We start from the raw sequence: 230,686 nt of genomic DNA on the forward strand, positions 1-230,686 counted from the left end.
GCCATGCTCGCCGCCGACCCGGTGATGAGCCACAGCCTCCTCTCCGCACCCCTGAACCTCGGGCTCCTGGACCCCGCCGAATGCGTGGAGCGCGCCGAACGGGCGTACCGGGCGGGCGACGCGCCCCTCAACAGCGTCGAGGGCTTCGTGCGGCAGATCGCGGGCTGGCGCGAGTACGTCTGGCACCTGTACTGGCACTTCGGCGAGGACTACCGCCACCGCAACGCGCTGCGCCACACCGCACCCCTGCCGGACTGGTTCCTGGACCTGGACGCCGACGCGGTCACCGCCAACTGCCTGTCCACGGCCCTCGCCCAGGTACGGGACACGGGGTGGACCCACCACATCCCCCGGCTGATGGTGCTCGGCAGCCGCGCTCTCCAGGACGGCTGGGACCCGGCGGCCGTCACCGACTGGTTCCACCGCTGCTTCGTCGACGGCTACGACTGGGTGATGCTCCCCAACGTCGTCGGCATGTCCCAGTACGCGGACGGCGGCCTGATGACCACCAAGCCCTACACCTCCGGCGGCGCCTACATCAACAGGATGAGCGACCTGTGCGGCCCCTGCGCCTACCGCCCCGCCCACCGCACCGGCGACGACGCCTGCCCCTACACCGCCGGCTACTGGGCCTTCCTCCACCGCCACCGCGCCCGCCTCGCGGCCAACCACCGCACGGCCCGCGCGGTGAAGGGCCTCGACCGACTCGGGGACCTGCCGGAACTCCTCGACACGACCGCCCGGCGAGGCGACTCGGCCCCCTGACCGGACCGCTGTGCGCGGATCCGGCCACGTTCGCGTCCGGGCTCCGCACACCGGTACGTGCGCGGGAGCCGTACTTGAACACGTCAAGCTCGTCCTGCTCGCCCCGCTCGTCCTGTTCGCCCCGCTTGGCGAGCCCGGCGTGACGCGTCGGTGTGACGCATCCGCGTGGCGCATCCGCGTGACGCGTCGGCGTCCATGAGTCGTACCTCCAGCCGTTCCATGTCAGGAAGTTCGGGTACCTGACGGGGACGACGAACCGGCTGAACCGACTCAGCAGACGGACGAGCAGGGAGAACGCCATGGCGAAGACGAAGGCATCCGGCACCACGCACCCGAAGGCCGCCTCGGCAGCGGGCCGGGCCGCCAAGGGCGGCAAGTCGAAGAGCAGTAAGAAGGCCGCCGCGAGCGCCCTGTCGCAGACCTCCGGCAAGGCCGGCAGGGCCGACGCGAAGACGACCAAGGCCGGGGCGGCCTCCGCCGCGGGCCGGACCGTGGGGGCCAAGAAGCGCTCGAAGTCCGAGAAAAGCGCCGCGGCCAGCGCCCTGGCCCAGTCCCCGGCCTCCTCGGGGCGCAGGCCCGGCAAGAAGATCCTCACCGCCGCCGCCAAGGTCCTGGCCGACAAGAAGTCGACCAAGGCGGAGCGCTCCGAGGCGGCGAGCACCCTCGCTCAGGCCGCGGCGCACGCGCTGAAGTAGCGCGCGCGGTCGCGCCGCACGGGAGGCGCGACCCCGCTCCTGCCCGGCACCGGCGACACCACCGCCCGCCCCGCCGAACACGGTTGACGTGGCCGAACACGGTTGACGTGCGGCGCGGTGAGGCGCGGACCGCCTCACCGCTCCTTCGGCCCGGCCGGATGCAGGAGGTCACGCCGCAGAGATCGGCCAGGACGAAGGCGGTCCGGGGGAGGCCGAACCAGAACACGCCGCCGGGGAACGCGAAGCCGAACCGTGGCGCGTACTCCTGGGCCAGTACGGACTTGCCGATGCCGGGCATCGCGCGGAGCTGTGCGCTCCGGCCGGAGCCGGAGCCCGGCTGGGCGACGAGCGGGGCTCGATGACGTACAAGCGGGGCTCGACGACGTACGAGCGCGGTGTGGATGCGCCACTGCTCCGCGAGCCGGTCGGTGAACCGGGCCGAGCCGGTCCTCGCCGGACCCGGCGTGACGGCCTGGCCTGCCGGACCCGTCCTGCCGACTCCGGCCTGACGTGAGCCAACCTCAGCACCCCCCCGCCCGCCTAGGACAGCTCGTCGAGCGGCCTGAGGAACCGGCGCTCGTAACGCTTGATGCAGCGGGTCTCACGAGCCAGTTCGAACGCTTCCTGGCATTCCGGGTCGGTCATGCTGTCCGAGCGGTACTGCTCGTACGCGGCCAGACTGGGGAAGGAGAACAGGGCGTAGGCGATGTCGCTGTCACCCTCACCCGGCAGGAAGTAGCCGTGGTGCGTCCCGCCGAACCGGTTGACGAGCCGGACCCAGCGGCGACCGTACTCCTCGAAATCCTCGAGCTTTTCGGCGTCGATCTCGTACTTCAGGTGAATGGTGATCATGCCTGCATGATGCCGTGGCACGGAAGCATCCGTACGCCCGGGAACGATGGCCGCCCGCATCCGGCGCGGCTGCGGACGGCCGGCCGACGCACCTGCGCGAGTCCCGACCCTTTTCATTCCTCCGGCGAGGCGTGAGTATGAGGGCATATGCGAGGAACACCGGTGACCGGAGCTTCGACGGAGGGGACTTCGGACGGGGTTTGGCGGCCCTATGTAGACCCTCCACTGATCACTCCCTGGATGATCAGGCCGGGAGCCGGCGAACCGGCGGACGAAGCGCGGCTGCGTCGCTATCTCCTGGCTCTCGTCGAGCGGCGAACCGCTCCCGTCCACGTCGCGGTCGCCTTCAACGCCGTGTACTTCGGCTTCGACACGGACGCCGCCGGATACGCCGGGGGGCCGCTGGACATCGGTGACTTCCCCTCGGTCGCGCTCGGCGACGAGATGGAGGCGTTGCCGGTCGGCGCGATGATCAACGTACGGACCGGCGGCGATCTGCTGCCCGCGGAGATCGTCTACAAGGAGGGCGCCCACGAGGCACTCGGCGTCGAGGGCGATATACCGGGCTGGCTGTCCGGCGCTCCCGCCGGCGCGTGGGGTCCGGACCAGTTCGACGGGGCGAAGGCCACCTCACTGCGCGAGCGACTGGTCTTCGACGCCGACGCGTTCGGGCCCGGTCTGGGTGCTTCCGGTGCGCGCCTGCACAGGCTGAGCCGCCGCGGCACCATCGACGCGCACGGGTCCTTGGTCGTCAACAGTCTGTACGACCGGTCCGGCGGCGACCGGTCCGGCGGCTGCCGGCCCGATAGCGACCTCGACGACACGTCGTATTACCTGCGCTATCTCATGACGCGCGGCAGGGACCAACTGGACAGCTCCCTCGCCCCCATGCCTCTGCCCTTGATGCTGCCTCCCGATGCCACCTCGCAGGACAAGGAGGCCGGACTGCGGAACCTGGTGCACGTGGTCCGGCGCGCTCTCGCGTCGCTCCCCGGGATTCGCCTGTGGGGGGAGTACGCCTTCACCCGCGCCTCGATGGCCGCCCACCTCGATGACGGTGGACCGCTGGGGCGTGACGCCCTGGAGACACTCGCTCGGTCCGTGGCGCGCGGTGCCGCCCCGATCGTCGGGCGCGGGACAGCGGTGCGGAGGCGGCCGATCTACACCGCTCTCGGGCCCGCGCTGTGTTCCCTGCCCGAGGCCGCGAGGCTGATGCGGGGCACGAGGTACCCCTCGGCCGTCCTCCACGCCAACGTCGTACTGATGGACCACGTACGACGTGAGGCCGACGAGAAGACGGGCCTGCTGCCCACCGGCGTACGGGTCGCCCTCGACGACCGCTGGCAGGGCGGCGGAGTGTGGCGGGCCGAGCACGTGGGGGACGATGCGGCGTCGGACGTGTTCCGGGGGGCCTTGGAGGAGCCGGCCGGGCGGGGCTGGGCGGAATGCCGGGAGCGCCAGGTTCCGGGTGCGCGCGACGGGGCGCGCGAGGTGCCGCCGGAGCCCGGAACCCCGTATCCCGTGATGCCGTGGCCGGACGAGCCCGATCTCGGGGAACCTGTTCTGGTTCACGAGGGGCCGGACCGGCTGGAGTGGCAGCAGGCCCTGCGCGCCCGGCAACTGGAGGGCGGATACCTGCCGATGCCTCTGGCCGTGACGACCGGGCAGGGCGCCGCGCAACCACCGGGCCGCGCACCACGCGACGGGTCGGTCCTATGGCCGAGTCCGAGCCCGAGTACGAGTCCGAGCCCGGACGTCGTCTTCCACCTGGAGCACGACGGTCAGCCGCCCTCCGTACAGCGTGTCCGGATGGACGAGGAGGGCCGGCTCGTCGGGTTGCGCTGGCCGTCCACCTGCTTCCCCGGCATCCTGCTCGACCTCGCCTGGCAGCGCGGCAGCCGGACCGTGGAAGCGAGGACGACCGCGCTGCTCCGGCCGAGGACCGTCGACGGGGAGCCGGTCGAGCACCGGTACGACCAGCGGGTGCGCACGAGGGACGGTGCGCGGCAGCGGCCACCGGATGACACACCCCTCGGCCGCACCCGGTGGCTGGTCATGACGGCGGTACGGAGGTTCGGCCTGCTGGACGTCGTGGGCCGGGCCATGCTGGCTCGTGAACTCCTGGCCCCCGCCCTGCCCCTGGTCATGACCGATGCCCCGGAAAACCCCACGGCCGAGCTGGTGGGCGCGGCGGTGGTCGAACTGCTCGCCGCCGGAGCACTGACCCGTCTGCAAGGCAGCCGGGGCGATGAAGGTAGGCCGCACCACCCGGCCCGACTCGGCGAACGCGTCGTCGAACTGCTCTGCTACACACCGCAGGTGGTGGAGGACCGGCCCAGAGGCCACGGGGATACGGAGGGCGGCGCGCCGCCGGTCCGTTCGAAGGCCATGCACCATGTGCCGGGATCTTTGCGCTACATAGGCCATTTGGGGTACGAAGCGAGCCCGGAACAGCGACGCTTGTTCCGACAGGACTTTCTCAAGTTCGGCCTCGTCGGCAGCCCTGAGCTGCCCCCCGGCTATACCTACGTACGGCCGCATCAACGGGGCTGCTGAACGGCCGCTCCCCGCAATCCGGTTCGCAGGAGTTCGTGTGACATCACCCCGTCGTGGAATGCACTTGTGCGGAGAGTCGGACATGCCGTTCTCCGTGGTGGAGGGGGCGTCGGACACACCGGCTCTCACCGACGCCCTGGAAGCATTGGCCCAGGCGCTCCGTGCCCTGCCGTCGCCGGTCGGCGCGGCCGTCGGACAGCTTCAACAGGCTGACGTCGAACACGCGTTGAACTCCACCCCGATGCAGTGGCGACGCCATATCCTCGGCGCGCTGCGGATTCCGGTGGCGGGCACCCGCGTGAGCCCGGCCCTGTGCCGTGATGTGCTCACGCGGATGATCCGGGACCCTTCCTCCGCCAAGTCGCGCCACGCGGCAGGTCACTTGACCCAGCCACTTCTGAACGACCTGCTGTTAGCCGCCGATTCAGGGGTGCCACTCACCCGGCGCTGGAGTCCGGGACTGCTCCGGCTGGCCGGGTGGGCGCATCTGCGGGTCAGCGCGGAGGACGGGGCGCTGTGGCTCTGGGCTCTCGACCAGTCCTGGATGACAGACGGTTTACCGGTCAAATCGGTTTCGGCGGTGCGTGAGGCCGCTCGACGGGTGGAGGAACTCGCCCCGGCGCCGCAGCCCCCGCGAGGAGAGGGCGACGGGCAGGACGACGGAGAAGACGACTCCACCGGCACCAGCACCGGTACCGGGGCGGAACCGGCCGTGACCGCAGCCCCACGGGAGCTCGCGGGCCATGGCGGCACCATGGAACTCCAGCCCGACGCCGCCGCGCTCACCGTGGCCGTCGAGCGTGTGGAACGGGCGCTGACGGCCGCCCGCGAGCCGGTCCGGCGGCTGGCCGGCGCGGTGTCCGCCCAGAGCCGGCCGGCCGACGCGGACCTCGTCGCGCTCCATGAACTCACGGCGGCGTTCGATGACGCGCTGGCAGGGCTCAGGGCCTGCGATGCGGAGCCCGCGTCCGACCTTGGCAGCCTGCGCGCATGCACGGTGTCGGTGGCCGAGAAGCTCGCTTCCCAAGCACTGCGCACCCGGCTCGCCGACGTGGACGAGCTGCGCCGCGCGCCAGGGTCCGCTCTGTCCGCCGCCACCGTGTCCGAAGCGCAGGAGGCCGCCCGTGCGCTGCTGGCCCGAGCGGAGTGGTCCCAGCAGGACCGGTCGGACGCCGAGGCCCTCGGGATGCTGCTGAGAATGGTGGAACTCGCCCACAGCGGCGAGGAGCGCTCGGCCGAGATCCTCGGGCTTCTCCAGGAGATGCCCGCGAAGGCTCCCGCCTTCCTCATGCTGGCCGCACAGTACGGGAGCCTGACCCTCGGGCCCGCCCCGGACGCCGGCCTCGCCTCCTCCCCCGAAACCGCCTCGGAACCGGCCCCGGACACGACTGCGGACGGGGTGACGGGAGCGGTCGTCGAGCCGGCCGCAGGCGGGGGAACGGGAGCGGAACCCGACCCCGGCGAAGCAGCCCACGCCGATGCCGTACAGGCTCACGGTGCCCTCGACACCTCCGTCTCCGGCGACCCGCACCCGCACGGAGGCACCCGTACGACGGAGCCTGGCTCGCAGAGGACCGGGAAGAAGCGTCCCGCCGCATCCGCGGACCGTCCCGCCGACCTTGCGGACCGACTCGCCGTCCCCGCAGACCGTGGCGTCGCATCCGAACCGCGCCGGGGACCGGCCCCGGCCCCGGGGGAGGACCGCCAGCCCGCCGAGCCCCCGACACAGCCCGACGCGCCATCCCCCATTGCTGACGCGCCGCCCCACTCCGCCGCTGCGCCGTCCCGCTCCGCCGACGCGCGGTCCCACTCCGCCGCTGCGCCGTCCCGCTCCGCCGACGCGGCGGAAGGGGACGGCCCGCTGCTCACCGCCGGCCGGCAGCAGACCCCGCCCCCTGCCCCCGCTTCGGCGCTCACGGCCGGTCAGCGGCAGACCCCGCTCCCCGCCCCCGCTTCCGCGCAGCCCCCCGCTTCGAGCGCCTCCCTGCCGCAGCAGCGCCCGCACCAGGCCGACGTGGACTCACCCCACACGGCGGTGAAGACGGGCACCCCGCTCGTGTCGGCTGAGTCCCCGGAGGCCGTCCTCGCCCCCCTGGTGGCGGAACACCGCTACGGTGCCGCCGCGGCGCTGGCCGAGCAGAACGCCGAGCCCGGGTTCCGTACGGCCGCCCTGCGGATCTCCGCGTACGCCCTCGCACTGCGTTCCTCCAGCGGGGAGTGCGCCTCGCGGGTACGCGCCGAACTGGCCGGGATGGACGTCGACGCCCTCGTCCGGAGCCGCCCCGACGCCGCTCTCGTCACGGCCGCTCTGCTGCGGGTCGTTCTCGTGACCGGGGACGCCGAGACCAGCGCCCCGCTCCAGCAGGTGGCCGCCGTACTGCCGCCGAGCCTCGTGTCCGTGGCCGACGAGGTCTCCCGGTGCGCGCTCCAGTCCATGCTGCTGCACTCCCCGCCGCTCGCCCTGGCGCGCGGCACGGCCGAGCTGGAACGCTCCCTCCAGGAGGCCCGCGAGGAATGCCGGCAGGGCTTGGACCAACTGCCCCGTATCCGGTTCAACCGGGCCACCGAGATCACACGGCTCTGGCTCGCACCCTCCGGGCTCATCGGCAGCCTGCTCCGGCGGGCCGCCGACGACGACAGGGACGGCCTCGACGAGGTCGCGGACCGCGTGCGGACGCTGGCCAACGGGTCCGCCCTCCAGGACGAACTCAACGAGGTCGACCGCAGGCTGATGAAATCCAGCAGGAGCCGTCTGGAAGGCCCCGCCAGGCAGAACCTGCTCCGGCTGATGAACGACCGGCTGCGCTCGGCCGACAAGTGGGTCGTCGCGGCTCGCGCGCTCGACGTCGGAGCGAACGACTGGAGCGTCGACCAGGTCCAGGCGATGCGCGCGGCCGTGCTGGCGCTGCGCGACCACGTGCTGGACGACCTGGCGGCACAGTCGCTCGCCGACGACGCCTACACCCGGTCCGCCGTGCGAGCGGCAGCAGATTCGCTGCGGCTCACCTTCGATCTGCTGGCGGGCGACACCCGGCTCGATCCCGCCGAGTACCCGGCGGAAGTGGTCCTGGGCATGGACCTCTTCAAGCTCCCCGGCGTGCGGGTGGAAGAGGCGACGGGACGCGTGATCCCACCGGAGCTGACCGCCGAGAGCATCATCGAGGGCACCGAACGGTCGTGGCTGGACGTCATCGACGGCCATCGGGCGGCCGAACGGTTCGACCTTGCGGCCCACCTCCTGGGCCTCTCCGAGATGCGTCTCCTGCCCCCCGGCCCGAACGGCCACGAAGAGCTGACCGACGAGAGCGTGCACCTCGCGGTGGGGGAGGCGGCGCGGCGTACGGTGGCCGACCTGGAAGGCAAGCGGCGGGTCTTGGAGGACTCGCTGCGCCGCACGCGCGTCAACGGCGTCTTCAAGGAGGAGGAGGAACGCGACTTCGAACACCGGCTCCAGGCATCCGCGTTGACCACGAAATCGGACCTCGCCGCCGCACGGCAGCGGCTCGACGGATTGTCGGAGGAGCTCGAACGCGCCCACGCGACGGCCACCGCCAAACTGCGGGCGCGGCTCATGGAGATCCCCGGCCTGAAGGCTGAGGACGTCGCACGGGTGGCCCCTCTCCTCGACGACGGCGACCTGCTGACCGCCGAGGAGCTGATCTCGCACCTCTCCAACGGAGAGAGCATCCCCGACACGCGTTACGGGGACCACCCGCTGAACGCCTTCTTCCCCTCGGTGCCCGATGCCCTGCCCCAGGGCATCACCGAGGAACTCATTCGGGCGGTACGGGACCGGCGGCGCTTCCAGAACCTTGACGCACTCGACTTCTCCGCCATGTCCCAGGAGTTCACCGATCAGGCGGCCAACGGCCTCGCGGGCTGGCGTGAGATGGCCTCACGACGGGGCGTCAGGAGGACGGAGGGCCTGAGTGAGGAGAACCTGCTGATGCCGGCGCTCCGTCTCATCGGCTACCGAAGCCTGCGCAAACCGCAACGCGACCGCCAGCGCAGCACCACCCCCGAACACCGTTTCCTGGACCTCCAGGAGGTCCGGTACACGGGAGAGGCCCTGGTGCCGTCCTTCGGGTCCGCCCTGCGCGGCAGGCTGCGGGTCATGCTGGCGTGGGGCCAGCCGACTCCGGAGGCGTTGATGGCCCGCGTGCAGCAGGACCCCAGCCAGGAGAGCCTGCTCGTCGCGTACTTCGGCACTCTCTCCGCGCACGCCCGGACCTCACTGGCCGCGCTCAGCGTCGGACGCCGGCCCATGGTGGTGCTCGACGACGCGGCCCTCGCCTACCTCGCCGCCCGGGGCAACCAGCTGCTCGACCCGGCGATGCGGGTGCTGCTGCCGTTCTCGGCCGTGAACCCGTACGTCAGTGAGAAGCGCGGCCGGGTCGCCGAGGAAATGTTCTTCGGGCGCCTGGAGGAACTCGGCTCCGTACAGAACCCGGTGGGCAACCAGGTGGTGTTCGGGGGCCGGGGGCTCGGCAAGTCGGCGCTGCTGAAGGAAGCGGGCCGGAAGTTCACCGCGCAGGCGCCCACGGCTCACATCAGCATGGCTCTGAGCCTGGACTCCACCTACAACGGCACCAGTGCCCAGTCCTCGGCCGTGTGGAATCTCATCGGGCGCAGACTGCTGGAGGAGGGCGCCCTGCCGCTGCCCAAGCGGGTACGGGCCGACGCGACCCTCACCTACGACAACGTACTGACCGGCATCAGGGCCTGGCTGAAGGCCGACAACAGCCGGCGGATGCTCATCATGCTGGACGAGGCGGACGGATTCTTCGAGTCGGACTCGCCGAGGTTCACCGAGACCCGGCGACTGCGTGACCTCAGTTCCGAGACCGACGACGGCGTCAAGATCGTCTTTGCCGGGCTCCACTCGGTACAGCGGTACGCCACCCTCGCGGCGAACAATCCGTTCAGCCACCTCTCCCAGCACCCGACGGTCATCGGCCCGCTCCAGCCCCAGGACGCGGCGAACCTGCTTCTCAAGCCGCTGGCCGCCCTGGGATACCAGTTCCTGGAGCCGCAGTTGGTGCACCGCATCCTCGGCCACTGTTCGTACCAGCCGTTCCTGCTCCAGATGTTCGCGCACCGGCTGGTGCAGACCATGCACGCCAAGAGGCGGGAGGCGAAGTCGGGGCCGCTGCACTTCATCGCCCGCGACGACGTCGAACGCGTACAGTCCGACAAGGACCTCCAGCGGAGCATCACCGCCGCTTTCCATGACACCCTGCGGCTCGACTCCCGGTACAACATGATCGCCAACGTGGTGGCGCACCACGCTCATCACCACGGGATCGACGCCCGGATGACCCATGCCGAACTGCGGGACGCGTGCACCTACTGGTGGGCGGAGGGCTTCAGGGACCTGGACCCGGACCAGTTCCGCGCCTACCTCACGGAGATGGAGGGCCTCGGGGTCCTCGCCCCCGACCCGGACCACCGGGGCTGGCATCTGCGGAGCGCCAACGCCCTCAGCATGATCGGCACGTTGGAGGACGTCGACGCGCAGTTGGAGAACACCTCCAGCCGGCAGGTGACCGAGCGGCTGACCGCCCTGGAGACACGCCACAAGTCCGCGAAGTCCCACTCGCACTGTCCGCTGACCGCCGCGCAGATCGCGGACATCCTGCCGGGCAGGCAGGTCTCCGGCTCCGAACCGGGCCGCCGGAATCTGGCTCGGGTGGTCCTCGGCTCTCCCGCCACCGGCGTGAACCGGGTCACCACCGCGCTGCGCGAGATCGCCGAGACCACCGGCTGGAAGATGCCGCATGTGGCCCGAAGGGCCGACTTCGAGCGCGAACTCGTCGGCGGCGAGCCGGGGATGAGCCGGCTCGTGGTCTCCGACCTGACCGTCAAGTCCCCCGGAGAGCAGTCCTGCCTCATCTCCCCGGAGCTGGCGACCACCCGACTGCCGGACGGCCCGGGGGTCACGCGCTCCGCCGTGGTCGTGGCAGGGCTGGAGCAGCTCACCCTGTGGGCATCGTTGCTGTCGGACGAGCAGACGTCCGGCGTGGGAGTGGTCCCGCTGCGACGCTTCACCCGGCACGGGCTGCGCACCTGGTCCCTCGACCAGAACTCCTTTACGTCGGAGGCGGCGCTGCAACGGGTGGCGGAGGCCACGGGCGGCTGGCCGCTGCTCATCGATCAACTCTCCGAACAGGTATCCCGGGGCGACTCGGAGGGCGCTGCCCTGAAGTCGGTACGCAGTCGGCTGGAGAGCATCGAGGGCGCGGCCGATTTCCTGGCCCAGGTGGGCCTCGTACCGGAGACGTTCCGCTGGTCGGCGTTCACCGCTGTGCTGGAGTTCATGACGCAGCAGGGCCTGCCTTTCGAGGACCTGGAAGCCGCCGCCGGCGCCGCCGGCCTGGACCCCGGCCCGGAAGCCGTCGACGCCATCCGGATCCTCCGCGCCCTCCAGGTCTTCGACGTGGACACGAACGGCCTGCACAGCCCCGAACCGGTGCTGCTCTCCTGCTGGTCGAGGGTCACCGGTTCCTGATCACGTCGGGACAACGATGGGCCCCAGGCTGCTGGCCTGGGGTCTCATCAAGGAGCGGGCGACGAGAGTCGAACCCGCACCCCGGGCTGGGGAATCAGCGCTCCTTGAGCGGCCACACCCGGCCCGGCTTGGCCCGGTGATCCGTATTCCTGAGCGCCCTTCCGCCAAGGACTCTCGGTACTGCTGTTCAGCGCTGTTGACCGTTCCGCTGGGCACGGTCGGGAGTAGGATCGGCGGCCGCCGTGGACCAGGCGCTGTCCGATGGGTCGTATGAGCTGATCAGGGGCGTGGTCCAGTGTTCGCTGAACGGAGGGGGGCTCGCATCACGCGGTACGGCCGAAGCAGAGGCGGGGATGAAGGGGATCGAGTTCCCCGCCTGGCACGGACAGCACCACGTGACCCTGGCTGAGCTACTGGTTCGCCTCGGCAGCTTCGGCCTGGACCTGACGTGGCACGTCGCATTCGACGAGATCGTCGATCCTCGCTGTGCCGAGATGGAGAGCAGGTCCGCGGACGCGGGCATGGACACGTTGACACTGCTGTCGTTGACGACCCCCTCCCTCCAGTTGATCGACGCCGAAGCACGCGGGTTCGCCGGGGACGAGCTGACACTCGTCCTGACCGAATTCGACAGCTCCTTGTGGGACGTCGGGGCTGTCGACGAGCGCGTACTCAGCGAACTTCGCCGTCACTACCCGGGTGCCAAGGACCTCTGAACGCGCGCTTCACTGCGGACGGAGCCATAGGGGGATCCGCGGCCACGCAGACTGTCCCGTAGAAGACGTACGCCCACGCGTCGAAGCGCGCGGCGATGGCTCGGAAGTTCTTGAACCGGGTGATGGCCCGCTCGGCTTCGTTGCGGTGCCGGTAGATCGCCTTGTCGAAATGGAAAGAACCCAGCACGGGAGGCGGAACAGGTCGGCTGGGGAACTCTGAACAGCAGTGAAATCCGGGGTAGTTGACATGGGACTTACAGAAGAGCGGGTGACGAATCCAGACTCGCGCTCTGAGCGCGGGAATCACTGGTACTCCTGCCCCGAACGGGCCGTTGGCCTGGGGTTACAGTGGCTGGTAGCCTGCCGGGCCGATCAGAGGCCGACCCCTGGTGACCGCTGGTCACCGCGCCTGGTGGCACGTTTCTGGCACGGCTGGCTTCTGATCCGCAACTCAAAGTGCATCGGTCGGTGGCGGTACACCTGCCGCTAGGCGACTTTAGCCAAGTGTAGTAGCTCGCTGCTGTACGGCTGATAGCAGCGACTGCCCCTGTCACACGCGTCCGGGCGGCCCGGCGGCACTCTCGGCGGGTACGAAGCAGTCATGGGGCCTCCCGGTCGGAATGGCGCAGAACGGTGGCTACCGCCACGACTGCGACAACCTGCTGTAGGACACACAACCTATGGCCGTGAGTGACCGAGGTCCGGGCCATGATACGTCTCGGCCGGCAGGATCTCATCGAAGCTCCTGTTCTGGTTATCAGATTTCTCATCCCTACTCATCTTCTGTGTAGTCGTAATTCCAGTCAGGTGATTTCCGCTGGTTCTCTTTCCTTGTGGCCGTAGCTCTGCCTAGTCGCTGGCGAACTGCTTGGCGAGAAATTCCGCAGTTTCGTCCGATCTCGGCCTGAGTCACCTTGAATTCGCAGGCGAAATAAGTTGCGGTAAGTACGTTAGTTTCTAGTCCTTCAGAGAAGTCGGTCAGCGTAGCGAGCAGCGCCAGGTGCCCTGCGCTTGTCACCGGGCCGGACGTGCTGTGAGGGGGCCCTGGGAGTCGCTCCATCGCCTTCTCCCATGCGATGCCGTAGAGGTGCAGGGTGATCGGGTCGTCTGTCGGTCGAGGCATGGTGACAAGCGTAGTTGTCACCCAACTGGGCTGCTGTGCCTGATGGGAGGTGCTAGTTGCACCCCTGACCTGCTGTGCTTGGTTCGTCGTTGACACCTGATGTCAGGTGTCGCATAGTGGGGGGCAACCCCGGCATGCCCGGAGGTCGGAGGCGGAGAGTTGACTCTCCGCCTATTTTGTTGCCCGAACCCAAAGTTCGGGCTTTTTTGTTGCCATTTTCCCTAATGGGGCTGGCGACCCAACGGGCTCGGTCGGCGGCTGGCCGGCCGGGCCACTTCTCACTCCAGGAGACCCAGGTGCAAATCCTTGGTGAACTGGCGTCATTGGGAAGTCTTCCCGGAGTGGCGTGGGTGCTGCGATGCGTTATTCGCGACATTCTCGACCACAGGAGCAAGCGGGCAGATCGTGAACTGAAGCAGCTGATGCTTCAGCGGATCCCTGACGACCAGGTGGCCTCAGTATTCCGTGAGCTTGGCGCCGAACCGGACGCTACGCAGGAATAGCCAACTCGGCCATTCGAAACCAGCGATTTCCTGGGGCAGGGCAGTGTAGCTTGGATCGCAGTCTTAAAACTGCGATTGAGGGACAAGTGAACGACAGAAGCGTGACGTTGGCCGTCCACTATGAGTCGCTGTTGGAGGCCCTGGCCCGGCCCGACGAGGTCCCGGCAGGGCGGCTGTTCGGCTTGCCGGAGCTACCCGATGACGATGTATGGGTTGATACTGCTGGAGCCGCTGCACTTGCACGGGTGAGCCCGAAAACGATCACTAGTTGGTTGGCGCGTAAGGGGCCAAAGAGACGACCGTTCCCGTCACCACACCGAATCTTGTATCGCCTGTATTGGACGCGCAGCGAGATCGAGGGGTGGCTTAGAGCTGAAGGCGGAAGCACTCCCGCCTCGGAGTGAGGTAGTGAGAGCTCGCCGCCTGCCCATCACTCCTCCTAGCTCCCATCCCGTCTGCCTTCGACCCACACACCGTGGAGCGGTCGTGGTTCAGGGCGTCAAGGTGGAGCGCGCCACTGTACGAACGACCTTGACGCCCTGGGCCGCGACTGCTCGGCTCTGCCTGGGTCGAAGGTGGTCGGGATGGGAGCCCCACGAAGCTCGCCCTACTCCGGCCGGCACTCGCGAACGGCGCCCCGTCCATCCCGGAGTCTGAGCGCCCCCGCCGGAGGCATCCTCTTGAAGCCGCGGGCTTGGTTCTCGACTCATGCCCCACGGGCCTACACAGCGGGCTGCGTCGGCTGCGGCAGCGCCGAGCGGGCCGAAGGCAGCAGCGCAGGCGCAGTCGGGTGCCTTAATGGCGAAGGGAGAGTTTTGCCGCGCTCATAGCAGGTGCCCACCGCAGCTTGTGTGGCGGACATGGCCGTCGACCGCGCTCACCTGGAGCGGTCGACGGCCACGTCCGGAGGCCGTCAGGTCGCCGCAGCGGCCTCGCGGCCCCTTCGCGTCCGCCGGTGGAGGCTCTCGTCGAACGTGGCGCGGGCCCCCGTGGGGTCGATGTAGTGCATCGCCAGCAGGCCCACGATGACAGCGCCGACCAGGTCGTTCTGGACCTCGGACCAGGTGTGGCTGTCGCCGCAGGTGGTGAGGCCCTTCGGGCCATGGAGGGCGTGCATGTCCTCGCCGGCTTCCTCGGCGACCTTGCCGACCTGGAGGGCTTTGAGTTCCTCGTCGGGGAGGTGGGTGCCGGCCGCTCGGCAGACGGCGGAGAGCTTCTCGATGTTGTCCCACAGGGTGTCCACGTCGGACCTCCGGTCGATGGGTTCGGCTATTCCTGTGCGGGTCGTCCGAGCTGGCGTACGGTCCATCCGGCCATGCGCCAGGCGTCGGCGTCGATGAGGTTGCGGAGGTCGACGAGGACCTGGTCCGCGACCAGTGGGGCGAGGGCCTTGGGGTCGGCCTCGCGGAAGTGGGGCCATTCGGTGGCCAGGACGATCAGCTCGGCTGCCGCGAGGGAGCCGTCGAGGTCCTCGCAGTAGTCGAGCTCGGGGTGACGGCGCAGTGCCGTGGGCACGGCGTGTGGGTCGTGGACGGTGACGGTCGCGCCGCGCTGGTGCATGAGGGCGGCGATCGCCAGGGCCGGGGATTCGCGGACGTCGTCGGTACCGGCCTTGAAGGAGGCGCCCCAGACGGTGATGCGTACGCCGTCGACGGGGCGGCCGAGCGTCTGCTCGATGAGCTTCAGCGCGGCGGTGGGGCGGGATTCGTTGACCTCCTCCGCCGCGCGCAGCATGGTCGCTGCCTCGGCGGCGCCCAGGGTGCGGGCGGAGGCGGTGAAGGCGCGGACGTCCTTCGGGAGGCAGCCGCCGCCGTAGCCGGGGCCGGCGTTCAGGCCGCCGCGGCCGATGCGGGGGTCCAGGCCGATGGCCTCGGTGAGCTGTTGGACATCGGCTCCGGCGGCGGTGCACATGTCGGCGACGCCGTTGATGAACGAGATCTTCATGCCGAGGTAGGCGTTGGCGGCACCCTTGATGAGTTCGGCGGTGGCAGGGTCGGTCACGAACAGCGGGATGCCGTTCGCCAGGAGGGGTGCGTAGACCTGGCGTACCGCGTCCTCGGCGCGGGCCGAGGGGACGCCGACGACGATACGGTCAGGGCGCAGGGTGTCGTCGATGGCGTGGCCCTCGCGCAGGAACTCGGGGTTCCAGACGACCTCCACGTCCTCACCGGCCGGGGAGAGCCGGGCGAGGAGGGCACCGAGGTCGCGGGAGGTGCCGACGGTGACCGTGGACTTGCCGATGACGACCGTGGGGCGGGTCAGGTGCGGGGCGAGGGCGCGGGCTGCGCCGAAGACCTGGCCGGTGTCGTAGCTCCGGCCGTCCGCGTCGATCGGCGTGCCCACGGCGAGGAAGTGGATGTCGGCGAACTCGGCTGCCTCGGCGAGGCTGGTGGTGAACCGTAGGCGTCCGGTGGCGGTGTGGGTGCTGAGGAGTTCGGGCAGGCCGTCCTCATAGATGGGGCACTCGCCGGCGTTGAGGCGGTCGATCTTCGCCTGGTCCAGGTCCACGCCGATGACCTCGTGGCCGATCTCGGCCATGGCAGCGGCGTGGGGGATACCCAGGTGACCACAACCGATGACGGATACGCGCATGGGGTCGACGCTCCTTTCCTTGCCTCTCGCCCGCCCAGGGGAGTCCGGGCCAGCCGGATGCGTCACGCTAGCGCCAACACCCGGCAGGGCCCTCCTCGTGCAGGTGAATCAACCAGCTGGGGGTTTCAGGAGGTTGACGAGTGCGGGCAGTGCCTCGGCGGCGGTTGCTCGGCACACCAAGTCGCCGTCCTGGGACCCCTTCCAGCGGGTAGGGCATGAACTGGCCGTCGCGCCAGAAACCCTTCGGGCCCAGGTAGACGTCCCACCCGCCTGGCTGCTACCACTCGGCTGCCGAAAGGACTGTTGTCGGAATTGTTCAGCTCCGGAGTCGGAGCGCGTCATCACCAATGGGGCATAGGCACTGGTTGGTGACTCTGGACAAGGTGGCTTTTCGCCTTAAGCAGGAACTCTCCAGCAGGCTTCACGACGCGTGCCCCAACCCGCTGACTTCAGCGCGTCCAGGACGCTGATGACCTCGGGCGACAGGTTCGGGTGCCGCAGACGGAGCGGGCGGCCCGCGACCACGGCTCGGAGGATGGCGGCGACGGTCGCGCCGCGAGACCGGAAGGGCAACATGACCGATACGGAGTCGGCACGAGCGCTCCCGGCCACGACGGTGTATCCGCGGTTGTCCACGGCGAACTGGTCCCCGAACGCCTCGTACACCCTGAAGTGCTGCTCCATGCCGTGCTCGCCGATCTGTTCCCCTCGACGAAAAATACGTCTTGCGATCTGAGATGTCTGGGCGAGTGCTCCCTGGGTGGGCCACGAACGGCTTGTGAGGCAGTCTCGTGAGCAGTGCTCTCTGGCGAGTTAGGGCACGCGGAGGGCGCGCCGCACGGCAAGAGGTCCAGACAACAAACAAGGCCCCGGTCGATGACCTGGGCCTCAGTCGTGGAGCGGGTGACGAGAATCGAACTCGCGCTCTGAGCTTGGGAATCACCCGGCACTTGAGTCCATGTATGGCCTCTGACCTGCGGGAACGGCTTTCGTACCAGGTGGGTTGGGACACCCCATTCGAACCCCTGTTGACCGCTGCGCACCGCCCCTACTGGCACGTTGTGGCACACCACGCTTGGTCAAGGACGAGCATCAGCGTGTGAACGACGTCTGCCCGGTGTGGGTATCGCGCTGATCAGCGCAAGCGACGCTCGATCGCTGAGCGGATCTTGGGCACGGCCTGCTCGTCGAAGCCCTCGTGACGAAGCTCGAAGCGGTGGAGTTTCGGCATGGTTCCTTCGTTGTAGCCGGTGACGAGGTAGCCATCGAGGTGCCGGTTAGGGTCCTCCTCCACATCCACGAGGCCGAACCGCTCCAGCATCCGGTGGGCCTCATATGCGTCCTTGCCGAGGCCGAACTGCTTGAGTCGGATGTCGCTGGCGACGAACACGGACCGCGCACCGAACCGGTAGTGGAGCCAGGCCAGCATCAGCAGGAAGTTGATCTCAGTGTCTTCCAGCAGATGGATCCACCCGTTGAGGAACAGCCCTGCTGGCAACCATGGGGTTTTCTCCTCGGTCGGCACCATGTATCGGTCAGGGTTGCTGCCGCCCCCGTATGGCGTGCCGCGTTCGTGGAGAAGTTGGAACCCTTCGTACTTGCCCCTGCTCTTGTTGCCGTTGGGCAAGTGAATGAGCCGGAACGCGTCTCCTGACAGACGGTCCAGGGCGCTGTGCAACTGCCGCACCTTCTTGTCGCGCACGGTGACGTAGTTCCTGTCGCCCTTCCGGCTCAGCTCTGCCGGCGTAGCGAACAGGTCGACCCAGCTCAGCATGTCGACGTCGTTCAAGGGCAGGAGGTTACCGGGGTGAGTGCCGGGATTCCGTGACTGGGCAACGAAGAGGGCCGTGAGATAGACCCTGAGGGCGATGCCGCGGGGAGAGGGCAGGCGCGTTGACGGCGGACGATCCTGCGGCAGCGGAAGGCGCCGGTCTGACGGGTCCCCGGGGAGCTCGGCTGGCTTGTCGCGGAACATGAACTCGGACCGGACCCGCAGGTGCCTTCCAGTCTCGACCTCGGCGAACTTTTCACACGCGGCGCCGACCTGCGCCTCGCTCTTTTTAAGCTTCACCTGGCGTGCTTCGTAGCGCTTGCGCTCGCTCGCCGAGAGGGGCTGAAGATCATGGAAGTCTCTTACCCCTTCTTGTTCTGAACGTCTTGATCCGCCAGTGATGGCCTCGCCAACATTTATCGCTAGGTGTCACTGGCGGATCAAGACGTGCTCCCAGTGTACTCGCGCCCCGTGGCTCTCTGAAGGCATGCTCGGCAGAGGTAAGAAGCGCAGGCGCGGTTGGCCGCAGGAATGCGGATGGCCCCCGGGGATCAGCCGGGGGCCACTCATCCGGTGCCTCGCCCCTAAGTAGGTAGGTAAGAAGGAGTGCACCTGTTGTCGAGCGTACGCAATTCTCGTAATCCGCACGAGCCCGAGCGTGATCCGGAGCGGCTGCCGCTTCGCTGGGCGGTGATCATCGCGGTCGCAGCGGTGGCGGCTGTCGCCGTCGCGACCGCAGGGGGCCTCCCGGCAGCGATCGGGACCTTCCTCGCGGTGGCCGGGGGATGCACGTGATCGTTGACTAGCGAGAGGCAACGCCTGAGATGGCCGGAAGCACTCGAGCTCCGGCCATCCGGCCCCAGCCCCTTCCGCGCAGGCCGTGATCAGCGGTCGTCGTAGCGGGGGCATAGGTCAGCACGTGGATGAGCTGCGCAACATGCCGACCGTTACTGCCCCAGGGACGGATCCGGTCCGAAGTCGGCGACCCGCAGGGTGGCGGATCCGCCGGGTGGGCTGTTGAGCACCCCACGGACGCGTACAGGGATTCCGGAGTCGTGGCAGCGGACTGCTTCGTGGTATCCGGCGTCGGGGAGGTCCATCCAGACCGTGCGGCTGCGTCGCTGGATGAGCGCTTGCACGCCCACCCTGCCTGTCTCGTCGTCCGGATGCCGGGTCAGGTGGGTGACCAAGCCGAAGATCACGTTCTCGCGGCTGTAGACGCTCGTCTTGAGCCGGTCGGACACCCGCTCCACGATGGCAATGGCCTCGTGGTTGAACTCGACCTCGCGTGGTGTGCCGGGTGGGGCTGAAGCCACGCGGGACCAGTTGAAAGTGACGTCCAGCGTGTCGACCGCGTCGCTGTTCACGACCTTCGACAGGGCCTGGCAGAGCTCGTACGAGACGCCTTCCCCGATGGAATCCGTGATCTCGCTGGGCGTGGGTACCCGCTCGGCACCGGCCATCTCCTCCAGCACGCCCAGGGCGCGGGACATGGTCGCGGTGACTCGCCGATCGAAGAGCGTCTCCTCGACCTCGATGTCAATCTGTTCCTGTCCCCGCTCGTACACTTCCAGAGGCGACCGCGCCTGGCTAATGATGGGCACGATGTACGAACCCTTGCGCGTCTGTCCAAGGCGGACGTCACGTGCCTGGTCCCGGGCACGAGTGGGAAAATTGCGAAAGTGTCCCTGGCGGCGGATGGTGGCCGCGGCCGAGGCCACGCGGAGTCGCTTCGCGGACTGGAACAGCTCGAATCCGGCGTCCAGGGGAATCGATCCGTCGCGAATGCTGGAGTGGGAGGCCCTGAGGTCCGTGACGTCGTGAAACACGGACGCGATGGCGTCCCGGACCGTACGCGTGTCTTCGGCGCTGACACGCGCCAGGTCCTCGACGAGCATGCGTGCGCGCTTGCCGAAGTCCGGGGCGCCCGGCTTCATGGGGACGAGCACGACTTCCTCGGTCGGCCCTGGCAGGCACCAGAGTTCGGCGATCTCTCCTCCGGACACGGTGGACCAGCCGGTGACCTTGAGATAGCTCCGGATTTCGTCGGGCCCGAAGGGAAGCGTGTCGGTAGCCATGTCAGTGCACCCCCGCACTGCCGGACAGAAGAATGCTGCGTGCCATGTTGAACATGCCACGCATGGACTCCACCGAGAGCTGTTGCTCTTCAGGCAGACTGATCGCGGTCGTGGCACGGCTGGCCACCGAGTCGCGACCGTGCAAGCAGGCCCAGTATCCGTGGCAGGCGAGCACGACGGAATCGGAGTTCTGGGTGACCCAGAGTTCGAGGTTGGGCGGCACCACCAAGAGGACCAAGTGCCCAGGTGCCGAGCGTTCTGTGCTGCGCAGCTTGTCGTAGGTCTTGACATCCAGGTCGAAGCTGTACCCGCCTCGGACGACCCGAGGGCTCTGGGTGCACTTGAGCTGAAAGTCGACCATCAGGCCACGATGCCGGAGCGTGACGTCCACGCCGTCCTTGTCGACGTTCCACTCGCCCACTGTGTAACCACCTTGGGAAGCGAGGGCGTGCACGTACGCGCGGCTGATCTGTTCCTTCTGCCAGCTTGTCGCTTCGCCTGTCACGCGCCGTCCCCCTTGCCGCTTGATCGCGAGAATAGGCGGGGGCGAGGTATGTGGGAACAGGGCCTCAACGTCTTGATAGGCAGCAGGAGTCGGCGACGCTTCTCTTTCGCCACGCGCGTCCAGCAGGGCCACGAGTCCTCGTCCTTGGAGCCGTTTGCGGTCAATGACATCGGCGTTCTGCTCTGGGCCGCGCGGAGAGGTCAGGCGAATGCCTCCTGGCGGAAGGCGTTGCGGACGTCCGTCAGCGGTTGGCGGTCGCGGGTGTAGTAGAGCTTGTTGGTCAGCAGGACCGCCCAGCGGTCCTGCGCAGGGGAGATCCACATGCCGGTGCCGGTGAAGCCGTAGTGGACCCAGACGTCCTGCTCGTCCGTGGCGCTGGGGGCCGGGTGCCAGAACAGGCCGCGTTCCGGTTGGAGGCCGCCGGTCTGCACGGTGAGGGAGTGGGCGCTCCACTTGGCACCGAAGCCGGCCTCGGCGGGGGCTTTGGTCGGGGCGAGCATGTAGCGCAGGAAGACGGCCAGGTCGTCGAGGACGGTGAAGACGCCGGCGATACCGCACACGCCGCCGAGGAGCCGGGCGGAGAAGTCGTGGGCGACGCCCTTGAGGTGGGTGTCGGTCTCCTGGTCGAGTTCCGTGGGGGCACACCGGGCCGCGATGTCAGCTGGCAGCGGCCCGAAGCGGGTGGAGTTCATGCCGAGCGGGCGCCAGGTCCTCGCCTTGGCTAGCTGGTCGAGCGGCTGGCCAGAGAGGTGTTCGGCGAGGTAGGCGAGGATGAGAGCGGCCCGGTCGGTGTACTCGACGGCTTCCCCGGGCGGCCGGTTGAGGGCTTCTCGCAAAACCCCGCGGCGAATGGCGACGCGATCGCTGCCATAGAGGTTCTTCAGCTGGGCGCGGAGGGGCAGACCGGCAGTGTGGGTCAGGAGTTGGCGAGCTGTTACGGCTCCGAGGGCATGACCCGTGACCTCGTCCCAGAAGGTGCCGAGCGGGGCGTCGAGGTCGAGGACGCTGTCCTCCCACAGCGCACCGATGGATGCCCAGACCGCGAGGATCTTGGTCAGGCTGGCTGCGTCGAAGACGGTGTCCGGCCGCATCCTCACGTCGGGTTCATCGGGATTCAAAGCCCCGTCGGCACCAGCCGTCCGGACTCCGCCGGAGTCGCCGACAGCCCACACCGCGCCCGGATAGACCTTGTCGCGGACGCCTTCGCTCAGCAGATGCTCGATGCGGTCGGTGTGGAACGGCATGGTCTCCCTCTTCGTGTGGGGCATCCCGGCGTCAAGCGTAGTGACGTGAAGGGTAGTGACGTGAAGGGTGCGGGTCGGGCAGCGGCGTGCCGCTGGGATGCAGGGCGCGTTGCCCGGCCCGCTGTTCTCAGGTGAGCTGGCGGCTGAGGCCGGTCAGATCTCGGGCGGTCTTCGACAGTGGGTATAGGGCAGCGTTGGCATATCCGGCCTGTCTGCGAGCGGCGAGGAGCCCGGGTTCGGTTCGCAAGCGATCCAGATCCCGGCTGAGCGCGGAGGGGCGGGTGAAGTCGGCGGTCATACCGGAGGGGCCGAGGGCTTCGTTGAGGCCGGGGACCGGCTGGTACAGGACGGGGAGTCCGCAGGCTTGGGCTTCGAGGGCGACCAGGCCCATGGCCTCCAGGGTTGTGGAGGGCATGACGAGTAGGTCGTGCTCGGCAAACGTTCTCCACAGCTGGGGGCGGCGGAGCCATCCGAGATAGCGGGCCCTCACCCCTGCTTGCTGTAGCTGTGGGGCCAGCGCCCGGAACTGAGAGCTGGGAGCGGCGATCGAAAGTTCGACGCCCTTGAGCGGGGCCACGCTCCGGATCAGCGCTTCCACGCCCTTCTCAGCGGTGAGCCGACCCGCGTACAGCAAGCGGAAGTGGCCCCCGGTCGTGCGTACGGGCTGGGTCGGCGGCTGAGTGAGGAGGTGGTCGGGGATTCCCCACGGGATACGGGTGATCTTGCGGCGGTCGGTCTCCGGAGAGAGCTTGAGAAGGTGATCGGCCATCGCGTTGGTGGGTACGACGATGGCGTCGGCGGCGCGGGCGGTCGCTCGCAGGGCCTGGAGCTGCTCGCGGTGTGCTTCGGCGAAGATCAGATCGGTGCCGTGCACCAATGCGATTCGGGGGTGCTGGGGGAAGGCCCGGACCAACGCTGGTGTCGCCCCGAATGCGAGGTGTTGCAGATGCAGGATTCCGACGTCTGCTGGATCTACCGCCCTGACCAGCGCCCGCTGGAGGGTGGCGACGTAGCGCTGAAAGGCATATCCAGTCAGGCACTTGCCCGGCGCCTCCACCAGACCCAGCCCTGCTGGTGCCGTCAGCCTCGGCCCCCTGCCCTCCGGCGCGAGCATGAAGGCTCGGGCGGGCAGGAGCGGATCGCTGCCGGTGTACAGGTCCAGGAAGAGCTCGACACTGCCGCCAGGGCTCGGGAACGGCAAGTCGAGGGCTGTGAGGACGGTGGGGTTCACGCGGGGCCTCCAGGATTTTCCTCGTAGAGGCGGGACGTTTCGATGCCCTGGCTGCTTCGGTATTTGAGGCCGTGGTCCTGGTAGCTGGCCGTAGCGCCGAGGGCCTGGAGGAAGACCAGCTTTCCGAAGGTCATGCGTGGGTAGATCCGGACCGGTCGGCTGGCGCGGATCTCCAGGGTCCAGCGGATGGCGTGGCCCTGGTGTCCGAGGGGCGCGGAGACGTGGACCCAGATGCCGAGCGCGCCGATCGTTCGGTTGCCGTTGAGGAGCTGCGCGTACGTCTCCGAGCCGGTTCGCTCGTACGTCGCTCCCAGGTAGAGGACCTCCGGCCGCAGCACGTAGCCGGTGGCGGGGATCGGCACCTCCTGGAACTCGGTCGGCTTGGCTGCGTCCAAGGAGCCGTCGTGGAAGCGCAGGGTGTCGCCGAGGCTCCAGTCGTAGGCGTTGGGGGACACCCTCTGCGGCTCGTACGGCTCGATAGTGATCTCGTCGGCGGCTCTGGCGGCGACGATGGCTGGTCCGGTGAGGATCACGAGGCCACCGCCCGTAAGGCGGCGAGGTCGCGCCAGTACGCGGAGGGCTGGGGGCCGGCAGCGGACTGGTACTTGCCCGCGTAGAGCGCCACCGGGCCGACGGACACGAAGAACATGATCTGGCCGATCCGCATGCCGGGGTACACACGCAACGGCCTTATCGAGGAGAGCATGAGCGTCCACTGACCGTGAAAACCGATGTCGCCAATGGGTGCGGTGATCTCCACGAACAGGCCGAGGCGGCCTACCGAGGACCGGCCGAAGAGCAGCGGCACGAACGTGTTGGAGCCGACCTCTTCAATGGTGTGGCCGAGGTAGAGCTGGCCGGGTTGAAGTTCGTAGCCGTCGGGGCCGATCTCGATCGGCACGGTGGGATTCGGCTGGTGGGCATCGAGCGTGTCGTCGGCGTACGTGAGCAGGGTCCCGCCGAGACGGACGTTGTAGCTGTTCGGGTTGACCTGCGTCGGTTCGAACGGGGAGATGCGGATGCGGCCGTCGGTCGCGGCCTGGGTGATCTCGGGACCGGTGAGGATCATCGCAAGCCTCCATCGGTGAGCGTGTGCTGCACGGCTTGGCCGAGGGGGATGCCAGCCTGTTGGGTACGGCCTCCGAGGTACGTCTCGGCCAGATAGCCAGTGGTGAATACGGTCGGCACGCGGTCGGGCAGGGGCTCGGGAGCGAACACGATCGGGCCGGCTCTCTCCGCGAGATGAGAGAGGAGGGCCGCCGGGTCTGTGGCGAAGGGCTCGGGCACGCAGGCATGGACGAGCTGGTTGTTGAAAGGCTCGACAGCAAGGAGCGTTCCTGTGGTGAGCGTGGTCCCGAGCTGGACCGCACGGAGGGCCGTCTCGTTGAGTACGACGGCTTCGGCGCCCAGGCCGCTGTGGAGGCGGTTGGAGAGGTCCTGGAGGAGGGCCCGACGTTCGAGAAGGCGGTTCTCGTACGGATGCCGGATCGGTCCGAGCGGTGTGCGCAGCTCCTCGCGGACAGTGTCGATGGCTTCTCGTACCGGCGTGAGCTCGTCCGGAAGACCGCCTGCTGCTGGAAAGTCGGCCAGTCGACCCGCCCAGCCGGAGTGCAAGGGCTGCGCGAGTGCGTATCCCGCTGCCAGCTCGCGTCCCTTGAGGACGAGCGTGTCTCCGACGGGCACCGGCTTCGGACGGTTGCTGTGGCAGTGTCCGGCGAAGACGACGTCCAGGAACGGGCAGGCGGCGGCCAGCTTGAGGTCCTCGTCGAACCCGGAGTGGCTCAGAACCACCCAGGAGTCCGCGTGGTGGTGATGGGCCAGCATCAGCTCGCGCAGTGCACGCATGGGCTCGACGACACGGTGGCCGGCGCGCTGGTCGGGTGGGATGGCGTTGAACGCCTGCGGCCCGATGATGCCCGTGAGTGCGATGCGGCGGGTGCCGATGTGCACCAGGCGGACTCGGTGGAAGAGCGGCTCACCGGTGTCGTCGCCGACGACGTTCGCGCACACGGTGATGTCGTGGAGGGCGGGTTCAAGGTGATGGCCCCAGCCGTGATTGCCCGGAACGACGGCATCGTAGAGGCGGAGGAGGACGTCTCGCTCGATGCGTCCCCGGCCGAGCCGGTAGTAGCCCGTCCCCTCGAAGAAGTCCCCGCAGTCGACGACGAGGCTGTCGTGTCTCATGGCGTGCAGGTGTGCGAGCATCGGTGCGGCGTCGTCGAACGCCGAGTGGAAGTCGGTGGTGGCGATGATGCGCTGGAGGCGTCTCGGCTCGGTCATGAGGTGACCTCGCAGATGTCGGCGCCGAGTGCGAGGAGCTTGCCGGGCAGGTCGGCGTGGCCGCGGCGGATCTGGTCGACTCTGCCGAGTGTGGTGACGCCTCGAGCGGTGAGCCCGGCGATCATCAGCGCCGAACCCGTGCGGATGTCGGTCGCCTCCACTCCGGCACCCGTGAGCCGCTGCGGTCCGGTGAACCGGCATTCGGTGGTGGACAGTTCGGTGATGTCTCCGCCCATGCGGACGAGTTGAGGGATGAGGTTGCTGTGGCGGCCGGGGTTGATCGGGTCAGAGAAGAAATGGGTGCCGGGGAATCCCAGGGCGAGGCCGAGGAGCGGTGGCTCGAAGTCGGCGTCGAGGCCGTTGGGGGCGAGGGAGGCCATGGCCCGGAGCGGCCGACCGGTCGGCTGGATGTCCTGACCTTGTACGACGAGCGCCTCGGCTTCGAAGGCGGTAGGGATGCCCACCCGGTTCAGCGCCGCAATCAGCGGTGCTATGTCGGAGCCGTGGACTCCTTCGACCCGGGCGGTGCCGCCGGTTGCCGCCACGGCACAGGCCAGTGTCCCGGCCTCGATCTTGTCTCCTGGCACTTTCCAGGCAGGTACGTCCTGCGAAACGGAGGACGGTGCTACGAGGGTGAGGACGCGCTCACCGGCACGGCACTCGTAACCGATGGCCTTCAGCGCGTTCACAACGCCGAGGACCTCCGGAGAGAGGTTCGGCGGACCGAGCCGAAGCGGGGTACCGGCGACCACGGCGCGCAGGATCGCGGCGATCGTCGCCCCGCGTGAGCGAAACGGCAGGACCAACGACACCGTGCCCCGTACCGCCTTGCCGACTTCGACCAGGTACCCGCGATCATCCACGCGGATCCGGTCACCGAAGGCTTCGTGCACCTTGAAGTGCTGTTCCATGCCACGGTCGCCGATCCGGCACCCGCCGGGCCAGGGCAGCCGGGCCCGGCCGCACCGGGCGATAAGGGCAGGGACGAGGTAGTACGAAGCACGGATGCTGGATGCGGCCTCACCCAGATCCTCGGGCGCCAGATCCGTCTCACCGGGGAGCACAAGGGTGCTTGGGCCGTCATTGACCGGGTGAGCGGCGTTCCAGCCCGCCTGCCGTAGCAGGTCGAGCAGAGTCCGTACGTCGGAGCTGGCAGGCACGTTGTCGAGGCGTACGGGTCGAAGGAGGGCGGCTGCAGCCGCGATGAGCGGGAGCGCGGCGTTCTTTGAGCCGTCGACCCTCACGGCACCGGTGAGGGGTCGTCCGGGTCGGATCGCGATGACTTCGGACGTGACTGCGGGGGCACAGGTATTCACGTGCAACTCCTCTGTGTAGGAGGGGCCGAGGCGGATACAGCCCCGGCGGAAGGTGGAACCGACGCGTCGATCTCGGCCCAGCAGCACTTGCCGGAGTCCGTCGTGGTCGTACCGAAGCGGTCCGCGAGGACGCCGATGAGGAAGAGACCGCGTCCGCCCTCGCTGTCCTCGTCCGGCAGCGCCGGCTTCGGCGCGTCGCGGCTCGCGTCGCTGACCTCCACCCGCACAACCCCGCCGGAGGGCTGAGCCCTGACGCCGATCGACTGGTGGCCGGCGTGACGGACCGCGTTCGTGACGAGCTCGCTGACGACCAACTCGACCGTGTGGGCGACTTCCGGAATCGCGAGCACTGCCGGCCATGCGGCTATGGCCTCACGCACCCGGCGCCGCGCCACGGGCACGGCAACCGGTGTCGGCGGGAGAGTAAAGGTGAGCTGGTGCGCTTCCACGAGCGGCCTCCAGGAGTCGGTTGCGACCACCCCAAGAAACCGTGCTCACAAAGCAGTGCGCGATGCCCTGTGCCCATACCGCATCGTCTATGCAGAAGCTGCATGAAGCCCCTGCGCCGCTCGCCTACGCTCGTTCACGAGGGCATGCTCGGTGAGGACGGAAGGGCATGGATGGCAGACGTGAAGACCGAAGCCGGGAAGATCGGCGAGGCGATCAAGCACGCCCGCCAGCGCACCGGCCGCTCGCAGACCGACGTTGCCACCGCCCTGGGCTACCACCAGTCGAAGCTCAGCCGTCTGGAGAACGGGCGGGGTACGGAAGACACCCGGGTCTTACGCGCAGTCGCAGCCGAACTCCGCATCCCTCTACGCCTCCTCGGCCTCAGCACTGCCGGCCCGCCCACAGAACCGACCGACGATCCCGAGACAGAAGACATGCGCCGCCGCACCTTCCTCGCCGGGAGCATCGCCTCCTTCACGGCCCACACCGCGCCTGCCACGGCCGCTCACGCCGACCTCGTCCGCGCCCTTCTCCCCGGCCCCCAGATCACGTCCGCTCAGGCAGGAGCCTCGGACACAGCCACTCTGGAGTCCCGCGTCGCCGCCGCCCGGCGCCTGTTCTCCGTGTGCGACTACGTACAGTTGGAAACCGTCCTGCCCGCCTTGCTCGCCGACCTGCGGGAGGCTGCGGCTGGCCACCGCAACGGGACCGAAGCGTCCGGACTCCTGGCCACCGCGTATCAGACGTCGACCAGCCTGCTGCTCAAGCAGGGCGACCACGGCAATGCCTGGCTCGCGGTAGGCCGCGCCCTCTCCGAAGCCGAGCGCTCCGGCGACCCCGTTGTCCTCGCCTCCAGCGTCCGCGTGCACGCCCACGTCCTGACCCGAGAGAAACACACCGCCCAAGCCGTCACTCTCGTCCGGCACACGGCGGGCCAGCTCGCCGGGGCATACGACCAGCGGTCCCCTCGCTACCTGGCCGCTGTGGGGCTACTCCTCCTCCGGGGCGTCACAGCCGCCAGCACAGCCGGAGACCGCGCTGCCACACGCGAATTCCTCGACGAAGCCCGGAACGTCGCCCGCTACGTCGCGCTTGACCAGCCCGACGCCTGGGCGAACTTCAGCCCCACCAACCTCTCCCTGCACGCCGTGAGCGCCGCAGTCGCCTTCGGTGATGCGGGCATCGCCCTGAACACCGCCGCACCCCTCATGCGGCGGCACATCCCCGTCCCAGAACGCCGAGCGGCCCTGTGGGTCGAAGCAGCCCGCGCTTACAACCAGCAGGGCCGCCTCGCGGAGGGCTACCAAGCTCTCCGTATCGCCGAATCCTGCGCCGCCCAGGACGTACGTCGCCCCGCGGTCCGCGACCTGGTGGTCGACATGGCCGCCCGTGACCGGCGACGTACGCTGCCCGAACTCCACCGCCTGAGCCGACGACTGGGAGCCCCAGCGTGACGACACAACCCTTCCTGTACGTCGTGGGCTGCGCAGCCGGGATCGCGGGTGACACTCACAAGCTGATTACCGCCGCACAGGACAGGGGCTGGGGCGTCGGGGCCGTAGCTACGCCCCAAGGGCTCGGCTTCCTCGACACGGAAGCGATCGAGGCCCAGACCGGCTACCCGATCCGCTCGGCCTGGCGCAGTCCCGGAGACCCGCGCCCGCTGCCACCCGCCGACGCCATCGCCGTCGCGCCCGCCACCTTCAACACGATCAACAAATGGACGGCCGGCATCGCCGACACCCTGGCTCTCGGCATCCTGTGCGAGGCGTATGGGATGGGCATCCCGACCGCCGTCCTCCCGTACGTGAACACGGCCATGGCCGCCCACCCGGCGTACGGCCGGAGCCTGGACCAGCTCCGCGGGATGGGCGTACGGATCGGGTCGTACGAGCCGCACCGGCCGAAGACGGGAGGTGGAGCGGACCGCTTCCGGTGGGAGGAGGCGTTGGAGCTGTTGGAGGACAGAATCGCAGGCGCTTCTGGAGGATGATCGGGCTTGGTCGTGCCGCGAGCCGCAGGGGGCGACACCCGAAGAGCCCGGCCATCGACGACGGCTGCTACTGGACCAACCGGAGCACCGGCCTCTGTTCCTGACCGCCCACTCGCTGCTGACACCGGTGCCAAGCTGAAGGACCTCATGGTCCGCGCCGGCCAGTCCTCGGAACGGGCCCAGCTGATCTACCAGCACTCCACGAAGGCGCATCAGCGCAAGCTTGCCGACGATATCGACGCCGACGTACGCCGGCAGCGCACGACGGTGCGGAGTCCAGGTGGAGGCACGACCCTTGTCCACAGGTTCCCGGTTCCGCCCTCGGGCTCGGATGGAGCTGCGCGGGTGAGGTGAGGGGCAGCAGGCGGAGGTCCAGAGTGGACCTCCGCCTGCTGCCCCTCACCCCCTAAAAGGGAGGCTCGGATGCGGGGCCGGCCTTCGGGGGTTCCGCTGCCTCGATCAGTTTGTTGGTCAGTTCGACGGTGGCGAGGTACCACCAGAAGATCCAGTCGAGGAAGGCGTCGCTGTAGTTGGCGAGTTGGTCCGCGCGACGGTGACGTAGGCCGAATCTGTTGGCGATTTCGACAGCGCGCCATCGTCAGGCTTTCCCAGGTCCTCGCGGATCAGGGCGCGGCGCTCCTCCAGGATGCCGACGGCGGCAACGATGGCCGACCGCTTGCTCTCCAGAGATGCGTCGCGGGCGCGGAAGAGTGCGATGGCATGCCGGACGCGGTCGGTGACGGCGGGAGGACTGTCTTTGAGGACATGGTGCACCAGCTCACGACGCGAGTCGTCGGTTATCGCAACAAGCCGCCCCAGGTCCTCACCTTCAGCGGCGAGCTCGTACCCGATTCCGGCTTCGCGCAGTAGATCGTTGATCTTCGCGCGATAGAGGATGCGGGCCGGTCCGTTGTGGAATTCCGAGTGGTGCCAGCCGCACCCGCCGTAGGAATGGAAGCTCCGGCGTCGGGGACGGCTTACGAGGTCGTGGAAGACCTCGATCAGACCATAGAAGGTGTCCTCGTCCCAGGTGGCCGGAGCCAGGGGCCACAGGTCTGGAATGCCCAGGCGCCGTTCAATCAGCGCGGAGGCGTCGGGTAGGTCGTCCGACCCGTCGACGCACTCCTCGCCGAACTGCTCGACCAGGTAGCCGTTGTCCATGAAGGCAGTGATGATCCGTGCGAAGTCGCGGCGGGGCGTCTCGGGCGCTGTTCCCATCGACAGACAAGCCGCGGCGATGCCGCTCAGGCCAGTACGGGCGGGGCGCGATGGCGAGCCGGATCTCCGAAGCACGGCTGACGAACTCCGAGAACCAGTCTTCCCGAGTGCCTCCCCTGTACCGGCTTTCCCGTGTGGAGCCCCAATCGCTATGGCTGGCCTCGACCTCCTGGAAATCCGCTACAGCCGTTGATCCGACAAGGGCCTCGGTCAGGAGCCACTCCACGCGTTCCTCCCACAAGGAACGAGAACCCTTGGTCCTCAGAATGCGTTCCCCCTCCGACACGAACAGCGATGTCGGCCACACCAGCTCGTAGTTGCTCAGGTCCACGATTACGGCGCCATCATCACCCATTCGCGCGCATAGCGGAGCAGGCTTCGTGCCGGTCGGTTTCTGTCGGGCTCGTGCCGACTTTGCCGGTCTGCAGGTGCGACCTCGGGGTTGCGAACTCGAGCTAGATCCGTCTGGTCCGAGGCGTCATCCCCGATGACGCGTAGTCCGGATGGCCATCTGGCCTGACGTCGCATGAGGTCTCTTATGGCATGCGAATGGCACGCAGCGTCCGAGAGGTCTAGACAACAATAAAGCCCCAGGTCTCCGACCTGGGGCTTTACGAAAGAGCGGGTGACGAGAATCGAACTCGCGCTCTGAGCTTGGGAAGCTCATGTTCTACCATTAAACTACACCCGCGAAGCATGCCGATGACCGGCGTTGCATCGTCACACACTGTACCCCATGTCAGGCCCCCGGTGGATGAGCCGTGGGGCCTCGTTCGTGTGTGCGCCGGGAGGTGGGTGGGGTGGATGCGGGTGTGGTGGGCGGGAGTTGGGGGCGTAGCGTGAGGCGTCGGAGTGCCGGTTGCGGTGGTGTCCTGTTCATCCCCTAATGTGGCTTTCTCGTCCGTATGCGGTTGGGGAAGGGGCTTGATGGAGTCGATGGAGCGCACCGTCGTCCGCTGTGCCGAAGGGCACGTATTCGCTACCTCGTCGTTTCCGATGCAGCAGCTCGGGGCCGACCGGATCGGGCCGGGGCGGTTGATCCGGTGCCCCCGGTGTGCCCGGTTGCGGCAGGCCGTTCCTGTGGGGTCCGAGAAGCGGTGAGGGAGAGGCGGAGCGAGGGGCGGAGGCTGAGGGAGGAGAGGGAGCGGGCGAGGGAGACGCTGTAGGAGCGGTGGAGGTGGCGGCCGAGGAAGAAGCTGTAGGAGCGGTGGAGGTGGCGGCCGAGGAAGAAGCTGTAGGAGCGGTGGAGGTGGTGGCCGCGGGCCTGGGCCGTGGTCCGGTTGGGGTGGGGTCGTGCCTTCTGCGTATCCTCGGGGCGTGCTTCTCTCAGACAAGGACATCCGGGCCGAGATCGACGCCGGGCGAGTCCGCATTGACCCGTACGACCCGTCGATGGTGCAGCCGTCGAGCATCGACGTGCGGCTGGACCGCTACTTCCGGGTGTTCGAGAACCACCGGTATCCGCACATCGACCCGGCGGTGGAACAGCCCGATCTCACCCGCACGGTCGAGCCCGAGGGCGACGAGGCGTTCATCCTGCACCCCGGGGAGTTCGTGCTGGCGTCCACGTACGAGGTGATCTCGCTCCCCGACGATCTGGCCTCGCGGCTGGAGGGGAAGAGTTCACTGGGGCGGCTCGGTCTGGTGACGCACTCGACGGCCGGCTTCATCGACCCCGGGTTCTCCGGGCACGTGACCCTGGAGCTGTCGAACCTCGCGACCCTGCCCATAAAGCTCTGGCCGGGCATGAAGATCGGGCAGCTGTGCCTGTTCAAGCTGACCTCGTCCTCCGAGTTCCCGTACGGCTCCGAGCGGTACGAGTCCCGGTACCAGGGGCAGCGGGGTCCGACAGCCTCGCGGTCGTTCCAGAACTTCCATCGGACCCAGGTGTGATCGACCATGGCTAATGACGTGCGGGAAAACCTCACCTACGAAGGCTTCGGGCGGGCCGTGCGCGAGCTGGCGCAGGCCGTCGCCGACGACGGGTACGAGCCCGACGTCGTGCTCAGCATCGCTCGGGGTGGCGTGTTCGTCGCCGGCGGGCTTGCGTACGCGCTCGACTGCAAGAACATCCATCTCGTGAACGTCGAGTTCTACACCGGGGTCGGGACCACCCTGGAGATGCCCGTCATGCTGGCGCCCGTGCCCAACGCCATCGACTTCTCCGACAAGAAGGTCCTGATCGCCGACGACGTCGCCGACACCGGCAAGACGCTCAAGCTCGTCCACGACTTCTGCGTCGACCATGTCGCCGAGGTCCGCAGCGCGGTCATCTACGAGAAGTCCCACTCCCTCGTGAAGTGCGAGTACGTGTGGAAGAAGACCGATCAGTGGATCAACTTCCCCTGGAGCGTGAAGAAGCCCGTCGTTCGGCGGGACGGCCAGGTTCTGGACGCGTAGGCCCGATACGTGGGTAGTGCGTGCGCCGCCCTTACGTACGTAGTACGTGAGGGGGTCCCGGAGTCCCGGAGTCCCGGAGTCCCGGAGTCCCGAGTGTCGGGGTGCCGGAGTGTCGGATGCGCAGGGAACGCGGATACGGCGCGGATGCGGATGCTTGCGCAGGAGTTCGGGGGCCTGGCTGCTCGCCCCGTCGATCGTTCGGTCGGCGGGGCGGCGTGCTGTGAAGTGCCGCGGAGTGGCGTGAAGGGGCGGGTGCGGTGGGGGTAACCCCTGGCGTACGCGCGGGGCAGGGCCGGTGCCGTGGCGACGGTGTTGGCGGTGGGCGGGCCGGCGGTCGATGGCTCGGGTTCCATGGCTCGGGTTCCGTGGCTGAGATCGCCGTGGGCCTCGCCGTGCGGCTGCCCGTTTTCGCCGTGGCGCTGCTGGTCGCGTACCGGATGCGCCGTGGCCATGGTTGGGCCCGGATCGTTCTGACGCTGGGCCTCGGCGTGGTCGGTACGGCGTCGATGGTGGCTGAGCCGATCCAGGCCCTGGCCCAGGGCCGCTTGGGCGCGGGACTGGCGGAGGCTGGAGCGCGGAGGCCGGAGCGATGGATCTGGTCTTCGGGGCCAGCCGTGTGGTGCATGTGGTCGCCGTGCTCGCCGCCGTGGTGCTCATGTTCCTCCCGGCCGTCAACAGCTACTTCCGACTCCGTCGTGCCGCCCGCGCATCCGGCGGCCACGGGAAGAGCGTCTCGCCTCGCGTGTGATCCCCACCGCTCACCTCGCCGGCCGATCATGAGCCCGAACACCCTTACCCGTAGACGCACTTCGCCCCGCCGACCAACGATCGGTCGACGGGGCGAAGCAGCCGGGGCCTGAAGTGGACGCCGGTGTGCGCGCATGCGCTCCGGGGCCTTCGCCGGGTGGCGGATTCCTCAGATCGTGCCCAGCTTGATGATCGACAGCAGCGCGATCAGCTGGATCGCCGACGCTCCCAGCGCCTTCGGCCACGGCAGGTCGTGCGACTTGCTCACCATCGACGTGAACAGCGCCCCGGCCGCCAGCCAGGTCAGCCAGCCCACGATCTGCACCAGCGAGTTCTCACCGCCGAGGAAGACGGCGAACAGCAGGCGGGGCGCGTCGGTGAGCGACATGATCAGCATCGACAGGCCCACTGTCGGCTGCCACGAACCCGTGCCGCCGAGCTGGCGGGCCAAGGTGTGGGTCACCGCGCCGAGGACCAGGCCGCCGATGACGAAGCCGACGCCGGTGAACAGGACGTACGGGACGGCCGTCGAGATCGTCGCGTTGATCGCTTCCTCGCGCGCCTGGTCGAAGCCGAACAGCGCGAGCAGGCCGTAGAGGAAGGTGACGATCAGCGCCGGGCCCCACACCGGGTAGTCCCGCATCTGCCAGAACGTCGGCCCGGGGCGCGTCACGATGCCGGTCAGCAGCTCCTTCCAGCGCAGGCGCGGGCCGGCCGGCTGGGCGGGGGCGTGACCGGCGCGGTAGGTGTTGCCGTCGCCGTACGGGTCCTCGTTGATGCTGAACGCCTGCGTGTGACCCGGGTTGTTGGCGTACGGGTCGTGGGGCGCGGGGCCGGCGTAGGGGTCGCCGAAGTACTCCGGCTCGCCGTGACCGTGAGGACCCTGGCCGTGGGAGCCGTGGGAGCCGTGGGAGCCGTGTCCCTGGCCCTGGGGGCGCTGTCCGTACCCGTCGTGCCCGTTGCCCGCGTAGCCGTCGCCGTTGTACGGGGCGCCCTGCGGTGCTCCGTACGGCGGTGGCGCCCCGCCGTTGCCGCCGCCTCCTGCCGTTGGCCACGGCCGATCACCGTACGGCGGCTGTGGTGCCTGCCCTCCGTACGGCTGCTGCCGCTGCTGCTGCGGTTGTTGCGGGGTGCGGTTGTCCCGGCCGCGTCCGATCCTGAATCCAGCCACCCGTCGAACGTACCTGGTCCCCGGGCGGGGGGAGCGGGGGCCGGGGGAACCCGTCCGCCATTGCGGCCGAGCTGTGACATCCCCTAGGGGCGGTGGGGGCGGGGAGCGCAGGGAGAGTTCAGGGGAGGAACAGCGCCGTGGAGAAGGCGAGTACGGGCCGGTCCGTGGTACCCGCCGCGTACAGGGCGATCATGTCCTCGCCCTCGCCCCGGTGCGTACGCACCACCGTGTCCGTCTTCTTGTCGCCGTCGAAGTCGCCGTGGTCCAGGAGCGTGGTGCGGGTCGGGGCGGCGGTGCTCAGGGGGGCCGTGGGGAGGTGTTCGGCCGGGAAGGCGTACGCGCCCCCGGGGCGGGCCGGGCCGTTCTCGGAGCCCAGCAGCAGGGTGCCCCTGGCCGCCTGGCCGGGCGCGTGCGGGGAGGTGGCGGCGACGAGGTCGTCGTAACCGTCCCGGTCGGTGTCGGCCCGGGGCTCGGGGGCGTACAGGTACGGGCCGCCGTCCGGCAGCAGGTCGGCGCTGCGCGCGGTCCCGGTGCGGGTGAAGGGGCCGTGCAGGAAGGTGACCTGCCCGCCGCTCGCGGTCACGGCGAGGTCGGTGCGGCCGTCGCCGTCGAAGTCGCCGCAGACCGGGTGCTCGGGCCACTCGTCGCCGGACCGGGCCTGTCGCGGGATGCGCAGGGTGACCGCCCTGCCGGTGAGGCCGGACGGCGAGCCGAAGAGGACCTGGAGGGGGACGGGCGGGGCGCCGATGCCGTTGTACGGGGGGTCCGTGCCGACGATCAGGTCCGTGAAGCCGTCCCGGTCCAGGTCGCAGGCGGCCTCGGCGTCGAACGCGGCGGGCAGGGTGTCGCCGGACTTCGCCGCGTTCGCCCGGGCGCTCAGCAGCTGGCGGGCGGCCGGGTCCAGGGGGCGGTCGTCGGTGCCGTAGACGATGCCGATGCCCGCGTCGTCGCCGTGCAGGTCCTCGGGGGCCTTGACCAGGTCGTCGATGACCAGGTCGCGGTGGCCGTCGCCGTTGAAGTCGTACGGGGCGTGGCTGCCGGTGCCGTGGGGGACGGGGACGCGTGCCGCCCCGGGCCGGGTCCCGATCTCGGCCTGGGCCCGGGCCTTCGGGTCGGTGTCGCCGTTCTTGCCGTCCGCTGCGGCCGCTGAGGTGGGCGGCGGGGTGGCGTGCGCGGTCGAGGGGGCCTCGCAGGCCGTGACGGTGAGCAGGAGCGCCGCGCAGGATGCGGCGAGGGCGGCGGCCGCCCCGGAGGCCGCCCGTGGGGCCGTCTGGGGAGCTGCCCCCGTGGCCGCCTTCGGGTGCGGTATGCGTCTGCGCACGGGCCCTCGTTCGCTGTCGTCGTCGTGGGGTGGGTCCAGGGGGCGGTGATCGCGGTCCGCTTCTGGACTCGGCGCCGCGGAGCCGGCGCGCACCTGTGGCCTCCGGGGCACATGATGCTCCAGATACGTCGCCGCGTACATGTCCGGGCTCACACCTGGCGCACATCGGGCTCGCACCGATGTACATACCGATGTGCATGCGGAAGCGGCCGGTCCTGGTACATGCGGAAGCGGCCGGTCCTGCCCCCGAGGCAGGTCCGGCCGCTTCCGTCGTGCTGCTGTGCTGTGTTGCCGTGTTACGGCGCTGTCGTGCCGCGAACCGCTACTTTGCCGGTTCCGGCTCCGGTGCGTCCACCTGCTCCGGCTCGCCCGCCGGATCGGCCGGGGTCTTCACCGACTCCAGGAGGAGCTGCGAGACGTCCACGACCTGGATGGACTCCTTGGCCTGGCCGTCGTTCTTCTTGCCGTTGACCGAGTCGGTCAGCATGACCAGGCAGAACGGGCAGGCGGTCGAGACGATGTCCGGGTTGAGGGCGAGGGCCTCGTCGACGCGCTCGTTGTTGACGCGCTTGCCGATCCGCTCCTCCATCCACATCCGCGCGCCGCCGGCGCCGCAGCAGAAGCCGCGCTCCTTGTGGCGGTGCATCTCCTCGTTCCGCAGCCCCGGCACCTTCGCGATGATCTCGCGCGGCGGGGTGTAGATCTTGTTGTGACGGCCCAGGTAGCACGGGTCGTGGTACGTGATCAGGCCCTCGACCGGGGTCACCGGGATCAGCTTGCCCTCGTCGATGAGGTGCTGGAGCAGCTGCGTGTGATGGATGACCTCGTACTCGCCGCCCAGCTGCGGGTACTCGTTCGCGATCGTGTTGAAGCAGTGCGGGCAGGTCGCGACGATCTTCTTCGACGACTTGGGCTTCTTCGTCTCCGGCTCGTCGTCATCTTCGCCGTACGCCATGTTCAGCATCGCGACGTTCTCCTGGCCGAGCTGCTGGAACAGCGGCTCGTTGCCCAGGCGGCGGGCGGAGTCACCGGTGCACTTCTCGTCGCCGCCCATGATCGCGAACTTGACGCCCGCGATGTGCAGCAGCTCCGCGAAAGCCTTGGTGGTCTTCTTGGCCCGGTCCTCCAGCGCGCCCGCGCAGCCGACCCAGTACAGGTACTCGACCTCGGTGAGGTCCTCGACGTCCTTGCCGACGATCGGGACCTCGAAGTCGACCTCCTTGGTCCACTCCACGCGCGCCTTCTTGGCCAGCCCCCAGGGGTTGCCCTTCTTCTCCAGGTTCTTGAGCATCGTGCCCGCCTCGGACGGGAACGCGGACTCGATCATCACCTGGTAGCGGCGCATGTCGACGATGTGGTCGATGTGCTCGATGTCGACCGGGCACTGCTCCACGCACGCACCGCAGGTGGTGCAGGACCACAGCACGTCCGGGTCGATGACGCCGTTCTCCTCGGCGGTGCCGATGAGCGGGCGCTCGGCCTCGGCGAGGGCGGCCGCGGGGACGTCCTTGAGCTGCTCCTCGGTGGCCTTCTCGTTGCCCTCCATGTCCTTGCCGCCGCCGGCCAGGAGGTAGGGGGCCTTGGCGTGCGCGTGGTCGCGCAGCGACATGATCAGGAGCTTCGGGGAGAGCGGCTTGCCGGTGTTCCACGCGGGGCACTGCGACTGGCAGCGGCCGCACTCGGTGCAGGTGGAGAAGTCCAGGATGCCCTTCCAGGAGAACTGCTCGACCTGGGAGACGCCGAAGACCGCGTCATCGGCCGGGTCCTCCCAGTCGATCTCCTTGCCGCCCGTCGTCATCGGCTGGAGCGCGCCGAGCGCGACGTCGCCGTCGGCGTTCCGCTTGAACCAGATGTTCGGGAAGCCGAGGAAGCGGTGCCAGGCGACACCCATGTTGGTGTTGAGCGAGACCGTGATCATCCAGATCAGCGAGGTGCCGATCTTGATCATCGCGGTGAAGTAGATAAGTGTCTGGAGGGTGCCGACGCCGAGCCCCTTGAAGGCGAGGACCAGCGGGTACGACACGAAGTACGCGGCGTCGTAGCTGTCGACGTGGTGGATCGCGCCCTCAAGGCCGCGCAGCACCAGGATCGCGAGGCCGATCGTCAGGATGATGTACTCGACGAAGTACGCCTGCCATGCCTTCGAGCCGGCGAACCGCGACTTGCGCCCGGCCCGGGAGGGCAGGTTCAGCAGCCGGATCACCATCAGCGCCACGATGCCGACGACCGTCATCAGGCCGATGAACTCGATGTACATCTCGAACGGCAGGAACGTGCCGATGATCGGCAGCACCCAGTCCGCCTGGAAGAGCTGCCCGTACGCCTGGAGCAGCGTCGGCGGCAGCGTCAGGAAGCCGATCGCGACGAACCAGTGGGCGAAGCCGACGATGCCCCACCGGTTCATCCGGGTGTGGCCGAGGAACTCCTTGACCAGGGTGATCGTCCGCTGCTTGGGGTCGTCGGTGCGGCTGCCTGCGGGTACCGGCTGTCCGAGACGGACGAAGCGGTAGATCTGCGCGACGGCTCGGGTGATGAGCGCAACGCCGACGACCGTCAGCACCAGCGACACGATGATCGCGGCGAGTTGCATTTCGGGGCTCCTCGGGCCTGCGAGAGCGGGATCCAGTTACGACTGCCCACTACTACTAAGCAGTAACTTAATTAGTCTGTGCTGACACTATCCACTTATTCCACCCCGCTGTAGCCGGGCGAGCGGTGATCTGTGTCGCTCAGGTGTGCCTTGGTTGGGCGCGCCCCGTGGAACGCCGTCCGCAGGGATTCGCGTACGGCTTCCGCGAGGATCGCCAGGTCCAGCACCACTCCATGGTGCTCTGCGTAGTGCTGGTCCAGCAGGGCGGGGTCGTCCCACGGCATGCCGGAGCGGGCGCGCACCTGTGCCGGCCCGGTCAGCCCCGGCCGTACCTCCTGCCGCCACTGCCGGGCCCCCGGGCACGCGGCGCGCGCGTCGCCGGGGGGCAGCGGAGCCGGTCCTACGAGGGAGAGCTCGCCCCGGACGACGTGGGGGAGCCGGGAGAGCAGGTCGAGCCGGAGCCGGCGGGTGCGCAGGGTGCGCAGGGTGAAGACCCGGCCCCCCAGTCCCGTACGGGCGTCGCGTTCCCATACGTTGCCGGGGCCCCGCCGGACCGCGAGGGCGAGGGCCCCCGCGGCGACGGCGGGGGCGGTCGCGAGCAGGAGGGCGGTGCCGAGGGTCAGGTCCAGCACCCGTTCGGCGGACGGGCGCGGGATGAAGCGGGCCGCGAAGCCCTCGGCCCGGTCCGTGAGGCCCGCCATGCGTGCGGCGGGGCGGGAGGGGAAGTGGCCCCTGGCGGTACCGGTCGGGGTGGGCTGGGGTGGGGCCGGCCGCGGTGGGGGCTGTGTGGGGGCCGGCGATGGCTGCCGGTGCTGGAGCCGCGACGGCGACGGCGATGGCGACAGTGGCTGTGGCTGTGCCTGTGGCTGTGGTGGCGACTGCTTCTTTTGGTCTTGGTTCCGGCTCTGGCTCCGGCCCGGCTTCCCCTGACCCTGCCTGCTCCGGCTCTGGCTCTGCTGCTTCTTCCTTTGGTTCTTCTGCCGCACGCGCCGCTGTCTCGCGTTCCGCATCGCGCCCGCCCGGGGTTCGGAGTCCGATGGTGTGCCGATCGATGGTGTTTGCGACCGTCTCGCGGCATTTTGTGACAGAACGATCCCACGGTGGGATGGTGGGTTGGGCGGTGCGCGAGGGGTGTGGCGTGCGCGGGTGCTCCAGTGGGGTGCCTGTGGGGGTGGCCGGGGAGCGGGGAGAGGCCGGTGGCGGCGGGGGCGGGCACTTAAGTTGAGTCTGCTCGACTCAGGTCTGTTGACTCTGGGGCGAGTGTCATGCATTCTTGAGTCAGATCCACTCAAGTAGTCAGTTGGAGGAATTGAAATGGCACGTGCGGTCGGCATCGACCTGGGCACGACTAACTCCGTCGTCAGCGTTCTCGAAGGCGGCGAGCCCACCGTCATCACCAACGCCGAAGGCGCCAGGACCACGCCGTCCGTCGTCGCCTTCGCCAAGAACGGCGAGGTGCTCGTCGGCGAGGTGGCCAAGCGCCAGGCGGTCACCAACGTCGACAGGACGATCCGCTCCGTCAAGCGCCACATGGGCACTGACTGGAAGATCGAGATCGACGGCAAGGGCTTCAACCCGCAGCAGATGAGCGCCTTCATCCTGCAGAAGCTGAAGCGGGACGCCGAGTCCTACCTGGGCGAGAAGGTGGCCGACGCGGTCATCACCGTCCCGGCGTACTTCAACGACTCCGAGCGTCAGGCGACCAAGGAGGCCGGTGAGATCGCGGGCCTCAACGTCCTGCGCATCGTCAACGAGCCGACCGCCGCCGCCCTGGCGTACGGCCTGGACAAGGACGACCAGACGATCCTGGTCTTCGACCTCGGCGGCGGCACCTTCGACGTGTCGCTCCTGGAGATCGGTGACGGCGTCGTCGAGGTGAAGGCCACCAACGGTGACAACCACCTCGGTGGTGACGACTGGGACCAGCGCGTCGTCGACTACCTGGTGAAGCAGTTCGCCAACGGGCACGGCGTGGACCTGTCCAAGGACAAGATGGCTCTCCAGCGTCTCCGCGAGGCCGCGGAGAAGGCCAAGATCGAGCTCTCGTCCTCGACCGAGACCACGATCAACCTGCCCTACATCACGGCGTCCGCCGAGGGCCCGCTGCACCTGGACGAGAAGCTCACGCGCTCGCAGTTCCAGCAGCTGACCGCGGACCTCCTGGACCGCTGCAAGACCCCGTTCCACAACGTCATCAAGGACGCGGGCATCCAGCTCTCCGAGATCGACCACGTCGTTCTCGTCGGCGGCTCCACCCGTATGCCCGCCGTCGCCGAGCTCGTCAAGGAGCTGACCGGCGGCCAGGAGGCCAACAAGGGCGTGAACCCGGACGAGGTCGTCGCCATCGGCGCCTCGCTCCAGGCCGGTGTCCTCAAGGGCGAGGTCAAGGACGTCCTGCTCCTCGACGTCACCCCGCTGTCCCTCGGCATCGAGACCAAGGGAGGGATCATGACCAAGCTCATCGAGCGCAACACCACGATCCCGACCAAGCGCTCCGAGATCTTCACGACGGCCGAGGACAACCAGCCGTCCGTGCAGATCCAGGTCTACCAGGGCGAGCGCGAGATCGCGGCGTACAACAAGAAGCTCGGGATGTTCGAGCTGACCGGTCTGCCGCCGGCCCCGCGCGGGGTGCCGCAGATCGAGGTCGCCTTCGACATCGACGCCAACGGCATCATGCACGTCGCCGCCAAGGACCTCGGCACCGGCAAGGAGCAGAAGATGACCGTCACCGGCGGCTCCTCGCTGCCGAAGGACGAGGTCAACCGGATGCGCGAAGAGGCCGAGAAGTACGCGGAGGAGGACCACGCCCGCCGCGAGGCCGCCGAGTCGCGCAACCAGGGCGAGCAGCTCGTCTACCAGACGGAGAAGTTCCTCAAGGACAACGAGGACAAGGTCCCCGCGGACGTCAAGACGGAGGTGGAGACCGCTGTCGGCGAGCTGAAGGAGAAGCTGAAGGGCGAGGACACCGCCGAGATCCGTACGGCCACCGAGAAGGTCGCGGCCGTCTCCCAGAAGCTGGGCCAGGCGATGTACGCCAACGCCCAGGCCGAGGGTGCGACGCCGGGCGCCGAGGCTCCGGGCGGCAACGGCCAGGCCAAGGCCGATGACGATGTCGTCGACGCGGAGATCGTGGACGACGAGAAGGACACCAAGGGCGGTGCGGCGTGACCGAGGAGACCCCGGGCTTCGAGGAGAAGCCCGACGTCCCCTCCGGCGCCACCCCTGATGACGCCGAGCCGAAGGCTGCCGCACCCTCCGAGGAGGAGGCGGCGGCCCCGGCCGGGGACACCGACACTGACCGGACCGCCGGTCTGACCGCCCAGCTGGACCAGGTTCGTACCGCGCTCGGTGAGCGCACCGCGGACCTCCAGCGGCTCCAGGCCGAGTACCAGAACTACCGCCGCCGCGTGGAGCGCGACCGGGTCACGGTCAAGGAGATCGCCGTCGCGAACCTCCTGTCCGAGCTCCTGCCCGTGCTCGACGACGTCGGCCGCGCACGGGAGCACGGCGAGCTGCTCGGCGGCTTCAAGTCGGTCGCCGAATCGCTGGAGACGGTCGTCGCCAAGCTGGGCCTCCAGCAGTTCGGCAAGGAGGGCGAGCCCTTCGACCCGACGATCCACGAGGCCCTGATGCACAGCTACGCGCCGGACGTCACCGAGACGACCTGCGTGGCGATCCTCCAGCCGGGGTATCGCATCGGCGAGCGCACCATCCGCCCCGCGCGGGTGGCCGTCGCCGAGCCGCAGCCGGGCGCCACGCCCGCGGCGGCCAAGGAAGAGAAGACAGACGACGAGGAGAGCGGTGGCACCGAGGAGGTCTGACGACATTTCGTCCGACCGCCAAGGCGCACACCGACCGGCCCGGCGGCCGGCCCACGGGCCGGCCGCCGCGCCGATCGTCCGGAAGGAGGGACGTCGATGAGCACGAAGGACTTCGTCGAGAAGGACTACTACAAGGTCCTCGGCGTCCCCAAGGACGCCACCGACGCCGAGATCAAGAAGGCGTACCGCAAGCTCGCCCGCGAGTTCCACCCCGACGCCAACAAGGGTGACGCCAAGGCGGAGGAGCGCTTCAAGGAGATCTCCGAGGCGAACGACGTCCTCGGCGACGCCAAGCGGCGCAAGGAGTACGACGAGGCGCGCGCCCTCTTCGGCAACGGTGGCTTCCGCGCCGGTCCCGGTGGTGCCGGCGGCAACTTCAACTTCGACCTGGGCGACCTCTTCGGCGGGGGCGCACCGGGCGGCAACCAGGGCGGCGCGGGCGGCGGCTTCGGTGGCGGCGGCGGTCTCGGGGACGTGTTCGGCGGGCTGTTCAACCGGGGCGGCGCGGGCACCCGCGTACAGCCGCGGCGCGGCCAGGACATCGAGTCCGAGGTGACGCTCAGCTTCACCGAGGCGGTCGACGGGGCCACGGTCCCGCTGCGGATGTCCAGCCAGGCGCCCTGCAAGGCGTGTTCGGGCACCGGCGACAAGAACGGCACCCCCAGGGTCTGCCCGACCTGCGTCGGCACCGGCCAGGTCTCGCGCGGCACCGGCGGCGGCTTCTCGCTCACCGACCCGTGCGTGGACTGCAAGGGCCGGGGCCTCATCGCCCAGGACCCCTGCGACGTCTGCCACGGCAGCGGCCGGGCGAAGTCGGCCCGCACCATGCAGGTCAGGATCCCGGCGGGCGTCTCGGACGGCCAGCGGATCCGGCTGCGCGGCAAGGGCGGCCCGGGCGAGCGCGGCGGACCGGCCGGCGACCTGTACGTCGTCGTCCACGTCGGCGCGCACCCCGTCTTCGGCCGCAAGGGCGACAACCTCACGGTCACCGTGCCCGTCACCTACCCCGAGGCGACCCTCGGCGGCGAGGTGAAGGTGCCCACCCTCGGCGGGCCCCCGGTCACCCTGAAACTGCCCGCGGGCACCCCCAACGGGCGTACGATGCGCGCCCGGGGCAAGGGCGCGGTCCGCAAGGACGGCACCCGCGGCGACCTGCTGGTCACCGTGGAGGTGGCGGTCCCCAAGGACCTCGGCCAGGAGGCCAGGGACGCGCTGGAGACCTACCGAAAGGCGACCGCGGACGAGGACCCGCGGGCGGAACTGTTCCAGGCCGCGAAGGGAGCTTGAGATGGACGGCCGTCGACGCAATCCGTACCAGCTGACCGATGAATCACCGGTGTACGTGATCTCGATCGCGGCCCAGCTCTCGGGCCTGCACCCGCAGACGCTGCGCCAGTACGACCGTCTCGGCCTGGTCTCCCCGGACCGTACGGCCGGACGCGGCCGGCGCTACTCGGCCCGTGACATCGAACTGCTGCGCACCGTGCAGCAGTTGTCGCAGGACGAGGGCATCAACCTGGCGGGCATCAAGCGCATCATCGAGCTGGAGAACCAGGTGGCCGCGCTCCAGCAGCGCGTCGCCGAGCTCTCGGCGGCGGTGGACGGCGCGGCGGTGGCCATGCAGCAGCGCGAGGCCCAGGTGCACGCCTCGTACCGGCGCGATCTGGTTCCGTACCAGGACGTGCAGCAGACGAGCGCGCTGGTGGTCTGGCGGCCTAAGCAGAAGCGGTCTGCGGAGTAGGAAGCGGTTCTTCGCGCGGCGGGGCCGGGAGGGCGTTCACGCTCTTTCGGCCCCGCCGCGCGTGGGTCTCCGGACCCGCCGGGACCGCAGGGGGCAGCTCGTCGCCGGCGGCGAGGGAGAGGGCGGCCGCGAGCCGCGGGCCGTCCCAGCCGGGGGCGATGAGGCCGGCCGGTCCGTTCGCGCGGGCGACTTCCGCGATGGCCGCGTCGTCCGGCTCGGCGAACACGGCGAACCTCTGGTGGAGCGCCAGCTCCCTGAACACATGGAGCTGGTTGCGCAGCGGCTCGGCGCAGCCCGCCCGCGCGTCCAGCAGGATCACGTCCGGCCGGTGGACGGCGACGCTCGGCAGGACGAAGTCCGGTCGGCTCCAGGCGGTGACGGCGACGCGGCCGGTCCGCTCCAACCGCGCCCGGACGCGCTCGTGGAAGTGCATGTCGTCCGTTGCCAGTAAGGCGTGGATCACGGTTCCCCCTGCGGTGGTGAGCCGGATCGCTGCCGCGCGGGCTCTCGGCACGGCGAGCGCGGAGGCCGGGGAGTCCGGTCGGCGGCCCGGTTCGTGATGACGTGCGATCCGGTCGTCGCCACGATGCCGGACCCTCGGCGGGTTGGGGACCCTCAACTTGTTGCAGTGCACCTTGTGGAGCGGGGAGCGGGGAGCGGGGCGGTCGGGGCCGGGCGGGGACCGCGGGCCGGCTCGTCAGGGCCCGTGACGGCCCCTTCAGGGCCCGTACTGGTCGGCCCTGGCGATGTTGGACCGGACGAGGAGTGCGCCGAGGTGGGTGCGGCTGGTGGCTCCGAGGGTGTGCATGAGTTTGGCGATGTGGGAGCGGCAGGTGCGGACGCTGATGCCCATCTTGCGGGCGATGACGTCGTCGACGTGGCCTTCGGTGAGGAGGCGGGCGATGCTGTGCTGGACGGCGGTGACCGGGGCGTCGGGCAGTGACGTCTGGAGGGGTTCGCCGAAGGGGGTGGCTCCGGCCCACAGGACGTCGTAGACGTGGGTGAGGTAGCGGACGAGGGCGGGGTGGGCGATGCGGAGGGCCACGTCGCGTTCGGGGGTGGTGGGGATGAACGCGACCCGGTCGAAGATGAAGAGGCGCTCCGCGGTCTGCTCCATGGTGCGGATCTGGAGCCCTTCGTACGGCAGCCGGTCCACGTAGTGCTTCAGGTTCGGGTTGTAGCGCGCGGAGTGCTGGTAGATGTGGCGTACGGATACGCCGCGTTGCAGGGGCGGCAGGGCGCTCTTCCTCGCCTGTTCCAGGAGTTGGGCGGGGCGCTTGCTGCCGGGGTGCAGGGTCATGATGTGTTTCATGGCCCCGCGCCCGGCTTCCTCGATGGAGGACTGGATGGCCGGCTTCCCGCTGATCACGGTGATGGCGGGGTCGGCCGCGTCGGTCGGGCGGCCGACGCCCGAGGCCGGCGGGACGGCCGCCGCCAGCGGGGTCAGGGCGTTGATCAGCGCGGTGGAGGAGGCCAGCCGCTCGGCCAGGTCGCGGGCGAGAGGGCTCAGCAGCTTGGTGAGCACGGTGTTCGCCGGGACGGGAATCAGCCGGCTGTCGTCGTGCGGGTCGGCGTGGAGCAGTTCCAGGCCGAGGAGGCAGGGCGCGGGAGTCAGCTCGGACCTGGGGATCCCGCCCTCTCGGACCGCCGCGGTGTAGAGCCGGACCGCGGGCTCGCAGAGCGCTTCGGCGGTGTGAGGACTGTGCCGGGAACGGGGCGGGCGGTCCGTCCGAGACGCCCGCGGGTGGCCTGTCGTGCCTGATACCGCCTTCGCAGCCATCCCATACCCCCTCTGTCCGTCGATTGTCCTCCTCGACCAGAGGCTAGCCGTGGGCGCGTGGGTGCGGGGCGCGTATCCGGGAGCGCCGCCGGCTCACGTCAGGGGCTCGCACGGGTTCGCCCTGGCGATGTTGGACCGGACGAGGAGTGCGCCGAGGTGGGTGCGGCTGGTGGCTCCGAGGGTGTGCATGAGTTTGGCGATGTGGGAGCGGCAGGTGCGGACGCTGATGCCCATCTTGCGGGCGATGACGTCGTCGACGTGGCCTTCGGTGAGGAGGCGGGCGATGCTGTGCTGGACGGCGGTGACCGGGGCCCCGGGAGTCGTGGTCGGGAGCGGCTCGTTGTACGGGGTCGCCTGCGCCCAGAGGACCTCGTAGACGTGGACCAGGTAGCGGACGAGTGCGGGGTGGCAGATCTGCAGGGCGCCGTCGTCGCCGGGGGCGGCGGGGATGTAGGCGACCCTCCGGTCGAAGACGATCAGCCGGTCGATGGCCTGCTCCATGGTCCGTACTTCCAGGTGGCCCGGGGGCAGTTGGTCCAGATACTGCGTGAAGCGCGGGCTGTAGCGGACGGGGTGCTGGTAGAGGTGGCGCATACGGCCGCCGGCCGCGATGACGGCACGGGCGTTCGTCAGCCCCTGACGCATGTTGTTGACCAGGCGGTTGCCGCCCGGCTGCGCCGTGAGGACCTCGTGCCGGGCCGTGCGGGACGCCTCCGCGAGTGCCGCCACGACGCGCTCGCGCCCCTCGATGACGGTGATCGCGGGATTCGGGGCGTGGTCGGCTATGGCCACCAGCGGCATCAGGGCGTCGACGAGCTCGGCCGCGGCGTCGAGCCGTTCGAAGGCATCGCGGGCGAACGGCTTGAGCAGTCGCGCGAGCGCGGCCGACGCCGGAGCCGGGCGCATCGATCCTTCGTCGTGCGGGTCGGGGTAGACCAGCGCCCGGTGGAGGAGGCACGGCGCCTGGGCGATGTCCGTTCGCGGGATGCCGCCTTCCCGCAGAGCCGTCGAGTAGAGCCTCATGGCCGGCTCGCACAGCCCGGTGGTGGTGTCCATGGTGCCGGCGTCCGGCGTTGTGCACATCTGTTGATCCCCTGGCGGTCTCGGTACGCCCCTCGACGGCGGTTTGACGACAGGCCCTAGTGATCGGCGGCGGGAGGAGAGTGCCCGGACGCCGTCGCCTCCACGATGCCCGATTCGACGAGGAGTGCGCCGAGGTGGGTGCGGCTGGTGGCTCCGAGAGTCTGCATGAGTTTGGCGATGTGGGAGCGGCAGGTGCGGACGCTGATGCCCATCTTGCGGGCGACGACGTCGTCGACGTGGCCTTCGGTGAGCAGGCGGGCGATGCTGCGCTGGACGGCGGTGACCGGGGCGTTGGGTGCGGCCGTGTGATGGTTGTCGGCCAGCGGGACGGCCTGGGCCCAGAGGACTTCGTAGACCTGGATGAGATAGGAGACGAGGGCCGGATGGCTGATGCGCAGCGCGGAGCTGCGGTCGGCGGAGGCGGGGATGTAGGCCACCGACCGGTCGATGATGATCAGCCGTTCGACGGTGAGTTCGGTCGTACGCACCTGAAGGTGCTGGGCCGGCACCTGGGCCAGGTAGTCCCTGACCGAGCTGCTGTAGCGGGCCGGGTGCTGGTAGATGTGCCGGATCCGCGCTCCGCGGGCGATGGCGGTGTGGGCGTTGGCCAGGGCCACTTGCAGGGTGCCGAAAGGGCGGTCGCTGCCGGGTTGGGCCGTCAGGACCTCATCGGTGGCGGTGGTGGTCGCTTCGTTGATGGACGCCTGGATGGTCGCGATTCCCTCGAGCACGGTGATCGCGAGGTTGGGGTTGTCGTGGGCGACGGCCGTCAGGGGTATCAGGGCCTGGCTCAAGGAGGCGGCCAGGCGAAGCCGTTCGTCGATCTCCCGGGACACCGGCTGCAACAGGTTGGCCAGGGCGGCGGACGGCGGCACGGGACGCATCCACGCGTCGTCCCACGGGTCGGGGTGGAGCAGGGCCAGCTCGATGAGGCAGGGGGCGGCGGTGAGCTCGGCTCGCGCCACGCGTCCCGCGTGCAAAGCCACTTCGTACAGCTGGAGCGCCGCGTCGCACAACTCGGTTCCTCCGTGCGGACGATGTCCCAATCTGCCTTCATCGGTGACCATTTGGGATCCCCCTGCTTTGTGCAGTGCAACAAGTGGACGGTGGTGCCAGAGTAGTTGTGGGGGGAGTGTTGACCTGTCGGGAGAGCCGGGAACTCTCCCGGCACAACCTGGGCGTTGGCTGTGCTCTCCCCCATTGCGCAGTCACGCCCGGGTTACCGCACGGGGGGACCGATCGCACGGTCAGGATCCTGATTCCAGGATTCCTGACCGTGCGATCAGATAACCGAGTTGAGCCCGGCTGTTGCTGCCGAGCGCGACGCTGAGTTTGGCTATGTGGGAGCGGCAGGTGCGTACGTTCATGCCGAGGCGGCGGGCGATGGCCTCATCGACATGGCCCTCGACCAGCAGTTTGGCGATGGAGTGGCGTACACCGGAGATTCCCTCCGGCCCGGGGTCGTAAGGAATCTGCTCCTGGAGCGGGACCGCTCGTCGCCAGAACTGCTCGAATACCTTGGCGAGGTACTTGACGATGGCCGGGTGCCGCAGTTCGAGAGCGACTTTTCGGTCGTCCGTGGCTGGAATGAACGCAACGGTGTGGTCGAAGATCATGAGGCGTTCCACGAGTTCCTCGAGGGTCCGGATCTCCATTTTGCTTTCCGCCATGCGGGCCGCGTAGTTGAGAGTCCCGTGACTGTGGCGGGCGGTGTGCTGATACAGGGTGCGCATTGACACCCCCCGCTGCATGAGCATGTTGCCGCGTTCCATGGCCATGTTCAGGGTGTCCTCACTGCGTCCGCCTCCCGGCTGAATCGTGAGGACCTCGGTGTGGCACTCGGCCATGGCGAGCTTTATGGAGGCGTTGATCCGGTCGATCCCTTCGAGCACTGTGATCGCGTGGTTGATCGGCGGCGTCTGGGCGCTGACGGCCATGAAGGGTTCGAACGCCTTGGTGAGTTCGATCGAGAGGCGCCGGCGCTCCTGTATCTCGCGCTCGATGGGGTGGAGCCGCTGCGTGAGCGCCGCGAACGCCGGCACGGGCCGCAGCCAGGTGGGGTCGCCCGGGTCGGGGTGCAGCAGGGCGAATTCCAGCAGGCAGGGAGCGGCTTCCGCCTCGTCGCGAGCTATCTTCCCCACGCTCAGCGCACTGGCGTAGAGCCGCGCCCCCTCGTCGCACAAAGTGCTGACAGAGTGGGGATGTGTCGCTTTTTTCCCATCCGTGGTCAATTCTCCACCCCCCAGGAACATGCATCAGCAGGAACATGATGCATCGTTTCTGTGGTTTGACGTGCCTTGATGGGCCATCGTCTTGTGGTGCGGGGGAGAGGAAACCTTGGAAGTAAGGACGAAGCGGACTATGGGTAAGAAAATGCTTCGCTCGGTGCTTGCGGTGGCCTTCTCCGCCGGGCTCGCGTTCGGGGCGTTCGGTGCCTCGGAACAGATCCGAGACGACACACCTCATCAGGCAGCCCAAGCTTGGTCGAAGGCGGCCAAGCCGGGTGACGTCGTCTGGGACTCGGCTCCCACAGGGCAGGCAGGGGCGCGTCAAGCGACGGCGCATCCCACCGACAGGGCGTGGGACTTCGCCCCGACCGAAAAGGACCGCGCATGACCACGCCGCCGGACGACCGCACCTTCCGGCGCGAGATGGCAACCGCCTATCGCTCAGGGTGGCATTTCATCGATCTGCTCACGGCACTGACCCGCCGTGGCGACTCGTTGATGGTCACCCTGTTCGGAGAGCCGATCGTCGTCGTGATGGAAGAGGACGACGACGTCCGCGCCTATCGCTGCCTCCGGCGTCCCCGGGGCGCGCCGCAGCCGGTCCGCTGCGCCGTCCGTTACGGGATGATCTTCGTCAACCTCGACCAGCGGGACCACGAGCTGTTCGACGCAGAACCCCTTTCCGCCACCCCCCGCAGTGCCTGAGCGATTCCCCCGTCGTCACCTGTCGCTCCGGCACTTCCCCCACACAGCGGCGCCACCGTGACCTGAACACGGTGGCGCCGTTGTGCTGTCCTGGTCCGGGACCGTCGCGCCGCCCCGGCCGCAGACCCGGTCGGGCCCGCCCCGGCCCGGGCCCGCCCCAGTCCGCCCCGGCCGCAGGCCCGGTCAGGCCCTGCCGAGCGCCCGGTCGAGGGCGATCTCGATGACCACCCGGTCCGGGTTGGGCTGCGGCGTGCGCTCGTAGCGCTCCGCGTAGCGGCTCACCGCGTCCGCGACGACCTCCGGCTCCGTACGGATGGTCGCGCGTCCCTCCAGCGTCGCCCAGCGGGCCCGGTGCATCTGGCAGACGGCGACCCGCGCCCCCTCCGGGCCCGCGGCCAGGATGTTGGCGACCTTGCGGCTGCCCTTGTTGGTGATGACGCGCGCCACCCCGGCCTCCGGGTCGTACGTCACGCCCACCGGCACCACGTGGGGCGTGCCGTCCGGGCGGAGCGTCGTCAGGGTGCAGAGGTGGTATTCGCGCCAGAACGCGAGGTACTCGGGGCTGGGGTTGCGTACGTCTGCCATGGGTGAAGCGTAGGCGGCGGCGCGCCGGTGCGGTGGCGGACGGTCGCGGTGGCCGGTTCACTCGGTACGGGGGGCGTCACTCTGCCGGTACGGAGGGTGCGTCGCCCTGCCGGTACGGGGGCCGGGCCCTGCCGGTCCGGGGGCCGGAGCCGTGAAACAGCGGCTGAAAACGGCTGCCGCGCGGCCTTGAGTGGAATAGACTCAACTTTGTGCACGTTGAGCACATCAAGGAACCCCCAGCAGCGAGGAGGAGCAAGCACACGTGGACGCCGAGCTGACCAACAAGAGCCGGGACGCCATCAACGCGGCCACCGACAGGGCCGTGAAGGACGGGCACCCCGACCTCACCCCCGGGCATCTGCTGCTCGCGCTCCTGGCGGGTGAGGACAACGAGAACATCACCGACCTGCTCGCCGCCGTCGAGGCCGATCAGGCCACGGTGCGCGCCGAGACCGAGAAGCTGCTCGGGGCCCTGCCCAGCGTGACCGGCTCCACCGTCGCCCCGCCGCAGCCCAACCGTGAGCTGCTGGCCGTCATCCAGGACGCGGCGCGGCGGGCCAAGGAGCTGGGCGACGAGTACCTCTCCACCGAGCACCTGCTCATCGGCGTCGCGGCCAAGGGCGGGCGTGCCGGTGAGATCCTCGACGGGCAGGGGGCCAGTGCCAAGAAGCTGCTGGCGGCATTCGAGACGAGCAGGGGAGGGCGTCGCGTGACCACACCCGACCCGGAGGGCCAGTACAAGGCCCTGGAGAAGTTCGGCACCGACTTCACGGCCGCCGCGCGCGAAGGGAAGCTGGACCCGGTCATCGGCCGGGACCAGGAGATCCGCCGCGTCGTGCAGGTGCTGTCGCGCCGGACGAAGAACAACCCGGTGCTCATCGGTGAGCCCGGCGTCGGCAAGACCGCCGTCGTCGAGGGGCTCGCCCAGCGCATCGTCAAGGGCGACGTCCCCGAGAGCCTGAAGAACAAGCGGCTGGTCTCGCTCGACCTCGGCGCGATGGTCGCGGGCGCGAAGTACCGCGGCGAGTTCGAGGAGCGCCTCAAGACCGTCCTCTCCGAGATCAAGGAGAGCGACGGCCAGATCATCACCTTCATCGACGAGCTGCACACCGTCGTCGGCGCCGGCGCGGGCGGCGACTCCGCCATGGACGCGGGCAACATGCTCAAGCCGATGCTGGCCCGCGGCGAGCTGCGGATGGTCGGCGCGACCACCCTCGACGAGTACCGCGAGCGCATCGAGAAGGACCCGGCGCTGGAGCGCCGCTTCCAGCAGGTGCTGGTGGCGGAGCCGTCCGTCGAGGACACCATCGCGATCCTGCGCGGTCTCAAGGGCCGTTACGAGGCCCACCACAAGGTCCAGATCGCGGACTCGGCGCTGGTCGCGGCGGCCACCCTCTCCGACCGCTACATCACCTCCCGCTTCCTCCCCGACAAGGCCATCGACCTGGTCGACGAGGCCGCCTCCCGGCTCCGTATGGAGATCGACTCCTCACCCCTGGAGATCGACGAACTCCAGCGCTCCGTCGACCGGTTGCGCATGGAGGAGCTGGCCCTGAAGAACGAGTCCGACGCCGCCTCCAAGCAGCGCCTGGAGAAGCTGCGCCGCGACCTCGCCGACAAGGAGGAGGAGCTGCGCGGCCTCAACGCCCGCTGGGAGAAGGAAAAGCAGGGCCTCAACCGGGTCGGTGAGCTCAAGGAGCGCCTGGACGAACTGCGCGGCCAGGCCGAACGAGCGCAACGCGACGGGGACTTCGACGCCGCCTCCAAGCTGCTGTACGGGGAGATCCCGGGCCTGGAGCGGGAGTTGGAGGAGGCCGCCGAGGCGGAGCAGGAAGCCTCCAAGGACACCATGGTCAAGGAGGAGGTCGGCCCGGACGACATCGCGGACGTCGTCGGCGCGTGGACCGGCATCCCGGCCGGCCGGCTGCTGGAGGGCGAGACGCAGAAGCTGCTGCGGATGGAGGACGAGCTCGGCAAGCGGCTGATCGGGCAGAGCGAGGCCGTGCGGGCCGTCTCCGACGCCGTACGCCGTACGCGCGCCGGGATCGCCGACCCCGACCGGCCCACCGGGTCGTTCCTCTTCCTCGGGCCCACCGGCGTCGGCAAGACCGAGCTGGCCAAGGCGCTGGCGGACTTCCTCTTCGACGACGAGCGGGCCATGATCCGCATCGACATGAGCGAGTACGGCGAGAAGCACAGCGTCGCCCGCCTCGTCGGCGCGCCGCCCGGTTACGTCGGCTACGAGGAGGGCGGCCAGCTCACCGAGGCCGTCCGCCGCCGCCCGTACAGCGTCGTCCTCCTGGATGAGGTGGAGAAGGCCCACCCCGAGGTCTTCGACATCCTGCTCCAGGTCCTCGACGACGGCCGGCTCACCGACGGCCAGGGCCGCACGGTCGACTTCCGCAACACCATCCTCATCCTCACCTCCAACCTCGGCAGCCAGTTCCTGATGGACCCCCTGGTCAAGCCCGAGGTCAAGAAGGAACAGGTGCTGGAGACGGTGCGGGCCTCCTTCAAGCCGGAGTTCATCAACCGGCTCGACGACCTGGTGGTCTTCTCGGCCCTGTCCGGCGACGAGCTCGCGCATATCGCGAAGCTCCAGGTCGACCGGCTCGCGGCCCGGCTGGCCGACCGGCGGCTCACCCTCGACGTCACCCCCGAGGCGCTGGCCTGGCTCGCGGAGGAGGGCAACGACCCGGCGTACGGGGCGCGCCCGCTGCGCCGCCTCATCCAAACGGCGATCGGCGACCGGCTCGCCAAGGAGATCCTGTCCGGCGAGATCAGGGACGGCGACACCGTACGGGTGGACCGGGGCGAGGACGGGCTCCTCGTCGGCCCCGCCTCGTAACAGCGGGACGTTTTCCGTCACACGCTGTGGGCAAACGCCCTGCGGCCCCCGTCCTGGCGAGCCGCGTGTCAGCTTGTGGCGGATAGGGGCCGCCCGGGCTTGCCATGCCCCGCCCGCCATGGGGGAGGATGGCCGCAACCGCACGAAGGGAAATAACGGTGAGCATCGATCCGTCCTCGATTCCTAATTTCGGGGGCCAGCCCGAACCGCAGGCGGCAGGACCGGAGGGCCCCGTCGTCCCTGACCAGGACCTCGTCAAGCAGCTCCTCGACCAGATGGAGCTGAAGTACGTCGTCGACGACGAGGGCGACCTCGCGGCTCCGTGGGAAGAGTTCCGGACGTACTTCATGTTCCGGGGCGAGGACGAGCAGCAGGTCTTCTCGGTCCGTACGTTCTACGACCGCCCGCACGCGCTCGACCAGCGTCCCGTCCTCCTGGACGCCATCGACGACTGGAACCGCCGCACCCTGTGGCCCAAGGTCTACACCCACGCCCACGCCCACGAGGGCGAGGACGGCGAGGAGGGTTCCGTCCGGCTGATCGGTGAGGCGCAGATGCTCATCGGCACCGGCGTCAGCCTGGAGCACTTCGTCTCCTCGACGGTCAGCTGGGTGCGCGCCTCGATCGAGTTCGACAAGTGGCTCCTGGAGCACCTGGGCCTCGCGCCCGCCGAGGACAAGACGGACGCCGAGGGCACGGAGTCCCCGGGGGCCTGACCTCCCGAACCACGGCAGCGGCCCGGGCGGCGGTCACCACGACCACCGCCCGGGCCGCCGTCGCGTTCAGCCCAGCCGCCGCAGCCGCTCCACCGCCTCCTCCAGCACGTCCTCCCGCTTGCAGAACGTGAAGCGGACCTGGCTGCGGCCCGCCTCCGGGTCGTCGTAGAAGACCGAGTTCGGTACGGCGGCGACGCCGCAGCGTTCGGGGAGCGCGCGGCAGAAGGCGTACGCGTCCTCCGTCCCGAACGGGGAGATGTCGGTGGTGACGAAGTACGTGCCCTGCGGCTCGTAGACCCGGAATCCCGCGCTCCGCAGGCCCTCCGCGAGGAGGTCGCGCTTGCGGCGCATGGACTCGCGGAACTCCGTGAAGAACGTGTCGGGCAGCTGGAGCGCCTCCGCGATCGCGTACTGGAACGGGCCCCCGCTCACGAACGTCAGGTACTGCTTCGCCGAGCGCACGGCGGTCACCAGCGGCTCGGCGGCCGTCACCCAGCCGATCTTCCAGCCGGTGTACGAGTACGTCTTGCCGGCCGACGAGATGGAGACCGTCCGTTCGCGCATCCCGGGGAGGGCGGCGATCGGGTGGTGGGCCCCCTCGAACACGAGGTGCTCGTACACCTCGTCGGTGACGACCAGCAGATCGTGCTCCACCGCCAGGGCGGCGATCCGGCTCAGCTCCTCGGGGGTGAGCACCGCGCCGGTCGGGTTGTGCGGTGAGTTGAGCAGCAGCAGGCGGGTGCGCGGGGTGATCAGGGCGCGCAGTTCGTCGAGGTCCGGGCGGAAGGAGGGGGCGCGGAGGGTGAGGGGGACGCGGACGCCGCCCGCCAGGGCGATGCACGCGGCGTACGAGTCGTAGTACGGCTCGAACGCGATGACCTCGTCGCCCGGCTCCACCAGGGCGAGCAGGGCGGCGGCGATCGCCTCGGTGGCCCCGGTGGTGACCAGGACCTCGGTGTCGGGGGACCAGGTCAGGCCGTAGAAGCGCTGCTGGTGGTCGGCGACGGCGGTGCGCAGTTCCGGGACGCCGGGGCCCGGCGGGTACTGGTTGCCGTGGCCGGCGCGCAGCGCCCGGACCGCCGCCTCCCGGATCTCCTCGGGGCCGTCGGTGTCGGGGAAGCCCTGGCCGAGGTTGATCGAGCCGGTCCGCGCGGCCAGCGCGGACATCTCCGCGAAGATCGTCGTGCCGAATCCGGCAAGGCGGCGGTTGAGCAGCGGTCGTCCCTGTCGTCCCTGTGTCATGCGCGCCATCCTGTGCCCAAGCTCTGGAGTTGCTCAAGTCTGCTTTGGCCCGCCTGCGGGGAGGGGATCCCTCTGGCACGGAGCAAGCCGGGAAGCGACGGGGGAACCGCGCTTCGGGGGAACAGAAGGTGGGTGAGGGGCATGGACGTTCTCGTCACGGTGCTGATCGCTGCGGGGATCCTGGTCGTTCTGGTGGTGTTCCTGGTGCGGTTGAGCAGCGTCAAGAAGGCGCCGGCACCCGTCCGGTCGAGCGTCGGCCGAGCGCCGGCGTCCGCCCTGTCGCGCGCCGAACGCCGCCGCCGGTCCTCCGCGAACGGGGAAGTGGTGGATCTCGGCTGGTGGGCGAGCGGCGGGGGCTCGTCGCACGGCGGGGACTCCGGCGGCCACTCGGGTGGACATGCGTGCGGAGGCGGCTCGTCCTCCTCGTCCTCCTCCTGCGGCGGTGGCGGCGGCGGGTGCGGCGGGGGCAGTTGAGCGGACAGCTACGCCGTCACCGACAGTGACGTGATCCCCGGCCAGTGGGCCGAACGACGCCCGGAGGGTGAACTCCCTCCGGGCGTCGTGTCGTTGAGCCACGCAGACCGAAACTCTTGAACAGTTGAACCGGGCTGCCCCCGAGGGGATGGAAACCACGTCAAGTTGGGTAAAAACGCTGCGAGTGCGGCGTACTTCGTGATTCCCTCGTTGCAGAGAACATTCAGCCCTCGGACCCCAGTTGGACCAGATCGGGCGCTCCCCTCCTCCCACGCGCATGTTCCGGGGGCGTCCGCTGCTCATGCGTCCATGTGTCCACGCGTGTTTGCGGAGCCGACCCATGCTCACCACCCTCCAGACGGCCTATTCCGACACCCGCGCCGCCGACCTGGCCTGGACGCTGGGGCGGGAGCCGCTCCCCGCCCTCGCCGCCCTCGATCTCCAGCTCGGCGGCGCCGAACTCCAGTTGAGACTGCTCGGCGCCTCCCACCAGGTCCTCCTCCAGGAGGACGGCCGCACCTGCTCCGAGACGGTCGCCTGCATGCCCGGCAGCAGCACGCCCCTGCCCCTCGGCGTCGCGAAGCGGCTCGGGGACTGGGAGTACGAGTTCGCCGCGCGCGTCGAGACCCTGACCCAGGGCCAGTTCGCCGGCCGGGCGCAGGAGCTGCTCGCACTCGTGAGCGATCACCCGCACGGACTGGCGGGCACCTTCCCCGGCAGCCCGTACGCCTTCACCGCCCTGCTCGCCCAGCGCATCGAGGGCCAGGTGCGGTGGCGGACCTGGCACGCGTACCCGCAGGAAGGGCAGTTGGTGGTGACCCGGACCCGGGTGGGGGTGCGGATTCCCGCACCGGTGCTCTGAAGTGCTCTGAGGGGTGCGGATTCCCGTGCGGGCGCTCCGGCGAGGTGCGCGACGCTTCTCGGTCGCCCCACTTGCACCCGTGTGGGTGACAAGCGGCGACGGGGCAGTGACGTAGCGTTCGCAGCATGATCGACCAGCAGGTGTCGCTGCGAGGGGGCGCGGCGCCGCTCCCCGTGCGGCCGAGGACCGGCCGGTTCCTCGTGCTGGCCGCCGTCTTCGTCTGCGCGGCCTGCGGTCTGGTGTACGAACTCGAACTGGTGGCGCTCGCCTCCTACTTGATCGGCGACTCGGTCACCCAGGCGTCCGTCGTGCTCTCGGTGATGGTGTTCGCGATGGGCATCGGCTCCCTTCTCGCGAAACGTTTACGCTGCCACGCCGCAGTCGGGTTCGGACTGATCGAGGCGGCCCTCGCGCTCATCGGCGGCTCCTCGGCGCTCGTGCTGTACGCGTCGTTCGCCTGGCTCGGCGAGTCGCGCCACGCCCTGGTCGGGTTCTCGCTGGCCATCGGGGTGCTGATCGGTGCGGAGATCCCGCTGCTGATGACGCTGATCCAACGCGTCGACCGGCAGGACGCGGGCGGGGCCGTCGCCGATCTCTTCGCCGCCGACTACGTGGGCGCGCTCGTCGGCGGGCTGGCCTTTCCCTTCCTCCTGCTGCCGATGCTGGGGCAGCTCACGGGCGCGCTGTTCACCGGAGCGGTCAACGCGGCGGCGGGCGGGGCGCTGGTCCTGTGGGTGTTCCGGCACGACCTCACGTCCCGGTCCCGGTGGCTCCTGGTCCTGGCCAACCTCTCGGTGATCGCGGTCCTGGGCACCGCCACGGCGCTGGTCGACGACTTCGAGGAGGCGGCGCGGCGGGCGGTCTACGGGGACCAGGTGCGGGTCGCCGTGCAGACCGGGGTGCAGGAGGTCGTCCTGACCGGGGCCGACCGCGATTCGCTCGACCTCTATCTGGGCGGGCGGCTGCGGGTCAGCGCCCGCGACGAGTACCGCTACCACGAGGCGCTGGTACACCCGGCGATGAACGGGCCCCGCGCCCGCGTGCTCATCCTGGGCGGCGGCGACGGGCTCGCCGCCCGCGAGGTGCTCCGCTACCGGGACGTCCGCACGGTCACCGTCGTCGACATCGACCCCGCCGTCACCCGGCTGGCCCGCACCGACCCCGCCCTCTCCGAGCTCAACGGGCACGCCTACCGCGACCCGCGCCTCACGGCGGTCGGCGCGGACCCCTTCACCTGGCTCCGGGCCGACCACCACCGCTACGACGTGGTGATCTCCGACCTGCCGGACCCGGGGATCACGGCCAGCACGAAGCTGTACGCCGCCGAGTTCTACGGGCTGATCGCCGAGGCCCTGGCGCCGGACGGGCGGCTGGCGGTGCACGCGGGCCCGCTGGCGACCAGGCCCCGGACCTTCTGGACGGTGGAGTCCTCGGTACGGGCGGGGGGCTTCGCGACCCGCCCGTACCGCATCCCGGGCCGGGACCGGGAGGGCGGCGCGGGCCGGTCGCCGGAGGACTGGGGGTTCCTCCTCGCCGGGGCGCGGCCGGTGGGGGACCCGGAGCTGGGCGCGGGGACGCCCGTGCCGCGCTCGCTGGGGGAGGGGGAGCTGCGCGAGGGGGCCCGGGCGGCGGACCGGCTGCGGCTGCCGGGGCAGGCCCCGTCCACGCTGATCCACCCGCGCTACTGGGAGGAGGCGTGAGGAGCCCCCCGAGTGCCTCGCGCCGTGGCGGGGCGGGGGAGGAGGCCGAGCGGAGAGGGGAGGGGAGGCCGGGCAGGGCGCGGGGCGGGGAGGCGCGGGTCGGGCGTGGGGAAGCCCTGACGTTCGGGCCGGGGGCGATTAGGCTCGGTCGGTATGGAGCATCAGGTGTTCGTTCCGGTCCCGGTCCCGGCCCTGCGGCGCACGCTGGGCGACCCCGCCCGTGTCGCCCGCTGCGTACCGGGCCTCCAGCAGGACGCCGACGCGTCGGCGTCGCCCCTGGCGGGCCGGCTGAAGTTCCGGGCCGGCGGCCACACCATCACGTACCGGGGTGAGCTGAAGCTCTCCGGCAGCGGTCCCGACAGCGGGCACGACCGCTTCTCCGTGACCGGGGAGGGCGTCGCGGCCCGGGGGACGGGTGCGGTGAAGCTGACTCTGACGATCGGCCTCACGGCGACGGACGGCGGGACGACCCTCGCGTACAGCGGTACGGCGAGCGGCGACGGTCGGCTGGCCGAACTGGAGAAGGGCGCGGCGCTCGCGGCCGCCCAACGGCTGCTGGACCGCTTCACCCAGCAGCTCGTGACGGAGACGCTGGCCGCGCACGAGGACGCCACCGCGACCGATGTGAGTGCCGAGGGGCTGGCGGGGGACGTCGAGGAGCCGGCGGACGACGCTCCGGGCGGGGAAGGGGCTTCCGCCGGTACGGATTCCGGTGCCGATGCGAAAGCCGGTGCCGGTGCCGATACGGACTCCAGCGCCGGTACGGATTCCCGTGCTGGTACGGAAGCCGGCGCCGGTACGGATTCCCGTGCTGGTACGAAAGCCGGTGCCGGTACGGATTCCGGTGCCGGTACGAAAGCTGGTGCCGGTGCCGATGGCGAACCCGCCGATCCGGCCGAGCCCGCCGACCCGACCGGGTCTGCCGAACCCGCCGAGCCCGCCTCCGTATACGACTCGCCCGTTCCCCCGCCCGCGCTCGACCCCGTCGCCGGAGTGGAGTTCGCCGTCCCGGACGAGCCGCCCGCCGAGGCCGCGCACGCCCGCCGCACCATGATCGGCCGCAGCGCGGAGGAGGTCGACCACGCGCCCCCGCGCGGCCGGTACGCCCCCGTGCCCTCGCCGGAGGCGGGCGGTGCGGGCACCGCCCTGCGCTGGGTCGCCCCGGCGGCCGCCCTCGCGCTCGCCTCGGCCGTGGTGCTGGGCCGGGCGTTGCGGCGGCGCAGGTAAGGGCCCGATCCGGCCGTACCGGCAGGACACCCCCGTGGGCCGCCAGTAGGGTCGTCGGGTGAGCAGCAGCGAAGAGAACGCCGGAAGCGGCGAAGTGAGCACCCGGAACGAAGCGGGCGTCAGGCTGACCGCCGGGGACGCCGAGTTGACCGTCGACCCCGCCCAGGGCTGCCGGATCAGCAGCCTGCGGATCGGCTCCACCGAACTGCTGCGCCAGGGCGAGCGGTACGGCTGCTTCCCGATGGTGCCGTGGTGCGGCCGCACCGGGTACGGGCAGTTCCGCAACGGCGACGCCTCCCACCAACTGCCCCTGAACTCCCCGCCGCACGCCATCCACGGCACCGGCCGGGACACCGCCTGGGAGACCGCCCACGTGGACAAGGCGCAGGCGGCCTTCTACTACGACCTCGCCGAGCCCTGGCCGTACCCGGGCCGGGTCACCCAGACCTTCGAGCTGACCGAGGACGCGCTCACGCTCGGCCTCGCCGTGGAGACGTACGGCAACTCCTTCCCGGCGCAGGCCGGCTGGCACCCCTGGTTCCACCGCACCCTCGGGGACGGCCGGCCCGCCGAGCTCTCCTTCGACGCCGCCTGGCAGGAGGAGCGCGGTGAGGACCACCTGCCGACCGGACGCCGCGTCGACCCCGCGCCGGGGCCGTGGGACGACTGCTTCGGGATGCCGGACGGCGTGGAGGTGAAGCTCACCTGGCCGGAGCGGCTGGAGCTGACGGTGAAGAGCCGCAGCGAGTGGGTCGTGATCTATGACGAGCAGGACGAGGCGATCTGCGTGGAGCCGCAGTCCGGCCCGCCGAACGGGCTGAACACCGCGCCCCGGCTGGTCACCCCGATCGACCCGCTGGAGATCACGACGACCTGGAGCTGGGCGCGGCTCTGAGCAGGTGGCCTGCGGTGGGCGGGGGCGGCACCGCTTACCCTCGTGGACATGACTGACGTACGCGCTGACCTGCTCCAGCAGATCAAGGACAAGGCCGTGGTGCACGGCAAGGTGACCCTCTCCTCGGGTCTGGAAGCCGACTGGTACATCGACCTGCGCCGGATCACGCTGGACGGCAAGGCCGCGCCGCTGGTCGGCCGGGCCATGCTGGACGCCACCGCCGAGCTGGACTACGACTGCGTCGGCGGGCTGACCCTGGGCGCGGACCCGGTCGCCACCTCGATGCTGCACGCCTCCGCCGCGCGCGGGCGGAGCCTGGACGCGTTCGTCGTCCGCAAGGCGCAGAAGGCGCACGGGATGCAGCGCCGGATCGAGGGCACGGACGTCAAGGGCCGCCGCTGCCTGGTCGTCGAGGACACCTCGACCACGGGCGGTTCGCCGCTGACCGCCGTCGAGGCCGTACGCGAGGCGGGCGGCGAGGTCGTCGCCGTCGCCGTGATCGTGGAGCGCGGCGCCGCCCCGGCCATCGCCGAGGCCGGTCTCCCGTACGTCCAGGTCTACTCGGTGGCCGACCTCGGCCTCGCCTGAGCCGGATCGCCGGATCGCCATATCGGACGGGGCGGACCGTTTCACGTGAAACACGGTCCGCCGGGTGGAGCCGGATGAGGAGTCTGGGAAGATGGGGGCGACGATGACGTCGCCCCCAGGTCAGGGACTCACAGCCTGCACACCCGCACATCCCAAGGAGCGGTCAGATGCCCATCGCAACCCCCGAGGCTTACGCCGAGATGCTCGACCGGGCAAAGGCGGGCAAGTTCGCCTACCCGGCCATCAACGTCACCTCGACGCAGACCCTGCACGCGGCCCTGCGCGGCTTCGCGGAGGCCGAGAGCGACGGCATCGTCCAGATCTCCACGGGCGGTGCGGAGTTCCTGGGCGGCCAGTACAACAAGGACATGGTCACGGGCGCGGTCGCCCTGGCCGAGTTCGCGCACATCGTCGCCGCCAAGTACGACGTCACCGTCGCGCTGCACACCGACCACTGCCCCAAGGACAAGCTGGACGGTTACGTACGTCCGCTGCTCGCCGTCTCCGCCGAGCGCGTCGCCAAGGGTCTGAACCCGCTGTTCCAGTCCCACATGTGGGATGGCTCGGCCGAGACCCTCGCCGACAACCTGGCCATCGGCCAGGAGCTGCTGGCCCAGGCCGCCGCCGCCAAGATCATCCTTGAGGTCGAGATCACCCCGACCGGCGGTGAGGAGGACGGCGTCACCCACGAGATCAACGACGAGCTGTACACGACCGTCGACGACGCGCTCCGCACCGCCGAGGCCCTCGGCCTGGGCGAGAAGGGCCGCTATCTGCTGGCCGCCTCCTTCGGCAACGTGCACGGCGTCTACAAGCCGGGCAACGTCGTCCTCCGCCCCGAGCTGCTGAAGGACCTCCAGTCGGGCGTCTCCGCCAAGTACGGCAAGCCGGCCGGCAGCCAGCCGTTCGACTTCGTCTTCCACGGCGGCTCGGGCTCCACCGCCGAGGAGATCGCCACCGCGCTGGAGAACGGCGTCGTGAAGATGAACCTGGACACCGACACCCAGTACGCCTTCACCCGCCCGGTCGCGGACCACATGTTCCGCAACTACGACGGTGTCCTGAAGGTCGACGGCGAGGTCGGCAACAAGAAGACCTACGACCCCCGCACCTGGGGCAAGGCCGCCGAGGCGGGCATGGCCGTGCGCGTCACCGAGGCGTGCGCGAACCTGCGCTCCACGGGTACGAAGCTGAAGTAGCCACGCGCACGTCGCGTAACCACGCGTGAGTACGGATGTACGGCGTCGGGCCCGGTCCTCGTTCAGGGGGTCGGGCCCGTTGCCGTGCCGAGAGAAGGAGAGCCCTCCGTGGCCGAGCTGTACGACTTCGACACCGCCGTCGACCGCCGGGGCACCTGGTGCGTCCAGTGGGACGGGGTCGCGGACCGGTTCGGGGTCGACGGGCTGCTGCCCTTCACCATCTCCGACATGGACTTCGCCACCGCCCCCGAGGTGCTCGCCGCCCTGCGCGCCCGGCTGGACCACGGGGTCTTCGGCTACACCACCTGGCAGCACGACGACTTCCGCTCGGCCGTCGCCCACTGGCACGCCACCCGGTACGGCGCCGAGATCGACACCGGGCAGCTCGTGTACGGCCCGTCCGTGCTCAACCAGCTCTCCCAGCTCCTCCAGATGTGGACGGCGGAGGGGGACGGGGTCGTCGTCCACACCCCCACGTACGACGGTTTCCGCAAGGCGGTCACCGGGCTCGGGCGGGAGCTGCGCGGGGTGCCGGTGGGGGACGAGGAGGCGCTGGAGCGGGAGCTGTCCCGGGCGGACGCGAAGGTCCTGGTGCTGTGCTCGCCGCACAATCCGACCGGGCGGGTCTGGACGGGCGCGGAGCTGACCCGGATGGCGGAACTCGCGGAACGGCACGGGGTGGCGGTCGTCAGCGACGAGATCCACGCGGACTTCGTGCACGAGGGGCATGTGCATGTGCCGTGGACGCGGGTGGCGGGGGCCAGGGGCGGGGACGGGGCCGGGCGCTGGGCGGTCATCACCTCCGGCTCGAAGTCCTTCAACTTTCCGGCGCTGACCGGTTCGTACGGGCTCATCGGGGATCCGGCGGACCGGGCGGAGTACCTGCGGCGGATGGAGACGGCTCAGGGGCTGGCCTCCCCGGCCGTGCTGTCGCTGACCGCGCACATCGCGGCGTACCGGGAAGGCGGGCCGTGGCTCGACGCCGTACGGGCGTATGTGGCGGGGAATCTGGCGTACGTCGCGGAGCGGTTGGGCGCGGCCCTGCCCGAGCTGGGGTGGGAGCCGCCGCAGGCCGGGTACCTGGCGTGGATCGACCTGCGGGCGGTCGGGGTGGACGACGCGGAGTTGCAGCGGGTGCTGGTGGAGCGGGAGGGGGTGGCGATCATGGGCGGTGCGGTCTATGGGGCGCCGGGGTTTGTTCGGCTGAACGTGGGGTGTCCTCGGGGGAAGGTGGTCCGGGGGGTGGAGGCGTTGGTGCGGGCGGTGGGGGCCGTGCGGTAGGCGCGTGGTTTCGGGGGCGCTGCCCCCGGGCCCCCGTTGCGGGGGCTCTGCCCCCGCGCCCCCGCTCCTCAATCGCCGGAGGGGCTTGATTTTGCTCCGTCCGGTGTGAGGCTGCGGGTGTGCTCCTCGATCGCCGGAAGGGCCTGGTTGGGGGAAGCTGCTTGCATGGCTGATGCTGGCTCCGCCCCCGGGGAGATCCGGGTCGCCTCGTCCGTGGGGCGGTGGGTCGTGTTGACCACCGTGCTCGGGTCCGGGATGGCGATGCTCGACTCGACCGTCATCAACGTGGCCCTGCCCCGCATCGGCGCGGACCTCGACACCGATCTGGCCGCGCTCCAGTGGACCGTCAACGCGTACATGCTCACGCTCGCCGGGCTGATCCTCCTCGGCGGGGCGCTCGGGGACCGGTATGGGCGGCGGCGGGTGTTCGTGGTGGGGGTGGTGTGGTTCGCGGCGGCCTCGTTGCTCTGCGGGATCGCGCCGAACGCGGGGGTGCTCATCGCCGCCCGGGCCCTCCAAGGGGTCGGCGGGGCGCTGCTCACGCCGGGGTCCCTCGCGCTCATCCAGGCCAGTTTCCATCCGGACGACCGGGCGCGGGCCGTGGGGCTGTGGTCCGGGTTCGGCGGGGTCGGGGCGGCCGTGGGGCCGTTCGTGGGCGGGTGGCTCGTGGACGGGCCCGGCTGGCGGTGGGTGTTCCTGCTGAACCTGCCGCTCGCCGCGATCTGCGTGCCCGTCGCCCTCCGCCACGTACCGGAGTCGCGCGATCCGGCGGCGCACGGCCGGTTCGACGTGCTGGGGGCCGCGCTCGGGGCCCTCGCGCTGGCCGGGGTGACGTACGCGCTGATCGAGGCCCCGGGGCGGGGCGCGTCCCCGCTGGTGATCGGGTCGGCGCTCGGCGGGGTGCTCCTCGGGGTGGTGTTCGTGCGGGTGGAGCGGCGGCGGGCGGATCCGATGCTGCCGCCGTCGATCTTCCGCTCGCGGCTGTTCACCTCGGTCAACCTGGTGACGTTCTGCGTGTACGCGGCCCTCGGCGGCTTCTTCTTCCTCTCCGCGATCCAGCTCCAGGTGGTCGCCGGGTACTCGGCGCTCGGGGCCGGTACCGCGCTGCTGCCGACCACGGTCCTGATGCTGCTGTTCTCGGCCTGGTCGGGGGAGCTGGGGCGGCGGATCGGCCCGCGCATCCCGCTGACCGTGGGGCCGCTGCTGGCCGCCGCCGGGATGCTCCTGATGCTGCGGGTGGGGGCGGACAGCGCTTCCTTCGGCTCGTACGTCGGTGAGGTGCTGCCTGCCGTCCTCGTGCTCGGAGCCGGGCTCGTCGTGGTCGTCGCCCCGCTCACCGCGACGGTCCTGGCCGCCGTGGACACCGGGCGGGCCGGGCTCGCCAGCGGGATCAACAACGCCGCCGCCCGGGCCGCCGGGCTGATCGCGGTGGCCGCGCTGCCGTTGCTCGCCGGGATGGGGCCGGAGGCGTACCGGGACGCGGGCGAGTTCGCGGCGACCTTCCGGCGGGCGATGCCGATGTGCGCCGGGCTGCTGGTGCTGGGCGCGGTCATCGCCTGGTGGACCGTCCGCACCCCGCCGGCCACGGCCGCCCGGGAGCGGGTGGAGGAGCGGCCGGAGTGCAGCGTGCACTGCGGCGTCGTGGCCCCGCCGCTGGAGCCGCAGCGCGAACCGGACGGCGGGCGGCGTCCGCGATGAGGCGGGGGGCGTCCACAGTGGGGCGGGGCGGCGTTCACGGTGTGGCGGGGGCGGCGTCCGCGGTGAGGCGGGGTGGCGTCCGCGGTGTGGCGGGGGCGGCGTCCGCGGTGAGGCGGGGTGGCGTCCGCGGTGCGGCGGGGGCGGCGTCCACGGTGAGGCGGGGTGGCGTCCGCGGTGCGGCGGGGGCGGCCTCCACGGTGAGGCGGGGGCGGCGTCCACGGTGAGGCGGGCGGCGTCCACGATGAGGCGGGCGGTGGGGTCGTGGCCGGGCCGCCGGATCCGGGGCGCGCGTCACGATGCCGGCGTCGACGTCCCACCCGGGCTCCGCTCCAGGCACACTTGATCCATGTCCATCCACGAGAACCTTCTCGGGGGCCCCGCCCCGACCCACCTGCCCGACGACCCCGAGCCGCGCGAGCTGCTCGCCGCCGGCGCCCCGCCCGCCGAGGTCGCCGCGAAGTACCCCACCTCCTCGCTCGCCTGGGCGCAGCTCGCCGACGAGGCGTTCGAGGGCGGCCGGGTCGTCGAGTCGTACGCGTACGCCCGTACGGGCTACCACCGCGGCCTCGACTCCCTGCGCCGGGCCGGCTGGAAGGGCCACGGCCCCGTACCGTTCGAGCACGAGCCGAACCGCGGCTTCCTGCGCGCCCTGCACGCCCTGGCGCGGGCCGCCGGGTCGATCGGGGAGACCGAGGAGTACGAGCGCTGCTCGACGTTCCTGCGCGACTCCTCCCCGACCGCCGCCGACATCCTCAGCTGAGCAGCCTTCCCTGAGCCGCTCCCCGCCCACGCGCTCCGGGCGGGGAGCCGCTTAGTATGCGAGCAGGGGACCGGAGCCCATCACCTCATGGAAGGGGCGGACCGCTACCCGGAAGCTCGTGTCGAGGAGACAGCGATGTCGACCCATACCCCCGACCCCGAAGCCACCGGCGCGGACAATCCGCACCTGGACTTCGCGGGAACGACTCCGTACGAGGACTATGTCCAGGCGGACGTTCTGACCCACCTCCAGCACCTCCGCTCGGACGACCCCGGCGAGATGGTCTTCCTGGTCACCACCCAGGTCATGGAGCTGTGGTTCACGGTCATCGTCCATGAGTGGGAGACCGCCACCCGCGCCCTGCGCGAGGACCGCATACCGGTCGCGCGCGACGCCCTGAAGCGCTCGCTGCGCGAGCTGGAGGCGCTCAACGAGTCCTGGCGGCCGCTCGCCGGGCTCACCCCCGCGCAGTTCAACTCCTACCGGGGCTCCCTCGGTGAGGGCTCCGGGTTCCAGTCCGCGATGTACCGGCGGATGGAGTTCCTGCTCGGTGACAAGTCCGCCTCCATGCTGGTGCCGCACCGGGGCGCGCCCCGGGTGTACGCCGAGCTGGAGAAGGCGCTCGGGGAGCCGAGCCTGTACGACGAGACGCTCGCTCTGCTGGCCCGGCGCGGGTACGCCATCCCCGAGGCCGTCGTCACCCGGGACCTGACCCAGCGCTACGACCCGTCGCCCGAGGTCGAGGCGGTGTGGGCGGAGATCTACTCCGCCGCCGACCAGAACGACGAGCTGGTCCGCCTCGGGGAGCTGCTCACCGACGTCGGCGAGCTCGTCTGGCGATGGCGCAACGACCACCTGGTCGCCACCCGGCGCGCGATGGGCTCCAAGACCGGTACCGGCGGTTCCGCCGGGGTGGCGTGGCTGGAGAAGCGCGCCACGAAGAACGTGTTCCCCGAGCTGTGGACGGCGCGCAGCCATGTCTGAGACCACGACCGCACGCAACGGCCTCCGTGAGCGGGCGCTGAAGCTCGACGCCGCCGACCCGCTGGCCGACCGCCGCGCGCTCTTCGCGCTCGACGACGGCGTCTACCTCGACGGCAACTCCCTCGGCGCGCTCCCCGTCCACGTACCCGACCGGGTGCGGGACGTCCTCACCCGCCAGTGGGGCGAGCTGCGCATCCGGTCCTGGGGCGAGAGCGGCTGGTGGACCGCGCCCGAGCGGATCGGCGACCGGATCGCCCCGCTCGTCGGGGCCGCCGCAGGGCAGATCGTCGTCGGGGACTCGACCAGCGTGAACGTCTTCAAGGCGGTCGTCGCGGCCACCCGCCTGGCCGGCCCGGCGGGTGAGGGACGCGACGAGATCCTGGTTGACGCCTCGACGTTTCCCACGGACGGGTACATCGCCGCCTCCGCCGCCCGGCTCACCGGCCACCGGATCGTGCCCGTCGAACCCGCCGGCGTACCGGCCGCGCTCGGCCCCCGTACCGCCGCCGTCCTCCTCAACCACGTCGACTACCGGTCCGGCCGGCTGCACGACCTGCCCGGGCTGACCGCCGCCGTGCGCGCCGCGGGCGCGATCGCGGTGTGGGACCTGTGCCACAGCGCGGGGGCCCTGCCGGTCGGGCTGGACGAGCACGGGGTGGACCTGGCGGTCGGCTGCACGTACAAGTACCTGAACGGCGGCCCCGGTTCGCCCGCGTACCTGTACGTCGCCGAGCGCCACCAGGCCGCCTTCGACTCCCCGCTCCCGGGCTGGAACTCGCACGCCGACCCGTTCGGCATGACCCCCGACTACGCCCCGGCGGACGGTTCCGTACGGGGCCGGGTCGGCACGCCCGACATCGTCTCCATGCTCACGCTGGAAGCGGCGCTCGACGTGTGGGACGGGGTGTCCGTGGACGCCGTGCGGGCCAAGTCGCTGGCGCTGACGGACTTCTTCCTGGAGTGCGTCCAGGCGTACGCACCGGCGGGCCGCCTCGTCTCCGCCACCCCCGCCGCGCACGCCGAACGCGGCAGCCAGGTCGCCCTGCGCTGCGAGGACGCCGAGCCCGTGATGCGTCGGCTGATCGAGCGGGGCGTCGTGGGGGACCTGCGGCGGCCGGACGTGCTGCGGTTCGGATTCACCCCGCTGTACGTGGGGTTCGCCGACGCGGAACGGGCGGCGCGGGTCCTGGCCGAGGTGCTGGACGAGGCGCCCGTGGCCTGACGTACCGTCACAACTGTGCGCGACCGGGCGGGGACGGTGCCGATCACTGGTACCGTCCCCGCAGGTCAACCCAGTTGGGCACCTGACGCGGATACCTGACGCGGGCACAGCGCACAGGCATCCGGCACAAGGCGCGGGACCTGGGCACCTGACACAGGCACAGCACACAGGCATAGGACGGTTGAGCAGCATGTCGGATTCCGCCGCGCGTGACCGGGACGACGCCGAGACCGGGTCGGCGCTCGCGCATCCAGCGGTCGCCCCCGACCGGACCGCCGCCTACGGGGACCACCCCGACCAGGTCATCGACTTCTACGCCCCGCGCGACGGCCGCACCGCCGCCCCGCTGGTCGTCCTGCTGCACGGCGGGGCCTGGCGGGCCCCCTACGACCGGGCGCACGTCTCCCCGCTCGCGGACTTCCTGGCCCGGCGGGGGTTCGCCGTGGCGAGCGTGGAGTACCGGCGCGGCGGCGAGGAGGACGGCCGGGGACCGGACCCCGTCGCGGGGCGGTGGCCGGAGACCTTCGACGACGTGGCCGCCGCGCTCGACGCCCTGCCGGTGCTGGCGGCCCGGGAGCTGCCGGAGGCCGACGTACGCCGGATCGTGGTCACCGGGCACTCCGCGGGCGGGCACCTGGCGCTCTGGGCGTCGGCGCGGCATGTGCTGCCCGAGGGGTCGCCGTGGCGGCTGCCCGCCCCGCCGCCGCTGCGCGGGGTCGTCGCGCTGGCCCCGATCGCGGACTTCCGGGCTGCGGTGGAGCTGGGGGTGTGCGGTGGTGCGGTCAGCCAACTCATCGGGGAGGGCGGCGAGTTCGAGGAGCGGGCGGCCCAGGTGGACCCGGTGGCCCTGCTGCCCACCGGGATCGCCACCGCGATCGTCCACGGCGTGGAGGACATCGTCGTCCCGCCGGCCGTCTCGGAGGGTTACGTCGACGCGGCGGCGAAGTCCGGCGAGATGGTCGGGCTGACGCTGCTCGGGGACGTCGGGCACTTCCCGCTGATCGACCCGGCCGCCGACGCGTGCGCGATCGTGGCGGAGGAGATCACCCAGCTGGCGTGGTGAGCCCCGGCCTCCTGATCTCCCGGTCTCCCGCCCCTTTGACCGTCCTGAGGGCGGGCGCGTGTGGTCCCGGAGGCCCGTGGGCGGGCGCGCGTAGTACTTGAGGCGGACGCTTCCGGATCCGCATCGGTGCTGACGACCCGCGCCCCGCCGCCGCCTACCGTGGAAGCGTGACCGAAACCCAGACGAAGCCCAAGAGCCCGGAGTTCCGGGCGGCCGCCGGCGCCATGGACGGCCTGCGGGAAGACCTGTTCCGCAATGCGTTCGCCTACCGCCCACTGCCGCCCCTCTCCTCGGAGGGGCGGTTCATACGCCGGCTGCCCGAGGGGGTGCGGCGGTTCGTCGTCTGGACCCCGCACGCCCTGGTGCTGTTCGCCGCCCTGATCGTGATGGTGGCGGGGTTCGCCGAGTGGCGCTTCCGGATCCTCATCGGCCTGGTGCCGGCGATCGCGGTCGCGATGACCCTGGTCAGGCCGGTCGCCGCGTTCTGGGGCTCGATGGCCGCGACCCTCTTCTGCGCGATCCTGGGCAGCGGCGGACTGTTGGCGCCCAACGCCCTGGCCGGGCAGGTCGTGGTCCTGGTGGTCGTGGCCGCCCGGACCCGGCCCCGTACCGCCGCCTGGATGTGGCTGCTGACCCTGCTGTTCGGGATGGTGCTGGAGGGCGGCGCCCCGTCCTACACCGCGACCGTGGCCACCCTCTCCGCCTTCGCGCTGCTCGTCGTCACCGTGGTCCAGGTCCGGCGCGAGGCCGACCGGGAGGTTCGCGACGCCGAGCGCGAGGTCACCGTGCAGCGCACCGTCACCGCCGTCGAACGCGACCGGCGCACGCTGCTGGAGGAGCGCACCACCATCGCCCGGGAACTGCACGACGTGGTCGCCCACCACATGTCGGTCGTCGCGATCCAGGCGGAGGCCGCCCCCTACCGGGTGGACAACCCGCCGCCCGAGCTGGAGCAGGCGTTCGTCACCATCCGGGAGAACGCGGTGGCCGCCCTCACCGAGCTGCGCCGCGTCCTCGGAGTCGTACGGGCGGAGGACTACGAGGCCCCCGACGCCCCGCAGCCCACCCTCGCGGTGCTCGACGGGCTCCTGGACAACGTCCGCGACACCGGTCTGGAGACCGAGAAGGTGATCACCGGGGCGGTGCGCGAGCTGCCGCAGGGCGTCGAGCTGTCGGCGTACCGGATCATCCAGGAAGCCCTCAGCAACACCCTGCGGCACGCGCCGGGAGCCTCGGCCAGGGTCGAGCTCGCCTATGTGCTCGGGGGGCTCGGACTGCGCGTCGTCAACGGGCCCCTGACCGGTCTGGTCAAGCCGTCGCCGGGGGCCGGGCACGGGATCACCGGGATGCGGGAGCGGGTCGCGATGCTGAACGGCGAGATGACGGCCGGGGCGACGGAGGACGGCGGGTACGAGATCGCGGTCTTCCTCCCCGTAGCGCTGCCGGAGGCCGGACCGGACGAGCGGGCCGAGAACGCCGGGCGGGCCGAATCGGGCGGGTCGGACGGGCCGGACGGGTCCCAGGGCGTCACGGTCGTCCTGGAAAAGACCGGCAAGCTGGACAAATTGGGCAAGCTGGACAAGAAGGCGGGCCGGGCGTGAGCGGCACCGACATCCGGGTCCTGATCGTCGACGACCAGATGATGGTCCGCGAGGGCTTCTCCGTCCTGCTCAACGCGATGCCGGGGATCACGGTCGCCGGAGAGGCGGTGGACGGCCGCCAGGCCGTCTCCCAGGTCGCCGCCCTGCGCCCGGACGTCGTCCTGATGGACATCCGGATGCCCGAGATGAACGGCATCGAGGCGACCCGCGAGATCGTCGCGCAGGACGCCGACGCCAAGGTCCTGGTGCTGACGACGTTCGACCTGGACGAGTACGTGTACCAGGCGCTGCGGGCCGGGGCCTCGGGCTTCCTCCTCAAGGACGCCTCGGCCCGGCAGCTCGCGGACGGCGTACGGGTGGTGGCCTCGGGCGAGGCGCTGCTCGCGCCGACCGTGACCCGGCGGCTGATCACCGAGTTCTCCAAGCTCGCGGAGGCCCCGCGGCCGCCCGCCCTCGCCCGGATCGGGGACCTCACCGAGCGCGAGACGGAGGTGCTCGTCCTGATCGCGCAGGGGCTGTCGAACGCGGAGATCGCCTCGCACCTGATCGTCGCCGAGTCCACGATCAAGACGCATGTGAGCCGCATCCTGGTGAAGCTGGGCCTGCGCGACCGGACGCAGGCGGCGGTGTTCGCGTACGAGGCGCGGTTGGTCACGCCGGGGTAGTCCTGCGGCGGTCGGCTCGGCTCGTGAGGCCGGGGTAGTCCTGCGGCGGTCGGATCGGCTCGTGAGGCCGGGGTAGTCCTGCGGCGGTCGGATCGGCTCGTGAGGCCGGGGTAGTCCCGCGGCGGTCGGCTCGGCTCGTCACGCCGGGTGGCTCCCTCGGCCCCTGCTGTGACCCCCTTGCGGTGGTGGCGGGCGCGGGTAGCGTCGGGTCATGCATGTGTCCTTCGACCCCTGGTCGCCCGCGTTCGTCGCCGATCCCTACCCCGCCTACGCCGCCCTGCGCGCCGCCGGCCGGGCGCACTGGTTCGAGCCGAGCGGGCAGTGGCTGATCCCGCACCACTCCGACGTGTCGGCCCTCCTGCGCGACCGCCGGCTGGGCCGTACGTATCTGCACCGCTTCACCCACGAGGAGTTCGGCCGCACCCCGCCGCCCGCCGCGCACGAGCCGTTCACCACGCTCAACGGGCAGGGGCTGCTCGACCTGGAGGCCCCCGACCACCCCCGCATCCGGCGGCTGGTCTCCAAGGCGTTCACCCCGCGTACGGTCGAGAACCTCGCCCCGACCGTACGGCGGCTGGCGGCCGGGCTGGTCGACGCGTTCGTGGCCAAGGGCGGCGGGGACCTGCTGGCGGAGGTCGCGGAGCCGCTGCCGGTCGCGGTGATCGCGGAGATGCTGGGCGTGCCGGAGGCGGACCGGGCCCCGCTGCGGCCCTGGTCGGCGGCGATCTGCGGGATGTACGAGCTGAACCCCTCCGAGGAGTCGGCCAAGGCCGCGGTCCGCGCGTCGGAGGAGTTCTCGGCGTACCTGCGCGGGCTCATCGCGGAACGCCGCACCTCCCCCGGCGACGACCTGATCTCGGCCCTCATCGCCGCCCACGACGAGGGGGAGCGGCTGACCGAGCAGGAGATGGTCTCCACCTGCGTGCTGCTGCTGAACGCGGGCCACGAGGCGACCGTGAACACCACGGTCAACGGCTGGCGCACCCTCTTCCACCACCCGGAACAGCTCGCCGCCCTGCGCGCGGCCCCGGCGATGCTGCCCACGGCGGTGGAGGAGCTCCTGCGCTACGACACCCCGTTGCAGCTGTTCGAGCGGTGGGTGCTGGACGACATCGAGGTCGACGGCCAGGTGATCGAGCGCGGGGCGGAGGTGGCGCTGCTGTTCGGGTCGGCCAACCGGGACCCGGAGCGGTTCGCGCACCCGCAGACGCTGGATCTGACCCGGCCGGACAACCAGCACGTCTCGCTCGGCGCGGGCATCCACTACTGCCTGGGCGCTCCGCTGGCCCGGCTCGAACTGGCCTGTTCCTTCGGGGAGTTGCTGCGCAAGGCGCCCGAGATGCGGATGGTGGCGGAGCCGGAGTGGCAGCCGGGGTTCGTGATCCGGGGGCTGAAGGAGCTGGTGGTGGAGGTGTAGGTCCCTCCGTGGCGGAGGTGTAGGCCCCCTCCTTCGAGCTACGTCCTCCTTCTTCGGGCTACGTCCTCCTTCGGGCTACGTCAACGGGTACGACGTCCGCCCCGACGCCTCGTCGATCTCGTCGTGCGCCTTGGTCAGCAGCTTCATCGCCAGCTCGTTGAGCGCCCGCGCCCCCGCGATCTCCTCGCCCACCCGCTGCTGGTCCTCGTCCGAGGGGTGGCGGCTGGCGTAGCCGTGGGAGCGCATCTCGGCGCCGTCCGGGAGGCGGACGAGGGCGGCGGCGCGGGTGCGGTGCGCGTCCTCCTCGAATTCGAGCTCGACGTGCCATCCGACAGCGACCCTGGGCATGGTGGTGGTGGACATGACGGTCACCTCCGCGGCCGATTCGCGTACGTACCCTTCCAGCGTGCGCCTGTCGCCCCGTCCGCGCTCGCCGGGACTCACCCCCCGGCCACCGGCAGCATCAGCCCCCACGCCCCCGCCCGCACCGTCCAGGTGCGGGTCCGCACCGGGCCGGAGGTCTGTATGTCGGCCCGGTAGCGGAAGTCCGCGCCCGAGACGGTGACGGCCTTGGCCTCCACCGCGACGTCCTCGCCCGCCGAGGTGCGCACGACCACGTCGGCCAGGCCCCCGTCGCCCTGCGAGAGCACCGACACCCCGCGCACGGGCGCGTCCAGGTCGCTCAGCAGCACCCCGTCCGCCTCCACCCGCAGCCGGTACGTGCCCGGGATCCCGGCGGCGGGACCCGGGGCCGCCGGGCGGACCAGGGACGTCATCAGGGAGCGGCAGGTGTCCCAGACGGCCGTGACCCCCGTGTGCGGGACTCCCGCCCCGGGCAGCGGCAGGGGGGCGGGGATGCGCAGCCGGCCGAGCACCACCCCGTCGCTGTCGTCCACCAGCAGGTCCAGGCGGCGCACCGCCCCGTCCAGCGCCGTCCGGGCGGCCGCCACCGCGCCCCGGGGCACACCGAGCGCGTGGGCCACCTCCAGGGCCTGCACGGCCCCCACGGGGATCAGGGAGAGGACGCCCCCGGCGAGCTCCCGCTCCCGGTGGAGCTGGGCCACGGCACGCAGCAGGGCGTGATCGTCGCCGACCACCACCGGGCGGCGCGAACCCCGCCGGGACAGGGCCCGGGCGAACTCCTCCGGGGTGTCCGGAAGGCAGATCTTGGCGTGCGAGCCGGCGCTCAGCACGTCCTTCGCGATCCGGACGGACTCGCCGTCGATCCGGCGGGCGACCGGGTCGATGACCACCAGGAGCTGGTCGCCGCCGTCGCCGGGGGGCTCTGCAGCCGACACCTCGGTCCTTCCTCGGGTAGCATCTTGGTGCAAGAGCCCCTTGCGCTATTGCGCCAGGGGCTTCGTCTATTCCGGGGCACCCGGTTCGACGGCTCAGGCTCTGCCGTACATCGTCGTACGGCAGGTACGACCTTTACGTACGCCCCCTGGCCTTGGACATGCCCCGCCCGGAAGGGGTGTACGCCTGTGCCCGCACTTGTGCTGCTCGGTGCTCAGTGGGGTGACGAGGGCAAGGGGAAGGCCACCGATCTCCTCGGTGGATCCGTGGACTATGTCGTGCGATACCAAGGCGGTAACAACGCCGGTCACACGGTCGTCGTGGGCGACCAGAAGTACGCACTGCATCTCCTCCCCTCCGGAATCCTGTCGCCGGGCTGTACCCCGGTCATCGGGAACGGTGTCGTGGTCGACCCGGCGGTCCTGCTCTCCGAGCTGAGCGGTCTGAACGAGCGAGGCGTCGACACGTCCAAGCTTCTGATCAGCGGCAACGCTCATTTGATCACTCCGTACAACGTCACGATCGACAAGGTGAGCGAGCGCTTTCTCGGTAAGCGCAAGATCGGTACGACGGGCCGCGGCATCGGTCCGACGTACGCCGACAAGATCAACCGGGTGGGCATCCGCGTCCAGGACCTCTACGACGAGTCGATCCTCGTGCAGAAGGTCGAGGCCGCCCTCGAGCAGAAGAACCAGCTGCTGGCCAAGGTCTTCAACCGGCGCGCGATCGAGGCCGACCGGATCGTGGAGGAGATGCTCCAGTACGCGGAGCAGATCAAGCCGTACGTCGCCGACACGACCCTGATCCTGAACGATGCCATCGACGAGGGCAAGGTCGTCCTCTTCGAGGGCGGCCAGGGCACGCTGCTCGATGTCGACCACGGCACGTATCCCTTCGTCACCTCGTCGAACCCGACCGCGGGCGGCGCCTGCACCGGAGCCGGTGTCGGCCCGACGAAGATCAGCCGCGTCATCGGCATCCTCAAGGCTTATACGACGCGTGTCGGCGCCGGTCCGTTCCCGACCGAGCTGCACGACGAGGACGGCGAGGCGCTGCGGCGCATCGGCGGCGAGCGCGGTGTCACCACCGGCCGTGACCGCCGCTGCGGCTGGTTCGACGCCCCGATCGCGCGGTACGCGACCCGGGTCAACGGCCTGACGGACTTCTTCCTCACCAAGCTCGACGTCCTCACCGGCTGGGAGCAGATCCCGGTCTGCGTGGCGTACGAGATCGACGGCAAGCGCGTCGAGGAACTCCCGTACAACCAGACCGACTTCCACCACGCGAAGCCGATCTACGAGAACCTGCCGGGCTGGTCCGAGGACATCACCAAGGCCCAGACCTTCGACGATCTGCCGAAGAACGCGAAGGCGTACGTGAAGGCGCTGGAGGAGATGTCGGGCGCACCGATCTCCGCGATCGGCGTCGGCCCCGGCCGGACCGAGACGATCCAGATCAACTCGTTCCTGTAGGGACGGCCGGACCGAGACGATCCAGATCAGCTCGTTCCCGTAGGGAACGGGGGCGGGAACGGCTGGGGATCACTGCGGCGGCGGCCGACGCCTCGTGGGCGTCGGCCGCCGCCGCACTCCTGCCGCCCTCGCCGCACCCCTCAGTTCACCCGGCGGTATGTGACGGGATCGGCCGTCCTGTCCAGCCAGGTGAGCGACAGGCCGTCCTTCCCCTTCATCCGCACCATGCGGCTGCCGCGCTTGTCGCACTCGTTCTCCGGTTCGGAGGCCGTCACCGTGTGGGGGCCGAGCCGGACGCCGTCGCTGTCGGCGTTGATCAGGACGCTCTCCCACTCGCAGTGGAACGCGGGCCCGTCGCCGGTGTACCGGGCGACCACCTCGCCGTAGGGCGCCTGGCTCAGCTTCAGGGTGCCCGTCATTCGCCCGCCGTCCTTCGCGTCGTCGGCGGACGGCACGGCTTCCCAGGTGCCGAGGAACTGGGCGGGGACGGGGGTGCTGGACACGGAGACCTTGTCCAGGGTCGCGACCTCGTCGCCGTCGCCGCTGGTCCAGACGAGCTTGCCGTCCGCCCCGGCGCGCAGGGTCTGCTTGCCGCCGTCGACGCAGATGTCGTCGGGAATGCTGCTCAACAGGCGGGACTTCAGCACCATCAGGTTGTCGAACGAGATGAGTTCGGCCGCGCCGGTGCACAGACCGCGACCGAACGAGTTGAACGTCGTGGCGACGTCGGCCCCGACCGATCCCTGGGTGATCGTGATCCGGCGGAACGTCACCTCCTTCCCGCCCCGTTTCGCCATGCCCTGCCAGACGCCCAGGTACTCGTCCGTGATCACGCCCTCGACGGCCGAGGACGCGTTCGGGTCCGCTGTCGTGGGGTCGCCCTCGGGCGTCGAAGCGGTGGGAACCGGCGCGGCGGGCCGGCTGGAGGGCGCGGAGGCGGAGGGGGAGCCCGCGCCGTTGGCCGAGTCGTTGGTCCGGTCGCCGTCCCCCTTCGCGTTCGCCGTGACGAGGTACGTCGCCCCGCCCGCGACCAGCGCGATCGCCGCGGCGGCCGACGTGATGACCAGCGCCGTACGCCGCCTGTTCCGGCGGGGCGCGGGCGGGGCCGACGTGCCCGGCCCGGCTCCCTGCCCGGCTCCCTGCCCGGCTCCCGGCCCGGCTCCCTGCCCCGCTCCCGGCCCGCTCGGGTGGGACGTGTTGCCCGGGTGGGACGTGGTGCCCGGGTGGGGCGTGGCCGCGTCGGTGTGCGTCGGCAGGTCGTGGAACGCGGCGGGCGCTCCGGACGCGCCGAGCGGGCCGGGGGCGGGGGAGGGCGGGAGGTCGGGGGCGGTGGGCCGCTGCGCGGGCGGTGCGAGCGGCGGGGTGGAGGGCGCCGGTGTCGCGGGCGGCGGCGTGGGTGCTGCGGCCGGCGGGGGCGGGAACGCGGGCGCCGGGCGGTTCACCGGCGGGGGAGTGGTGGGGGGCGGGGGCGACGGACGGTTCGGGAGGCGGGTGCGGGGCGCCTCCGAGTCGAGCAACTCCGCCGCCTTGCGGCCGAGTTCGGCGATCAGGGTGGCGGGCAGCCAGGGCTCGTCGGCCGCGTCGGCGACCGCGTCGGCGGTACGGGACACCACGTCGGCGGGGGTGGGCCGGTCGGCGGGGTTCTTCGCCAGGCAGTCGCGGACCAGGTCGCGGAGCGCGTCGGGGAGCCCTTCGAGGTCGGGTTCCTCCTGGGCGATACGGAACATCACCGCGTGCATGCCGCTGTGCGACGTGCCGAACGGCTGACGCCGGGTGGCGGCGAACATCAGCACCGATCCGAGCGAGAACACATCGCTGACCGGCGTCAGCGCCTCGCCCCGCACCTGCTCGGGCGACATGTAGCCGGGGGAGCCGATGATCGCGCCGGTGCGCGTCAGCTTGCCGTCCGCGGTCACCGCGTCGAGGGCGTGGGCGATCCCGAAGTCGATGACCCGGGGCCCGTCGATGGTGACCAGGATGTTCGCCGGCTTGAGGTCGCGGTGGATCAGCCCGGCCGCGTGCACCGCGCCGAGGGCCTGGGCGAGCCGGTTGGCCAGGATCAGCACGGACCGTTCCGGCAGCGGGTCCGGACGGTCCGCGATCACCGAGTGCAGCGTCGGCCCGGGCACGTATCCGGTGGCGACCCAGGGCGTCGCGGCGTCGGTGTCCGCGTCCAGCACCGAGGCGGTCCAGGCCCCTCCGACGCGGCGGGCGGATGCGATCTCCTGGGCGAACCGTCTGCGGAACTCGGGCTCGGCGGCGAGTTCGGACCGCACGAGCTTGACGGCGACGGTCCGGCCGCCCGCCGAGCGCGCCAGATAGACCTCCCCCATGCCCCCGGAGCCGAGCCGGGCAAGAAGCCTGTAGGGGCCAATATGTGACGGGTCGTCATGGGTCAGCTGGTCCACCCGGGAATCCTTGCACAGGCGGTGCCGCGCGGCTCGGGTAAGCGGTCGTGCGGTGCCGTTCCGTTACGAGCGCGGGCCGCCCTGTGCGCTGTTCAGCCCTGGGGCACGGTGGCCGTCGGCGGGCTCCAGCGGCCGGTCCGGGCGGGCCCGGACGGGACGCCGTACTCCTTCTTCAGGTGCTCGGGGATGGCGTAGTGCATGACGCGCCCCCGGGTCAGGGACGACAGCTCCAGCACGGTGGTGAGGTGTCCGATGCGGTCCAGGGCCCAGGCTCCGAGCGGGGAGCGGTCCTCGATGGTCTCCAGGACGCCGAGGAGGTGGGGCACGGCCCTGGCGACGGTGTCCCACGGCGTACGGGGCACCTCCAGCCAGTCCGCGCAGGTGTCGCCGACCAGGTGGCGGATGAGGGCGGAGACGATCGGGTCGAAGAAGGCGCCGGGGACGACCTCCTCGTAGAGGTCGATGAGCTGCCGGGTCAGCAGCGCGCCCTCCGGCGACGGGCCCATGTGCCGGATCATGTACAGATCGAGGAACTGGCGTGCCTCGGCGAGGGACTGGGGCACGGCCTCCTGGTCGACGCCGAGCATGGCCCCGACCACCCGCCAGGCGTAGTAGTAGGCGTCCGCGCCCTCCTCGGACATGTGGACGCCGAGCCGGTGCAGGCTGTCCAGGACGAGCATCGAGAAGAACATCTGCCCGCCGATCAGGTCCTCCTGACAGATCGGCGTCCCCGCGCCCGCCACGTCCCACGCGCCCTCGCGCCGCAGATGGTGGCGGATGGACGCGTGCAGCAGGCGCACCTTCTGCGCGGCCGGGATGAAGCGGCCGCCGGCCTCGAAGGCGTCGGGCCGCATCAGGTACACGGTGAACTGCCCGGTCTCCGCCATCCGTTTGGACGGGTAGCTCAGCCCGTGCGTGGCGGACAGCAGCCTCGCCACGTGCGGGACGACGTAACAGGCGGGCATGGAGGCGAAGGAGAGGGCGGTGGAGATGTGCACGTTGTTGTCGATGAAGAACAGCCGGGCCTTCTCCATCTCGCCCCAGTCCACCCAGGACGGCGGGGCGGCGGTGGCGTTCAGATACTCCCGGGCCACGTCGGGCAGCCCGTCCGGGAGCGGGGCGCCGGCGGTGGAGACGTACCGCATCAGGGTGTTGAACGTGCCGACCTCGCCGCGCTCGAAGAGGGTGGCGACCGTGGCGTCGGCGAGTTCGTCGCCCCGGTGGCGGAGCGCGTCCAGGGATGCCCGGGTGTAGGCCGGCTCCTGGGGGTGGGCCTGTTCCCGGGCGCGGGCCGATTCCTGGGCGTGGAACGTTTCCTGGGGGTGGGTCACGGTGGTGCTCCTTGCTTGTGCGCCCTCGTCGGGGACGCGTCAGTGGCGGCGGACGGCGGCCGAGTGCGCCAGGCCGGTGAGCGCGGTGGCGGCGGGACCGGGCAGGTTCAGCGCGTCGAGTGCGTGCAGCGCCTCCTCCACCCGGGCGGTGATCATGTCCTCGATGCGGTCGGGGGCCTTGAGGCGGCGCATCACTTCGCGTACGGCGTCGGTCTCCGTACCGGCTGCGAGCAGGGTGCGCAGGTGTTCCCGGTCCGCCTCCCCGGCCAGCCGCCAGGTCTCCGCGAGCAGGGCGGTGGGCCGGTGACCGCGCACGTCGTCGGAGCCGTCCTTACCGGTGAGCCCGGGGTCCCCGAACAGGCCCAGCAGGTCGTCCCGCAGCTGGAACGCCTCGCCCAGCGGCAGCCCGTACGCGGAGCAGCCCGTGCGCAGCCGCTCCCCTGCCCCGCCGAGCAGCGCCCCGATCAACAGGGGCTGCTCCACCGTGTACTTGGCGGTCTTGTAGCGGACGACCTTGAGCGAGGTCGCGGTGTCGGGGGCGGCGGCCCCGGTGTGCAGGATCTCCAGGCACTCGCCCGCGACCAGCTCCCGGGCCAGCGCGGCCCACAGCGGGCGCGCCCGGGAGAGGTAGGCGGCGGGCAGGCCGCTGGTGACGAAGAGCTGTCCGGCCAGCGACATCAGCAGGTCCCCGACCAGCATCGCCAGGGCGCGGGCGGCCGGTCCGGGGCCGGGATGGTGCTCCACCGCGCCGCGCAGGGCCAGGTGGGCGGTGGGCCGCCCGTGCCGCAGCGGGCTGTCGTCGATCAGGTCGTCGTGGACCACGGCCGCCGCGTGCACCAGCTCCATCGAGGCCGCCGCCCGCACCAGGGCCTCGCCGTCCGGCTGCCCGGCCGCGCGCCAGCCCCAGTAGCAGAAGGCCGCGCGCAGCCGCTTGCCGTCGGCCACGGCCGCTTCCATCGCCTCGGCCACCGGTCCCAGGGAGTTGTCGATCGCGACGAGTTGGTCCGCCTCCTGGGCCATGAAGCGGTGCAGCACCTCGTCCACCCGGGCCTTGAAGGCGCCCGGCCGCCACCCCTCAGGCCCCGTCACCGTCACCGCCCCGCTGGGCGACGACATGGCGGGCCAGCACCTCCAGGTGGGCCGGGGGCGCGGTCGTGTACCGGTCGAGCGCGATCCGGCCGCGCGCCATCAGGTCCTGTTCGGCCTCGGCCGCCAGCCCGGCCGCGTCGGACCGCCGCAGCAGTCCCCGTACGGAGGTGAGGGCCGCGCCCACCGTGCTCACGGCCAGGTCCGCGAGGCCCGCCGCCAGCAGCACCGCGTGCTGGTCCGGTCGGCCGAAGCCCCCGCGCGTTTCTTTCTCCCGCTCCACGCCATCCCCCAGCGGCAGGGTGTCCGGGCGGCTCCGTGCTCGTGCCGCGCTCCGAGTGCCGCGCTGTCGAGTGTCGCGAGCGGTGGGCGCGGGGGCCGGGGGAACTCCCTAACGAGTGATCGGCTCGTCCGCGCGTACGGACCGGGCGGCGTTCGGGTGCGCCCGACCGGCGTTCGGCGCCGTCCCGCATGCTGGACGGCGCCGAAGGTTTTACCTTCGGCCCCGCCCCCGCTCCTGCCATGATCCGGACGGACGTCCTCCGGAATCACGGCAGTTGAGGGCCCCTTTCGCTCCGCCCCGGCGAGTGCCAGCCGGTCGCACCGGCGTGGGAGGCATATTCCTGAAGGTTGGTCTAGACCTTGACAGGTCCAGACCATCATCGCTTGAGTATCGGCACCCCCACGGCGGCGCACGGCCGGACGTCGCGCCGCGCCCAAGGAGTGTGACCACGTGATCCGACGTGTCATGAGTCTGCTGATCGCGCTCGTCGCGGTCGTCGCGGCGCTCATCGTTCTCCCCGCGGCCACCGCGCAGGCCGCCGCCTGCGCCACGGCCTGGAACTCCTCCGCCGTCTACACCAACGGCGGCAACGTCTCGTACAACGGCCGCAACTACACCGCCAAGTGGTGGACCCAGAACGAACGCCCGGGCAGCTCCGACGTCTGGGCCGACAAGGGCGCCTGCGGCACCGGCGGCGGTGACGGGGGCCAGAACAACGGCTTCGTCGTCAGCGAGGCCCAGTTCAACCAGATGTTCCCGAACCGGAATTCCTTCTACACCTACAGCGGCCTCACCGCCGCCCTCAGCTCCTACCCGGCCTTCGCCAACTCCGGCAGCGACGAGGTGAAGAAGCGGGAGGCGGCCGCGTTCCTCGCCAACGTCAGCCACGAGACCGGCGGGCTGGTGTACATCAAGGAGATCAACGAGGCCAACTACCCGCACTACTGCGACCGGAACCAGTCCTACGGCTGCCCGGCAGGCCAGGCCGCGTACTACGGCCGCGGTCCCATCCAGCTCAGCTGGAACTTCAACTACAAGGCGGCCGGGGACGCGTTGGGCATCGACCTGCTGAACAACCCCTACCTGGTCGAGCAGAACGCCTCCGTCGCCTGGCGGACCGGCCTCTGGTACTGGAACACCCAGACCGGCCCCGGCACCATCACGGCCCACAACGCGATCGTCAACGGCCCCGGTTTCGGCGAGACGATCCGCGCGATCAACGGCTCCATCGAGTGCAACGGGGGCAACCCGGCGCAGGTCCAGAGCCGCATCAACAAGTTCACGCAGTTCACCCAGATCCTCGGCACCACCACCGGCTCGAACCTGAGCTGCTGATCCCACCCGAGTGAGCCATCCCGTACGGGGGGTGCGTCCGGCCACGGCCGGGCGCACCCCCCGTTCCGGCGTTCGGGACCGGTTGGCAGGATCGTGCGCGCGCGGAGCACCACCCTGTGACGCGGACCACGGGAACCCGAAGGCCGCTGCGGAGAGATACAGACCGTGGAGCACGAAGAACAGCCGGTCCGCCCGGCACATCCGCCCGACGAGCGGGACGACGCACGCGTACGGGAACGGGACGACGCACGCGTACGGGAACGGGACGACGCACGAACAGGTCGATCCGGAGGGCGGCGCGCTGCGGCCCCGGCTCCTGGGCATCGCCACCAACAGGGCGCGCAACCACCGGCGCGGGAGAACTCCCGGCAGGCCGTCCGCACCGAGTGGGTCTTCGACAAGAAGGACCTCCCCTTCCTCGGCTCGCGCACCTTCCTGACCAGGGACACGGAGTTCGGCAAGAAGGGCGCGCTGATCGACTCCACCGCCGTGCTGAAGCGGTCCGTGGCGGACAAGGGCGGTGTCCGGCCGAGGGGCTGGGGTGTGTCCGGCGGATCAGGACCGGATAGGCCGTGCCGGGCGTCGCGGACCCGGTCAAGATCCGCCGGACACACCCTGGGGCCTGTCTGACCATTCCCGTCGGATCAGCGAGCGTCCGTCGAGCTGGCAGCCCGGATATGCGCCGACATCTGGCGGGTATTGCCGGGCAGGACCTACGAGCGGCGGGCCAACAGGTGGGCGTCGAGGAAACCCTGCTCAGAGGCCGGATCGTGGAGCAGCCGGGCGAAGGGATCGAGCCCGGCATCGGCCAGCAGTTCGGCGAGGCTGTCTGCCGGCCAGCTGTAGGCGGGCGCCACTTTGTGGTGGAAGCGGACCGGTTCTGGTCCGTCGGTCCCGAAGAAGGAGACCAGGAGCAGGCCATCCGGCGCCAGGACGCGTACCTGTTCGGAGAGCAGCTCCGGCAGCTCCCCCGGAGGGGTGTGGATCATCGAGTAGTGGGCCAGCACGCCGCCGAGCGCGCCGTCCTCGATCGGCAGGGATTCCATCCGCGCCTCTTGGAAGCGCAGTGCCGGATGGGCCTGCCGGGCGTGGTCGACCATGCCGGGGGCAAGGTCGAGTCCGAAGGCGTCCAGGCCCAGTTCGTGCAGCATGGCTGTCAGATGTCCGGGCCCGCACCCGACGTCCGCTGCCCGCCGGTTGCCCGTCGCGCGTACCAGTTCGGCGAAGGTGCCGATCATGGCCCGGGAGAAAGGCTGTGTCTCCAGCCGGTTGGCGAACAGCGATGCGTACAGCTCGACGACACCGTCGTAGGCCGTCCTGGTCTCGTCCTGATGATTCGCCACGGGCAGGACTCTATAGCCGGTCTGATAATTGATCTTGTGGCGGGTCGAGGTGAGTTGACGGATGCGGCATGGGGGCGAATAGAGCCCCTGTTGCCGCAGGTGGGGGGACGCCGACACCCCGCGTCCGCGTGGGCGGGCGTCGGCGTCCCCCTCCCCCCCCGTGACGAGCGGACCCGGGCCCCGGCTCAGGCAGCGGCCCGGACCCCGGCATAGACAGGGTCCGGGCCCCGGCCCGGCATAGACAGGCCCCGGACCCCGGCTCAGGCAGCGGCCCCGGCCGGTTCGCGTGGCCACGCCCTCAGAGCAGCCGCGGTCTCACCGACATCAGCAGGTGCCGGTGAGCGTCCGGGCCGGTGTTGTGCTACTTCGTGAAGATGAAGTACTTCCAGGCCCCGTGCGTCGTGGAGTTGACGTTGTCCCCGGAGGAACCGTTGATGTACGAGGAGCGCACCCGCATCTTGTAGCCGGTCTCGTGGGTGCCCGTGAGCGTCACGATCGACTTGCCGTTGCCGCCGAGCGGGAAGTACTGCTGCCCCGCGTCGTACCACGTGCCCTGGTAGTTGAGCTCCAGGCTCAACCGGTGCGAGCGACCCTTGTAGTGGGTCATGGTGGTGGTGAAGTCGGGGTCCTTCTTCTTGCTGTAGTACGCGTAGGTGGTCTTGCCGATCTTCGCCGTCTTGTAGTGCTTGGACAGCGTCGTGGAGACCTTGACCTTCGTGTACGCCGTCGACTTGACCGTCTTCGACGCGTACCGGGCGTCACCGGCGAACACGGCGGTCACCGTGGTGTCGCGCTTCAGGTTGACCGTGGCGGACAGGTTGCCCTTGGAGTTGACCTTGGCCTTCTTGATCAGCTTCTTGGGCTTGTCCGTGCCGAAGGGGTCGGCCCACAGCTCGACGACGCGGTTCTTGTGCGTCTTGCCGAGGGTCGCGGTGAAGGACACGTTCTTGTCGTACGCGTGGAGCGACTTGTTCCGGTTGAGCTTCAGCGAGGTCGCGGCACGGGAGACGGTGACGGAGGCGGAGCGGGACGCGGCGGTGTGCTTGGCGCTGCCCGCGTAGGCGACCTTGTACGTCACCTTGCCGCCGGCCGGCGGGGTGTCCTTGAAGGTGAACGCGCCCTTGGCGTCCGTCTTCACGGTGCGGAGCGACTTGCCCTTGGGGGACTCGACGTCCGTACGGGTCACGGTGAGCGACGTGCCGGCCGGGATCGCCACGGAGGCCCTGAGGGAACCCTTGACGGTGAGCGCCTTGGCGCGCGCCGCCTTCGCGGGGGCGCTGACGGTCACGGTGGCGACGGACTTGTTCGGGTCGGTGAGGACCCGGAAGGAACGGGATCCCTCGCTGTTGACCGTGACGGCGAACACCCGGCTGCCATCGGGCGCCCAGGCCAGCCCCGCCGGCTCCAGGGTGTCCGACCCGCTGGACATGCCGGTGTTGGGGAAGTCGTACGTCCGCACCGGAGCGGTCTTGGACGCGCCCTTCGGGTAGATGTACACGTCCGGCTCGTACCAACCGTGGAGTCCGGCCGCCACCGTCCCGTTCGGGGCGATGTCCACGGCGTTGGGGTACGCGTCGGAGGTGTAGCCCTTCTCCGCCCGGAGGTCGGACGTGCGGTACACCTGGTGGTAGTAGGGCGCGGCACTGGCGACCACGACCTGGGTCCCGTCGGGGCTCAGCGCGAGGTCGCGCATGTTGCCCCCGTCCCCGCGGATGTGGGCGGTCCGGGTGGCGGTGCCCGAGGCGACGTCGTACACGGCGAGTTCGACCGGGCTCTGGACCTCGATCCCCGCGGCCAGCGTGCCCGGTGCGCCGGGCGACGAGGCGAGGATCGGCGGGCCGGCCCACGTCTGGTCCGGGTCCTGGTCCAGCGTGACCACCGGCTCCTCGCCGGACAGGTCCAGCGAGCCGATGTTGCCGTCGCCCGCCGGCCCGTAGCCGAACCAGAGCTTCCCGCCCGCCAGCGCCGGGTGGGTCGGCCGGGTGCCCGGGCCGATGTCGTAGCGTGCGGACTCCGTCAGGGTCGCGGTGTCGATGGCCACGATGTGGCCGGAGGCCGCCACCCCCGCGTACAGCGTGCTGGAGTCGGCCGACAGCTCCAGGCCGTTCACCCCGGGCAGCGACCCGAGGGTGCGGACGACCTTGCCGGAGTAGTCGGTGGCGAGGATCTTGCCGGACTGCGGGTCGCTGATGAACACCCGCTGGTGCACGCCGTCAGCGACGATGTCGCCGAGCGAGGTTGCAGGAAGGATTCTGCTGCTGTCGGCGGCGGCAGGGCTCGCCGCTCCGCCGGCCAGGACCACGGAACTGAAGAGGACCGCGAACGCTGTCGCGGTCGAAATTCTGCGCGTACGCACAGTTACTGATACCCCCACGGTATGAGAGGGGCCGCGTGTCACCCGAGATGAGAAAAGCGCGCGTTGAGAAGCGCAGGGGTGCGGCCCCGGATCGCAGGGTATGGCATGGCGATGACATTCGCGGACACCATTTTCCCGCCGCCGGGGGAGAGAAGGGTGTTCCGCGCCTTTTCGACGAATTTCCCGCTCGTCTGCCGGCAGGAAATCACTGTCCCGAGGCGGGCCCAGGACCTCAGGTCCTGAGCCCGCCGACGTGCGGGCCGGTGTTGTGCTACTTCGTGAAGATGAAGTACTTCCAGGCCCCGTGCGTCGTGGCGTTGACGTTGTCCCCGGAGGTGCCGTCCACGTACGAGGAACGCACCCGCATCTTGTAGCCGGTCCGGTGCGGGCCCTCCAGGGCCACGACCGACTTGCCGTTGCTGCCGAGCGCGAAGTACTCCTTGCCCGCGTCGTACCACGTGCCCTTGTGGTTCAGCTGCACGGACAGCCTCTGCGCACGACCCTTGTGGTAGGTCATGGCCGTGGTGATGCTCGGGTTCGTCTTCTTCTTGAAGTACGCGTAGGAGGTCTTCCCGATCTTCGCCGTCCTGTAGTGCTTGGCGAGGGTCGTGGAGACCTTGACCTGTGCGTACGCGGTCGACTTGGCCGACGCGTACGCGTACCGGCTGTCACCGGCGAATACGGCGGTCACCGTGGTGTCGCGCCTCAGGTTGACCGTGGCGGACAGGTTGCCCTTGGAGTCGACCTTGGCCTTCTTGATCAGCTTCTTGGGCTTGTCCGTGCCGAAGGGGTCGGCCCACAGCTCGACGACGCGGTTCTTGTGCGTCTTGCCGAGGGTCGCGGTGAAGGAGACGTTCTTGTCGTACGCGTGGAGCGACTTGTTCCGGTTGAGCTTCAGCGAGGTCTTGGCGAGCGAGACGTTGACCGCGGCGAAGAAGGACGAGCCGGTGTGCGCGGCGTCGCCCGCGAAGGCGGCCGTGTACTTCACCGTGCCGCCGGCGGGCGGGGTGTCGGTGAAGGAGAAGGAGCCGTCCGGCTTCAGCGCCGCCGTACCGAGCGACTTGCCCTTGGGCGACTCGATGTCGGTCCGCACCACCGTGACCTTGGAACCGGCCGGGAACGGCACGGTCGCCGTCGCCTTGCCGGTGACGGTCAGCTTCTTCGCCCGGGGGGCCTTGGCCGGAGCCTTGAGCTCCAGCGAGGGGACGGACTTCGTGGTGTCGGTGAGGACCCGCAGGGAGCGCGTCTTCTTCCCGTACTCGTTCACCGTGACGGCGAAGAGCCGGCTGGAGTCGGGCGCCCACGCCAGGCCCGCCGGCTCCAGGGTCTGGTGGTTGTAGGCGGCCCCGTCCTTGAAGAGGTCGTACGTGCGCACCGCCTTCGTGGTGCCCTCGGGGTGGATGCGCACCTTCGAGGCCGACCCGCTGGTGCCCGTGGCGACCGTGCCGTTCGGCGCGACGTCGACGGCACTGGGGGACGGGGCGGCCGGGTACAGCTCCTCGGCGCCGAGGTCCGAGGTCCGGAACGACAGGTGGTACTGGGTCGGCAGCGTGTTCGCGAGCAGGAGCCGCCGGCCGTCCGGGCTGAGCGCGAGGTCGTTGAGCGGGCCCCCGCCGGACCATCCGCTCGCGGTCCGCGTGGCTGCCCCCGAGGCGACGTCGTACACGACCATGAACGGCCAGCCGGGCTCATGGCTCGCCGCGGCGGCCAGCATGTCCGGCGCGCCCGGCGTCGAGACCAGCACCGGTGTGCCGCGCCACCTGGTGGCGTCCTCGGTCGCGTCCTGGCCCAGCGCGACCACGGGGTCCTCGCCCGACAGGTCCAGCGAACCGATGTTGCTGCCGGTCCCGCTGCCGTAACCGAACCAGAGCTTGCCGCCCGCGAGGGCCGGGTACTTCGGCTTGGTGCCCGCGCCGGTGTCGTAGCGGGCGGACTCCTTCAGGGCGGCGGTGTCGATCGCGGCGATGGCGTCGGCGCCGGGGACGGCCGCGTACAGGGTGCTGGAGTCGGCCGAGAGTTCGAGGCCGTGCACGCCCGGCAGTGAGCCGATCGTGGCGACGACCTTGCCGGAGTAGTCGGTGGCGAGGACATTGCCGGACGCCGGGTCGCTGATGAACACCCGCTGGTGCACACCATCGGTGACGATGTCGCCCAGAGAAGCGGCCGGAAGAACGTTACTGCTGCTGCTGATGCCGCTGTTGCTGTCGGCGGCGGCAGGGCTCGCCGCTCCGCCGGCCAGGACCACGGAACTGAAGAGGACCGCGAACGCTGTCGCGGTCGAAATTCTGCGCGTACGCACAGTTACTGATACCCCCACGGTATGAGAGGGGCCGCGTGTCACCCGAGATGAGAAAAGCGCGCGTTGAGAAGCGCAGGGGTGCGGCCCCGAATCGCAGGGTATGGCATGACACTGACGGTCCACGGCCCACATACCGGGCCGACAGGGGAGAGAAGGGTGTTTCGCGCCTTATCGGCGAATTCCCTGTTCCCCTGTCGCGGGTAATTCGGCGGCCCGGGGCGGGCCCAGGACGTCACGTCCTGGGCCCGCGAACGTGGGAGGCCCATGGGTGCTACTTCGTGAAGATGAAGTACTTCCAGGCCCCGTGCGTCGTGGAGTTGACCGAGTCGCCGGAGGAGCCGTTGACGTACGAGGAACGCACCCGCATCTTGTAGCCGGTCTCGTGCCGGCCCTTGAACGTCACGACCGACTTGCCGTTGGCGCCGAGCGGGAAGTACTGCTGCCCCGCGTCGTACCACGTGCCCTGGTAGTTGAGCTGAACCGTCAGACGCTGCGCACGACCCTTGTGGTAGGTCATGGCCGTGGTGAAGTCCGGGTTCTTCTTCTTGTTGTAGTACGCGTAGGTGGTCTTCCCGATCTTCGCCGTCCTGTAGTGCTTGGAGAGGGTGGTCGAGACCTTGACCTTCGTGTACGCGGTCGACTTGGCCGACGCGTACGCGTACCGGCTGTCACCGGCGAACACGGCGGTCACCGTGGTGTCGCGCTTCAGGTTGACCGTGGCGGTCAGGTTGCCCTTGGAGTCGACCTTGGCCTTCTTGATCAGCTTCTTGGGCTTGTCCGTGCCGAAGGGGTCGGCCCACAGCTCGACGACGCGGTTCTTGTGCGTCTTGCCGAGGGTCGCGGTGAAGGAGACGTTCTTGTTGTACGCGTGGGTCGACTTGTTCCGGTTGAGCTTCAGCGAGGTCTTGGCGAGCGAGACGTTGACCGCGGCGAAGAAGGACGAGCCGGTGTGCGCGGCGTCGCCCGCGAAGGCGGCCGTGTACTTCACCGTGCCGCCGGCGGGCGGGGTGTCGGTGAACGAGAAGGAGCCGTCCGGCTTCAGCGCCGCCGTACCGAGCGACTTGCCCTTCGGCGACTCCACGTCCGTCCGCACCACGGCGACCTTGCCGCCCGCCAGGAGCGGCGTGTCGGACGTGACCTTTCCGGTGACGGTCAGCTTCTTGGCGCGGGGGGCGTGGGTCGGGGCCTTGAACGCCAGCGTGGTGGCGGACTTGGTCGTGTCGGTGAGGACCCGCAGGGAGCGCACCTCGCGGTCGTTCACCGTGACGGCGAAGATCCGGCTGGAGTCCGGGGCCCACGCCAGAGCCGACGTCTCCAGGGTGTCGAAGCCGTTGCCCTGACCGGTCTTGGGGAACGTGTACGACCGGAGCGGCTTGTACGCGCCCTTCGGGTAGAGGTGCACGGCCGGGTCGAACGCGCCGTCGATGCCCGCCGCGAGCGTGCCGTTCGGGGCGATGTCGACGGCGTTGGGGAACGCGCTGTTCGGGTAGTTCTTGTACGTGCTCAGGTCGGACGTCCGGTACACCCGGTGGAAGTACGGGTAGTCGCTGGAGACCGCGAGCTGCTCGCCGTCCGCGCTGAGCGCGATGTCCGTCAGGCGACCCACGTCGGCCGGCAGGCGCCCGGTCCGGGTGGCGGTGCCCGAGGCGACGTCGTACACGGCCAGGGCGACCGCGCTCTCGCTGTCGACCCCGGCGACCAGCGTCCCCGGCGCGCCCGGCGCGGAGGCCAGGGTCGGGGCGTACTCCCAGACGCCGTCCGAAGCCTGATCCAGCGTCACCACGGGTTCCTCGCCCGACAGGTCCAGCGAACCGATGTTGCCGTCACCGGCGTCGCCGTAACCGAACCAGAGCTTCCCGCCGGCGAGCGCGGGGTGCTTCGGGGCGGTGCCCGGCCCGGTGGCGTAGCGGGCCGACTCCTTCAGCGAGGCGGTGTCCACCGCGACGACGGCGTCGCTGCCGGCGACGGCCGCGTACAGCGTGCTGGAGTCGGGTGAGAGCTCAAGGCCACGGACGCCCGGCAGCGACGTGATCGTCGAGACGACCTTGCCGGAGTAGTCGGTGACGAGGATCTTGCCGGAGCGCGGGTCGCTGACGAACACGCGCTGGTGCACGCCGTCCGCGACGATGTCCCCCACGGAGGCGGCCGGAAGAACGTTACTGCTGTCGGCGGCGGCCGGATTCGCCGCACCGCCCACCAGCACGACGGAACTGAAGAGGACTGCGAGCGCTGTCGCGGTCGAAATTCTGCGCGTACGCACAGTTACTGATACCCCCCACGGTATATGAGGGCCGCGTGTCACCCGGGATGAGAGAAAACGCGCGGAGAAGCGCCGGGGTGCGGCCCAGATATCGCAGAGTAGGGCATTCCTACGACAGGGGGCGCATTTTTCGCGCTCCCTGATGCGTCTGTGCGCCCCCGCCCGCGTACGTCATCACCCGGACAGGCTCCGGGGGTTGCCCGGACAGGCTGGGGGGGTTGCCCGGACAGGCTGGGGGGGCGGCGCGGGGCGGGGCGGGGCCGGGTCACCGGGTGACGGCGGGGCGGGGTCGGGTCACCGGGTGACGGCGGCCGGGAGCTTCTGCGTCTCCACGTCCTGGGGCAGGGTGAGGCCGAAGCGGTCCTCCAGGAGGGCCAGCGTGACGCGGTCCGTCTCCTCGTACGGCTCGTCGTCCGGACGGGCGTACGAGCCGTCCTGGTGGAGCACTCCGGCGCGCACCAGCTCGGGCAGCAGGAAGTCCGGCCGGTCGCCCGAACGCCAGACCTCCTCGCCGATGCCGAAGGAGCAGACGTCGACGCCATCGGCCGCGTAGGCGAACCGCTTGGGTGGGTGGTCGGGTTGCGGGCTCAGACGGATCACTTCCACCCCGCCCCGGGAGGCTTCGACGAGCCGCGCGCCCGTGGCGGGGAGCCCGTACTGGAGCGCGAAGGACCACGGCCCGCTCGTGCCGGTGCGGATGAGGGCCATGTCGTCCGTGGTGTCGGTCATGACCAGGGACCAGGCGTCCAGGCCCGTGATCGGGGACGGGATGGGCGGGGCGGATCCGGGCGCGGCGCCCAGACGCGGGGCGAGTTCCTCCGGGGGGAGGCCGCGCGCGAAGACGATGTCGTACGTCCAGTCGTCACGATCCGCGAGCCACTGGATGCCGTCGCTGGTGGTGCTGTCGTTGGTGGTGCTGTCGTTGGTGGCGCTGTCGCTGGTGGCGCTGTCGTTCACCACGAGCCCCTTCCTGCTCTGCTCTCCGCGGGCGCGGGCCATGATGTCCGCGCTCCCGTCGATGCCCAACTTAGGCGGAGGCGCTGACAAGCGGCCGGGTGCTGCGGCCGAGGTAGGTCGCGCCGCCGGGGCCGGGGACGGCGATCTCGTGGAAGCCGACGCGGTCGTAGAAGGCGCGGGCGGGGGTGTTGTCGGTGACCATGCCCAGGTGGACGGCCGGGACGCCCCGGGCGCGCAGCGCCGCGGGGAAGGTCTCCTTCCGTACGGGCTCGGGGAAGTCGCCGGGCGCGCCGGTGTTCCCGTTCCTCTCGATGCCGGTGACGTGGCGGGCGCGCTAGGGTGGTTGGTGCGTCGCGTGCCGGTGGCAGACCGTGTCAGGCATGGAGGCGTCGAACCGAAGGAGGTCGACGATGTACTCGTCGCACCCTTCGCTCTCGCGTGACTGAGCGCGAGACGACCAGGCTCGTCGCCTGGAGCCGAGAACTCCGCCGGGTGCACCACCAGTTGCGGGAAGCGTTGCGCGTGACGCGCGCCTCTCTCGCCGATGGCACTCCCGGGGAGGCGGCCACCCGTGACCTGCTGCTGTACTGCCACGGCTTCTGCGCGGCTCTCGACGGCCACCACCAGGGCGAGGACCGCACCCTGTTCCCGGCCATCGCGCGGGCGCATCCGGAGCTCCGGCCGGTGCTGCGGGCGCTGGAGCAGGACCACTCGATGATCGCGCACCTGCTCACCGGCCTCCGCGCCGCGGTCGACCGGGCCGCGCCGCCCGAGGAGCTCGACCAGCACCTCGAGGGTGTCGCCGCGATCATGGAGAACCATTTCCGTTACGAGGAACGGCAACTCCTCGCCGTACTCGAGACCCTTGAACTGGCAGCCGAGCCCGGGGAGGTGCTGGGGCCGCTGTGACGTGGGGCGGGGGGGGCTTCCAGGCCCCCCGCCAGCTCTGCGGCGGTGATCCGCTGGAGGCCGGGTCGAGCTGGGTTGGGTCGCGTCGCGCCGGGCTGGTCGACCCGGGCCGGGCTGGTCGACCCGACCCGACCCGGGCCGGGTCAGTAGCCGATGGTGAAGCGGCGTTGTACGAAGCGGGGCAGCTCCGCCTCGTCGACGAGCGCGACGGCGGCGTCCTCGAAGGAGATCCGGTTGCGCCCCTCCGCGTCGAGAACCGGCTGATCGCCACCGATCCGGAACCGGCCCGTACGTTCGCCGGGCGCGATCTCCCCCGCCGGGCTGAGGTAGGTCCACAGCCGGTTGGACGTGCGCAGGACGTTCAGGGCGTCCCGGTGACCGCGCACCGCGGCGGCGTACTCCCTCGGCAGGCCGATCGAGTCGAGGGCCTCGTGCAGGAGTTCGTCGGAATCGGCCAGGACGACTCCGGGCCGGATCTCCAGGCTGCCCGCGCCGCCGATGACGATGAGCCGGGTCCGGGGGTGGGTCTCCAGCGCCTTCAGGAGGGCTCGCGCGGCGGTCGCGTACACCGCGGGATCGGCGATCGAGCGGGCCACCGTGTCGGAGAAGTCCTTGGCGGCGTTTCCGGGCTGGAATCCGCTGATCAGCACGTCGAGTCCGGGTAGGACGGCGGCGATGCCGGCGGCGTCCAGGACGTCGAGGCTCTTCCAGACGACGCCCTTCCTGTCCTCGTCGATCCGCGTGGCGTCGCGGCTGAAGGCGGTGACGTGGTGCCCCCGGTCGAGGGCCTCGGTGACGACGCGGCTGCCGATGCCGCCCGTGGCCCCGATGACTCCGATGTGCATGGCTCTCCCTCGATGCTGCTCGCGATGGGTGCTCGCTCTGGATGGGTGCACGCTCCGCCGCGATCACTTCACGGCATGCGGTAACTATATGCCGTGCAGTATCGATACGGCACCCATAAATATGAATGGGTCACGCAGTAAAGTGCTCGATCGTGGGAACCGTGGGAAACACCAAGGGGCGTCGCGAGCGGCTGCGGGCCGAGACGACCGCCGAGATCAAGCAGGTCGCGCTGGAGCTGATGGCCGCGGGCGGGCCCGACGCGATCACGCTGCGGGCCATCGCCCGAGAGATGGGCATGACGGCCAACGCCATCTACGGCTACTTCGCCACCCGCGACGACCTGGTCACCACGCTGATCAACAACGTCTACACCTCACTGGCCGACACCGTGGAAGCCGCCTGGGACGCCACCACCCCCGCCCAGGGCCCGGCCGCCCGGATCCAGGCATGGGCCGGCGCGTTCAGGGACTGGGCGCTGGCCAACCCCGAGGGCTTCCGTCTCATCTACGGCGACCCCGTCCCCGGCTACCGGCCCCCCGAGGGCGGCGCGGCCCCGGACGCCGCCCACCGCGTGTGCACCGGCATCACCGCGCTGGCGGCCGCCGCTTGGCCGCACGCCGAACCCCGTTACGTGGACAGCGACTTCGAGTGGTCCGACTTCGACCCCGGTCTGCTGGACGAGGTCCGCCCGGCCTTCCCCGACCTGCCCCCGGCCGCCGTGGCCCTCGCCCTGCACATCTGGAGCCATCTGCACGGCATGGTGTCACTGGAGATCTACGGCCACCTGCGCAGCCAGACCCGCAGCCCGGACAAGCTCTTCCGCGAGGAACTGACCCAGCTCATGCGGTCCTTGGGCGTCACCCCACAGAGCTGACGTCCCCGCGCGTCCGGCGCGCCCGCGAGCGCGAGAAGCCGGAGACCGGCGTCACGAAGCGGGAAAGGGGCCGGGGAGCGGCCTCACGAAGCGGGAGAGGAGCCGGAGAACGGCCTCACGAAGCGGGAGAGGGGCCGAGGAACGGCCATACGAAGCAGGAGAGGAGTCGAGGACCGGCCTCACGAAGCAGGAGCCGAACCGTCCGCCGGCGCGGTGATCCGGGCGATCGCCTCGACCGTCAGGGCGCGGTCGTGCGGCTCGGTCTCCAGGGCGCGGTGGATGGACAGCCCCTCGATGAGCGCGTCGAGCTGACGGGCGGTGGCGGCGTCGAAGTGCCATTCCAGGGCGCGCCGACTGCGGCTCATCCACGCACGGGTGAGCTCGCGGTAGGCCGGTTCGCGGGCGGCGAGGGTGTAGAGCTCGTGGGTGAGGACCAGCTCGCGCTGATTGCCGCTGGAGAGGTGATGAACGAGGTCGGCCACCGCCTCCCGCGCCTCGTCGGGGGTGGTGGCGGTGCCGAGGCGGTCCTCGAAGACGGCGACGATCGTGCCGGAGAAGCGGGTGAACGCCTCGTGGAGCAGCTCGTTCATGCTCCCGAAGTGGTACGTCATCGAGCCGAGCGGAACCCCGGCGCGGGCGGCGACCTTGCGGTGCGACATCCCCGCGACGCCCTCGTCGGCGATGAGGTCGAGCGCCGCGTCGATGATGCGGTCCCGCCGATCGGGATCGGTGCGCCCTGTCGCCACCCGGTGCCTCCTCGTTCGACCTGGTCTCCTTGCCTTTTGCAGCATAGGGCGAGGGGCGAGGGGCGAGGGGTGAGGGGCGAGGGGCGAGGGGTGAGGCGGCTGTCCCCGGCTATCGTGCGGCGGGCCGGCCCCCCCGGGCCCGGGCCGGTTTATGCGATGACGCCAATATTGGGGTTCTCGCATGGACGCCCCGGCCGCCCCGCTCGTACCGTCGTCACAACCGGTCCACAGGGGGCTGTCCGAGGGGGTTCGTCGTCATGGTCATGGCTCGTGAAGAACTGACCCGGCTCACCGGCAACGGCAACGGCACGTGCGGCAAGGACGACTGCCCGAACGTCTACCGGACCGCGTCGGGGTCATTCGTGGTTCAGGGTGACGTGTCCGATGCCTTCAAGGCACCCGATGGGGAAGGACTTGTGGAGGTTCCGGAGGAGACGTTGAGGGAGGCCATTCGTGCTCTTGGCTGGTGAGGCGTGGGCTGCTCGCTTTGAGGGATTCCAGCGGGAAGCCTGGCGTCTGGAGACCCTTCCGCAGTACCTCATGCCCCAGGAGGCGGAGGAGTTCGAGGCGTTCAGGGGTGGCGCCCGCATCGATCCGGCAACCGTGTCGAACGAGTACACCGACCGGCTGCGCCGGCAAGTCGCCCAGGGACGAATCCAGGGCCGGGTCCATGTGCTGACCCGCCCGCTCTCCGACTACCTGCGGTTCGAGTTCCACCACTACTACAAGGCTCACTCGCTCGCCGGTGAGGAGATCCGCGTTCTCGACGTGACGAACCGGCCCAACCCCCTTGAGGGAGCCCAGGATTTCTGGCTGTTCGACTCTTCCGCAGTGGTGCTCATGAACTACCACTCCGATGGTCGGCAGATCAGCCGAGAGGTGTTCGACGGCGACGCTGGTCCGTTCCTTGAATATCAGCGCATCGCGGTCGAGGAGTCGGTTGCCTTCGAGGAGTACGTGAAGGGCCTTGACCTTTGATCCTGGGGCCCTGGGCCACTCCAGGTCGGACCTGGCAGCAGCACTGAAAGAGCAGCGCAGGCGGGCCGGATGGACTCAAATCCGGCTCGCCAAGCGTTGCAACATGAGTCAGACCAAGGTGAGCAACATCGAAAGCGGGAAGTTGACCCCCGCCATAGTCGATGTCGAGCTTATCCTTGAAGCTTTGGGTGCCGAGGGGGAGCCGGCTGCCGAAATCCTGGCGCTTGCCCGGTCCGCCAACACTGAGTGGCAAGATCATTGGGCGTCTCGCCGCAGGGGGTTGGACAAGAAGCAGAATGAACTGGCCCGCCTGGAGGCGGCAACCAAAGAGTTCCGCTTCTTTCTGCTCTCCATGGTGACCGGCCTGCTCGCCACGCCTGACTACGTTCGGGCGAGCATCGCTGATGTCTCGGGCGACCAGTCCAAGACCATCCTCAAGAAACTCGAACGGCAGCGCGTCCTGCTCGACGCCGGGAAGTCGTTCACTTTCCTCTTGCCTGAGCAGGCTGTCAGATGGCCCATTCTCCCGCCCCTTGCGATGGCTATGCAATGGGATCGATTGGCGTCGATTTCCCGTCTGCCCAACGTCCGGCTGGGCGTTCTCCCTCTCGCGGGTCATATCCCCGAACGGCCGCTGAACACCTTCACGGTCTATGACCGACGCCTTGCCTCCGTGGAAACCAGCACGGGGGTTTTGATGCTTCGGGACCACCGGGATGTGAACGCCTACCGAGAAGACTTCGAGAGGTACGAGGGGTATGCGGCGTGGGGTGAGGACTGCCGGAGGTTGCTGTCCGACTGGTCCATGATCTTTACCCGAGAACACCAATAGAGTGCTGAGTGCGGGCTGGGTCGGGGGATCATTTCCTCGTGCTCACGAGCCAGGAGGCGGGGCCGTGGATGCCTGGCCGTGACCCGCACCCGGCGGTCCGGGTTGAGTAAGCGGCGCAAGCGGACCCCCTCCTTGCCCTGTCGAAAGGTTGCCTGTGAAGCGCATCATCGCCCGATTGTGGAAGCTCATTCGTGGCCCTTTGCAATGGCGTGTTCTATGGCTCGCACACGCTAAATTCATGATTGGCGTGACGGGTGTGGTGCGGAACGAGGAGGGGGAAGTCCTGCTTCTCAAGCACCGCATGTGGCCCGCAGACCGCCCATGGGGACTTCCCACCGGTTACGCGATCAAGAGCGAAGAGTTCCCCGAGACCATCGTTCGAGAGGTTCGGGAGGAAACCGGCCTTGACGTCGTCCCGGGCCGGCTGGTTCAGGTGACCAGCTGCCGCTCGACCGTGTGTTGGTCGGCTGCGAATCCTCGCGTGTCGGTGCCTTCGGTGGGTTCCACCACCCGGACCAGGGCTACCGGCACCTGCAGATGGCGGCGGTCATCACCATGTACGGACCCTTGGAGCGCCGCACCCCGGAACGCCCCGCGTCGGCCCTTCTCGACCTGCTGCGCGCGTACGCCCATGACTGCCTGCACTACGGATCGCGTCGGCGGTACGTAGAAGTGGCAGGCATGCCCGTCCGCACCCAGTACGGAATCAACTACCGTCGCGCAACCGGGCAGTCCTACTCGGCTGCCGATACGCCCACTTCCTCGCGGAGTTCGCCCCCGGAGAAGAGAGCGAGTGCCATACGCGGCTGCTCGCGGCCATCATCACCGGTGACGTGACGCAGCTGGGGGCGTGGCTGGACGAACGCCACGGTCCGGGAACATTCACGGGCCTGTTCCGCACGCCGGGCTACTTCGAACCGGCCCTGACCGCGTAGGCAGAGGGGTGAGAGGGGGTTACCTCCAGGTTCTTCGGCAAGGGTGCGGGTTCCTTCTGCCCGGGGCTCAATCTTCTCGGCGGGGTATGAGACTGTCTGGTCGTGCGCGAGACGACGGGGGAGTTGAAGGCGGCCCTGGCCATGGCGTCGTCTCCTGCGTGGACGCGACGTGTGCGTGCCGGGCGTGAGCTCGCTTCCTCCGCCGATGTTCCTGAGGCTGCCGAAGCGTTGGTGGGGCTGCTGCTGGACGTCGATGACACGGCGGTGACGCGGCGGACGGCGGAGGCGTTGACCCGGGTGGGGACGGTGGCCGCCATCAGGCTCATCGCCCTCGCGGTTGCCGAGGCCGACGACAGCCGGTCCGACTGGCTGGAGACCGGAGTGCGGGACGCGCTCCTGGGCACGGGTGGCGTGCCGGGCGTCGTGGCGGCCTGCGGGGAGCTCGGCCGGGACCAGGAAGAAGCTGTCCGTCAGGGGGCCGCGGTCATCGCGGCATGGGCAGACGATTCAGGGCGTTGATCTGCTGCGGCCTCGGCCCTGTCGCAGGGCCGACGAACGTGACGGGGAGGCCGGCGGACCGAGGGGCTGGGCAGTGTACGAACGTACGCTTCAGGCGTACGATCGTACGCTCCACCTCCCGCCCCCTTTCCCCGTCTGTCGAGGCACCGCTCTCATGAAGGTCATACCGGTCGTGCCGGTCATGGACGCCCGCATCCGCCGCTGGCGCGCCGCGCTCTTCCTCTTCATGCTCGCCACGGGCGTGAGCATGGCGTCCTGGGTGGCCAGGACCCCCGCCGTACGGGACGCGCTGGACGTGACCACGGGCTCGATGGGGCTCGTGCTGTTCGGACTCTCGATCGGCTCGATGGCCGGCGTGCTGGTCTCCGGGGGTCTCGTGCGCAAGCACGGCGGCCGGCCGGTGATCGCGGTCGGGGCGGGGCTGCTCGTCGCCGGGCTGCTGGTGGTCGCCGGGGGTGCGGCGCTGGAGGTGTCCGGCGGGGTCTTCGGCGGGCTGGCGCTGTTCGGGGCCGGGATGGGCCTCGCGGAGGTGGCGTTCAACATCGAGGGCGCCGCCGTGGAGCGGACTGTGGGGCGGCCGGTCCTGCCGGTGCTGCACGGCTGCTTCAGCCTCGGGACGGTGGTCGGCGCGCTGCTGGGGATGGGGCTGACGGCGGTACGGTTCCCGGTCGGCTGGCACCTGGCGGCGGTGGCCGTGGCGGTCGCGTCGGCCGGGGTGTGGACCGTACGGGCGGTTCCGGCGGGCACGGGCCGGGAGGACGCGGAGTCCGGCGAGGGGGAGCCGGGCGGGATCCGCGGGTGGCGGGCGCAGGTGGCCGTCTGGCGCGACCGGCGGCTGGTGCTGATCGGGCTGATCGTGCTGGCCATGGCGTTCGCCGAGGGCTCCGCCAACGACTGGCTGCCGCTGCTGATGGTGGACGGTCACGGGACGAGCGCGACGGCCGGTTCGCTGACGTTCCTGCTGTTCGCCGTCGCCATGACGACCGGCCGGTTCGCGGGCGGGCCGCTGCTGGTGCGGTTCGGCCCGGCGGCCGTGGTGCGGGCGAGCGCGGTCGTCGCTGCGGTGGGCGTGGCGCTGGTGGTCTTCTCCTCCAGTGCGCTGCTCGCCGGGGCGGCCGTGGTGCTGTGGGGGCTCGGGGCCTCGCTGGGGTTCCCGGTCACGGTCTCGGCGGCGGGGGAGGGGGCGGGGGCGCGGGACGCTTCGGCCCGGGTCGCGGCGGTCTCGACGGCGGGCTATGCGGCGTTCCTGGTCGGGCCGCCCTCGCTGGGGTTCCTGGCCGACCATGTGGGCCTGCGGGGAGCGATGGTCGTGGTGCTCGTGCTGCTGGGCGGCGCGGCGCTGATCACGGGGGCGCTGCGGCGGTCGGCGGCTGCCGGTGACGGGCCCTCGGTTCAGGCGGGTGAAGTGCCTTCGGCTCGGGCCGGTGACGGGCCCTCGGTTCAGGCCGGTGAAGTGCCCTCGGCTCAGGCCGATGAGGTGCCTTCGGCTCGGGCCGGTGAAGTGCCTACGGCTCAGTCCGACCTGGTGTAGATCAGGCTCTCGCCGCTTCCGGTCGTCGCCCGGCGCAGGGTGCCGTCCGGGAGGAGGGTCAGCTCGGTGGGTTTGCCCGGGGAGCAGGAGGACATCGGGCGGCCCGAGGAGACGGTGGAGGGGCCGATGCGCACCGGGCCCCCGGACGCGGGGCCGGCGGCCAGGGGTGCGGTGAACTCGCAGTGATACGTGGCGCCCAGGGCGAGGGGGCCCTCGGCGACGAGCTTGAGGACCTGGTCGCCGACGTCGCCCTGGCTGATGGTGAGCTTCCGGGAGGACGCGCCCCGGTCGCCGGGGATCGAGCCGGACCAGGTGCCTAGGTAGTCGCTGGGGACGGCGCCGTCGCCGTTCCGCCCGGGCCCGTTCCCCTTGGCGTCGGTGGAGGTGGACGGGCCGGGGGAGGTGGGCGTGGACCCGGGCCCGTTCTTCATGAACGCGTACACCGACCCGCCCGCCCCTATCGCGACGACTATGGCGACGGCGACGAGCGCCACGGTCGCCCCGGTGGAGCGCCGGCGCGCGGGGGCGGGCGGCGGGGCGGGCGCGAAGTACGCCGGCGGGAGCGGGGTGTTGTAGGTCGGGCCGGGATTGCGGGGGTGGGCCTGCTGGTGGGGGACGCGGTTGTACGTGGTGTGGGGCTGCCGGGTGTACGGGGGTGGCGTCGGGGCCGTGGGAGCGGTCGGCGGGGCCGGGGTCGCCGGGTTGGCGGCCCGGGTGGGGAGGGCGTGGACGGCGGGGGGCTGCGCGGGGCGGGGCGTGCGGGGCGTGTCCGGGCGGTGGGGGCCACCCGGGCCACCCGGACCACCCGGACCACCCGGACCACCCGGACCACCCGGGCCTCCCGGACCACCCGGGCCTCCCGGGGCTCTTGGGGCCCCCGGACCGCCCGGACCTCCCTGGTCTCTCCGGGCTCCTGGGGCTTCCGGGGCTCCCAGGGCGTCCGGGGCTCCCAGGGCGTCCGGGCGGTTCGCGCCGGTCGGCTCCTTCGGCTCCTTCGGTCCCTCCGGGTCCTCCGCGTCGAGCAACCCCACCGCCTGGCGGCCAAGTTGGGCGAGGAGCGTGGCGGGGAGCCAGGGCTCGTCGGGGTCCGCGTCGCCCAGCCGCTCCAGGATCTCGTCCGTGGCGGGACGGGCGGCCGGGTCCTTCGCCAGGCAGTCCCGGACGACCCCGGCCAGCTCCGCCGGGACGCCGGTCAGGTCCGGGTCCTCCTGGGCGATCCGGAACATCAGGGCGTGCACCCCGCCGCTGTCGGCCGCGCCGAAGGGGAGGCGGCCGGATGCCGCGTACGCGAGGACGGAACCGAGGCAGAACACGTCGCACGCGGTGGTCACGCGCTCGCCGCGCACCTGCTCCGGGGCCATGAACCCCGGCGAGCCGATCATCGCGCCCGTGCGGGTCAGGTCGCCGTCCGCCAGGGACTCCAGGGCGCGGGCGATGCCGAAGTCGATGACCCGGGGGCCGTCGATGGTCAGCAGGACGTTGGACGGCTTCAGGTCGCGGTGGATGAGCCCGGCCCCGTGGATGTGCTGGAGGGCATGGGCGAGCCCGGAGCCGAGGAGCTGGACGGAGCGTGTCGGCAGCGGCCCGTACGCCCCCGAGTCGGTGAGGGGTGCGCCGGGGCGGCCCGAGACGACGCGCTGGAGGGTGGGCCCGGCGACGTAACCGGTGGCGACCCAGGGGACGGGGGCCTCGGTGTCGGAGTCCAGGACCGGGGCGGTCCAGGCGCCGCCGACCTGGTGCGCGGCGCGGACCTCCTGGCGGAAGCGGGCGCGGAACTCGGGCTGCTCGGCGAGTTCGCGGTGGACGAGCTTGAGGGCGACGGTGCGGCCTCTTTCGGAGCGGGCGAGGAAGACCTGGCCCATGCCGCCTTCGCCGAGGCGGCCGAGGAGGCGGTAGGCGCCGATGCGGTGCGGGTCTTCGGGCCCGAGCTTGTCCATGTACGTTTCCTCCCCCTGCGGCCCGCACGAGGATAGCGCCGCCTGGGTGCGGGGCGGGTGGTCCTGCGGGCTTCCCGTCTACGACACGGTTCTTCCCGCCCCCGGTTCCGCCCTCAATCGCCGGGCGGGCTGTCGGGCGGGCTTGTATCGGCGGCACCGCCCTCCGCCCTCGGGGTTCCGTCCTCAAACGCCGGACGGGCTTGGGTGACCCGGCCCCTTCCAGCCCAGCCGGCGCGGGGCGGGCGCGCCCGTCTCAGCCCGTCCGGCGTTTGAGGGCGGAACCCTCGATGGCGCGGGGGCGGTGCGCACATCAAGCCCGTCCGGCGCTTGAGGACGGAACCGGTGATGGCACGGGAGCGGCATGCAGACGGGGGCGGGGCTCCGGCGGAGCCGAGTGGTCAGGCGCGGCCCCGCCAGGCCGAGGGTTCCGCCCTCAAACGCCGGGCGGGCTGGGATGGGCCCCGGGCCCACCGGAAGAGTCCCCGGGCGGGGTGGACGGGGCCGGCCGCCCGCCGGGAGAGGCCCCGGGCCGGCTGGAAGGGGCCGTCACCGACTCCACCGCCCCCGACAACCGCTCCAGCACCCGCACCGTCTCCGCCAACCCCTCGTCCCCCAGCTCCTGAGCCAGCCGCGCCGCGAACTCCGCGTGTGCCGGGTTGATCCGGCTGTTCGCCTCGCGCCCCGCAGCGGTCGGCCGGAGCAGCTTGGCGCGGCGGTGGGCCGGGTTCTCCACGTACTCCGCGAGCCCCTGCCCGACCAGGAGGTCCGCGATCCGCTGCACGCTCTGCCGGGTGATCCCCATCGCCCGCGCGATCCCGGCCACCGGCAACGGCTCCGGCAGCACCGCCCCCAGCACCTGCCACCAGGCCGCCGTCAGCCCGCTCGGTCTGGCCAGCTCCTCGGCCACCGACAGGAACTGCCCGTTCAGCCGGAACACCGTGAGCGCGGTCCGGCTCAGCAACTCCTGCCGCCCCGGCGCCTCCTCCGTACCGCTGTCCGTTCCCCCGCTCACTCCGCCCGCGCTCACTCCGCCCCCGCCCCCTCCTCCGTGCCCTCCAGCACCTCGTACGCGCTCGGGTCCGAGTCGTGGAACAGCCGGTACCAGGCGTCCAGCTTCTTCGGCCCGTACACCCCGAGCAGCCCGAGCACCTCCCGCGCGAGCGCCACCGGCTCCGTGGGCCCGGCCGTGATCAGCCCGCCGTCCGTGACCGCGTCGGCCTCCACGTACCGCTCGCCACCCCCGTACCCCGTCGCCGCCAGGTAGAAGGAGACCGCGCTCGTGTGCGCCCGGTCGTCGAGGAGCCCCTCGCGGGCCAGTCCGGCCGTCGCCCCGCAGATCGCCGCGACCGGCGTCCCCGCGTCGAGGAAGGCGCGGGCGGTGCGGGCGAACGGCGCCAGGTCGTCCCCCGCGTCCCAGAGCCCGGCCCCGGGAAGGACGAGCAGCGCGCTGTCCTCGGGCCGCAGCTCCGCGAGCGCCAGATCGGGCTGGACGCGCAGCCCGCCCATGCTGGTCACCGGCTCCAGGGTCGGCCCCACGGTCCGCACGGTGTAGCCGTTCTGGGCGAGGAAGGCGGTCGTGTGCCCGGTCTCCCAGTCGGCGAGGGTGTCGTACACGGCGAGGTGGACTGTCGTTCCGCTGGTCATGACTGCCTCCCGGTGGGTTCAATTGACAGAATCCTGTCATGAAGACAGCTTGCTGTCAATGGCGAAATCCTTGCCCCGACACCCTGCCGACCCCCGGGCCCCACGCCGTACAACATGGCCATGGAGCCCGCCCCCACCAGCGCCTACGCTCGCCGCATGACCCCTCATGCCCCTCATGCCCCGTCCGCCGACCCCGCGGCCGGTGCGGCCGTGAAGGCCGCGGACCGCGCGCACGTGTTCCACTCCTGGTCCGCCCAGGGCCTCATCGACCCGCTCGCCGTCGCCGGCGCCGAGGGGTCCTACTTCTGGGACTACGACGGCAACCGCTACCTCGACTTCACCAGCGGGCTCGTCTACACGAACATCGGCTACCAGCACCCCACCGTGATCGCCGCGATCCAGGAGCAGGCGGGGAAACTCGCCACGTTCGCGCCCGCGTTCGCCGTCGAGGCCCGCTCCGAGGCCGCACGCCTCATCGCCGAGCGCACCCCGGGCGACCTGGACAAGATCTTCTTCACCAACGGCGGGGCCGAGGCCGTCGAGAACGCCATCCGGATGGCGCGCCTGCACACCGGCCGTACGAAGGTGCTCTCCGCCTACCGCTCGTACCACGGGGCCACCTCCACCGCGATCAACCTCACCGGCGACCCCCGCCGCTGGCCCTCCGACAACGGCTCGGCCGGCGTCGTACGCTTCTGGGCCCCGTTCCTCTACCGCTCGCCGTTCTACGCCGGGACCGAGGCCGAGGAGTGCGCCCGCGCGCTCCAGCACCTGGAGGACACGCTCGCCTTCGAGGGCCCGTCCACCATCGCCGCGATCATCCTGGAGACGATCCCGGGCACGGCCGGCATCATGACCCCGCCGCCGGGCTATCTGGCGGGCGTCCGCGAGATCTGCGACCGGTACGGGATCGTGTTCGTACTGGACGAGGTCATGGCCGGATTCGGCCGCACCGGCGCGTGGTTCGCCGCCGACCACTTCGACGTCGTACCGGACCTGCTGACCTTCGCCAAGGGCGTCAACTCCGGTTACGTGCCCCTCGGCGGCGTCGCCATCAACGCCGAGATCGCCGCCACCTTCGAGACCCGCCCCTACCCCGGCGGCCTCACCTATTCCGGCCACCCGCTGGCCTGCGCGGCCGCCGTCGCCACCATCGGCGTGATGGAGGACGAGAAGGTCGTCGAGAACGCGGCCCGGATCGGCGAGAGCGTCCTCGGCCCCGGGCTGCGCGAACTCGCCGAACGCCACCCCTCGGTGGGCGAGGTGCGCGGCCTCGGCACGTTCTGGGCGCTGGAGCTGGTCCGCAACCGCGAGACCCGCGAGCCGCTCGTCCCGTACAACGCCTCGGGCGAGGCCAACGCGCCCATGGCGGCCTTCGGCGCGGCGGCGAAGCGGCAGGGCCTGTGGCCGTTCATCAACATGAACCGCACCCACGCCGTCCCCGCCTGCAACGTCACCGAGGCCGAGGCCAAGGAGGGGCTCGCGGCGCTGGACATCGCGCTGACGGTGGCCGACGAGCACACGGTGTGAGCGACCGGGCACCCTGACGTACATCTCAGGCCCCCGCCGTGCCCGAAATCGGGCACGGCGGGGGCCTGGCTTATGGTGACCCGAGCTGAAATACGGCCGACGACATCCGGTCGACGAACGGGAAGGCCGCCCATGAGCCCGAGCGGAGGCGTGACCCGCAGTACGCTGCGCCAGCAGATCGCCGACGCGCTGCGCGACGAAGTGCTGGCCGGGCGACTGCGCCCGGGCCGCGAGTTCACCGTCAAGCAGATCGCGGAACAGTACGGGGTCTCCGCGACCCCCGTCCGCGAGGCGCTCTTCGACCTCTCCGCACAGGGGCTGCTCGCCTCGGACCAGCACCGGGGCTTCCAGGTCCGCGAGTTCACGATCCGGGACTACCGGGCGATGGTCGAGGCCCGCTCCCTGGTCGTCGAGGGCATCTTCCGCAGCCCCGCCGACCAGGTCGCCGTCCGGCGCGAGGCGCTCGGCCCGATCCGGCGCCGGGCCTCGGAGGCGGTCCGCGCGGCGAAGGGCGGCGACCTCGACGTGCTGATCGGCTACGACCTCCGCTTCTGGCGGGAGCTCGGGGGCTTCGTCCTCAACCCGTACATCACCGACTTCCTCGCCAAACTCCGCGTCCAGGCATGGGTGTTCGCCGTGCACCGGCTGCGCGGCGAGCACCCCGACGAGCACGTGCTGTGGTTCGGCCACGAGGAGCTGGTCGAGGCCATCGCGGGCGGCGACCGGGACGGGGTGCTCGCGGTGATGCACACGTACTACGACCACGCCCTCGCCTGGGCGGACCACTTGGAGGCCCGGGAGGCGAGGGAGGCCGGCGAGGACCGGGAGGCGGGCGAGGCGAGGGAGGCGAGGGAGGCCCGCGCGGCCCGGGATGCGATGGAAGCCCGGGGGCCCCGGGAAGAGTAGAAGGCCCAGGGGGCGAGGGAGGCCGGCGAGGCACGGGGGCGAGGGAAGCCCGCGAGGCCCGGGGGACGACGAAAGCCCGCGAGGACCGGGAAGAGTAGAAGGCCCGGGCACTGTGCGCGAGGTTCGCCTCGCATTACGCTGTTCCGACGATCGCCCGAACCGTTGGAGAGCGAGACTTCGTGGCCTGTGACCTGTGGCTGGTCCCCCTCGTCGATGTGCTGTGCCACAGCCCCGACAACCCGTTCGCCGAAGAGATCGCCGTCTACGACCAGGCGCTGAACGACGCGGGACTGCCGTCCGTCCCCGTGTTCGCCTACATGCCGGGCCTCAACGGGGACGTCGCACCCGTGGCGGGCTTCGACTACGACGCCCTGCACTTCCTGCGCCGCGCCTATCTGCTCCAGCTGAGCGGCCTCGCCGTCACCCCGGTCGCCGGTCTCGACGGCGACTACGAGCAGTTGCTCGAGATGTTCGAGCAGACGGCGCAGCAGTCGCACCTGGTCTGGCACTACGACCACGCCGGGGCGTACGTCCCGGTCGACTTCCCGGTCCCGCTGTCGAACGACGCCCTGCTGGCGGGCGGCGGCCCGCTGGGCTCCTCGCACGGGCTGCTGCGGGAGCTGGAGTACGTGGCCCCGTCCATCGGCATCGACCCGGCGAACCCTCCGGCCGCCCCGCAGCCGCCCGCCGGTCCGACCGAGCTGGAGGAACCGGCGGGCCCGATCCCGTACGACGACAGCCCCTTCGCCCGCGAGCGACACGTCTGGCTGGGCCTCCACGCGGCGGCGACCCGCTCCCTGGCCCAAGGCTCAATGATCATCTTCAGCTGACCTCCCCTCCCCCCCCCCCGCAGCTCACCCGCGCTCGACCCAGCCCGTCCGCGTGCCCGCACCCAGTCCGTCGCATCCGCGCTCGATCCAGCCCGCCCACGTGCCCGCGCCCGGTCCATCGCATCCGCGCTCGATCCAGCCCGTCCGGCGTTTGAGGACGGAACCCTCACGACGTGGCTCCCGCGCCGCCGGACCGGCACATCAAGCCCGTCCGGCGCTTGAGGACCGGGGCCCCGGGGGCCGCGCCCCCGGACCCCCGCCACGCCCCCGGCCCCCTACCGCGGCGACTCCGGCGGCCGCTGCCGAGGCATGTTCGGCCGGGCCGCCACGGACGGCATCGAGAACCGCCCCGGCATCCCCCCCGGCTCCGCCCGCCCCCCCGCGCTCCCGGTGACGAGCGCCTGCGTCCCCATGGGCGCGGGCCCCGCCCGGAACTCCACCATCCAGTCCGCCGTCTCCGACCGCACCAGCTCGGTGATGTCCTCCGAGAACCGCCGCAACACCCCGAGGCACCGCTCGGCGGCCTCGCTGGCCGTGCCCTCGGTCGGCCCGAGCGTCTCCCGTACGCACTCCGAGGCCCAGTCGAACTGGAGCACCTGGAGCCGCCGCTGCACCGCCTGGGCCGTGGCGAGATTCCTTATCCAGCCGGAGGTGAGGCCGAAATACCGGTCGCAGGCCATGCACGCGGCCCCCAGCAGCAGCGACAGATAGCCCCACCCGGCCGACCCGCTCAGCGCGCCGGTCAGGTCGAGCAACGGCAGCGCGGCCCCCGCGACGACTCCGCCGGCGGTGCCCAGCCGCAGGACCCTGGCCCCCCGGCGCTTCCACACCCGGTCGTTGAGATACCAGTCCGCCGTGGCCAGCGCGCCGGACTCGACCCAGCGGTAGAGCTCGTCGAGCCGTTCGGCGGGCTCGCCCCAGTCCCCGCGGGGGAAGGCGCGCCCGGTCAGATCACGCCCGCCGGCCCCGGAGCCCCCGAACCCCCCGGCTGCCGCACCGGTCCGGGAGCCAGGAGCGGAACGTTCCGCTCCGATCTCACCGGAACCCGCGTCGGACTCCTTGCGGGGCGGCCCCTCGGGCTGCATCTCCGGCTGACTCACCGGGGCACTCCTCTGCACTCTGACGGACGGGACGGGCGCGCGGGGCCTCCTCCCGGGGCTGCTCTCGCCCGGGACGGCCTCGGCGGGGGGCGGAGCGGTCCGTGCGACCGACGGCGACCCTCCGCAGGTTACTCTGCGTCACCATGCATGCGCGCATGCGTATCGATGTGCACGCTCTTCCTACCGCCGAATGGTGGGCCGTGGAGTCGAAATCGCGGGAATACCGCCTGCACGGGGCCGCTGGTCAGGTATAGGAGCCCTCGCGGCGGTCGGTGAATCTCACCCGAAAGAGTTGCTGCCCGGTGGGTGGAGCGCGGTGACCGGGGACCACGTAGGCTCGGCTTACCGAAACATTTGTCGTCGAATGCCAGGAGTGACCGTGATTCCCGGTGGTGGCCAGCCCAATATGCAGCAGTTGCTCCAGCAGGCCCAGCAGATGCAGCAGGACCTCGCCGCGGCCCAGGAGGAGCTGGCGAGCGCCGAGGTCGACGGACAGGCGGGCGGTGGTCTCGTGAGGGCCACCGTGACCGGCTCCGGCGAGCTGCGGGCCCTCGTGATCGACCCCAAGGCCGTGGACCCGGAGGACACCGAGACGCTCGCCGACCTCGTGGTGGCGGCCGTCCAGGCGGCCAACGAGAACGCGCAGGCGCTCCAGCAGGAGAAGCTCGGCCCGCTGACGCAGGGCCTGGGCGGCGGCGGCTCCATCCCCGGCCTGCCGTTCTGACCCGGCGGGCCGCCCGGAGTCGACGCCGGGGGCCTACTGGTACCGCCCCGTACCCACTACGGTACGAAGCAGGAAGCGCCGCGGCAGGAGGCGTCGGAGCGGGAAGCGTCGGAGCAGAAAGCCTCGGAGCAGGAAGCAAAGGAAGGCGTTCCGTTGTACGAAGGCGTTGTTCAGGACCTCATCGACGAACTGGGCAGGCTGCCCGGCGTCGGTCCCAAGAGCGCGCAGCGGATCGCCTTCCACATCCTCCAGGCCGAGCCCACCGACGTACGCCGACTCGCCCACGCCCTCCTGGAGGTCAAGGACAAGGTCCGGTTCTGCGCCGTGTGCGGCAATGTCGCCCAGCAGGAGCAGTGCGGGATCTGCCGCGATCCGCGCCGCGACCAGACCGTCATCTGTGTGGTCGAGGAGCCCAAGGACGTCGTGGCGATCGAGCGGACGCGTGAGTTCCGGGGCCGTTACCACGTGCTGGGCGGGGCGATCAGCCCCATCGAGGGCGTCGGCCCGGACGACCTGCGCATCCGCGAGCTGCTGGCCCGCCTCGCGGACGGCTCCATCACGGAGCTGATCCTCGCGACCGACCCCAACCTGGAGGGCGAGGCCACCGCGACGTACCTGGCGCGGATGGTCAAGCCGATGGGCCTCAGGGTGACCCGGCTGGCCAGCGGCCTGCCGGTCGGCGGCGACCTGGAGTACGCCGACGAGGTCACGCTCGGCCGCGCGTTCGAGGGGAGGCGGCTGCTGGATGTCTGACGCCACCGCCGTACGGGCCCCTTGTGTACTGCCGTCTGCTTCACCGTCTGTGACCGCGCCCACGGGAGGTCCCCTCGATGTCTGACGCCACGCTGAACTCCGTCACGCAGGACCCGGGCGACTTCGCCGTCCAGATCGCGGACCAGATCAAGACGTTCATCGTCGCGGTCACCGAGGTGTCCAAGGTCGGCGAACCCGAAGAGGCCGTTCCGGTCCTGCTCCTCCAGGTCTCGCAGCTCCTGCTCGCGGGCGGCCGCCTCGGCGCGTACGAGGACGTCCTCCCCGACGAGCGCTACGAGCCCGACCTCGGCCCCGAGCCGGACGCGGACGGCCTGCGCGAGCGGTTCGCGGTGCTGCTGGAGCCGATCGACGTCTACTCCGAGGTCTTCGACCCGTACGAGCCCCGCAAGGCCCCGGTCCCGCACCGGATCTCCGACGACCTGGCGGACCTGGTCACCGACCTGGGCCACGGCCTCGCCCACTACGAGGCGGACCGCACGGCCGAGGCGCTGTGGTGGTGGCAGTTCTCGTACTTCTCCAACTGGGGCTCCACCGCCTCCGCCACCCTGCGCGCCCTCCAGTCCCTGGTCGCCCACATCCGCCTGGGCCAGCCCCTGGAGGAGCTGGACGGCCTCGACACCGACCAGGACCCCGGTGAGGAGGACCTGGCGGAGGAGGCGGGCCGCGTCATGCTCCAGGAGATCGCGGGACCGCTGGGGCTGCGGCCGGTGAAGTAGGGCGCGCAGGGGTTACGGGGGAGGGTGCGGGTTCCCCTTGACCCCAACCGTGCTTGAGGGCTGAGGCTCGGGTCTGTCCGGACCGACCGGCATCGCTCGGCACGAGGAGACCCGCATGAGCAACAGGACTTCGGCCCCCGCCCCCACCGTTCTCGGTGTGCCCGCCCCGCAGGAGGACGTCGACGCCATCGTCGCGTTCGTGGCCGCCGTGCAGGACGCCCAGCACAAGGCGCTGCCCGAGGCGTTCCTCGGCGGCTTCCGTGAGGACGCCATCTGGACGACGGCCCACGGCAAGCGGCTGACCGGCCTGCCGGAGATCGGCGCCTTCACCCGCAAGGTGCTCCCTCCGCAGGCGGACTCCCCGGTGAAGGCCACGTACACGGTCGACCTCATCCTCTTCATCCGGCCCGACGTGGCGGCGGTCAAGATCCGCCAGCGCCCGGTCGACCTCGACGGCGTGTTCCTGGACGAGATCTTCCGCGGCCAGGAGGACCCCTCCGAGCTCATCGCCGCCCACCCCGAGGCGGTCCCCGGCACCCCCACCTACGTCCTGGCGAAGGACGACGGGGTCTGGCGCGTCGCGGCCGCGCAGAACACCCCGGTCATCGACGTGGAGTCGCTGACGGCGGTCTGATCCGGCCGGCGGCCCCGGCGCGAGGACCGACCCGGCCGGCGGCCCCCGCGCGACGGCTGACCCGGCGCGACGGCTGACCCGGCCGGCGGTCCCGGCTCGCGCCGTGCTCCCGGACGGTGTGAGCTGGAAGGTGTGAGCCGGCGGGTGCGACCGGGCGGATGGGTTGGCACGTGTGGGCTGGACCACAAAAGGGAGTGCTCTCGTGCTGGGTGGGCAGCAACCCCGTACGAGCAGTTCGGGACGACACGCCGTACCGGGTGATGAGCGGGACATCTCATCATCTGGTATGGACGGGTCGATTCCGGACTGCTCGTTAGACTGAGCCGACCGCAGTAATGATTGAGCGAGGAGCGCACGTGGGCCTTGTCGTGCAGAAGTACGGAGGCTCCTCCGTAGCCGATGCCGAGGGCATCAAGCGGGTCGCCAAGCGCATCGTCGACGCCAAGAGGAACGGCAACCAGGTGGTTGTCGTGGTGTCCGCGATGGGCGACACGACGGACGAGTTGATAGATCTCGCCGAGCAGGTTTCGCCGATCCCTGCCGGCCGTGAGTTCGACATGCTGCTGACCGCCGGCGAGCGGATCTCCATGGCCCTGCTGGCGATGGCGATCAAGAACCTGGGCCACGAGGCCCAGTCGTTCACGGGCAGCCAGGCCGGTGTCATCACCGACTCGGTCCACAACAAAGCGCGCATCATCGACGTCACGCCGGGCCGCATCCGGACCTCGATCGACGAGGGCAACATCGCCATCGTCGCCGGGTTCCAGGGCGTGAGCCAGGAGGGCAAGAACATCACCACCCTCGGCCGCGGCGGGTCGGACACGACCGCCGTCGCGCTGGCGGCGGCGCTGGACGCCGAGGTCTGTGAGATCTACACGGACGTCGACGGCGTCTTCACCGCGGACCCCCGGGTCGTGAAGAAGGCGAAGAAGATCGACTGGATCTCCTTCGAGGACATGCTGGAGCTGGCCGCGTCCGGCTCCAAGGTGCTGCTGCACCGCTGCGTCGAGTACGCACGCCGTTACGACATCCCGATCCACGTCCGCTCGTCCTTCTCCGGACTGCGCGGAACCTGGGTCAGCAACGAACCGCAAGGGGACCAGAAGGTGGAGCACGCGATCATCTCCGGAGTCGCCCACGACGTCTCGGAGGCCAAGGTCACCGTCGTCGGCGTCCCGGACAAGCCGGGCGAGGCGGCCGCGATCTTCCGCGCCATCGCGAACGCCGAGGTCAACATCGACATGGTGGTGCAGAACGTCTCCGCCGCGTCGACCGGCCTGACGGACATCTCCTTCACCCTCCCCAAGTCCGAGGGCCGCAAGGCCATCGACGCCCTGGAGCGGGCCAAGGGGACCATCGGCTTCGAGTCGCTGCGCTACGACGACCAGATCGCCAAGATCTCCCTGGTCGGCGCGGGCATGAAGACCAACCCGGGCGTCACCGCCGGCTTCTTCGAGGCGCTGTCCGACGCGGGCGTGAACATCGAGCTCATCTCGACGTCCGAGATCCGCATCTCGGTGGTCACCCGCGCCGACGACGTCAACGAGGCCGTGCGCGCCGTGCACACCGCCTTCGGCCTCGACAGCGACTCCGACGAGGCCGTCGTCTACGGGGGCACCGGCCGATGACCGCACGCCGCCCTTCGCTCGCGGTCGTCGGTGCGACCGGGGCGATCGGCGGCGTCATGCTCCGGATCCTCTCGCAGCACGCGGACGTCTGGGGCGAGGTCAGACTCATCGCCTCGCCGCGCTCGGCCGGCCGCAAACTGGTCGTGCGCGGCGAGGAGAGCGAGGTCCTCGCGCTCGCCGAGGACGTGTTCGACGACATCGACGTGGCCCTCTTCCTGGTGCCGGACGCGGTGTCCGCCCACTGGGCCCCGATCGCCGCGGCCCAGGGCGCCGTCGTCATCGACGACTCGGCGGCCTTCCGGCTCGACGACGACGTACCGCTGGTCGTCCCGGAGATCAACCTCCACGCCGTACGGAACAGGCCGCGCTCCATCGTCGCGTCCCCGAACTGCACCACGCTGTCGCTGATCGTCGCGGTCGGCGCGCTGCACGCGGAATTCGGGCTGCGCGAACTGATCGTCTCCTCCTACCAGGCGGTCAGCGGCGCGGGTCGGGACGGCGTCGCCGCCCTGCGCGAACAGCTGTCGCTGGTGGCCGGTACGGAGCTGGGCACCCATCCCGGGGACGTACGCAGAGCCCTCGGCGGCGGCTCCGGGTCCGGGGCCGGTTTCGGTTCCGGGTCGCGGCCCGGTTTCGGCTCCGGGTCGGGGGACGGCTCCCGGGGCAGACCGGGCGCCGGTGACGGCTTCCGAGGCAGACCCAGAGACGGCTTCGACGACTTCAACGGCTCCGACAGCTTCGACGGCGGCACGGTGAAGAGCCCCTTCGCCGCCCCCGTGGCCCTGAACGTCGTGCCGTGGGCCGGCTCCGACGCCGGGGACGGCTGGTCGTCCGAGGAGCTCGCGATCCGTGAGGAGTGCCGCAAGGTCCTGAACCTGCCGGACCTGCGGACCACGGCGACCTGTGTGTACGTCCCCGTCATCGCGGCGCACTCGATGTCCGTCCACGCGCGCTTCGAGAACGAGGTCACCGTCGAGCGGGCCCACGAGATCCTGGCGACCGCGCCCGGCGTCGTGCTCTTCGACAGCCCCGCGTCCGGCGATTTCCCGACCCCGTCCGATGTGGTGGGCACCGATCCCACCTGGGTCGGCCGGGTGCGGCGTTCGATGGACGATCCCCGGGCCCTGGAAATGTTCCTTTGCGGCGATAACCTCCGCAAAGGGGCCGCTTTGAACGTGGCGCAGATCGCCGAATCCGTGGCCGCCGAATTCCCCCGCGCCTGAGCGAACCCGAGCGAACCATTGGCCGGACCCGGCGAACCCGATTGGTCGAACCTGTTTTGTAGGATCTGTGAACGCCCTATGAGCAATTACCTGGTCTGAACCTCTTGAGCTGGGGCGTTGTCATATCCGACGATGATCTCCCGGCCTTCTGCAACCGCATGTCGGCCGGGTGGCGTCTATGCCGTCGCTTCTTGCTTGACGGGACGCGCTTACGGGGCATTTGGGGAAGAGCAGGTACGTATGAGGGCATGTCGCACAGCGTCGAACGCGGTGCCGTACGCGTACAACCCTGACGGGGGGCAGCGTGTCCAACAGGCGTGGCAGAGGTTCTCGACATCACAGTGGCGGGCCCGTTGCGAGGCGCGACCGTGCGTCCGCTCCGGAGGCCCCGCGTGCCCGGCGGCATGCCGGTGATCGCGCCCATGCCCGCTGCGCGCACGGTCTCGTTGCCCTCGCAGCGCGAGGGTGCTGAGGAGACGGTGGCAGCGGGAACCACGGTCGACCACCTCACCGAGACCTATCGCGCCCACTACCGTTCGCTGCTCGGCCTCGCGGCCCTGCTGCTGGACGACACCGCGTCCTGCGAGGACGTGGTGCAGGAGGCGTTCATCCGTGTGCACTCCGCGCGCAACCGCGTCCGGGAGCCCGAGAAGACCCTCGCGTACCTCCGCCAGACCGTCGTCAACCTGTCGCGTTCCGCGCTGCGCCGCCGCATCCTCGGGCTGAAGCTGCTCTCCAAGCCCATGCCGGACATGGCGAGCGCGGAGGAGGGCGCGTACGACCAGTTGGAGCGGGACGCGCTGATCAAGGCCATGAAGGGGCTCCAGCGACGCCAGCGCGAGGTGCTGGTGCTGCGCTACTTCGCGGACATGACGGAGGCCCAGGTCGCGGAGACGCTCGGAGTTTCGCTGGGCTCGGTCAAGGCGTACGGTTCCCGCGGTATCGCGGCGCTGCGCGTTGTGATGGAGGCCCAGAAATGAGCGGCCCCGATGACCGGCACGAGCACAGGCACGAGAACCACCCGACGGGAAACGGAATTGTGAACCACGGGCCGGAGAAGACTCCGCACACCGATCCGGACACCCCGGACGGCCCGGACCGCCCGCACGACGAGAGCGCGCAACCCGACGAGGGCGAGAGCCCGGAACCGGGGCCGTCGCCCGCGCGTGCGGACGACGATGACGACGCCGCCGGAGCCGGTCACACCTCCGGGCCCGGTCACACCTCCGGATCCGGTCACGTCTCCGGCCCCGGTCACACCTCCGGACCCGGTCACGTCTCCGGACCCGCCGGTGCGGACAGTGCCGCAGCCCGTGCTGATCGTGCTGCCGGTACGGGTGCGGGCGCGGCCGCCGGTACGGGTGCGGCGGGTGACGACCTCTCCGGCACGTTGACCGATCTCTTCGGGGGCGGGCGCGGAGGACGTGGCCCCGGCGACGGTCCCGGCACGGGTGCGGGCCTGGGCGACGGCCCCGATGACGGCTCCGGCTTCGAGCTGGACGAGGTCGCCCTCCGCCGGATGCTGCACGGTGCCGTGGGGGACCTCGAAGCCTCCGACCGGGCCCTCGAACAGCTGCAACGCGCCGTGCCCGCCCGGCGGGCCCGACGACGACAGGCCGTCGTCGGCGCGGCCGCGGCGGCGCTGCTGATCGGCACCGCCGTCCCCGCCTTCGTGCACGTGGCGAAGTCGGACGACTCCTCCATCGCTTCGCCCGCCATCGCCGGGCACGGCGAACAGGCCCAGGGCGGCAACGGGGACGAGACCGACCCCGAAGCACGGAACGAGCGGCCCGCGAAGCCGACCGACCGTGCGAGCACGAGCGACCCCGACGAACCGGACCCCTCCCGGAGCCCCTCCTCCAGCATCGGCAAGGACCCGGAGAAGGGCGTGACGGGCGGGGTCTCCGCCTCACCGCCCTCGGAGCTCGCCTCCCTGCCGGTCTGCGACCCGGGCCAGCTCGGCGTCGCCTCGGCGTGGACCGACGCACCGGGCACGGACGGCACGGTGTACGGCAGCTTCAGAATCGCGAACGTGTCCGGCGCGGAATGTACGGTCAGCAGCAGCGGCACCGTGGGCTTCACCGCCCTCGGCGCGGCCGACCCGCTCAAGATCGACGTGATCCAGCACACTGCGGGCGACGCGGCGTCCGGCCTGCCCGACCCCTCGCAGGAGCCGGGCACGGTGCTGCTGAAGCCGACCATGGCGTACGAGGTCCGGTTCGCCTGGGTGCCGACCGACACCTGCCCGACCGTGGCCCCGTCACCCAGCCCCACCCCGTCGTCGGACGGTACCGGCGGTACGACGAGCGAGGGTTCCGGGCAGCAGTCCGGCGTCGATGCGCAGTCGCTGTCCCAGGACGGCGCGGCGGACGGCAGCGTCGCCGTGACGCACACCCCGGAGGCGGGAGCCCCCACGGCGGCGACGACGATCCCCAACGCCTGTTCCGGCACGATCTACCGCACGGGCGTCCTCGCCACCGATTAGGCCCCCGCGCACTCTCAGCCCCCGCGTCTGAGGCCCGGCAAGCTCTCAGCCCTGCGAGTTCTCAGGCCCGGCGAGCGCTCTCTCAGCCCTGCGGAGTTCTCAGGCCCCGCGAGCTCTCAGGTTCCGACGAGCTCTCAGGCCCCGGCGAGGCGTGGCGAGGCTACGAGACACAGGCTGGGAGACAGGCTCCGGATCCGCTGACGGATCGCAAGGGCTACAGCCCTTTCGCGGTCTCCGGAGTCTTCACGGCGTCGGGCCTCTCCACGCCCTCCGATACGCCTTCCGGCACATCCTCCTGTACGCCCTCCGATACGCCCTCGGGCGACTCGGACGCCTCCCCGCCCTCCGGCACCAGGCCGAGGGCGAGATCGCGGGCGGCCTCGGCCTCGCGGCGGACCAGCCGGAACCACATGAAGAGCACGAAGCCGGCGAAGACGAACCACTCGCCCGTGTACCCCAGGTTCTGGAACGCCTTGAGATCGAGCCCACTGCCCTGCGGGGCGGCGGCGGGCACCGGCTTCATCGCGCCGCCGCTGCTAGTACCGCCCGCACCGCCCGTCGCCGTCCCCGTCTCGGGAAGCGTCACCCAGGCGTCGTACACGTCGTACTCGACCAGGTTCACCAGCGTCGCGGCGCTGATCATGCCGAGCTGCCCCTCGGGGAGCCCGCCCCTGACGTTGACGCCGTCGCTGTTCGCGTTCTCGGAAGCCTGGAGGTCGCCGGTCACCGTGACCTCGCCCCGCGGTGCGGCGGGTACGGGGACGCTGCCCGCGGTGCCCGGCAGCCACCCCCGTACGACCGGCAGGGCCTTGCCGCCGTCCGTGCGCAGCAGGTTCAGGACGTAGAAGCCCTGGCGGTCGTCGAGTTCACGGCCGGGAACCAGGAACTGGTCGGCGTACGTCCCGGTCGCGACGGCCGGGCGGCCGGACGTCACCTTGTCGACGGGCAGCAGCTCGTCCAGCGGTTTCGCGGCCCGGGTGCTCGGATCGGGCTGCTTCTCCGCCTGCTCGTGCGACTGCACACGGTCCTCGAAGCGGCCGAGCTGCCAGGTGCCCATGAACACGCAGAACGGGATGGCCAGCACGACGAAGAGGTTGATCCCCCACCATCGCGGGGTCAGCAGGAACCGGTACACCCCTCCACGGTACGGTTCCCCGCTCCGGCCGCCTGGAGCGGGGTCCGCCCTTTATCCGCCTCTTACGTCCCCGATGAGCCCCGCCCAGCCCCTGCCGGAGGGCGCACCGGCCCCGCCGAGGAACCCTGCCCAGCCCTGACGCTCCCGCTCCAGCCCCTACGCCCCCGCTCCCCGCACGTCGCCTCCCCCCAGGTGCTTCAGCGCGAACTCCAGCTCCAGCCGCACCTGCTTGATGCGCTCCTCCACCACCAGCGAGCCGTGGCCGGCGTCGTACCGATACACCTCGTGCACCGCGCCGCGCGCCGCGAGACGGTCCACGTAGTTCTCCACCTGACGGATGGGGCAGCGCGGATCGTTGACGCCCGCCGAGATGTAGACCGGGGCGCGCACCGCGTCGACGTACGTCAGCGGCGACGATGCCTCGAAACGCTCGGGCACCTCCTCCGGCGTGCCGCCCAGCAGCGTGCGGTCCATCGACTTCAGGGCCTCCATCTCGTCGTGGTACGCCGTGACGTAGTCCGCAACCGGCACGGCGGCCAGGCCCAGCGCCCAGGCGTCCGGCTGGGTGCCGAGGCCGAGCAGGGTCAGATAGCCGCCCCACGACCCGCCGGCCAGGACCAGGCGCCGCGGGTCCGCGAGCCCGGACTCCACCGCCCAGTCCCGCACGGCCGCGATGTCCTCCAGCTCGATCAGGCCGACCCGGTGCTTGAGCGCGTCCGTCCAGGCGCGGCCGTAACCGGTGGAGCCCCGGTAGTTGACCCGCACGACGGCGAACCCGTGGTCCACCCAGGCCGCCGGGCCGGAGGCGAAGGCGTCGCTGTCGTGCCAGGTCGGGCCACCGTGGATCTCGAAGACGGTGGGGAAGGGCCCGTCCCCGGTGGCGGGCTTCTGCACGAGGGCGTGGATCCGGCCGCCGGGCCCCTCCACCCACGCGTCCTCGACGGGCACCGAGGGCGGGGCCTTGGCGCCCGGCGGGTCCAGGACCACCGCACCGCTCGTCGACCGCACCACCGGCGGCTGCGCGGCCGAGGACCAGAGGTACTCCACCGTGCCGTCCGGGCGGGCCGTGGCCCCCGACACCGTCCCGGCGGGGGTCTCCACGCGCACGGGCTCCGCGGCCCCCGGCTCGTACCGCCACAGCTCGCTGCGGGCCTCGAAGCTGTGCTCGATGAGCAGCGCGGAGCCGTCCTGATACCACTCGGCGCCCACGTCACCGGGCAGGTCGACGGGGAGCGCGGTCTCCGTGCCCGCAACCGGGTCCCAGATCATCGGCTCCCAGCGGCCCCGGCGCTGATGCCCGACCAGCAGCCGGGTGTCACCGGCCACCGGCGCGAAGCCCAGCACGGCGAGCCCCAGCTCCTTCGTGCCGCCCTCGGTGTCGTCCAGCTCGGCCACCGTGGAACCGTCCGGGCGCACCACCCGCAGCGCCGAGTGCATGGCGTCGCCGTGCTCGGTGTGCTCCAGCGCGATCAGCGTCCCGTCGTGCGACAGGTCCCCGACACCGGCGGACTCCCGATGCCGATAGATCTCCACGGTCCCGCCCCCGTCCGTGCCGCCACTCCCGTCCCCGCCCGGCGGCCGCACGAGATGGACGGTCGTCCCGTCCTCGTCGGTCGAGCGACCGATCACCGCCGAACCGTCCCGTCCGATGGCGAGCCCCGCCGGATAGGAGGGGGCGAGGCCCGGCGCGGCGGGCTCGTCCTCCCCGCCGCCGAACGGCTGGCGCATCCACACCCCGAACTCGTCGCCGTCCGTGTCGCTGAACCACCAGATGGCCTCACCGTCCGGCGTCAGCACGCCGTCGGTCGTGCCGTTGGGCCGGTCGGTCACCTGGCGCTGCCGCCCGCTCGCGCGATCCCATGCGTACAGCTCATAGGTCCCCGTGGCGTTGGAGACGAAAAGCGAGCGGTCAGGCGCGTCCTCGGCCCAGTCGGGAAGGGACACCCTGGGCGCGCGGAACCGCTGCTCCCACTCCGGCACGGTCGAGGCGTTCTGTGATTCGCTCATGCCCTCCATCCAACCCGATCTCCCGCCCGACCGGGGAAGCCTGTGGACAACCTGCCGACGAACACCGGTCCGGTCCGCACCGCCTGTGGATAACCATTCGCACCCCTCCCGCCCCATGGGTAGTTTCACGGGCATGCCCCCTCCGACCTCCCCGCCCCCTCCGGCATCCCCGACCTCTCCGCCCCCTCCGGCATCCCCGAATCCGGACGACTGGCAGGAAGCCAACCGCGCGCGCTGGGACGAGCGCGTGCCGATCCACGTGGCGAGCGACTTCTACGATCTTGAGGCGTTCCGCGCGGGCACGGATGTGCTGCGCCCCTTCGAGCTCGCGGAGGTCGGCGACGTCACGGGAAAGACCCTGCTGCACCTCCAGTGCCACATCGGTCTCGACACCCTGTCCTGGGCGCGGCACGGCGCGGCGCAGGTCGTGGGCCTGGACTTCTCCCAACCCGCGGTGGAGACCGCCCGGGGCCTCGCCAGGTCGCTGGAGCTCGGCCCGGACCGCGCGGCGTTCGTCACCGCCGATGTGTACGACGCCCCGACCGCCGTCCCCGACTCCGCGTACGACATCGTCTACACGGGCGTCGGCGCGCTGAACTGGCTGCCCGACGTCGAGCGCTGGGCCGAGACCGCGGCCTCGCTGGTCGCGCCCGGCGGGTTCCTGTATCTCGCGGAGTTCCACCCGCTCACCGACACGCTCGACGACGGCACGGGTTCGGTCGTCACCCACGACTACTTCAGCCGTGAGGCATGGGTGAACGAGACGCCCGGCACGTACGCGGACTTCGACGCGCCGACCGTGCACAACCGCAGCGTCGAGTGGCAGCACCCGGTGGGGGAGGTGGTGTCGGCGCTCGCGGCGACCGGTCTGCGGATCGAGTTCCTCCACGAGCACGACGCCACGCTGTTCCGGCGCTTCGGCACGCTGGAGCGGCATCCGGACGGCCATTTCCGCTTCCCGGCCGACCGGCCGCGCATCCCGCTGATGTACTCGATCAAGGCGACGCGTCCCACGGCCCGTTAGACATCACGCCAGGTCAGCGGTGCTCTCGCAGGCCGCGCCCCGGTGATTGTCAGTGGTGGGGTCCACACTCGTTCTCATGACCGACAGGACAGACAGAACCATCGGAAGGCGGCGGCTCGCTGGTCTCCCCGTGAGCCGCCCCCCCCCGCAGGCAACAGGCGCGCCCCGGCGCACCCGTATTCCCTGACACCTACAACTACAGCTACACCGACAGCTAGAGCTAGAGCTAGAGCGCCGAACGGAAGGCGGGCAGGTAGCCGCCCGACTGCCCCGCGGCCTTGGGGTGGTACGAGTTGTAGACCGGGACGGTCACGCTGTGGAGCCAGGGATCGCCGGAGCACAGCTCATGGCCGGTGAACTCGTCGACCACGCTGGAGAAGGTGAACCCGGCGTCGGCGGCCCGCTTGGCGAGGACGCCGTTCAGCACGTCCGACGCGTCGTTGATCGCGGCCCGTTCGGTCTCGGTGAGGCCCGCTACGCAGCTGCCCGACAACTGGTAGAAGCGCGGGTAGCCGAGGACGACGACCTGGGCCCCGGGCGCGCCGGCACGGATGCCGGCGTACAGCGAATCCAGGCTCCCGGGCAGGGTGCCGTTCATCCGGGAGATCGCGGCGTTCACGCTGTTGACGCAGACGGCTTCGCTCTGGAGCACGCAGTCCTGCATGACATCGGCGAACCCGACGTCGTTGCCCCCGGCCGTCACGCTGACCAGTGACGTCGAGGCGTTCAGAGCACCGAGCTGACCACTGGCCACGGAGGAGGTGGTCGCGCCCGAGCAGGCGACGAAGGCGAAGGAGGCGGGGGAGTTCGCCGCCGCCCACAGCTGCGGGTAGGCGTTGGTGCTGCGTCGGCAGTCGCCGCTGTCGGGGAGGTAGTCCCCGGCGCCGACGCCGGAGGAGTAGGAGTCGCCGAGGGCGACATAGCCGCCCGCCGCGGCCGAATCCGCTGCGGCGGCCGGCCCGGCGACGCCGAGAGCGGCCACGGCGGCGAGGGCCAGAGTGGAGAGGGACGCCCAGAACCCCCGTACGGACAGGGCCTTCCCCCGTACGGACAGGGCTTTCCGGCGTACGGACGGGGGTGTGCTGCGTACGGGCATGGCTGTACTGCGTACGGACATGGCTGCCGTTCCTTCGAAGTGTGGGGGGTGAGTGGGGGGTTGAAGGAGTGAGGCAGTTTCTAGCAGCTCGCGGTACCCGCCGGTAATGCCCGCGCGAGAAGTCGTCTGATATGCCCGGATGATTGCCGGGGCGGCGTTGCTCCGCGCGTAGATAAACGCATAACTCCGTGTCGGAACAGGCAAGTTAGGGGGAATGTTGTGCGTCTGGCCGCCCCGGTACAGCAGTGATTCGAGCGGTCTGAGGCACGGGGAGGGAAGGTGGGAGGGAACCAAGTTCATCCGAACGGCTCAACGGCACGCCCTCGCCCACGCCCACGTCTTCAACGACACACCCGCGCCCCCCTGCGCCGGAGTGGGGCAACCGGGCAGGAGGGCGTACGGATGTGAGGAGACGGCCCACGGGCGGGCAGTGGTCAGCGCACGGTGCCGTCCCACTGCCAGCCCGCCTTCCGGGGCAGGCCGGGAAGCGAGGCGCGGCCCGTGCACCACAGCAGGGTGTCGGACGGGCGGTGCCCGGAGGGCGCGTCGGGGAAGAGCCGGGCCAGCACGGCGGCGCTGGTGTCCTCCGGCGGGTCCCAGGGGAGACCGAGGGCCCGGGTGATGTCGTAGGTATGCAGGGTCAGTTCGATGATCCCCATGGCTGCGAAACCGGTGGCGTCGGAGTGCCCCCAGGGGTGCCATGCCCGTACGTCAGCAGCCGTGTCGCGGACGGTGGAGGCGAGGAGGGACGCGGCGATCCGGAGGCCGTCCAGACAGTCGGGGATGGGGGCGTGAGGGTCGAGGGAGGCGAAGAGCGTGACGTATCGGTCGACGGGGCGGGCGATGAGCAGGCCCGCGTACCCCGTCAGACCGAGGGCGAGGTGGTCCAGGGTCTGGCGGCAGGACCAGTCGAGGCCATGGGCTCGACGCGACCAGTCCTGCCCGGCTCCCGCCCCGAGGGCGGCCAGGCAGTCGTCGGTGGCGGCGGCCAGCAGGTCCGTCCACGGCGGGGCGGCGGCCGAGGGGGCTGGCGGAGGGGCGGTGGCGGCAGCCGGGGCCACGGCGCTCATACGCTGCCCACCTCCTCCTGCGCCTTCCGCCGCGTCTCCTCCTTCGTCCCCTTCCTCAGGACCTCGATCACGCTCGCGTAGCTGTCGGAGCCGTGGCCCGCGTCCCGGGTCCGCTCCATGGTGGCCTTGAGGAGTTCGGGCAGGGCGTTGTCGATGCCCCGGGCCGCCGCGGCGTGGAGAAGGTGGTCGATGGCGGCGATCTGTACGTCGACGGTGGCGTCGTCGCCCGGGTAGCGGCCGGCGTCGACCTGGGAGGCGTAGGTGGTCAGGAAGCCGTTCACGGCGCTCAGCCAGCGGATCGCGACGGGAGTGAAGGCCGTGGCCTCGGTCTTCTCCGCGCCGACCAGCGCGGTGCCGTGCAGCCAGCCGGTCATGGTGGACCACATCAGGCCGAGGAGGGCGGCGTCGTAGAGGGAGGCCAGACCCGGGTCGGCGCCCAGGAGCAGCGGCTCGCCCAGGGTCGCCAGCGTCGGACGATGGGCGTCGAGGACGGTCTGCGACCCGCTGTAGAGGAACATCATCTCGGGGTTGCCGACCCCCGGAGGAGTGGTCATGATCGCGCCGTCGAGGTAGTCGGCACCGTACGAGCGGGCCCATGCGGCGGCTTCCTGGGCCTGCTCCGGGGTGCCGGAGGTGAGGTTGACCACGGCCTTGCCCGCCAGGGAGTCCGCGATGGGGTCGAGGGTGGTGTGCAGCGCGTCGTAGTCCAGTACGCACACGATGATCAGCGGGCTCGCCGCGATCGCCTCCTCGGGCGTCGCGGCCGGCCGCGCGCCCCGGTCGACCAGCGCCTGCGCCTTGTGCGCCGAACGGTTCCACACCGTCGTCGCGTGGCCCCGCTCCAGCAAGGTGGCGGCCAGCGCCGAACCCATCGAGCCCAATCCGATGACGGTCACGGCCGAACGATCGAAACTCATGCCCCAACTCCCTGTCTGCCCGCGCTCGGGCTCTTGATCACGTACGCACCACGCTCGCAGCACGCGAAGGCCCGGGATAGTGACAGTGGTGACGGTCATCACCAAATTCCTGCCATAGGCTGGCGGGCATGAGCGCTGGATCTGTCGCCGTGGTCGTGACCGAGGAGATCGGACTCCCTTCCTGGGACCTGTACGAACTGAGCATCCCCTGCACGGTCTTCGGGAAGCCGCAGCCGGACCTGGCGGACCCCTGGTACGACCTGCGGCTGTGCGGCACGCGGGCGTCCGACCCGGACAGCCCCCCGAGCGACGCGGGGCTGTCGCTGCGCACCCGCTACGGCCTCGCCGACCTCGCGGACGCGGACACGGTGATCGTCCCCTCGGTGCCCGACGCCTGTGTGGAGGAAGCCAGACCGCTGCCTCCGGAACTGATCGCGGCCCTGCGCGTGGCCTACGACGCCGGAGCCCGCATGGTCTCCCTGTGCACCGGAGCCTTCGCACTCGCGGAGGCCGGCATCCTGGACGGCCGCCGCGCCACCGCGCACTGGATGCACACCGCCCAGCTGGCCGCGCGCTACCCGAAGGTGCAGGTCGACGACTCGGTGCTGTACGTGGACGACGGCGACGTGCTCACCAGCGCCGGACTCACCGCGGGACTCGACCTCTGCCTCCACCTCGTACGCCGCGACCTCGGTTCGCACGTCGCCAACCAGCTGGCCCGCCGCATGGTGGTCCCCGCGCACCGCCCCGGCGGCCAGGCGCAGTTCATCGACCAGCCGGTGCCCGCCACCGACGACCGGGGCCTCGCGCCCGTACTGGACTGGGCCCGGGCGCGCCTCGACCAACCGCTGACCGTCGAGGACCTGGCGCAGCACGCGGCGATGAGCCCGCGCACGCTCTACCGGCGACTCCAGGCAGCCACCGGGGCGACCCCGCTGCAATGGCTGCTCAACCAGCGCCTGCGACGGGCCCAGGGCCTGCTGGAATCGACGGACCTGCCGGTCGCCAGGATCGGGGAGCTGAGCGGCCTCGGCACGGCGAACAACCTCCGCCACCACTTCCTCAAGCAGATCGGTGTGTCGCCGAGCGACTACAGACGGGCGTTCCCCCGCACGTAAGGGGCATGCGAGGCCGGGCACGTAACCGAGTGTGCTTTCGACCGCCGCCGTCCAAGGAACAAACAGCTCGCCGGGGCGGTACCCCGGTGCCATACGATTGCGGGGGTCACAGCTCCCACCGCCATCGCCGGTGGTCCGGGCTGAGCTGCTCGAGCAGCCGTGCCCGCTGCAACCTCCCGACTTGGGTCCGCCGTGGCATCGCCATCGGCGCCGTACGAAATGGAGCATCCACGGATGGCTCGACACCTGGTAACCAGCGCGCTTCCCTACATCAATGGGATCAAGCACCTGGGCAACATGGTCGGGTCGATGCTTCCGGCGGACGTGTACTCCCGGTACCTCCGCCAGCGCGGTTACGACGTCCTCTACATCTGCGCGACCGACGAGCACGGGACGCCCGCCGAGCTGGCGGCCAAGGCCGCCGGAGTGTCGGTGGCGGAGTTCTGCGCGCAGGCTCACGACGCGCAGAAGGCCGTGTACGACGGCTTCCAGCTGGCCTTCGACTACTTCGGCCGCAGCTCCTCGCAGCAGAACGTCGAGATCACCCAGCACTTCGCGCGGAGGCTGAAGGAGAACGGGTTCATCGAGGAGCGGGCGATCCGCCAGGTCTACTCGCCGGTCGACGCCCGCTTCCTCCCCGACCGGTACGTCGAGGGGACCTGCCCGCACTGCGGTTACGACAAGGCGCGCGGCGACCAGTGCGAGAACTGCACCCGCGTCCTGGACCCGACCGACCTGATCGACCCGCGCTCGGCGATCAGCGGCTCCACCGAGCTGGAGGTCCGCGAGACCAAGCACCTGTTCCTGCTCCAGTCGAAGCTCCAGCACGAGGTCGAGGCGTGGGTGGCGGTGCACGAGGAGCAGTGGCCCCAGCTGTCGTCCTCGATCGCCCGCAAGTGGCTGACCGAGGGCCTGCACGACCGGGCGATCACCCGTGACCTGGACTGGGGCGTTCCGGTCCCGGCCGACACCTGGCCGGAGCTGGCGGCCGAGGGCAAGGTCTTCTACGTCTGGTTCGACGCCCCGATCGAGTACATCGGCGCGACGAAGGAGTGGTCGGACGCCGCCCCGGACGGTGAGACCCGCGACTGGAAGTCGTGGTGGTACGAGGCCGACGACACGGTCCGCTACACGCAGTTCATGGCCAAGGACAACGTCCCGTTCCACACGGTGATGTTCCCGGCCACGGAGCTCGGTGTGCGCGAGCCGTGGAAGAAGGTCGACGTCGTCAAGGGCTTCAACTGGCTGACGTATTACGGCGGCAAGTTCTCCACCTCGCAGAAGCGCGGCATCTTCACCGACGCCGCACTGGAGACGCTGCCCGCCGACTACTGGCGCTATTTCCTGATCGCCAACGCCCCCGAGTCCGACGACTCCTCCTTCACCTGGGAGCACTTCGCCGCCACGGTCAACAAGGACCTGGCCGACACCCTCGGCAACTTCGTCAACCGCGTCCTGTCCTTCTCCCGCAAGCGCTTCGGCGACGAGGTCCCCGCGGGCACGCCGGCCGGCGAGGCGGAGACGCGCCTCGGCGAGGAGATCGCACGCCTCCTGGCGGAGTACGAGGAGCACATGGACGCCCTCCAGTACCGCAAGGCCGCCGCCGCGCTGCGGGCCCTGTGGTCGGCGGGCAACTCCTACCTGGAGGAGAAGGCCCCCTGGCTGGAGATCAAGACCGACCCGGGGGGCGCGGCGCTCACCCTGCGCACCGCGATGAACCTCATCCACCTCTACGCGATCGTCTCCGAACCCTTCATCCCGGCTTCGGCCGCCGCCATGCGCGGTGCCTTCGCCCTGCCGGCCGACACCGCGACCTGGGTGACGACCGAGGAGGCGAAGTCCCTGGCCTCGGTCCCGGCCGGCACACCGTTCACGGTCCCGCCGGTTCTCTTCGCGAAGATCACGGAGGAGGACCTGGAGTCCTATCGGGAGCGGTTCGGGGGTTCGGGGGCCTGAGCCGGGGACCGGTCACGATGGGCTGAGGGCTTCGAAGGGCTCTCAGCCGTCGAGGACGTGTCGGAGCTCGTCCTGGCGCAGGCGCTGGTCCGGGTCGGCGGTGTCCCCATCGAAGCGCACGCCTTCCCTGATCAGGAGAGATGCGGCGGTGTCCGTACGCGAGTGGTCGGACCACTGGAAGCCGGGGCTGACCTTCCCGGCGGCCGTGAGGACGCGCCAGGGGTTGGGGCATCGACCGCAGGTGCCGAGGTGCTGACCTATGGGGACGGCATGGCTCCCGACCGCTGCCGCCAGGTCGCCGTAGGTGGTCCATCACCCAGCAGAGTGTGCAGCCCGTTCCAGTCCTTGCGAGTGCCGCTGAGCTGCCTGGCCAGCCCGGTGAGGTCGGACCCTGCCAGCGTGGCCCATGCTTCGGGGTCGACGTCGGCGGGCACATGGGCGGTGTCCACGTCCCACCACGTCGTTCCTTGTATGCCGTCGGCGGTGCGTCCGGTCACGCTCGTGAAGACGTGGTTGGCCAGCCCGGTAGGGGAGTAGGAGGCTCCGTCCGCATCCCAGACCAGTGGCTTGCGGTGTCATTGGTCCAGGTGACGGCTGCCCGGCCGGTGCCCTGCGCCACCCACGCCCGGATCTCGGCGCGGATCGCTTCCGTCACACCGTGGCGCGGTGTCATGAGCAGCCTCGTCCCATCAGGCAACAGGCCCGCACCGACGAGCACGTGGACGGCGTTCCGTGAACGCGATCGCTCCTGCAACTTCTTGGCCGCCGCCTCGCCTTCGACCCGGGTCGGGGTGAGCGTGAACTCCTCGACCTCCGGTGTCGGATAGACCTTGGTGAACCCGGCGACGATGTGCCCTTCCACCCGCCACAGGCCGACCTGGACGAGGTCGATGTCGATGCCCATCTCCGAAAGCCAGACGACGGAGTGGGTGACCTGCTTGGGGAAGTCGGCGGCAATGATCACCTGCCGGGGCCGCTGGAGCAACGCCGGGCTCCACTCCCCGTCCACGTGGTCGAGCAGCCGCTGCCTGCACGCACCGATGTCGAGGGTCTGCCCCCTGCGCGACAGGAAGTCGCGGTGCGCCTGGGTGAGGGTGTCGAGGTCGAAGCGGGACACCAGGGCGGCGTAGGTGATCGCCTGGAGGTGCACGTCCCGGTCGGCCGTCCCCCGCTTCAGCTCGACTACGACGAGGCGCCCGGTCGCATCCAACCCGAGCACGTCCAGCCGGTCGCGGGCCGGAACCCCATCAGTGTCGGCCCACCGGTCGTACTCCGCGGTGATCACGAGCACCGACTCCCCGAGCACCTGGGGATGGGCGATCACCCACTCCTGGAGATGCTGCCGCTCCAGCAGGCCCTCGGCGGCGAGCCCGGTCCGCGATATTGGCGTGGCCGTCCGGCCGTCGACAGTGAACAGATGATCCACGGTGCCCCCCTCGTGCGCCCGGCGCGGTGCGCCGGACGACCAGAGCGTACGTGGGCGGGGTGCCGCTACGAGGGCTATCTCGCCGAATGATCGAAACGCCGAACCGCTGCGGGAGCCAACGGGGGAGCCGGAATCCAAAGTCGGCTCCCAAACGGCTCCCAAAACGCCCCCGGAAACCACTCAGGGGCCCGACCCGCTAAGCGGATCAGGCCCCTGACCTGGTCTTACAGCTGTCGGGGTGGCGGGATTTGAACCCACGACCTCTTCGTCCCGAACGAAGCGCGCTGCCAAGCTGCGCTACACCCCGATGCCCACCGGTCTCCCGGCGACATCGATTACTTTAGCCCACCTGCGGCCGGAGGCGAAATCCGCTTTCTCCGGTCCCCGCCCCGGCCCCGTCCCTCACTCCCGCCCCGTGAGCGTCAGCAGCGTGACTTCCGGGGGGCAGGCGAAGCGGACCGGGGTGTAGCGGTTGGCGCCGCAGCCCGCAGAGACGTGGAGGTAGGCGCGGTGGCCGCCCGCCGTGTGGCTGGACAGGCCCTTGACGCGGTCCGTGTCCAGGTCGCAGTTGGTGACCAGGGCCCCGTAGAACGGGATGCACAGCTGGCCGCCGTGCGTGTGGCCGGCCAGGATCAAGGGGTAGCCGTCGGCCGTGAAGGCGTCCAGGGAGCGCAGGTACGGGGCGTGGACCACGGCGATGGAGAGGTCCGCGCCGGTCTCGGGGCCGCCCTGGACCTCCGCGTAACGGTCACGCTTGATGTGCGGGTCGTCCAGGCCCGTGAACGCGACCTCCGTCCCGTCCAGCTTCAGCCGGCCGCGGGTGTTCGTCAGGTTCAGCCAGCCCGCCTCGTCGAAGGCGTCGCGCATCGGCTCCCACGGGTTGTGCACGACGCCGACCGCGGGATCGTTGCCGTTGAGGCCGTGCTTGCCCTGGACCTTCTCCAGGAGGTAGCGGGCCGGGTTGCGCAGCTTGGGGCCGTAGTAGTCGTTGGAGCCGAAGACGTACACCCCCGGGAACTCCATCAGCGGGCCCAGCGCGTCCAGCACCTCGGGCACCGCCTCCGGGTCGGAGAGGTTGTCGCCCGTGTTCACGACGAAGTCGGGGCGCAGCCCGGCCAGCGACTGGAGCCAGGCGCGCTTCTTGCGCTGACCGCTCACCATGTGGATGTCGGAGACCTGGAGTACGCGCAACGGGCGTGCCCCGTGCGGCAGTACGGGAACGGTGACCCGTCGCAGACGGAACGAGCGGGCCTCGAATCCGGCGGCGTAGGCGAGGCCGGCGGCGCCGACCGCCGCGCCGACTGCCGTGACTTTCAGGGGTACTCCGTAGCGTGCGCGCATGTGCCCATCGTCGCAGACCCGGTACGGAGTGGGGAAAACCGGCGGGCGGCCGGGGCCCCGCACCTGTCACAATCGCGGCATGACCACGCTCAAGTCCAAGCTCAAGGAAGACCTCCACACGGCCATGAAGGCGCGTGACGAGCTGACCTCGTCCACCCTTCGGCTCACCCTGACCGCGATCACCAAGGAAGAGGTCAGCGGCAAGTCGGCGCGCGAGCTCTCCGACGACGAGGTGCAGAAGGTGATCGCGAAGGAGGCGAAGAAGCGCCGTGAGGCGGCCGAGGCATTCGCCCAGGGCGGCCGGACCGAGCAGGCCGAGCGGGAGAAGGCGGAGGGCGAGCTGCTCGACGGCTATCTGCCCAAGCAGCTCACCGACGACGAGCTGAACGCGATCGTGGCGTCCGCCGTCGAGGAGGCGAAGGCCGCCGGCGCCGAGGGGCCGCGCGCCATGGGCGCCGTCATGAAGATCGTCAACCCGAAGGTCGCCGGTCTCGCGGAGGGCGGCCGGGTCGCCGCCTCGGTGAAGAAGCACCTTGCGGGCTGAGCCCCTCGGGCCGGCGAACGGGCCGGAGGGAGCGGGCCCCGCTGCCGCAGGGCGACGGGAAGCTTAGATGCGGCAGGCATAAGAAGGTAGGAAAGCAAGAAGGGGGCGCCCCGGTCCATCGACCGGGGCGCCCCCTTCTTATGCCTGCTGTCCTTCCCTGCCTGCGCGATCGCGCGGTCGCGCGTCCGCGTCAGGGGCCCTGCGAACCGCCGCCCTGCTCGTCGCCGCCGCCCGGCCCGCCGATCACGCCGGGCGGGAGCTGGACGCCGGGGCCCCGGTTGTCGCCGGGCTTGCCGTCCTCGCGGCCACGGTCACGGCCGCGGCCGCGATCACCTTCGCCGTCCTCGTCCTCGTCCTCCTTCACCTTCGCCCGGGGGACGGGGACGGGGTTGAAGGAAGGAGTCTCGGAGGCGTCCAGCGCGCCGGTCATGGCGATGCGCCAGATCGGGCCGGGGAGGCAGCCGCCGCAGACCTTGTCGTAGTACTGGCCGCCGATGGTGACGTTGAACATCGGGCTCTGCACACCGACGTCGTCACCGACCCAGACAGCGGTGGAGAGGTTGGGGGTGTACCCCACGAACCAGGCGTCCTTGCGCTCGTTCGTCGTACCCGTCTTGCCCGCGTTGTCCCGGTCGCTGAGGCCCGCCCGCGTACCGGTGCCGTCCTCCACGACGCCCTTGAGCATCTGGTTGATGGTGTCCGCGGTCCTCTCGCTCATCGCCCGCGAGCACTTCGACTGAGGGACGTCGACCTTCTTGCCGTTCGGGTCGGTGATCGACTCGATGGCGATCGGCGTGCAGTACGTGCCCCGGTTGGCGAACGCGGCGTACGCGCCGGCCATGGCGAGCGGGGTGCTCACCTCACTGCCCAGGGTGATCGCCGGGCGCTCCTCGATCGGCTTGCCGTCGCCGCGCTCGTACCCCACCTTCTTCGCCATCTCGATGGTCTCGCAAAGGCCGACCTTCTGTTCCAGCAGCGCGAAGTAGGTGTTGATGGACTTGCCGAGCGCGCCCGTCATGTCCCAGGAGCCCTTCTCCGACTCCAGCTCGTTCACCAGCGGCCAGTCGCTGTACCCGGCCGGGGAACCGGAGCAGCCCTTGAAGTCCTGCTCCTTCAGCGTCAGCTTCCAGTCCGTCGCGAACGACGTGGCCGGGCTGATGCCCTTCTCCAGCGCCGCCGCCGCGGTGAACGGCTTGAACGTCGAACCGACCTGGAAACCGTACGTGCTGCCGCCCATCCTGTTGCTGACGGCCAGATTGAGCACGGTCTCGTTCTGCTTCTGGTCCAGGCCGTACGGACGGGACTGCCCCATCGAGAGGATCTTGCCGCTGCCCGGCTCGACCTGCACCACGGCCGCCGCGAACTTGTCCGCCTTGTTGACCTTGGCGGTGGCCGCCTCGTTGGCACTCTGCTGGGCCCGGGGGTCCAGCGTGGTCTTGATGGTCAGGCCGCCGAGGTTCCAGAGCTTGGACCGGTCCTCCTCGGTCTTGCCGAAGGCGGGGTCGGTGAGGATCGTCTTGCGTACGTAGTCGCAGAAGAAGCCGGAGCCGCTGACGGCCGTGATGCAGCCGTTCTTCGGCTTGCTGACCTTCAGCTTGATCGGGGTTGCCATGGCCTTGTCGGCCTCGGTCTTCGAGATCGCGCCGGTGGCCGCCATCCGGGTCAGCACGATGTTGCGGCGCTTGGTCGCCTCCTCCGCGTCGTTGACCGGGTCGAAGCGGGTCGGCGACTGGACGATGCCGGCGAGCAGCGCGGCCTCCTCCACCTTCAGGTCCTTGGCGCGCTTGGAGAAGTACCGCTGCGATGCGGCCTCGACGCCGTACGCCTGCTGTCCGAAGAAGGTGATGTTGAGGTAGTTCTCCAGGATCTTCCGCTTGCCGAGCTCCTCCTCGACCTGGATCGCGTACTTCAGTTCGCGCACCTTGCGGCCGATCGTCTGCTCGGTGGCCTGCGCGACCTTCTCCTGGTTGTCGCCCGCCTCCTCGACGAAGACGTTCTTCACGTACTGCTGGGTGAGGGTGGATGCGCCCTGTGCGGTCCCGCCCGTCTGCACGTTGCGGTTCATCGCGCGCAGGATGCCCTTGAGGTCGATCGCCCCGTGCTCGTAGAAGCGGGAGTCCTCGATCGCGATGATCGCGTCCTGCATGTACGGGGAGATGTCCGTGAGCGGCACCACCGTGCGGTCGCGGGAGTAGACCGTCGCGATCGCACCGCCGTCACGGTCCAGGATCGTGGTCCGCTGGCTGAGCGGCGGGGTCTTGAGGTTGGAGGGGATCTCGTCGAATCCTTCGACCGTCCCCTTGGCGGCGAGCCCCAGCGCTCCGGCTGCGGGCAGCGCGATGCCTGCCAGGACAGCTCCGGAGAGTGCGGCGACACCGAGGAACTTGGCGGCCTGCTGGGTCGTGGTGAGACCCCCGCCCGAGCGCTTCTTTGGCATGGGGGCAGCCTACGTTCTCATTCGCCGGACAGGCGTACAGGCATTGGCCTAAGCTGCTCCCAACTGTCACAGCAGTCCGGTTCCGTATCAACCCCCCTGCAACCCCATGCACCTCTTCTGGTCATTCTTCTCCCGGCCGGGGTGCCGGTGAATCGAACACTGCGGCGCTCCCGAAAGCGCCCGGTGTGTCACGGAACGCCCGTTGCGATTCGGGCATGCCTGTCCCGTTTTCACGGAGATAGTCGCGCATGTCTTCCCCTCACTCCCCTGGGTGATCTGCCGCATACGCATAGTCCGTTCGGACCATTCAAGATTGGGCCCGAAGGGGGTGTTGTGCTGTCCCCGCCTTCCGTAACGTCCTCAACTGGCAGCGGTGAATATGCCGCTACCGCCGTGGGGGAGCCTCGATTCGGGAGAGGACGGCGCCGGCATGGGCTGGGTTACCGACTGGAGTGCGCAGGCAGCCTGCCGCACTACCGATCCGGATGAACTGTTCGTACAAGGGGCAGCGCAGAACAGGGCCAAGGCGGTGTGCACCGGATGCCCGGTGCGGACCGAGTGCCTGGCCGATGCGCTGGATCATCGCGTCGAGTTCGGCGTATGGGGCGGAATGACGGAGCGGGAGCGCCGCGCACTGCTGCGCCGCCGGCCCACCGTCACGTCCTGGCGCCGGCTGCTGGAGACCGCACGCAGTGAGTACGAGCGGTCCACCGGCATGCTGCCCGCGGTGATGGGGCTGGAGGACGACGAACTGCACGAGACGTACGCCGCGGTGGGGTAGGTACGCCGCGGAGCGTACGCCGCCGTGAGGGCAGGGCGGTCGGGCTCGGGCGCTGCGCGAGGTCTGCGCCGCTGCCGGAGATCTGTGCCGCTCTGAGATGTACGCCGCTCCGGGAGGTCTACGCTCCGGCCGGAGCCGGGGCGGAACCGGTCGCGAGGCGGTCGCCGATGGCCCGCAGGCCGTCCAGGTCGTGTACGTCGCCGGGCAGCGCGGCCACCGCGGTCATCGGGACCTCGGGGTGCAGCTCGGTGAAGCGGTCGCGGGTGTGCTGTTCGCGGGCGACGACCTGCATGCGCTCGGCGTGCAGCCGCAGCAGACCTGCCGTCAGCTCGTCGACGTCGATGGGGGGTTCGGTGTCCTCGGCGTTCTTGTGCGGGGTCCGGTGCTGGGTCTCGTGCGGCTTCTGGTGCGGGTTCTCGTGTTCGGGCTCGGGGGAGAGCGACGGCGCGACGGCTTCGGAGGCGGCGACCGCCGGGTCGGGGGCCTCCTGGTCGCCAAGACCAGCTTTCCCGGCCGTCTGATCCACAATGCGGGCGTCATCAAGATTTTCTGCGGCGGCGAGCGCCTGCTCGGCCGAGAGCCGGGAAGCCTCGCTGCCGTGTGCCCGGTTGAGTACGAGGCCGGCCAGCGGCATCTCCTCGGCGGCCAGCCGCTCCACGAAGTAGGCGGCCTCACGCAACGCGTCCCGCTCAGGGGTCGCGACCACGAGGAAGGCCGTGCCGGGGGCCTGGAGCAGCTTGTACGTGGCGTCCGCGCGGCTGCGGAAGCCGCCGAACATCGTGTCCATCGCGGCGACGAACGTCTGCACGTCCCGCAGGAACTGCCCGCCGAGCAGCTTGCCCAGGGTCCCGGTCATCATCGACATGCCGACATTGAGGAACTTCATCCCCGCCCGGCCCCCCACCTTCGCGGGCGCCATCAGCAGCCGGATGAACTTCCCGTCCAGGAACGAACCGAGCCGTTTCGGCGCGTCCAGGAAGTCCAGCGCGGAGCGCGAGGGCGGGGTGTCGACGATGATCAGGTCCCACTCCTCGCGCGCCCGGAGCTGCCCGAGCTTCTCCATCGCCATGTACTCCTGCGTACCGGCGAACCCGGCCGACAGGGACTGGTAGAAGGGGTTCTCCAGGATCGCGCGGGCCCTCTCCGCGTCCGCGTGCGCCTCCACGGTCTCGTCGAAGGTCCGCTTCATGTCGAGCATCATGGCGTGCAGTTCGCCCTCGCCCTCGATGCCGTCGACCCGGCGCGGGACGTTGTCCAGTTGGTCGATGCCCATGGACTGCGCGAGCCGGCGGGCCGGGTCGATGGTGAGGACGACGGCCTTGCGGCCGCGCTCTGCCGCCCGTACGCCGAGGGCCGCGGCGGTCGTGGTCTTGCCGACGCCGCCGGAGCCGCAGCAGACGATGATCCGGATGGCCGGGTCGTCGAGCAGCGCGTCGGTGTCCAGCCCTGGTACGGCGTCGGTGCGCGACCTGGGGGCGGCGTCGGTGCCCAGACCCGGGACCGCTTCGGTGTCCGACCCAGGTACGGCGTCGGCGCCCAGCCCCGGGACCGCGTCGGCGTCCGCCCCCGGGACCGCGTCAGTCTCGTGCCCGGGGCCGGAATCGGCGTCCGCCCCCGGGACCGCGTCGGGGTCGCCCTTCGTCGTGGCCGCCGCCGTAACCCGTGTCATGAATCCGCCTCTTCCCCTACGCCCTGCTTACGGAGCTCCGTGGCCAGGTCGTGCAGCGCGGCGAGGCCCACCCCGTCGCCGATCAGCGGGAGCTCAGCCGTCGGCAGGCCGAGCCCGGCCAGTACGGCGCGCTGCTCGCGCTCCAGGCCGACCCGCTCGGCGTGTTCGGCCGCCTGCTCTATCAGGGGCCGTACGAGGGCGGCGGAACCGGTCACTCCGGCCCGGGTCAGCGTCTTCGCGATCTCCTTGCGGCGGCCGGTCGCGCCGATGCGGAGGGTCTCCTCGTCGACCAGGTGCGGGCGCACCATGTTCACGATGACGCGGCCCACCGGGAGATCGGCCGCGCGCAGTTCGGCGATGCCGTCCGCGGTCTCCTGGACCGGCATCTCCTCCAGGAGGGTCACCAGGTGGACCGCGGTCTGGGGCGACTTCAGCACCCGCATCACGGCCTGGGCCTGGTTGTGTATCGGGCCGATCCGGGCCAGCCCCGCCACCTCGTCGTTGACGTTCAGGAAGCGGGTGATCCGGCCGGTCGGCGGGGCGTCCATGATCACGTAGTCGTAGACGAACCGGCCCTGCTTGTCCTTGCGGCGTACGGCTTCGCACGCCTTGCCGGTCAGCAGGACGTCCCGCACCCCGGGGGCGATGGTGGTGGCGAAGTCGATCGCGCCGAGCTTCTTCAGGGCCCGGCCCGCGCCGCCGAGCTTGTAGAACATCTGGAGGTAGTCGAGGAGCGCGAGCTCGGCGTCGATCGCCAGCGCGTGCACCTCGCCGCCGCCCGGCGCCACGGCGATTCTTCGCTCCTCATAGGGAAGCGCGTCGGAATCGAAGAGCTGGGCGATGCCCTGTCTGCCCTCGACCTCGACGAGGAGGGTGCGCCTGCCCTCGGTCGCGAGGGCGAGCGCGAGGGCGGCGGCGACCGTGGTCTTACCGGTACCGCCCTTGCCACTGACGACCTGGAACCTGCTCACGTATTCGAGCCTAACCAGTCCGGCCCCGGGCTACGCACGGGACCGTCAGTGCCAGGCGTTACAGTCGGGCCCATGACCAAGTGGGAATACGCGACCGTGCCCCTTCTCGTGCACGCGACCAAGCAGATTCTGGACACCTGGGGCGAGGACGGCTGGGAGCTGGTCCAGGTCGTTCCCGGCCCGAACAACCCTGAGCAGCTCGTGGCCTACCTGAAGCGGGAGAAGGGCTAGTGGCGGGCGCCGTCGAGGCGCGGCTCGCAGAGCTCGGCCTGACCCTGCCCGCCGTCGTGCCGCCGCTGGCCTCGTACCAGCCGGCCGTGCAGTCCGGGGTGTACGTGTACACCTCGGGCCAGCTCCCGATGGTGGACGGCAAGCTCGCCGTCACCGGCAAGGTCGGCGCCGAGGTGACGCCGGACGAGGCGAAGGAGCTCGCGAAGACCTGCGCGCTCAACGCCCTGGCCGCCGTGAAGTCGGTCGCCGGCGACCTGGACCGGATCAAGCGCGTGGTGAAGGTCGTGGGCTTCGTCGCCTCGGCGTCCGACTTCACCGGGCAGCCGGCCGTCGTCAACGGCGCGAGCGAGCTGCTGGGCGCGGTCCTGGGCGACAAGGGCGTGCACGCGCGGAGCGCCGTGGGCGTCGCCGTGCTGCCGCTGGACGCCCCGGTCGAGGTCGAGGTCCAGGTCGAGCTGATCGACGCCTGAGCCGTACGCACCCTTGCCGATGCTCCTCCCGATCCCGTCCGGTCCCCGCGACCGGGCGGGATCGCGTGCGTACGGGGTCGCGTGTGTACGGGGCATGTCGGGTCCTCGCGGTGATCACGGAGCCCCTCGAACATCGGCGCGGTTCCGGATAGCCTCCGGCCATGTCCCAAGGTCAGTGGTACCCCCCGGAATGGCCCGACCGGATCCGGGCGCTCGCCGCCGGTGAGCTGACGGCCGTGGCACCCCGGCGGGCCGCCACCGTGATGCTGCTCCGCGACCCGGGGCCCCAGGCCGCCACGCCCGGCCCCGTGGTGCACATGCTGCGCCGGCGCACCTCCATGGCGTTCGCCGGAGGCGCGTACGCCTATCCGGGTGGCGGCGTCGATCCGCGTGACGACGACCGGCTGATCGGGTGGGCCGGGCCCTCCCTGGAGCACTGGGCCGCCCGGCTCGGCGTGGCGACGGTCACCGAGGCGCAGGCCGTCGTCTGTGCGGCGGTGCGCGAGACGTTCGAGGAGGCGGGGGTCCTGCTCGCCGGGCCGACCGCGGGGACCGTGGTCAGCGATACGACCGGGGCCGACTGGGAGGCCGACCGCGAGGCGCTGGTCGCCCGCGATCTGTCCTTCGCGGAGTTCCTGGACCGGCGCGGGCTGGTGCTGCGCTCGGACCTGCTGGGCGCCTGGGCGCGCTGGATCACCCCGGAGTTCGAGCCGAGGCGGTACGACACCTGGTTCTTCGTCGCCGCGCTCCCCGAGGGGCAGCGCACCCGGGCCGTGTCCACCGAGGCGGACCGTACGGTGTGGATCGCGCCGGCGGAGGCCGCCCGCCGCTACGACCTGGGCGAGCTGCTGATGATGCCGCCCACCGTGTCGACGCTGCGGGCCCTGACGCCGTACAGGACGGCCGCCGAGGCGCTCGGGGCGGCTGACGTCCAGGACATGACTCCCGTGCTCGCGCAGGCCCGTCTGGAGGGGGATGAGCTGGTGCTGAGCTGGCCGGGGCACGACGAGTTCACCAAGCACGTGTCCACGACGGGCGAGGAGCCCGGGGCGGGCGAGAGCGGGGGCACGGCATGAGCGACGCGGCGGCCCTCCCGGGACAGCCACGCGGAACGGTGACCTCCGGACCCGCGACCGCCCGTACGGTCAACGTCCTCGCGCCGAACCCGTCCGCGATGACGCTCGACGGGACGAACACCTGGATCGTCGCCGAGCCCGGCTCCGATCTGGCGGTCGTCATCGATCCCGGGCCGCTCGACGACGTACACCTGAGGGCTGTGATCGACGCCGTGGAGCGGGCCGGCCGGCGGGTGGGGCTCACCCTGCTCACGCACGGGCACCCCGACCACGCGGAGGGCGCGGGGCGGTTCGCGGAGCTGACGCGGACGAAGGTACGGGCCCTGGATCCGGCGCTCCGGCTGGGCGACGAGGGACTCGGGGCGGGCGACGTGATCACCACCGGCGGCCTGGAACTGCGGGTGGTCCCGACGCCGGGGCACACCGCGGACTCGCTCTCGTTCCATCTGCCCGCCGACCGGGCGGTGCTGACGGGCGACACGATTCTCGGCCGCGGTACGACGGTGGTCGCGCACCCGGACGGGCGGCTCGGGGAGTACCTGGACACGCTGCGGCGGCTGCGTTCGCTGACGGTCGACGACGGCGTGCACACGGTGCTGCCGGGCCACGGGCCGGTGCTGGAGGACGCGCAGGGGGCGGTGGAGTTCTATCTGGCCCATCGCGCGCACCGGCTGGCCCAGGTCGAGACGGCGGTGGAGGCGGGGCACCGTACGCCGTCCGACGTGGTGGCCCGCGTGTACGCCGACGTGGACCGCTCCCTGTGGCCGGCCGCCGAGCTGTCGGTACGGGCACAGCTGGAGTACCTCACCGAGCACGGGCTCATCTGAAGCGGCCTGCGTGTACTGACGACTCTGAAGCGGCTCGCGTGTACTGAAGAGGCCACGCCGGAACGGGAGGGCCCCGCGGCGACCGTACGCACTCCGGTCGGCGCGGGGCCCTCACGCATCAGGTCACAGCACCGGGTCAGGCCCGCATACCGGGGCAGACCAGAACACCGGGTCAGCGCGAGCGCTTCGCGAGGCGCTCCACGTCCAGCAGGATGACCGCGCGGGCCTCCAGGCGCAGCCAGCCGCGGCCCGCGAAGTCGGCGAGGGCCTTGTTGACCGTCTCGCGGGACGCGCCGACCAGCTGGGCCAGCTCCTCCTGCGTGAGGTCGTGCACGACGTGGATGCCTTCCTCCGACTGGACGCCGAAGCGGCGCGACAGGTCCAGGAGGGCACGGGCGACACGGCCCGGCACATCGGAGAAGACCAGGTCGGACATCTGGTCGTTGGTCTTGCGCAGGCGTCGGGCGACCGCGCGCAGCAGCGCGGTGGCCACCTCGGGCCGGGCGTTGAGCCAGGGTTGCAGGTCGCCGTGGCCGAGGCCGAGGAGCTTGACCTCGGTCAGCGCGGAGGCGGTCGCCGTACGCGGGCCCGGGTCGAACAGCGACAGCTCACCGATCAGCTCGCCGGGGCCGAGCACGGCCAGCATGTTCTCCCGCCCGTCCGGCGAGGTGCGGTGGAGCTTCACCTTGCCCTCGGTGACCACGTACAGGCGGTCACCCTGGTCGCCCTCATGGAACAGCGCGTCGCCGCGCGCGAGGGTCACCTCACTCATCGAGGCGCGGAGCTCCGCGGCCTGCTCGTCATCGAGCGCCGCGAAAAGCGGGGCGCGCCGCAGAACGTCGTCCACGAGTTCTCTCCTTGTCGGCCTGTTCAGGGAACCGTGGTCCCCATCATGCCGGACGGTAAAACAGTGCGATCAATCACAAACCAGTTTGACGCACGGGCGTGCCGCTCCCTACGGCAGGGGGCCGATCGGGGGTGGATATGCGGTGACCGGGGCGGTTGTCAGTGGCTGGCTCTAGGCTTGCCGGGTGTCCAGAATGCCGGGGAGTACGCAGGGCGAGGGGGCTGACGGGGTGCCGAGGGAGCGTGATTCCGCTGTGGGCGAACGCCCCCGGTTCGACCGCCGAGTGCCGCAAATGGCTCCCTCGGAGAGCCGGGAAAGCCGGCCCGGAAGTCGGCCAGGAGGTCCGCAGTGACATCGTCAACGTCCGGAACGACGCCCGCCACGAAGACGGCGTCGAAGGCGCCCAGGACGCCTGAGAAGCCCAAGACGCCCCGGGCGCCCAAGAAGCCCAAGGCCGAGTCGCACCTCGCGCTGGTCCGTCGCGCCCGCCGGATCAACCGGGAGCTCGCCGAGGTCTATCCGTACGCCCACCCCGAGCTGGACTTCCGGAGCCCCTTCGAGCTGCTCGTCGCCACGGTCCTCTCCGCCCAGACCACCGACCTGAGGGTCAACCAGACCACCCCCGCGCTCTTCGCCGCCTACCCGACGCCCGAGGACATGGCGGCGGCCGTTCCGGAGAAGATGGAGGAGCTGATCCGGCCGACCGGCTTCTTCCGGGCCAAGACCAAGTCCCTCCTCGGCCTCTCCGCCGCCCTCCGGGACGACTTCGGCGGCGAGGTCCCCGACCGGCTGGAGGACCTGGTCAAGCTGCCCGGCGTCGGCCGCAAGACCGCCAACGTGGTGCTGGGCAACGCCTACGGCGTCCCCGGCATCACCGTGGACACGCACTTCGGCCGACTGGTCCGGCGCTGGAAGTGGACGGACGAGGAGGACCCGGTGAAGGTCGAGGCGGTGATCGCCGACATCTTCCCCAAGAGCGAGTGGACGATGCTCTCGCACCGCGTGATCTTCCACGGCCGCCGGATCTGCCACGCCCGCAAACCCGCCTGCGGCGCCTGCCCCATCGCCCCGCTCTGCCCTTCGTACGGTGAGGGCGAGACCGACCCCGAGAAGGCCAGGAAGCTCCTGAAGTACGAGATGGGCGGCCACCCGGGCCAGCGCCTCAACCCGCCGCCGGACTATCCGGGCAAGCCCGCTCCCGCGCTGGGGGCCGCATGAGGGAATGCCGCATGGAGCGCCCTCCCCACGGACGACGAAATGGCTCGGAACGAAATGGCCGACGACAAGCGTTGTGAAACGACGGGGGTGCCAATGACGGACACGCACACGCGCACAGACACGCACACGCGCACGGATTCGGACGCGCACACGAGCGCCGGCGCCCGCGCGGACCTGCACAGGGACCGGATCGCAGACGTGCACGCGGACCCGATCGCAGACGTGCACGCGCACCCGCACGCGGATCCGATCGCAGACCCGCACGCGCACCCGATCGCAGACGTGCGCGCGGACCCGACCGAGCCCCGTCCCGCCGGCCCGCCCGCCGGGGCCCGTGAGGCGATCACCCGCGCGGCCGTCGACGTGACCACCGCCGGTCTGCCCGCCTGGCTCGACCCCGTCGCCCGGGCCGCCCGCAGCGTCCGCCCGCAGCAGCTCAGCCGCTTCCTGCCGCCCGAGAGCGGGGCGGGCCGGCAGTCCGCCGTCCTGGTCCTCTTCGGCGAGGGCGCGCGCGGCCCGGAGCTGCTGCTGATGGAGCGCTCCGGCACTCTGCGCTCCCATGCCGGCCAGCCGTCCTTCCCCGGCGGCGCGCTCGACCCCGAGGACGGCGACCAGGCCACCACCGGGCCCCTGCGCGCCGCGCTGCGCGAGGCCGAGGAGGAGACGGGTCTCGATCCGCGGGGCGTCCAGCTCTTCGGCGTACTGCCCCGGCTGTACATCCCGGTCAGCAGTTTCGTCGTGACGCCCGTCCTCGGCTGGTGGCGTGCGCCCAGCCCGGTCGGGGTGGTCGATCCGGCCGAGACGGCCCGGGTCTTCACCGTTCCCGTGGCGGATCTCACGGACCCGGCCAACCGCGCCACGACCGTGCACCCGAGCGGCCACAGCGGTCCGGCCTTCCTGGTCGAATCGGCTCTGGTCTGGGGCTTCACGGCCGGGGTGATCGACCGGATCCTGCATTACGCGGGGTGGGAGCGCCCGTGGGACCGGGACAGAGAGGTGCCGCTCGACTGGCGCGCATGACACGCTGGCGGTCCTGCTGCGCTGTACCGGGCCCGGCCCGGACCCCGTCACCCCTGACGGGTCAGGTGACGAAACTGCGAGGCTATCGACGGTGAACGTGCTGGACATCCTGCTGCTGCTCGGCGCCGTGTGGTTCGCGGTCATCGGTTACCGCCAGGGTTTCGTCGTCGGCATCCTGTCGGTGATCGGCTTCCTCGGCGGCGGTCTCGTCGCGGTCTACCTGCTGCCGATCATCTGGAACCGGGTGACCGAGGGGTCGGAGGTCTCCACCGCGGCCGCCATCGGAGCGGTCGTCGTCGTGATCGTCTGCGCCTCGATCGGCCAGGCGTTCACCACCCACCTGGGCAACAAGCTGCGCAGGCACATCACCTGGTCACCGGCGCGCGCGCTGGACGCGACCGGCGGCGCGCTGGTCAACGTGGTGGCCATGCTGCTCGTCGCCTGGCTGATCGGTCTGCTGCTGGCCGGGACCTCGCTGCCGACGCTCGGCAAGGAGGTCCGTACCTCCTCCGTCCTGCTCGGGGTCTCCCGGGTGATGCCCCAACAGGCGCCCACCTGGTTCCGGGACTTCTCCTCCGTCCTGGCGCAGAACGGCTTCCCCCAGGTCTTCAGCCCCTTCGCCAACGAGCCGATCACCGAGGTCAAGGCCCCGGACCCGGCCCTCGTGGGCAGCCCGGTCGCCGCCCGCGCCAAGAAGTCGATCGTCAAGGTCATGGGTACGGCTCCGAGCTGCGGCAAGGTCCTCGAAGGCACCGGGTTCGTCTTCTCCGACCGCCGGGTGATGACCAACGCCCACGTCGTCGGCGGCGTCGACGAACCGACCGTGCAGATCGGCGGCGAGGGCCGGCTGTACGACGCGAAGGTGGTCCTGTACGACTGGCAGCGCGACATCGCCGTCCTGGACGTGCCCGACCTCAAGGCCGTACCGCTGGAGTTCACCGGCTCGGACGACGACGCGGAGAGCGGCGACAGCGCGATCGTCGCCGGATTCCCCGAGAACGGCGCGTACGACGTGCGCTCGGCCCGGGTCCGCGCCCGCATCGACGCGGACGGCCCGGACATCTACCACCGGGGCACGGTCCGCCGCGACGTCTACTCCCTCTACGCGACCGTGCGCCAGGGGAATTCCGGCGGCCCGCTGCTCACTCCGGAAGGGAAGGTGTACGGAGTGGTGTTCGCCAAGTCGCTCGACGACCCCGACACCGGCTACGCACTGACCGCCGACGAGATCCGCGAGGACATCAGGATCGGCCGCACGGCGAACCAGCAGGTCGACAGCCAGGGCTGCGCCCTCTGAAAGCGGCGGTGGCTCCGGAAGCCTGAAGCGGCGGCGGCTCCGGGAGCCCGGACCCACGCCCGTACGGTCGCATGCCCCGCCGCCTGCCCCCGTACGCCAGAACGGCCCCGCCGCCTGCCCCCGTACGCCAGAACGCCCCGCCGCCCGCTCCCGTACGGTAGAACGCCCCGCCGGTCAGCCATGCGGCTCGGCGGGGCGCGGTGCGGTCGGCGGGTTCGGGAAGGATCAGCCGGGGTCGGGAGATTCAGCTACGGGGGTGGCGCAGCCGCGCCGAGACCCAGCGGGCCCGACGACGGAGGATGCGCGGAATCCCGAGCCGGGGATGGTGAAGGCGAAGGTCCTGCACATCGTGCACCCGGCCCAGAGGGCCGCCCCCCTCATGAGCGCTCGCACCGGCTGTCGCGGTGGAGCGGCGGTTGCGTGCTTCGTCAGTGAAGTCGTGCGTCCAGCCCATACCCCGACGTCTGCCCGTGTCCCAAGGTCGGTAATCGTGCGCGAGTCAGCCAATTGGCGTATGCGGCAGGCAAGTGGCCGGGGGCGCGGACCCGTGCCCGGGGTGGGCTGCCCGGTTACCGGTCGGGCTCGGGATCCTTGAGCCAGTTGATGAGTTCGGTGGAGAAGGCGATCGGGTCCTCCTCGTGGGGGAAGTGCCCGACACCGTCGAAAAGTCGCCATCGGTAGGGCGCCTCGACGTACTCGCCCGAACCCGCCGAACTCCGGGTGCGGACCGCCGGATCGAGTGAGCCGTGCAGGTGCAGGGTGGGCACCCGGACGGGCCGCTTCATCCGGCGGTTGAACTGGACCCCGTCCGGACGCGCCATCGAGCGGACCATCCAGCGGTACGGCTCGATCGAGCAGTGGGCGGTGGAGGGGATGCGCATGGCCCGCCGGTAGACGTCCAGGGCGTCCTCATCGGGGAAGTCCGGCGTCCGGGGCCCGGCCCAGTCCTGGACCAGACGGCCCACCAGGGCCGCGTCGTCCGCGACGAGCTGACGTTCCGGCAGCCAGGGGCGCTGGAATCCCCAGATGTACGAGCCCGCCCGCGACTGGGCGAAGTCGGACAGCATCGAGGAGCGCCAGCGGCGCGGGTGCGGCATGGACGAGACGACGAGCCGGCGCACCAGCTTGGGCCGCATCACGGCGGCCGTCCAGGCGAGATAGCCGCCCAGATCGTGGCCGACCAGGGCCGCGTCCGGCTCCCCGAGGGAGCGGATCACCCCGGTGACGTCGAGGGCCAGGTTGGCAGGGTCGTAACCGCGCGGGGTGCGGTCGCTGCCGCCCACCCCGCGCAGGTCCATCGCGACGGCCCGGAAGCCCGCTTCGGCGAGCGCGGGCAGCTGGTGGCGCCAGGTCCACCAGAACTGCGGGAACCCGTGCAGGAGCAGGACCAGCGGCCCCTCACCCATCTCGGCGATGTGGAAGCGCGCACCGTTGGCGGCCACATCGCGGTGGGTCCAGGGGCCGTCGAGGCGCACGGGCCCTCCGGCGCCGACGGGGCCGGCGCCCCGGGCGGACGGGGTGGCCGGAACCGCCGGTGAGCCCACCGGTGAACCCGCGGAAGAGCCCGCCGGGTCGGCCGGACCCGGGGGGCCGACCGAACCCGCCGGGCCGAATGCGCTGGAATCGGGAACCGTCATGTGGACGAGCGTGCCACAGAGACGGCGCTGTCCTTACCCGATGCGTGCTCGACACCCGTACCCGCGGCGAGACTGCTGCCGGATCGCTTGAGGATCGCGTCGGCCGTGATGGCCGGGCGCGGGTGCGGCTTCGCGTTCTGCAACACGGCGGCGGTTTGCTTGGCCGAGGCGATCGACTTCTGCGGCGGCTTGACCTTCTTGAACTTCAGCCAGCCCAGCAGCCCCAGCAGCGCCGCCAGAAGGATGAACCCGCCGGCCACGATCAGGAACGACCACGCGAGGCCGAGGCCCAGGTTGTGGATGCCGTACGCGGCGGCGAAGCTCAGCATCGGCATGGTGAACAGAAGCAGCACGCCCGCGACGATGAACGCCACACTGCCGATCACCCCCCGCTTGACGTCCTGCCGCACCTCCGCCTTCGCCAGGGCGATCTCGTCGTGCACCAGCGCGGACATCTCGGCCGTCGCCGAGGCGACCAGCTGCCCGATGCTGCGGTCGGCGCTGCCCGCGTAGTTGCCGGGGTCGCTCATCCCTGACTCCCTCTCCGTCTTCGACACATCCGATGTCAGATCATGCCGGACTGTCCGGCATGTTGCGCGCTGCCCCCGCCCGTTCGGCGCGACGGCGGTGCTCGGCCGCCCTCGCCTCATGGATCGCGGCCATCCGCAGGTGATACCCCGGATCGTCCTGTTCATGGACGTCGGGCACCCCGGACGCGACCTCGTCCCGCTCCGTCCTCGTCCCGCTCTTCCGCATCGGTCGGGGCGAGGTGTCGGCGTACGCGGAGTTTCAGCAGTACCCCGGAGAGTACGGCCGCGATCAGGGATCCGAGCAGTACGGCGGCCTTGATCTCGTTGATCGTGTCCGCGTCGCCCTCGAAGGCCAGTTCGCCGATGAGCAGCGAGACGGTGAACCCGATGCCGGCGAGCGAGGCGACCGCGAGGACGTCCGCCCAGGCCAGGTCCTTGTTCAGCTCCGCCTTGGTGAAGCGGGCGGTGAGGTACGAACCGCCGAAGATGCCGACCGTCTTGCCGATGACGAGTCCGAGGACGACGCCGAGGGTCTCGGGCCGGGTGAAGACGCCGGCCAGCGCGTCGCCCTTGAGGGAGACCCCGGCCGAGAAGAGGGCGAACAGCGGGACGGCGACGCCGGCGGAGAGCGGGCGGGCCAGGTGTCCGATGCGCTCGCCGGGGGAGTGCGCCTCGTCCTCGCGCCGGGTGCAGCGCAGCATCAGCCCCATGGCGACGCCGGCGATGGTGGCGTGGACGCCGCTGTTGTACATCAGGCCCCAGACGACCAGGGCGAGCGGCACGTAGACGTACCAGCCCCGGACGCCGAAGCGGAGCAGCAGGTGGAAGAGGGCCAGGCCGAGGGCGGCTCCGCCGAGCGCCAGGAAGTCGAGGTCGTCGGTGAAGAACACCGCGATGATCAGGATGGCGAAGAGGTCGTCGACGACGGCGAGGGTGAGCAGGAAGGCCCGCAGCGCGGTGGGCAGCGAGGTGCCGATCACCGCGAGGAACGCGAGCGCGAAGGCGATGTCGGTGGCGGTCGGCACGGCCCAGCCGGCCAGGGAGCCGCCGCCCACGACCGCGGTGATCGTGTAGACGAGCGCGGGCACCGCCATGCCGCAGAGGGCCGCCACGACCGGGAGGGCGGCCGCCCTGGGATCGCGGAGCTGGCCCGCGACCAGTTCGTGCTTGAGCTCGACCCCCACGACGAAGAAGAAGACCGCGAGGAGCCCGTCCGCCGCCCAGTGGGCCACGGAGAGGTCGAGGCCGAGGGCGGCGGGGCCGAAGTGGAAGGAGCTGACCGCCTCGTACGAGGAACCGGCGGCGTTCGCCCAGATCAGGGCGGCGACCGCGGCGGCCAGCAGGATCATGCCGCCGACTGTTTCGGTGCGCAGCGCGTCCGCCACGTAGTTCCGCTCGGGGAGGGGGAGGCGGCCGAGCAGGACACGGCGGGGCGGGGGCGGCGTGGGGGAGGGCGGCGGTACGGGGGCGGGCGGGGCCACGGGGGGAACCTCCGGGTGGGAAACGGCATGATGCCATGGCTGGTCAACCTGCCGACCAGACTTCCCGGCGCCCCTGTGAAGATTTTCTTCGCGACTCTGTGACGTTATGTGCCGCTACGGGCGGCACGCCCACTCTACGTGAGATGTACGCGAGCTCCGACGGGCTCCCGGCGCGGTGCCGGATGCCCATCGGAGCCGTACAAGAAGGTTTTCTCAGTCCTCGGAGGACGAGGACGGCAGCTGGGTGGTGATCAGGTCCATCACCGAGGAGTCGGTGAGGGTGGTGACGTCGCCCAGCTCGCGGTTCTCGGCGACGTCGCGCAGCAGGCGGCGCATGATCTTGCCGGACCGGGTCTTGGGCAGCTCGGCGACCGGCAGGACGCGCTTCGGCTTGGCGATCGGGCCGAGCGTCGTGCCGACGTGGTTGCGCAGCTCCGCGACCAGCTCGTCGGAGGTGGTCGCCGTACCGCGCAGGATCACGAACGCGACGATGGCCTGGCCGGTCGTCTCGTCCGCCGCGCCGACGACGGCCGCCTCGGCGACCGCCGGGTGGGAGACGAGGGCCGACTCGACCTCGGTGGTCGAGATGTTGTGGCCCGACACGAGCATGACGTCGTCGACCCGGCCGAGCAGCCAGACGTCGCCGTCCTCGTCCTTCTTGGCACCGTCGCCCGCGAAGTACTTGCCCTGGAAACGCGACCAGTAGGTGTCGAGGAACCGCTGGTCGTCGCCCCAGATGGTGCGCAGCATCGAGGGCCACGGCTCGGTGAGGACGAGGTAGCCGCCCCCGCCGTCCGGCACCTCGTTGGCGTCGTCGTCCACGACGGTGGCGGCGATGCCCGGCAGGGCGCGCTGGGCGCTTCCCGGCTTGGTCTCGGTCACGCCGGGCAGCGGCGAGATCATCATCGCGCCGGTCTCGGTCTGCCACCAGGTGTCCACGATCGGGCACTTGTCGGCGCCGATGTTCTTCCGGTACCACATCCACGCCTCGGGGTTGATCGGCTCACCGACCGAACCGAGGACGCGGAGACTGCTCAGGTCGAACTTCGCGGGGATGTCGTCGCCCCACTTCATGAACGTGCGGATCGCGGTCGGCGCGGTGTAGAGGATCGTGACGCCGTACTTCTGCACGATCTCCCAGAAGCGGCCCTGGTGCGGGGTGTCGGGCGTGCCCTCGTACATGACCTGGGTCGCGCCGTTGGCCAGCGGCCCGTACACGATGTACGAGTGGCCGGTCACCCAGCCGACGTCGGCGGTGCACCAGTAGACGTCGGTCTCGGGCTTGAGGTCGAAGACCGCGTGGTGCGTGTACGCGGCCTGGGTGAGGTAGCCGCCGGAGGTGTGCAGGATGCCCTTCGGCTTCCCGGTGGTGCCCGAGGTGTAGAGGATGAACAGCGGCTGCTCCGCCTCGAACGCCTCGGGGGTGTGCTCGGCGGACTGCCGGGCGGTGATCTCGTGCCACCAGACGTCGCGGCCCTCGGTCCAGGCGGTGTCCTGACCGGTGCGGCGGACCACGAGGACGTGCTCGACGCTCTCGATACGGGAGACGGCGTCGTCGACCGCGGGCTTCAGCGCGGAGGGCTTGCCGCGGCGGTAGCCGCCATCTGCGGTGATGACGACCTTGGCGTCCGCGTCCTGGATACGGGTGGCGATGGCGTCGGCCGAGAAGCCGCCGAAGACCACCGAGTGCGTCGCCCCGATGCGGGCGCAGGCCAGCATCGCGACGGCGGCCTCGGGGATCATCGGCAGATAGACGGCGACCCGGTCGCCCTTGCCGACGCCCAGTTCGGTCAGCGCGTTGGCGGCGCGGGAGACCTCGTCCTTCAGCTCCGCGTAGGTGATGGCGCGGCTGTCGCCGGGCTCGCCCTCGAAGTGGATGGCGACCCGGTCGCCGTTGCCCGCCTCGACGTGCCGGTCCACGCAGTTGTACGCGACGTTCAGCTTGCCGTCCGCGAACCACTTGGCGAAGGGCGGGTTGCTCCAGTCGAGGGTCTCGGTCGGCTCGGTGGCCCACGTCAGGCGGCGGGCCTGCTCGGCCCAGAAGCCCAGCCGATCCGCCGCGGCCTGCTCGTACGCCTCTGCGGTGACGTTGGCGTTGGCGGCCAGCTCGGCAGGCGGAGCGAACTTCCGCTCTTCCCGAAGCAGGTTGGCCAGGCTCTCGTTGCTCACGACTTCTCCCAGTCCCAGGGTGTCCGTTGTGTTCCGGGGCATAGCTCATCAGGCGCGGGGTCGGGTGACAAGTGTCTGCCGGGAATTGGTTTAGACCTGTGTTCTCGTGTATGGAAGCATGATCCCGCTCCGCAGGTCAGGACGGCTTTACGACGCGTGGCGCAAAGTCGCCCCGTGGTTCTTCTCCGGGACGTACGGCTTTCCGGGGTGGACGGCTTTCCCGGACGTCCGGCTGGGATGTACGGCTGGGATGTACGGCGCGGAGCGGGGTCATCAGGTCTCACGGGCCCGGGGGCTGTCCGGTTCAGCGCTGGGGCTCTTCAACCGTCCCGCAGCCGGGCAGCCCGGCAGCCCGGCGGTCCAGGTATCCAGGTCTTCGGTTCGGACGCTGGTGTTCTCCAGCTGTGCGGTTCAGACGCTGGTGCGTTCCAGCTCTCCGGTGCCGACCCGGTCGAAGATCTCGTCGGGCCCCGTTCCGGAACTGGAGCCCTCGGTCAGCAGATACGCCTGCGCCTCGCCGACGTGGAAGTACATCCCGTGCAACTGGAGCGTCCCCTCGGTGAGCCGCCTGGCGACCGCCTCGTGGGCCCGCAGATGCTCCAACTGCTGGACGACGTTGGTGAGGCAGAGCTGCTCGACCTCGTCGGCGGGCAGCCGGCCGGTGATCCGCGCCCAGGGGTGGCGGCGCGACGCCATGCGCTCGAGGCTCGGCAGACCGTGGCGCAGCCAGCGCCACAAGGGGGTTCTCGGCCTGTCCGGACCGGCTTCGGGCTCTCCCTTGAGCAGCGCCTGCATGGCACCGCAGCCGGAGTGGCCGCAGACGGTGATGGACTCGACCCGCAGCACGTCCACCGCGTACTCGATCGCCGCGGCCACCGAGTCGTCGCCGCCCTGCGCGGACACGGTGCCCGGCAGGGGCACGAGATTGCCGACGTTGCGCACGGTGAAGAGGTCGCCCGGGCCGCTGGAGGTGATCATGCTGGTGACCAAGCGGGAGTCGGCACAGGTGATGAAGAGCTGTGAGGGGCTCTGCCCCTCGGAGGCGAGCCGGGCCAGCTCGTCGCGTACCAGCGGTGCCGTGTTGCGCTGGAACGAACTCAGGCCGCTCAGCAGCCGGTGCGCGCCGTCCCGCCTGTCGGCTCCGGCGCTGTCGAGGGTGCCGGACACGGGGTCGGACGCGGTGTCGGCTTCGGTGCCGGGAGACGTACCGGCGGTGTTCGCCGGACCGGCGTCGGGGCGGTCGTGGCAGTGGTGGTTGCGCCACGGGGTCCAGGGGCGGCAGCAGGAGTGGGCCGCGGCGGCGGGTTCGGCGATGCGGCTGCCGGAGCGGCCGGTGAAGTCGATCCGGCCCCCCTGGGCGAGCTGCGCGCTGCGCCAGGACTGGATCGCCTCGTAGGCGGCGTGGTCCATGAAGGACCCGTCCAGCTCGACGGTCGCGTCGATGCCCGGCGGCAGCTGCCCGAGGACCCGGGTGAGCCTCGGAACGGCCAGGAAGGTCAACTGGCCGTGGACGGTGGCCACATGCCGCCCGCCCTGCTCGGTCACGGTGATCTTCGTGCGACCCAGCCGGTGCAGCGAGACCACCACCGCCATGGCCACACCAAGCGCGACGCCCGCCAGCGCGCCGAAGGCGACGACCCCGGCGACCGTGGCCGCGTAGACGGGGAACTCCCGGTGCCTGTGGATGTTGCGGATGTGCGCGAAGCTCACCATCTGGATCCCGACCACCATCACCAGGGCGGCCAGCACGGCCAGCGGGATCCACTCGAACACGGTGACCAGCAGTCCCGCCGCGAGGAGCACCCAGACCCCGTGCAGCACGGTGGAGGCGCGACTCCTCGCCCCGGCCCGGACATTGGCCGAACCGCGCACCACGCCCCCGGCCACCGGCAGCCCGCCCAGCAGCCCGGTCAGCGTGTTGGCGATGCCTTGCCCGCGCAACTCCCGGTCGAGGTCGGAACGCTCCGGGGGCTGCGAAGACTTCGGAGGTTGAGAGGGCTGCGGGGGTTGATGGGGCTGAGACGGCTGCGGGGGCTGCGGGGATGACGGAGGGGTGCCGGGTGGGGCGTTGAGCGAGGGGGTGGAGGAAGGGCAGGGGCTGGGGGAGTCGCTCGACGGGCGCTCCTCGCCGTTCACGAAGGGGGCCTCGTCGCTTGCGGGTGGGACCTTGTTGCTTACGGGGGAGGCGTCGCCGCTCACGGGAGAAGCTGCGCCGTTCCCGGGGCGGGCTTCGTAGCTGACGGGAGATGCCGGGTGCCTCGGTTCACCCGCGCGGTCGGCGGTCAGCTTGTCCACGGTCACCGCGGCGAGCAGCGACTCCAGGCTGGCCACCAGCATCACGGTGAACACCGCGGTGGCCAGGGCGAGGACGGGCCCCTGCGGCAGCTCCGGCAGGGCGTGCGAACGCCAGGACGGCAGGTCGACCCGGGCGATCCCAGGCATCGCCACCGCTGCCACCCCGGTCGCGATCACCACTGCGGCGAGCGCGGCCGGGATGCTCCGCACCGTCCGGCCGACCCGCCCCGGCAGTCGGGGCCACAGCAGCAGAACGGCGATGGTCAGCGCCCCGATGAGCGGAGCCGCCGCACCGATCCCGGTCAGCTGCTCCGGCAGGGCCAGGGCGTTGGCCACGACGGAGCTCTGGGGCGACCCGCCGAGCATGATGTGCAGCTGGGCGAGTGCGATGGCCACACCGATGCCGGCGAGCGTCCCGTGCACGATCGCCGGGCTGACGGCGAGTGCGTTGCGCGCGGCTCTCATGGTGCCGAGGAGGATCTGGAGCAGCCCGGCACCGATGGTGATGGCACAGGTGGTGCGCCATCCGTAGACCTGGATCAACTCGGCCGTGACGACGGTCAGTCCGGCGGAGGGGCCACTGACCTGAAGAGGTGTGCCGCCGAACAGCCCGGCGACGATGCCGCCGACCGCTGCGGCCACCAGGCCGGCCTCCAGCGGGGCCCCCACGGCGAGGGCCAGGCCGAGCGACATCGGGACGGCGATGAGGAAGACGGTGATCGAAGCGGACATGTCCGCGCCCGCGATCCGCAAGCGGCGGCCGCCGGGCGGCGGTGGGCTGTGGGGCCCCTTCGCTCCCGAGGCGCGGCGAGGCCGCGCATCGCGGGGGGTGTCGCGGGGCGTGTGGTCATCACGAGTGGGGACGCAGGCGGACATGTTCCCGTCTCCTCCGGAGGCAGCGCGGTCGCGAGGACGTCAAGGGACGCGGCCGTGAGTCACGGCGTGCAGTAGCGGGATTTCTCAACTCTCAGTAAATGAATGGTAATGGAGAGTAAAGATTGGGGTCTCGCATTCCGGGCATTTAGGTCAGCACCTCACTCTTTCAAGTGAATAAGCAGCTTTTCATTCGGTATGTCGCTCTCCTCCCCGCAGGGCCGCGTGCGAGTTTGGCCGCGCCGTGTCGGCACTTCAACGCAAATAACCTGCAAGGAAGAGGGTGGGCGGATGATCGCCGCCACGAAGAGGATCGCCATGGGCCTCATGGCCACGGCGCTGGCAGCCGTTCTCGCGGGCTGTTCCGGAGCCGGCTCCGGAGGGTCCGCGACCGGGGAGGCCGGTGCGGAGAAGGGGGCCCACGGCGCCAAGGAGAACGCTCCGGAGGCTCCCCCGAAGAACGCCGTCAAGCTCATCGGGGACGGCTCCACCGCCTTCACCGGCGTTCAGCCGAAAGTGCCGGCCGCCCAGCGCCTGGCACCGGGTCAGAAGCCGCCGCAGTTCGTGGTGTTCTCCTGGGATGGTGCCGGCGAGGACAGCCAGAAGCTGTTCTCGCACTTCCGCGGCGTCGCCAAGAAGTACAACGCCACCATGACGTACTTCCTCAGCGGTGTGTATCTGCTGCCTGAGCAGAAACGATCCCTCTACGCCCCGCCGCAGCACACCGCGGGCCGCTCCGACATCGGCTTCAACGACACCGAGGGCATCCGCGACACCCTCACCGAACTGCGCGCCGCCTGGAAGGACGGCAACGAGATCGGCACCCACTTCAACGGCCACTTCTGCGGCAAGGACGGCGGAGTGGGGACCTGGTCCGTCGAGGAGTGGAAGAGCGAGATCAGCCAGGCGAAAGCTTTCGTCAAGAGCTGGAAGACCAACGCTCCGGAGCTGAAGGCCGAGGCGCCGCTCCCCTTCGACTACGACAAGGAACTGGTCGGCGCCCGCACCCCCTGCCTCGAAGGGCAGAAGAACATGGTCGCCGCAGCCCGGAACATGGGCTTCCGATACGACTCCAGCGGCGTCGGCAATCAGGTCTGGCCCAAGAAGAAGGGCGGCGTCTGGGACATCCCGCTCCAGCTCGTCCCGATGCCCGGCCGCGCTTTCGAGACCCTCTCCATGGACTACAACTTCATGGTCAACCAGTCCGGTACGACGACGCAGGGCGACCCCTCCCAGCACAAGTTCTGGGGCGACCAGATGCGTGACGGCCTCCTCCAGGCATTCGACCGCTCGTACAACGGCAACCGGGCGCCGCTGATCATCGGCAACCACTTCGAGTCCTGGAACGGCGGCACCTACATGCGCGCCATCGAGGAGACCATCGCGAAGGTGTGCACCAAGCAGGACGTGCGCTGCGTGTCCTTCAAGCAGCTCGCGGACTGGCTGGATGTTCAGGACCGGAAGGCGCTGGCCAAGCTCACCACGCTCGGCGTCGGCGAAGCGCCGAAGGAGGGCTGGTCGTCCTACCTCGGCTCCCTCTCCGCCGCCGCGAAGCCGGCGGAGAAGGGCAAGGCGGCCGGCCCGGAGGCCGAAGAGCCGGCGGCCCGGAACGCCGACTAGGCGACCTCCTCGGTCACCCTCTGCCCCCTGTCGCCCCGCGCCCGCCACCCCGCTGCCCGCCACGCCGGCGGACTGTGGCGGGGGACGGGGGCGGGAGCCGGACCGAGGGGTGCCGGGGTGAAGGGGGCCGGAGGAGGTTGGAGGGAGCGGGGAGCCCTACGGAGCCGGGAGGCAGAGGCTCAGGCGGGCGCGGGGAGGCCCACTCCGGCCTGCCGCTCGCCGAGGACGAAGGCGGGATCGACCTGAGCCGCCAGGTCGGCGCCCGTCTTCTCGTTGCCCCAGCTCTCCGCGTTCTTCAGGTGGAAGTGCACCATCTGCCGCGTGTAGCGCTCCCAGTCGCGCAGCGCGTACGAGTCCTCGGCGGCGTTCTGCAGTGCCTGCAGGGCCATCCGGTTGTCCGCCTCCAGCAGCTCGAACCGTGACGGCCGACCCTTCTCCATGGACCGCACCCAGTCGGAGTGGCCGACTCCGATCAGCAGGTCGTCGCCGACCTCCGCGCGCAGGAAGTCCAGGTCGTCCGGGCCCTGCACCTTGTTGCCGACGACTTTCAGCGCGACGCCGAAGTCGCGTGCGTACTCCTTGTACTGGCGGTACACCGACACCCCCTTACGGGTCGGCTCCGCGACGAGGAACGTCATGTCGAACCGCGTGAACATCCCGGAGGCGAACGAGTCCGACCCCGCCGTCATGTCGACCACGACGTACTCGTCCGGCCCGTCGATCAGGTGGTTGAGGCAGAGCTCGACGGCCCCGACCTTGGAGTGGTAGCAGGCCACGCCGAGATCGGACTCCGTGAACGGGCCGGTGGCCATGAGCCGGATGTCCCCGTCGTCGAGCCGGACCGTACGCGCGCAGGTATCGAAGATCGGGTTGTCCTCGACGACTCGCAGCAGCCGCGAGCCCTCGCCGGGCGGAGTCGTCTTGATCATCGTCTCGGCGGAGGAGATACGGGGGTTGGCGCCGCGCAGGTAGTCCTTGATGAGGGGGAGGTGCGCACCCATGGCGGGCAGCGCGGCCGCCTCCGCTTCGTCGAGGCCGAGGGCGGCCCCCAGGTGCTGGTTGATGTCGGCGTCGACGGCGACGACGTGGGCTTCATTGGCGGCGAGGTGGCGGATGAAGAGCGAGGACAGCGTGGTCTTTCCGCTGCCGCCCTTCCCGACGAAAGCGATCTTCATGTTCACCTAGGGTAGTGGGTCGATAGCGCAGAGCTGTCGAGGTTCGTGAAGATGGCCACTTGGGGGCGGTCCGTGAGCGGGGGGCGCGTAGCCTCGCTACTTATGAGTACGACTGCCTCAGACCCGCTCGCCACCCTCGGTGCTCTGCCCGGAGTGCCCGACGCGGTGGACTCCGTACGCAAGGCCGTCGACCGGGTCTACGGTCACCGTGTCATGCGCCGTCGCAGCAACGAGGTCACAGCCGAGGCCGCGCTGCGAGGCTCCCGCGGGTCGGCCGCGCTGGCCGGTGCCGACTGGAACCTGGAGGAGGTGCGTCGGCGCACCGACTTCAGCGGTGAGGCCGATGCGCGCATGGTCGGAGCCGCGCTGAGGCTCACCGCGGAAGCCGGACAGCTCCTCTCCATCTGGCGTCAGTCGCCTCTCAGGGTGCTGGCGCGGCTGCACCTGGTGGCGGCCGGCGGGGCCGCGTCCGACGACGCGGTCGGACGCCCGCGGCTGCTCGGTGAGCCCGTCGACGAGCCGCTGATCGAAGCGCCGCTCGCCGACGCCGACGAGGTGGCGGGGCGGCTCGAAGGGCTTTCGCAGCTGATCATCGCGGGCAGTGCGGCCCCCGCCCTGGTGACGGCCGCGGTGGTGCACGGTGAGCTGCTGGCGCTGCGTCCCTTCGGCTCGCACAACGGCCTGGTGGCGCGGACCGCCGAGCGCATCGTGCTGATCGGCAGCGGGCTGGACCCGAAGTCGATCTGCCCGGCCGAGGTGGGCCACGCGGAGCAGGGCCGGGCGGCGTACGTCGCGGCGTTCGAGGGCTATACGGCGGGAACCCCGGAAGGCATGGCGGCCTGGATCGCACACTGCGGGCGCTCGGTCGAGCTGGGGGTACGCGAGTCAACGGCGGTCTGCGAAGCCCTGCAGCGCGGCGCGGCGTAGGCGGCACCCCACCGGCGTCAGGCGGCCCGTGGGCCGACATCAAGGTGGCATCTGCCCTGGGCAAAGGGTTGCGGCGGTACCGGAATGCGGTACCGCCGCTGGCACGTCCGCCCAGTTACCAAGCGTCCTCGTGAATTGCCCATCAGGTCGGGTACTTTGCCCGTCACCTGGTGCGGCTGGCCCGTAATCGACGGGTCGACGTCGCGTGGGTGCTCGGCTTTCGTGCTCGGTCCGTGGGGCCGTTACTGCGTTACAGGTCATCCTCGCGGATGTCCTTGGTCTCGCGGGCCGTTGACTCCTTTGTACTCCAGGGCAGAGGGAAGGGAAAGCCCTGGCCCCACTTCTTTACTTTTAGGTTCAATCAAGGGCGAATCGGGCAGCCCTTGCTGGCTTCTCGAACTTCCCGGGCTTCCCGGGCGTCTTGGGGTTCCCGGGCTTCAGGCTTTCCCGACGCGGGCGGTTCTCGCCGGTGGTTGTGTGCCGGGTCATGCCGCTGGTCGAGCCGTCGTGCGCCCGCTCATCCCGATACCGCGCTGGTGGTACGCCGGCGGCTGGCGTACCAGACGAGTCCCGCAGTGACGGCTGCCGCGCCGACCGCGGCGGCGGCCACGAGTGCCGGGCGCGGCGGCATCGAGAAGGCGGGCAGTCGCTGCTTGAGCCGTACCGGGCGATTGAAGACGAGAATCGGCCATTCGCGAAGGGTCGCTTCGCGGCGCAGCGCGCGGTCGGGGTTGACCGCGTGCGGGTGGCCGACCGCTTCCAGCATCGGTACGTCGGTCGCCGAGTCGCTGTAGGCGTAGCAGCGCGAAAGGTCGTACCCCTCGGAGACTGCGAGCGCCCGTACGGCTTCGGCCTTGGTCGGCCCGTAGGCGTAGTACTCCACCTCACCGGTGAAACAGCCGTCGTCCCCGACGACCATGCGCGTGGCGACGACGCGGTCAGCGCCCAGGAGTTCGCCGATCGGTTCGACCACCTCCGCCCCCGAGGTCGACACGATGACCACGTCGCGGCCCGCCGTGTGATGCTCTTCGATGAGGGTGGCCGCCTCGTCGTAGATGATCGGGTCGATCAGGTCGTGCAAGGTCTCGGCGACGATCTCCTTGACCTGCTGCACGTTCCATCCCTTGCAGAGGGCGGAGAGATATTCACGCATCCGCTCCATCTGGTCGTGATCGGCGCCCCCGGCGAGGAACACGAACTGTGCGTACGCGGTGCGCAGTACGGCGCGGCGGTTGATCAGTCCGCCTTGGTAGAAGGACTTGCTGAAGGTCAGCGTCGAAGACTTCGCAATGACCGTCTTGTCCAGGTCAAAGAAGGCTGCTGTGCGCGGCGAGAAGCAGTTTTCCACAAGGGTGAGCATAGGTGCCCACCATTCGGCGTAAAATCCGGCGCGTGGGTTTGCCTGAGAAGGCTCTCGGGTACACCATGGAAGTCACGGATCGTTCGCGACCGTGCTAACCCCGGTCCGGCTCCTCCCCCCCCCGAGTCGGCCGTGGGGACGACCCCCGCTCTCCCCCCCGGCGGGGGTCGTCGCATGTCCGGACGCGTTTTCACTCCCCGGGCCCAACGCTTCCCTCCCTTCCGACCCCTGCGGGTCCGCTCGTGCGAGGCGTCGACGCTCACCCCGTCTCGTCACAGTGTGTAGCAGCGATGCTGCGCTCCGGAAGTCGCTGGTTCGGGTGACGGACATATTCACAATGCTGAAGTTGTCCACAGTTTTCGAGCAAGATCCACATGTTTTTCCGTGATGCCGCACGTTGATTTCCACCCGCGAAGTCCGTGGGCAGCGGATTCGCGCATCCCGGAAACGCTCCGAGATCACCGCGAACCGTACTGAAGGGGCAGTGAGAAGGGGGCGGAGATCGTGGCTGGATCCCTCACGCGAGAAGGGCTGACGGTCGCCGGAGGGCGGCGCGGCGGACCGCTGATCGTGACGGAAGACGTGGAGCTGCTCGACGATCTGCTGCGGCTGTGCGCGGCGGCCGGGGCGGAGCCGGAGGTTCACCACGGCCCGCCCGGACGACGGGGCGGCTGGGAGCAGGCTCCGATGGTCCTGGTGGGCGATGACGCGGCCGAGCGGTGCCGGGGCGCGGCCCGCCGGCGGGGGGTGATGCTGGTCGGCCGGGACCAGGACGACCCCGACGTCTGGCGACGCGCGGTTGAGATCGGGGCCGAATACGTGCTGCGGCTGCCCGACTCCGAGGGCTGGCTCGTCGACCAGATCGCCAATGCGGCCGAAGGCGTCGGCAGGCCGGCGCTGACTGTCGGCGTGATCGGCGGCCGGGGCGGCTCCGGCGCATCCACGCTGGCCTGTGCTCTCGCCGTGAGTGCGGCGAGGTCCGGCAGGCGGACGATGCTGATCGACGCGGACCCCCTGGGCGGGGGCATCGATGTCCTGCTGGGCGGCGAGCGCGCCGAGGGCATGCGGTGGCCGGATTTCGCCCACTCCAAGGGGCGTCTCGGCGGTGGAGCCCTGGAGGACTCCCTGCCCGCGCTGCATGGACTGCGAGTGCTGAGCTGGGGCCGCGACGACGAGGTGGCCATCGCGCCGCAGGCCATGCGGGCCGTCCTGGCCGCCGCGCGCCGGCTCGGCGGGGTGGTGGTCGTGGATCTGCCGCGTCGGGTGGACGAGAGCGTCGTGGAGGCGCTGGCCCAGCTCGACCTCGGCCTGCTCGTGGTGCCGGGCGAGCTGAGAGCGGTCGCGGCGGCCAAGCGGGTCGCGTCCGTGGCCGGCATGATGCTGGACGACCTGCGGGTGGTGGCCCGGGGACCGTATGCGGCAGGTCTCGACGAGCGATGGGTCGCCCAGGCCATCGGTCTGCCGCTGGTGGGTGAACTGCCGCTGGAATCAGGACTTCTGGCCTCCCAGGACGACGGGGTGCCACCGGGCGGCAGCGCCCGCGGCCCTCTCGCCCGCTTCTGCGATGCGTTCTGGGAGCAGGCGGCGGCAGCGGGGGACACGGGTTCCGCAGTGGCTCCGGCCGGGGGAGGCGCGCCGTGACCGATGTGCTGCTCGACGCCGTGCGCCAACGGCTGGCGTGCAGCGGTGACGCGCCCACCCCGGCCGGAGTGGCTGCCGCGCTGCGGGCCCAGGGGCGGCTGCTGGGGGATGCGGAGGTGCTCGGGGCGGCGGCCGAACTGCGCGGTGAGCTCGTCGGCACGGGCCCGCTGGAGCCGTTGCTCGGCGACCCCGAGGTGACCGATGTGCTGGTGTCCGCGCCGGACCGGGTGTGGGTGGACCGGGGCGGCGGCCTCCAGCTGACGGGGATCACCTTCCCGGACGCGGCGGCGGTGCGGCGGCTGGCCCAGCGGCTCGCCGCGGTGGCGGGCAGGCGGCTGGACGATGCCCGTCCGTGGGTGGACGCGCGGTTGCCGGACGGGACGCGGATGCATGCCGTGCTGCCCCCGGTGTCCGTCGGCACGACCTGTCTGTCCCTGCGGGTGGTGCGCCCACGGGCCTTCTCCCTGGCGGAGTTGGTGGAGGCCGGAACGGTGCCGCCGGGCGGCGACCGGATTCTGCGGGCCATGGTGGAGGCTCGGCTCTCGTATCTGATCAGCGGGGGCACCGGGGCGGGCAAGACGACCCTCCTCGCCAGCCTGCTGGGGGCAGTCGGTGCGGACGAGCGCATCGTGCTGGCCGAGGACTCCGCCGAACTGCGCCCCGACCACCCGCATGTGGTGCGCCTGGAGTCCCGCCCCGCCAACCAGGAGGGCGCGGGCCGTGTGACCCTGCGGGATCTGGTGCGGCAGGCGCTGCGGATGCGGCCCGACCGGCTGGTGGTGGGAGAGGTCAGGGGCGTCGAAGTGACGGAGCTGCTGGCCGCCTTGAACACCGGCCATGAGGGAGGCTGCGGCACCGTCCATGCGAACGCCGCCGAGCACGTCCCCGCCAGGCTGGAGGCCCTGGGGACGGCCGCGGGACTGGACCGGGCCGCGCTGCACAGCCAGTTGGCGGCTGCGCTCTCGGTGGTCGTGCATCTCGTACGGGACCGGGCGGGGCGGCGGCGGATCGCCGAGATGCACGTCCTGGAACGGGACGCGGCAGGGCTGGTGGTCACCGTGCCCGCTCTGAGCTGGAGCGCGGACGGCTTCGTTCCCGAGCGGGGCTGGGGGCGGCTGGAGTCGCTGATCGGAGGTGCGTTGTGACTGGGGGCGCTGCGGCCCACGCGATGCATACGGCGGCCCTGTGCGCGGGTGCGGCGGTGTGGCTGGCCATGATGCGGAACCCCGGGGCGCGGCGGGCACGGGTCCTGTTCATGGACGGACCGGCCCAGCCGTGGTGGGCGTGGCGGGCGTGGCCGGGCCTGCGCAGGGCCGGGGAGTTGGTCAGGGAGCGGCGCGAGTGGTGGTGCGTCCCGGCGGCGGTCCTGCTCGCGGTGGTGGGTGAGTCGGTGCTGCCGCTGGTCGCCGGAGCCGCGGCGGTCCCGTTGGTACGACGGTGGGTGCGTCGCCGGGCCCGGCGACGGGAGCGGGAGCGGGCGGCGGACGCCGTGGCGGCGTTGTGCGGCGCTGTGGTCGGGGAGCTGCGCGCCGGACAGGAGCCCGGGCAGGCGTTGGTGGCCGGCCTGCGTGATGGCGTGGCGGACGGGGATGCGCGAGCGGAGGCCCGGCCGGGCGCGTGGCTCGGGGACGCGGAGGCCGCCGTGCTGGCGGCTGCCCGGTTCGGGGGCGATGTGCCCGCGGCCCTGCGGCAGGCGGCGGACGGGCCGGGGATGGACGGCCTGTCCGGGATGGCCGCGTGCTGGCGGGTGGCGGTGGACGGGGGAGCAGGGCTCGCGACCGGCCTGGACCGCCTTGAGACGGCCTTGCGGGCCGACCGGCGCAGACGGGAGGAGTTGCGGGCCCAACTGGCGGGAGCCTGGTCGACGGTCGTGGTCCTCGCCCTGTTGCCGGCGGCGGGCCTGGGGCTGGGGGCCGCGCTCGGAGCCGAGCCGCTGCGGGTGCTGCTGCACACCCCGGGTGGGCTGTTCTGTCTCGCGGTGGGGGGCTGCCTGGAGGGGGCCGGCCTGTTCTGGGCCTGCCGGATCGTGCGTGGAGGGGAGGCGTCATGAGTGCTACGGCGGGAGGAGTTGTCCACAGCCTGGGGATGCTGGGCGCGTTACTGGGCGTCGCGGCGCAGCTGGCGCTTGCATCGGCCGCCGGACGCCGGAGGCGACTGGTCCGCGGCAGGGGCGCACGGCTGCTGGCCGTTGCCCCGACCGTACGGACCGCCTGGTGGAAACGGACCGACTGGTGGACCCGAGCTGTGGTCGTGCCGCTCCGGGCGGGCGGCGGAACCGGCCTCGACCGCGCCGCCGGTCCAGGGAAGTGGGCGGCCCCGGCCGGGGCCTGGCTGACCGGGTGGATTCTGATCGGCGGCCTCATGGGGTGCGCTGTCGGTTCGGCGGCGGCGTACGGGACGTGGCGATGGCAGCGGAGCCGGCCCGCGCCGCACCCGGGCGAGACGCGTGAGGAGCGTGCCGCGATCGCCGGACAGCTTCCTCTGGCCGCGGATCTGCTGGCGGCGTGCATCGCGGTCGGGGCCGGGCCGCGCGAGGCGGCGGAGGCGGTGGGCGAGTCCATCGGCGGCCCGGTCGGCGACCGGCTGGCCCGTGCCGCCGCCGAGATCCGCCTCGGCGGCGAGCCCGCCGAGGCGTGGGGGCGGCTCGCGGAGATACCGGGCGCTGGTCAGTTGGCCCGTTGCCTGCACCGGGCCGCAACGACCGGGGCCCCGGCGGCGGAGCCGGTCTCCAGGCTGGCCGAGGCGATGCGCGCCGAGCGGGCCGCTGCGGCCGTGGCACGTGCTCAGCGAGCCGGCGTGCTGATCACCGCACCGGTCGGGCTCTGCTTCCTCCCCGCCTTCCTGGTGGTGGGGGTGGCACCGGTGATCATCGGCCTGGCCGGCGGGCTGCTCGCAACGCGCTGAGAACTGTCAGCGCAGCAACACACCCGGCTCATGCGGTGGTTGCTTCTGCTTCCACTCGTGTTCTCAATCATGGGCGTCCCGTTCGGAGGGCTGCCCGATATCGATCCATGTCTATGGGGGACGTAATGAACAAGAAGTTTGCGGGACGGGCAGCTGGCGTATTCCGCCGCACACGGCAGGCGGCGTGGCCGGCGGGGCGGTCGGCGACATGGTTCGCGCGGTGGTCGGGAGGGCCGGGCCGGCCCTCCGATCGCGGTATGACGACCTCCGAATACGCGGTGGGCACCATCGCGGCCTGCGCCTTCGCGGCGCTGCTCTACAAGGTGGTCAACAGCGGACCGGTGCTGGCGGCGTTGCAGTCCCTGGTCGAGGGCGCGCTCGATGCGAAGTTCTGAGACCGGCCCCGGCCCCGTCCTCAGGGCCGGGGCCGGGTATCGCAGGGGGGGTTGGCACCGGCGTCGGGATCGGGGTGCGGTGACGGCGGAGGCCGCTGTGGTCATCCCGGTGCTGGTGGCCTTCGCCATGGCGCTGCTCTGGGCGCTGGTGGCGGCCTCGGCCCAGATCCGGTGTGTGGACGCGGCGCGGGCGGGGGCACGGGCGGCGGCCCGTTCGGAGCCGGAGGCGGCGGTGCTGGCCGCCGCCCGTGACGCCGCGCCTCACGGGGCTCGCGTCGCCGTGGAGAGAGCCGGGGAGTTGTGGCGCGTCCGGGTGGACGCGCCGACTCCGGGCCCGGCGGCGCTGGCCCTGACGCTGAGCGCCGAGGCGGCGGCACTGGCGGAGGACACGATCGGCGATGTGGCAGGGGGTGCCGGGCCATGACGAAAGCCGAAGCCCGGGGGCGGGGTTGGGGGCGGGGGCACGGGCGAGGCCGAGGACGGAGGCTGAGGCCGGACCCCGGCCGTCAGCCGGATCCAGGCCAGGGACGGGCTCAAGGCCGCGGACGGGCTCGGGACCAGGGGTGGGCTCGGGGGCAGGGCCGAGAGCGGGATCGGTGTCGCCGGGGCCGGGGCCCGGGTCGGGATCGGGGGGTGGCGACGGTGTGGGTGGCCGTCACGGCGGCGACCTTGTGCGCGGTGTTCGCCCTCGTGCTCGCGCTGGGACAGGCTGTGGCCGCCCGCCATCGGGCGGGTGGTGCGGCGGACCTGGCAGCGCTCGCCGCAGCCGACCGCGCGCTGGAGGGGGTGAAGGTCGCATGCGGGGCGGCACGGCGTGTGGCTGTGGCGCAGGGGGCGTTGATCGTCCGTTGCGCGGTGCGGGGAGAGGTCGCTGATGTGACCGCTCGCGCCCGCTTCGGGCTCTACGAACCCGACGTCAGGTCCCGGGCCGGTCCGCCCGTCGCGCTCCGTGCGGCGGCCGGCCGGGCACCCCGGTGATTCGGCCGGGCCGCCGCACGGCCTCGGCCGGTCGGAAGGGCTGAGGGGCCCTCCGCCCGTACGCGGGAGCCGCGGGCGACGGTGGCGTCATCGGCGAGCTTGAGAACGCCGAGAGCCTCATCTGCGGTACTCCGTCTGCTTGTTGCGTCGGCGGGGTGTTCGACCTCCTCCGCGCCGGTGGACGACGCCCCCCGGCCCCGGGCCGCTGAAGTCCTTTGCCCCCGCCGACCGGGGGCGATGCCGGGGCCGGCGGGGAAGCGCGTGGAAGGCGAGGGTCGGGTCAGCCTGAAGGACCGTGGTCACGCCGCTGCTGTCGTCCTGAGCCGTCAGGTCTCGGGCCGGTCCTTCGTCGGTGGCTCCGGGGGCGCCGCGCTGAGGAGTTCGGTGAGGAGGCGGATGGCGCCGCGCTTGTGCAGGGGCTCGTTGCCGTTGCCGCACTTGGGGGACTGGATGCAGGAGGGGCAGCCCGCCTCGCATTCGCAGGAGGCGATGGCTTCGCGGGTCGCCGTCAGCCACGTACGGGCGGTACGGAAGGCGCGTTCGGCGAATCCGGCTCCGCCCGGGTGGCCGTCGTACACGAAGACCGTGGGCAGCAGGGTGTCCGGGTGCAGCGGTATGGAGACGCCGCCGATGTCCCAGCGGTCGCAGGTGGCGAAGAGCGGGAGGAGGCCGATCGACGCGTGCTCGGCGGCGTGGAGTGCGCCACCGAGGATCTCCGGGTTGATGCGGGCGGCGTCGAGCTGGTCCTCGGTGACCGTCCACCAGACGGCCCGGGTGCGCAGGGTGCGGGGAGGCAGGTCGAGCTTGGTCTCGCCCAGGACCTCGCCGGTGATCAGTTTGCGGCGGAGGAAGGAGACGACCTGGTTGGTGACCTCGACGGAGCCGTAGCAGAGCCGCCCCTGACCCCAGGGGATCTCGGTGTCGGTCTCCAGGACGGAGATGGCGGTGGTGTCGCGGGCGACGGTCGAGTACGGGGGCTCGGCCTGTTCGACCAGGGCGACGGAGTCCTCCAGGTCCAGTTTCCGGACCAGATGGGTGCGGCCCTGATGGAGGTGGACGGCGCCCTCGTGCACGGCGGTGTGGGCGGCGGCGGCGTCGACCGTGCCCAGCAGGCGGCCGGTGTTCTCCTCGACGATCTGGACGGGGCGTCCGCCCCCGCCCCGGATGTCGGTGAGGTCGGCGGCCCGTTCGCGGCGGGTCCAGTGCCAGCCCGACGCCCGCCGGCGGAGCAGCTTCGCGGCCTCCAGTTGCGGCAGCAGCTCGGGCACGGCGGGTCCGAAGAGAGCGATGTCGGGCTCGGTGAGGGGCAGTTCGGCGGCCGCGGCGCACAGGTGGGGAGCCAGGACATAGGGGTTGTCCGGGTCCAGCACGGTCGATTCCACGGGCTGCTGGAACAGTGCCTCGGGATGGTGCACCAGGTAGGTGTCCAGCGGGTCGTCCCGGGCGACCAGGACGGCCAGGGCCCCCTGCCCCGAGCGGCCGGCGCGGCCCGCCTGCTGCCAGAGGGAGGCCCGGGTGCCCGGGTAGCCGCAGATGACGACGGCGTCGAGGCCGGAGACGTCGATGCCGAGTTCCAGGGCGGTGGTGGCCGCCAGTCCGAGGAGTTCGCCGGAGTGCAGGGCCCGCTCCAGGGCGCGGCGCTCCTCGGGGAGGTAGCCGCCGCGGTAGGCGGCGACCCGCTTCGGCAGGGAGCGGTCCACGTCCGCGAGGCGTTCCTTGGCGATGACCGAGATCAGCTCGGCGCCGCGCCGGGAGCGTACGAAGGCGACCGAGCGCACGCCCTGGACGGTGAGGTCGGTGAGCAGGTCGGCGGTCTCGGCCGTCGCGGTACGGCGCACCGGGGCCCCCTTCTCGCCGTGCAGGTCGGTCAGCGGGGGCTCCCAGAGGGCGAAGACCAGCTCGCCGCGCGGGGAGGCGTCGTCGGACACCTCCTTCACCGGCAGGCCCGTCAGACGCCCGGCGGCGACCGAGGGAGCCGCCGCGGTGGCGGAGGCGAGGAGGAAGACCGGGTCGGCCCCGTAGCGGGCGCAGAGGCGGCGCAGCCGCCGCAGGACCTGCGCCACATGGGAGCCGAACACGCCCCGGTAGGTGTGGCACTCGTCGATCACGACGAAGCGCAGCGCGCGCAGGAAGGAGGACCAGCGGGCGTGGGACGGCAGGATCCCGCGGTGCAGCATGTCGGGGTTGGTCAGGACGTAGTTCGCGTACTGGCGCACCCATTCGCGTTCCTCGACCGGAGTGTCGCCGTCGTAGACGGCGGGCCGGACGGCGTTGCCGAGGGGAGCCGCGAGGGCCTTCACGGAGCGTCGCTGGTCGGCGGCCAGGGCCTTGGTGGGGGAGAGGTACAGGGCGGTCGCCCCCCGGCCGTTCGGGGCCTCGGAGCCGTCCAGGAGGGTGCTGAGGACCGGGGCGAGGTAGGCGAGGGACTTGCCGGACGCGGTACCGGTGGCGATCACGACGGATTCGCCGTCCAGCGCGTGCTCGGCGGCGATCGCCTGGTGGGCCCACGGATGGCCGATCCCGGCCTTCTCGATCGCCGAGATCACTTCTGGGCGGATGCGATCCGGCCAGATGGCATGGGTTCCCGATCGTGGGGGCAAGTGCTCCGTATGAGTGATGCGCGCGGCCCGGCCCGCCCCTGTGGCGAGCCGGTCGAGGATCATGGCGGGAGAGGGGCGCGCTGCCCCACTCTCGGGTGGTCGTCCGGGACGGTGATTCTTGGCCATCGGCACCGAGTGTGTCACTGGCGTGACGGACAATGGTCCCAAGGCGTCGTGCATGGCTGCTGGTAAGTGATTGAATGCCATCGCGGCTGGCGATCCGTCCCCTGGCCTCCGTCGGGGAGACCGAGGGGCGACCGCTCGATAGCAAGGTGCTGGAGGATCCGTGGACCTGTCCCTGTCGACTCGCAATGTTTCCGGGCCTGGTGGCGACCGTACGGTCGTCGAGGTCGGTGGCGAGATTGATGTGTATACCGCGCCCAAGCTGCGCGAGCAGTTGGTCGAGTTGGTGAATGACGGCAGCTACCACCTGGTTGTCGACATGGAAGGTGTCGACTTCCTCGACTCCACCGGCCTCGGCGTGCTCGTGGGCGGCTTGAAGCGTGTCCGGGCCCATGAGGGCTCGTTGCGCCTGGTCTGCAACCAGGAGCGCATTCTCAAGATCTTCCGGATCACAGGTCTGACCAAGGTGTTCCCGATTCACACCACGGTCGACGAGGCTGTCGCCGCCACCGACTGAGGTCGGCTTCGGCCGGCCTCCGAGCCGGTCGTGGGGCAGTGAACAGGCCGACAGCGGCAGCATCTGGGCCGTGACGGGCGGACGGTCGGCCTTCTGGGCCGGCTGTCGGCTTTGTCGGCTTCCGGAGGAGGAGAGCAGAGGTACCGGGCCGCCGGCCCGGGGCCTCTGAGGTACGCCCGAACGTTCGAGGGGGATGGCATGGCCACCGTTGAACTCCGCTTCAGCGCTCAGCCTGAACATGTCAGGACGGCCCGCCTGGTGGCGGCCGCCGTGGCGCGCCGGGCCGGCGTGGACGAGGCGGTGCTCGACGAGGTCAGGCTCGCCGTCGGCGAGGCGTGCAGCCGCGCTGTGGGGCTGCACCGCAGCCACGGCATCACCGAGCCCGTCAGCGTGGCGCTGACCGAGGAGGAGAAGGCGTTCTCCATCGAGGTCGGTGACCGCGTTCCCGATCCCGCGAGCGCCCCCGCCACGCCCGGAGCGCCCAGCGGCGCGTCCCGGACGGGGCCGGACGAACCCGATCACGGGGATGACGGCGGCGAGGACGAGATGGGCCTCGCGGTCATCAGTGGTCTCGTCGACGATGTCGAGGTCCGCTCCGGTGCGGACGGCGGAGTGATCCGGATGAGCTGGCCGACCGCCCTGGCCGCGGTGCGCCGCTGAGGCGCAGCCCCGTACGGGTGATCTCGGCACCCAGGCGTCGGGCTCGGCGATCAGTGACCAAGGTCGATGACCAGGGCAGTGATCAGAGTCAGCGATCAGGGCCGGTGATCATGGTCGATGAGCCCGTCGTCCCAGTGATGCGTGGAGCCGTGAAGCGTCCGGCGTCAGCCGCACGGTCTGCTGCCGTGCGCCCCCGTGCCTGCTCCTACGTGCGCGCGTGTGCGTGTGCCTGGTGCCTGTGACTGTCTCTACAGCCCGTTTCTGTGCCCGTGCCTGTGCTCGTCTCTGTGTCCGCGTGCTGTGCGCCCGGACGTCCGCTCGGCCGCCGTGCGGCCCGGATCGCGGATGAGGTTTGCTTTTTGTGGGCCCTGTTGAGCAGGGCCTTTCTCTGTGGGATATCGGCTGGCGGTCTTCGCGTAATACGCCTGCCCCATTACTGCATTCGAGGAAATCCCGTCGCCGATCTTTCGGCGTTGGGGGGAGTGCGGTCATTTCTCTTCCCGACCACTGTTTTGATCAGGTTCCGCTCCCTACAATCCGTCCACGTCTTGAGCGCTGAGCGTCAAGGAGGACGTATGGCGGAGTTCCTCACCATCCCGATGGCCACCCCCATGGCCGAACCGACGCAAGAATCCGCACTTTTCGACCGGCCCGCCTCCCTCGCGGCGGCGGTTCTCACCGACGACAACCGGCTGATCGTGATCGTCGTGGCGGTCGTCGCCGTCGCCGCGCTCATCGTGGCCCGGCTGCTGGCGCGCCAGGTCCTGGCGGCGGGCGAAGGCACCGAGCGTATGAAGGAGATCGCGGCGGCGGTCCAGGAAGGCGCCAACGCCTATCTGGCCCGGCAGCTGCGCACGGTCGGCGTTTTCTCCGTCATCGTGTTCTTCCTGTTGCTGATTTTGCCGGCCGACAACTGGTCGCAGCGCGCGGGGCGTTCGCTCTTCTTCCTGGTGGGTGCGCTTTTCTCGGCGGCGACCGGATACATCGGCATGCGGCTCGCCGTACGGAGCAATGTCCGGGTGGCAGCCGCCGCCCGTGAAGCGACTCCGGCAGAGGGCGAACCGGAAAAGGATCTCACCACCGTCTCGCACCGGGCGATGAAAATCGCCTTCCGTACCGGTGGGGTGGTCGGAATGATCACGGTGGGACTCGGGCTGCTCGGAGCCTCCTGTGTGGTGCTCGTCTACGCCGCCGACGCGCCCAAGGTGCTGGAGGGATTCGGCCTCGGCGCGGCGCTGATCGCCATGTTCATGAGGGTCGGCGGCGGGATCTTCACGAAGGCCGCCGACGTGGGCGCCGACCTCGTCGGCAAGGTGGAGCAGGGCATCCCCGAGGACGACCCGCGCAACGCCGCCACCATCGCCGACAACGTGGGCGACAACGTCGGTGACTGCGCGGGCATGGCCGCCGACCTCTTCGAGTCGTACGCCGTGACGCTCGTCGCCGCGCTCATCCTCGGTACGGCCGCCTTCGGCGACCTGGGACTGGCCTTCCCCCTGATGGTCCCGGCGATCGGCGTCGTCACCGCGATGATCGGGATCTTCGCGGTCGCCCCCCGGCGCGCCGACCGCAGTGGGATGACCGCGATCAACCGGGGCTTCTTCATCTCCGCCGTGGTCTCGCTCACCCTGGTGGCCGTGGCCTCCTTCGTCTACCTGCCGTCCTCGTACGCCGAACTGCCCGGGGTCACCGACGAGGCGATCACCGGGCACGGCGGCGACCCGCGGGTCTTCGCCCTGGTCGCGGTGGCCATCGGCATCGTTCTGGCCGCGCTGATCCAGCAGCTCACCGGCTACTTCACCGAGACCCGCCGCCGCCCCGTCCAGGACATCGGGAAGTCCTCGCTGACCGGCCCGGCCACCGTGGTGCTGGCCGGCATCTCCATCGGGCTGGAGTCCGCCGTCTACACCGCGCTGCTGATCGGTCTGGGCGTCTACGGGGCGTTCCTGCTGGGCGGTACGTCGATCATGCTGGCGCTTTTCGCGGTGGCGCTCGCCGGGACCGGCCTGCTCACCACCGTGGGGGTCATCGTGGCGATGGACACCTTCGGGCCGGTCTCCGACAACGCCCAGGGCATCGCCGAGATGTCCGGGGACGTGACCGGAGCCGGGGCCCAGGTGCTCACCGACCTGGACGCAGTGGGCAACACGACCAAGGCCATCACCAAGGGCATCGCCATCGCCACCGCCGTCCTGGCGGCCGCCGCCCTCTTCGGGTCCTACCGCGACGCCATCGCCACGGCCGTCGCCGACGTGGGGGCCGGGGCGGGGGAGCTGGGGCTGAGCCTGGACATCTCCCAGCCCAACAACCTCGTCGGTCTGATCCTCGGCGCGGCGGTCGTCTTCCTCTTCTCCGGGCTCGCCATCAACGCGGTCTCCCGGTCCGCCGGCGCCGTCGTCCACGAGGTGCGGCGGCAGTTCCGCGAGCACCCCGGGATCATGGACTACACGGAGAAGCCGGAGTACGGCCGCGTCGTCGACATCTGCACCAAGGACGCCCTGCGCGAGCTCGCCACGCCCGGCCTGCTCGCGGTCCTGGCGCCGATCGCGGTCGGGTTCTCCCTGGGCGTCGGCGCGCTCGGCTCGTACCTCGCGGGAGCCATCGCCACCGGCACCCTGATGGCGGTCTTCCTGGCCAACTCCGGCGGCGCCTGGGACAACGCCAAGAAGCTCGTCGAGGACGGGCATTACGGCGGCAAGGGCAGCGACGCCCATGCCGCGACCGTCATCGGCGACACGGTCGGCGATCCGTTCAAGGACACGGCGGGCCCGGCGATCAACCCGCTCCTGAAAGTGATGAACCTGGTCGCGCTGCTCATCGCTCCGGCGGTGGTCCAGTTCAGTTACGGAGCGGACGCGAACCCCTGGGTACGGGCGGCGGTGGCCGTCTTCGCCGTCGCGGTCATCGTCGGCTCGGTCTACGTGTCCAAACGGCGCGGCATCGCCGTGGGCGACGATGACGGCGGGTCCTCGGGCGGCGGAGGTCCCTCGGCCCCGGCCCGGGATCCCGCGGCGGCCTCATGAGCGGTACGGGCGGCACAGGAGCCTGCGGGGGCGTCGGGCAGGCCGGGCGGCCACTGTTCGTGTGACAGTCGGTCAATGTGCGGGCGGGCGGTGCCTACTGAGGCACCGTCCGCTACGCCGGGGGCCGCCGGCCCGCCCGATCCCTTTCTTTCGTGCGTCCGTCCGTGCCCTGGTGCGTCGCTGTGCCCCGGGCTGCTCGGGCGGGCGGCCGTGCGTCTGACGGATTCCTCGACCAAGTGGCGTCTCCCTCATTTCCCTTGGTGCAAATGGCTTCAAAAGGGGGTGCATCGGATGCCCGGCACCCGGATGGGGGCCTCTCGGCGTGTAAGTTCCGGGCCGAGAGCCTTGGAAGGGACCCATCCGGTGAACAAGAAGCTTGCAGCCGCACTGTCCGGCGGTGCGGTACTCGTACTGACGCTGTCGGGCTGCAGCGACGACAGCGACGACAAGGTCAACGACTGGGCCAAGAAGGTCTGCGACCAGGTCCAGCCCCAGCTCCAGAAGATCGCTGACGCCAACGCCTCCATCCAGCAGCAGACCGCTGACAACAGCAAGCCCGCCGATGTCCAGAAGACCGACTCGGCCGCCTTCCAGCAGATCTCCCAGGCGTACAAGTCGCTGGGTGAGGCCGTGGACTCGGCCGGCCCGCCGCCGGTCGACGACGGCGAGACCACGCAGAAGGAGGCCGTGCGGGAGCTCAACGCCTCCTCCAAGGCGTACGCCGACCTGAAGAACGACGTCGACGACCTCGACACCAAGGACCAGGCGAAGTTCGCGGACGGCCTGAAGGGCATCGCCGACGAGCTGAACAAGATCAGCACCAGCGGTGACCAGGCGCTGAAGAAGTTGCAGTCCGGTGATGTCGGCGCCGCGATGTCGAAGCAGAAGGGCTGCCAGAAGCCCACGGCTTCGACCGGGCCCGCGAGCCCCTCGGGATCCGGTGCGCCGGACGCGGGTGCGGACGCGAGTCCCTCGGCGTCGGCCTCGCAGGAGAAGAAGGCGTAACCGCGGGCAGGTCATCGGGGCCCGGCTCCGCTGGAGCCCCGGACCGGGAGACCTCTGTCTGAGGCCCCGGAGGCCGGGTGCGCGCACTCGACGGCAGCGGTCCGGACACTCGGCGAGCGTCCGGACCGCTGCCGTTGTCAGTGGGACCGGACACAATGGGCGGGTGAGTACGACCAGCCTTCCCGCGCCCGACCACACCGCCGACCTCCGCGAGGCCCTGCTCGCCGCGGCCTTCACCGCCGACGGGCTCCTCGACCGGCTCGGTGCGCCCGCCTATGCCGCGCTGGCCCGCAGCGAGACGGTCCCCGCCCTGCGCGCCACCCGGGGGGCGTCGCCGCTCGACACGCTCGTGCGGCTGTTCCTCCTCCAGCGACCCGTCCCCCAGGAGCAGGCCCGCGCCGCCCTGCCGCTGGAGGAGTGCGTCCAGGACGGCTGGGTCACGGTGGCGGACGGCCGGGCCCGCGCCACCGTCGACGTACGGCCGTACGGCGGGCCGGACGGCGAGGACTGGTTCATCGTGTCCGACCTCGGGTGCGCGGTCGGCGGTGCGGGCGGGATCGGCTCGCACGAGGAGGGTGTCGTCCTCGGCGTCGGCGGGGCCTCCACCACCCTCGCCGGCATCACCGTCCGTACGCCGGTCTCCTCGGCCCTCGACCTCGGCACGGGCTCCGGCATCCAGGCGCTGCACGCCGCCCAGCACGCGACCCGCGTCACCGCGACGGACCTCAACCCCCGTGCCCTGGAGTTCACCCGGCTCACCCTCGCCCTGTCCGGCGCGGCCCCCGCCGACCTTCGCGAGGGCTCCCTCTTCGAGCCAGTGGGCGCACAGACGTTCGACCTGATCGTCTCCAACCCGCCCTTCGTCATCTCCCCCGGAGCCCGCCTCACCTACCGGGACGGCGGCATGGGCGGCGACGACCTGTGCCGCACCCTGGTGCGGCAGTCGGGCGACCATCTGAACGACGGGGGATACGCCCAGTTCCTCGCCAACTGGCAGCACGTGGAGGGCGAGGAGTGGCAGGACCGGCTGCGCTCCTGGGTGCCGTACGGGTGCGATGCCTGGATCGTGCAGCGCGAGGCCCAGGACGTCACGCAGTACGCGGAGCTGTGGCTGCGCGACAGCGGCGACCACCGCGGCGACCCCGACGCGTACGCCGCGCGGTACGAGGCGTGGCTCGACGAGTTCGAGGCGCGCGGGACCACCTCGGTCGGCTTCGGCTGGATCGCGCTGCGCAAGTCCGCCGCGGCGGCCGCGGGGAACCCGTCGATCGTCGTCGAGGAGTGGCCGCACGCCGTGCAGCAGCCCCTGGGCCGGGCCGTCGAGGAGCACTTCGCCCGTCAGGACTACCTCCGCGACCAGGACGACGCCGCGCTGCTCGCCGGGCACTTCACCCTGGCTGCCGAGGTCGTCCAGGAGCAGGTCGGCCTGCCGGGGGCCGAGGACCCCGAGCACGTGGTGCTGCGTCAGCACCGCGGCATGATGCGGGCGACCAAGGTCGACGCCGTGGGCGCCGGGTTCGCCGGGGTGTGCGACGGGTCGTTGCCCGCCGGGCGGATCCTGGACGCCATCGCCCAGTTGATGTCCGAGGACCCGGTGCTCCTGCGCGACCGCACCCCGCAGGCGATCCGGCTGCTGGTCGAGGAGGGCTTCCTGGAGCCGGTGCCGGGGACAGCGCCGGGGCCGGACCTCGGGTAGCGCACGGACGGGCGTGCGTTCGGCCTCCGCTCCGGCCGGCCTCCGCGCGCCGTCCTTATCTCCCCATGCCTGCTGATCAGTGCCTTCACCCTCACCGCCGCCCCGCACCGGGCCCCCGCCCCGGATTCCGGTAACGGCTCCGCGAGGGTGCGGGGGTGCACGGGGCGACGCCCCTCCCGATCCGCACGCTGCCCGGCGTGTCCTGTTCACCCGGGGTTCGCGTCGGCGATGCCCCGGGGTGGCAGCCTCCCCGTACCGGGCCTGCGAGGACCGGCACGCCGAGCACCGAACAGGGCCGGAGCGGAGCAGGCCGGTTCCGGGCACGGAGCAGGGCCGAGCGGGGAACGGGGTCGAGGGGTACGACATGGAGAGCGTCGCAGCAGTCTTCGCCGGTACGGCCTTCGCACTGTTCGGAGCCGCCCTCCTCGTCTGGACAGGGGCGCGCGCCCTGCACCGCGCGCCCGTGCTGCACGGTGTGAGCCCCATCGCCTCCACCGCACTCACGACACTTTTCGGCGTAGTTTTCCTCGCCCTCGGCGTCTGGTGCTTCACCTTCGTCTGATCCCCGCCCCCGCCGGGGCCGCGCCCGGGTCGAAGGGCTGGTCGGCGGGTGCCGCGACCACCTCCGTAAAGGCACAGGCCGGGCCTGTGCGCGGCGCGGACCCGACGGTCCGGGCGGCAGGAATGGCGGAAGTCGGGTTACCGTTCGAGTGGCCGTTGCGGGCTTTTGCCGTTTGACACGGGGGCGGGTTGTACCGTCACACTCCGCAGCGACAGCACCGCGGGAAGCGTCACGACGCTGCCCGGGATGCCCACTGAGTGTCGACCGGAGAGAAGAGCGAAGTTGTCCCCGACCAGCGAGACCGCACAGGGCGGCCGCCGACTCGTCATCGTCGAGTCGCCTGCCAAGGCGAAGACGATCAAGGGCTATCTCGGCCCCGGATACGTCGTCGAGGCGAGCGTCGGGCACATCCGCGACCTCCCGAACGGCGCGGCCGAGGTCCCGGACGAGTACACCGGCGAGGTACGCCGCCTCGGGGTGGACGTCGAACACGACTTCCAGCCCGTCTACGTCGTCAACGCCGACAAGAAGGCCCAGGTCAGGAAGCTCAAGCAGCTGCTGGCCGAGTCCGACGAACTCTTCCTCGCCACCGATGAGGACCGCGAGGGCGAAGCCATCGCGTGGCACCTCCAGGAAGTCCTCAAGCCCAAGGTCCCCGTCCACCGGATGGTCTTCCACGAGATCACCAAGGACGCGATCCGGGCCGCCGTCGCCAACCCGCGCGAGCTCAACCAGCGCATGGTCGACGCCCAGGAGACCCGCCGCATCCTCGACCGCCTCTACGGCTACGAGGTCTCGCCGGTCCTGTGGAAGAAGGTCATGCCGAAGCTCTCGGCGGGCCGCGTCCAGTCCGTCGCCACCCGCCTCGTCGTCGAGCGGGAGCGCGAGCGCATCGCCTTCCGCTCCGCCGAGTACTGGGACCTGACCGGCACGTTCGCCACCGGCCGCACCGGTGACGCCTCCGACCCCTCGACCCTGACCGCCCGCCTCAGCGCGGTCGACGGCCGCCGGATCGCCCAGGGCCGCGACTTCGGCCCCGATGGGCAGCTCAAGCCCGGCTCCGCCCAGACCCTGCACCTGGACGAGACGAACGCCCGCGCCCTGGCCGCCGCGCTCGCCGACTCCTCCTTCGCGGTCCGGTCCGTCGAGTCGAAGCCGTACCGACGTTCCCCGTACGCCCCCTTCCGTACGACGACCCTCCAGCAGGAGGCGAGCCGCAAGCTGGGCTACGGGGCGAAGGCGACCATGCAGGTGGCGCAGAAGCTGTACGAGAACGGCTTCATCACCTACATGCGTACCGACTCCACGACCCTCTCGGACACCGCGGTCGCCGCGGCCCGGGCCCAGGTCACGCAGTTGTACGGGGCGAACTACCTGCCCGAGAAGCCGCGTACGTACGCCGGGAAGGTCAAGAACGCGCAGGAGGCGCACGAGGCGATCCGCCCCTCCGGCGACCGCTTCCGCACCCCCGCCGAGACCGGCCTCACCGGCGACCAGTTCCGGCTGTACGAGCTGATCTGGAAGCGGACCGTCGCCTCCCAGATGAAGGACGCGGTCGGCAACTCGGTCACCGTCAAGATCGGCGGCCGGGCGAGCGACGGCCGGGACGCCGAGTTCTCCGCCTCCGGCAAGACGATCACCTTCCACGGCTTCATGAAGGCGTACGTCGAAGGCGCCGACGACCCGAACGCCGAGCTGGACGACCGTGAGCGCAGGCTGCCGCAGGTCGCCGAGGGCGACGCGTTGTCCGCCGACGAGATCACGGTCGACGGGCACGCCACCAAGCCGCCGGCCCGCTACACCGAAGCCTCGCTGGTCAAGGAGCTGGAAGAGCGCGAGATCGGCCGCCCGTCGACGTACGCCTCGATCCTCGGGACCATCCTGGACCGCGGTTACGTCTTCAAGAAGGGCACGGCGCTCGTCCCGTCCTTCCTTTCGTTCGCCGTGGTCAACCTGCTGGAGAAGCACTTCGGCCGGCTCGTCGACTACGACTTCACCGCCCGCATGGAGGACGACCTCGACCGCATCTCGCGGGGCGAGGCCCAGTCCGTGCCGTGGCTGAAGCGTTTCTACTTCGGCGCGCAGCCCGGTGACGACACCTCCGACGCCGGTACGGCCTCCGACGCGGGCAACGGCGACGGCGACCACCTCGGCGGCCTGAAGGCCCTGGTCACCGACCTCGGCGCGATCGACGCCCGGGAGATCTCCTCCTTCCCGGTCGGCAATGACATCAAGCTCCGCGTCGGCCGCTACGGCCCGTACATCGAGCGGGGCGAGAAGGACGCCGAGGGCCACCAGCGCGCCGACGTGCCCGAGGACCTTGCGCCCGACGAGCTGACCGTCGAGCTCGCGGAGGAACTGCTCGCCAAGCCCAGCGGCGACTTCGAGCTGGGCGCCGACCCGGTCAGCGGCAACCAGATCATCGCCAAGGACGGGCGTTACGGCCCGTACGTCACCGAGGTGCTGCCCGAGGGGACGCCGAAGACCGGCAAGAACGCGGTGAAGCCGCGGACCGCCTCCCTCTTCAAGTCCATGTCCCTGGACACGGTCACGCTCGCCGACGCCCTCAAGCTGATGTCGCTGCCGCGCGTCGTCGGTGAGGACGCCGAGGGCGTGGAGATCACCGCGCAGAACGGCCGCTACGGCCCGTATCTGAAGAAGGGCGCCGACTCCCGGTCGCTGACCTCCGAGGACCAGCTCTTCGACATCACCCTCGAAGAGGCCCTCGCGATCTACGCCCAGCCCAAGCAGCGCGGCCGGGCCGCGGCCAAGCCGCCGCTGAAGGAGCTGGGCACCGACCCGGTCAGCGGTGCGCCGGTCGTGGTGAAGGACGGCCGCTTCGGCGCGTACGTCACCGATGGCGAGACCAACGCGACGCTGCGGACCGACGACAGCGTCGAGGACATCACCCCGGAGCGCGGCTACGAGCTGCTCGCCGAGAAGCGCGCCAAGGGACCCGCCAAGAAGAAGACGGCGAAGAAGGCCCCGGCGAAGAAGACGACGGCCAAGAAGACGGCCGCCAAGAAGACGACGGCGACCAAGACCACGGCCGCCAAGAAGACCGCGGCGAAGAAGACGACGACGGCCAAGAAGGCGACGGCCACCAAGACGGCCGCCAAGAAGACGACGACGGCGAAGAAGGCCGCCTCGGCTTCCGCGTCCTCGGAGGACTGACCTCTTCTGCGATCGCACCCCGCTGCCCGGCACCTGCTATCAGGCGCCGGGCAGCGGCGCGTCAAGGGCCCGGGAGCGACGCATCGAGCACCCGTCCGTGGAAGCGGCGGCGTCAGGGGTCCTTCCGGAGGCCGGCTGGGAGGACCCCTGGTGGTCCTTCCAGGGGGGGCCGGTCGGAAGGATCCCTGCTGGTCCTTCCGGAGGCCGGTCGGGAGGACTCCTGCTGGTCCCTCCGGAGGCCGGCTGGAAGGGCCCCTGCCGGTCCTCCCGGAAGTCGGCCGGAAATCATCTGCGGCCATATGTTCGGACGGCCCGACAGTCACCGCACCGCTGCCGATAGGCTGGGTGGATGACGCGAGCCGAGCAGCCAACGGTCGTGAGCCCCACCTCCGACACACTTGCCGCAGACTCACGCGAGCGCGCCGTACGAGCCCTGTTGCGTGTTCCCCCGCTGAAGCGGTTGTGGAGCGCCCAGCTCGTCGGCGGTATCGGCGATGCACTCGCCCTTCTCGTGCTGGTGCTGTTGTCGCTGCAAGCAGCGGTCCTTGAGGGCTCATTCGGAGCCGGATACCGCGGGGCGGCCTTCGCCGTCGCCGCCGTGTTCGGCGCCCGGATTCTTTCCACTGTGCTCTTCGGAGCCGTACTCCTGGGGCCGTTGACGTCGCTCACGGCACCCGGCGGGAAACTGGACCGGCGATGGCTGATGATCGGGACGGACGGGCTGCGGCTCGCTCTGCTGATCATCGCTCCGCTGTGGATCGACTGGGCGCCCGACAAGGCGCTCATGATGATCCTCATCACCGTCTTCGTGACCGGTGGGGCCGAGCGCCTGTGGGCGGTGGCCAAGGAGAGCGCCGCCCCGGCGCTGCTGCCTGCCCCGCCCATCGAGGGCGCCGCCGTACGTCCGCTCCCCGACCACCTCGACGCCCTGCGCAGGCTGTCGCTCCGTACGAACTTCCTCGCCGTCCCCGCCGCCGCGGTGGTCCTGCTGGTCGCCACGCTGATCGGCGACCTCCTCGGCACGGGCCTGGAGTGGTTCTCCTTCCACCAGGCGGCCCTGGGTTCGTATGTCGCGGCCGGTCTGTTCTCGGCCTCCATCTCGACCCTGTACTTCCTCGAACTGCCCGACACCCAGACCCCCCGGCCGCGCTCGCCCCTGGAGGGCCTGCGCCGCCCCACCACCGGCAAGGGCCGCGACAAGGGCCGCACCGGCGCCCTCCCGCTGGTCGTCGCCGTCTGCGCCGCCGTCGCCGGAGCGATCGCCGCGGCCGCCGCCGTATCCGTCCTGCACGCCTTCGACCTGGGCGGCGGGCCCGCCACGTTCGCGCTGCTGATCCTCGCGTTGACCGGCGGCACCGCCCTCGGCATCCGTACGGCGCAGAAGGTGCTCCCCGCCCTGTCGCGGCGACGCCTGCTCGCGCTGGCCACCGCCGTCACGGGCGTCGCGCTCCTCGCGCTCGGCCTGGTGCCGGACACCGCCACCGGGCTCGCGATCGCGCTCCTCGCCGGTTACGCCGCCGGGGTCGCCGCGAACATCGGGCACGCGATCATCGACCAGGAGACCGAGGCGGCCCGGCAGGCCCGGACCACCGAGCACCTCCAGGCCCTGGTCCGGGTGTCCGTCGCGCTCGGCGCGGTCGCCGGTCCGCTGCTCGCCGCCGGGATCGGGCAGCACCGCGTGGGCGGCGGCGACTTCGTCTTCGTCCACGGCGGCGCTGCCTACACGCTGATGCTGATCGGCGCGCTGCTGCTGCCGCTCGCCGCGATCGTCGTCGCCAAGGCCGACGACCGGGCGGGTGTGCCGCTCCGCCGCGACCTGCGCGAGGCGCTGCGCGGCGGCGACCCGGCGGTCGCCCCCGCCACGACCGGCTTCTTCCTCGCCCTGGAGGGCGGCGACGGAGCGGGCAAGTCCACCCAGGTCGAGGCGCTCGCCGACTGGATCCGCTCCAAGGGCCACGAGGTCGTCGTGACCCGCGAGCCCGGGGCCACCCCGGTCGGCAAGCGGCTGCGTTCGATCCTGCTGGACGTCTCCTCGGCCGGTCTCTCCAACCGCGCCGAGGCCCTGCTGTACGCCGCCGACCGCGCCGAGCACGTCGACTCCGTGGTCCGCCCGGCGCTGGAGCGGGGCGCGATCGTCATCTCCGACCGCTACATCGACTCGTCCGTCGCCTACCAGGGCGCGGGCCGTGACCTGGCCCCGACCGAGATCGCCCGGATCTCGCGGTGGGCGACGAGTGGCCTCGTACCGCATCTGACGGTGCTGCTGGACGTCGACCCGCAGACCGCGCGGGAACGGTTCACCGAGGCGCCGGACCGGCTGGAGTCGGAGCCGGCGGAGTTCCACGAGCGCGTACGGTCCGGGTTCCTCACCCTGGCCGCCGCCGACCCGACGCGCTATCTGGTGGTGGACGCCGGGCAGGAACCGGAATCGATCACCACCGTCGTACGTCATCGGCTCGACCGGCTCCTTCCGCTCTCCGAGGCCGAGATCCGGGCCATCGAGGAGGCGCGGCGCAAGGCCGAGGAGGAGGCCCGGCGCAAAGCGGAGGAAGAGGCCGCCCGCAAGGCCGAGGAGGAGCGGCTGGAGAAGGAGCGCCAGGAGCAGCTGGCCCGGCTGCGCGCCGAGGAGGAGGAGCGCAAGCAGCGCGAGCTGGAGGAGGCCCGGCAGCGCGAGGCCGAGCGCCAGGCGGAGGAGGCGCGGCAGCGCGCCGAGGAAGCCCGCCGCCGCGCCGAGGAGGACCGCCGCCGGCTGGAGGCCGAGGAGCGGGCCCGCGAGGCCGAGCAGGAACGCCTCCGCAAGCAGGCCGAGGAGGAGGCGCGGCTGCGCAAGGAGGCCGAGGCGCTCCGCCTGGAGAAGCAGCGGAAGGCCGAAGAGGCGCTGGTACGGGCCGAGGAGGCGCGCCGCAGGGCGGAGGCCGAGGCGGCCGCGCGTACGGAGGCGGCTCGGGCGGAGGCTGAGCGGGCGGATGCTTCCCGTGCTGCTCGTGATTCCTGGCCTGAGACGTCCTCGCGGTCGGAGGGGCACGGGCCCACCGTTCCGGAGAACGAGCTCACGGTGCCCACGCCGATCGTGAACCCGAACGAGATCACCCAGCCGGTGCCTGCGGCCCGTCCGGAGGAGGGGCGGGGTTCCGGTTCCGCTTCGGGGTCGGGGTCGGGGGAGGATGAGACGGCGATGCTGCCGCGGTTCACGGACGAGCGGCCGGGCCGGGACGGCCGTGGCCCCCGGGACGGCCGTGGCCCCCGGGACGGCCGTGACGGTCGCGACTCCCGTGACGCTCGTGACCCCCGTGACTCACGTGATCCTCGGGACTCCCGTGATCCTCGGAACTCCCGCGATCCTCGCGATTCCCGTGCCGCCGATGAGACGGCCGTGCTGCCGCCCGTGCGCGGTGATCAGCCCTCCGATCGGGTGCCCAAGGGCTACTTCCGGGACGAGGGCCCGGCCTCACCGCCGGCGGAGAGCGAGAACGAGCGCACCCGGGAGCTGCCGCAGATCGAGGACCCGCAGGCCGGGGGCCGGGCTGAGGAGTCCCGCGCCCGCCGCAAGCGTCCCCGTCCGGACTGGGCCGAGGAGACCCCGTTGGACGACCTGCCGACGCTGGCGGACGAACTGCTCGGCGGGCAGGACGACGACGGGCCCAAGCGCCGGGGGCGCGGCCCGCGCGGCTGACCCGTATCTGTTCTGTTCGTTATCCGTTCTGTTCGTTCAGAGTCCGGCCCGTCCGCCCCGCAGGGGGTGGGCGGGCCGGACTGTCAGTGGCGTCCCCCACAATGGGATCCGACGATGGGAAGGGCGGTGACCCATGACCGTATGGGACGACCTGGTCGGACAGGACCGGGTGAGGGAACAGCTCGCCGCTGCCGCCAAGGACGCCGATGCGCTGGTCACGGCCGTCTCCGACAGGAAGCCGGTGGAGCAGGGCTCGAAGATGACCCATGCCTGGCTGTTCACCGGACCGCCGGGTTCCGGGCGCTCCACCGCCGCCCGGGCCTTCGCCGCCGCGCTCCAGTGCACCAGCCCGGACCGGGCGCTGGGCGGGGAGCCCGGCTGCGGGTTCTGCGACGGCTGCCACACGAGCCTGATCGGTACGCACGCCGACGTCCAGGTGATCCGCACGGACCTGCTCTCCATCGGTGTGAAGGAGACCCGCGACCTGGTCCGCAGGGCTCAGCTCTCCCCGGCGGTCGGCCGGTGGCAGGTCATCGTCATGGAGGACGCCGACCGTCTCACCGAAGGTGCGGGCAACGTGCTGCTGAAGGCGGTCGAGGAGCCCGCGCCGCGCACGGTGTGGATGCTGTGCGCCCCTTCGCTCGAAGACGTCCTGCCCACGATCCGTTCCCGCTGCCGCCACCTGACCCTGGGCACCCCGCCGGTGGAGGCCGTGGCGGACGTCCTGATCCGCCGCGACGGCGTCGATCCGGAGCGAGCGCACGCCGCGGCGCGGGCGACCCAGGGGCACATCGGCCGGGCGCGCCGTCTCGCCACGGACGAGCGGGCGCGGGCGCGGCGGGCGGCGGTGCTCAAGGTTCCGCTGCGCGTCGCCGACGTCGGCGGCTGCCTCAAGGCGGCCCAGGAGCTGATCGACACGGCCACCGACGACGCCAAGCAGATGGCGGAGGAGGTCGACGTCAAGGAGACCGAGGACCTCAAGGCGGCGCTCGGCGGGGTGGCCGGCGGCCGGATGCCGCGGGGCACGGCGGGGGCGATGAAGGAGCTGGAGGACAAGCAGAAGCGCCGCAAGACGCGGACGCAGCGCGACAGCCTGGATCTGGCGCTGACCGAGCTCACGGGGTTCTACCGCGATGTGCTGGCGCTCCAGCTCGGTTCGCGGATCGCCCTAGCCAATGTGGACGTGCAGGACTCCCTGGACCGGATCGCGGAGTCCTCGACGCCTGCGCAGACGCTGCGCAGGATCGAGGCGGTGATCGCGTGCCGGCGGGCGATGGACCGCAATGTGGCGCCGCTGCTGGCGGTGGAGGCGATGACGATGTCGCTGAGGGCGGGCTGAGACCGGGCTGGGGTCGGGGCGGGTCGGGTCGGCGGACAGGTCCTGCGGGATGCCTGTTCACCCGAATGAGCAGGGAATCGGACGACTCGTCACCCGGCGACTACGCTCCCAGGATGAACACCAGGCGCCTGCTCCGCACCTTCGCCATCGGGATCGGCACTGCCGGCCTGCTCGTCTCCGGATGCAGTGGAGGCGGCTCGTCGCCGAGCGCCTCCGCCACCGGCACGGCGGCCCCCGAGGGGCTGTCCTCGTACTACACGCAGAAGCTGAGCTGGCGCGACTGCGGGGTCGAGGGGTTCGAGTGCACGACGATGAAGGCTCCGAGGGACTACGACAAGCCGGACGACGGCGACATCGACCTCGCCGTCTCCCGTAAGAAGGCCACCGGCCCCGGAAAGCGGATCGGCTCGCTCCTGGTGAACCCGGGCGGCCCCGGCGGCTCCGCGATCGGCTACCTCCAGGGATACGCGGCACTCGGCTACCCGGCCCAGGTGCGGGCGCGCTATGACATGGTGGCCATCGACCCGCGGGGCGTGGCCCGCAGCGAGCCCGTGGAATGCCTCACGGGCAAGGAGATGGACGCCTTCACACAGGTGGACCAGACGCCGGACGACGACGCCGAGGTCGAGAAGCTCGGCACGGCGTTCGAGAAGTTCGCGCAGGGCTGCGAGAAGCGGTCCGGCGAGATCCTCCCGTACGTCTCGACCGTCGACACGGCCCGCGACATGGACGTCCTGCGGGCGCTGCTCGGCGACGAGAAGCTGCACTACGTGGGCGCGTCGTACGGGACGTTCCTGGGCGCCACGTACGCGGACCTCTTCCCGGAGCGCGCCGGGCGGCTGGTCCTGGACGGCGCTATGGACCCCTCCCTTACGGCCGTCGACATGAACCGCGACCAGACGGCGGGCTTCGAGGCGGCGTTCCAGTCCTTCGCCGCCGACTGCGTCAAGCAGCCGGACTGCCCGCTGGGCACGACGTCCACCGCCGACGCGGCGACCGCGCTGAAGCAGCTGTTCAAGGACCTGGACGCCAAGCCGATCCCGACCGGCGACGACCGCGAGCTGAGCGAGTCCCTGGCCACGACCGGGGTGATCGCCGCGATGTACGACGAGGCGGCCTGGCCGCAGCTCCGCGAGGCGCTGGGGGGCGCCCAGCGCAGCGACGGCTCCGGGCTCCTGTCGCTGGCCGACAGCTACTACGAGCGCGAGCCGAACGGGAAGTACGCGAACCTGATGTTCGCCAACGCCGCAGTCAACTGCCTCGACCTGCCGCCCGCCTTCGACAGCCCCGACGCGGTGGAGAAGGCGCTCCCGGACTTCGAGAAGTCGTCCCCGGTCTTCGGCCGCGGCTTCGCCTGGGCCTCCCTGAACTGCGCGTACTGGCCCACCAAGGCCACGGGCGCCCCGCAGCGCACCGAGGCGAAGGGCGCCGCCCCGATCGTGGTGGTCGGCACCACCCGCGACCCGGCGACCCCGTACAAGTGGTCCCAGTCCCTGGCCGGCCAGCTGTCCTCCGGCACCCTGCTCACCTACGAGGGCGACGGCCACACCGCGTACGGCCGCGGCAGCGACTGCATCGACACGGCGATCAACACCTACCTCCTGGAAGGCACAGCACCCACCAACGGCAAGAAGTGCACCTGACGCCCCTAGCCCCGCCTTGACCTGCGCAGACGCCCCCGGGGGCAACCGGTGCGGAGCACTCCCGGAAACTGTGTAGACTTGGCGTCGCTGCTGATCGCACCATAGTGCGACAGGGCGCGCCGCCTTAGCTCAGTTGGCCAGAGCAACGCACTCGTAATGCGTAGGTCTCGGGTTCGAATCCCGAAGGCGGCTCCGAAAGGACCCAGGACAGATAGCCTCTGACCTGGGTCTTTGTGCTTTTCATGATCCATTCTTCTGGGTGATGCGCCCTGCTTGGGCCTCATGATCGCCCCCGGTGGACAACCGGTGGACAGGCGTGCAGCGCGCGTGCAGAGCGGTGGACGGGCGGTCGATCCGGTGGCCTCTCCGAGGGGTAGGCGCTGGGGGGTGGACCCGCAGTCCTGTGGCCGCACCGGGTCCGACGCCGATGGGTGCGGTGGTGGGCTTGATCCGCCCGGACGATGGCGGGTGGATGCGTTGCAGCATGAGACCGCTTCAGGAGGCTTACTCTGGTGAAGGCAGTGGGTAGGGGGGAGGCATGGAGCAGGGGAAGGGGCCACTGGGGCGGGAGCTCGGCGGGCGGTATCGGATCACGCGCAACGTAGGATCCGGTGGGTTCGGCCGCGTCTGGGAGGCGTACGACGAGACGTTGGAACGCCGCGTGGCTGCAGAGTCCGTGGGGCGGGACCGCCTCACAGCGGTGGAAGCGCGACAGTTCGCCCGGGCGTTCGCTGCACTGGACCATCCGAACATCGTCACCGTGTACGACCTCGTCGAAGAGGACGGAATGGTGTGGCTGATCAGGCCGCTCATCTCCGGTCCATCGCTGGTGACGTACCTTTCCGAGCACGGGCCGATGTCCAGCGAGCAGGCGCAAGACGTCGCGCGGTCGCTGCTTGACGCCCTGGCCGCGCTACACGAGGTCGGAGTTGTTCACGGGGATGTACGGCCCACCAAAGTCCGTATGTCCGGCAGCGGATGGGTGCTGATGCCGTCCCTCGGTGCACCGGCACGGGAGGACCCCTTCGATACCGGCGATGGCCGGATGGAGGCCGCCGCGGAATACACCGCCCCTGAACTGGTGCACGGTGCCCAGCTAATGCCGAGCAGCGACCTGTTCTCGCTGGGGGTGACACTCTGCCTTCTGGTCACGGGACGCTCGCCGTTCCGGCGGGGGAGCACGGGGGCAACCTTGGCAGCGTTAACCAGAGATCAACCGCCGTCACTCGAACACCTCGGTGAGTTCGGATATCTGATCTATGACCTGCTGGACAAGGACCCTCAGCGACGTCTCACGGCGGCCAACGCCCGGCTGAGACTCGACAGCCCACCACGGGGTGGGGCACCCATGGCGCCCTCGCCAGCGATGCCGATGCCTGGCTCAGCGGCCAGGAGAAGCGCCATGGGTCTCACAAGATCGCTTCTGCTGGTCCTCTTGATACTTGCAACGGCTCTGGTCTGGGCTGTGCCGCGGGCCCACGTTTCCTCGGCCGACGTCTCGAACCTACTTGTGGCAGTGCTGCCCTGGGCAGTGTTCTGCTTCGGCCTCTGTGTCCTAGTTCTCCAGGCACGCACTGCACTGACACGCAGCCGCGGACCAGCTGACGAGCCGCTCTCCGTTTGGCGCAGCTACACGCGATCGCTTGCGCCACCCGCTCGGTGGACCAGCGAGGAACGGGAACAGCGTCGCGCTTCCGCCGAACAAGCTGTGGACGAGATGCTGTTGAGAATCGATCAGAGGGTGGCCTCCGCGGCACCCGGCCCGGGTGAGGGCAGGGGGATCAACTGATGTCTGACCAGGACACACCACCCGCCGGTACGCCCGCCTGGACGATGCCCTCCTTTCTCGAGGCCGACGAGGCACGCAAGTGGCAGGAGATCGATCCAAGTCACCTGGCTTGGCGGCGTGATCTCGTGGAGCGCCAACTTCACCGGGAACGCGTCGACCAGTGGGTGGGATACGGCTTCCGCCTGCTCGAGCACGTGATCGTTTTGGGATTCGGTGTTGCCTTCATCTGGCTGGGGTTCTACGCCATCAACCACAAGGCGTCGATGCAGGTCGTACCGATGATCGGCGGAGGAGTGGCAGGGCTCGCCGGAGCAGTCCTTGCGGTGAGAAACCGGCGTGAGTGAGCCACCGCCTGAAAGCTTCTGCACGCGGTCAGGACACTGACCAGGAAGGACAGCCCACCGGCTCACGAGCAACACGCACCGCGCCTGGACGGAGCTGAACGCCGAGGAGGCAATCTGCCTCGGCGTTCAGCTCTGCGGATCACTATGAGCCTGAAGCGAGCGGCCCCTCGACAGCAGCGCCAGAGGGGCACGGGCCTGGCAAGACCTACCTCGACGGGCAGTTCAACGACCCCGTGGGCCAGGGCATCGAGGCCGTGCGCCCGCTTCGCCACGAGATCCGGCAACGAGTGCAGACACCAATCGCCGAGACCCGCACCGCTGACCTGAACCATTCCGCCCTTCAACGCATGACCCCCAAGGCTGGGCATTCGTCACGTTCGAACATCCCGCTGTACCAACAACAGCCATGAGGACGGCTCCTTAGCGAAGACGAGTCAGCGGTTCCGGGAGAACGCGATACGCGGGTCGACGGGCCGGCCAGCAACTCCGGAGGCAGTGGCGGTGGGAACCGACGCCTTGTCCCGGAGACCCGAGCGGGCGGGGCCGGCCGCGAGTGCGGGGGCGGTGCGGTGCAGATCGTCGTTGCCGCCGCCGTCGCTGGCCCAGTGAATGAACTTGTACGTCGCGTCGGGCAGAGCAACACCAAGATCATGACGACGAGACCGGCCAGTGCGTCGGAGAGAGCGGCCATGCCGTCCTGGGAGTCGGCCTTGCCCATCGCCGAGACGCCGATGAGGAAGACCACGGTCATCAGGAGCTTGGAGCCGACGAGCGTTGCGGTGGCCTCGATCCAGCCGCGACGCCAGCGTTTCGCCACCTCCCAGCCGCCGCCTGCCCCGGCGAAGACCGCCAGGGAGACGAGGATCAGCACGTCGACCTTCCGCGCGACCATCACGCACCAGTACATGAACGCGCCGATGGCACAGCCGAAGGCGACCAAGGACGGAACACCCCAGCCCAGGCCGTACACCGCTCCGAGTTGCTGCACGTTGATGATGCGGCGGATGGCATCGTCCACCGAGGTGTTCGCGGCTTGGAACAGACTGTCGGACAGCACGTCGACGATCGTGACCACGACGGACATGAAGGCGACGGCGCAGAAGCTGGGCCGCCTGAACGAGTTCTCCGCACGGCTTGAACCGAACACGTCTGTCCCAGCCGTTCGCGAGTTCCGCGAGCGTCTCAAGGCATTGCCCGTCACTACCTGACGCTGGTAAGCCCCGTACGCCGAGAGCCAGGCCGCCCACGGAAGCAGGCGTCGGGAGTGTCACGATGGGCAGCATGACGGTGATCGGCGGTGAGGTCGCGACCGGTTTCGAACCGGTGCGTGAGGCGTTCGCGGAGAACTTCGCCAGGCACGGAGACATCGGCGCGGCGGTGTGCGTGTACCGGAATGGCCACCCGGTAGTGGATTTGTGGGGCGGCATCGCAGACCCCCGCACCGGCCGACCATGGACGCGTGACACCCTGCAGCTCGTCTACTCGGCGACCAAGGGAGCGACCGCGACCGCCGTACACCTGCTGGCCCAGCGCGGCGAGCTGGACCTGGACGCGCCCGTCGCCACGTACTGGCCGGAGTTCGCCGCGAACGGCAAGGCGGACATCCCGGTGCGCTGGCTCCTGTCCCACCAGGCCGGCTTGGTCGCGCTGGATCAACCGGTCCCGTTGAACGACGCTTTGGCCTGGCACCCGATGACAGCGGCTCTGGCAGCACAACAACCTGTGTGGACTCCGGGTACCGCTCATGGGTATCACGGCCGCACCTGGGGCTGGTTTGTCGGTGAGGTGATCCGCCGAGTCTCCGGCCGCACGCCGGGCCGCTGCTTCGCTGACGAGATCGCTACCCCGCTGGGCCTCGACTTCTTCATCGGGCTGCCGGCGCATGAACGCGAACGGGTCAGCCACATGGTGCACAGCAAGCCCGCTGTGGACCTTACGACTGTGGCTCCGGAGCTTGTCCCTGAGGAACTCCGTGATCAGGTCGCCGCCTGGAGCGACCCGGACTCGTTCAGCAACAGGGCGTACATGGTGACCGACCCTGCCGCGATCGACTTCAACTCCCCCGAGGTGCAGGCCGCGGAACTCCCAGCTTCCAACGGCATCGGCACCGCGCGTGGGCTGGCCCGTATGTACGCGGCCTTGATCGGCGAGGTGGACGGCACTCGTCTGCTCACCCCCGAAACCCTCACTCTGGCGACCAATGAGCAGGCAGCCGGAAGGGATCAAGTGCTGGTGGCGCCAAGCCGGTTCAGCTCCGGATACCAACTGCCCACCGAGGACAACCCCATGACAGGGCCGAACGCCTTCGGCCACAACGGCCGAGGCGGCTCCCTGGCCTTTGCTGATCCGGATCGCGGCGTTGCCTTTGGCTACGTGATGAACCACATCGTCAGTGGTGGCCATGACCTGCGTGCCGGAGCTCTGATCGATGCAGTAATCACGTCGCTGGAGTGATGAGAGCTCAGCTGTTTCGGCGCGGAGGTAGCCACTGACCTCGTGCAGGCCCTGTGGGCCGGAGGGCAGTCGCTGATTGGTGCCGATGCCGTGCTGTGCGCTGCCGGCACGGACGATTGGCTGACCTGCCGCGTCTGTCGGCGCCGAACGTCCGTGGAGTGCCGGAGACTTAGTCGACCGGTACCCGGTCCAGATACGCGCCGTTGCCCTTTGCTCCGAGCGGCGGTCTACCGCGCTCCTCGCTCTGGGGGCGATCTCCAGCCAAGTCGAGGTCTTCCGGAGACACGCCGTGTCCGTCATCCCAGACCTCGATGGAGCTTGCCCCTAACTGCAGGGCCACGACGAAGCGGATCGCGGCGAGGCTCACATCGATGTCGTGGGCGTTCTCTACCGGCTCGGTGAGCGCGACAGGCTCGATGCTGATCAGCTCCTCGCCCAACGCATTCATGAGACAGGCCCGAGGCCGCAGATAGGCATTTGGCGCTCTCGAAGCCCCACACCTCACTCCTTGGCCACCTATCGGACCGCTATGTAACTGTTGATGGTGGAGTGTGACGAGTCACGACCGAGTCAGTCTCATGACCGGCCGGACAGCTCCTAGCAGCACGAAGGCGGGTTCCTGTCGGCACAGGTCCATGCAGGGGTGCATGTTCTGTAACCTCGGGGCATCATCGCCGCGGACGGCGGGCAGGGTGGACGCTGAGGTACAGAGGGTGACAGAGGGTGGCAGTGAGTGCGGTCGAGCAGGTATTTTTGGAGTGCGAGCGCGCTCGGGCGAACGGTGACTTGATTCAGCGGGTCTCCGCCAGCGACAAGGAGTACCACTTTCAGAATTGGGTGCAGGCTCGCATAGAGGCATGCCGGCTTTCGTACGATGATCCTGGTCGGAACACCTATCCGGACTTTCGGCTGATCCATCACCCGGAAGGGTACGAGGTCAAGGGGCTGGAGTTTCCTGGCCGCGAGGCGGACTACGACTCAAACTCCCAGGTGCCCACCGGCAACCACAGCGGGCGTGAGGTTTTCTACGTGTTCGGTCGCTACCCGAAGGCGGAGCGCGGCGTCGAGGAGTACCCAGTTGTAGATCTGGTGGTGTGCCACGGCAGCTTCCTCAATGCCGATAGCGAGTACATTCACAAGAACAAGTCGTTCCGTGGCTTCGGCTCGTACGGAGACATCCTGGTCCGCGACCGCAAAATGTACGTCGTGCTAACGCCGTTCGCGCTGGCTTCCGGAACCGCAGGGCTCGCGACCCTGATCGTGCCTACTGAATTCGAGCCGCAGTCGGATGCTCTTGTCCAGGTGGGTGAACTTGATCGGACCGAGGTTGACGACGTCATTGTGTCGTACGAGTTCAACCTTCAAACCAATGAGATGGTGACGCATAAGGCACCGAATCTCCATGCCGGTAAGGTCCACAGTTTCCGAGCATATCGCTCGCGCGGTGCGGGCGACTCCAAGCCGGTTTCCCTCGCGAGAGGTCGACTGTGACGGTCGTGGTGCCGCCACGTACCAGCCTGGAGTCAAACTTTCCGGCAGCGATGCTGAGCGGCGTCGGCACGAAGGAATCCTGGCGCAAGGAAGTGCACCGTCCAGCCACCAGCACGCACAAGTGGTGGGCGAAGCGTCTCGGCACCGTATTCCGGGGGATCATCACGTCGGCGACGACGCCTGATGGAGCCGATGCTGTGGGAGCTTACGGATCGTCGCTCGATCTGGCGGGAGCCATTGTGCTCGACCCGTTCTCCGGGTCAGGTGTGACCGGCGTAGAAGCCCTCAAACTCGGGGCCAAAGCTGTTTGCTTCGACATCAATCCTGTGGCAACGCTCGTTCAGCGCCAAGCTATTCAACCGTGGGATCTCGGGTCTCTGGAAGCCGCCTACAAGGAGGTCGAGTCAGCCTGTCGATCCGAGGTTGACCGCCTCCACTGTGCAGAGGACGGGAGGACTGTTCTCTACTACTTTTGGGTCGCGACCCTCGGGTGCCCCGAGTGTTCCGAAGAAGTTCGTTTGTTCGACTCGCCGGTTTTCTCTAAGAATGCTTACCCGAAGCGAGTGCCCAGAGCACAAATTGTTTGTCCCGAGTGTCTCTCCGTTAAGGAGAGTCGGTATGACTTCGTCACTGAGGCGTGTTCGAATGGTCACGTAATTACGCAGCGCGGTGCAGTGCGGGGCCAGTTGGCGACATGCGGGAACGGTCACAGCTTCAAGGTTCTCAGTGCCCTGAACGGATCGCCGCCGGTATACGAGATGTATGCCAAGATGGTAGCCAACTCGGACGGATCGAAGAGCTATGAAGCCATCACCGACTGGGACCGGGAACTCTACGACGAGTGTGTAGCGGCGCTCGCAGGGCTATCGCAGTCTGCCGTGCTTCCACGGGGTCGGCTCGCTCCAGGCAATAATACTGGCCAAGCTCTGAAGTGGAACTTCCGGGAGTGGCGCGACTTCTTCAACGCGCGTCAGCTGGTTTCTCTCTCGCTGATTGCGACGGCGATTCGTGACCTTACTGGATCAGCGTCCGAACGCGAAGCGCTGTGTGCCCTGTTTTCAGGAACGCTTGAATTCAATAACCTGTTCACGTCGTTCAAGGGTGAGGGGACAGGGGCTGTCCGGCATATGTTCAGCCATCACATCCTCAAACCGGAGCGGACTCCACTGGAGGCGCACCCCTGGGGCACGTCGCAGTCCTCCGGCGCGTTTTCCACTCTCTTCAAGAGTCGTCTGCGGCGTGCCCACGAGTACAAGAGGCAACCTGTAGACCTCGTTGACCAGGGTGCAGGGATCGAGCGGATCTCCGGAGTGTCACAGCCGGTGGGCGCGAGCATTGCGGACTCGTGGGAGTCTTTCGTCTCGATCAAAGGGCAGGCAGCCTACGTCGCCACCAGGGACTCGGCGCAGATGGATATCCCAGACGGGTCAGTTGACCTAGTCATTACTGATCCGCCCTACATGGACAATGTCCACTACGCGGAGCTCGCGGACTTCTTTCATGCTTGGCTCCAGCACATGCAGCCGTACATCGGCTATTCCGAAGCGACGACGACCCGTCGAGTGGGCGAGGTCCAGCATGCTGACCCGGTTGAATTCGGGAAGGCAATCGAGGCCGTGTGGACCGAGTCGGCGCGAGTCCTGAAACCGGGTGGTCTGCTGGCCTTCACCTTCCACCAGGCTCGGATCAGCGGATGGGTGCAGGTGGTTGAGTCGCTACGCCGCTCTGGGTGGATCGTGATGGCCGTGCAACCGGTGAAAGGTGAGATGACGACCAGCGTCGTCAAGGCGGGGGCCCGTGAACCCTCTAATCTCGATAGCGTTGTGGTGTGCCGCCGAGCCGTGGACGGAGCCACGAATCCACATTCTTCGGTGGAGGAAGCCCTGGAAACTGCCACAAGGGAGCTAACAGACCTGAGAGATGCGCAGGTCGATGTGGGGGCAGGCGACGTCAGGTCAGTTATTCGCGGTGCGCTTCTGGCCTACCTCGCGTCCACGGGCGTAGAACTAGATGATTCAGTCGCCGCGCAAGTGGACTCCCTGGCAACAGACAGCATGGCGAAGCTGCTTGGGTCCGGTTCGGGCAGCGGAGGCCGCTAGCGGGGCGCGGCAGTGTCGATGTAGCGCAGTACGCCTCACCAGGGGTTCTTTGATGCCTGTGGCCCAGCCGATGTCTGCGGCGAGTCGTTGTCTGCGGCGAGTCGCCGGCAAGCGGCAAGCGGCACGGTCGAGGCGGCGGGTCCCTTCCGCTTCCGGACCGGAAAGGTGTTTGGCGGCGAGCGCCTTACGCCTCCGGCGTGCCGTCCGCTGCGATCCGGCGGAAGCCGGCGTACGGGAAGAGTGATTCGGGCAGGAGGATCGAGCCGTCCTGCTGTTGGCCCTGCTCCAGGAGGGCGGCCAGGGTGCGGCCGATGGGGAGGCCGGAGCCGTTGAGGGTGGCGACGAGCTGGGGTTTGCCGTCCTTGCCTCGGGTACGGATGTTCGCCCGACGCGCCTGGAAGGTGCCGAAGTTGGAGACCGAGGAGATCTCGCGGTACGTGTTCTGGCTCGGGATCCAGACCTCGATGTCGTACGTGAGCTGGGCGGAGAACCCCGTGTCGCCCGCGGGCAGCTTGATGACCCGGTAGGCGAGGCCGAGTTCTTCGAGGCACGCCTCGGCGTGGCCGACCATGTTCTCCAGCTCGGCGTCGGCGTCGGCCGGGTCGACGATCCGGACGATCTCGACCTTCGCGAACTGGTGCTGGCGGATCAGGCCCCGGGTGTCGCGGCCGTACGAGCCGGCCTCGGACCGGAAGCACGGGGTGTGCGCGGTGAACGCGAGCGGCAGCTCGGCGGGCGGGATGATCTCGTCGGCGTAGAGGTTGGTGAGCGGGACCTCGGCAGTCGGGATGAGGAAAAGCTCGCGGTCGGCGACGCCGGTCCTGAACAGGTCCTCCTCGAACTTCGGGAGCTGCCCGGTGCCGGTCATGGTCTTACGGGTGACCAGGTAGGGGACCGCGTACTCGGTGTAGCCGTGGCGGCGCGTGTGGATGTCCAGGAACAGCGTGGCCAGCGCCCGCTCCAGGGCCGCGCCCGCACCGCGGGAGACCGCGAAGCGCGGGCCCGACAGCTTCGTCGCCCGGGCGAAGTCCAGGATGCCCGTGGCCTCGCCGAGGTCGACGTGGTCCTTCGGAGCGAACGGGAAGGCAGGCGGTGTGCCGACCCGCCGCACCTCGGTGGCGAACTTCTCGGAGTCGCCGTCGGGGGCCGAGTCGTCCGGCAGGTTCGGGATGCTCAGGAGCAGGTCGCGCAGCGAGGTCTCGATCTCCTCCTGGCCGGCCTCGATCTCGCGGATCCGGTCCTTCAGCTCACGGGCGCGCTCCTTGAGCTGGGTGATGTCGCCGCCCTGCCTGGCCGTCTGCTGGACCTCGCTCGCCACCCGCTTGGACTCCGCCCGCAGCTCGTCGGCCGCGCGGATGTTCTGGTTGCGCCGGGAGTGGAGGGACTCCAGCGCGGACAGGTCCAGGGTGTAACCGCGACGAGCGAGCCGACGAACCGCTTCGGCACCCATGTCGATCAAGGCGCGGGCATCATGCATGAGGAAGATCCTTCTGGCCGAATCTTGCTGAATCTTGCTGAGTGGCAGGTGAGACCGGGGGGTGGGGCGGGTGGCAGGAGGTGGGAGGCGGTAAGCGGGAGAGTGCTCGTGGGGCGTGGGTGAGGGGTGAGGGGTGCGGGTGTGGGGTCGACCGTAGCAACCGCTGAGCCGTCCTCGTTCCGGAATATTCCTCGGTCTCCCCGCAGTCCCCGGCGGCGATGGGGGTGGACCGCCGCGATGGGGGCGGGAGAGGGGATCGGTGTGCGGGGAGTGCCCGTGCATAACCTCGTGAATAACCTGTGGAGTCGTTGTCGTAGGGGCCGCTTATGCTGCACCGGGAGATCACGCGGGACCTGGGGAGGGCGCGGCATGCTCGGCAAGTTGTTCGGCAGGGGCGGGGAGAGACCGGCGGAGGATCCGCACGCCCTGCCGGCCCCGCGTAAGCGGAAGAACGGGACGTACACGCTGCGCGCCCTGGGGGATCAGCGAGTGCTCACGCTGGTCGAGGCGGCCGACGCCGGGGACTGGGACGGGGTCAAGGCCGCGCTGGGGCCCTTCGATCTCGGGCGTGATCACCAAGTGCTCGGCGAGCTCGCCGAGCTGGACGGTCTGGAGGAGTGGATCGGCCGGGCCGTGGAGGAGGACGCGGAGCACCGGGCGCTGGCCCTGCTGATCTCCGGGGCCCGGTACGTCAACTGGGGGTGGGAGGCGCGCACCTCCGCACGGGCCGCCGATGTCACCCAGGAGCAGTGGCGGGTCTTCGGTGAGCGGCTCGCCCTTGCTGAGGAACAGCTCCTGGCCGCCGCCGAGTTGGAGCCCGATTGGGTCACCCCGTGGCGTCGGCTCCTCACCTCCGGGCGGGGGCTGTCGCTCGGGGAGGACGTCAATCGGGTCCGGTTCGACGCCGCTCTGCGCCGGGACCCGCTGGACCTGGAGGTCCACATCGACTGGCTTTCGCAGTTGCAGCCCCGGTGGAGCGGTGAGCCGGGGCAGGCTCTGGCGTTCGCCCGTGACGCGTTCGCCCGTGCTCCGCAGGGGCACCGGCTCGGCTGTGTGATCGCCTACGCCCATATCGAGGAGTGGGTCGAGTCCGACGATGAGGACTGCCTGGTCTCCGCCGACATTCAGGCGGAGTTGCGGGGTGCGGCCGACCACAGCATCCTGCACCCCGCCCACGTGCGGCGTCCGGGGTGGCAGCACGACTTCAACGCGTTCGCCATGGCCCTGTCGCTGGCCGGTGAGCAGCACACGGTCCGGCGTGTCTTCCATGCGCTCGACGGTGCTTACACCAGCTGGCCCTGGACCTATCTCGCGGACCCGGAAGAGCAGTTCGCCCGTCGTCACCGTCGCGCCTGAGCGTCCGGTGATGGAAATGCCCGAGTGCGTGGGTGCATGGGTGCATAGGTGCATCGGCGTGTACGTGCGTGGGTTCGTACGTGCGTGGGTGCCCGAGTGCCTGAGCTCGTGAGCCTGCGAGTCCGTGACCCAATGAGTTCGTGAGTCCGTGAGCCAGTGAGTTCGTGAGCCCGTGAGTCCCTGTTCCTCGCCGCCGTGTCTGAGTCCTGTCCCTATCGTCACGCCGCCTGTCGGCCCTGCCCCTCGGACTGCCCGATGACCCTCCCCTCTGCCGTGTCCCCGCCCCCGGACGGCGCCGACCGCGCCTTCCAGGTGGATCTGCGCGGCCTCGTCGATCTTCTCTCCCATCACCTCTACTCCAGCCCCCGCGTCTATCTGCGCGAACTCCTCCAGAACGCGGTGGACGCGCTGACCGCCCGGCGCGGCCTCGAACCCGACGCCCCCGCCGACGCCTTCGGGATCAGGCTCTTCGCGGACGGGTCCGTCGTACGCGTCGAAGACGACGGCGTCGGGCTCAGCGAGGCCGACGTCCACACCTTCCTCGCCACCATCGGGCGCAGCAGCAAGCGCGCCGAGAAGATCGCCGAGCAACGCGGCGATTTCATCGGGCAGTTCGGGATCGGACTGCTGTCGTGCTTCCTCGTCGCGGATGAGATCCATGTGCTCAGCCGCTCCGCCCGGACCCCCGACGCGCCCACCGTGGAGTGGCGGGGGCACGGCGACGGCAGCTACAGCGTCCGGACTCTGCCCGCCTCTGCCAGGACCCGGCCCGGCACCACGGTCACGCTGACTCCGCGCGCCGATACGGGTGAGTGGACCCGGCCCGCCCAGGTCCACGCGCTGGGACGGCACTTCGGGTCCCTGCTGCGCCACCCGGTGACCTTCGACGACGGCACGGGCGGGCGCGGCGTCTCCGTGAACCCCGAGCCCGCGCCCTGGGCCCGTACGTATCCGACCCCGGGCGCACGTTCGCGCGCGCTGGCGGCGTACGGGGAAGAGGTCTTCGGGTTCGCGCCGCTCGACGCCATCGAGCTGGACCTGCCGGCCGTGGGCCTGAAGGGCATCGCGTGCGTGCTGCCCGAGGCGGTGCCGGCCGGGCGGCGCCACGGCCACCGGGTGCACGTCAAGGGCATGCTGCTGTCCGAGCAGGCCGACGAGATCCTGCCGGAGTGGGCCTTCTTCGTCCGCTGCGTCATCGACGCCGAGAGTCTGCGCCCGACCGCGTCCCGCGAGTCCCTGTACGAGGACGACACGCTCGCGGCCGTACGCGACGCCCTCGCCGAGCGGCTGCGCGCGTGGATCGCCCGGGCCGCCGCCAGCGACCCGGATCTGCTCGGCCGGTTCCTCCAGACCCACCACCTGGCCGTGAAGTCGCTCGCGGTGCACGACGACGAGATCCTGCGGCTGCTGCTGCCCTGGCTGCCGTTCGAGACGACGGACGGGCACTCCACCCTCGACGAGTTCGCCCGCACCCACCGCACCGTGCTCGTGACGTCGAGCGTGGAGGAGTTCCGGCAGGTCGCGGCGATCGCCTCGGCCGCCGGGCTCGGCGTCGTCAACGGCGGCTACACCTACGACCGGGAACTGGTCCACCGGCTGCCCGAGATCAGGCCCGAGGTCAGCGTCGCCGACCTCGACCCGGCCACCCTCACCGCCCACCTCGACCCCGTCGACCGGGAGACGGAACTCGCCGCCGCGGCCTACCTCGGCCTGGCCCGCGACGCCCTCGCCGTCTTCGACTGCGATGTCGCGCTGCGTACGTTCCACCCCGCCTCCGCGCCCGCTCTGCTCGTCGACAGCCGCGAGGCCCGGCACGAGCGCACCCGCTCCCAGCTCGCCCGCGAGCAGGAGGGCGGCCTGTGGGGCGACATCCTCGGCGCGCTGCGCCAGGAGGCCCCGCGGGCCCAGCTCATCCTCAACCAGCTCAACCCGCTGGTGCGCACCGCCGTGGCCATCGACGAGCCCGAGTTGGCCCGCACCAGTGCCGAAGCCCTGTACGGGCAGGCCGCGTTGCTCTCCCGGCGTCCGCTCCGGCCCGCCGAGTCGAGCCTCATCAACCGCTCCTTCCTCGACCTTCTCGCCCACGCCCTCCGCAAGGACGGCTGAGGGCAGCTAAGGACAGCCGACCATGCCCACCGCACCCCACCCGCAGAACACCGACGAGCTGTTCCGGGCACTCCAGGAGAACGGCCGGCTTCCCTACGGCCGCACCCGCACCGTCACCGCCGAGGAACTCGTCGACGCCGCCGAGCGGTTCGACGAGCCCGTGCCGCTGATCCACGCGCTCCTCGGACTCCAGGAGGCGTACACGTACGGCTCCGATCCCCGGAAGTCGCCCGTCGTCTTCGCCCGGCTGCTCACCCTCTTCGACGAGCGGCCCGACGTCTTCGACGGCCGCGTGCGCCACCAGCTGTTCTGGCGGTTCAAGTGGGTGGCCAACGCCCTGCGCGCGCTGCCGGAGATTCCCACGGCCAGCCTGCGCCAGTGGCTGGGGGAGATGCGTGACCGGTACGAGAAGGAGGGCCTGGGCCTCCAGCCGTACTACGGGCAGACCTACCAGCTCGCCGCCCACACGGGTGAGGACACCACTCTCGCCTACGAGTTGTGGGCCAGCCGCCGCCGGACCCCGTACAGCGACTGCGAGGCGTGCGAGACCTGTGAGCGGGCCCTGTACCACCTCGCCGCGGGCGACGACGAGCGCGCGCTCGACGGCTGGGCGCCCGTCCTGGCCGGGAAGGAGTCCTGCCAGGAGGAGCCGGCGCGCTCCGTCTCGTACGCGCTGCTGCCCCTGCTGCGCACCGGCCGCGCCGACCGGGCCCGCGAGCTGCACCTCGCCGGGTACCGTGCGTGCCGCCGCAACCCGTCGATGGCCGGCGAGGTGGGCCGGCACCTGGAGTTCTGCGCGCTGACCGGCAACGAGGCGCGGGGGCTGGAACTGCTCGCCGAGAACCGGAACCTGCTCGACGAGGTGGACTCGCCGCTGGACCAGCTCGACTTCCTCACCGGTGTGGAGGTGCTGCTGAGGCGTGTCGAGAGCCTCGGCCACGGTGAGCTGCCCGTGTCCGGGTACGCGGGGCGCGCCTGGACCGTGGCCGGGTTGAGTGCCGAGGTACGGGGCCGGGGCGACGGCCTCGCCGCCCGCTTCGACACCCGTAACGGAACCACGGCCCACTCCGACCGCCGCCGGGCCCGTCTCGACCGCGCCCCGCTGCTCGAAGCGTTGGAACTGACCCTGCGCAGCCGGGCTTTGGGGGACGCGAACGGCTCGGGTGGCCTGCTTGACGCGGGTGTGGTGGGGGTGGTGGATGCCTCGGGCGCCGCGTCTGCCTCGGATGTGTCGAGTGTGTCGGATGTGGCGGGCGCCGTGGGTGACTCGGGTGTTCCGGGTGGCGCGGCTGCCGCCCGGGCCGCCGTCTCCGTACCCGAGTCGCTGCCCGAACTCATCCTGCACGCACGGGCCTTGGACGAGCAAGGACACCCGGGCGCGCGGGACTGCTGGGCGCGGCTGCGTACGCTCGTCGCCGCTCGCGACTACGCCCATCCCGACGACCCGGCTGTCGGCCCGTTCGTCCGCCTGTGCGCGGACCTGCTCACCGATGAGGCGACCCGGGCGGGCGAACTGGACGAGTTCGCCGTCGCCGCCGGTCTCTTCGAGGAGGCCGCGGGGCTGTACGGGGACGGGGAGGCGGCGGGTGAGGCGGTGGTCGCCCAGGCCCGTGCCGTGCTCGCCGCCGCCGAGATCCCGGTGGAAGGGGACGCCGACGCGGCCGGGGCGAAGGCCGCCGCTCTGACGGCCGCCCATGCGTCCCTGGTCCGCCTGCACGAGGAGGCGTCCGGCCTCGCCCCGTACCAGGAGGCCCGTCTGCTGCGGCTGCGGGCGAGCGCGCTCGGCGTACGCCTCCAGACGTCGGGGAGCGAAGCGCACGTCGCGCCGGTCCTCGCGGAGGTGGACCAGTTGCGGGCGTTCGCCGTCCGGCACGACCTCGCCGGACAGCTCGCCGGGGCCATGCTGCTGCGGGCCGGCACGTACGCGCTCTCCGGCGATCTGCCGGCCGCGGTCACCGAGGTCGACGCCCTTCTCGACCGGCTGAAGTCGCACGGCCCCGCCTGGCATCTGCCCCGTACGCTCGGACTGCGCGGCAGGCTCCGACTCGGCCTGAGAGACGCGCAGTCCGCGCACAAGGATCTCGCCGAGGGCCTGCGCCTGGCCGCCGCCTGGCCGGCCGGGCAGGTCGGCGCCGCCCGCCTCCACGGTGATCTGGCCGAGGCGTGCCTCCACCTCGGCCGCGAGGACGAGGCGCTGCGGCATCTGACGCGTTCGGCGGAGCTGGACCTGCGGGGCGGCAGCCGCACGGACGCGTTCTGCGCGTACAGCAACGCGGCACAGCTCTGCCTCGATCTGGGCCACATCGAGGACTGCATCGCCCTGCTCGACTCGCTTCTGACCGAACCGGACGTCGTGGCAGGCGAGTTGGATGACAGGCTGGTCGCCCAGCTGCGGCTGATCCGCGCCCGCGCGCTGCTCGCGGGGGAGGACCTGAAGGCCGCCACGGCGGAGTTCGTGGCCCTCGCGGCTGAGTCGGCCGGCTGGGACGACGACCCGGGCAGCCACGCCATGATCGCCGCGGAGACGGCTGTGGTGCTCGGGGAGTCCGGAGAGTTCGGCCGGGCTCGCGAAGCCGTGGACCGGGCGCTCGCCGCCCATGCCCGCGCCCCGCGCTACGAGCTGCTCAGCAACTGCCTGCGGGAGCTCGCCCGCCTCCAGGCCCAGCAGCAGGGGCCGGACGGCCTGGCCGACGCCCTCGCGCTCCTCGCCGACGCCGGGCGGATCGCCGGGGAGGCCCGTGCCGTGGAGTACGAGGCGGCCGGCCGGTCGCTGGACACCGCGCTGGCCTACGAGCACGGGCGGGTCTATGCGTACGTCGGGGAGTACGAGGACGCGCTCATCGCCCTGGACAAGGCCCTTGCCCTGCTCGATGGGGCGGGTGTGGGGGCCGGGGCCGAGGGTGACGAGGGTCGGGTGGGCGAGTGGGCCGAGTGCGTTCGTCTGGCGGGGGCCGTGGAGGGCGTCTACCTGGAACGAACCGCTCCCGCGCTCGTCCGGCTCGACCAGGCGGTTTCCCGTCTGACGGGCCTCGGTCGCACGGAGGAGGCCCAGCCGCTGATCTCCCTGGCTGCTCAGTTGCGCGATGAGGGGTGATGAGGAGTGATGAGGGGCGAGCAGGGGGTGAGGGGGTGAGGGGGCCGGGAATGCCCCTTGCCTGTGGTATTGGTCTAGTCCAGACTGAGCCATGACTGGCCATGACTAGTGCTGACTGGCCCTGATTGGCCGGAGTGAGCTTCTGCGGAGTCGGCCGCGCACGGCCCGCAGGGCTGCCCCGGTCATGATCGGCAGGTCGCGGTGATCGGACGGTCATCGATGGCCATGGGTGGCCATTGGTTGCTGTTGACGGTTGCTACTGACGGCCATCAGTGGCCATCAGTGGCCATGGGGCGGTCATCGGGTGGTCATCGGATGGAGGGGGATGCCATGTCGGTGTCGATGTCGGAGTCGGAGTCGGAGGAGGACGGTTCGGGGGGCGCCGGGCCGGAGTGCGTGGCAGCGGCCACCGGGCTGCCCCGGGGAGGCGCGGGCGAGCGGAGCCCGTTCGGCTCCCGGCTCCAGGCGTTCCGCAGGCGGGCCGGGCTGAGCCAGGAAGTGGCCGCGGCACGGGCCGGGATCAGCACCAGGGCGCTGCGCGACATCGAACGCGACCGGGTCCGGCGGCCCCAGTCCCGCACCCTCCAACGCCTGGCCGATGCGCTCGGGCTGGGCGATGCCGAGCTGGCGGACCTGGTGGCCGCCGCCCGCACCGGGCCACCGCGCGGCGCAGGCCGGCCGCGCCTGCTGATCCTCGGCCCGCTCGCCCTCCAGCGCGACGGGGCCCCGGTCCCGGTCACCAGCCCCATGCTGCGCCGCCTCCTCGGGCTGCTGGCGCTCAAGCACCCCGAGCCCGCCACCCAGCAGGAGATCACCGACACCCTCTGGCCGGCCGGGCCGCCCGGCTCCCATCAGAGCCTGGTCCACACCTACGTCAGCCAGGTCCGCCGACTGCTGGAACCGGGCGGCCCGGACGCCGGCCCGAGGGCCGGTGTGCGGACCGGCATGGGGACTGGTCCGACGACCGGCGTGCGGAGCGGTTTCGGGGCCGGTCCGAGGGCCGGGCTGCGGGCCGGCCCGCAGCCGACCGTCGCCCGGACCCCCACCGGCTACCTGCTGGAGGCGTCCCGGAGCCAGTTCGACCTCGGCCACTTCGACGAACTGCTGGACCGGGCGGAGCGCCTGCACCGCGCGCCGGACCCGGAGGCCGCGTACGCGTCGCTGACGCAGGCCCTGCGGTGGTGGAGGGGGCCCGTGCTGGCGGACGCGGACCCGGTGCTGAGCAGGCATCCGGCCGCGGTAGTGGCCAACGAGCGGCGGGTCAGGGCGGTGCTGCTGCACGCGGACACGGCCCTGCTGCTGCGCCGCCCCGAGGAGGCCGTCCCGGTGCTGTGGGACATGGTGAACGCCGAGCCGCTGCATGAGGGCCTTCATGCCCGGCTGATCCTCGCCCTCGCCAGTTGCGGGGAGCAGGCGGCCGCGCTCAACGTGTTCAGCCGCCTGCGCGACCGGCTCGACGGGGACCTGGGCATCGCACCCAGCGCGGAGGTCCGCGACGCCCACCTGCGGGTGCTGCGCCAGCAACTTCCCCTGCCGCAGCAGCAACTTCCGCTGCCGCAGCAGCAACTGCCCGTCGTGGGCGCGCAACTGCCCTCTGCGCAGCGGCATCCGGCTCCCGCGCGAGAGCAACAGCGCCTTGAGGGACCGGCATCGGCCGACCGCACGCCGCTCACCACCCCGTCACCGCAACCGCATCCGCAACCACCACTGTCACCAGCCCAGTTGCCCGCGAGGGCAGGCGTCTACGTCGGGCGGCAACGGCAGTTGGAGGTGCTGGACGTCCTCGTCTCGGCCGATCCGGCGCGGCGCGCGCGGATGGTGGCGGTGGTCGGTGCGCCCGGAGTCGGCAAGACCGCCCTCGCCACGCACTGGGCGCACACGCGGCGCGAACACTTCGAGGACGGGCAGCTGTTCGTCGATCTGCGCGGCCATTCCCCGCTTCCGGCCCTGCGTCCCGGCGACGTCCTCGCGCAGTTCCTCCGCGCCCTGGGCGTCCCGACCGGCCGGCTGCCCGCGGACGTGGACGAGGCCGCAGCGCTGTACCGTACGTTGCTCGCCGACCGGCGCATGCTGATCGTGCTGGACAACGTACGCGATGCCGAGCAGGTCAGGCCGCTCATCCCGGGCGCCCAGGGCTGTGCGGTGGTGATCACCAGCCGCAGCCAGCTCGCCGGGCTGGTCTCGAACGACGGCGCCCGCAGGATCGGCCTGGACGTGCTCGATCCGGACGAGGCCCGCCGGCTGCTGGGCACCATCATCGGCGAGTGCCGGGTCGCGGCCGAGGAAGAGGCGGCCCGCAGTCTCGTACGGGTGTGCGGCGGCCTGCCGCTGGCCATCCGGATCGCCGGCGCCAACATGGTGGCCCGCACCGGCGGCATCGCCGACCACTGCGCCGGGAGGGCGGGCGACGAGATACTGAACTGGCTGCACATCGAGGGGGACCGGCGCTCGACCGTACGGTCCGCCTTCGGCCTCTCCTACGGTGTCCTCCCGCCCCCGGCCCAGCGCATGTTCCGCCTCCTCAGCCTGACGCCCGGCCCGGACCTCTCCGCCGACGCCGCCGCCGCGCTGGCGGGCTCGACCCCGGCCGAAGCGGCCGCCCTGCTGGTGACCCTCGCGGACGCCCACCTGGTCCGGGAGGGGGCGGTCGGCCGGTTCGGGCTGCACGACCTGCTGCGCACCTACGCCCGCGGGCTGGCCGGCGAGGAGGAGGCGCACGCCGCCCGGCAGCGGCTCTTCGACTGGTACCTCCACCGCACCGAAGCGGCGGTCCGGCTGCTCCACCCGGCGGAGCTCCCGGCTGCCCCGGCTGCCCTGGCCTTCCCGGTCCGCCCCGCGTTTCCGGCGATTCCGGCGTTTCCGGACCGTGTGCAGGCCGTTCGGTGGCTGGACAGCGAGCGGGAGAACCTGGCCGGCGCCGTCCTCCAAGCGGCCGGCACCGGGTTCACCACCACCGCCTGGCGGCTGGCGGAGAGCCTGCACCGGCACCTCTCGGCGGGGTCGTACACGGGGGACCGCCTCAAGGCCGCGACCGCCGGGCTGTTCGTCGCCGTGGCCGATGGCGAGCTGCGGTCGTACGCCGCCGACGCGCAGGCCCTGGAACTGTTCGGGGGCGCACTGGATCTCGCGCGGCGGTCCGGCTGGCTCGACGGCCAGACGCTGGCGCTCCGCCGCCTCGCCCGGTGCGGTAGTGGGGTGGGCCCCGCCGACGACGTCACCAACCTGGGGTTGACCTGCTGAGATGTTGACCCGCTGACCCGCTGACCCGCTGAGATGTTGATCCGTTGATCCGTTGATCTGCTGAGGGGCGGGCCGGCTGAGGAGCGGGCTTGCCTTCACCGGTCGGGCGGCCGGGCGGTCGGGCGGCAGGACAACTGCTCCGGCAGTTGCACCAGTTCTGCCGGTTCTCGCGGGCCTGTCGGGGGCGGCCGGAAGAACCGCAGGTCAGGGCTGGTGTGTGCGGTCGAGATCGGCCTCTCGGGGTGCCTGCGGTCCTCTGGTCCGGCTGGAGAAGCCCGACCAGGCCGGGTCCGTACTGTGGCCGCACCGCAAGACCGTTCCCCTTCCTCCTCGGGCCTCCTCCGGCCTTCTCCGGGCCTCTCTCCCTCGCCCGGACCCCGTCATCCGCGTGCTCAGAATGAGGTTGCGATGCCCTCCGCCGCCCCGACCGCTCCGACCGCCCAGGCCCGTCCCGCCACCCAGGCTCTCGCCCCCGCCCCCGCCCCGGGGAGCGCCGCATGAGCCGCTACGACCGACTCGCGTACACCTCGGCGGTGCGGCGGGTCCAGGAGGAGATGGGCAGCGCCACGGCGGGCGGCCGCCGGCTGCGGGAGCCGGTCGAGGACGCCGAGCCGCTCACCGACGCGACGGCCGACTTCATCCGCGGCCTCGACGGCTTCCTGTTCGCCAGCGTGGGCGAGACCGGCTGGCCCTACATCCAGTTCCGGGGCGGCCCGGCGGGGTTCGTCCACGTCCTGGACGAGCACACCCTCGGCTATCTGGACGTCCGGGGCAACCGGCAGTACATCACCACCGGCAACGTGCGCGGCAACGACCGCGTCGCGCTCTTCTTCCTCGACCACGCCCGGCAGCGCCGCCTCAAGGTGTTCGGCCGCGCCACCGCCGTACCGGCCGATGAGAACCCCGTACTCGCCGAGCGCCTGGACTCGCCGCGTACGGAAGGACGGGTCGAACAGCTCGTCACCATCCAGGTCGAGGCGTTCGCCTGGAACTGCCCCAACCACATCACCCCCCGCTTCAGCCGGCACGAGGTCTCCTCCGCCCTGGCCCCGGTCCACGATCGCCTCGCGCGGCTGGAGCAGGAGAACGCCGCCCTGCGCGCGGAACTCGCCGCGCGCGCCGACGCCGATGCCGTCCGGCCTGACTGAACCCGCCGCCGCCCTTCTCTCCACGACCCCCCCGGGGCACACCAAGAAGCCCCCACACACGCCACGAAGCCCCCGCACGCCACGAAGCCCCCGGAACACCCCCCAGCGCGACGACTGAAGGATTGAACGGTTATGGCAGAACGCCTGGCAGAGCCCACCGCGGGGGCGGCGTCCCCGCCGGCGAAGGACGGGCCCGGCGGGCCGCCCTCGTCGGGGGAGCCGGCGATCTGGTCCCGTAACTTCCGGCACTACTTCGTCGCCCGCAGCGCCGGCCTGCTCAGCTGGGCCATGCTGCCGGTCGCCGTCGCGGCCGGTCTGCTCATCGACGGGTACGGAGTGGAGACCGCGGGCTACTCGATGGCCTTCCTGGTCGCCCCCTTCGCCGGGCTGGTGCTGTTCGGCGGGGTGCTCGCCGACCGGTTCACCGCCCGCCGGATGATGATCATCGCGGACCTGGCCAACCTCGTCGCGCACGTACTGCTCGCCCTCCTGTTCATCCACGGCATCGACCACCTCTGGCAGTTGTACGCGCTGCTGGTGGTGGCCGGTACGGCGAACGCGCTGTTCCAGCCGGGGGCCTCATCGACCGTCCCGCTGGTGTCCCGGGACGTGCAGGGCGCGAACGGGGTGCTGCGCACCTCCGAGGCGGTCACCGGCCTCGGCGGCCCGGCGCTGGCCGGCACCCTGGTCGGGTTCGGGTCCACCGGCTGGGTGATGGTGATCTCCGCCGTCGCCTACGGGACCAGCGCCGTCTGCCTGTTCGTGCTCCGGCTCGGCGTGGTGCCCGCCCCGCCGGCCGGCGAGAGCCTGTGGCGCAACCTGGCGGTCGGCTGGCACGAGTTCCGGGCCCGTAGCTGGCTCTGGGGCGTGATCGTGATCTGGATGTTCTACGCGGTGTTCGCCTGGGGGCCGCAGCTGTCGGTGGCCGCCGGCGTCATCGTTCCCGAGCACGGTGCGCGGTCCTTCGGCCTGATCAACGCCGCGTTGGGGGCCGGGACCGTGGCCGGGGGGCTGCTGGCGATCCGCTACAAGCCCGAACGGCCGCTCGCCGCCGGGGCCGTGGCGATGCTGGCGTACCCGCTCTACCCGCTCGGCATCCTGCTCGGCTGGCCGGTCTGGCTGCTCGCCGCCGCCCAGGTCGCGGTCGGGATCGGGCTCGGCATCTGGGGTGTCATGTGGGCCACCAGCGTGCAGACGCAGGTGCCGGGCGAGATGCTCAACCGCATCCACGCGTACGAGGTCGCGGGTTCGGTCGGCATGTACCCGATCGGCAGCGCGCTGGCCGGTCCCGCGGTCGGCGCGTTCGGCACCGACCGGGTGCTCCTGGTCGGCGTCGTGGTCTCCTGCCTCGCCGCCGTCGCCCTGCTGGCCACCCGCCCGATCCGCTCCCTGCGCCGGGTGCCGGACCGCGCCTGAGCGATGGCCGGTCGCGACGAAGCGGGCGGGCCGTCAGCGGCCGGTCGCGGCGAAGCGGGCGGGCCCTCAGCGGGCGGTCGCGATGAAGCGGGCGGGCCGTCAGTGGCCGGTTGCGACGAAGCGGGCGGCCCCTCAGCGGCCGGGCCCCTCACCTGCCGGTCGCGATGAAGCGGAGGTAGCGGCGCAGGCTGAAGGCCCGGCGGTGCTCCGTGCCGGCGGTGGCGAGTTGGGCGGCCAACTGGTCGTGGGTCGTCGCCAGGGCGGCGAGTTGGGCCTTGCGCTGGAGCAGCACGGCGCGCTGGCGTTGCAGGGTCGTCTGGTGCTGCTGCTTCTCCTGGTTGAGCTGCTGCCGGCGGGCGACGCTGCGTTGCTGGAGCTGCTCGCGCTGTCTGCGGGCGGCCGCCTCGGCCTGGGCGATCTCCGCTTCGTGGCGCTTCTTCCGGGCGGCGAACTGCTGGCGGATCGTGGCCCGCTCCTGGGCGCTCAGGCTGGTGGGAGCCGAGTTCCTGGCCCGCTGCTCCAGCGATGTCCGCCAGCCTTCGAGCGCCCGCCCCCGTACCTCGCCGACCCCCGGAACCTTGACCTCCTGACCGCCTGCGAGGACGAGATACGCGTCGCGGTTGTTGTATCGGCCGGTCTGCACATACCGGACGCCGTTGAAGTCGGCGGCGGTGCGGATGCCGGCGGCGGTCAGGGCCAGGACCGTACCGCCGCTGATGTTGGAGAGCTTCTTGGCGTCCTGGATGGACGCCTGGCGGAGCTTGTTCCGGACGTGCGTGGCGACCGCCGACGTCAGCGCCGCGTCCAGTTGCCTCAACTCCTTGGCGGCCAGCCCGTTCAGCGTGGACCTCAGCTTGCCGGTTTCCTTGTTGAGGGCGACGGTGATGCGTGACTGTGCGGTGTGCAGCTCGGTCTGGAGGCCGTTGATCTGCTGGTTGATCTGTACGTCCCGGTCCGCGCCGGCCAGCTCCAGGGCCTCGATCTCCTGGCGGACCTTCTCCCCCTCCGCCACGGGAGCGGCCAAGGCGTCCACCTGCTGCCGGAGCGCCCGCAACCGGTCCTTCGACGCCTGCGCCTCGGGGCGGGAACGCCGGGCGGTGTGCAGGGCGGCACCGGATGCGAGCAGCGCTCCCAGTTGGGCGGCGGCCAGGTAGCCGCTCGGCAGCACGCTGACGGCGGTCAGCGTGGCGGGCGCGGCGGTTCCGGTCAGGGTGAGGATCGCGGTGAGTACGTCGGCGGGGCGCCGGTGCGCGAAGGCCGTGACGGCAGCAGCGGGCGCACCGCCGGTGCTCGCCGCGCCAACCGTGCTCGCCGGGCTACCCGTGCCTGCCGCGCCACCCGTTCCTGCCGCGCCACCCGTGCCTGCCGCGCCAGCCGTGCTCCCCGCAGGGCCCTGCGATGGCGGCGGGATGTGGCCCGCCAGCCAGGCGGGGGTTCCACCCGCCGGGGCTGTGCCGTGGGCCGGGCGCTGAGGCGGGATCGGGCCGGACCCCGGGGCGGAGGCCGGCCCGGGGGCCTGGGTGGGGATCGCCGTCGCGGCTGAGGACAGCGGGGGCGCCGCGTGCGGGTCGGCGGCGAGCAGCCCGTGCGTCTGTGCGGCCAGCGCCCGCAGGACCGCGTCCGGATGGGTCAGCAGCAGGCTCCAGGCCATGGAGGACTGCGGCTCCGTGAAGTCGTCCTCCTTCAGGATCAGGAACTCGCCCTGCTTGTCGTGCAGTTGGTCCCAGATGCTCGGGTCGGTGGCGATCGCGACCAGCGCGAGGTGGATGACCCAGGACGAGAACCGGTCCATCGCGGGGCCGAAGTCGGAGCTTGTGCGGGCCGGGGACTGGTAGTTGCGGTGGCCGCTCTCGGTGGCTCCCTGCCCCTTGAGCGCGGGCACGTACATCCCGTCGTAGTCGACGAGACGGAGCGTGCCGTCCGGTGCGACCAGGAGATTCCCGTGCTGGAGGTCGCCGTGAGCGATGCCGAGCTTCTCCAGGTCGGCGACCAGCGCCATGAACCGGTCGGCGATCCGGAGGACGGCCGCCTGGTCCCGGATGTTCCGGTCGATCCATGTGATCAGGTTGGTGGCCTCCACCCAGGCCATCTTCAGGGCCGGGTACCACTGTCCGGCGACGAGGACGCCTCGCGGCAGATACTCCAGGCCGACCGGCCACGGCTGGGACAGCGCGGCCGGATCGAGTCCGGAGAGCCGCTTGCTGATGGCTTGGTAGCGCGCCTCCAGGGTGCTGCTGTCACGGGTGAAGCACTTCAGCGCGTACCGCTGTCCGCCGGGTGCGGTGATGGAGAAGACGCTGGCGAAATTGCCGGAGATCGCCTTCGGCCCGAGCACCGGGCTCTGCTGGACGGCCCCGTTCTTCAGGTCGGGGTCCTCGAAGCAGAGCGTGGGGTTCTGAAGGGCTTCCACGTAGTTCGCACCGGTCGGGAATCTGCGTCCGGCGACAGGTCCGCCGGGGCGGGAGACCGCCATCACCCCTCCGTCTTCACCCGTACGCGGATGAGGGCCACGTCGTCGTTGCGCATCCGGGACCTGTCGCGCTCGTTGTGGACCCACTCGGTGAAGAGTTCATGGTCCAGGTCGGCAAGGTTTCCGAGCTGCTTCCCCGCCCCGCCCGAATCGATCTCGGGGTGCGACAGCAGCCACGCGGCCAGTGCGTCAGTGGCCAGCAACAGTTCGTCCCCCGCGTGCAGTTCACCGGTCGCGGTCGACGCCCGGTCGGTGATCAGGGCGGCGTCCCGGTTACGGCTGCCGAGCAGGTGCGGGGTGATCCCGAAGCCGTCGCCGTCCGTGATGGGGAACGAGGCGACCAGATGGCCGTCGCGCAGGTGGAAGAGGCAGCTGTCGCCGAGCGCGAAGGCCCGCCAGATCCACCGCCGCGCGTTCCCGGGGTCGGACTCCGGGCCCGTCGCGGTCGGCGCCGCCCACAGGTGGACCGCCGTCAGCGTGGCGAAGGCCCCTTTGTCCAGGCCGGGTTGCTCGTACCACGCGATCGGCCGGCCGCGGGCGGCGCGATCCGCCCGGTACGCCGCGACATAGTCGTCCCACCGGTCGACGGTACGGGTCAGGAGGTCCTCGACGAAGTCCCCGGGCAGGCCCTCCCGCTTGCGCTGACGCTCGTCGGCACCAGCACCAGCACCAGCACCAGCACCAGCACCAGTACAAGCACCAGCAGCACCGGCGTCGTCTTCGGCAGCACCAGCGGCAGCGTCGTCGGCGGCGGGGGCGTGCGTGGACGCGATCGGCGCACCGACGACCGCCGCGACCGCGCCGTTGGCCAACTGCCGGGCCCATGGCCCGGCAAGCAGGCTCTCGGATGCCCCATCGGACACGGCGGCGACGAGTGAACTCGCGTCGGGTGAGAGCGAGATCGCGATCGCGTCCTCGCACTCCTCCGCCGAGCTCCCCGTCTTGGGCACCAGGAAGTGCTGGACGTCCAGGGGCGTCGAGGAAGCGCCCATGCCGGTCAGCGAAGTTCCGTGGCGCGCGTGCCGATGTCGAGGAACTCGACGATGGAGGTGATGTCGGCGTTGTAGACGAAGCCGCGGGTGGCCTCGCTGACCTGGTGGCCCTGCGAGGCGGCGTAGGACCGCATGTGGCCGGGCAGCACGCTCGACATGTGGAAGAGCAACCGCGAGTAGTTGTCCGGGAGTTCGCCGTCGCCGTCCGGGAACGTGACGGGTGTGCCGCCCGCCCCGGACACATGCAGGTTGAAGAGGAGGACGGACCCGTCCGCGGTGGCGTGCGAGGCGAGCCCGATGGCCGCGCTGGTGGGGTCGCCGTCGGTGGACTCGCCGTCGGTCAGGTTGAGGACGATGGGGGGAAAGCCGCCCGGGTGCTCGTCGACCCAGCGGGCGATGAGCGAGTCGGCGTAACCGAGTGCGCGGGTCATCGGAGTGCCGCCGTTGGTGACCGGGTCCATCCACACGGGGAACTGCACGGTCGTCTCGACGAGCCCGCCCGCGCCGTCCGGGACCTTCTTCGTACGGCTCTCCAGGCGGGCCGGGTTGTTCGCGATCTCGCTCAGCGGTACGAGGTCGCGCCCGGCGAGCGCGCCGGTGAAGGCGGACCCGACCTGGGTGTGGCCGTAGCCGATCACCGCGACGTGGAAGTAGTCGCGGACGCCTTCCTCCTTCGCGCACTTGACCGACAGCTCGGTCAGCAGCCGGTTGATGGCGTCCGACACGACCTGGGCGCGCTGCTGGACCATCTCGCCGGTGCCGATGGGATCGCTCATCGAGGCGGACTGGTCCACGAGGAAGATGAAGCAGCCGGGGTTGGTGCGGCTGATCTCGGCGGTGTACGGCATCGCGGCGACCCGACTCCTCTTGCGCGAGGGCGGAATGAACGCCACGGCACAGGACGCACGCGGAAACCTGACCCCCCAGGGAGATCGATGGTAGCGGTACCGTGCCGCTGAGTGAGGGGACTTGACGACCTTCTGGCACTTTTCGGCCGGTCGGTGCCCGGCCCTCCGGGACGCGGGCGCGGGGAGGACTGCCGGAGCGGGGGCGCGACGCCGGCAGGGGGGCGCGTTGCCGCCAGGGGGGCGCGGCGCTCCCGGCGCGGTGGACTACGGGGTCGAGGCCCCCGACGCCTCCGGCACCCCCGGAGCGGAGTCCGCGTCCGCGTCGGGCTTGCGGTCGGGCTCGCGGCCGGGCTTGCGGTCGGGGGCGTGGCCGGGCTTGCGGTCGGGGGCGTGGCCGGGGTCGCGGTCGGAGTCCGACGTGGCCGCCGGGCGGGGAAGTGCCGTCGCCGGGCGTACGGGGATGAGGGCGGCGACCACCGCCGCCGCCAGGCCCACCCCGCAGCCGATCAGCATCGCGACGCGGAAGCCGTTCTCCGAGGCCAGGGCGAAGCCGCCGAAGTCCGTGGTCATCCGGGCCAGCACCACCCCGGTCACGGCCGCCGCGAACGACGTGCCGATCGAGCGCATCAGGGCGTTGAAGCTGTTCGCCGACGCGGTCTCCGACGAGGGAACCGCGCCCATGATGAGCGCCGGCATCGCTCCGTAGGCGAAGCCCACGCCCGAGTTGCAGACGAGGGCGACCACCAGCAGGCTCCACGGGGAGCCGGAGCCGATCAACGGCAGGGAGAGGCCGTAGCTGGCGGCGATGAGCAGACTGCCCACGGCCAGGGTGACCTTGGGGCCCTTGGCGGCGGACAGCTTGGCGCCCACCGGGGACATCACCATCATCATCAGCCCGGCCGGGGCCATCCACAGGCCCATCGCCAGCATCGACTGCCCCATGCCGTATCCGGTGGCCTCGGGCAGCTGGAGCAGCTGGGGCACCACGAGGGGCTGGGCGTACATCGCGAAGCCGACCAGGATCGAGGCCGCGTTCGTCATCAGCACCTGGGGGCGGGCGGTCACGCGCAGGTCGACCAGCGGCTCGCGCAGGCGCAGCTCCCACCAGCCCCAGGCGGGCAGCAGGACGAGCGCGGCGGCGAAGAGGGCGAGCGTGGTGGTGCTGCCCCAGCCCCAGTCGGCGCCCTTGGAGACGGCGAGCAGCAGGCAGATCAGGGCGCTGCCGAGGCCGATGGCTCCGGGCAGGTCGAAGCCACCGGCGGCGGTGGTGGGCCGGTCGGCGGGGACGAGGAGCCGGATCAGCGCGCCGACCGCCAGGGCCAAGACCGCGACCACCCAGAAGAGCACCCGCCAGCTGGCGTTCTCCGCGATGGCGGCGGCGAACGGCAGCCCCAGCGCACCGCCGACGCCCATGGACGCGCTCATGATCGCGATGGACGGGCCGAGCTTCTCGGCCGGGACGACGTCCCGCAGCAGGCTGATGCCGAGCGGGACCACGCCCATGCCGAGGCCCTGGAGGCCGCGTCCGGCGATCATCGGGAGCACGGAGGACGACAGCGCGCAGACCACCGAACCGAGGACCAGCGGTACGAGCGAGACGAGCAGCATCCGCCGCTTGCCGTACATGTCGCCGAGCCGTCCGGCGACGGGCGTGGACACCGCCGCGGCCAGCAGGGTGGCGGTGATCACCCAGGAGGCGTTGGACGCGGAGGTGTCGAACAGCGTCGGCAGTTGCGCGATCAGCGGCACCACCAGGGTCTGCGTGAGCGCCGCCACGATGCCGGCGAAGGCGAGGATGCCGACCACGCCTCCCGGGCGGGCCACGGGCGGTGAACTCTCCACGGGGTGTCTCCTTCTCGCCCTTTCGGGCCGGTTCTCGGTGGCGCTGGTCGCCGGTCGCTGATCGCTGGTTGCTGATCACTGACTGCTGGTCGCTGACTGCTGGCCGCTGGTCGCCAGTGCGGCTGCGGGGCTGTACCGCTGTACCGCTGTACGGCCCGGATGCGGTCCGCCCCCGCGGCCCGACTATGTAAGGTACATGGAATATGCACCATGCATAACGTGTGCATGCAACACATTTATCGTGATAGTCCTGGACACAAGCTCGCTTTCCCCGCGAAGCGCGCTCCAGGAACCGCTGGAGCCGCAGGAGCCGAAGGAAGCACCACGTGGACATGCCCCTCGACCGGGTCGAGCGCGAGACGATGCTGCTCGGCCGGTACATGCATCTGCTCAGTCCGCGCGTCGAGTGGCGGCTCGACCGCAGCGCCTACATCCTGCTCAGCCGGATCCAGGTGGAAGGCCCCATGTCCATCAGCCAGCTCAGCGACGCGTTCGGCCTGGACGCCTCCACCCTCAACCGGCAGACCGCCGCCATGCTGCGCGCCGGGGTCGTCGAGCGGATCCCGGACCCGGACGGGGGCATCGCGCGCAAGTTCGCCATCACCGACGAGGGGGAGCGCCGGCTCGACAACGACCGGACCAGGAACGTGGCGGGCCTGGCGAAGGTCATGGCCGACTGGACGCCCGAGGAGGCGGAGCAGCTCGCCGTCTCCCTCAGCCGCCTGAACCTCTCCATCGAACGCCTCGACGGACGGCCCTGGCCCCGCGACTGACACCCGGCGCTCCTGGCCGACCCCTGGTGTACTGGAAGTACCCGTACCGGTCCGGTCATGGATGGGGATGGATGCTCATGAGCCGCCGCCGCCGCTGCTGCCGCCGTCTTCGTACGCGCACCCGTATCCGTACGCCGCTTCCCCAGGCTCTGGCCTGCGCCGGTGCCGCCGTCCTGCTGACGACCGCCTTCGCCCCTGCCGCCCCTGACCCCGAACCCGCCGCACCCGCCGTTCCTGCCGACCGCACCGACCCCCGCACCGCGACCGCCGTGCTCGCGATCCCCGCCATCGGCGTCGCGGACCTGGACGTCGTGCCGTACGAGGGGACCACCGACGACGTCCCCGGCAGCCGTATCCAGGACCGGGGCGTCGCCTCCAGCCCGTACGGGGAGGAAGGCGGGGTCGGACCGGGGGACGTCGGCAACTACCTCGTCACCGCACACCGGTTGAGCGCCGGAGGCGTGCTGCGCGATCTGCCGGAGCTCGGCAAGGGCGATCCCGTGTACGTGGTGGAGGACGGCACCCGGTACACGTACGAGATCACCGCGACCCGGAAGACCTCCTTCCGCAGCGAGCGCTCCCTCGCCGAGCAGCGGGCCGAGGTGCCGGGGCGGCCCGGTACGGAGCCGACCCGGGCGATGATCACGGTCTCCACCTGCGCGACACCCGAGGACGACGCGGCCGGGAACTTCTGGCGGGACGACCTCGGCAACCCCGAGCACCGGATCGACAAGGTGGGTGTGCTGGTGTCGGAGAAGAAGGCGTAGGGAGAGGTGGAGGTGGAGAAGGCGGCGCAGCGGAGGGCGGAGACGGCGGGGTGACCCGGGGCGGTGGTCGGCGGCCGGGAGTGTTCGGGTTTCATATCGCCGCGATGGTTGACCCTGACGCAGGGGCAACCTCCCAGCATGGTCGGCATGACGGAGAAAACCGATGCGAACGAGGCCGCCGGAGTGCGTGCCCCAGCCGGTGACCGCGGCAGAGCCGACGGAGTCGGCCCGAGCCCTCGTCGGCGGGGGACCGCCGACGCGTCGGCCAGGGACAGCGGGGAGCGGACCAGGAGCAAGGAGGCGATGGGGAGCGAGGGGACGATGCGGCACTTCACGATCCAAAACGACGGCGTCACGATTCCGGTCACGCGCGGCGGACGGGGGCGGCCGCTGGTCCTGTGCCCCGGTCTGGGCTCGACACAGGCCGATCTGCACGAACTGGCCGGGCTGTTGCGGCGCGACCACGACGTGGTGACCTTTGATCTCCGGGGCCACGGCCTCGCGTCGGCCGCCGACCGGTACTCCTTCGAGGCGTTCCTCAGCGATCTCGCCGCCGTGCTGGCGGTGCCGGGACCTCTCGATCTGCCCTCGCCGCCCGTGCTCGTGGGCTACTCGCTGGGCGCGGACCTGGCCGTGCACTACGCCTCCGAGCATCCTGACGCCGTGGCCCGGCTTGTCCTCATCGACGGAGCGAATCCCTTGCCCGAACCGTTCATCACCGATGTCGATCTGGTGGAATTCCGCGCGATGACGGAGGACCCGGCGACGCGGCGGGAGGCCGAGCGGGCTCGGGGCACCGCGCGCCAAGTCCTTCTCGCCGCGCAGGAAATCCTTGACCTGCAACTGGAGATCGATGTGGTCCGGTCCGGGATTCTCGACCGGTACCGGAAGATCGACCATCCCATCAGCATGATCATGTCGACCGCGATCGCCGGTGACAGCGCGGAAGGGCGTGCGCCACGGCACAACCGGCTCTGGCGTGCCGGTGTCGAGCGGCTCGTTCACGAGCAGCCGGACATCTCCACCACATGGCTCGACGCCGGTCACGCGCTGGTCTTCACCCACGCTCCGGCGATCGCGGAGATCATCCGGCACGGACACGCCCCGGCCGGCGGGTCGGGCAGGTCGGCCCCTTGAGCGGCGCCCGGGCTCCCCGGGGACCGGCCCGATGCTGACCATCGGCGAGCTGGCGTCGTACGCGGGAGTCACTGTGCGCACGGTGCGGCACTATCACGCCAAGGGGCTGCTGCCGGAGCCGGAACGCGACGGCTCCGGCTATCGGAGGTACGGCGCCGACGCCGTGGTCGAGCTGATCAGAATCCGGACCCTGGCCGAAGCGGGCGTTCCCCTGGTGCGCGTGCGGGAGCTGCTTCGGGCGGACGAGGAGGAGTTCGCCGCGGCGGTCGCAGCCATCGAAGAGCGACTGCGGTCGGAGATCCGGGAGCGGCAGCGGCAGCGGGAGCAGATCGGCCGCCTCGCCGCCGGGGACCACTTGGTGCTGCCCCGGGAGGTGGTCGAATTCCTCGACCGGCTGCGGGCGCTCGGGGTCGACGAGCGGATCGTCCAGGCCGAGCGCGACGGCTGGATCCCGGTGGCCGCGCGCTCGCCGGAGCGAGTTCCGGAGTGGATGGCACGCAAGCGGGAGCAGATCGCCGACCCGCGGTTCGTCGACTTCTATCTCACGCTGGGCCGGGCGCTCGACCGGACCGACGACGACCCGCAGTCGGTCGAGCTGATCGAGCTGGCCGATGAACTGGCCGCCTACCTCACGCGGATGGCCGACGATCGTGGCGACGACTACGTCGACGATGTCGTCATCGAGCCACCGCTCGTCCCGTTGATGGACGCTCTGGCGTTCGACACCGTGCCATCGGCGCGTCGACTGATCGAGCTGTTGAGGAAGCGGGGCTGGACCGGCTGGACCAAGCTGGAGCGCGCGGACCCGCCGGAGCGCGCGGACCCGCCGTGAGGCGGTCGGGCAGGTGGTGACGGCCTGGGCGTGGTGGTGACATCCGGGGCGTGGCGGTGACGTCCGGGGCGAGGACCCGGCCGTCACCGCCCCGGATTCGGTTGGCCGCTCAGCCGCTCAGCCGCTCAGCCGCTCAGCCGCTCGGCCGCCCGGCCGCTCAGTGGCGGCCCGTGATGCGGTCCGCGATCTTCGCGATGGGGTCGGTGCCGGGGCGGGGCGATGCCGTCTCGCGGCGGTCGGCGGCGCGGTAGGCGGCGTACAGGCCGTGGACGCCGAGCCAGCGGAAGGGCTCGGGCTCCCAGCGGCGGACCTTGTGGTTGACCCAGGGCAGGGTCGTCAGGTCGGTGGGCCCCGCCTGGCCGGAGTCCTGCTGGATCAGGTCGCGCAGGGTGCGGGCGGCGAGGTTGGCGGTGGCGACGCCGGAGCCGACGTAACCGCCCGCCCAGCCGAGCCCCGTGGAGCGGTCCAGGGTGACGGTGGCGCACCAGTCGCGCGGGACGCCGAGGACGCCGGACCAGGCGTGGTCGATGCGGACGCCGGCCGTGGTGGGGAAGAGGCGGACCAGGAGGTCGCGCAGGGCGGCGATGGTGGCGGGCTGGGTGCGGCCGTCGTTGTCGGTGGCGGAGCCGTAGCGGTACGGGTAGCCGCGGCCGCCGATCGCGATGCGGTCGTCGGCCGTGCGCTGGGCGTAGAGGTAGGCGTGGGCCATGTCCCCGAGGGTCTCGCGGCCCTCCCAGCCGATGGTGTCCCAGATGCGGGCGGGGAGCGGTTCGGTGGCGATCATGGAGGAGTTCATCGGGAGCCAGGTCCGCTTGTGCCCCTTGAGGCCCGCCGTGAAGCCCTCGGTGCAGCGCAGGATGTAGGGGGCGCGGACCGTGCCGTACGGGGTGACGGCGTGCTTGGGCTTGATCTCGGTGACCGGGGTCGATTCGTGGATCGTGACGCCGAGCGCCTCCACCGCGTCCGCGAGGCCCTTGACCAGCTTGGCCGGGTGCAGCCGGGCGCCGTGCGGGGTCCAGGTCGAGCCGATGGCCCCGGTGACATGGACGCGCTCGGCCGTCTCGCGGGCGCCGCGCAGGACCCGGTCGGTCTCGCCGAACGCGATCTCGACGCTGTGGAAGTCCCGGAGCCGGGCCAGCTGCGCCGGGGTGTGGGCGACCTCCAGGACCCCGCCCTGGTGGATGTCGGCCTCGATCTTCTCCTCGGCGGCGGCCCGGACGACCTCGCCGACCGTCTCGTTCATCGCCTTCTGGAGCCGTACGGCGGCTTCGTGGCCGTGCAGCTTCGCGTACCGTTCGCGGCCCGCGATGCCGTTGTACAGCCAGCCGCCGTTACGGCCGGAGGCCCCGTAACCGCAGAACTTGGCCTCCAGCACGGTGATGTCGAGGAAGGGGGCGGCCTTCTTCAGGTAGTACGCCGTCCAGAGCCCGGTGTAGCCGCCGCCGACGATGCACACGTCGGCGCTCACGTCGCCGGGCAGGGGCTCGCGCGGGGCCGGGGTGCCCTCCTGCGCGTACCAGAACGATATGCCGCCGTTGACGGTGCTCATGATGTCCCTGCTGTCCGCTGTTGTTCGGTGCTCGTCCGGTGTCGTCCGGCGTCGTCCGGTGCTCGTCCGGTGTCGGTCCGTGTCATGCCGAGCGTACGTATGGCGGGACGGTACTGCGCGGCGGGGCGTTTCGTCTCCTGTTGCTGTTGCTGTTGCTGTTGCCTTTGCTGGGGCTGTGCACCTGAGCGAGTACGCGCCTGGGGCGTGTGCCTAGGATCGGTGCCGTGATTGTCGTCCCGGATGCACTGATCGCCGCTCAGTCCACGTACAACGGAGCGGCCGGGCGGGCCTTCGTCGCCGCGCTGCCGGGGCTGGCCTCCCGGTTCCTGGCGGAGTGGGGGCTGCGGCTGGACGGCCCGGTGATGTACGGCATGTGCGCGCTGGTCCTGCCGGTGGTGCGGGAGTCGGACGCGGTCCCGGCCGCGCTGAAGCTCCAGTTGGTGGACGAGGAGACCGTGGGGGAGCCGGTCGCGCTGCGGGCGTGGGGCGCGGCGGGGGCCGGGGCGGTGGGCGTGCTCGTCGACGACCCGGGTGCCGGCGCCCTGCTGCTGGAACGGCTGGACGAGCGGCGGCCGTTGTCCGGGACGGCCGATGTGCGCGAGGCGGTCGGGGTGCTCGGCGCGGTGCTGGCCCGGTTGGCCGCTGTGCCCGCGCCGGACGGGCTGCGCACCCTGGGCGGTGCGGTGGAGCGGATGCTTGCGGCGGCCCCGGAGACGGTCGGGCGGCTGGCGGACGCGGCGGAGCGGCGGCTGCTCGCGGACTGCGCAGCGGCGGTGCGGGAGGTGGCGGGCGAGCCGGGGGACCGGTTGCTGCACTGGGACCTGCACTACGACAACGTGCTGGCGGGGCGGGCGGACGCGGGGCGGGCCGGGGAGTGGGTGGCGCTCGACCCCAAGCCCCTGGCGGGTGACCCCGGGTTCGAGCTGTTCCCGGCGCTGGTCAACCTGTTCGACCCCGGGGAGGTGGTGTGGCGGTTCGACGCGTTGACGGAGGCGCTGGGCATGGAGCGGGACCGGGGGCGGGCGCGGGCCTGGACGCTGGGGCGGGTGCTCCAGAACGCGGTGTGGGCGGTCGCGGGCGGGGAACGCGAACTGGCCCCGGACCATGCGGAGATCGCGCGGCGGCTGTTGGTGCGGTGAGGTGGTGGGGCGCGGGAGTGCTGGGGCGGTGAGGTGGGTGGGGCACGGGAGTGCTGGGGCGCGGAGGGGCGGAAGAGGGGCTGTCTAGGCTGGCCCCATGATTCGTACCGCTGTCCCTGATGACGTCCCCGTCCTGCACGCCCTGGTGCGTGAACTCGCCGCGTACGAGAAGGCTCTCGACGAGGTGGTCGCCTCCGAGGAGCAGCTCAGGGAGGCGCTGTTCGGCGAGCGGCCCGCCGCGTACGCGCATGTGGCGACGGCCGACGACGGCGGCGACGGTGGCGGCGAGGTGATCGGCTTCGCCCTGTGGTTCCTGAACTTCTCCACCTGGCGCGGGGTGCACGGCATCTACCTGGAGGACCTGTACGTCCGCCCGGACCGGCGCGGCGGTGGACACGGCAAGGCGCTGCTGGCGGAGCTGGCGCGGATCTGCGTGGAGCGCGGGTACGAGCGGCTGGAGTGGTCGGTGCTGAACTGGAACGCCCCGTCCATCGCGTTCTACGAGTCCCTGGGCGCGCGGCCGCAGGACGAGTGGACGGTGTACCGGCTGACGGACGGGGCGTTGGCGGGGCTGGGAGCGGCGGGCGACCGGGTGGGGGCCTGAGGCTCGGCGGCGTACGGCGTTACGGCTCCAGCACCACCTTGCCGATCGTGCCGCGCGTCTCCAGCGCGCGGTGCGCGGCGGCCGCTTCCGCGAGCGGGTAGCGCTGGACGGCCGGGCGCAGTCGGCCGGCCGCCGCCTCGGCGAGGGCGCGGGTCTCCAGGACGCGCAGGCCGCCGCCCCGCTGGACCAGTCGGGGTCCGAGGACGGAGCCGGAGGTGATGGCGCGTTCGGCCAGCTCCTCCGGGGTGAAGGTGAGCGGCCGGCCTTCGTGGAGGCCCCCGCCGGACCAGCCGTAGATGACGTGCTGCCCGCCCTTGCCGAGCAGGTCGACGGCGCTGCGGGCGGTGGTCCCGCCGACGGAGTCGTAGACGACGGTGGCCCGCGGGCCGGTTGCGTCGAGGAAGGCGCGGGCGTGGTCGGGCCAGTCCGGGAGGGTGTAGTCGAGGGCGAGGTCGGCGCCGTTCTCCTTTGCCCGGGCGACCTTGGCGGGGCCGCCGGCCAGGGCGATCACGGTGGCCCCGGCGTTCTTGGCGTACTGGACGAGGAGGGTGCCGATCCCGCCCGCCGCCGCGGTGACGACGGCCACGGAGCCGGGGCCGAGGTCGGTGAAGGAGAGGATGCCGAGGGCGGTGCGGCCGGTGCCGATCATGGCGACGGCTTCGGCGGCGCCGAGCTCCCCGGGGATCTCGTGGAGCTTGTCGGCATGGGTGACGGCGAGTTCGGCGTACCCGCCCGGCACCGTGCCGAGGTGGGCCACGACGCGCCGGCCGAGCAGGCCGGGGTCGGCGCCCTCGCCGAGCGACTCGACGGTTCCGGCGACTTCGCGGCCGGGGATGGTGGGGAGCTCGGCGGGGGCGGGGAAGGGACCGGAGTGCCCTTCCCGCAGGGTGGTGTCCAGGAGGTGTACGCCGGCCGCCTCGACGGCGATGCGGACCTGGCCGGGGCCGGGGACGGGATCCTCGGTCCGTTCGTACGTGAGGTTCTCGGCGGGGCCGAAGGCGTGGAGGCGGATGGCGTGCATGGAGAGCTCCCTCGGGGCTGCGGGGCGGGGCCGGGCGGGGCCGGGCGGGCAGTGTCCCCAGCCTCGTACCTCAGGTCTGGTTGAGGTCAACCTCTGATCCGGAGCGCTGTCCACGCTGTCCGGAGGGCTGTCCACGCTGCCCTGGGGGCTCTCCGCGCTGATCGGAGGGCTGTCCGGAGCGTCGTCAGCGCTGCCCTGAGGGCCGTCCGCGCTGATCGGTGGGCCGCCCGGAGGGCTGTCGCGAGGGCCCTCCGGCGGCTTTTACGGCGAGCAGTGCGGCCTCGATGCCGCTGGTGAAGGATGCCTCGCTGAGGAGTCCGGGGGCGGCGACCTGGTCGCCCGCCAGGAAGATCCCGTCGCCCCGGACGATCGCGGGCCGGTCCCGCCAGGTGGTGCCGGGGCGGTCGACGGCCCCGGTGCGGCCGGCGGCCAGGGCCTCGGTGCGCCAGGTGGTGCGCTCCCGCCAGCCGGGGAAGCCGAGGTCGAGGAGCTCCTCGGCGCGGGCGGTCCCCTCCGCCCGGTGCGCGTCGGGGCCGATCGGGAACTGGCCCTGGAGCAACTGCTCGCCCGCCGGAGCGAGGCCGGGGTCCTGGGCGGTGAACCGTTCGACCCAGCCCGGCGCGTCCAGGTCCGACACCACGAACGCGTCGCCGCGCCGCGTGCGTACGGCCAGGTCCACGAGGACGGTGCGGCCGCTCTCCCAGGTGAGGGACGCGTCGTCGAGGAGGGCGCGGGCGGCGTCGAGCGAGGTGGCGACGACGACCGGTCCGGTGCGGGCGAGGTCGGCGAGCGTACGGGTGTCGACGCGGGCGGCTGTCTCGACGGCGACCCCGAGGCCGCGGGCGTGGCCGGCCATCCGCTCGACGAGCCGGCCCCAGCCGCCGACCGGATAGCGGGCCGCGGGCGGGAAAGAGGCGACCCGGCGCAAGCGCTCATGGACGAACGCGGCGGAGAGCGAGCCCGGGTCGTGGTGGTAGACGGCGACGCCCATGAAGTGCGCGGCGGCCCTGGCGCCGTCCTCACCGACCTCGCCGGTCGCCCAGCTCAGGAAGTCGGCGTCCACCGGCGCGCTCCCGGCGGGCCGCCGGCCGAGGCGCAGCATGGCCAGGGGCGGGACGGCGCGGAGGGCTCCCCGCAGACGGAAGCGGAAACGGAGGGCTTCGCGGGGCGGTACGGAGGCGATCGGCCCGAGGAGCCCGCGCTTGGCGAGCCAGGTGGTGTGGGGCCCGTCGATGTAGAGGGCGTGCGGCCCCTCGTTGGTGCGACGGGGCCCGTCCCCGGTCCTGGCCCGGCCGCCGAGGGCGCGGTGGGATTCGTGGAGGGTGACGTGCGCGCCGGATTCCGCCGCGGTGATGGCCGCGGTGAGCCCGGCCAGGCCGCCGCCGACGATGTGGATGCGGTGCATGGTTGGCTCCTCTGCCCATGGTCCATGGTCGCTCGGCCCCGGGTGCGGGGCCGCTGCTTCTTGTTGCTGCTTCTCGTTCCTGCCTCTTGGCCCTGTTCGCGGGTTCTGCTGGGAGGACGTGTCGGGGGCGTCGGGTTGTGACATCGGGGAGGTACGTACGCCACACATGCGCCGCTTTCCGCCCCCCCCGGCCGGGTGGCGCAGCCTGCGAAGTGGGTGGTCCCATCGCGCGCCCGCCCGGGGGCGTTGTCAGTGGGGTGCGTCACGATGGGGGGCATGGCAGCGAGTGCGGGAACAGGTGCGGGCAGGACCAGGGGCAAGAAGAACACCGGGAAGGACGTCATCGCGGCGGCGCGGCGTCCCGAGGTGCGGTTGCCGCCGCTCGTTCCGTACGAGGGCGAGGGCCTGGAGCCGGACGGCGACTACGACGGGGTGCGGTTCGACGGGGTGGACCTGGCGGACGCGTCCGGGCGGGGTGCGCGGTTCATGGACTGCGCGCTGGACGGCTGCGCCCTCGACCGTACGGAGCTGGCGCGGGCGCGCTTCATCGACTCGGTGCTGACGGGCGTACGGGGGGTGGGCACCGACCTCGCGGAGGCGTCGCTGCGGGACGTCGAGGTGGTGGACGCGCGGCTGGGCGGGGTGCAGCTGCACGGGGCGGTGCTGGAGCGGGTGGTGGTGCGGGGCGGGAAGATCGACTACCTGAACCTGCGCAAGGCCCGGCTGAAGGACGTGGTCTTCGAGGGCTGCGTGCTCTCCGAGCCGGACTTCGGCGACGCGCACCTGGTGCGGGTGGAGTTCCGGGACTGCGTGCTGAAGCGGGCCGACTTCAGCGCGGTGCGGATGGAGTCGGTGGACCTGCGGACGGTGGCCGAGCTGGACATCGCGCGCGGGGTGGACCGGCTGGCGGGGGCGGTGATCAGCCCGGCACAGCTGATGGAGCTGGCCCCGGCGTTCGCGGCGCAGATCGGGGTGCGGGTGGAGGGGTGAGGGGGCCACGGAGGCCCCGTACGTCAGGCCCGTCCCCCGTGGTCACATCCGGGGGAAGCGGGCCTGGAGGTCCCAGATCACCGGGTTGTCGGCGAGGCCGTCGTGCAGGTCGGACAGGTCGGCGATCAGGTCGTGCAGGAAGTCGCGGGCCTCGCGGCGCAGCAGGGAGTGGCCGAAGGTGAGCGGGGGCTCGTCGCCGGGCATCCAGTCCGCCTCGACGTCGACCCAGCCGAAGCGCCGCTCGAAGATCATGACGTCCGACGACTCGGTGAAGTCCAGCTCCGCGTACTGCCGCCGGTGCGAGCGGTTGCCCCGGGGGTCCTGGTCGATCTGCTCCACGATGTCGCACAGCGCCCAGGCGAAGTCCAGCACCGGAACCCATCCCCAGGCTGTGGACACCTCGCGGTCCGCCTTGGTGTCCGCGAGGTAGACGTCACCCGAGAACAGATCGTGCCGCAGCGCGCGGACGTCCGCGCGGCGGTAGTCGGTCTGCGGGGGATCGGGGAAGCGCCGGGAGAGGGAGTAGCCGATGTCGAGCACGGATCGATGGTGTCATGCCCGGTCGAGGCAGGCCGACACGATCGGGTGAACGGGGATGGATATGCCTCACGCATATGCAGACCGTCTCTAGTCTCCGGCCTATGGTCAGTTCGCCTCACGAGGCTCATCATCGGATCTTTCAGAAGAGTCCGGGGTTATTCGCGAGTGCCTTCCGCACGTTGGGCATTCCCTTTCCCGAACCCGTCGCGGTGTCGCTCATGGACACGGATCTCACGGAGATCAGACCGCTCGAACGGCATGTGGACACGCTGCTGCGCATCGACCTGGCCGGCGGGGACAGCATCCTGCTGGCGATCGAGGCCCAAGGCAGGAAGGACCCGGACAAGCGCAGCAGTTGGGCCTACTACCTCGCCCATCTCTACGCGAAGTTCCGGTACCCACCGGTGCTGCTGGTCGTCTGCCGGGACAAGGGAACGGCGGAATGGGCGGCCGAGCCCATCCGTATCGGCCTGGAGAAGCACCCGAGCCTCGTCGTGTTCCCGCTGGTGCTCGGTCCGCACAACGTACCGATGATCACGGAAGCGGCGAGAGCCGCCGAAGACCTCCCGATGGCTGTCTTCTCCGCGATCACCCATAGTAACGATCACGACATCGCTGCCATACTGGACGCGCTCGCCGAGGCCCTCCGGGCCACGGACGCCGACGCCGCGGCGGTCTTCGCCGAATTCACCGAAGCGGGCCTGGGCGCCACCCCGGCCCGTGAGCTCTGGAGGAACCTGATGGGCACTGGTCTCAGTCACTTCCGTGGCTTCGTCGCCGAATCCTTCCGCGACGAGGGGCGCGTGGAAGGCCGGGTCGAAGGCCGCGTCGAGGACATCCTGCGGATTCTCGAGGTGCGCGGTGTCGCGGTGCCGGAGGAGGCCCGGCAGCGCATCACCGCCTGCACGGACCTCGCCGTGCTCGACGTGTGGTTCGAGCGTGCCATCACCGCGCCCACCACCGACGCGGTGCTCGACGAGAACTGACCGCAACTGACCGTCGGGTGCGCGCGGAGGCTCTCTCTTCTCTCCGCGCGCACCCGGCGCATTCCGCACACTCCGCGCGCACTCCAGCAACGCCGACTTCTGGCGTGCGGGGCCGCGCCCCCGCCGTCAGCCGGCCGTGGCCACCGCCTCTATGAGCGCGAACGGTGCGGCCTCCGCGAGTGGGGTGACCGAGGTGAGGGACAGGCCCGCGCGCCGGCACACGTTCTCGAAGTCCTTGCGCGTGCGCTCTCTGCCGCCCACGTTCACCAGCATGTTGAGGTCGCTCAGGTAGGTGATCCCGCCATCGGTGACGTCGGCCGTGGTGTCGACGACTTCGGGCAGCACGGGTTCCACGATCAGTACGAGCCCGCCGGGCGGCAGCACGTCGCGGCAGTGGCTCAGGATCGTCACCGCCTGGTCGTCCGTCCAGTCGTGCAGGACGCTCTTCATCAGATAGAGGTCCGAGCCCCCGGGGACCGCGTGGAAGAAGTCTCCGGCGACCAGGGAGCACCGCCCCTCCAGCCCGTGCCGCGCCATGGTGCGCGGTGTCCCGGCCAGTCCCTCCGCCGTGTCGAGAACCACGCCGGTGAGGCCCGGATGTGCGGCGAGCACACCGGCCAGAAGGGTGCCGTCGCCCCCGCCGACGTCCGTGACCCTGGCGAACCGGCCGAAGTCGTAGGCGTGCGGGAGCGCGGCGGCGGTCTCCGAAGCGGCCTGGCTCATCGCCGCGTTGAACTCCGCCGACAGCTCCGGGTGTTGGGCGAGGTGGCTGAAGAAGTCGGTGCCGAAGAAGGCGTCGAACGCGATCTCGCCGGTGCGGACGCTGTTGTCCAGGTGCTCCCAGGCGCGGATGATCGAGGGCTCGGTGAACATCCTGACGAACGAGGCGAGCGAGTCGGGGCGGCCGGAGTGGAGGAGCGCGCCCGCAGGGGTCACCGAGAAGGAGTCGGGGGAGGATTCCCGCAGCAGGCCGAGCCCGGCCAGGGCGCGCAGCAGTCGAGTCATGGGCTGGGGTTCGGCTCCGGCGTCGGCGGCCACCTCGGCGGCCTGGCGCGGTGTGTCGCCCACCAGTTCCACCACCTTCAGCCGGACCGCCGCGCGCAGGGTCTGTGCCGCCATGCTTCCGAACGCGAGCCGGGCGATCAGATCGCGACCGGCGGTGTCTGCTGTCTGAACATCGGTGTTCGTCAAGGGAGTTGCTCGCTTTCTTCATAGGTGCGCGTACCTGTTCGGGCACGCGTGTGCGGGGCCTCGCCCTTCCGGCGGGCGTTCGCACGGTCAGCCCGTCGCCGTACCGTCAGCCCGTCGACGCGCGGTCAGCCAGTCGGCCTGCTGTTAGTCCGTCGCCGTGCCGTCAGCCCGTCGCCGTGCCGTCAGCCGGCGGACGTGTTCCTGGCGGCCAGAGCGCGCGGCGTGCACCCGGCCAGGGCCAGCACGTCGCGGTGGAGGTGGGGTTGGTCGGCGTACCCGCACGCCACGGCGACGGCGCTGGGGCTCTCGCCCGCACAGAGCGCCCGGGCGGCGTGGTCGAAGCGGACCAGCATGGCGGCGCGCTTGGGGGTGAGGCCGATCTGGTCGGTGAACCGGGACCACAGCCGCTTGCGGCTCCACCCGAAGGCGGCGGCGAGGTCGTCGACCCGCACCCGGCCCCGCCGGGCCACGATGGTGGCCCAGGCCGCGGTGACCTCGGGCGACATCGACGGCGCTTCCGGGGCCCTCTCCGCCAGGAACGCGTTCGTCAGCGTGAAGCGTTCCTGCCACGTCGTGGCGTCGGCCAGCCGCTCGCCGAGGCGACGGGCGGCACGCCCCCACAGGTCCTCCAGCCCGTTGACGCTCCCGTCCAGTTCGCGCGGGGGGACGCCCAGCAGCGCGTACGCGGTCCGGGGTGACAGGCTCACTTCGAGGCACTCGACGCTCTCGCCCCGGATGCGGGCGGGCCCGGGCGACAACGAGGCGACGAAGCTCCGCATGGGCCGGGCCCCCGTGGCACTCTCCACCGTGAGCGGGCCGCCGCCCCCGAGGTCGATGACGACGACCACGGCGGGCTGGGGGAGCACCTGCATGTCCAGTCCTCCGGCCGCACGGTCGCGGAAGCCGGCCATCCGGACGCCGTCGAGCGACGGGCTGCCGAGGAGGTGGGCGACCTCCCAGCCGTTCTCGGCGTCGCCGTCCGTACCCCTACTGTCCCGGGCGTCGCCGCCCGTACCTCTACCCCTACCGTTTCGGGTATCGCGATCGGTACCCACACCATTTCGAGTGTCGCGATCGGTACCCACACCGTTTCGGGTACCGCGATCGGTACCCACACCGTTTCGGGTACCGCCATCCACGCGGTCCCCGGCACCGCGATCCGTGGCGGCGGCCCCCACCTGATGTCTGTGCATGCCTTTACCGTCGCCGACTTCGGCGCTGCTGTCTTGGACAAAAGTTCCGTGGGCTCGTCCGCCCGGCGGGTCAGGCCGCCGGGGGACACGGATCCGGCACGTCTCGCGCCCGGGGCTCACGGCAGCAGCCGCTGCTCCTTCGCCACCGAGACCGCGCCCGCGCGGGTGTCGACGCCGAGTTTGTCGTAGATCCGGCCGAGGTGGGTCTTGACCGTGGCCTCGCTGATGAACAGGGCCCGGGCGATGTCGCGGTTGCCGAGGCCCTGGGAGAGCTGGGCCAGGATGTCGCGTTCCCGGTCGGTGAGGGTGGGACGGGGGCTGCGCATGCGGGCCATGACCCGGCTGGCGACGGGGGCCGAGAGCGTGGTCCTGCCCTGGGCGGCCGAGCGGATGGCGGCGAAGAGCTCCTCCGGGCGTTCGGCCTTCAGCAGGTAGCCGGTCGCCCCTGCCTCGATGGCGCGGGTGATGTCGGCGTCGGTGTCGTACGTGGTCAGCACCAGGACGTGGACCGTGCCGGCGGCCGCGATGCGGCGGGTCGCCTCGACGCCGTCGATGCCCTCGCCGAGCTGGAGGTCCATGAGCACGACGTCCGGGGCGAGGCGGGCGGCGAGCACCACGGCCTCCTCGCCGCTGCCCGCCTCGCCGACGACCTCGATGTCCGGTTCGCTGCCGAGGAGGGCCAGCAGTCCGGCGCGGACGACCGTGTGGTCGTCGCAGAGCAGGATGCGTACGGGGGCCGGGGCCGGGGCGGACGGGGTTGCCTCGCCGGTCATGTGGGGTCCTCCGGGGTCGTCGGGGCGGTGGGCGCGAGCGGGACCTCGGCCGAGAGCACCGTGCCCTCGCCCGGGCCCGACTCGATCGTCAGCGTGCCGCCGAGCTGGTGCACCCGGGCCCGGATCGCGGGGATCCCGTGGCCGCGTACGGCGGGTGCGTCGCGTGCCCCGGCCGGCTCCACGGTGAAGCCGCGGCCGTTGTCGCCGACGTCCAGGACCACCCGGTCGTCCAGGTGGGTCAGGGTCAGTCCGGCGGCGGTGGCTCCGGAGTGCTCCCGTACGTTGGCGAGGGCCCCTTGCGCGATGCGCAGCAGGGCGGACTGCACCCGGTCCGGCAGCGGGGCGTGCGGGGCGCCCTCCACATGGCAGCGGACGGTGAGCGCCCCCTGCGCCTGGCTCGTCTCGCGGGCCGCGAGTGCGTGCAGGGCCGCCTCCAGGCCGCCGCCCTCCGCCAGGTCGGCCGGGGCCAGGTCGTGGACGAAGCGGCGGGCCTCGGCGAGGTTGCGCTCCGCGATGCCGGTGGCCGTACGGACGTGGCGGCGGGCGGCGTCCGGGTCGGCGGCCCAGGTGCGGTCGGCGGCCTGGAGCAGCATCTGCTGGCTGGACAGGCCCTGCGCCAGGGTGTCGTGGATCTCCATGGAGAGCCGCTGGCGCTCGGCGAGGGTCCCCTCGCGCCGCTCGGTGGCGGCCAGTTCGCGCCGGGTGCGCAGCAGGTCGTCGATCAGCTCGCGCTGGCGGGCCGCCAGTTCTCGTTGGCGTACGGCCTGGCGCTGCATATGGACGAATACGGCGGTGGCGACGGCCGCCACGGCGGGCGGGGCCAGCACCAGGTTCGGGTCGAACCCGGTGGCCAGGCGCAGTTGCGCGGCCACCACGAACGCGGTCAGCAGGGCGACGAGCGCGAGCGCCGCGCGCGGCGGCAGGATGCGCAGCCCGGTGTAGAAGAGCGGCACCGCGCACCACGCGAAGCTCGGCGCGAGCACGACGAGCACCATCCAGACGGCCACCAGCACTCCGAGCCAGGCGAGCCGGCGCGGGGTGGGGCGCGAGCCGAGGACGGGACCGAGGAGGTAGAGCACCGCCAGGGTGATCGACAGGGCGATGATCCACGGCGTACGGGCTTCGCCCGGGTGCCGCATCAGGAACCGGGTCAGCGAGGCGCCCAGCAGCAGGAAGAACGCGGCGTGCATGAGGAACGCGAGCCAGCGGGCGTCGGGGTCGGAGACGGAGCCCGGTGCGGGGGCCGCGAGCCCGCTCGTCCCGGAGGTCGTGGGCCCGTCCCTGTCCGCGTGCCGCGGATCGCTGCCGTGCTCCACCTCGTACGCACCTCGCGTTCCGCGTCGCCGGACCCGTTGTCCCGCACTGACCTGTACTCACCCGCGCTGACCCGCACTGTCCCGCGCTGACCTGCACTCACCCGTACTGACCTGCACTCACCCGGACTGACCCGCGCTGCCCCGCACTGACCTGCGCAGATCCCCCCATGGTGGCCCGGTCCGGCCACCCCCGCATCAGCCGTTCGGCTGACAGGGGCGTCAGCCGTCCCGCGCGGCCGTTGCAGCCGGTACGTCGACCGTACGGGGCCGGGTTCGCCGGGAGGATCGATGGCAGAGAGCGAAACGCCCGGGCAGTCACCGGGCCGCCCCGGAAACCACCAAGGAGCCACCATGAAGAAGCTGTCGCTGCGCGCCCGTGTCCTCACCGGTACCGTCGCCGTCGCCGCCCTCGGAGCCGGGACCTTCGGCGCCGTGTCCGCGAGCGCCTCCGCCCCGGCCGCCGCCCCCGCAGCGGCGGTCAAGGCCGACACGAACAACCGCAACCTCCAGCAGAGCACCCACCTCACCGCGGCCGCCGCCACCAAGGCCGCGCAGGCCACGCTGGACGCCGCGAAGAAGGAGAACCAGCGCGTCTCCGTCGCGGTCGTCGACCGCAACGGCAACACCATCGTGACGCTGCGCGGCGACGGCGCGGGCCCGCAGTCCCCCGAGTCCGCCGTGAAGAAGGCGTACACCGCCGTCTCCTGGAACGCCCCCACCTCCGAGCTGGCGGGGCGCCTGGAGCAGGCCCCTAACCTGAAGGACATCCCCGGCACCCTGTTCCTCGCGGGCGGCGCTCCGGTGCAGGTCAAGGGGGCCCCGGTGGCGGGCATCGGCGTGGCCGGCGCGCCCAGCGGCGAGCTCGACGAGAAGTTCGCCCGGGCGGGCGTCGCGGCCCTCGCCCGGTAGCCCCGCGGGGCGCGGTCCAGCTCGCCCGTGCAGCGGCTGCGTACGGGCTCCGCGGAGCCGGGCGGAACCGGTGAACCACAACGGCCGGGCCCGTGAGGGCCCGGCCGTTGCGATGAGGCACGAGGGTCGGAGGGAGCGGAACGCCTCTCCTGCGCCGGTCGCCCCATCCGTGCGCGGCCTCGGACTGATGGAGCCCGCGGCCGCGCTCCCTCGCGGGGTCGGACCTCATCGGCTCTTACGGAGCGGGGGACTGCTTTGCTTCAGGGTCGGCCGCCTGGACGCTGGCGTACCACTGCACCGAATCCGCCACTTCGATGGACAACCGGTCCCCGCGCCCCTCGGTCAGATTCAGCTCGTTCACGCTGAACCGGTCCTCGGTACTCGGGCAGTCGATGGTGAAAGAGCCCACGCTGTCCAGCGTCAGTGTCAGAGACTCCGGCTCCTTGTCGGAACGGCAGTTGACATCGACCCAGTTGACGCCCTTGCGCAGCGTGACCGGGCCCACATCCGCCGACCCCCGATGGGAGCCCGAAGTGAGCTGGTCATGCCCGGGGCGCAGCTCGGGCGGGCCGAGCGGGCTCGGTGACGGGGCCGCCTGCGAGCGGGACGCGGAAGGCGGCGCATCCGCCTCCTGCGCACATGCGGTGGCGGTGAACGTCACCAGAGCAACCGCGGCCACGACCGCAGAAGCACGGTTCAGGACTTCGTCTCCCAGTAACGGAAGCCGACCTTCTTGTTGGCGAGCTTGACGGCCTTGGTCGTGCGCTGGGTCTTCTTGCAGTTGGGGAGCTCGTAGTACTTCTCCCACGTGGCCGTGTGACCCCAGGAACCGTACTGAACGTTTCCGTACTTCTTGCTGGCGATCTTCCTCTTGTAGGTGTGGGTGGTGCTCCAGGAGACCGACTTCTCGGTGTCCCTGCTGATCTCGGCCTTGGCCTGTCCGACGGCAAAGGTGGCTTCCACGCCCACCTTTCCGCCCACCGTCGTGCTGGTCGAGCCCGCCTTGATCTTGCTGACCCAGATTTCGCCGCCGGGGCCGTCCTTGTAGATGGGGCCCGAGCCGTGGTGCTTGGACTTGTAGCCGTAGACGTTCTTCTTCCAGCCGCCGTCGCAGATGCCCTGCGGGCCGAAGTCGGAGCTGCTCTCGGCGGCGTGCGCGGCCGTGGGCGCGGAAAGAATTAGTGCAAAGGCGACAGCTGTGACCGTAGTGAATCTGCGTGACATAGTGCGCTCCTTGACGGTTCTTTTGGCCCTGAGGTTCCAGGGCGTGATCGGCATAACATCACGCAAGACGTGTTCACCTCAATGGAATTGACGCAACTTGAGCAAGATCTGAGCTACTCCGAACTACCGGGCCGGAGAGAAGGGCATCGAGGCGCTGACGCGATTAAGTGGCTATTTGCGTCCGAAAAGTGACAGGCCATTAATTTGTCCGGCAGCTCCGACGCCTGCGGCATGCGGCTCCGACGCCTGCCGCACCCGCCGACCGGAAGCAGGCAACCCACCCCTCCGCACGGCCGTCCTCCCGGTGGGCCCCTCACGCCCTGCCCGCGCAACCCCTCACGCACTTCCTAGGATCGACCACGTGGACCACCGCCCCCCGGCCCCCCGCCGCCCCGCCCCCGCCCCCGCCCCGCTCCTGCTCCCCCTCGCTCTGGCCCTCGCCCTCCTCGGCGCGGGCTGCACCGGCGGGGTCGAAGGCTCACCGGGCGCGGCCGGGGTGCGCGACCCGTATTTCCGGGGGCTCGGCAACGGCGGCTACGACGTCACCCACTACGGCCTGAAGCTCGACGTCGACCCCGCCGCCGACCGGCTGCGCGGCACGGCCACGATCACCGCCCGCGCCACCCAGGACCTGAGCGCCTTCCACCTCGACCTGGCGGGGCTCGACGTGGAGAGCGTCACCGTCGAAGGGCGTCCGGCGGCCGTGAACCGGGCCGGCGAGGAGCTGACGCTGCGTCCGGCGGCCCGGGTGGAGGACCGGCTGCGCAAGGGGCGCACGTTCACCACGGTCGTGCGCTACTCCGGCTCCCCGCTGACCATCACCGGCGCGGACGGCTCGCAGGAGGGCTGGCTGCGCACGGCGGACGGCGCGGTGGCCCTCGGGGAGCCGACCGGTTCCATGGCGTGGTTCCCCGGCAACCACCACCCGAGCGACAAGGCCGCGTACGACATCGAGGTCACCGTCCCCGAACCGCTGACGGCCGTCTCCAACGGGGAGTTGGTGTCGCGGCGTACGGCGAAGGGCCGCACCGCCCACCACTGGCGGACCGCCGAACCGATGGCGAGCTATCTGGCGACGGTCGCGGTCGGCCGGTTCACCACGCAGGAGTCGGTCACGCCGGACGGCATCCGGCTGTTCACCGCCGTGGACCCGAAGTCGGCCGCCGCGAGCAAGGACGTGCTGGACGAGATCCCGGCGGTGCTGAAGTGGTCGGCGGAGAAGTTCGGGCCCTACCCGTTCACCTCCGCCGGGGCGATCGTCGAGCGGACGGGCGACTCGGACTACGCCCTGGAGACCCAGAACCGGCCCGTCTTCCCCGGCCCGCCCGACACCGGACTCCTCGTCCACGAACTGGCCCACCAGTGGTTCGGGAACTCCGTCACCCCCGCCACCTGGCAGGACATGTGGCTCAACGAGGGCTTCGCCACGTACGCGGAGTGGCTCTGGGCCGCCGACCACGACGACGTACCGGTCGAGGAGAGCTTCGACGAGGCGTACGAGGACGAGGACAACTGGGAGTTCCCGCCCGCCGAACCGCCCGCCGCCGTCAACATCTCCGACGCGCCGGTGTACGGGCGCGGCGCGATGGTCGTCCACCGCATCCGGCTGGAGATGGACGACGACGAGGCGTTCTTCGACCTGGTCAAGGGGTGGACGAAGGCCCACCGGCACGCCAACGCCTCCACCGACGACTTCATCGCGTACGTCGAGGAGGAGACGGGCCAGGACCTCACGGACCTGTGGGACGCCTGGCTGTACGGCGAAAGCCGGCCGCCCGTGGAGGAGGGCTGACCGGCTTCCGCGTCGCCGTATGACGTCGCCGTATGACGTCTCCATACGGAGTCCGCGTACGGCGTCCCCGTACGGAGTCCGCGTACGGCGTCCCCGTACGGAGTCCGCATACGAAGTCCCGTACGGCCGTCCCCGTACGGCCGGGGGCTACTTGACGTTGA

General features: G+C 70.9%; 187 protein-coding genes, 3 tRNA genes and 7 pseudogenes (2 of these 197 cut by a window edge). 111 read left to right on the forward strand and 86 right to left on the reverse strand.

Features of this window, described 5'->3' with window-relative positions; all coding sequences use genetic code 11:
* Together ACLJPL_RS05290 and ACLJPL_RS05295 are read left to right on the forward strand one after the other, a co-directional pair.
* On the forward strand, positions 1–765 hold the end of the coding sequence (locus ACLJPL_RS05290; RefSeq protein WP_411079513.1) for a cryptochrome/photolyase family protein. The gene continues 855 nt to the left of window position 1, outside the view; the window shows 765 of its 1,620 coding nt (coding positions 856–1,620); its start codon lies off the left edge, out of view; it ends in the stop codon at positions 763–765.
* A gap of 299 nt (positions 766–1,064) precedes the next feature.
* Positions 1,065–1,460, forward strand: a complete 396-nt coding sequence (locus tag ACLJPL_RS05295) for a hypothetical protein (protein WP_411079514.1) — start codon at positions 1,065–1,067, stop codon at positions 1,458–1,460.
* Between the two features lie 540 nt (positions 1,461–2,000).
* Here the strand turns inward: ACLJPL_RS05295 and ACLJPL_RS05300 are convergent.
* Positions 2,001–2,312, reverse strand: a complete 312-nt coding sequence (locus ACLJPL_RS05300) for an NIPSNAP family protein (RefSeq protein ID WP_411079515.1) — start codon at positions 2,310–2,312, stop codon at positions 2,001–2,003.
* 240 nt (positions 2,313–2,552) lie between these two features.
* Between ACLJPL_RS05300 and ACLJPL_RS05305 the strand changes: the two genes are divergently transcribed.
* The 3 genes from ACLJPL_RS05305 (at position 2,553) to ACLJPL_RS05315 (ending at position 12,092) form a co-directional block, all read left to right on the forward strand.
* Positions 2,553–4,868, forward strand: a complete 2,316-nt coding sequence (locus tag ACLJPL_RS05305) for a hypothetical protein (protein WP_411079516.1) — start codon at positions 2,553–2,555, stop codon at positions 4,866–4,868.
* Positions 4,869–4,950: 82 nt separating this feature from the next.
* Positions 4,951–11,376: a hypothetical protein gene (locus ACLJPL_RS05310; protein WP_411079517.1), complete on the forward strand. Its 6,426-nt coding sequence runs from the start codon at positions 4,951–4,953 to the stop codon at positions 11,374–11,376.
* A gap of 242 nt (positions 11,377–11,618) precedes the next feature.
* On the forward strand, positions 11,619–12,092 hold the full coding sequence (locus ACLJPL_RS05315; protein WP_411079518.1) for a hypothetical protein: 474 nt from the start codon (positions 11,619–11,621) through the stop codon (positions 12,090–12,092).
* Between the two features lie 772 nt (positions 12,093–12,864).
* Here ACLJPL_RS05315 and ACLJPL_RS05320 read toward each other — a convergent pair.
* The 5 genes and pseudogenes from ACLJPL_RS05320 to ACLJPL_RS05340 form a co-directional block, all read right to left on the reverse strand.
* Entirely contained in the window at positions 12,865–13,215 is a 351-nt protein-coding gene (locus ACLJPL_RS05320) for a sigma factor-like helix-turn-helix DNA-binding protein (RefSeq protein WP_411079519.1), read from the reverse strand.
* Between the two features lie 1,416 nt (positions 13,216–14,631).
* Positions 14,632–14,961 (reverse strand): MazG-like family protein, encoded by a 330-nt coding sequence (locus ACLJPL_RS05325; protein WP_411079520.1) that lies wholly within the window; start codon positions 14,959–14,961, stop codon positions 14,632–14,634.
* 26 nt (positions 14,962–14,987) lie between these two features.
* Entirely contained in the window at positions 14,988–16,310 is a 1,323-nt protein-coding gene (locus ACLJPL_RS05330; protein WP_411079521.1) for a UDP-glucose dehydrogenase family protein, read from the reverse strand.
* A 426-nt stretch (positions 16,311–16,736) separates the two neighbouring features.
* A pseudogene (locus ACLJPL_RS05335) lies at positions 16,737–17,018 on the reverse strand (UDP-N-acetylglucosamine 1-carboxyvinyltransferase); the annotation flags it as partial.
* Positions 17,019–17,445: 427 nt separating this feature from the next.
* Positions 17,446–18,381, reverse strand: a complete 936-nt coding sequence (locus tag ACLJPL_RS05340; protein ID WP_411079522.1) for a hypothetical protein — start codon at positions 18,379–18,381, stop codon at positions 17,446–17,448.
* Between the two features lie 315 nt (positions 18,382–18,696).
* Here ACLJPL_RS05340 and ACLJPL_RS05345 point away from each other — a divergent pair, with 315 nt between their 5' ends.
* A complete protein-coding gene (locus ACLJPL_RS05345) occupies positions 18,697–18,876 on the forward strand; it encodes a hypothetical protein (RefSeq protein ID WP_411079523.1) in 180 nt (59 codons plus the stop codon).
* Between the two features lie 152 nt (positions 18,877–19,028).
* Here ACLJPL_RS05345 and ACLJPL_RS05350 read toward each other — a convergent pair whose 3' ends face one another.
* From ACLJPL_RS05350 to ACLJPL_RS05390, 9 genes are all read right to left on the reverse strand, one after another.
* On the reverse strand, positions 19,029–20,159 hold the full coding sequence (locus ACLJPL_RS05350; protein ID WP_411079524.1) for a hypothetical protein: 1,131 nt from the start codon (positions 20,157–20,159) through the stop codon (positions 19,029–19,031).
* Between the two features lies 1 nt (position 20,160).
* Complete coding sequence (locus ACLJPL_RS05355) at positions 20,161–20,796, reverse strand: DUF4365 domain-containing protein (RefSeq protein WP_411079525.1); 636 nt, start codon at positions 20,794–20,796, stop codon at positions 20,161–20,163.
* 68 nt (positions 20,797–20,864) lie between these two features.
* Positions 20,865–21,908 carry a serine hydrolase domain-containing protein gene (locus ACLJPL_RS05360; protein WP_411080014.1) on the reverse strand — a complete coding sequence of 348 codons (1,044 nt, stop codon included), beginning with the start codon at positions 21,906–21,908 and terminating at the stop codon, positions 20,865–20,867.
* Between the two features lie 127 nt (positions 21,909–22,035).
* The gene (locus ACLJPL_RS05365; protein ID WP_411079526.1) at positions 22,036–23,139 is read right to left on the reverse strand and encodes a glycosyltransferase family 4 protein; all 1,104 of its coding nucleotides are present in this window, start codon (positions 23,137–23,139) and stop codon (positions 22,036–22,038) included.
* On the reverse strand, positions 23,136–23,672 hold the full coding sequence (locus ACLJPL_RS05370; protein ID WP_411079527.1) for a dCTP deaminase domain-containing protein: 537 nt from the start codon (positions 23,670–23,672) through the stop codon (positions 23,136–23,138). The genes ACLJPL_RS05365 and ACLJPL_RS05370 overlap by 4 nt, the downstream gene beginning before the upstream one ends.
* Entirely contained in the window at positions 23,669–24,208 is a 540-nt protein-coding gene (gene dcd, locus ACLJPL_RS05375) for a dCTP deaminase (RefSeq protein ID WP_411079528.1), read from the reverse strand. Before dcd (ACLJPL_RS05375) ends, ACLJPL_RS05370 begins: the two co-directional genes overlap by 4 nt.
* Positions 24,205–25,419 carry a metallophosphoesterase gene (locus ACLJPL_RS05380; protein ID WP_411079529.1) on the reverse strand — a complete coding sequence of 405 codons (1,215 nt, stop codon included), beginning with the start codon at positions 25,417–25,419 and terminating at the stop codon, positions 24,205–24,207. Before ACLJPL_RS05380 ends, dcd (ACLJPL_RS05375) begins: the two co-directional genes overlap by 4 nt.
* The gene (locus ACLJPL_RS05385) at positions 25,416–26,735 is read right to left on the reverse strand and encodes a UDP-N-acetylglucosamine 1-carboxyvinyltransferase (RefSeq protein ID WP_411080015.1); all 1,320 of its coding nucleotides are present in this window, start codon (positions 26,733–26,735) and stop codon (positions 25,416–25,418) included. The genes ACLJPL_RS05380 and ACLJPL_RS05385 overlap by 4 nt, the downstream gene beginning before the upstream one ends.
* The gene (locus ACLJPL_RS05390) at positions 26,732–27,214 is read right to left on the reverse strand and encodes an ATP-binding protein (protein ID WP_411079530.1); all 483 of its coding nucleotides are present in this window, start codon (positions 27,212–27,214) and stop codon (positions 26,732–26,734) included. Before ACLJPL_RS05390 ends, ACLJPL_RS05385 begins: the two co-directional genes overlap by 4 nt.
* A 141-nt stretch (positions 27,215–27,355) precedes the next feature.
* Between ACLJPL_RS05390 and ACLJPL_RS05395 the strand changes: the two genes are divergently transcribed.
* The 3 genes and pseudogenes from ACLJPL_RS05395 to ACLJPL_RS05405 form a co-directional block, all read left to right on the forward strand.
* Positions 27,356–28,639: a helix-turn-helix domain-containing protein gene (locus ACLJPL_RS05395; protein WP_411079531.1), complete on the forward strand. Its 1,284-nt coding sequence runs from the start codon at positions 27,356–27,358 to the stop codon at positions 28,637–28,639.
* Complete coding sequence (locus ACLJPL_RS05400) at positions 28,636–29,178, forward strand: flavoprotein (protein WP_411079532.1); 543 nt, start codon at positions 28,636–28,638, stop codon at positions 29,176–29,178. Before ACLJPL_RS05395 ends, ACLJPL_RS05400 begins: the two co-directional genes overlap by 4 nt.
* Before the next feature lie 111 nt (positions 29,179–29,289).
* Positions 29,290–29,532, forward strand: a pseudogene (locus ACLJPL_RS05405) (site-specific integrase); the annotation flags it as partial.
* A gap of 52 nt (positions 29,533–29,584) precedes the next feature.
* Here the strand turns inward: ACLJPL_RS05405 and ACLJPL_RS05410 are convergent.
* Together ACLJPL_RS05410 and ACLJPL_RS05415 are read right to left on the reverse strand one after the other, a co-directional pair.
* Positions 29,585–30,751, reverse strand: a pseudogene (locus ACLJPL_RS05410) (hypothetical protein).
* Between the two features lie 265 nt (positions 30,752–31,016).
* Positions 31,017–31,087, reverse strand: a tRNA-Gly gene (locus ACLJPL_RS05415).
* A gap of 626 nt (positions 31,088–31,713) precedes the next feature.
* On the opposite strand from ACLJPL_RS05415, the gene dcd (ACLJPL_RS05420) reads away from it, so the two are divergent.
* The 3 genes from dcd (ACLJPL_RS05420) to ACLJPL_RS05430 all read left to right on the forward strand — a co-directional run bounded on the left by dcd (ACLJPL_RS05420) (position 31,714) and on the right by ACLJPL_RS05430 (position 33,544).
* Positions 31,714–32,289, forward strand: a complete 576-nt coding sequence (gene dcd, locus ACLJPL_RS05420; RefSeq protein WP_050358434.1) for a dCTP deaminase — start codon at positions 31,714–31,716, stop codon at positions 32,287–32,289.
* Positions 32,290–32,295: 6 nt separating this feature from the next.
* On the forward strand, positions 32,296–32,796 hold the full coding sequence (locus tag ACLJPL_RS05425) for a phosphoribosyltransferase (RefSeq protein ID WP_411079533.1): 501 nt from the start codon (positions 32,296–32,298) through the stop codon (positions 32,794–32,796).
* Positions 32,797–33,385: 589 nt separating this feature from the next.
* Positions 33,386–33,544, forward strand: coding sequence for a hypothetical protein (locus tag ACLJPL_RS05430; protein ID WP_411079534.1), 159 nt, complete (start codon positions 33,386–33,388; stop codon positions 33,542–33,544).
* Positions 33,545–33,712: 168 nt separating this feature from the next.
* Here ACLJPL_RS05430 and ACLJPL_RS05435 read toward each other — a convergent pair whose 3' ends face one another.
* The 4 genes from ACLJPL_RS05435 to ACLJPL_RS05450 form a co-directional block, all read right to left on the reverse strand.
* Positions 33,713–34,714 carry a Yip1 family protein gene (locus ACLJPL_RS05435; RefSeq protein WP_411079535.1) on the reverse strand — a complete coding sequence of 334 codons (1,002 nt, stop codon included), beginning with the start codon at positions 34,712–34,714 and terminating at the stop codon, positions 33,713–33,715.
* A 118-nt stretch (positions 34,715–34,832) separates the two neighbouring features.
* Positions 34,833–36,035, reverse strand: a complete 1,203-nt coding sequence (locus ACLJPL_RS05440; protein ID WP_411079536.1) for an FG-GAP repeat domain-containing protein — start codon at positions 36,033–36,035, stop codon at positions 34,833–34,835.
* Between the two features lie 322 nt (positions 36,036–36,357).
* Positions 36,358–38,625, reverse strand: a complete 2,268-nt coding sequence (locus ACLJPL_RS05445; RefSeq protein WP_411079537.1) for a heterodisulfide reductase-related iron-sulfur binding cluster — start codon at positions 38,623–38,625, stop codon at positions 36,358–36,360.
* 95 nt (positions 38,626–38,720) lie between these two features.
* Positions 38,721–39,326 (reverse strand): sugar transferase, encoded by a 606-nt coding sequence (locus tag ACLJPL_RS05450; protein WP_411079538.1) that lies wholly within the window; start codon positions 39,324–39,326, stop codon positions 38,721–38,723.
* 613 nt (positions 39,327–39,939) lie between these two features.
* Between ACLJPL_RS05450 and dnaK the strand changes: the two genes are divergently transcribed.
* The 4 genes from dnaK to ACLJPL_RS05470 all read left to right on the forward strand — a co-directional run bounded on the left by dnaK (position 39,940) and on the right by ACLJPL_RS05470 (position 44,190).
* On the forward strand, positions 39,940–41,796 hold the full coding sequence (gene dnaK, locus ACLJPL_RS05455; protein WP_411079539.1) for a molecular chaperone DnaK: 1,857 nt from the start codon (positions 39,940–39,942) through the stop codon (positions 41,794–41,796).
* Positions 41,793–42,449 carry a nucleotide exchange factor GrpE gene (gene grpE / locus ACLJPL_RS05460; protein WP_411079540.1) on the forward strand — a complete coding sequence of 219 codons (657 nt, stop codon included), beginning with the start codon at positions 41,793–41,795 and terminating at the stop codon, positions 42,447–42,449. The genes dnaK and grpE overlap by 4 nt, the downstream gene beginning before the upstream one ends.
* Before the next feature lie 96 nt (positions 42,450–42,545).
* On the forward strand, positions 42,546–43,736 hold the full coding sequence (gene dnaJ, locus ACLJPL_RS05465) for a molecular chaperone DnaJ (protein WP_411079541.1): 1,191 nt from the start codon (positions 42,546–42,548) through the stop codon (positions 43,734–43,736).
* A 1-nt stretch (position 43,737) separates the two neighbouring features.
* A complete protein-coding gene (locus ACLJPL_RS05470; RefSeq protein WP_411079542.1) occupies positions 43,738–44,190 on the forward strand; it encodes a heat shock protein transcriptional repressor HspR in 453 nt (150 codons plus the stop codon).
* On the opposite strand, the gene ACLJPL_RS05475 is transcribed toward ACLJPL_RS05470, so the two are convergent.
* The 5 genes from ACLJPL_RS05475 to ACLJPL_RS05495 all read right to left on the reverse strand — a co-directional run bounded on the left by ACLJPL_RS05475 (position 44,165) and on the right by ACLJPL_RS05495 (position 49,305).
* Positions 44,165–44,653: a hypothetical protein gene (locus tag ACLJPL_RS05475; protein ID WP_411079543.1), complete on the reverse strand. Its 489-nt coding sequence runs from the start codon at positions 44,651–44,653 to the stop codon at positions 44,165–44,167. The genes ACLJPL_RS05470 and ACLJPL_RS05475 overlap by 26 nt on opposite strands.
* A gap of 255 nt (positions 44,654–44,908) precedes the next feature.
* Positions 44,909–45,970, reverse strand: a complete 1,062-nt coding sequence (locus ACLJPL_RS05480; protein WP_411079544.1) for a helix-turn-helix transcriptional regulator — start codon at positions 45,968–45,970, stop codon at positions 44,909–44,911.
* Positions 45,971–46,063: 93 nt separating this feature from the next.
* Positions 46,064–47,053: a LuxR C-terminal-related transcriptional regulator gene (locus ACLJPL_RS05485; RefSeq protein WP_411079545.1), complete on the reverse strand. Its 990-nt coding sequence runs from the start codon at positions 47,051–47,053 to the stop codon at positions 46,064–46,066.
* A 56-nt stretch (positions 47,054–47,109) separates the two neighbouring features.
* Positions 47,110–48,120 carry a LuxR C-terminal-related transcriptional regulator gene (locus tag ACLJPL_RS05490; RefSeq protein WP_411079546.1) on the reverse strand — a complete coding sequence of 337 codons (1,011 nt, stop codon included), beginning with the start codon at positions 48,118–48,120 and terminating at the stop codon, positions 47,110–47,112.
* 180 nt (positions 48,121–48,300) lie between these two features.
* Positions 48,301–49,305: a helix-turn-helix transcriptional regulator gene (locus ACLJPL_RS05495; protein WP_411079547.1), complete on the reverse strand. Its 1,005-nt coding sequence runs from the start codon at positions 49,303–49,305 to the stop codon at positions 48,301–48,303.
* Positions 49,306–49,665: 360 nt separating this feature from the next.
* On the opposite strand from ACLJPL_RS05495, the gene ACLJPL_RS05500 reads away from it, so the two are divergent.
* On the forward strand, positions 49,666–49,986 hold the full coding sequence (locus tag ACLJPL_RS05500; protein ID WP_411079548.1) for a (2Fe-2S)-binding protein: 321 nt from the start codon (positions 49,666–49,668) through the stop codon (positions 49,984–49,986).
* 183 nt (positions 49,987–50,169) lie between these two features.
* Here ACLJPL_RS05500 and ACLJPL_RS05505 read toward each other — a convergent pair whose 3' ends face one another.
* The gene (locus ACLJPL_RS05505; protein ID WP_411079549.1) at positions 50,170–50,571 is read right to left on the reverse strand and encodes a pyridoxamine 5'-phosphate oxidase family protein; all 402 of its coding nucleotides are present in this window, start codon (positions 50,569–50,571) and stop codon (positions 50,170–50,172) included.
* A gap of 262 nt (positions 50,572–50,833) precedes the next feature.
* Between ACLJPL_RS05505 and clpB the strand changes: the two genes are divergently transcribed.
* Both clpB and ACLJPL_RS05515 read left to right on the forward strand, forming a co-directional pair.
* Positions 50,834–53,419, forward strand: coding sequence for an ATP-dependent chaperone ClpB (clpB, locus tag ACLJPL_RS05510; RefSeq protein WP_411079550.1), 2,586 nt, complete (start codon positions 50,834–50,836; stop codon positions 53,417–53,419).
* A 158-nt stretch (positions 53,420–53,577) separates the two neighbouring features.
* The gene (locus ACLJPL_RS05515; protein ID WP_411079551.1) at positions 53,578–54,135 is read left to right on the forward strand and encodes a YbjN domain-containing protein; all 558 of its coding nucleotides are present in this window, start codon (positions 53,578–53,580) and stop codon (positions 54,133–54,135) included.
* A 66-nt stretch (positions 54,136–54,201) separates the two neighbouring features.
* Here ACLJPL_RS05515 and ACLJPL_RS05520 read toward each other — a convergent pair whose 3' ends face one another.
* Entirely contained in the window at positions 54,202–55,377 is a 1,176-nt protein-coding gene (locus ACLJPL_RS05520) for a pyridoxal phosphate-dependent aminotransferase (protein ID WP_411079552.1), read from the reverse strand.
* Between the two features lie 141 nt (positions 55,378–55,518).
* Here ACLJPL_RS05520 and ACLJPL_RS05525 point away from each other — a divergent pair, with 141 nt between their 5' ends.
* From ACLJPL_RS05525 to ACLJPL_RS05600, 16 genes are all read left to right on the forward strand, one after another.
* Entirely contained in the window at positions 55,519–55,851 is a 333-nt protein-coding gene (locus ACLJPL_RS05525; RefSeq protein ID WP_411079553.1) for a hypothetical protein, read from the forward strand.
* Between the two features lie 340 nt (positions 55,852–56,191).
* On the forward strand, positions 56,192–56,713 hold the full coding sequence (locus tag ACLJPL_RS05530; protein WP_411079554.1) for a DUF2617 family protein: 522 nt from the start codon (positions 56,192–56,194) through the stop codon (positions 56,711–56,713).
* A gap of 125 nt (positions 56,714–56,838) precedes the next feature.
* Entirely contained in the window at positions 56,839–58,413 is a 1,575-nt protein-coding gene (locus ACLJPL_RS05535) for a polyamine aminopropyltransferase (protein ID WP_411079555.1), read from the forward strand.
* 153 nt (positions 58,414–58,566) lie between these two features.
* Positions 58,567–59,640: an SRPBCC domain-containing protein gene (locus tag ACLJPL_RS05540; protein WP_411079556.1), complete on the forward strand. Its 1,074-nt coding sequence runs from the start codon at positions 58,567–58,569 to the stop codon at positions 59,638–59,640.
* A 94-nt stretch (positions 59,641–59,734) separates the two neighbouring features.
* A complete protein-coding gene (locus ACLJPL_RS05545) occupies positions 59,735–60,535 on the forward strand; it encodes an aldose 1-epimerase (RefSeq protein WP_411080016.1) in 801 nt (266 codons plus the stop codon).
* 48 nt (positions 60,536–60,583) lie between these two features.
* Entirely contained in the window at positions 60,584–61,123 is a 540-nt protein-coding gene (gene pyrE, locus ACLJPL_RS05550) for an orotate phosphoribosyltransferase (RefSeq protein ID WP_411079557.1), read from the forward strand.
* 167 nt (positions 61,124–61,290) lie between these two features.
* Positions 61,291–62,322, forward strand: coding sequence for a class II fructose-bisphosphate aldolase (fbaA, locus tag ACLJPL_RS05555; protein ID WP_319175612.1), 1,032 nt, complete (start codon positions 61,291–61,293; stop codon positions 62,320–62,322).
* A 108-nt stretch (positions 62,323–62,430) separates the two neighbouring features.
* Entirely contained in the window at positions 62,431–63,603 is a 1,173-nt protein-coding gene (locus tag ACLJPL_RS05560) for a MalY/PatB family protein (protein WP_411079558.1), read from the forward strand.
* A gap of 165 nt (positions 63,604–63,768) precedes the next feature.
* Positions 63,769–65,301 (forward strand): MFS transporter, encoded by a 1,533-nt coding sequence (locus ACLJPL_RS05565; protein WP_411079559.1) that lies wholly within the window; start codon positions 63,769–63,771, stop codon positions 65,299–65,301.
* Positions 65,302–65,647: 346 nt separating this feature from the next.
* Complete coding sequence (locus ACLJPL_RS05570; protein ID WP_411079560.1) at positions 65,648–66,061, forward strand: DUF3151 domain-containing protein; 414 nt, start codon at positions 65,648–65,650, stop codon at positions 66,059–66,061.
* A 135-nt stretch (positions 66,062–66,196) separates the two neighbouring features.
* Positions 66,197–67,045 carry a tryptophan 2,3-dioxygenase family protein gene (locus tag ACLJPL_RS05575; RefSeq protein WP_411079561.1) on the forward strand — a complete coding sequence of 283 codons (849 nt, stop codon included), beginning with the start codon at positions 66,197–66,199 and terminating at the stop codon, positions 67,043–67,045.
* Entirely contained in the window at positions 67,038–68,267 is a 1,230-nt protein-coding gene (gene kynU, locus ACLJPL_RS05580) for a kynureninase (protein ID WP_411079562.1), read from the forward strand. The genes ACLJPL_RS05575 and kynU overlap by 8 nt, the downstream gene beginning before the upstream one ends.
* Before the next feature lie 190 nt (positions 68,268–68,457).
* Complete coding sequence (locus ACLJPL_RS05585; protein ID WP_411079563.1) at positions 68,458–69,330, forward strand: alpha/beta hydrolase family protein; 873 nt, start codon at positions 68,458–68,460, stop codon at positions 69,328–69,330.
* 167 nt (positions 69,331–69,497) lie between these two features.
* Positions 69,498–70,931: a sensor histidine kinase gene (locus ACLJPL_RS05590; RefSeq protein WP_411079564.1), complete on the forward strand. Its 1,434-nt coding sequence runs from the start codon at positions 69,498–69,500 to the stop codon at positions 70,929–70,931.
* Complete coding sequence (locus ACLJPL_RS05595) at positions 70,928–71,596, forward strand: response regulator (protein WP_411079565.1); 669 nt, start codon at positions 70,928–70,930, stop codon at positions 71,594–71,596. The genes ACLJPL_RS05590 and ACLJPL_RS05595 overlap by 4 nt, the downstream gene beginning before the upstream one ends.
* 211 nt (positions 71,597–71,807) lie before the next feature.
* Entirely contained in the window at positions 71,808–73,013 is a 1,206-nt protein-coding gene (locus ACLJPL_RS05600; protein WP_411079566.1) for a cytochrome P450, read from the forward strand.
* A gap of 75 nt (positions 73,014–73,088) precedes the next feature.
* On the opposite strand, the gene ACLJPL_RS05605 is transcribed toward ACLJPL_RS05600, so the two are convergent.
* Positions 73,089–73,361 (reverse strand): DUF1876 domain-containing protein, encoded by a 273-nt coding sequence (locus ACLJPL_RS05605; protein ID WP_411080017.1) that lies wholly within the window; start codon positions 73,359–73,361, stop codon positions 73,089–73,091.
* A gap of 92 nt (positions 73,362–73,453) precedes the next feature.
* A complete protein-coding gene (locus tag ACLJPL_RS05610; protein WP_411079567.1) occupies positions 73,454–74,311 on the reverse strand; it encodes a diacylglycerol kinase in 858 nt (285 codons plus the stop codon).
* 186 nt (positions 74,312–74,497) lie between these two features.
* Here ACLJPL_RS05610 and ACLJPL_RS05615 point away from each other — a divergent pair, with 186 nt between their 5' ends.
* Positions 74,498–75,781, forward strand: coding sequence for an adenylosuccinate synthase (locus tag ACLJPL_RS05615; protein ID WP_411079568.1), 1,284 nt, complete (start codon positions 74,498–74,500; stop codon positions 75,779–75,781).
* A gap of 140 nt (positions 75,782–75,921) precedes the next feature.
* Here ACLJPL_RS05615 and ACLJPL_RS05620 read toward each other — a convergent pair whose 3' ends face one another.
* From ACLJPL_RS05620 to ACLJPL_RS05635, 4 genes are all read right to left on the reverse strand, one after another.
* Positions 75,922–78,189, reverse strand: a complete 2,268-nt coding sequence (locus ACLJPL_RS05620) for a serine/threonine-protein kinase (protein WP_411079569.1) — start codon at positions 78,187–78,189, stop codon at positions 75,922–75,924.
* A gap of 92 nt (positions 78,190–78,281) precedes the next feature.
* Positions 78,282–79,427: an oxygenase MpaB family protein gene (locus ACLJPL_RS05625; RefSeq protein WP_411080018.1), complete on the reverse strand. Its 1,146-nt coding sequence runs from the start codon at positions 79,425–79,427 to the stop codon at positions 78,282–78,284.
* A 132-nt stretch (positions 79,428–79,559) separates the two neighbouring features.
* Complete coding sequence (locus ACLJPL_RS05630; protein WP_411079570.1) at positions 79,560–80,636, reverse strand: polyprenyl synthetase family protein; 1,077 nt, start codon at positions 80,634–80,636, stop codon at positions 79,560–79,562.
* Complete coding sequence (locus tag ACLJPL_RS05635) at positions 80,596–80,889, reverse strand: hypothetical protein (protein ID WP_411079571.1); 294 nt, start codon at positions 80,887–80,889, stop codon at positions 80,596–80,598. Before ACLJPL_RS05635 ends, ACLJPL_RS05630 begins: the two co-directional genes overlap by 41 nt.
* Positions 80,890–81,339: 450 nt before the next feature.
* On the opposite strand from ACLJPL_RS05635, the gene ACLJPL_RS05640 reads away from it, so the two are divergent.
* Positions 81,340–82,224: a glycoside hydrolase family 19 protein gene (locus tag ACLJPL_RS05640; RefSeq protein ID WP_411079572.1), complete on the forward strand. Its 885-nt coding sequence runs from the start codon at positions 81,340–81,342 to the stop codon at positions 82,222–82,224.
* Between the two features lie 165 nt (positions 82,225–82,389).
* Positions 82,390–82,854 carry a hypothetical protein gene (locus ACLJPL_RS05645; RefSeq protein ID WP_411079573.1) on the forward strand — a complete coding sequence of 155 codons (465 nt, stop codon included), beginning with the start codon at positions 82,390–82,392 and terminating at the stop codon, positions 82,852–82,854.
* Positions 82,855–82,937: 83 nt separating this feature from the next.
* Here the strand turns inward: ACLJPL_RS05645 and ACLJPL_RS05650 are convergent, their stop codons facing one another.
* The 6 genes and pseudogenes from ACLJPL_RS05650 to ACLJPL_RS05675 all read right to left on the reverse strand — a co-directional run.
* On the reverse strand, positions 82,938–83,567 hold the full coding sequence (locus ACLJPL_RS05650; RefSeq protein WP_411079574.1) for a class I SAM-dependent methyltransferase: 630 nt from the start codon (positions 83,565–83,567) through the stop codon (positions 82,938–82,940).
* Positions 83,568–83,928: 361 nt separating this feature from the next.
* Positions 83,929–85,923, reverse strand: a complete 1,995-nt coding sequence (locus ACLJPL_RS05655) for an Ig-like domain repeat protein (protein WP_411079575.1) — start codon at positions 85,921–85,923, stop codon at positions 83,929–83,931.
* Between the two features lie 271 nt (positions 85,924–86,194).
* Positions 86,195–88,222, reverse strand: coding sequence for an Ig-like domain repeat protein (locus ACLJPL_RS05660; RefSeq protein ID WP_411079576.1), 2,028 nt, complete (start codon positions 88,220–88,222; stop codon positions 86,195–86,197).
* 271 nt (positions 88,223–88,493) lie between these two features.
* Positions 88,494–90,482, reverse strand: a complete 1,989-nt coding sequence (locus ACLJPL_RS05665; RefSeq protein ID WP_411079577.1) for an Ig-like domain repeat protein — start codon at positions 90,480–90,482, stop codon at positions 88,494–88,496.
* A 294-nt stretch (positions 90,483–90,776) separates the two neighbouring features.
* Entirely contained in the window at positions 90,777–91,442 is a 666-nt protein-coding gene (locus tag ACLJPL_RS05670; RefSeq protein WP_411079578.1) for a DUF6461 domain-containing protein, read from the reverse strand.
* 67 nt (positions 91,443–91,509) lie between these two features.
* Positions 91,510–91,692: pseudogene (locus tag ACLJPL_RS05675) on the reverse strand (GNAT family N-acetyltransferase); the annotation flags it as partial.
* Here ACLJPL_RS05675 and ACLJPL_RS05680 point away from each other — a divergent pair.
* Both ACLJPL_RS05680 and ACLJPL_RS05685 read left to right on the forward strand, forming a co-directional pair.
* Complete coding sequence (locus ACLJPL_RS05680) at positions 91,634–91,777, forward strand: hypothetical protein (RefSeq protein WP_411079579.1); 144 nt, start codon at positions 91,634–91,636, stop codon at positions 91,775–91,777. The pseudogene ACLJPL_RS05675 and the gene ACLJPL_RS05680 overlap by 59 nt on opposite strands.
* A gap of 100 nt (positions 91,778–91,877) precedes the next feature.
* Positions 91,878–92,348, forward strand: coding sequence for a hemerythrin domain-containing protein (locus ACLJPL_RS05685; RefSeq protein ID WP_411079580.1), 471 nt, complete (start codon positions 91,878–91,880; stop codon positions 92,346–92,348).
* 143 nt (positions 92,349–92,491) lie between these two features.
* Here the strand turns inward: ACLJPL_RS05685 and ACLJPL_RS05690 are convergent, their stop codons facing one another.
* The gene (locus ACLJPL_RS05690) at positions 92,492–93,193 is read right to left on the reverse strand and encodes an NAD(P)-dependent oxidoreductase (protein WP_411079581.1); all 702 of its coding nucleotides are present in this window, start codon (positions 93,191–93,193) and stop codon (positions 92,492–92,494) included.
* 152 nt (positions 93,194–93,345) lie between these two features.
* Between ACLJPL_RS05690 and ACLJPL_RS05695 the strand changes: the two genes are divergently transcribed.
* Positions 93,346–94,068, forward strand: coding sequence for a TetR/AcrR family transcriptional regulator (locus ACLJPL_RS05695; protein ID WP_411079582.1), 723 nt, complete (start codon positions 93,346–93,348; stop codon positions 94,066–94,068).
* Between the two features lie 179 nt (positions 94,069–94,247).
* Here ACLJPL_RS05695 and ACLJPL_RS05700 read toward each other — a convergent pair whose 3' ends face one another.
* A complete protein-coding gene (locus tag ACLJPL_RS05700) occupies positions 94,248–94,814 on the reverse strand; it encodes a TetR/AcrR family transcriptional regulator (RefSeq protein ID WP_411079583.1) in 567 nt (188 codons plus the stop codon).
* Between the two features lie 263 nt (positions 94,815–95,077).
* Here ACLJPL_RS05700 and ACLJPL_RS05705 point away from each other — a divergent pair, with 263 nt between their 5' ends.
* The 6 genes and pseudogenes from ACLJPL_RS05705 (at position 95,078) to ACLJPL_RS05730 (ending at position 99,609) form a co-directional block, all read left to right on the forward strand.
* On the forward strand, positions 95,078–95,284 hold the full coding sequence (locus ACLJPL_RS05705) for a hypothetical protein (RefSeq protein ID WP_411080019.1): 207 nt from the start codon (positions 95,078–95,080) through the stop codon (positions 95,282–95,284).
* A complete protein-coding gene (locus ACLJPL_RS05710) occupies positions 95,268–95,792 on the forward strand; it encodes a DUF6879 family protein (RefSeq protein WP_411079584.1) in 525 nt (174 codons plus the stop codon). The genes ACLJPL_RS05705 and ACLJPL_RS05710 overlap by 17 nt, the downstream gene beginning before the upstream one ends.
* On the forward strand, positions 95,782–96,624 hold the full coding sequence (locus tag ACLJPL_RS05715) for a helix-turn-helix domain-containing protein (protein WP_411079585.1): 843 nt from the start codon (positions 95,782–95,784) through the stop codon (positions 96,622–96,624). Before ACLJPL_RS05710 ends, ACLJPL_RS05715 begins: the two co-directional genes overlap by 11 nt.
* A gap of 154 nt (positions 96,625–96,778) precedes the next feature.
* Positions 96,779–97,066, forward strand: a pseudogene (locus ACLJPL_RS05720) (NUDIX domain-containing protein); the annotation flags it as partial.
* 595 nt (positions 97,067–97,661) lie between these two features.
* Positions 97,662–98,078 carry a hypothetical protein gene (locus ACLJPL_RS05725; RefSeq protein ID WP_411079586.1) on the forward strand — a complete coding sequence of 139 codons (417 nt, stop codon included), beginning with the start codon at positions 97,662–97,664 and terminating at the stop codon, positions 98,076–98,078.
* A 181-nt stretch (positions 98,079–98,259) separates the two neighbouring features.
* A complete protein-coding gene (locus ACLJPL_RS05730; protein WP_411080020.1) occupies positions 98,260–99,609 on the forward strand; it encodes an MFS transporter in 1,350 nt (449 codons plus the stop codon).
* On the opposite strand, the gene ACLJPL_RS05735 is transcribed toward ACLJPL_RS05730, so the two are convergent.
* From ACLJPL_RS05735 to ACLJPL_RS05745, 3 genes are all read right to left on the reverse strand, one after another.
* A complete protein-coding gene (locus ACLJPL_RS05735) occupies positions 99,591–101,546 on the reverse strand; it encodes a serine/threonine-protein kinase (protein ID WP_411079587.1) in 1,956 nt (651 codons plus the stop codon). The two genes, ACLJPL_RS05730 and ACLJPL_RS05735, sit on opposite strands and share 19 nt — an antisense overlap.
* Positions 101,547–101,979: 433 nt before the next feature.
* On the reverse strand, positions 101,980–102,558 hold the full coding sequence (locus ACLJPL_RS05740; protein ID WP_411079588.1) for a MarR family winged helix-turn-helix transcriptional regulator: 579 nt from the start codon (positions 102,556–102,558) through the stop codon (positions 101,980–101,982).
* 11 nt (positions 102,559–102,569) lie between these two features.
* On the reverse strand, positions 102,570–103,190 hold the full coding sequence (locus tag ACLJPL_RS05745; RefSeq protein WP_411079589.1) for a type 1 glutamine amidotransferase family protein: 621 nt from the start codon (positions 103,188–103,190) through the stop codon (positions 102,570–102,572).
* A gap of 156 nt (positions 103,191–103,346) precedes the next feature.
* Between ACLJPL_RS05745 and ACLJPL_RS05750 the strand changes: the two genes are divergently transcribed.
* The 3 genes from ACLJPL_RS05750 (at position 103,347) to ACLJPL_RS05760 (ending at position 106,456) form a co-directional block, all read left to right on the forward strand.
* Positions 103,347–104,720, forward strand: a complete 1,374-nt coding sequence (locus ACLJPL_RS05750) for an aspartate aminotransferase family protein (RefSeq protein ID WP_411079590.1) — start codon at positions 103,347–103,349, stop codon at positions 104,718–104,720.
* A 132-nt stretch (positions 104,721–104,852) separates the two neighbouring features.
* Positions 104,853–105,626, forward strand: a complete 774-nt coding sequence (locus ACLJPL_RS05755) for a GntR family transcriptional regulator (protein WP_411079591.1) — start codon at positions 104,853–104,855, stop codon at positions 105,624–105,626.
* A 179-nt stretch (positions 105,627–105,805) separates the two neighbouring features.
* Positions 105,806–106,456: a hypothetical protein gene (locus ACLJPL_RS05760; RefSeq protein ID WP_411079592.1), complete on the forward strand. Its 651-nt coding sequence runs from the start codon at positions 105,806–105,808 to the stop codon at positions 106,454–106,456.
* Between the two features lie 275 nt (positions 106,457–106,731).
* Here ACLJPL_RS05760 and ACLJPL_RS05765 read toward each other — a convergent pair whose 3' ends face one another.
* Complete coding sequence (locus ACLJPL_RS05765; RefSeq protein WP_411079593.1) at positions 106,732–107,556, reverse strand: SLATT domain-containing protein; 825 nt, start codon at positions 107,554–107,556, stop codon at positions 106,732–106,734.
* Positions 107,557–107,935: 379 nt separating this feature from the next.
* Between ACLJPL_RS05765 and ACLJPL_RS05770 the strand changes: the two genes are divergently transcribed.
* From ACLJPL_RS05770 to ACLJPL_RS05805, 8 genes are all read left to right on the forward strand, one after another.
* Entirely contained in the window at positions 107,936–108,280 is a 345-nt protein-coding gene (locus ACLJPL_RS05770; RefSeq protein ID WP_411080021.1) for a YbaB/EbfC family nucleoid-associated protein, read from the forward strand.
* Between the two features lie 153 nt (positions 108,281–108,433).
* Positions 108,434–109,033: a recombination mediator RecR gene (recR, locus tag ACLJPL_RS05775; protein ID WP_411079594.1), complete on the forward strand. Its 600-nt coding sequence runs from the start codon at positions 108,434–108,436 to the stop codon at positions 109,031–109,033.
* Positions 109,034–109,110: 77 nt separating this feature from the next.
* The gene (locus ACLJPL_RS05780) at positions 109,111–109,770 is read left to right on the forward strand and encodes a DUF5063 domain-containing protein (RefSeq protein WP_411079595.1); all 660 of its coding nucleotides are present in this window, start codon (positions 109,111–109,113) and stop codon (positions 109,768–109,770) included.
* A gap of 115 nt (positions 109,771–109,885) precedes the next feature.
* A complete protein-coding gene (locus tag ACLJPL_RS05785) occupies positions 109,886–110,404 on the forward strand; it encodes an SgcJ/EcaC family oxidoreductase (protein ID WP_411079596.1) in 519 nt (172 codons plus the stop codon).
* 356 nt (positions 110,405–110,760) lie between these two features.
* Positions 110,761–112,032, forward strand: a complete 1,272-nt coding sequence (locus ACLJPL_RS05790) for an aspartate kinase (RefSeq protein ID WP_411079597.1) — start codon at positions 110,761–110,763, stop codon at positions 112,030–112,032.
* On the forward strand, positions 112,029–113,255 hold the full coding sequence (locus ACLJPL_RS05795) for an Asd/ArgC dimerization domain-containing protein (RefSeq protein WP_411079598.1): 1,227 nt from the start codon (positions 112,029–112,031) through the stop codon (positions 113,253–113,255). The genes ACLJPL_RS05790 and ACLJPL_RS05795 overlap by 4 nt, the downstream gene beginning before the upstream one ends.
* A 404-nt stretch (positions 113,256–113,659) precedes the next feature.
* Entirely contained in the window at positions 113,660–114,235 is a 576-nt protein-coding gene (locus ACLJPL_RS05800) for a SigE family RNA polymerase sigma factor (RefSeq protein ID WP_411080022.1), read from the forward strand.
* A gap of 59 nt (positions 114,236–114,294) precedes the next feature.
* Entirely contained in the window at positions 114,295–115,740 is a 1,446-nt protein-coding gene (locus tag ACLJPL_RS05805; protein WP_411079599.1) for a hypothetical protein, read from the forward strand.
* Between the two features lie 214 nt (positions 115,741–115,954).
* Here ACLJPL_RS05805 and ACLJPL_RS05810 read toward each other — a convergent pair whose 3' ends face one another.
* Positions 115,955–116,875: an SURF1 family protein gene (locus ACLJPL_RS05810; protein WP_411079600.1), complete on the reverse strand. Its 921-nt coding sequence runs from the start codon at positions 116,873–116,875 to the stop codon at positions 115,955–115,957.
* Positions 116,876–117,031: 156 nt separating this feature from the next.
* Complete coding sequence (locus ACLJPL_RS05815; protein WP_411079601.1) at positions 117,032–118,891, reverse strand: S9 family peptidase; 1,860 nt, start codon at positions 118,889–118,891, stop codon at positions 117,032–117,034.
* Positions 118,892–119,015: 124 nt separating this feature from the next.
* On the opposite strand from ACLJPL_RS05815, the gene ACLJPL_RS05820 reads away from it, so the two are divergent.
* The gene (locus tag ACLJPL_RS05820) at positions 119,016–119,906 is read left to right on the forward strand and encodes a class I SAM-dependent methyltransferase (RefSeq protein ID WP_411079602.1); all 891 of its coding nucleotides are present in this window, start codon (positions 119,016–119,018) and stop codon (positions 119,904–119,906) included.
* 226 nt (positions 119,907–120,132) lie between these two features.
* Here the strand turns inward: ACLJPL_RS05820 and ACLJPL_RS05825 are convergent, their stop codons facing one another.
* From ACLJPL_RS05825 to ACLJPL_RS05835, 3 genes are all read right to left on the reverse strand, one after another.
* Positions 120,133–120,939: an SGNH/GDSL hydrolase family protein gene (locus tag ACLJPL_RS05825; RefSeq protein ID WP_411080023.1), complete on the reverse strand. Its 807-nt coding sequence runs from the start codon at positions 120,937–120,939 to the stop codon at positions 120,133–120,135.
* A gap of 497 nt (positions 120,940–121,436) precedes the next feature.
* Positions 121,437–122,072 (reverse strand): maleylpyruvate isomerase N-terminal domain-containing protein, encoded by a 636-nt coding sequence (locus ACLJPL_RS05830; protein ID WP_411079603.1) that lies wholly within the window; start codon positions 122,070–122,072, stop codon positions 121,437–121,439.
* Positions 122,069–122,989 (reverse strand): NAD(P)-dependent oxidoreductase, encoded by a 921-nt coding sequence (locus tag ACLJPL_RS05835; RefSeq protein WP_411079604.1) that lies wholly within the window; start codon positions 122,987–122,989, stop codon positions 122,069–122,071. The genes ACLJPL_RS05830 and ACLJPL_RS05835 overlap by 4 nt, the downstream gene beginning before the upstream one ends.
* A gap of 149 nt (positions 122,990–123,138) precedes the next feature.
* Between ACLJPL_RS05835 and ACLJPL_RS05840 the strand changes: the two genes are divergently transcribed.
* Positions 123,139–124,107 carry a GlxA family transcriptional regulator gene (locus tag ACLJPL_RS05840; RefSeq protein ID WP_411080024.1) on the forward strand — a complete coding sequence of 323 codons (969 nt, stop codon included), beginning with the start codon at positions 123,139–123,141 and terminating at the stop codon, positions 124,105–124,107.
* A gap of 234 nt (positions 124,108–124,341) precedes the next feature.
* A complete protein-coding gene (gene metG / locus ACLJPL_RS05845; protein ID WP_411079605.1) occupies positions 124,342–126,063 on the forward strand; it encodes a methionine--tRNA ligase in 1,722 nt (573 codons plus the stop codon).
* A gap of 257 nt (positions 126,064–126,320) precedes the next feature.
* On the opposite strand, the gene ACLJPL_RS05850 is transcribed toward metG, so the two are convergent.
* The 4 genes from ACLJPL_RS05850 to ACLJPL_RS05865 form a co-directional block, all read right to left on the reverse strand.
* Positions 126,321–126,560: a hypothetical protein gene (locus ACLJPL_RS05850; RefSeq protein ID WP_411079606.1), complete on the reverse strand. Its 240-nt coding sequence runs from the start codon at positions 126,558–126,560 to the stop codon at positions 126,321–126,323.
* Positions 126,557–127,489 (reverse strand): hypothetical protein, encoded by a 933-nt coding sequence (locus ACLJPL_RS05855; protein WP_411079607.1) that lies wholly within the window; start codon positions 127,487–127,489, stop codon positions 126,557–126,559. The genes ACLJPL_RS05850 and ACLJPL_RS05855 overlap by 4 nt, the downstream gene beginning before the upstream one ends.
* 233 nt (positions 127,490–127,722) lie before the next feature.
* A tRNA-Pro gene (locus tag ACLJPL_RS05860) sits at positions 127,723–127,796 on the reverse strand.
* Between the two features lie 95 nt (positions 127,797–127,891).
* Positions 127,892–128,830 carry a metallophosphoesterase gene (locus ACLJPL_RS05865; protein WP_411079608.1) on the reverse strand — a complete coding sequence of 313 codons (939 nt, stop codon included), beginning with the start codon at positions 128,828–128,830 and terminating at the stop codon, positions 127,892–127,894.
* A 79-nt stretch (positions 128,831–128,909) separates the two neighbouring features.
* Here ACLJPL_RS05865 and ACLJPL_RS05870 point away from each other — a divergent pair, with 79 nt between their 5' ends.
* Positions 128,910–129,374 carry a GatB/YqeY domain-containing protein gene (locus tag ACLJPL_RS05870; protein WP_411079609.1) on the forward strand — a complete coding sequence of 155 codons (465 nt, stop codon included), beginning with the start codon at positions 128,910–128,912 and terminating at the stop codon, positions 129,372–129,374.
* A gap of 190 nt (positions 129,375–129,564) precedes the next feature.
* On the opposite strand, the gene ACLJPL_RS05875 is transcribed toward ACLJPL_RS05870, so the two are convergent.
* Entirely contained in the window at positions 129,565–131,811 is a 2,247-nt protein-coding gene (locus ACLJPL_RS05875; RefSeq protein WP_411079610.1) for a transglycosylase domain-containing protein, read from the reverse strand.
* 430 nt (positions 131,812–132,241) lie between these two features.
* Between ACLJPL_RS05875 and ACLJPL_RS05880 the strand changes: the two genes are divergently transcribed.
* Positions 132,242–132,592, forward strand: coding sequence for a WhiB family transcriptional regulator (locus ACLJPL_RS05880; RefSeq protein ID WP_411079611.1), 351 nt, complete (start codon positions 132,242–132,244; stop codon positions 132,590–132,592).
* 118 nt (positions 132,593–132,710) lie between these two features.
* On the opposite strand, the gene ACLJPL_RS05885 is transcribed toward ACLJPL_RS05880, so the two are convergent.
* Together ACLJPL_RS05885 and ACLJPL_RS05890 are read right to left on the reverse strand one after the other, a co-directional pair.
* A complete protein-coding gene (locus ACLJPL_RS05885; protein ID WP_411079612.1) occupies positions 132,711–134,261 on the reverse strand; it encodes an ArsA family ATPase in 1,551 nt (516 codons plus the stop codon).
* Positions 134,258–135,232, reverse strand: a complete 975-nt coding sequence (locus ACLJPL_RS05890; protein WP_411079613.1) for an ArsA family ATPase — start codon at positions 135,230–135,232, stop codon at positions 134,258–134,260. The genes ACLJPL_RS05885 and ACLJPL_RS05890 overlap by 4 nt, the downstream gene beginning before the upstream one ends.
* A gap of 72 nt (positions 135,233–135,304) precedes the next feature.
* Here ACLJPL_RS05890 and ACLJPL_RS05895 point away from each other — a divergent pair, with 72 nt between their 5' ends.
* The 4 genes from ACLJPL_RS05895 to ACLJPL_RS05910 all read left to right on the forward strand — a co-directional run bounded on the left by ACLJPL_RS05895 (position 135,305) and on the right by ACLJPL_RS05910 (position 137,836).
* Complete coding sequence (locus ACLJPL_RS05895; protein ID WP_019888269.1) at positions 135,305–135,463, forward strand: DUF4177 domain-containing protein; 159 nt, start codon at positions 135,305–135,307, stop codon at positions 135,461–135,463.
* On the forward strand, positions 135,463–135,933 hold the full coding sequence (locus tag ACLJPL_RS05900; protein WP_411079614.1) for a RidA family protein: 471 nt from the start codon (positions 135,463–135,465) through the stop codon (positions 135,931–135,933). The genes ACLJPL_RS05895 and ACLJPL_RS05900 overlap by 1 nt, the downstream gene beginning before the upstream one ends.
* A gap of 161 nt (positions 135,934–136,094) precedes the next feature.
* On the forward strand, positions 136,095–137,009 hold the full coding sequence (locus ACLJPL_RS05905; protein WP_411079615.1) for an NUDIX hydrolase: 915 nt from the start codon (positions 136,095–136,097) through the stop codon (positions 137,007–137,009).
* Positions 137,006–137,836 carry an MBL fold metallo-hydrolase gene (locus ACLJPL_RS05910; protein WP_411079616.1) on the forward strand — a complete coding sequence of 277 codons (831 nt, stop codon included), beginning with the start codon at positions 137,006–137,008 and terminating at the stop codon, positions 137,834–137,836. Before ACLJPL_RS05905 ends, ACLJPL_RS05910 begins: the two co-directional genes overlap by 4 nt.
* A 172-nt stretch (positions 137,837–138,008) precedes the next feature.
* On the opposite strand, the gene ACLJPL_RS05915 is transcribed toward ACLJPL_RS05910, so the two are convergent.
* Positions 138,009–138,683, reverse strand: coding sequence for a Crp/Fnr family transcriptional regulator (locus ACLJPL_RS05915; protein ID WP_003967450.1), 675 nt, complete (start codon positions 138,681–138,683; stop codon positions 138,009–138,011).
* A gap of 348 nt (positions 138,684–139,031) precedes the next feature.
* On the opposite strand from ACLJPL_RS05915, the gene nth reads away from it, so the two are divergent.
* The 3 genes from nth (at position 139,032) to ACLJPL_RS05930 (ending at position 142,218) form a co-directional block, all read left to right on the forward strand.
* Positions 139,032–139,901 (forward strand): endonuclease III, encoded by an 870-nt coding sequence (nth, locus tag ACLJPL_RS05920; protein WP_411079617.1) that lies wholly within the window; start codon positions 139,032–139,034, stop codon positions 139,899–139,901.
* A 54-nt stretch (positions 139,902–139,955) separates the two neighbouring features.
* A complete protein-coding gene (locus ACLJPL_RS05925; protein WP_411080025.1) occupies positions 139,956–140,921 on the forward strand; it encodes an NUDIX hydrolase in 966 nt (321 codons plus the stop codon).
* A 91-nt stretch (positions 140,922–141,012) separates the two neighbouring features.
* Positions 141,013–142,218 carry a MarP family serine protease gene (locus tag ACLJPL_RS05930; protein WP_411079618.1) on the forward strand — a complete coding sequence of 402 codons (1,206 nt, stop codon included), beginning with the start codon at positions 141,013–141,015 and terminating at the stop codon, positions 142,216–142,218.
* 244 nt (positions 142,219–142,462) lie between these two features.
* On the opposite strand, the gene ACLJPL_RS05935 is transcribed toward ACLJPL_RS05930, so the two are convergent.
* The 6 genes and pseudogenes from ACLJPL_RS05935 to ACLJPL_RS05960 all read right to left on the reverse strand — a co-directional run bounded on the left by ACLJPL_RS05935 (position 142,463) and on the right by ACLJPL_RS05960 (position 151,206).
* Entirely contained in the window at positions 142,463–142,672 is a 210-nt protein-coding gene (locus ACLJPL_RS05935) for a hypothetical protein (protein WP_411079619.1), read from the reverse strand.
* 115 nt (positions 142,673–142,787) lie between these two features.
* Entirely contained in the window at positions 142,788–143,855 is a 1,068-nt protein-coding gene (locus ACLJPL_RS05940; RefSeq protein ID WP_411079620.1) for an alpha/beta fold hydrolase, read from the reverse strand.
* Positions 143,852–144,385: a phage holin family protein gene (locus ACLJPL_RS05945; protein ID WP_411079621.1), complete on the reverse strand. Its 534-nt coding sequence runs from the start codon at positions 144,383–144,385 to the stop codon at positions 143,852–143,854. Before ACLJPL_RS05945 ends, ACLJPL_RS05940 begins: the two co-directional genes overlap by 4 nt.
* A gap of 40 nt (positions 144,386–144,425) precedes the next feature.
* Positions 144,426–145,770 (reverse strand): annotated as a pseudogene (nhaA, locus tag ACLJPL_RS05950) (Na+/H+ antiporter NhaA).
* A 309-nt stretch (positions 145,771–146,079) separates the two neighbouring features.
* Positions 146,080–148,077, reverse strand: a complete 1,998-nt coding sequence (gene acs, locus ACLJPL_RS05955; RefSeq protein ID WP_411079622.1) for an acetate--CoA ligase — start codon at positions 148,075–148,077, stop codon at positions 146,080–146,082.
* A gap of 369 nt (positions 148,078–148,446) precedes the next feature.
* The gene (locus ACLJPL_RS05960; RefSeq protein WP_411079623.1) at positions 148,447–151,206 is read right to left on the reverse strand and encodes a SulP family inorganic anion transporter; all 2,760 of its coding nucleotides are present in this window, start codon (positions 151,204–151,206) and stop codon (positions 148,447–148,449) included.
* Between the two features lie 288 nt (positions 151,207–151,494).
* On the opposite strand from ACLJPL_RS05960, the gene ACLJPL_RS05965 reads away from it, so the two are divergent.
* Positions 151,495–152,823 carry a hypothetical protein gene (locus ACLJPL_RS05965; protein WP_411079624.1) on the forward strand — a complete coding sequence of 443 codons (1,329 nt, stop codon included), beginning with the start codon at positions 151,495–151,497 and terminating at the stop codon, positions 152,821–152,823.
* A gap of 179 nt (positions 152,824–153,002) precedes the next feature.
* On the opposite strand, the gene ACLJPL_RS05970 is transcribed toward ACLJPL_RS05965, so the two are convergent.
* A complete protein-coding gene (locus ACLJPL_RS05970; protein ID WP_411079625.1) occupies positions 153,003–153,998 on the reverse strand; it encodes an ATP-binding protein in 996 nt (331 codons plus the stop codon).
* A 102-nt stretch (positions 153,999–154,100) separates the two neighbouring features.
* On the opposite strand from ACLJPL_RS05970, the gene ACLJPL_RS05975 reads away from it, so the two are divergent.
* The gene (locus ACLJPL_RS05975) at positions 154,101–154,925 is read left to right on the forward strand and encodes an oxidoreductase (RefSeq protein ID WP_411079626.1); all 825 of its coding nucleotides are present in this window, start codon (positions 154,101–154,103) and stop codon (positions 154,923–154,925) included.
* 517 nt (positions 154,926–155,442) lie between these two features.
* Here ACLJPL_RS05975 and ACLJPL_RS05980 read toward each other — a convergent pair.
* Positions 155,443–156,285 carry an HAD family hydrolase gene (locus ACLJPL_RS05980; protein ID WP_411079627.1) on the reverse strand — a complete coding sequence of 281 codons (843 nt, stop codon included), beginning with the start codon at positions 156,283–156,285 and terminating at the stop codon, positions 155,443–155,445.
* A gap of 504 nt (positions 156,286–156,789) precedes the next feature.
* Here ACLJPL_RS05980 and ssd point away from each other — a divergent pair.
* The 7 genes from ssd (at position 156,790) to ACLJPL_RS06015 (ending at position 162,203) form a co-directional block, all read left to right on the forward strand.
* On the forward strand, positions 156,790–157,926 hold the full coding sequence (gene ssd, locus ACLJPL_RS05985; protein WP_411079628.1) for a septum site-determining protein Ssd: 1,137 nt from the start codon (positions 156,790–156,792) through the stop codon (positions 157,924–157,926).
* Entirely contained in the window at positions 157,923–159,071 is a 1,149-nt protein-coding gene (locus tag ACLJPL_RS05990) for a TadA family conjugal transfer-associated ATPase (RefSeq protein ID WP_411079629.1), read from the forward strand. Before ssd ends, ACLJPL_RS05990 begins: the two co-directional genes overlap by 4 nt.
* 23 nt (positions 159,072–159,094) lie before the next feature.
* Positions 159,095–159,976: a type II secretion system F family protein gene (locus ACLJPL_RS05995; RefSeq protein ID WP_411080026.1), complete on the forward strand. Its 882-nt coding sequence runs from the start codon at positions 159,095–159,097 to the stop codon at positions 159,974–159,976.
* Positions 159,973–160,830: a type II secretion system F family protein gene (locus ACLJPL_RS06000; RefSeq protein ID WP_411079630.1), complete on the forward strand. Its 858-nt coding sequence runs from the start codon at positions 159,973–159,975 to the stop codon at positions 160,828–160,830. The genes ACLJPL_RS05995 and ACLJPL_RS06000 overlap by 4 nt, the downstream gene beginning before the upstream one ends.
* 257 nt (positions 160,831–161,087) lie before the next feature.
* Positions 161,088–161,225: a DUF4244 domain-containing protein gene (locus ACLJPL_RS06005; protein ID WP_411079631.1), complete on the forward strand. Its 138-nt coding sequence runs from the start codon at positions 161,088–161,090 to the stop codon at positions 161,223–161,225.
* Between the two features lie 79 nt (positions 161,226–161,304).
* Positions 161,305–161,649: a TadE family type IV pilus minor pilin gene (locus ACLJPL_RS06010; protein WP_411079632.1), complete on the forward strand. Its 345-nt coding sequence runs from the start codon at positions 161,305–161,307 to the stop codon at positions 161,647–161,649.
* Between the two features lie 209 nt (positions 161,650–161,858).
* Positions 161,859–162,203 (forward strand): Rv3654c family TadE-like protein, encoded by a 345-nt coding sequence (locus ACLJPL_RS06015; RefSeq protein WP_411079633.1) that lies wholly within the window; start codon positions 161,859–161,861, stop codon positions 162,201–162,203.
* Between the two features lie 326 nt (positions 162,204–162,529).
* On the opposite strand, the gene ACLJPL_RS06020 is transcribed toward ACLJPL_RS06015, so the two are convergent.
* The gene (locus ACLJPL_RS06020; RefSeq protein WP_411079634.1) at positions 162,530–165,010 is read right to left on the reverse strand and encodes a DEAD/DEAH box helicase; all 2,481 of its coding nucleotides are present in this window, start codon (positions 165,008–165,010) and stop codon (positions 162,530–162,532) included.
* Between the two features lie 79 nt (positions 165,011–165,089).
* Here ACLJPL_RS06020 and ACLJPL_RS06025 point away from each other — a divergent pair, with 79 nt between their 5' ends.
* The 13 genes from ACLJPL_RS06025 (at position 165,090) to ACLJPL_RS06085 (ending at position 184,351) form a co-directional block, all read left to right on the forward strand.
* Positions 165,090–165,443, forward strand: a complete 354-nt coding sequence (locus ACLJPL_RS06025; protein ID WP_003967428.1) for an STAS domain-containing protein — start codon at positions 165,090–165,092, stop codon at positions 165,441–165,443.
* 198 nt (positions 165,444–165,641) lie between these two features.
* Complete coding sequence (locus ACLJPL_RS06030; RefSeq protein ID WP_411079635.1) at positions 165,642–166,103, forward strand: ATP-binding protein; 462 nt, start codon at positions 165,642–165,644, stop codon at positions 166,101–166,103.
* 575 nt (positions 166,104–166,678) lie between these two features.
* Positions 166,679–169,126 (forward strand): sodium-translocating pyrophosphatase, encoded by a 2,448-nt coding sequence (locus ACLJPL_RS06035; RefSeq protein ID WP_411079636.1) that lies wholly within the window; start codon positions 166,679–166,681, stop codon positions 169,124–169,126.
* A 363-nt stretch (positions 169,127–169,489) separates the two neighbouring features.
* Positions 169,490–170,131, forward strand: a complete 642-nt coding sequence (locus ACLJPL_RS06040) for a small secreted protein (RefSeq protein WP_411079637.1) — start codon at positions 169,490–169,492, stop codon at positions 170,129–170,131.
* A gap of 163 nt (positions 170,132–170,294) precedes the next feature.
* A complete protein-coding gene (locus tag ACLJPL_RS06045; protein ID WP_411079638.1) occupies positions 170,295–171,827 on the forward strand; it encodes a methyltransferase in 1,533 nt (510 codons plus the stop codon).
* A gap of 364 nt (positions 171,828–172,191) precedes the next feature.
* A complete protein-coding gene (locus tag ACLJPL_RS06050; RefSeq protein WP_411079639.1) occupies positions 172,192–172,389 on the forward strand; it encodes a hypothetical protein in 198 nt (65 codons plus the stop codon).
* A gap of 282 nt (positions 172,390–172,671) precedes the next feature.
* Positions 172,672–175,563, forward strand: a complete 2,892-nt coding sequence (gene topA, locus ACLJPL_RS06055; protein WP_411079640.1) for a type I DNA topoisomerase — start codon at positions 172,672–172,674, stop codon at positions 175,561–175,563.
* Positions 175,564–175,912: 349 nt separating this feature from the next.
* A complete protein-coding gene (gene tmk, locus ACLJPL_RS06060; RefSeq protein ID WP_411079641.1) occupies positions 175,913–179,236 on the forward strand; it encodes a dTMP kinase in 3,324 nt (1,107 codons plus the stop codon).
* A gap of 133 nt (positions 179,237–179,369) precedes the next feature.
* Positions 179,370–180,575 carry a DNA polymerase III subunit delta' gene (locus tag ACLJPL_RS06065; RefSeq protein ID WP_411079642.1) on the forward strand — a complete coding sequence of 402 codons (1,206 nt, stop codon included), beginning with the start codon at positions 179,370–179,372 and terminating at the stop codon, positions 180,573–180,575.
* A 113-nt stretch (positions 180,576–180,688) separates the two neighbouring features.
* Positions 180,689–182,218 carry an alpha/beta hydrolase gene (locus tag ACLJPL_RS06070; RefSeq protein ID WP_411079643.1) on the forward strand — a complete coding sequence of 510 codons (1,530 nt, stop codon included), beginning with the start codon at positions 180,689–180,691 and terminating at the stop codon, positions 182,216–182,218.
* A gap of 118 nt (positions 182,219–182,336) precedes the next feature.
* A tRNA-Thr gene (locus ACLJPL_RS06075) sits at positions 182,337–182,410 on the forward strand.
* 346 nt (positions 182,411–182,756) lie between these two features.
* Positions 182,757–184,007, forward strand: a complete 1,251-nt coding sequence (locus ACLJPL_RS06080; protein ID WP_411079644.1) for a serine/threonine-protein kinase — start codon at positions 182,757–182,759, stop codon at positions 184,005–184,007.
* Positions 184,007–184,351, forward strand: a complete 345-nt coding sequence (locus ACLJPL_RS06085) for a hypothetical protein (RefSeq protein ID WP_411079645.1) — start codon at positions 184,007–184,009, stop codon at positions 184,349–184,351. The genes ACLJPL_RS06080 and ACLJPL_RS06085 overlap by 1 nt, the downstream gene beginning before the upstream one ends.
* A gap of 530 nt (positions 184,352–184,881) precedes the next feature.
* On the opposite strand, the pseudogene ACLJPL_RS06090 reads toward ACLJPL_RS06085, so the two are convergent.
* Positions 184,882–185,456: pseudogene (locus ACLJPL_RS06090) on the reverse strand (ATP-binding protein); the annotation flags it as partial.
* A gap of 176 nt (positions 185,457–185,632) precedes the next feature.
* Between ACLJPL_RS06090 and ACLJPL_RS06095 the strand changes: the two are divergent.
* A complete protein-coding gene (locus tag ACLJPL_RS06095; RefSeq protein ID WP_411079646.1) occupies positions 185,633–186,805 on the forward strand; it encodes a serine hydrolase domain-containing protein in 1,173 nt (390 codons plus the stop codon).
* A gap of 169 nt (positions 186,806–186,974) precedes the next feature.
* On the opposite strand, the gene ACLJPL_RS06100 is transcribed toward ACLJPL_RS06095, so the two are convergent.
* Positions 186,975–187,244 (reverse strand): hypothetical protein, encoded by a 270-nt coding sequence (locus ACLJPL_RS06100; RefSeq protein WP_411079647.1) that lies wholly within the window; start codon positions 187,242–187,244, stop codon positions 186,975–186,977.
* A gap of 290 nt (positions 187,245–187,534) precedes the next feature.
* On the opposite strand from ACLJPL_RS06100, the gene ACLJPL_RS06105 reads away from it, so the two are divergent.
* Complete coding sequence (locus tag ACLJPL_RS06105; RefSeq protein ID WP_411079648.1) at positions 187,535–188,296, forward strand: hypothetical protein; 762 nt, start codon at positions 187,535–187,537, stop codon at positions 188,294–188,296.
* On the forward strand, positions 188,293–190,395 hold the full coding sequence (locus ACLJPL_RS06110; RefSeq protein WP_411079649.1) for a DNA methyltransferase: 2,103 nt from the start codon (positions 188,293–188,295) through the stop codon (positions 190,393–190,395). The genes ACLJPL_RS06105 and ACLJPL_RS06110 overlap by 4 nt, the downstream gene beginning before the upstream one ends.
* Positions 190,396–190,579: 184 nt before the next feature.
* On the opposite strand, the gene serS is transcribed toward ACLJPL_RS06110, so the two are convergent.
* Positions 190,580–191,872 (reverse strand): serine--tRNA ligase, encoded by a 1,293-nt coding sequence (serS, locus tag ACLJPL_RS06115; RefSeq protein WP_411079650.1) that lies wholly within the window; start codon positions 191,870–191,872, stop codon positions 190,580–190,582.
* A 369-nt stretch (positions 191,873–192,241) separates the two neighbouring features.
* On the opposite strand from serS, the gene ACLJPL_RS06120 reads away from it, so the two are divergent.
* The 6 genes from ACLJPL_RS06120 (at position 192,242) to ACLJPL_RS06145 (ending at position 204,232) form a co-directional block, all read left to right on the forward strand.
* Complete coding sequence (locus ACLJPL_RS06120) at positions 192,242–193,228, forward strand: hypothetical protein (RefSeq protein WP_411079651.1); 987 nt, start codon at positions 192,242–192,244, stop codon at positions 193,226–193,228.
* A 255-nt stretch (positions 193,229–193,483) separates the two neighbouring features.
* Positions 193,484–195,334 (forward strand): HSP90 family protein, encoded by a 1,851-nt coding sequence (locus ACLJPL_RS06125; protein WP_411079652.1) that lies wholly within the window; start codon positions 193,484–193,486, stop codon positions 195,332–195,334.
* Positions 195,335–195,356: 22 nt separating this feature from the next.
* Positions 195,357–198,428 carry a hypothetical protein gene (locus ACLJPL_RS06130; protein WP_411079653.1) on the forward strand — a complete coding sequence of 1,024 codons (3,072 nt, stop codon included), beginning with the start codon at positions 195,357–195,359 and terminating at the stop codon, positions 198,426–198,428.
* Positions 198,429–198,758: 330 nt separating this feature from the next.
* Positions 198,759–201,668, forward strand: coding sequence for a BTAD domain-containing putative transcriptional regulator (locus ACLJPL_RS06135; RefSeq protein WP_411079654.1), 2,910 nt, complete (start codon positions 198,759–198,761; stop codon positions 201,666–201,668).
* Between the two features lie 497 nt (positions 201,669–202,165).
* The gene (locus tag ACLJPL_RS06140; RefSeq protein ID WP_411079655.1) at positions 202,166–202,816 is read left to right on the forward strand and encodes a pyridoxamine 5'-phosphate oxidase family protein; all 651 of its coding nucleotides are present in this window, start codon (positions 202,166–202,168) and stop codon (positions 202,814–202,816) included.
* 132 nt (positions 202,817–202,948) lie between these two features.
* Complete coding sequence (locus ACLJPL_RS06145) at positions 202,949–204,232, forward strand: MFS transporter (protein ID WP_411079656.1); 1,284 nt, start codon at positions 202,949–202,951, stop codon at positions 204,230–204,232.
* A gap of 148 nt (positions 204,233–204,380) precedes the next feature.
* On the opposite strand, the gene ACLJPL_RS06150 is transcribed toward ACLJPL_RS06145, so the two are convergent.
* From ACLJPL_RS06150 to ACLJPL_RS06165, 4 genes are all read right to left on the reverse strand, one after another.
* Complete coding sequence (locus ACLJPL_RS06150) at positions 204,381–206,705, reverse strand: hypothetical protein (protein ID WP_411079657.1); 2,325 nt, start codon at positions 206,703–206,705, stop codon at positions 204,381–204,383.
* Complete coding sequence (locus ACLJPL_RS06155) at positions 206,705–207,694, reverse strand: hypothetical protein (RefSeq protein ID WP_411079658.1); 990 nt, start codon at positions 207,692–207,694, stop codon at positions 206,705–206,707. Before ACLJPL_RS06155 ends, ACLJPL_RS06150 begins: the two co-directional genes overlap by 1 nt.
* 5 nt (positions 207,695–207,699) lie before the next feature.
* The gene (locus tag ACLJPL_RS06160; RefSeq protein ID WP_411079659.1) at positions 207,700–208,542 is read right to left on the reverse strand and encodes a vWA domain-containing protein; all 843 of its coding nucleotides are present in this window, start codon (positions 208,540–208,542) and stop codon (positions 207,700–207,702) included.
* 264 nt (positions 208,543–208,806) lie between these two features.
* The gene (locus ACLJPL_RS06165; protein ID WP_411079660.1) at positions 208,807–210,384 is read right to left on the reverse strand and encodes an MFS transporter; all 1,578 of its coding nucleotides are present in this window, start codon (positions 210,382–210,384) and stop codon (positions 208,807–208,809) included.
* Between the two features lie 326 nt (positions 210,385–210,710).
* Here ACLJPL_RS06165 and ACLJPL_RS06170 point away from each other — a divergent pair, with 326 nt between their 5' ends.
* From ACLJPL_RS06170 to ACLJPL_RS06185, 4 genes are all read left to right on the forward strand, one after another.
* Positions 210,711–211,157, forward strand: a complete 447-nt coding sequence (locus ACLJPL_RS06170) for a MarR family winged helix-turn-helix transcriptional regulator (RefSeq protein ID WP_411079661.1) — start codon at positions 210,711–210,713, stop codon at positions 211,155–211,157.
* 77 nt (positions 211,158–211,234) lie between these two features.
* A complete protein-coding gene (locus tag ACLJPL_RS06175) occupies positions 211,235–211,924 on the forward strand; it encodes a class E sortase (RefSeq protein ID WP_411079662.1) in 690 nt (229 codons plus the stop codon).
* Positions 211,925–212,245: 321 nt separating this feature from the next.
* A complete protein-coding gene (locus tag ACLJPL_RS06180) occupies positions 212,246–213,061 on the forward strand; it encodes an alpha/beta fold hydrolase (protein WP_411079663.1) in 816 nt (271 codons plus the stop codon).
* A gap of 31 nt (positions 213,062–213,092) precedes the next feature.
* A complete protein-coding gene (locus ACLJPL_RS06185) occupies positions 213,093–213,893 on the forward strand; it encodes a MerR family transcriptional regulator (RefSeq protein WP_411079664.1) in 801 nt (266 codons plus the stop codon).
* A gap of 157 nt (positions 213,894–214,050) precedes the next feature.
* Here the strand turns inward: ACLJPL_RS06185 and ACLJPL_RS06190 are convergent, their stop codons facing one another.
* Entirely contained in the window at positions 214,051–215,442 is a 1,392-nt protein-coding gene (locus tag ACLJPL_RS06190; RefSeq protein WP_411079665.1) for an NAD(P)/FAD-dependent oxidoreductase, read from the reverse strand.
* Between the two features lie 224 nt (positions 215,443–215,666).
* Between ACLJPL_RS06190 and ACLJPL_RS06195 the strand changes: the two genes are divergently transcribed.
* Together ACLJPL_RS06195 and ACLJPL_RS06200 are read left to right on the forward strand one after the other, a co-directional pair.
* Positions 215,667–216,581 (forward strand): aminoglycoside phosphotransferase family protein, encoded by a 915-nt coding sequence (locus tag ACLJPL_RS06195; protein WP_411079666.1) that lies wholly within the window; start codon positions 215,667–215,669, stop codon positions 216,579–216,581.
* A 97-nt stretch (positions 216,582–216,678) separates the two neighbouring features.
* Positions 216,679–217,185: a GNAT family N-acetyltransferase gene (locus ACLJPL_RS06200; protein WP_411079667.1), complete on the forward strand. Its 507-nt coding sequence runs from the start codon at positions 216,679–216,681 to the stop codon at positions 217,183–217,185.
* Between the two features lie 19 nt (positions 217,186–217,204).
* Here the strand turns inward: ACLJPL_RS06200 and ACLJPL_RS06205 are convergent, their stop codons facing one another.
* Complete coding sequence (locus tag ACLJPL_RS06205; RefSeq protein WP_411079668.1) at positions 217,205–218,206, reverse strand: zinc-binding dehydrogenase; 1,002 nt, start codon at positions 218,204–218,206, stop codon at positions 217,205–217,207.
* Positions 218,207–218,390: 184 nt separating this feature from the next.
* Complete coding sequence (locus ACLJPL_RS06210; RefSeq protein WP_411079669.1) at positions 218,391–219,611, reverse strand: NAD(P)-binding protein; 1,221 nt, start codon at positions 219,609–219,611, stop codon at positions 218,391–218,393.
* A 276-nt stretch (positions 219,612–219,887) separates the two neighbouring features.
* Here ACLJPL_RS06210 and ACLJPL_RS06215 point away from each other — a divergent pair, with 276 nt between their 5' ends.
* The gene (locus tag ACLJPL_RS06215; protein ID WP_411079670.1) at positions 219,888–220,601 is read left to right on the forward strand and encodes a pentapeptide repeat-containing protein; all 714 of its coding nucleotides are present in this window, start codon (positions 219,888–219,890) and stop codon (positions 220,599–220,601) included.
* A gap of 42 nt (positions 220,602–220,643) precedes the next feature.
* On the opposite strand, the gene ACLJPL_RS06220 is transcribed toward ACLJPL_RS06215, so the two are convergent.
* Entirely contained in the window at positions 220,644–221,141 is a 498-nt protein-coding gene (locus ACLJPL_RS06220) for a hypothetical protein (RefSeq protein ID WP_411079671.1), read from the reverse strand.
* Positions 221,142–221,242: 101 nt separating this feature from the next.
* On the opposite strand from ACLJPL_RS06220, the gene ACLJPL_RS06225 reads away from it, so the two are divergent.
* On the forward strand, positions 221,243–222,127 hold the full coding sequence (locus ACLJPL_RS06225) for a hypothetical protein (RefSeq protein ID WP_411079672.1): 885 nt from the start codon (positions 221,243–221,245) through the stop codon (positions 222,125–222,127).
* A gap of 126 nt (positions 222,128–222,253) precedes the next feature.
* On the opposite strand, the gene ACLJPL_RS06230 is transcribed toward ACLJPL_RS06225, so the two are convergent.
* From ACLJPL_RS06230 to ACLJPL_RS06245, 4 genes are all read right to left on the reverse strand, one after another.
* The gene (locus tag ACLJPL_RS06230) at positions 222,254–223,318 is read right to left on the reverse strand and encodes a methyltransferase (RefSeq protein ID WP_411079673.1); all 1,065 of its coding nucleotides are present in this window, start codon (positions 223,316–223,318) and stop codon (positions 222,254–222,256) included.
* 182 nt (positions 223,319–223,500) lie between these two features.
* Complete coding sequence (locus ACLJPL_RS06235) at positions 223,501–224,190, reverse strand: helix-turn-helix domain-containing protein (protein ID WP_411079674.1); 690 nt, start codon at positions 224,188–224,190, stop codon at positions 223,501–223,503.
* A 437-nt stretch (positions 224,191–224,627) separates the two neighbouring features.
* Positions 224,628–225,284 (reverse strand): response regulator, encoded by a 657-nt coding sequence (locus ACLJPL_RS06240; protein WP_411079675.1) that lies wholly within the window; start codon positions 225,282–225,284, stop codon positions 224,628–224,630.
* Positions 225,281–226,600, reverse strand: coding sequence for a sensor histidine kinase (locus tag ACLJPL_RS06245; RefSeq protein WP_411079676.1), 1,320 nt, complete (start codon positions 226,598–226,600; stop codon positions 225,281–225,283). Before ACLJPL_RS06245 ends, ACLJPL_RS06240 begins: the two co-directional genes overlap by 4 nt.
* A 351-nt stretch (positions 226,601–226,951) precedes the next feature.
* On the opposite strand from ACLJPL_RS06245, the gene ACLJPL_RS06250 reads away from it, so the two are divergent.
* On the forward strand, positions 226,952–227,509 hold the full coding sequence (locus ACLJPL_RS06250; protein WP_411079677.1) for a GlcG/HbpS family heme-binding protein: 558 nt from the start codon (positions 226,952–226,954) through the stop codon (positions 227,507–227,509).
* A 235-nt stretch (positions 227,510–227,744) separates the two neighbouring features.
* On the opposite strand, the gene ACLJPL_RS06255 is transcribed toward ACLJPL_RS06250, so the two are convergent.
* Positions 227,745–228,170, reverse strand: a complete 426-nt coding sequence (locus ACLJPL_RS06255) for a hypothetical protein (protein WP_411079678.1) — start codon at positions 228,168–228,170, stop codon at positions 227,745–227,747.
* Between the two features lie 35 nt (positions 228,171–228,205).
* Entirely contained in the window at positions 228,206–228,733 is a 528-nt protein-coding gene (locus ACLJPL_RS06260) for a hypothetical protein (protein WP_411079679.1), read from the reverse strand.
* Positions 228,734–229,094: 361 nt separating this feature from the next.
* On the opposite strand from ACLJPL_RS06260, the gene ACLJPL_RS06265 reads away from it, so the two are divergent.
* Positions 229,095–230,525, forward strand: coding sequence for a M1 family metallopeptidase (locus ACLJPL_RS06265; RefSeq protein ID WP_411079680.1), 1,431 nt, complete (start codon positions 229,095–229,097; stop codon positions 230,523–230,525).
* Between the two features lie 147 nt (positions 230,526–230,672).
* Here the strand turns inward: ACLJPL_RS06265 and ACLJPL_RS06270 are convergent, their stop codons facing one another.
* A protein-coding gene (locus ACLJPL_RS06270) for a M4 family metallopeptidase (protein WP_411079681.1) crosses the window boundary here: on the reverse strand, positions 230,673–230,686 show its 3' end. 1,690 nt of this gene lie beyond the right edge of the window; only the last 14 of its 1,704 coding nucleotides appear in the window; the start codon falls outside the window, past its right edge; it ends in the stop codon at positions 230,673–230,675.

Origin of the sequence: Streptomyces sp. cmx-18-6 (assembly GCF_046548915.1) — a bacterium.
Taxonomy (GTDB): domain Bacteria; phylum Actinomycetota; class Actinomycetes; order Streptomycetales; family Streptomycetaceae; genus Streptomyces.

What these genes read in the sequence shown, in the direction of transcription:
- ACLJPL_RS06260 (WP_411079679.1), bottom strand. Translation starts at nt 228,733, where the DNA reads ATGTCACGCAGATTCACTACGGTCACAGCTGTCGCCTTTGCACTAATT.
- ACLJPL_RS05330 (WP_411079521.1), bottom strand. Translation starts at nt 16,310, where the DNA reads ATGCGCGTATCCGTCATCGGTTGTGGTCACCTGGGTATCCCCCACGCC.
- ACLJPL_RS05935 (WP_411079619.1), bottom strand. Translation starts at nt 142,672, where the DNA reads ATGGGCTGGACGCACGACTTCACTGACGAAGCACGCAACCGCCGCTCC.
- ACLJPL_RS06130 (WP_411079653.1), top strand. Translation starts at nt 195,357, where the DNA reads ATGCCCACCGCACCCCACCCGCAGAACACCGACGAGCTGTTCCGGGCA.
- ACLJPL_RS05380 (WP_411079529.1), bottom strand. Translation starts at nt 25,419, where the DNA reads ATGACCGAGCCGAGACGCCTCCAGCGCATCATCGCCACCACCGACTTC.
- ACLJPL_RS05835 (WP_411079604.1), bottom strand. Translation starts at nt 122,989, where the DNA reads ATGAGTTTCGATCGTTCGGCCGTGACCGTCATCGGATTGGGCTCGATG.
- ACLJPL_RS05565 (WP_411079559.1), top strand. Translation starts at nt 63,769, where the DNA reads ATGGCTGATGCTGGCTCCGCCCCCGGGGAGATCCGGGTCGCCTCGTCC.
- ACLJPL_RS06240 (WP_411079675.1), bottom strand. Translation starts at nt 225,284, where the DNA reads ATGACCGGCGAGGCAACCCCGTCCGCCCCGGCCCCGGCCCCCGTACGC.
- ACLJPL_RS06120 (WP_411079651.1), top strand. Translation starts at nt 192,242, where the DNA reads ATGCTCGGCAAGTTGTTCGGCAGGGGCGGGGAGAGACCGGCGGAGGAT.
- ACLJPL_RS05995 (WP_411080026.1), top strand. Translation starts at nt 159,095, where the DNA reads ATGCATACGGCGGCCCTGTGCGCGGGTGCGGCGGTGTGGCTGGCCATG.
- ACLJPL_RS05875 (WP_411079610.1), bottom strand. Translation starts at nt 131,811, where the DNA reads ATGCCAAAGAAGCGCTCGGGCGGGGGTCTCACCACGACCCAGCAGGCC.
- ACLJPL_RS05350 (WP_411079524.1), bottom strand. Translation starts at nt 20,159, where the DNA reads ATGGCTACCGACACGCTTCCCTTCGGGCCCGACGAAATCCGGAGCTAT.
- ACLJPL_RS06175 (WP_411079662.1), top strand. Translation starts at nt 211,235, where the DNA reads ATGAGCCGCCGCCGCCGCTGCTGCCGCCGTCTTCGTACGCGCACCCGT.
- ACLJPL_RS05295 (WP_411079514.1), top strand. Translation starts at nt 1,065, where the DNA reads ATGGCGAAGACGAAGGCATCCGGCACCACGCACCCGAAGGCCGCCTCG.
- ACLJPL_RS05425 (WP_411079533.1), top strand. Translation starts at nt 32,296, where the DNA reads ATGGCTAATGACGTGCGGGAAAACCTCACCTACGAAGGCTTCGGGCGG.
- ACLJPL_RS05735 (WP_411079587.1), bottom strand. Translation starts at nt 101,546, where the DNA reads ATGGACAAGCTCGGGCCCGAAGACCCGCACCGCATCGGCGCCTACCGC.
- ACLJPL_RS05300 (WP_411079515.1), bottom strand. Translation starts at nt 2,312, where the DNA reads ATGATCACCATTCACCTGAAGTACGAGATCGACGCCGAAAAGCTCGAG.
- ACLJPL_RS05780 (WP_411079595.1), top strand. Translation starts at nt 109,111, where the DNA reads ATGTCTGACGCCACGCTGAACTCCGTCACGCAGGACCCGGGCGACTTC.
- ACLJPL_RS05910 (WP_411079616.1), top strand. Translation starts at nt 137,006, where the DNA reads ATGAGCGACGCGGCGGCCCTCCCGGGACAGCCACGCGGAACGGTGACC.
- ACLJPL_RS06190 (WP_411079665.1), bottom strand. Translation starts at nt 215,442, where the DNA reads ATGAGCACCGTCAACGGCGGCATATCGTTCTGGTACGCGCAGGAGGGC.
- ACLJPL_RS05940 (WP_411079620.1), bottom strand. Translation starts at nt 143,855, where the DNA reads ATGACGGTTCCCGATTCCAGCGCATTCGGCCCGGCGGGTTCGGTCGGC.
- ACLJPL_RS06250 (WP_411079677.1), top strand. Translation starts at nt 226,952, where the DNA reads ATGAAGAAGCTGTCGCTGCGCGCCCGTGTCCTCACCGGTACCGTCGCC.
- ACLJPL_RS05450 (WP_411079538.1), bottom strand. Translation starts at nt 39,326, where the DNA reads ATGGCGGGCCTCACGGACCGGGCCGAGGGCTTCGCGGCCCGCTTCATC.
- ACLJPL_RS05480 (WP_411079544.1), bottom strand. Translation starts at nt 45,970, where the DNA reads ATGGCTGCGAAGGCGGTATCAGGCACGACAGGCCACCCGCGGGCGTCT.
- kynU (WP_411079562.1), top strand. Translation starts at nt 67,038, where the DNA reads ATGTCTGAGACCACGACCGCACGCAACGGCCTCCGTGAGCGGGCGCTG.
- ACLJPL_RS05520 (WP_411079552.1), bottom strand. Translation starts at nt 55,377, where the DNA reads ATGACACAGGGACGACAGGGACGACCGCTGCTCAACCGCCGCCTTGCC.
- ACLJPL_RS05500 (WP_411079548.1), top strand. Translation starts at nt 49,666, where the DNA reads ATGACCACGCCGCCGGACGACCGCACCTTCCGGCGCGAGATGGCAACC.
- ACLJPL_RS06065 (WP_411079642.1), top strand. Translation starts at nt 179,370, where the DNA reads ATGACCGTATGGGACGACCTGGTCGGACAGGACCGGGTGAGGGAACAG.
- ACLJPL_RS06205 (WP_411079668.1), bottom strand. Translation starts at nt 218,206, where the DNA reads ATGCACGCCATCCGCCTCCACGCCTTCGGCCCCGCCGAGAACCTCACG.
- dnaJ (WP_411079541.1), top strand. Translation starts at nt 42,546, where the DNA reads ATGAGCACGAAGGACTTCGTCGAGAAGGACTACTACAAGGTCCTCGGC.
- ACLJPL_RS05530 (WP_411079554.1), top strand. Translation starts at nt 56,192, where the DNA reads ATGCTCACCACCCTCCAGACGGCCTATTCCGACACCCGCGCCGCCGAC.
- metG (WP_411079605.1), top strand. Translation starts at nt 124,342, where the DNA reads ATGGCTCGACACCTGGTAACCAGCGCGCTTCCCTACATCAATGGGATC.
- ACLJPL_RS06070 (WP_411079643.1), top strand. Translation starts at nt 180,689, where the DNA reads ATGAACACCAGGCGCCTGCTCCGCACCTTCGCCATCGGGATCGGCACT.
- ACLJPL_RS05445 (WP_411079537.1), bottom strand. Translation starts at nt 38,625, where the DNA reads ATGCAACTCGCCGCGATCATCGTGTCGCTGGTGCTGACGGTCGTCGGC.
- ACLJPL_RS05395 (WP_411079531.1), top strand. Translation starts at nt 27,356, where the DNA reads ATGGCAGACGTGAAGACCGAAGCCGGGAAGATCGGCGAGGCGATCAAG.
- fbaA (WP_319175612.1), top strand. Translation starts at nt 61,291, where the DNA reads ATGCCCATCGCAACCCCCGAGGCTTACGCCGAGATGCTCGACCGGGCA.
- ACLJPL_RS05360 (WP_411080014.1), bottom strand. Translation starts at nt 21,908, where the DNA reads ATGCCGTTCCACACCGACCGCATCGAGCATCTGCTGAGCGAAGGCGTC.
- ACLJPL_RS06095 (WP_411079646.1), top strand. Translation starts at nt 185,633, where the DNA reads ATGACGGTGATCGGCGGTGAGGTCGCGACCGGTTTCGAACCGGTGCGT.
- ACLJPL_RS05905 (WP_411079615.1), top strand. Translation starts at nt 136,095, where the DNA reads ATGTCCCAAGGTCAGTGGTACCCCCCGGAATGGCCCGACCGGATCCGG.
- dnaK (WP_411079539.1), top strand. Translation starts at nt 39,940, where the DNA reads ATGGCACGTGCGGTCGGCATCGACCTGGGCACGACTAACTCCGTCGTC.
- ACLJPL_RS06210 (WP_411079669.1), bottom strand. Translation starts at nt 219,611, where the DNA reads ATGCACCGCATCCACATCGTCGGCGGCGGCCTGGCCGGGCTCACCGCG.
- ACLJPL_RS06030 (WP_411079635.1), top strand. Translation starts at nt 165,642, where the DNA reads ATGGCCACCGTTGAACTCCGCTTCAGCGCTCAGCCTGAACATGTCAGG.
- ACLJPL_RS06185 (WP_411079664.1), top strand. Translation starts at nt 213,093, where the DNA reads ATGCTGACCATCGGCGAGCTGGCGTCGTACGCGGGAGTCACTGTGCGC.
- ACLJPL_RS05470 (WP_411079542.1), top strand. Translation starts at nt 43,738, where the DNA reads ATGGACGGCCGTCGACGCAATCCGTACCAGCTGACCGATGAATCACCG.
- ACLJPL_RS05575 (WP_411079561.1), top strand. Translation starts at nt 66,197, where the DNA reads ATGTCGACCCATACCCCCGACCCCGAAGCCACCGGCGCGGACAATCCG.
- serS (WP_411079650.1), bottom strand. Translation starts at nt 191,872, where the DNA reads ATGCATGATGCCCGCGCCTTGATCGACATGGGTGCCGAAGCGGTTCGT.
- ACLJPL_RS05895 (WP_019888269.1), top strand. Translation starts at nt 135,305, where the DNA reads ATGACCAAGTGGGAATACGCGACCGTGCCCCTTCTCGTGCACGCGACC.
- tmk (WP_411079641.1), top strand. Translation starts at nt 175,913, where the DNA reads ATGACGCGAGCCGAGCAGCCAACGGTCGTGAGCCCCACCTCCGACACA.
- ACLJPL_RS05305 (WP_411079516.1), top strand. Translation starts at nt 2,553, where the DNA reads ATGATCAGGCCGGGAGCCGGCGAACCGGCGGACGAAGCGCGGCTGCGT.
- ACLJPL_RS05605 (WP_411080017.1), bottom strand. Translation starts at nt 73,361, where the DNA reads ATGCCCAGGGTCGCTGTCGGATGGCACGTCGAGCTCGAATTCGAGGAG.
- ACLJPL_RS06020 (WP_411079634.1), bottom strand. Translation starts at nt 165,010, where the DNA reads ATGGCATTCAATCACTTACCAGCAGCCATGCACGACGCCTTGGGACCA.
- ACLJPL_RS06000 (WP_411079630.1), top strand. Translation starts at nt 159,973, where the DNA reads ATGAGTGCTACGGCGGGAGGAGTTGTCCACAGCCTGGGGATGCTGGGC.
- ACLJPL_RS05755 (WP_411079591.1), top strand. Translation starts at nt 104,853, where the DNA reads ATGAGCCCGAGCGGAGGCGTGACCCGCAGTACGCTGCGCCAGCAGATC.
- ACLJPL_RS05820 (WP_411079602.1), top strand. Translation starts at nt 119,016, where the DNA reads ATGCCCCCTCCGACCTCCCCGCCCCCTCCGGCATCCCCGACCTCTCCG.
- ACLJPL_RS05690 (WP_411079581.1), bottom strand. Translation starts at nt 93,193, where the DNA reads ATGCACATCGGAGTCATCGGGGCCACGGGCGGCATCGGCAGCCGCGTC.
- ACLJPL_RS06125 (WP_411079652.1), top strand. Translation starts at nt 193,484, where the DNA reads ATGACCCTCCCCTCTGCCGTGTCCCCGCCCCCGGACGGCGCCGACCGC.
- ACLJPL_RS05925 (WP_411080025.1), top strand. Translation starts at nt 139,956, where the DNA reads ATGGCCGACGACAAGCGTTGTGAAACGACGGGGGTGCCAATGACGGAC.
- ACLJPL_RS05795 (WP_411079598.1), top strand. Translation starts at nt 112,029, where the DNA reads ATGACCGCACGCCGCCCTTCGCTCGCGGTCGTCGGTGCGACCGGGGCG.
- ACLJPL_RS05945 (WP_411079621.1), bottom strand. Translation starts at nt 144,385, where the DNA reads ATGAGCGACCCCGGCAACTACGCGGGCAGCGCCGACCGCAGCATCGGG.
- ACLJPL_RS05505 (WP_411079549.1), bottom strand. Translation starts at nt 50,571, where the DNA reads ATGGCAGACGTACGCAACCCCAGCCCCGAGTACCTCGCGTTCTGGCGC.
- ACLJPL_RS05490 (WP_411079546.1), bottom strand. Translation starts at nt 48,120, where the DNA reads ATGGTCACCGATGAAGGCAGATTGGGACATCGTCCGCACGGAGGAACC.
- ACLJPL_RS05525 (WP_411079553.1), top strand. Translation starts at nt 55,519, where the DNA reads ATGGACGTTCTCGTCACGGTGCTGATCGCTGCGGGGATCCTGGTCGTT.
- ACLJPL_RS06160 (WP_411079659.1), bottom strand. Translation starts at nt 208,542, where the DNA reads ATGCCGTACACCGCCGAGATCAGCCGCACCAACCCCGGCTGCTTCATC.
- ACLJPL_RS05310 (WP_411079517.1), top strand. Translation starts at nt 4,951, where the DNA reads ATGCCGTTCTCCGTGGTGGAGGGGGCGTCGGACACACCGGCTCTCACC.
- ACLJPL_RS05975 (WP_411079626.1), top strand. Translation starts at nt 154,101, where the DNA reads ATGAGTACGACTGCCTCAGACCCGCTCGCCACCCTCGGTGCTCTGCCC.
- acs (WP_411079622.1), bottom strand. Translation starts at nt 148,077, where the DNA reads ATGCCCCGGAACACAACGGACACCCTGGGACTGGGAGAAGTCGTGAGC.
- ACLJPL_RS06180 (WP_411079663.1), top strand. Translation starts at nt 212,246, where the DNA reads ATGCGGCACTTCACGATCCAAAACGACGGCGTCACGATTCCGGTCACG.
- ACLJPL_RS06145 (WP_411079656.1), top strand. Translation starts at nt 202,949, where the DNA reads ATGGCAGAACGCCTGGCAGAGCCCACCGCGGGGGCGGCGTCCCCGCCG.
- ACLJPL_RS05705 (WP_411080019.1), top strand. Translation starts at nt 95,078, where the DNA reads ATGGCTCGTGAAGAACTGACCCGGCTCACCGGCAACGGCAACGGCACG.
- ACLJPL_RS06035 (WP_411079636.1), top strand. Translation starts at nt 166,679, where the DNA reads ATGGCGGAGTTCCTCACCATCCCGATGGCCACCCCCATGGCCGAACCG.
- ACLJPL_RS05830 (WP_411079603.1), bottom strand. Translation starts at nt 122,072, where the DNA reads ATGAGCGCCGTGGCCCCGGCTGCCGCCACCGCCCCTCCGCCAGCCCCC.
- ACLJPL_RS05600 (WP_411079566.1), top strand. Translation starts at nt 71,808, where the DNA reads ATGCATGTGTCCTTCGACCCCTGGTCGCCCGCGTTCGTCGCCGATCCC.
- ACLJPL_RS05495 (WP_411079547.1), bottom strand. Translation starts at nt 49,305, where the DNA reads ATGTTCCTGGGGGGTGGAGAATTGACCACGGATGGGAAAAAAGCGACA.
- ACLJPL_RS06140 (WP_411079655.1), top strand. Translation starts at nt 202,166, where the DNA reads ATGAGCCGCTACGACCGACTCGCGTACACCTCGGCGGTGCGGCGGGTC.
- ACLJPL_RS05630 (WP_411079570.1), bottom strand. Translation starts at nt 80,636, where the DNA reads ATGTCGTCGCCCAGCGGGGCGGTGACGGTGACGGGGCCTGAGGGGTGG.
- ACLJPL_RS06225 (WP_411079672.1), top strand. Translation starts at nt 221,243, where the DNA reads ATGGTCAGTTCGCCTCACGAGGCTCATCATCGGATCTTTCAGAAGAGT.
- ACLJPL_RS05800 (WP_411080022.1), top strand. Translation starts at nt 113,660, where the DNA reads ATGCCGGTGATCGCGCCCATGCCCGCTGCGCGCACGGTCTCGTTGCCC.
- pyrE (WP_411079557.1), top strand. Translation starts at nt 60,584, where the DNA reads ATGACTGACGTACGCGCTGACCTGCTCCAGCAGATCAAGGACAAGGCC.
- ACLJPL_RS05880 (WP_411079611.1), top strand. Translation starts at nt 132,242, where the DNA reads ATGGGCTGGGTTACCGACTGGAGTGCGCAGGCAGCCTGCCGCACTACC.
- ACLJPL_RS05320 (WP_411079519.1), bottom strand. Translation starts at nt 13,215, where the DNA reads ATGCCTCGACCGACAGACGACCCGATCACCCTGCACCTCTACGGCATC.
- ACLJPL_RS05965 (WP_411079624.1), top strand. Translation starts at nt 151,495, where the DNA reads ATGATCGCCGCCACGAAGAGGATCGCCATGGGCCTCATGGCCACGGCG.
- ACLJPL_RS05540 (WP_411079556.1), top strand. Translation starts at nt 58,567, where the DNA reads ATGGAGCATCAGGTGTTCGTTCCGGTCCCGGTCCCGGCCCTGCGGCGC.
- ACLJPL_RS05980 (WP_411079627.1), bottom strand. Translation starts at nt 156,285, where the DNA reads ATGCTCACCCTTGTGGAAAACTGCTTCTCGCCGCGCACAGCAGCCTTC.
- ACLJPL_RS05815 (WP_411079601.1), bottom strand. Translation starts at nt 118,891, where the DNA reads ATGGAGGGCATGAGCGAATCACAGAACGCCTCGACCGTGCCGGAGTGG.
- ACLJPL_RS06085 (WP_411079645.1), top strand. Translation starts at nt 184,007, where the DNA reads ATGTCTGACCAGGACACACCACCCGCCGGTACGCCCGCCTGGACGATG.
- ACLJPL_RS06215 (WP_411079670.1), top strand. Translation starts at nt 219,888, where the DNA reads ATGGCAGCGAGTGCGGGAACAGGTGCGGGCAGGACCAGGGGCAAGAAG.
- ACLJPL_RS06050 (WP_411079639.1), top strand. Translation starts at nt 172,192, where the DNA reads ATGGAGAGCGTCGCAGCAGTCTTCGCCGGTACGGCCTTCGCACTGTTC.
- ACLJPL_RS06155 (WP_411079658.1), bottom strand. Translation starts at nt 207,694, where the DNA reads ATGGGCGCTTCCTCGACGCCCCTGGACGTCCAGCACTTCCTGGTGCCC.
- ACLJPL_RS05570 (WP_411079560.1), top strand. Translation starts at nt 65,648, where the DNA reads ATGTCCATCCACGAGAACCTTCTCGGGGGCCCCGCCCCGACCCACCTG.
- ACLJPL_RS05585 (WP_411079563.1), top strand. Translation starts at nt 68,458, where the DNA reads ATGTCGGATTCCGCCGCGCGTGACCGGGACGACGCCGAGACCGGGTCG.
- ACLJPL_RS05750 (WP_411079590.1), top strand. Translation starts at nt 103,347, where the DNA reads ATGACCCCTCATGCCCCTCATGCCCCGTCCGCCGACCCCGCGGCCGGT.
- dcd (WP_411079528.1), bottom strand. Translation starts at nt 24,208, where the DNA reads ATGATCCTCACCGGTCCCGAGATCACCCAGGCCGCGACCGACGGCCGC.
- ACLJPL_RS06150 (WP_411079657.1), bottom strand. Translation starts at nt 206,705, where the DNA reads ATGGCGGTCTCCCGCCCCGGCGGACCTGTCGCCGGACGCAGATTCCCG.
- ACLJPL_RS06135 (WP_411079654.1), top strand. Translation starts at nt 198,759, where the DNA reads ATGTCGGTGTCGATGTCGGAGTCGGAGTCGGAGGAGGACGGTTCGGGG.
- ACLJPL_RS05960 (WP_411079623.1), bottom strand. Translation starts at nt 151,206, where the DNA reads ATGTCCGCCTGCGTCCCCACTCGTGATGACCACACGCCCCGCGACACC.
- ACLJPL_RS05730 (WP_411080020.1), top strand. Translation starts at nt 98,260, where the DNA reads ATGGACGCCCGCATCCGCCGCTGGCGCGCCGCGCTCTTCCTCTTCATG.
- ACLJPL_RS06080 (WP_411079644.1), top strand. Translation starts at nt 182,757, where the DNA reads ATGGAGCAGGGGAAGGGGCCACTGGGGCGGGAGCTCGGCGGGCGGTAT.
- ACLJPL_RS05870 (WP_411079609.1), top strand. Translation starts at nt 128,910, where the DNA reads ATGACCACGCTCAAGTCCAAGCTCAAGGAAGACCTCCACACGGCCATG.
- ACLJPL_RS05745 (WP_411079589.1), bottom strand. Translation starts at nt 103,190, where the DNA reads ATGACCAGCGGAACGACAGTCCACCTCGCCGTGTACGACACCCTCGCC.
- ACLJPL_RS06235 (WP_411079674.1), bottom strand. Translation starts at nt 224,190, where the DNA reads ATGCAGGTGCTCCCCCAGCCCGCCGTGGTCGTCGTCATCGACCTCGGG.
- ACLJPL_RS05970 (WP_411079625.1), bottom strand. Translation starts at nt 153,998, where the DNA reads ATGAAGATCGCTTTCGTCGGGAAGGGCGGCAGCGGAAAGACCACGCTG.
- ACLJPL_RS06005 (WP_411079631.1), top strand. Translation starts at nt 161,088, where the DNA reads ATGACGACCTCCGAATACGCGGTGGGCACCATCGCGGCCTGCGCCTTC.
- ACLJPL_RS05485 (WP_411079545.1), bottom strand. Translation starts at nt 47,053, where the DNA reads ATGTGCACAACGCCGGACGCCGGCACCATGGACACCACCACCGGGCTG.
- ACLJPL_RS05785 (WP_411079596.1), top strand. Translation starts at nt 109,886, where the DNA reads ATGAGCAACAGGACTTCGGCCCCCGCCCCCACCGTTCTCGGTGTGCCC.
- ACLJPL_RS05885 (WP_411079612.1), bottom strand. Translation starts at nt 134,261, where the DNA reads ATGACACGGGTTACGGCGGCGGCCACGACGAAGGGCGACCCCGACGCG.
- ACLJPL_RS06200 (WP_411079667.1), top strand. Translation starts at nt 216,679, where the DNA reads ATGATTCGTACCGCTGTCCCTGATGACGTCCCCGTCCTGCACGCCCTG.
- ACLJPL_RS05430 (WP_411079534.1), top strand. Translation starts at nt 33,386, where the DNA reads ATGGATCTGGTCTTCGGGGCCAGCCGTGTGGTGCATGTGGTCGCCGTG.
- ACLJPL_RS05865 (WP_411079608.1), bottom strand. Translation starts at nt 128,830, where the DNA reads ATGCGCGCACGCTACGGAGTACCCCTGAAAGTCACGGCAGTCGGCGCG.
- ACLJPL_RS05535 (WP_411079555.1), top strand. Translation starts at nt 56,839, where the DNA reads ATGATCGACCAGCAGGTGTCGCTGCGAGGGGGCGCGGCGCCGCTCCCC.